The sequence below is a fragment of the Paenibacillus sp. FSL W8-0186 genome (assembly GCF_037969765.1).
GTDB lineage: Bacteria > Bacillota > Bacilli > Paenibacillales > Paenibacillaceae > Fontibacillus > Fontibacillus woosongensis.
Genome location: NZ_CP150207.1, coordinates 5,082,844 through 5,313,529, shown reverse-complemented (window position 1 = coordinate 5,313,529; position 230,686 = coordinate 5,082,844). Strand labels below are relative to the sequence as shown.

Sequence of the window (230,686 nt, the reverse complement as noted above, 5' to 3'; positions counted from 1 at the left end):
TTCGTCGTCAATGGATCAAGAGAGGCGACCGGCTCATCAGCGAGGATAATCTTGGCTTCCTGGGCGAGCACGCGGGCAATAGCAACCCTCTGCTGCTGTCCGCCGGACAGCTGGTCGGCCCGAACGTAGGCTTTCTCGGCGATGTTGACCCGGCTAAGCGCCTCAAAGGCGATATCGGTGTCCTCCTTCGGGAATAAACCCAGGATGGTCCGCAGCGTAGAGTGGTAGCCGACCCGTCCGGCCATCACGTTGCGCAGGACGGTAGAGCGTTTAACCAGATTGAAGCTTTGAAAAATCATCCCGATATCGCGGCGAATGCTGCGAAGCTGCTGCCCCGATGCGTTCGTAATCGACTTGCCGCCGATGCGGATGTCCCCCTCGGTAATGTCATGCAGCCGGTTCATCGCGCGCAGCAGCGTTGATTTGCCTGCCCCCGACAGTCCGACGATGACGACAAACTCGCCTTGGGAAATGGACAGGCTAATCTGGTTTAGACCCTTTGTTCCGTTGGGATAAGTCTTGGATACATTTGTAAGCTCTATCACGTAAATGATCATTCCTTATAATAGTTTTATCGAACAATTCCGCTTAACAGCTCTAAGTCTCTCTAAGAACAAGCACAGCCAGTCACAGTGCGGCAGCACTCCAACTGGCTTGCTCATTTTTCGTACGGTGTTCCAGAGGTTCCCCATTCCAAATGGTCAGCTTACTCTGTCTTCACTTTCTCCCCGTATTCACGCACGATATCGAAGGTGCTGTCTTCCGATTTCACATAACCCTCATGCGAGTATATTTCCTGAATGATCGCGCGTCCTGCTTCATCCTTGCCGATATCGATGAAGGCGTTGGCGATTTTCTCGCTCCACTCTGCGTTCATGTCCGTGCGGATGGAAACCGTATCGTTCGGAATCGGCTCGGTGAACGCCAGCACCCGTGTATCCTCAAATACCGTTGGATAGTCGCCCTTTACGACATTTCTGGCATCCTGGAAAATCGCTGCGGCATCAACATCTCCGTTCAATACGGCGAGCACGCCCTGGTCATGTCCTTTAACCGTAATGGCTTGCACGTCTTTAAGCGGATCGAGCCCCGATTCCATCAGCTTGCCGGCAGGCCATACGAAGCCCGCGGAGGATGTGACGTTCTGATAGGCGATGCGCTTGCCTTTCAAATCGCTTACGGACTGGAGCGGGGAATCTTTCTTGACGATAATCATGGCTTTATAGAAGTCGACGAGCTCCTCAGTCGGAGCGCCCGTATCATCCTGTACCCCATAACGCTGGGCTTGCAGAATGACATCGGCTGCGCCTTTCTCTTTAGCGAGAACATAAGCGGTTGGCGGAAGGAAGCCGACATCGACTTTCTTGGAAGCCATCGCTTCAATAATGGTATTGTAATCGGTCGATACGCTGACTTTGACAGGAATGCCAAGGCGGTCGCTCAGCAGCTTTTCCAGCGGCTTCGCTTTAGCTTCAAGGGTATCGGCATTCTGGGATGGAACGAATTGCACGGTTAGCGTCTCCGGTACATAACCTTCGACCTTCGGCGCGTTCTCAGCCTGGTTCTGCTGATCGGCGGATGCGTTCGCCGCAGCATCTGTTCCGGGATTGCTGACAGCAGCATTGCTGCCGCAGCCGCTAAGGAAGGCGACGGACATAAATAAAGGCAGAATAAATCGGGTGATCTTCTTCAAACGGTATGACCTCCACATAAATCTATTTTTTGGATTGCACCATTAACTATAAGAGAGGTTTATTAACGGCTTGTCAGCAGAATTATAGTATTATGTAAAAAAATGTGATTTTCAGGACTGCCCATTTAATATAAATCATGATTTCGCCTGATAGACTAAATAGGAAAAGCGTTGGAAATTAGCTATAGAAGGGACTAGAAGATGGCGATGAATAAAACGGCAGCCTGCGAAATTGAAATTCTCGTGACAAGCGATATTCACGGGCATATTTACCCTACAGATTATAGAACGGCAGAGGATAAGAACTTGGGCCTGGCAAAAATAGCTTCGCTCATTCAGGAGGAACGGCGGCAAGCCCCCGACCTGCTCTTGCTGGATAACGGCGATTTGATACAAGGGTCGCCGATGGCCGCGTATGATGTAAAGAAGGGAACGGGGGCAACCCATCCAGCGGCGGCTGTGCTGAACCGTCTGTCCTATGACGCGGCTGTCCCAGGGAACCATGAGTTCAATTATGGGCAGGATGTGCTGCGCCGTGTTATGGAAATGTCGGACTTTCCCTGGTTGTCGGCAAACATTGTCGACGCCAGGACGGGGGAGCCTGCCTTTGGCGTACCTTATATCATCAAACAGAGAGGACCGCTAGATAACCCGGTCAAAGTGGCGATTCTTGGCCTGACGACGCATTATATTCCCAATTGGGAGAATCCGCTGTATCTTGAGGGCCTGGAGTTCCGTGATGCGCTTGAGACGGCGAAGGCATGGGTGCCTTTGATCAGGAAGCGGGAGCGTCCTGATCTGCTCGTCGTCTGTTACCACGGCGGCTTCGAACGGGATCTGGCCAGCGGGGAGGCGAGCGAGAAGCTGACCGGGGAAAATCAGGGCTATGCGCTTTGCCGGGAAGTAGAAGGCATAGATGTGCTGATTACCGGACATCAGCATCGTTTCCTGGCGGCGCAGCTTGGCAATGTTGCCGTAGTCCAGCCCGGCAGCCTGGGACAAACTTTGGGCAAGGTCGTGGTCTGTCTGGAGAAGCAGGAGGAAGGATGGATCATTTGCCGCAAAACGGCAGAGCTGCTCCTGGTCGATGATTCGGTAAATGCAGACAGGACGATTCTGGAGATGTTCTCCAGTCTGGAGGCCGCAACACAGAGCTGGCTGGATCAGCCGATCGGGCAGGTGGCGGGAGATATGCGCATCCACAGTCCGTTAATCTGCCGGACGGCGGATCATCCTTTCATTGAGTTCGTAAATAAAGTGCAGATGGAGGCTGCTGGGGCCTCTGTATCGTGCGCCGCCTTGCTGAGTGAGGAGTCCCTCGGCTTTGGCGCAACCATAACCATGCGCGATGTGCTGGGTAATTTCATATATCCCAATACGTTGACGGTGCTCCGGCTGAAGGGGAAGGATATTCGGGATGCATTGGAGCAGACGGCCGCTTATTTCGTGGCCGGCCCGGATGGCAGGCCTGCGGTCAGTTCAGCCTACTTGGAGCCGAAAGCCCAGCATTACAATTACGATATGTGGGAGGGCATCCGGTATGAGCTGGATCCTGCCAAGCCGCTCGGGCAGCGGGTTATGAAACTGACGGATCTCGCCGGCAGGCAAATTGAGGACGAGACGGAAATGGATGTGGTTATGAACAGCTACCGGGCCGGCGGCGGTGGAGATTATGAAATGTTCAAAGGAAAGCCCGTCGTGCGGGAAATCGCGGCCGACATGGCTGAGCTGGTTGCGGAATACATTCGGAAGCATCGGATCATCCAGGCCAGCTGCGACCATAATTGGCGGGTTATTGCTCACAATCCTATGGTACAATGACAGACATCAGGGCAAGCTAGAAGCTGTATGAGAACTTCAGCTGATGCGCATAACTTATCGTGAAAGAGGAGCTGACCATTCATGAGCGAACAAATTAATGAGCAAGAGCTCGTTCAGTACATTGCCGAGCGCGCCGAAGCGAAGCCGGAGGCGATCCGGGCTGTACTGAAGCATGAGGAGGCGTTCATCAACAATGCCCATAAGGGCGCCAAAGGCGATGTCGATATCGATGGCGATGAGCTGGTGGATTACGTGCTGAGCCGACCGGACGTGAAGCTGGACGAGCTGACCGTGGAGACGATTCTGGAGCTGGAGATGGATTACTTGATGGACAAGGGTCTTGCCGGCTACGTGGATTAGAGCCTTTTGAGACCATTCAAATCCCCTTCTCTGCCTGAGCAGCTGAAGGGGATTTTTGCGCTTCGCCGGGTGATAATAAGCCTCGGCATAAAGCCGGTAAAGTATGTTTCTTGTCGAAATACCTATTCCCCAGCTTGGCCCAATGTTATGATATGGCTATTGAAGTTCGTACATAACGAAATAAATCCAGGATTTACATAGGAGGAACAACCGTGAATGGCCCAATGATCATCACTCTTATCGTTCTGATAACGGCATCGGTGCTGTTTGTTTCGGGAAAAATCCGGTCTGATCTCGTAGCGATCGGATCGCTGATCATTTTGATGCTGCTGGGCATCCTTACTCCGGCTGAGGCGCTATCCGGCTTCTCCAATTCGGTCGTAATCATGATGATCGGATTGTTCGTCGTGGGCGGAGGCATACTTCAGACTGGGCTGGCCAAGATGGCGAGCCGGATACTGCTTCGCCTGGCGGGGACGAGCGAGACCCGGCTGCTGATTATGGTTATGCTCGTAACCTCGTTTATCGGCGCTTTTGTCAGCAATACCGGCACGGTTGCCGTGATGATGCCAATCGTCGTGAGCCTGGCAATAAGTGCGGGTACCCATCCAGGCAAGCTGCTCATGCCGCTCGCCTTTGCCAGCAGTCTTGGCGGGATGCTTACGCTGATCGGTACGCCGCCGAACCTGGTGATCCAGGAGACGCTCCAGCAGGCCGGGTATAAGGGGCTGTCCTTTTTCAGCTTTACACCGGTCGGCATCGTCTGCTTGGCTGCGGGCATCATCGGTCTGCTCTTTCTGCGCCGCTTTCTGCCTGACCACCAGAGGGCGGAGGGCAAGCGGAAGAAGAATGGCCGCTCGCTACAGGAGCTCGCCAGGCAGTATCAGTTAACGCAAAATCTATTTCGCGTTCAGGTAGGAAAGGATTCGCCGATCCAATCAAAAACGCTGCAGGAGCTTGATATTTCGGCCAGGTTCGAGGTCAACATCATTGAGATCCGCCGTAAAATCTCGGCGAAGAACCAATTTTTCAAGACGATTAACCAGGAGATTGCCGGGCCGGATACCGTCATTCACGAGGATGATATTCTGTATGTCAACGGTACGTTTGAGCGGGCGGAGCAATTTGCCATGCATTACGGGTTGAGCTTGCTCGATCGTCACGTCCCGGAGAGAAGCGGGCCGCAGCCCGAGCAGGATGCACAGTATGCGACGAGCGAGGTGGGCATTGCCGAAGTGATGCTGACGCCGAACTCCAGCCTGATCGGCAGGCTGGTCAAGCATTCAGGATTCCGCGAGAAATACCGGGTGAATATTCTCGGCATTCAGCGGAAGGAGCACTATCTGCTGCATAATTTGAAGGAGGAGCGGATGAAATTCGGCGATGCTCTGCTCGTCCAAGGCACGTGGAAGGATATCGCGCTGCTGGCTGCGGATCAGGCTAACGTCGTTGTTGTCGGCCAGCCAATCGAAGAATCGCGCAAGGTAACAATGGACATCAAGGCCCCGATCGCTGCAGGCATTATGCTGCTCATGGTGATCCTGCTCATTACCGAGCTGGTGCCTGCTGTGGCGGCCGTCATGATCGCCGCCGTGCTGATGGTTGTCTTCGGCTGCGTCCGCAATATGGAGGAGGCGTATAAAAGCATCAACTGGGAGAGCATCGTCTTAATCGGCGGAATGATCCCGATGTCGATCGCCATTGAGAAGACCGGAGCAGCTGCGCTGCTGTCCGAGGGGCTGGTGAGCACGCTTGGCGGCTATGGTCCGATTGTACTGCTGGCCGGGGTATATTTCACGACATCCCTGCTCACGATGTTCATCAGCAATACGGCTTGCGCAGTACTGTTTGCGCCCATCGCCCTTACCGCAGCGATTCAGCTTGGCGTGAGCCCCTATCCGTTTCTGTTTGCGGTTTCGATCGGGGCAAGTATGTGCTTTGCGTCTCCGTTCTCCACGCCGCCAAACGCACTTGTCATGTCGGCTGGACGATATAAATTCAGCCATTATATTAAGGTTGGCCTCCCGCTGCAAATCTTTATCGGTATAGTGATGGTGGCGATGCTGCCGATATTTTTCCCGTTTTAATCAGGTACGTCCTCGTTTGCGGCTGCGGCTGCGATCGGGGGCGTTTTCTCTATGGGGTGAGAAATCTGGATGACAATTATAATTGTTTAAATGCAATATATATTTGACATTATGACACTTATGTTGTAGATTGAAGATACGAAACGAGTATCTATTATATCTACACAGAGAGGGTGTACGGACATGAAATGGTTTCAATGGCTTTCAAGTCGGGGCAAGCAAGCGGACGAAAGAATCGTGAATATCCAAAATAAAATTTACAAGGAAATATATATGCTAGTCATGTTGATCTGCTTGGCGTCGGTGATCGGCAAATTCATCATGCTGGGCACGGATACATCGGTAATCACAGAACTCGCTATTTTACTGGCATCCAGCCTCTATTATCTGATTCGTTCGGCTTCCCTGGGTATTTATTCAGATGCCGTCGAGGTTCACGATCGAACGAGCAAATTCAAGATGAGCACCAAGAATATCATTACAGGCAGCGTTATGGGTTTGGGACTGGCCTTGTTCTTTGGCCTCCGCAGCGCAGTTCTTTATGCTGACGGGGGATTGCAGTCTCTTTGGTATTTCGTGCTTGTGGCTTTCGTCTCATTGATGATTTATGTTCCGCTGTTCCTGGCGTTAACCTTCGGCCTTCACACAGTGGCGAATAAAGCCAGTGCGCACGTGAACAAGGATGATTTGGAATGAAGAACCTCAGAATGAAGCTGGCGAGAGTCGAAAAGGACTTGTCCCAGGAGCAGCTGGCTCAAATCGTTGGCGTATCGAGACAGACCATCGGGTTAATCGAGCTTGGAAAATACAATCCCAGCCTCAGCTTGTGCGTGGCGATCTGCAAAGCTTTGTCGAAGACGCTGAATGATCTTTTTTGGGAGGAATAGCCGCAGGCAGCAGCATCCCGGTCAACAGAACCTAGAATTACTTGGATATGGGCATATTGTCTGCGCAAGAATGGTTGTTCTAGTAAAAAATCCCCACAGTTTAGCCGATAAATAATTCAGACGGGTAAATAGAATGGGGGCCTTCCAAACATGAGGAGTCGGATATATTTCATATTCTGCAGCGTATTGTTTTGCTTCCTGCTGACCTCCTGCAGTTTGATCGATGAGCTGAAGGGAAGCTCAAGCGTCAATGGAGCAAGCATAGAAGAAGAGCATGCAGCCGCCAAGTACGGCGCTTACATTAATTTGAACAATATGATGACCGGCGGAACGTTCGATAGAGCCATCGAGGGTTATATTAGCGAATTTGGCATGGATGAAAATATGTATATCAGCGACGACTTCAGCGGCAGTGAACTCGCCTCCTTTCCCGGGTTGGACGGACTGGCGAAGACAGTAAACACTGCAGTGGACCGCGCGGCCGGCGAGCCGTCGTATGGCGCTGCGGACGAAGCGCTCATCCAACTAGGCCCGGTAATACTTGATCTGCTGGATACGATAGAGGAAATAACCGATTACTATAACGACGGGACATACGCCGACGACCAGTTTGCCAAAGGCAAGGAGCTGCATAGCCAATTTATTGCCCAATACCATACATACGAGCCATTGGCCAACCAGTTTTATAACGATTTCGACCAGATTGCGGCGCAGCAGAAGCTCAGTGATCTGGATAAGCTTAAAGAGCAGGACTATTTAATCCGGTATCATGCCCTTAGCGTAGTGATGCGTGCGCAGGATATTGAAAAGGCCTTTTTTGAAGCCGAAATTTTTGATGAGAATATTTTGGACTGCAGCCTGGAGGAATATAGAATTTTGTTTGACTTGCTGGTCCAGGATTCGAAGCAGTTTACGGAATATGCGAAGGATGGCAAACGGAGGAAGCAGGAGTCCTGGGCGACGGTCCCGGAATTGGACGCCGCTTTGCAGGAGGTCATCGGAACGGCAGCCGACATTTTAACTATTCTAGAAACAAAGGATACGAGCAGCAACAGGGACAACAATCTTGTGAGCAGCTACTTCTCTAAGGTGTCGAACCTGATCGACGCTTATAATTACAATATTCGGATGGATAAGGCATAATAATTTTTTGCAACAGAGGCAGGCGGATATCAGCCTGTCTTTTTTTGTGTTCAAGGAAGAACTGGCGCTAACCTCTGTTGATCATGTTATACTGTAGAGAACAAACGTTCTTAATGGATCGGCAGGTGGATATCGTGAATTATCAGGTAGAAATCGCCGTCCGTCATCTGGTCGAGTATGTGTTCCGAAGCGGAAGCCTGGAGGGCGGATTTCGGAGCGTCGCCACCTTGACGGAAGGTACGAAAGCACATCAGAGGATACAGCAGCAATACGGAGAATTGGATCAAAAGGAAGTATATTTGTCGCTGGAAATGCCTTGCGGAGAGTTCGTCTTCGTCATTGACGGGCGTTGCGACGGCCTGCTGGTTGATGAGGACGGGCAGGTGACGATCGATGAAATCAAATCTACGGCGATGGAGCTGGACGAGATTGGAGCAGATACCTTCCCCGTCCATTGGGCGCAGGCGAAGTGCTACGCTTATATGTATGCCGTGGCAAACGATGTCCCGAATATGAACATTCAGCTGACATATGTCCAGGTTGATACGGATGTACACAAGCGATTCGTACAGAGGATGACGCGCGAGCAATTGGAGGTGTTCGTGACTGATGTCATTGAGAGATACGCCCCTTATGCGGAAATGCTGTATCGTCACCGGGCGAAGCGGGATGCAAGCATCGACGGATTAGCTTTTCCATTTCCAGCGTATCGCCAAGGACAGCGCAAGCTTGCGGGCGCGGTATACACAAGCATTGCCGAGAAGGTCAAGCTGTTTGCCCAGGCGCCGACGGGAATCGGCAAGACGATGTCGACGATATTCCCGGCGGTTAAGGCGATTGGCACCGGGCTGCTGCAGCGCATTTTCTATCTTACAGCTAAGACGATTACGCGAACTGCGGCAGAGGAGGCCTTTGCGCGCCTTCAGGCCGCAGGACTGCATCTTCATGCGGTAACCATTACTGCGAAGGAGAAGATTTGCTTTCAGGAGCAGATCAGCTGCCGGAAAGAAGACTGTATGTATGCGGACGGTTATTATGATCGGGTGAACGGGGCCATCCTCGATATGCTTGGCCATGAGACCCTGATCGATCGCGGAGTCATCGAGGCGTACGCTCGCAAGCATCGTGTCTGTCCGTTCGAATTTTCGCTGGATGCCGCTTATGCCGCCGATGCGGTGATTTGCGACTACAATTATATTTTCGATCCGCGGGTTTCCTTAAAAAGGCAGCTTGCGGAGCATAAGCGGCATACCGCTTTGCTGGTGGACGAGGCCCATAACCTGGTGGACCGCTCCAGAGAGATGTTTTCCAGCACGCTCGGCAAGTCGTCGTTTCTCGCATTGCAGCGGGATTTCAAGGCGGCGAACAAGAGATTGTCCGCGGCGGCTAAAGCGGTAAACGCCTATTTCATCCGGCGGAGAAAGCAGGCGGAGGAGAAGCGTTTGATCGAGCGCGAGGCTCCAGACGAGCTGCTGCTGCTGCTGGAGGATTTCGTCCAGCAGGCGGAACGCGAATTGGCTGGGGGGACAGGCGGCTATGTTCCGGAAACAGGGCCGCTGCTGCTTGAGACGTATTTTGAAGCCGTCCATTTTGTAAAAATCGGCAAGCTGTACGATGAACGTTATGTAACGTACGTGGATATTTCCAGCCAGGAGGTGCGGGTAAGAATGTTCTGCCTGGACCCCTCTTATCTGCTGCGGGAAATGGGAAAAGGCTACCGCTCGCATATTTATTTCTCGGCGACGCTGGCGCCGATCGGCTTTTACAGGGATATGCTAGGGGCTGAAGCCGATGATTATACGCTATCTGTCCAGTCCCCCTTTTCTAGGGAGCAATTGGAGGTTGTCCTGCTGCCTTTATCGACGCGCTATCGTGACCGGGAAACAACGGTAGATCCGCTCGCCGCTTATTTGCGGCAATTGACGGAGCAGCGGACCGGGAACTATTTGTTCTTTTTTCCCTCCTATGCTTACATGAAGATGGTCTATGAACGTTTTATGGCAGGAGATTCTAAGGCGGATACGATGGTTCAGCATGGGGAAATGTCGGAGGCAGAGCGGGAGGATTTCTTAACCGCATTTGAAGCCGGCCGATCCGGCGGGTCATTAATTGGGTTTGCGGTCATGGGCGGCATTTTCTCCGAAGGCATCGATTTAGTGGGCAACCGCTTGACGGGCGTGGTCGTTGTTGGCGTGGGCTTGCCGCAAATCGGCCTGGAGCGGAATATTATTCGCGATTATTTCGATCAGACGGGCAGGAACGGTTATGATTATGCCTATGTGTTTCCGGGAATGAACAAGGTTCTTCAGGCGGGAGGGCGGCTTATCCGTTCCGAGCAGGACACGGGATTGCTGGTTCTGGTCGATGACCGGTACCTTCAGCCGCATTACGCCAGGCTGCTTCCGGCGGAGTGGAGCGACTACGCTGTAATCACATTGTAGCCTGTGCCGTCCCCATAGGATGTTATGTATCCAAGAGCACTTTTGAGGCTTGCCTAGGCCTCGAAGGTGCTTTTTTCCTGCCGGGACAATTTGACTCCTTATCGTCTAAGATTTAAGATAAAAATATAATAGTTAAAACCTTTAAACTATTATATTGGATGAATTAAATTTTGGATAAAAGGAACAGAGGTGATGGGCGCTGAATAAGCAGGAACGCTTGTCAGCTATGATATCTGGCTATATGAACCGGTTTGTCGTCGGCTATGCCAAATTGCTCGACCACGATTTGACAGCACCTCAGTATTTGATCATTCAAATTCTGGCTGAGGACGAGCCGAAGAGCTGCTCAGAGCTGGCAGAGGTATTGGATGTCACGCTGCCGGCCATAACAAATTTGTCCAACAAGCTGGCAGCCAAAGGCTATATTGAACGCATAACCCCGGATACCGACCGTCGCAGCGTCTATCTGCGGCTTACGGAGCAAGGACATGAAGTGATGGCAAGCATGCTTGAAAGATACCAGGAGCTGACCAAACCGATGTGGGACAGTCTTACGGAGCAAGAAATCGATACATTGATAAGTGCTTACGAAAAAATGGGGAGCTTGCTGCCAGTCGGCAAGATCCAGAAATGACAATGGGAGGATACCATCATGGGTAGATTAGACCATAAAGTTGCTATCATTACAGGTGCAGCCGGAGGAATGGGGAAGGCGGACGCTCTCCTTTTTGCCAAAGAAGGAGCGAAGGTGGCCATTTCCGATATCCAGGAGGATAAAGTTCAGGAGGTTGTCCGGGAAATTGAGCAGAACGGCGGGGAGGCGATTGGCTTCACGCATGACGTAGCCTCTGAAGAGGATTGGGTTCGCGTGGTTGAAGGTACGATCGCAAAATTCGGCAAAATCGATATTCTGGTCAACAATGCCGGGGTATCGAACGCGACACCATTTCTGGAGCTGACAATCGATCAGTGGGAGAAGACGATGTCCATCAACGTAACTAGCGTATTTCTCGGACAGAAGCATGTCATCCCGCACATGATCAATAATGGCGGCGGTTCGATTATTAACATTTCTTCTATTGCCGGACTTACTGGCGGAAGCGGTACAGGCCCTTACACGGCTAGCAAGGGGGCGGTTCGCATGCTCACCAAGGCGACAGCCGTCGATTATGCGAAGCACAACATCCGCGCCAATTCGGTGCATCCGGGCTTTATCGAAACGCCGATGACGGTCGATATGATGGCCGATGAGAAAATGAGAAACTGGTTCCTCTCGATGACCCCGCTACCGCGGCTGGGCAAGGCAGAGGATATTGCTGCGGGCGTACTGTTCCTCGCATCCGACGAGTCCTCCTACATTACAGGGATTGAGCTGCCGATCGACGGCGGATATGCCGCTAAGTAAAAATTCATGACACATCGTTCACGCTGATATGAAGTTGACAAGACAAGCTCATACTAACCAAGACTAAAATCATCAAGGAGAGTGTCACTCATGTCAAATTTGGAGCAGGTAGCGGTTATTACAGGTGCCGGCAGCGGCATCGGCCGCGTCACCAGCTTGAAGCTGGCGGCAAACTACAGGGTCGTTCTTGTCGACTTCAATGCGGAGACGGGGGAGGAGACGCTGCAGCTTGTTAAGTCGCAGGGCGGGGAAGGGATCTTTGTTCAGGCGAACGTGGCTAAGAGCGAGGATGTGCAGAACTTCGTCAATAAGGCGGTGGAAGCCTACGGCCGGATCGACTTTTTCTTCAACAATGCCGGAGTCGTACAGAAATTCGCGAAGACCGCGGACGTGGAGGAAGCGGAATTCGACCGTCTGGTGGCCGTCAACCTGAAAGGCGTCTTCCTCGGCATGAAATATGTGCTGAAGGTAATGGAGAAGCAGGGCAGCGGCCATATCCTCAATACCGCATCAACGGCGGGCATCCGCAGTGAGCATAGCGCCGGCGTCTATTCAGCCACTAAGCATGGGGTTGTCGGACTAACGAAGTCGGCGGCGATGGAATATGTGAAGCAGGGCATCCGTGTCAACGCAATTTGTCCTGGAGGCGTAAAGACCCCATTGACCCAAAACGTGGCGAAGTCCTTCCAAGAGGGTGGCTATGTGCCTGAAGAAATTTCGAACATGCGCATGGGGCGTCCGGCTGAACCTGAGGAGATCGCCGGGGTGGTCGCCTTCATGGCTTCTCCTGATTCCAGCTACATGACGGGATCGCTGGTTACGGTGGATGGCGGATTAACGCTGTAAGCCTAATTTGCGGCTCAAATTGAGCTTGGCTTCAAAGTAATGCACAAAGCGAAGAGACCCGTTCCCGTATCGCAGGATACGATCATGAACGGGTCTCTGATGTTGTTCAGCATCAGTTGAAAATAGCTTCTATAGTGGCAGCAATGCTACTTCGGATTGAGCTTCCAAACGCTTCACCATGTCATACCAGGACTGCGGCCGGTTAGGCAGCACAGCGTAATAACGCTTAAGGAAGCTGACGATCAGCTCGGCCGACAGCCTATCCTGCTCGTCGTCGGTAGGCAGGAAGCACAGATCGAGCCCCGTCACGGCTTCCCCGTCATTGTTCCAGGACGGATGCACGTATTCGAAGTCGAGGCGCTTGTAGCCCAGATGCGAAAGTACTTCGCGTCTCACGAAAGGGTCCATCGGCTTCACGCCGCCAAACTCATGCTCTCCTACCCGGTAAGGGTCATAGATCTCCGCGAACATGCCATGCAGCTTGACGCCTTTCTCCGCAGCCAGAGCCTCCAAATCCTTGCCACGCTGCTTCGCCAGGAAGGGTCCAATCCCAAGCCCGGAGCGTCCGATAATCGTGAAATCCGTCATGGCCACGTTAAAATCCTCATAATAGCGGTATTCCGTAGCTCCCACCACTTTGCCTTCATGCACAGCGACAAAGACGCGAATGCCCGGATCCTCCAGCGGCTCCTTCCACAGGCCGAATTCCAGCACTTCCTCTGGCGGGAACACTTCCTGCATCAGCTCGTGCATGCTGCGGAACAAAGGATCTTCTATGCTCGTAATGCGATGATATTCCATAGGTGAAACCTCCTATTCGTTTTTTATTATTTTAGGTCATCTATCTTTTAAAAGGATTGCGCCATTCCATTAATGCCCCATAATGGCAGGATTCCTCGTCCTCCAGATAATTAGGAACGACGCCGACCGGCGTACGGCCGCAGCGAAGCATGAAGGTGATGATCGGATCCTTCAGCCTGCCGCTGATTACCGCTGCAAGGTATTCCTCGGCCGTCATATTCCCGGCATGTAAATGATATCCGGGCATTCGCCCGCCGCCGAGCAGCGTGTCGATCCCGAGCTGGACAACGACGTCGTACATGGACAGCATCAGCCACTTGCCCAGTCCCAGCTTCCGGTACGTGGGGCGAACGCTAATATCCGCCACGTACAGCGTGCCTCCATGAGGGTCATGATTCCGGATATACCCCCCGTCGGTCACCTCTTCCCAAGTATGGGCATGGCCCGGCTGAACGCTCTCGTTCTTCACGAGCAGCCCCGTCATCGATCCGGCGATTTCACCGTTGACTTCGATGCACAGCGCTCCTTCCGGGAACAATCGGACGTGATTGCCAAGCTGCTCCGTATTCCACCAAAGCTCGGGCGGGAAGGGAGGCGGAAAGCTCTCCTGCTGCACCGCAATCAGGCCGGGGAAGTCTTCAGGGCCATAATTCCGAATGACGGCCGGAACAGGGCGATTCCCGTCAAATACATACAGCTCTTTATGATACATGACAAGCCTCCTTTACGAAAAGCAGCTGGCTATTTCCAGTCCGTGTATAAATCGGTGCGCCGATCCCGCCAGGTTGTGACCGAGCCGCTGTCCCGCACTTGATAGAGCAGCTCCAGATCCAGGTCAGCGGTCACGATCATGTCATGGTTGATCTCGCCTTCGGCCAGCAGGCCGCGCGGCGGGAACGGAATATCGTTTGGTGTAATGATCGCCGCCTGTCCGAAGTTGGCGCGCATGAAATCGACCGTTGGCAGCGCGCCGACCGTTCCGGTAAGGACAACGTAGATTTGGTTCTCAATCGTTCGGGCATGGCTCGTATAGCGAACGCGGTGGAAGCCGTGGCGATCGTCGGTGCACGAAGGACAGAATATGACGTCCGCGCCCTTGGCTTTGGCCATTCGCACAATTTCCGGGAACTCAATGTCGTAGCAGGTGAGCATGGCGATTGTTCCTTTGTCTGTCTCGAACACCTGCAGCCCCTCGCCTGCGCTCATATTCCATTCCTTTACTTCCGTTGGGGTGATATGCAGCTTGGGCTGCTCCCCGATCCTGCCGTCAGGATAGAACAAATGCGCTGTATTGTACAGCTTGCCGCCTTTGCGGACGACATGGGTTCCTCCGATAATATGGGTGCCGCTCTCTTTGGCCAGCGCCGTAAAGAGCTCCAGATATGGCTCCGTAAATTCGGGAAGTTCGTTTATGGTCAACGCCTGACCGCGCTCGTTCCCGATGGACATTAACTGCGTGGTGAAGAACTCGGGAAACAGAATGAACTCGGCATCGTATTCCGCTGCCGTTCTTACGTAATGCCTGCATTGGTCGGCAAACTCCTCGAAGGAGCGGATCGTATGAAGGTGATATTGTACTGCAGATACCCTGATTTTCATTAGTACCTCCCCATATGAGTGATTAATGGCAGCCTAGCTGTTGAACATTCAGAATAGCGCTTTTTACACAAAATTTAAAGTGTTTGTACAGTAGTCTGCCCATAAGCGGGCAGCGCGGACGATGTACAGGCAGCAGGAAAACCCGATATACGCAAAAGCGCAGTCTTCTAGGACTGCGCTCTTTCCTCGAACCGCCGGATAATTCCGATGATGACCTCGGTGGCTTTAACCATATTGTCGACCGAGATGTATTCGAATCTGCCGTGGTAGTTTTCGCCCCCGGTAAACAGGTTGGGCGTGGGCAATCCCATGTAGGACAGCTGGGAGCCGTCGGTGCCGCCCCGGATCGGGGTCATGACTGGTTCAATCCCGAGATTTCTCATGACCTCGGCGGCGACATTCACGATATCCATGTTTGGCTCGATTTTCTCGCGCATATTGTAATATTGATCGCGGATATCAAGGACAAGCTTGTCATGGCCATACTTGGCCCTCAGTTCAGCAGCGATACTCTCCATTCTGGCTTTCCGGCCCTCGAACTGCTGACGGTCGAAATCGCGAATGAGATATTGCATCCGTGTCTCCTCTACGTCCCCCTTGATCGAAGAGAGATGGTAGAAGCCTTCGTAGCCTTCGGTATGCTCGGGCGCTTCCCCGGCCGGAAGTTGGCCGTGAAATTCCATGGCGATTTTGGCCGAGTTAATCATTTTTCCCTTGGCCGTGCCCGGATGTACATTAACTCCTTTGCACGTTATTTTCGCCATAGCGGCGTTGAAGCTCTCGAATTCCAGCTCGCCCAAGGGCCCGCCGTCCACCGTATAAGCGAACTCCGCGCCGAACGCCGCTACGTCGAAGCGCTCCGGCCCTCTTCCGATTTCCTCATCAGGCGTAAAGGCGACGCGGATTTTGCCATGCTTGATTTCAGGATGCTGGATCAGATAAGCCATCGCGGTCATAATTTCGGCAATTCCCGCTTTATCGTCCGCGCCCAGCAGAGTGTTGCCGTCCGTCGTAATCAACGTATGGCCTTTGTATTTGTGCAGCTCTGGAAAATCCCGGGGGGATAATACGATATTTCCGGCTTCATTTAAAGGAATGTCTCCACCGCTGTAATTCTCTACGATTTGCGGCTGTACGTTGGCGCCAGAGAAGTCGGTTGCCGTATCCAGGTGGGCTAGAAAGCCGATGGTAGGCACGTCTTTAACCGTGTTACCCGGCAGGGTGGCCATAACATAGCCGTTGTCGTCCATGCTGACATCCTCCATGCCGATCTCCTGCAGTTCCTGTACCAGCTGTCTGGCTAAAGTAAGTTGACCGGGAGTAGACGGGCAAATCTCGTTGTCTTCATTGGATTGCGTGTCGATTCGGACATAGGAAGTAAAGCGGTTGATGATTTCGTCTCTCACGGGATCAGCCTCTCTTCATTAGTGGTTTCTATCCTGCTTTTCCATCTGTTTAGATTGTATCAAACCGGGTGCAGCCATGAAAGCGGCTAAGGAGGGGACCATCTGTAAGGCAATAGCCGCGCTTATTGCTAAAATATCCGAAAATCCCGCCAATATACCGCAAAAACGCCGGACTGCGGATGAACCGCAAGCCCGGCGCTAGATTGCATGGAACAAGAACTTTGTTGAGTGCCGATCCTTAACCTTTTACCGCACCGGCTACAACGCCTTTCACAATGTGCTTCTGCAGGAACATGAACACGATAATGGATGGCAGTACGGCCATCACCATCGCCGTCATGGCATATTGCCAGTCCGAGGTGTATTGCCCTACGAAGGTATAGGCGGCCAGTGTCAATGTCTTTGTGGTTGGAGAGCCGTTGACCATCAGGAGCGGGAGCAGGAAGTCATTCCAGATCCACATGACGTCGATAATGATGATCGTGGTCGTTACCGATTTCAGCAGCGGGAAGATGACCCGGAAGAACAGGCGGAAACCGGAAGCGCCATCGATCGTTGCGCTCTCGTCAATCTCATTGGGAATCCCCTTCACGAAGCCGTGGTAAATGAACATGGCCAGCGGTGCGCCGAAGCCCCAATACAGGATGCCGAGGCCCCAGGTGCTGTCCGAAAGATGGAAGTTCTTCGCCATTTGCAGCACGGAGAGCATGATCGATTGGAACGGAATCAGCATCGGCATGATCACGATGAAATAAATCAGGTTGCTCATCTTGGATTTTGTTCTGGCCAGCTTATACGCCGCGATGGAAGAGATCAGGACGATCCCGGCCAGGCCAAGCACCGTGATGACGGTATTGTTCAGGAACAATCTTGGATAGTTAATGTATTTCCACACATAGCTGTAGTTCTCGAAGGCCAAACTTTTTGGAAGAGCGATCACGTCCGTCATGACTTCGGAGAAGCTCTTCAAAGAGTTGATGATGGTCAAGAACAAAGGATACAAGAACAGCAGCGAGAGAATGACCATGAATATTTCAAAGACGATGCGGCCTGCCTTCTTGCTCTTCATTATGCCTCAACCTCCCTGCGTTTGAAGATCGTCAATTGAATCATAGTGATAATAAGTACGGCAACGAACAGAATAAGCGCTTTGGCCGTACCGTATCCATACAGGTTATTCTGGAACGTATCCCGGTATATATCGTAAGCGACGCTGTAGGTCGTACCGCCAGGACCGCCGCCCGTGAGGGACAGGATAACGTCGAATACTTTGATGGAGTTCGTCAGCGCCATAAACACGGAGATCGTGATGGAAGGCGCCAGCAAAGGCAGCGTAATGCTGAAGAAGCGGCGGACTGGACCAGCGCCGTCTACTGTAGCTGCTTCCTTCATATCATCCGGCACCGATTGCAGACCGGCGATGTAAATCACGAGATAGAAACCGACCGACTGCCAGATTGAGACCAGCAGGACGGAGATGAAGGCCAGATTTGGTTCCCCGAGCCAGCTCAGCTTGAATATGCCCCAGCCTGTGCTTGCCCCGAGTGATTCGAAGCCTTGCATGAAGATAAACTTCCAAATGAAACCAACGATAACCAAGCTGAGAATGTAAGGAATGAAGAATGCGGCTCTGAGCCAGGTTGTTGATTTCATCTTCATATCCAGAACAAGCGCCAGCAGAATGGCCAGCACGTTCACGAGCACGATGTACAAAATCGCATATTTAATCGTGAACCAGCTTGCATTCATAAAGTTGGCATCGCCGCTAAAGATTTGCTTGAAATTGTCCAAGCCTATGAATTTAGGGTTTTTGGATATTCCATTCCACTTCGTTAAGGAATAGCGAATCGTCATCATAAACGGGTAATAGAACACGGCTATTACGCTAATTAGAACAGGCAGTGTGAAAACGCCAAATTCCAACCGTTCAGCCCATTTTCTCCCCAATTTGAACATAGTCGCACCTCTTTTTCGTAACGTATTTTATACAGACAAGAGAGCAGCCATTTCTATACACTCTGTCGTTTTCGGCTATAATAATTATAATTCAGGGGCGGACGCGTCTAAATGGACATAAGAAAACAGTTAAGGGTAAAAAGGTAAACTGTAGCACGTGTAGGGGGACGGGACAGCGATGATCAAAAGTTTAACCGCAGCTATGAAATCGCTTATTGAGCGGATGTCTCGCAAATTAGTCAATAAGCTAAACTTGCTTTTTACATCCATTATTATACTTATCGTGGGATCGCTTACGGTCATTTCCTATCAAATGCTCCAGAAGGAATCGGTCAGCAACAGCATTGCCAGTACGACGAACAACCTGATGCTGGTAAATCAGAAGCTGGAGGATTACCTGGATGGGATCGAGCAGTTCTCGCTGCCCCACAACAAATATGACGAGATTATTCGGGCTGTCATGCAAGAGGGCAATGATTATGCCGCCAGAATGTATCTCGAAGATTATTTAAGGGATTTGTTCTACAGCCGCAAGGACCTGGAGAGCATTTATTTGTATTTGATCGATCAGCAAAAATATTATTCGATTAGCCGCGAGGCCTACAATATAACGGTCAGATCCGGTTATCAGGGCGGCATCGATGAGCAGCCGTGGTACCAGGAGGCGATGAACAGTCCGCAGAACCGTTCGTTCCAATCCTTCGTCCTGCCGGATGCGACTAGCGGATATACGATGATTACCGAGCCGGAATTCATGGGTTACCACCGCGTGCTGCGCTCGATTGCCTCGCGGGAGCCGCGGGCGGTGCTATCGTTCTACCTGAAGCCGACGGTGAAGGACAGCATTATGAGCGACATTCCGTTCGAAGAGGGAGAACATCTCATGTACCTCGACCCAGACAACGTGCCTTTTCACATGGATGATTTGGAGGTTTATGAGGCGATCAGCTCGGCCGACTGGTTCCAGAACATTGGCGATGACTCAGGCAGCCCTGTCACCTGGTCGGATGGGGACAAGCGGTACCTCGTCGTGTATGACGTAGGGCAGCAGGACGGCTGGAAGCTGATCAAGCCGATCCCATACAGCAGCATCTATGAAGCAGCTACGAAAGCGCGGAATTTGAGTTATTTGACCGGCTTTATTTTTCTGGTCATATCGGTCATTCTCGTTACTTTGACTTCAAATGCCATTACCAGGCCGCTAAATCGGCTCTCGCGCCATATGCGGCGGTTCAGTGAAGGGACGTTTGATGCGGAGGCCCCCGTGCAGGGCAATGATGAGATAGCTTACTTAACGATGCATTTCAATCAGATGGTGCGGCGGACAAATGATCTGATCAATGAACGCTATCGCATGAAGCTCGTCGAGAAAAATGCGATCCTGAAGGCGCTGGAGGCGGAAATTAACCCTCATTTTCTCTACAATGCGCTTCAGGCGATATCTACGAAGGCCTTGAAGAGCGGAAACGACGATGTGGCCGATATGGTGGACGCTTTGGCGCTGACGCTGCGGTACTGCATAAGCGGCAAAGATATCGTATACGCTAGGGAAGAGCTGAAGCATATCGAGAGATATCTGGCGCTGCAAAGCGCTAGATTCGGCAGCCGCCTTCGGGTAAATATCGAGTGGGACGAATCGCTGATGGAGCTGCAAATTCCCAAGCTGTCCATCCAGTCCCTGGTAGAGAATTCGATCAAGCATGCGGTGGAGAAGGTATCCACGCCGGTTACAATTGTCGTTCGGGCCACGGTGAGCGAGAGCCATGCCATTATTTCGGTTTATGACGATGGTCCGGGCATATCTCCGGACAGGCTGGAGCAAATATTGGATACATTTGAAGTAGAGTGGGAGGAGCAGGAAGGGGAGAATATCGGTCTGAAAAATTTGAATACCCGATTGAAGCTGTTATATGGCGATCAATCGGGACTTGCAATCCACAGCGATGGATCAGGGACGGAAATGACGATGAGGATACCGCGGGGAGGCGTAGGACATGTATAAAGTACTCATCATTGACGACGAGGAGCCGCTGCGCGAGGCCATTAAAATATTGGGCGATTGGAAAGGACTGCAGGTCGGGGAGATTTGGGAGGCTACGAACGGTGTTGCCGGGCTGGACATGCTAAAGAAGCATCAGCCCGATCTCGTGATGGTAGATATGAAAATGCCGGAGATGAACGGGGTGGAGTTCCTGCGCATTGTGGAGCAGGATTATCCCGAACTGCTGACGATCGTCATCAGCGGCTACAATGATTTCGAATTTACAAGGCAGGCGATCCATTCCAAGGTCGTTGACTACTTGCTGAAGCCGATTAACCGCCAGGATCTGAACCAAGCGCTGCGCAAGGCGATTGATGTGCTGGAGGCGAAGCGGCAGACGCATAGCGAGCTGATTACACGGAATATCGCCTTTAATATGTCCCTGCCTAAACTGAAGGAGAAAATTTATTTGTCCATCCTCGGGCGGGGCTTCAAGAAGCAGAGCAACCAAGCGTTTCTTCCGCTCATCGGTGCCGATCAGGAGGATAACCGTTTTGGCGCGCTCGTATTGCAGCTTCTGAATATGCAGCATGTCCGCGACAAGCGCTTTAACCGGGACACGGAGCTGCTCTATTTCGCCGTGGCGAATGTCATTAACGAGGTGGCGACAGAGGACGACCTGTGCTTCAGCTTCCCTAATCCGAAGCAGGACAGGGAAATCATCGCGATTTTTACGATGCAGGGAGGATATCCGGAGGATCTTGCTTTCCGTGCCGACTATTTGATGAAAAAGGTTGGGCATACGCTAAGCGACCTGTTCGGGATCGTATCAGCGGCAGGGATTGGGCATGTGTACGAAGAGGTTACGCAGTTAGCCGATTCTTACGATGAAGCGCGCTCCTCGATTATGGCTATCGACCTCCATAGGCTCAAGGGGACAACCGTGTTTGGCGCCAAGGAGAGAGCAGGAACGCCTGAGCCGATGTCTTTGACTAGCCGGATGCCTATTCTAAGAACTGCCCTTGAATCCGGAAATATGAATCATGCCAGGATCGTTTTCGCAGACTTTACGAAGAAAATCAAAGAGGCCGACAGCTTTACACTGGGAGAAGCCGAGCGCATGATTCGCGATATTATCGTCCTGTTCAACGATATGGCGCTGGATTTGGGCGTTTCCTCCGCCAAGCTCCCCGCGACCGGATCCCGCAGCTCGCTTGATGCAGCGGGATTAAGCGGAGATTTCAGCACAACAGACGAATACGAGCAGCTGCTTCATCGCATTCTGGACTATTACAGCGAGCAGATCCGGGAGTCGATGACCGTTAACCGGCCTTTTCATATCGAGGATATTAAGGAATACATCGACCAGCATTATTTCGAGGATATTAAAATTTCCATGTTTACCGAGAAATATTTCCTGAGCCGGGAATACTTAATGAAGCTTTTCAAGCAGCAGTTCGGGTTCGGGATTCATGAGTACATGCAGAAGGTAAGAATGGATAAGGCTTGTGTGCTCCTGGACGATCCGTCTTTGAAAATCCAGGAAATTTCAGAGATGCTGGGGTATAAGGACAAGAACTATTTCAGCAAGGCATTCCGCAACTACTACGGAGTGTCGCCTTCAGAGTACCGGATGAGGCAGGAAGGGGAGAAAAAGTGAACAGGGGGAGGACTACACTTTTTTACCCTCAAGTTGCCACTTATCTACATTTTTATCAAGAGCCCATTTCTTTAGAATAGTCTCATAGACATACTAACCAATGAAAGTGGGGGTAAAAAAACTTATGAAGAAGAAATTTTTGGCCATGTCATTCAGTTTGGTGCTGTTGATGGGACTTCTGTCAGCCTGCGGCGGCGACAAGGCAGCCAATAATGGGACAAACGGCGCAGCAGGAGAGGGCGGAAACGCTGATTCTTCCAAGCCCGTAACGATTAACATGTTTACAGCTTCTCCAGAATATACAGACGCGTTTAATGCTTATATCGAAGAGTACAAAAAAGTTAAGCCTAACGTAACGATCAACCTGGAAATCATGCAGGCCGACTACAATACGGTCCTGAAATCCAGAATTGCGGCAGGCAGCACGCCGGACGTATTCCAAACGACAGCCGGCGGAGATATTGATACTTTTGCGGAATACAGCGCGGATTTGACAGGTGAGCCGCTAGCTGCCGCTATGACGGATGCTGTTCGCTCGAACATGTCTTCCTCCGACGGCAGAGTACTGGGTCTTCCGATTAAAGGCAACCTCTTCACGCTGATCTACAACAAAGATCTGCTTGAGCAAGCCGGCATTACGCAAGTGCCTGCGACTACGGCGGAATTGCAAGATGCGATCACCAAGCTGGAAGCGAAAGGCATCACTCCTTTTGCCAACGCTTATAAAGAGTGGTGGGTATGGAAGCACATTTTCCAACACTTCGTGGATGCGGCAGCTCAGGATGCCAGTATGAGCGCGAAGGATTTGGTTGACGGCTTCATCGCCGGCAACACGACATTTGCTGAACATCCGGTTCTGGCCAATAACTTCTTTGAGTTCATCGACACAACGATCAAGCATGGAACAGACAAGCCGCTTGAGCGCGACAGCAACGCCCAAGTCAGCGACTTTGCTTCCGGCAAAGCAGCGTTCATGACAGGTAAAGGCGCGTGGGACGAAGAAGCCATCAAGAAAATCAATCCGGACATCAACCTAGGAATTGCAGGTTATCCTGTAAGTGATAAAGCGGAGCAAGCGACGATTATTACCGGTGCTGACCAGGCTCTGCGCATTAACAAAGACTCTAAAGTTGTTAAAGAAACGGTTGAATTCTTCAACTGGCTGTATACTTCCGATTACGGAAAAAACTGGTTCTCCGGCGTAGCGAAGGTTATCCCTCCAATCAAGGATGCTCCGCTGCCAGACCTGGATATGCCTAAACAAATGGATGAAATTCTGCAAGTACAGCCGTCTGGCGACTTGGCAATCAACTACTCGCTGGATACGTTCCACCAAAAATTCGGTGAGCTGATGCAGGCGTACATTGGCGGAAATCAGTCTAAAGAGAAAACCATCGACGAGATTCAAAAAGCTTGGATTCAACTTGGTTCTGCAGAATAACTTTGCGTACCCTAATATTCTCTTTCTTAACTCAGCACTCCCCGGTGCTGAGTTAAGTTTTATCTAGGAGATGAACGGTGAACAAACGAAAGGAAGTGTAACGACGGTGAATCAAATCATAACGCTGGAAGAAAACGGACTGCAGCTGGTATTTGAGGTAACGGACGAGCGCGATGTTTTATTGCTTCATTTCGGTGCTGCGCCTTGGCCGGCTGTAGAGGGCATCATTAGCCGTTTAAGCGAGACGCATAAGAAAGGCTTGCGATTGCTCGAGCTGCAGCTGACGGGCGAAGACCGGGATGAATATCACGGGAGAACACACCGGGCCAGTTATCCTGGCCTGCGTCTGCAATACGTGACGCATAGGGACGAGCGGACGGTTCATGGACGCAAGCTGGAAATCGTCTTAAATGATCCGGTGACCTCACTGCAGGCGGTCCAGCATTTCCAGTTCTATGATGGGACGGCTGTTGTCCGCTGCTGGGTCGAGCTGATCAATCAGGGCTCGCAGCCTGTAGGCGTAGAATACGTCTCCAGCTTCGCGCTAACCGGAATTGATAAGGAAGGCTCAGGGGCTCGGGACGACAAAATGCGGCTATCGATTCCGCACCATGGCTGGCAGAGCGAATTGCAGTGGCGGACGTACAGCTTGCCAGAGCTGGGTCTGTCGCATTTGATCGACAGGGGCTCCAAGCGGGTGTCCTGCAGCAATACCGGCTCCTGGTCCGCAGCAGAGCATGTTCCGATGGCGATTCTGGAAAATGGCGAGGCGGGAACGGCCTTGTTCTGGCAAATCGAGCATAACGGCTCGTGGCACTGGGAAATTATCGAGCAGTCCGATTTGCTGACGCTATTGATCAGCGGACCGACTGAACACGACAACCATTGGTGGATTTCGCTGAAACCGGGCGAAACCTTTAGTTCGGTTCCGGTCGCGGTTGGGGCCGTGGAAGGCTCCGTCGACGAGGCGGTTGGGCAATTGACGCATTACCGCCGATTGATTCGGCGGCCAAATGAAGACAACCGCCAACTGCAGGTTATTTTCAATGATTACATGAATTGCCTATGGGGCGATCCGACGACCGAGAAGCTGCTGCCATTGATCGATGCGGCGGCAGACGTAGGCTGCGAATATTTCTGTATTGATGCCGGCTGGTACGCCTCCGGCGAATGGTGGGACGGCGTAGGCGAGTGGCTCCCATCTGCAGAACGGTTCCCGGAAGGGATTAAATACGTGCTCGATTATATCCGCGGCAAGGGAATGGTTCCCGGCTTATGGCTCGAGCTTGAAGTTATGGGAATCAACAGTCCGAAGCTCAAGGAGACGAACGACGGCTGGTTCTTCCAGCGTCATGGGAAGCGGGTGAAGGATCGGAGCCGCTACCAGCTGGATTACCGGAATCCTGAGGTCATCGCCCATGCGGACGAAGTGATCCGCCGGCTCGTAGAGGATTACGGCGTAGGGTATATCAAGATGGACTATAACATCAATGCGGGGATCGGCACCGAGAAGGATGCCGACAGCTATGGCGACGGATTGCTTCAGCACAACCGGGCATATTTGGCCTGGCTGGACCGGATCTTTGCAAGGTATCCCGATCTGGTCATCGAAAATTGCTCCAGTGGCGGCATGCGGATGGATTACGCCATGCTAAGCCGCCACAGTATCCAGTCGACGAGCGATCAGGAGAATTACGTAAATTACGCGGCTATCGCGGCAGCGTCGCCTTCGGCGCTTACGCCGGAGCAATCGGCGATCTGGTCTTACCCGCTGCGCGAGGGCGATGATGAGGAAGTCGTGTTCAATATGGTGAACGCCCTGCTGCTGCGGGTACACCAAAGCGGACATCTCGCCGAACTAAGCCCGCGCCGCCGCGAGCTGGTCAAAGAGGCGCTCGATTACTATAAGTCGATCCGCCATCATATCCCGCGGGCGCTGCCTTTCTGGCCGCTAGGGCTGCCGAAGCAGCAGGATGAGTGGATCTGCCTGGGGATGCGCCATGAGGACAGCGTTTATCTGGCCGTCTGGCGCGTTCGCGGCGAGTCTGCCCAAATTGGCTTGCCTCTGGCGCAGCTGCAGGGCAAAGCGCTTGATATTCGCTGCGCCTATCCGCAGGGATTTGATTGCAGCTGGCAGTGGAACGAAGCGGAAGGCGTCCTCCAGGTCGCTCTGCCGCAGCCGGAGACGGCAAGGCTGCTGGAGATCAAGGTGAAGTAATTGTTTATATCTGTAATGTGCCTGAGTGCCGCATCTGCTTTCATAGTAGGTGCGGCCTTTTATTTTCGGCTTCGAACCGGAGAATGACCAAGAGTACAGAAGGGGTGACTTTTTGCGGGACGGGCATGATAAGGTGTAAAATCTGGCGCTTGACATGAAACCTTTGGGTGTCATATCATTGGATTGGAAACCAAAAGGTTTCGTATTCTGCGCAGAGATAAAATCAACAATTGATAAGGAGCAGTGTGGATATGAACAAAGACCAACAAACAAACGGCGGATCGCTTCCGGATATACGGCGCACGATTGTAGTGAACGCACCCATCGGCAAAGTGTGGGAGGCTGTGGCCACATCGGAGGGAATCGCTGCTTGGTTTATGCCCAACAATTTTGAACCGAAGGAGGGGTTCGAATTCGTGCTGAATGCCGGGCCATTTGGCAACTCGCCCTGCAAGGTGACGGAGATTCAGCCGCCGCATCGGCTTTCTTTTACATGGGGGAAAGATTGGACGTTGTCCTTTGAACTGGTAGAAGCAGGCGGGCAAACGGAGTTCACGCTGATTCACAGCGGCTGGAGCGCGGATCAGGTTACGGAGTTCGGAGAGGCTCATTCCATTGTGCGTCCTCGTATGGATCAAGGCTGGGGCGGATTGGTGCAGAAGCTGGCCTCTTACGTGGAAGGCTGAGCATGTCGGAAGCCCCGAAGTACGATGTGTTCCAGGCCATAGCCGACCCGACCCGCCGGCAATTGCTGAGTTTGCTCAGCAGGCAGGAAATGCCCGTTAAGGAGATCAGCGGACACTTTCCGATGAGCCGTACCGCCGTATCCAAGCATCTGCATGTCCTGTCCTCAGCCGGGCTGGTCCGGGAGCGGAAGGTAGGCCGGGAGACCAGGTACCGTCTTGACCCGGAGCCGCTGCAGGAGCTGCAGTATTGGTTGAATTACTTTGAGCAATTTTGGGACAACAAGCTGTCCATGCTCAAATATTACGTGGAGAACGAGGGGAACAGGACAGCGGAGTAGGGGCCAGTCCTCAAGGCGGCTTCCTGCGCCCGCTGGCAACCTGGCGTACGCCTTGAGCTTAGAGTTGGTCGGCCAGTTCGGGTAAATCACAGGTCCATTCCGCCGCCTGCTGCCGCTCCTGTACCTCCCGCTGGAACATCTCGGCCGCCAAGGTGAGGGAGCCTTGTCTGTTGCGAATGACGGACAGCTCCCGCTTCATGGCTGGTCCGCTTACTGCCAGCTCGCAGAGCTCCCCGTTCCCCAGCTCCTTGCGGACGGCCAGGCGCGAGAGTACGGCAATCCCCAGGCCTGCCGAAACCGCCTCTTTCACGCCCTGGCTGCTATTGAATACATAGGACCGCTTGGGGGTCAATCCGTTCGCCTGCAGGAAATGATCGCTAAAGGCGCGGGTGCCCGAACCGATTTCGCGGATGATCCAATTTTGATTGGCCAGGTCAGCCGGCTCCAATGCCGCTGCCGCAGCTAACGGGTGATTCCTCGCCGCCACAACGATCATTTCATCCTGCATGTAAGGAGTGATGATCAAATCAGGATGTTCTTCCACAGTGCCCTCTACGAGCGCAAGATCGAGATCGTTGGAGCGGATTCCCGCCACGATTTCCTCCGTATTGCCGATCGTCAGTTGAAGATCGACCTCCGGATACTGTCCGGCAAATTTAGCGAGAAGCCGAGGCAGAATATATTCCCCGATCGTAAAGCTGGCGCCGATTTGAATCGAGCCGGTTACCACTTCATGCAGCAAATGGATTTGCTGCTTCGCTTCCTCGTACAGGCTTAAAATCTGTTTGGCTTTCCGGTATAGGATGGTTCCTTCCTCTGTCAATTTCACCTGTTTGGGTGAGCGCAGCATCAGTTTCGTGCCGAGCTCGTTCTCCATATTGCGAATATGCTGGCTAACGCCAGGCTGGGACATGTTTAGAAGTTCTGCGGCCTTTGAGAAATGACGTTGTTCTGCAACCGTAACAAAGACACGCAGGGTGTCGACGATCATATTCACTTCCCCTTTCGATAATCCCATTGTAGCCTTCTTCGAGATGAGTCTCAATCTATCCGGTGCCATGATCCTTTCGTTTTGAACCCGGAATAAGGATATCGTCCCGAATCATCAGTCCTGCTTATGGTTCAGATAGCAGATTCGTATTTCACATCCGGCGTGCATGGATTTATAGTAAACATGAATCAGCGCTGGTTCGACAATACGAGTCTTGGAGTGATTTTCATGGCACAAACTGTACAGTCACAGGCGAAGGTTGTACCGTTCAAACGGAGACAGGGCATCGGTTTTGTGCAGGGCATCGGATTAACTGTGCTGCTGGCTGTGGCGGCGAAGTATTTATCCAGCTTGCCGCTGCTAGGCGTAATGGGACATCTCGTGATCGCTATTATGCTTGGACTGGTTTGGCGGTCGGCCGTCGGCGTTCCCGAGCGGATTGCGGGCGGCGTCTCCTTTTCCAGCAAAAAATTGCTTCGCCTCGGGATTATTATGCTCGGGATGAGGCTTAACTTACAAAGTATTATTCAAGCAGGTCCGAAGGTGCTTGTTATGGCGGTGCTCCATATTGCATTTACGATCGCCGTTGTGGCCAGCCTGGCGAAATGGATGAAGATTTCCGGTAAGCTTGGGCTTCTGACCGCCTGCGGAACCGCGATATGCGGAGCTGCCGCGGTCGTCGCCATAGCACCGCAGGTACAGGCCAAAGACGAAGAGACAGCGATCGGAGCGGCTGTCGTTGCTATTCTGGGTACCTTGTTCACTTTGATTTACAGCCTTCTATATCCGCTGTTGGGTCTGTCCGCTCACGGCTACGGGGTATTCGCAGGAGCTACGCTGCACGAAATAGCTCATGTCATCGCCGCAGCGGCGCCTGGAGGAAGAGAAGCCGAGGATATCGCTGTTGTCGTTAAGCTGGCGCGGGTAGCCATGCTTGTGCCGGTATCGCTTGGGCTGGGCATGTGGATGCGCCGCAAGGAACGGCAAGCCCGGCAATCGGCAAGCTGTGATGCCCAGCCAGCGGCGGAGGAGACCAGACAGAAGATTCAAATTCCCTGGTTTATCCTTGGATTTCTTCTCATGAGCGGAGTGAATACGCTGGGGGTTATTCCCGGTAATGCAGCCAGTTTGATCGTGGCAGCCGCTTATTTGCTGATTGCCGTAGCCATGGCCGGGCTGGGGCTTGGGGTCGATCTGGCTGTATTCCGCCGGCTGGGGATTAAGCCATTCTGGGCAGGGCTGCTCGGGTCGGTCGGTTTGACGGTGCTAGGTTATGGAACATTGTTTCTATTTGGGCTGAACTAACGGTTATTTTATTTTGAAAAATGAGATCGGCCTGTATAATGTCCACTCCAGTCGAACAAACCCGTTTCATGTCTTCTCCTCTCCCTCTTTTTCTGCAAAAATAAACGGTCTCGACAAAAAATCGGGTAACATCTCTAGATCGTGATGTATCCGATTTTGGATTATCTATAAATCCTGACCTGCAATAAGCTCGGCATCCATGTCGTATTACCCGTTCATCACGCTGCCGCCGTTAGCGCCCAGCACCTGCCCGGTGTATATGTTGGCATCGTCCGAAGCGAGAAACATCACCGATCTCGCAATCTCCTGAGGGAACGCCAACCGGCCCAGCAGATGACGGGAATCCCCGCTGTGTGTTCCTTCCTCGAGCGATGAACGGACATCGGAGAAGGTACCGCCCGGCGCCACGGCATTCACGAGCACAAAAGGAGCAAGCTCTTTTGCCAGCGATTTCGTCAGTGAAGTGACGCCGCCCTTCGCGGCCGAGTAATGCGCTAGCTCCGCACTTCCTTGGCTGGCCAGGTCGGAAGTGACGTTAATGATTTTTCCGGCCTTCTGGGCCAGCATGCGGGACGCTGCTTCGCGGGAAGTATAGAAGGCGCCGTATAGATGGATTTTGAGCATGCGATCCCACTGTTCATCGGTCATCTCGGTTACTTTTACCGCCTGGGCAATGCCTGCGTTGTTCACCAGAATATCGAGCCTTCCGAAATGTTCGTCAACCGCCGCGAACATCTCCTTGACCTGGGCCGAGTCGCTAACATCCGCATGGAACACCTCTGCCCGCACGCCATAGGATTCAGCCTGCCGCTTTACATCGGCCGCTTCCTTATCATCGCCATAATAATTGATCATGACATGAATGCCGGATTTGGCGAACTCCAGCGTAATCGCTTTGCCGATGCCTCGGCTGCCCCCCGTGATTAGGGCGAATTTCTGCTGCTTACCGTTACTAGTCATCATAGTTGGCTCCTTTTAACTTAACTTCGTATGTCTGTTCAGTGATAATCGGGTTCGTTCGTGTCTATAGTTCGAACGGCCTATTAAATCTAGTTAATGAGATTATACTATATTATTTGTGAATTTGAGAACAAACCTTTGGATAACGTGAGAATCAGGCTTGACTAACAAGCGCGATCACTGGAAAATAAGGGAGGTTCAAAATGGTTAATACTAATACATAACGCCTTTTGACAGAAGGGAGAACTATGATTGATATGAACAAGGCTCTAAATAAATATTTTAAGCTGGAGCAGCACGGAACGAACGTCAAGACCGAGGTGCTGGCCGGCATTACGACATTTCTGGCTATGGCGTATATCCTGGTCGTCAACCCGGCGATTCTCTCTGCGGCAGGGATTCCGTTCAAGCAAGTCTTCATGGCTACCGTCATTTCCGCGGTCGTCGGTACTCTCTTTATGGCGCTGTTCGCCAAACACCCGATTGCGATTGCACCGGGTATGGGTCTTAATGCTTATTTTACAAGCGTAGTGGCTTCTACTGGGCTAACGTATCAGACGGTGCTTGGTACGGTATTTATCGCCGGGATTCTGTTTCTGCTGCTCAGTCTGACGCCGCTGCGGGAAGCGCTGATCCGCGCCATTCCCGATTCGCTCAAATTCGGGATTACGGCAGGGATTGGCTTGTTTATAGCTTTTCTTGGATTACGGATGTCCGGTATCGTTGTAGCGAATCCGGATAATTTGGTGACCTTTGGGGATTTGCACCGCTCCGTCACGCTGCTGACGATCTTCGGCCTGTTTGTTACCTTGATCCTGCTGGCACGGCGAATTACGGGAGCGCTGTTCATCGGAATGGCTCTTACGGCGCTGGTTGGTTATTTTACGCATCAGCTGACCTTTGACGGCTTTGTCTCTTCCCCGCCGGCTCCCGTGTTCTTTGACATGGATGTGCCCGGCGTATTCAGCCAGGGGTTGTATGCGACGGTGTTCGCCTTCCTGCTTGTCACGCTCTTTGATACGACCGGTACGTTGATCGGGGTAGCCGAGCAGACGGGGGCGATGAAGAACGGCGAGTTTCCGCGAGCCAAGTCCGCTCTGCTTGCCGACGCGACGGCAACGACCGTAGGCTCGTTGTTTGGAACGAGTCCGACGACGGCCTACATCGAATCGACCACGGGCGTGGCCGCAGGCGGGCGAACCGGGTTGACCTCGCTCGTTGTGGCAGTTTTGCTGGCGTTGTCCATGTTTATTTCCCCGCTTGTGGGGGCGATATCCTCGCTTCCGGCAATAACGGCGCCGGCGCTTATTATCGTGGGCTGCTTCATGATGGAAGGGCTGGCGAGAATTGAATGGAAGAAATTCGACGAGGCTTTTCCGGCCTTCGCCATTCTGTTAATGATGCCGCTCACGGCCAGCATTGCCACGGGAATTGCGGTCGGCTTCATTACCTACCCGGTTCTGAAGCTCGTTAGCGGGAAAGGCAGAGAGGTTCACCCGCTGCTCTACATTTTCGGGTTAATCTTCATCGTTCAGCTGGCGTTTTTTCCGGCCCATTGATGAATGAAATAAATAAAATATTGTCATCCCTTTTAACATAATTGAGACCCTTTTGCTCCCGCCAAAACATATAATTAGGATGAAATCATTTCATTTTAGTTTGAACGACCTGAAAATGGTTATAAAAGGGTATAGACTTTTAACTATATATGTCTCGAAGACTTGAAAGGCGGGAGAACGCAATGTTGAAAAAATGGCTGGCTGTAATGATCCCTTTAGTCCTTATCGTCGTGATGTCTTCGTTTAGTACGTCCAGTTCGGGGGCAGCGGAGCCGCGATATGCGCCGGTCGAGCAGACGCCTGACACCAAGGTCGTGTATATTGAGCAGTTGAACACTGTGGCGAACGGCAAACATGAGCTGGTTGCGGATGAAATCCAGTGGTACGAAGGGGAGGCCGCTGAACAGGCCTTTCTGGAGCATGAACCGGACGCAGGAATTGATGGGCCGCCGGACGGATACTATATCGTCAATGAGGATCATGAGCTGACTAGCTACAAGGTGGCGCAGGATGTCAAAATCCTCATGCAGATTTATGACCGTACGGGGGATGTGGAGGATATGGATATTCGTTGGGGCGAGCTGATTACTTTGGAGCAATTCCAGAACATTCTCCAGAATACCGAATGGATCGATGTCCGCGACTTTCCTTTCCATATTACGGTGAAGGACGGCCTTATCGTCGAAATGGTGCAGCAATATATACCGTAAGATGCATACTCTCAGCAGCAAGCTAAGCCCAAATAGATAGAAGGTAGACACAGCGCCCCATCCAGCCGAAGAAGCGGGATGGGGCGCTGTCCGTTGTCAATGATGTCCATTTCTAAGATGCGTCTAGCAAAAAAATGCTGATCAGGTATACTATAATTTAACACGTAGTTCATTATGCCTATTCAAGGAAAGAGTGAAATGAATGCATAAAGAAGCTGAACTCATCCATCAAAAAAACATGCTGATGCTGAAAATATTATGGGGATTTTTTGCCATTGCCAATATTGTTAACCTGATTGTTGAAGGGAAGCTGGCTCCCGTATATCCTCTGGTCGGACTGATTCTGCTTGCGCTCCTGACAGGGGTAGTGCTGCAGAAACGCTGGGCCTCTTTCACCATGCTGCTGACTGTGTGTTTCCTCTTTGTGTTCTTCTACTTTTTGATCACAGGCGATCCTTATCTGCCGAATTTTATATTCATGGCCCTTGCACCTCTACTGAGCTTATTTTATCATGACTTTCGGGCGGTGCTCCTCTCCGGGATTTTATTTATCCTCTCTTCGGTGTATTTTTTCTTTGCCTACCAGGAGGTGCTTTTTCCTGGTCTGCAGGGCAGGGAAGTGTCTTACTTAATCTCTTACGGCGTGTTTATTACAGCCTTTTCGGTGATCCATACGAAGCTGACGCGTAATCTTTGGCGCCGGGCGGGACAAAGCGAAGAACGGCTGAGAACGATTCTGGACAGCGTCTCTATCGGCATTTGGACGCTTGATTTAAGCACGATGAAGGCCGATGTGTCGGATGGCTTCGAGCAATTGACTGGCTTCTCCGCCAAGTCGTTCAGAAGCAATTCCAATCAGTTCGATGAATTGGTATACCCCGAGGATGAGGAGCAGTTTCATAAGTTTCAGCAGGAGATGATTATCGGCCGGCGCAGCGCGGTAAGCGAATACCGCATTATCTGCCGCAACGGCACGGTGAAATGGGTGCAAAACCGCGGCACGCCGTATTTTAACCATTTGAACCATATGGTACGTCTTGAAGGCGTCATGATCGATATTACCGACCGGAAGCAGATGGAGGAGAAGATTGAGCATCTGGCTTACCATGACGAGCTGACGGGGCTGCCAAACCGTACGCTGTTCAGCAAGCGTTTCGAAGAATATGCAAGTCAGGGAAAGCTTTCGCTGGCGGTTCTATTTATCGATCTGAATGACTTCAAGGAAGTGAACGACACTTTTGGCCATGATGCAGGGGATTTGCTGTTAAAGGATATTGCGAATAGACTGACTGGCATTGTGCGTGAGCAGGATATGGTATGCCGCCTCGGCGGGGACGAGTTTCTCGTGCTGCTGGTAGACATAGACGAAACCCGGGTGGTTAAGGTGGCTGACCGCATTAAAGCGAGCCTGTCCGAAGGGTATTTGTATCAGGGTTACCGGCTGACCGCTGGTGCGAGCATCGGTTTCAGTGTGGCGCCAAGCGGCACCGGGGACCTGGAGGAAATGATCCGGCAGGCGGATGAAGCGATGTACGGCGCAAAGAAGAGCCGGGTGCGGCAGTATTTATCGCAGCAGGAAGGCGTGGCTTCGCATGAAGCATAAACGCGGAATTATAAATTAAAACCTCGCCACTCGGCGAGGTTTTTGTTTGTTTTGCTTGTGCGGGTCACCCGAGCCATTTGCTTCCGTTCCATTGCTTCACGAACCGGGCAAACTCCTTCTCCCGCAGTGGGCCGCTGAACAGATAGCCTTGGAATTGATCGCATTTCAGGTTCCGCAGGTAGTGAAGCTCCTCCTGCGATTCGATTCCTTCGGCCACAATATTCAGCTCCATATGATGGCCGAGCTCAATGACGGCGCGCACAATGGCCGATTTCTTCGGATCATGGGCGAGCCCCTGGATGAACGAGCGGTCGAGCTTCATCTCGTGGATCGGCAGACGCTGGAGCTGGCTCAGGGAGGAGTAGCCGGTGCCAAAGTCATCCAGGGAAATGGTGATGCCCATTGCGCGCAAATCCGCCATGACCTTGATGACATATTCCGCGCTTTTGATCAGCGAGCCTTCGGTGATTTCGAGGATGAGATCCCGTGGATCCAGCCGGGTCTTCTTCAGTACGCGGGAAATCATTCCGATCAAATTGCCTTGATAGAAATGCCGTGCAGAAAGGTTAACCGCGATCGGGAACCGCGGGAGACCTTGCTCCTGCCAGACTTTATTCTGGCGGCATGCCTCAGTGACGACCCATTCATCGATATCCATAATAATGCCCGACGTTTCGGCCAGGGGTATGAATTTGTCCGGAGGGACGAATCCGTATGCCGGGTGAAGCCAGCGAATCAATGCCTCGGCACCGCTGATGCGGCCTGTATGCGCGTCGATTTTCGGCTGATAATTCAGGGAGAACTGACCCGTTAAAAGGGCGCTGCGCAAGCTGTTCTCCAGCTTCATGTTCTCGGAGCGCTGGTTCTCGATCATTTGATCATAGAAATGATAGATGCTATCCCCTTGCTCTTTGGCTACGTACATAGCGATATCCGCATTGCGCATAATTAAGTCCAGATTATCGCCATCGTAAGGATAGATACTAATCCCAATACTTACGGAAACGTACAGGACGACGTCGTTGATCGTAACGGGCTCATTCAGCGCATCGCAGATTGCTTGAGCGGCCTGCTGAACGGAAGCGGTATCATTAAAATGATAGACAAAGACGAACTCATCCCCGCTAAGCCTGAACACGCGGAGCTGGTCGCTAACCAGCAGCGAGAAACGGGAGGCTACCTTTTGCAGGAGAATATCTCCCGTCTCATGGCCTAAAGTATCGTTGATCTGCTTAAAGCGGTTTAAATCGGCAAACATGACGGCAAATGAATGCTCCGGACCGTAATGAATGCCAAGGGAACCGATATACTCCGTAAAATGCAGACGGTTGGGCAGTCCGGTCAAGCCATCGTAATACGCCAGCTCCTGCAGCTTCTTCTCGGATTGCTGCAGCTGGAAGGTCTGTTCCTGAAGAAGCTGGTTGCTCGTGAGCGATTCCTGGAACATGCTCAGCAATTTATTGGTCATCTGCCGGAAGTTCACGGTCAGTGAACGGATTTCATAAATCCGGCTTTCTGGCCATTCGAGGCTGCGCAGATGATACACCTTGCTAGGCAGTCCAGTCGTAATGTCGGCAAGCTCCGACAGTCCCCGAACCAGGCGGCGGGTAACCCATCTGCTGGCCACCGCAGCCGCGATCATGAACAGCAGCAAATAAATGAACTGCGTCAAGTACTGGCTGTAGATTTGCTCCTGATACGGCTGCAGAGGAACCATCACGTACAGAATGAAGGGTACGCGCTTCAGGGTCGTTCCGTAAATGTAGCTGGCTTCCTGCCATTCCTGATTCGGCAGCAATCGCAGCCGCTTCTCAGGCATATGCAGGTATAAATCTCCCTGGATCACCGAGTTGGTCGGCAAAGGCAGCAGCTTGGTTACCGAGTGCTGAGGGGAATCATTTCCACTATCAGCAACGATTTGTTCATGCCGGGGATCGAGCACCATAATATGATAGCTCCGATCGGCCGAGAAGAATTCAATCACACGCTGCAGTTCCTCGAGACCGCCTTTGCCAGGATGTTCGAGCCTGCGGATGTCATCCGGGCTCCAGCGGTCGAGCTCGCTGGAAATGCTGCTTGACGTATGCAGAGCCACCTGCAGTGAGTTATAGCGAACGGAATCATATGTATTTCTGCTGTTCATGAGCAGGTAGAACACAAATGGTAAGGCAATAGCAAGAAATAAGATATGGTACAGCAGCTTGTTCAGATATATGGGCTTGTCCCTGTCCGCCCGGTGGATGTAAAAATACTTACTCGGGAGGTATTCCCAAATCGCATCTGCGACCAGTACGTTGAACAATCCATTCGAGATGTAGATGGCCGCTATTAGCCATGTCTCGATCGAAAGGCTGCGGTAGGATAAATAATATAGTAGGAGGAAAAGCGGGATACCTGCCGCGGACCAGAAAATGAAGTCCGCTCCGATGGTCGTTCGGATGCGTTTCCCCCAATGTGTTGAAAGGCACAAAAAGACAATCTCTAACCATAGAACTCCTTGAAACAGCGGATTGCCCCACACGAAAATGGAAGCGGCATAGACGAGCGTAGCAGTGAACAGCCCCCAGCCTGCGCCATATAGACGGGTGAGCAGAAGCAGCACCAAATTCGTAAATACGAGCGAAATACCGAAGATCAAGTGAAGAGGATGATACTCACTGAGCAGTGCCAGCCCGAGTCCCGCTAGAAAGATGATGCCTGTTGTATAAGAGAAATGTCTTCTTATGGTCATCATGTGGTCCTCCCCCGGAGGAAATAATAATCCGTAATACCTACATTTCGGCATAGTTCGGGGAAAACCCTTTTTTTACGCGGAAAACAGCGGTCATAACGGTCGGGATAATGGGACTATGGAATGAAAAATGGATGCGTGTCAATGACTTATGAAACAGAAAATATTTAAAATATGAGATATCCTCTTTTTAAAGATCAGACTAATTTGGAAACAAAACTATAGATGGTCTAAAAGGGGGGTACCTATGGCGATTCAAAAGTTTTTGAAGCTGGTGGAAATTCAAACGAAAGCCGCCAGTATGATTCCATTCTTGCTTGGCACGGTGTATGCTTTGTTCCGGTTTCAGCAGTTCAATGCCTCCCATTTCGGATTGATGCTGGTTTCCCTGCTGAGCTTCGATATGGCAACGACGGCGATCAACAATTATTACGATTACCGCAAGGCGGTCAAGAAGCACGGCTACGGCTATGAAGTTCATAATGCGATTGTACAGTACAACATCAAACCGTCGGCCGTGGTGGCGGTCATCGCGATTCTGCTGATGCTGGCCGTAGGCGCAGGCATCTTGTTGTTTCTGAAGGTCGGACTACTGCTGCTTTTGCTCGGAGGTTTGTCATTTACCGTAGGTATTCTGTATTCCTTTGGCCCGATTCCCATTTCGCGCATGCCGCTAGGGGAAATTTTCTCGGGACTGTTCATGGGGTTTGTCATCATCTTTATCTCGGCTTACATTCATGCCGGAGAACGCTTTGCTTCCTTAACGCTGACTGGAGGGACTGCTGTGCTGCAGGTTCAGCTTGTGGAGGTTATATTGGTCTTCTTCGTGTCCATCCCGGCGATTCTTGGCATTGCCAACATTATGCTGGCGAACAATATTTGTGATATGGAGGATGATATCGAGAACAAACGGTACACGCTTCCCGTCTACATCGGCCGTCCGAATGCGATGATCCTGTTCAAAATGCTCTACTACGCTGCCTATCTGGATCTGATCGTGCTGTGCGCGCTTCGAGTCCATCCGGTTATTGTGGCATTTGTGCTCTTCACATTCCTGCCGGTCCGCAAAAATATAAAACGGTTCACCGATCAGCCGACCAAGCAGTTTACTTTCGGTCTGTCGGTGCAGAACTTTATGCTGACCAATGCCGCCCGCATCGTCGCCCTCGGCCTTGCCGCGATCATGATGATGTAGTGGAGAGGCGTAAGTACCGCGGGCGGCGAAGAGACTAGCATGCTGTTTATTTGCCCTGCAAAGCTAGGATGGGTCGCCTGACATTGTTGCTGCCGAGTTCCGGCGTGCTGGCGCTTCGTTATCCCAGCGGAAGGTCAGAACGGCAGCTCCGAGGCAGATGACAGTGAAGAGGGCCAGGATCAGCATAGAGATGCCGAATTGCGGCAGTGAACCTATTGGATCAAGGGCTAGATTCATCGCTTGGACGAAATAGTGAAAAGGCTGAAGCGAACCGAAGATCTGAATCCATGCCGGAGCCTGCTGCAGGCTGTAAAAGGCTTCGCTGGTGAACAGCATCGGGAAGCTGATCAGATTCGAGATCATGTTGACGTTGCTCTCATCCCTGGACAGATTGGCTGCGATGAAGCCGATCGCCGTGAAACAGACGGTTCCGATAAGCAGAACGACAAGCATAAGCAGCAGGCTCAAGGGGCTGAGGCTAACACCGAGAATCAGCCTTGCAGCAGCGATAGTCACAGCGCTGACGATCAGGGATAGCGCGGTTCTCGCAGCGGTCATGGCGGCAACAAAGGCAGAGGTTGAGAAAGGGGTGGCGCGCAGCAGCTTATATACGCCGCGATTGCGATGCGACATTACATTGAAGGCAGTTACCATCGTCGCGCCGAACAGCACATTCATCGCCAGTATGCCGCCGAGCAATTTGACCGAATAGGCCGGCTGCTGAAAGTACAGGCCCAGGCCGAGCAGCAGTAAAACCGGAAAGGCGATCGTCCAGAACAAAGTGTGCATGTCGCGCAGCATTCCCCGCAGCATTGTTGTAAATACGGTTATCATGCCCAATCCTCCTTGCGGATGGGTTCTGTTAGTTGGACGTATAGCTCCTCCAAACCAGAAGCTCCATATTCTTTCAATAAATCCTCCGGGCGTCCATCTGCCCGCAAAATACCACCGTCGATCATCACAATTCGCGTAGCCAGCTTGTATACTTCCTCCATGTCATGCGAGGTGAATACGACGGATGTTCCGCTTTCTGCAAGCAGCGCAATAAGCTCCCTGATTTCTCGGCGTGCCCGCGGATCGAGGGCAGCGGTCGGCTCATCGAGAAACACGAGGCTGGGATCATGGACAAGGGTCATGGCAATGGCAAGCCTTTTCTGCTGTCCGCCGGACAGGCGGAAGGCATCGGTTCTGGCAGCTTCCTCAAGGCCGCATTGAGCGAGAAGGTCCATGATGGCGTCTGTTTTCAGCCTGACACCGTAAAAGGCGGCGAATAGGCGCATATTTTCAAGGGCGCTGTAGCCGGGGAAGAACGGAGTCGACTGCAGCTGCACACCGATCTGGCGATCCAGCTCAGGATGCCCGTATGTCACCGTGCCTTGGTCTGGGCGTCGCAGCCCGAGCAGCAAATCGAGCGTCGTCGACTTGCCCGCTCCGTTTGGCCCGATGATCCCGATGATTTCGCCGGGATAAATGGTCAGGCTGATGTTTTGGATAACAAGTCTTTTCTTATACACTTTGGTCAGTCCATCTGCTTGAATCAAGTAGTTCATCGACATATCCACTTCCTTTACTCAAAGTTATATATCCAACATTGGATATTATGGTGAAAAAATCGCCTGCAAAACATGGACACTTATTGTGCCGTGAGCAGGCTTCTTGCCGATGCAGCTGCAGGCAGCTAGGCATCTGCTGCCTTTCTTTGTTCTACAAGCCGGATAATGCGCTCCACGTATTGGATATCCAGTTCCAGCAGCGCCATGGCGTTGTCAAAGGAGGCCTCGGCAATAGGCGAAAGGCCGTATTGCCCTTTAATCTCTCTGCCGACGCGCCACAGGTCGAGTGTCTCTTCCAGCTGTCGCAAGTTTTGCTGCAGCAGGCCGAGGGCCTCCTCCGGCGGCAGATGCTCGATCCATAACAAGCCAAGGGAGAAATCGGATTTGACGGAGTGGGGGGTTATGGTCAGCGATTGGCGCAGCATCTGTTGGAACATTTCTTCTCCGGCTTCGGTAATCGCATATATTTTGCGCAAGCGCGCGCCCGTCCGTTCCTCCGCTTCCGTACGCAGGAGACCGTCCTGTTCCATTTTGTTGAGGGCGTAGTAAATTGAGCCTGACAGCAAATTCGTCCAGGTATCCATACGGCTCGTTTGGATGAGCTGCTGGAGCTCGTAGCCGTGCATAGGCCGTTCCCGCAGCAGGGCCAGCAAGATCAGGTTAGTCACCTTATTATCATCCTTTGCGATCTAGAGATGGAATCGAATATCCAACGTTGGATATATTTGAATTGATTATATAGAGGAGACTAACCTGTTGTCAAACCATTTTAAAATTTGTTTCTTTTTGGGGCAAACATGATTCCTGCGCCGATGGCGATCAAGGCAACCGCAAGCACGGGCTGTCCGAATACTACACGGTTGTAAAGTGTGCCGAACGCAATGACCGCAAAGAAGAGCAAAGACATCACCCCAAGGATGTTGATGGGGATCAATAGCCATTTGTTCCGGTTTCCGAACCAGTAGAATTCAAATAGACCAACCGCCGGAGCGAGAATGAACCCGGGCCACAGGTATCCCCAGCTGTCGAACAGAGTAGAGAGCTGGCAGACGATACCGACCGTAAACAGAATGCCCCCGGGAATGAGCAGGCCTGCGCCGCGGCGCTCGGTAAGGGAGAAGTACATCCAGTGAAAGAAAAGGCCTAGCGGAATGACGAACAGGGTAGGCCAGAAATTGCCGAACAGGCTGCCCATTGATATCGCTTCTTTTTGGAAGAAAAACAAGTAAACGCCCGCTAAAATCATTAACGGTCCAAGCCAAGACATTCGATTCATATTGAATCTCCTTTGCATATGTATTGAATTTACGATAAGCATACTACATTAATTGAACACCATCTTCGGTCTCTGGGGAAGAAAAAAACTGGACTTTGGTCTAGCAAAATAGTTCATGTATAATCAATATGTACAGTTTGATTTATCATTTTATCTGGAGGAGCGTGAGGCGGAGGATGAATAAATGGACATTGTTCAGAAAGGCATCCCGGTTTCAGGTCATTCCCGTCATGCTTATTCCTGTTTTTCTAGGAGCGCTGGGCGCTTATGTATGGAAAGGGGAATTTCATCCGGTACTCTTCATCATCACACTGGTCGGCGCGGGAGCGGCGCATCTGTTCTCGAACATGATTAATGATCTGTGGGATTTCCGGAGCGGCGCGGATACGGCGGCAAAAAATACACCGGAGGTGATTTCCACCAATTCCGGATTTCTGGCTGGAGGCACGATGTCCGAGAAGACCTTTGCACGGCTGACCTGGTCCTTGCTGGGACTCGGGGTGCTGTGCGGCATCGTGCTCAGTCTCTACAGCGGCTGGCCGGTGCTTGTATTCGGCGGCCTTGGCGGGCTGATCGCTTATTATTATGTGGCGCCTCCGATTCAGTTCGGATACCGCGGCAAAGGATTAAGTGAAGTGGCCATCCTGCTGTCCTTCGGCGTCCTGCCCATTATGGGCTCTTATTATGTACAGACTGGAGATTTGAGTCTGCGTTCTGCGCTATTGTCGCTGCCGATCGGGCTGTTGACTACGCTGCTATTGTTCAATCATCATTTCCTGCACTGGCAGGCGGACAAGCAGGCAGGCAAAAATACGCTGGTCGTCGTGTGGGGCGAGAAGCGGGCGCTGCGTTTTTCCAAGCTGCTGCTCATCCTGGCTTATGTTTGTTTATTGCTTTGCATCGCAATGGGCATACTGCCGGTATATGCGCTGGTTGGGATATTAACAGCAATTCCGCTCTACCGGGTCTATGGAAGGTTGAAGGAGCACAACGCTCCGGCAGCCTATTTGCCGCTGATGGGGGCTTCACTGCAGGCTTCCGTGCGCTGCGGCATCGTGATGATGGCGGCGCTTTTGCTGCAAGGGATTTTGCAATAATCAGAACATCAAGAAGGCGAGACGATACAAATGGACAAGCAACGGGTGATTGGCGACTTTCATACGATACTGAATGAAGGACAGGTGTGGAAAATCGGCGGGTTCCCCCTGCCGGACGGCACGTTCTGGGAATACCGCGAGCCGGACGCGGTTGTCATTGTGCGCAATGGCATACTATATGTCCGTGCCCCGCTTAGCCGGAGTCATGACCATGTGCAAATATTGGACAATGCCAAGCACATGTATTATTCGGTCGAGGAGTTTGCAGTGCCGGAGAACGGGGAGATCAGCTTCGAGCTGGATATCCGGGCGCGTACACAGAATACGGTACCGGGCGACCTATACGACGGCTACGTGTCCTTGAACCTTCTGGATTTCACGACAGGGGCCGCACTGGATTTCTTTGCCGGCAACGATAAATACGCCAGCGTGTACGCGGTGCTTCCTTTCCCCGGCGTAGAGGTGCCGCCGAGTGATAAGACGCGGTTCTTCTGTGTGTTCAAGGAGGATACCGACTTCAAGGCACGGGAGTTTAATAACTATAAAATCACGTATAACCGGGCCGAGGACGAGGTCATTTTTTTCGTGAACGGCAATGAGATCCGGAGGGAAAAGAATGTTCCGGTCAAATTCAACAAATTTACGATTGCGCTCGGCATCATGACGGAGAAGGACTTAACGCCGGAAGGCAGCGTGTCTGTGCATGGGCAGACCGTGATCGGCGAATACTCGCCGGTGAAAGTGACGATCAAGGAGTAATCCCCGGCCCCGACGCATAAAACGTTCCTCAATGACGAACCCTACCGGGAGACAGCTGATTTTAGTTTCCAATCTCAGTCTTCAGTCGATTAGACATTTCGCATAGGAGGCGTTTGATGATGACGGATCCCAATTTGGAAATTCAAAAGCCCAAAGGGAATGGCAGCAGCAATGGGCAGAACCGGACCATGGGCAACGGCGGAGAGGGCGGGAACGGTCGCCTGAGCCAGTTCAAGAACCACAACACGCACGGCGGCGATGTTCCGAATGAATATATTGCCAGCGAGAAGCGGCAGTAGCCCGTCAGGCTGAAATAGGCTAGACCATGACAGTCCTTAAGGGGCCCTTCCTGCAATTGCCGAGGAGAGGCCCCTTAAGCCTGTTGCGGTTTATTTTTGCGTGCCGTGCTGCTTGGTAGGCAGTTGGCCCGCAGGATTGCCTTTGCCACGGTTCTCTTTGTTGCGGCGATCCTTCTCCTGCTTGTCATGCAGTTTTTCCACGAATTCATGCGTATTGTCCATCCTGGCTTTAGCCTCCTTTGCTGCAAGGTCATGCTGCCCTCATTACTATGTCCAATTAGGGGGATTCCCATGATGGGGGAGAGCATTTGCCTGGCTGCTCGTTGTACTTGTGTATAGGGGATTGTACAATGGAGAGAGTTAGGCGCTTACAAGAAAGGGGAAGAGGATTATGGATAAGAAGCTTCGATTTGGAATACTCGGATGTGCAGGGATAGCTATAAAGGATGTTATGCCGGCGATTCAGAAGTCAGAGTACGGTGTTTTGGCTGCGATCGCGAGCCGGAATTTGGAGAAAAGCAAGTCGGTAGCCGAGCAATTCGGCATAACGACGGCTTATGGCAGTTACGAGGAACTGATTGAGGATAAAAGTATTGAGGCCGTGTACATCCCGCTTCCTAATCATTTACATAAAGAATGGGCGATCCGCGCCATGGAGGCAGGCAAGCATGTGCTGTGCGAGAAGCCGATAGCGATGGACAGCGCGGAGGCGGCCGAGATGGCGGCCGTCGCCAAACAGAAGGGCGTTGTTCTGGCCGAAGCCTTCATGTATCGTCACCATCCGCGCTGGCATCGGATCAAGGAAATTATTGCGAGCGGCGAGCTAGGGCAGCTTCGGTTAATCCGCGGCTCGTTTACCTACAACAACGCTGAGGATCTGGACAATATCCGGCTGCGGCCGGAATGGGGCGGGGGCTCAATCTACGATGTGGGCTGCTATCCCATCAGCGCGGCGCGCTTTATTCTTGGCCAGGAGCCCGAAGCGGTAACCGTGCATGGGCAATTTTCCGATAAGCATTATGGTGTGGATATGATGGCTGCGGGCATCTTGGAATTTGCCGATGGCCTGGCGCTGACCTTTGATTGCGGGATGTGGACGGAGCATCGCCAGCTGCTGGAAATTGTGGGCAGCGAAGGGCGCATTGACATCCCGCATGCTTTTACGGTCGGAGATGAGGAGGATGCTTCGTATACGGTGACGATCCGGGGCGAAAGCCGGGTGGAAGGCCGCGAGGACAAGGCCGACCCTTACACCTGGGAAGTCGATGACCTGGCCAAGGCTGTATTTGGGATACAGCCGCAGCGCTTTACACCCGAGGATGCTGTTCAAGGCATGCGGGTCCTGGAAGCGGCGCTGGCATCGGCGCGTGAGCATCGCCGGATCAGTTTGAAATAGGAAGGGCAAGTCCTATCATCTTAGAGCTAGAGCCCGCTTTTAATCGTAAGGCAGCTTGCAGGTTCGTCCTTTGAAGCAGAGGACGTAGCCTGCAAGCTTTTTTTCTGCCATTGTATCTGAGAATGCAATTGAGAATGGTATGTATTTTTATGCAATATGGTGAGTTCAGGCAGGAGAAGAAAAACTGGAAAGCGGCGGCAGAGCAGCCTGCAGGAACGTTAAGAATCCGCTTCAGACCTTGTCCTGCATGAAGTTTCAAAATTTAAATGGTTGACAGGGCTGGAAGCGCCTATGTATAATTTAAACTAATTGATAATGAATATCATTATTAACAATGGTCTTGCCGGCAATGACATTAAGTTCCTCTGGCCAGAGGGACGAGACTAAGGACTTGAAATGAAGAAGACATATCTGATAACAGCGCTAATCGTATTATCCGTCGTTTCGCTCTTGATCGGAGCCAAGACAACTTCATTGATGGACTTGCTTCGCCTAGATCCGGAACAGTGGGAAATCATGCGGATTAGCCGGTTTCCTAGACTGATCAGCATTATTATCGCCGGGGTAAGCATGAGCATCGTCGGGTTAATTATGCAGCAGCTGACGCGCAACAAATTCGTCTCGCCTACGACGGCGGGAACAATGGATTCCGCAGGGTTCGGCATCATGGTATCGATGCTTCTGTTCTCTTCTGCGGGACCGCTTGGCAAAATCGCTGTTGCCTTCGTGTTTGCGATGCTTGGCACCCTCATTTTCATGAAAATACTCGACAAGGTGAAATACAAGGATTCGATCTTCATTCCGCTGGTCGGGTTGATGTTCGGCGGAATTGTCAGCTCGGCGACGACATTTTTCGCATACAAGTATGATCTGATTCAGAGTATGAATGCATGGCTGTTTGGCGATTTCTCCATGGTCATGCAGGGACGGTACGAGCTTCTTTACATAAGCGTCCCTCTTGTAGCCGCGGCTTATTTTTATGCGAATAAATTTACGGTTGCGGGCATGGGCGAAGAGTTCTCCGTCAATCTTGGACTGAATTATAAGCAGGTCGTCAATATAGGGCTCTTTATCGTGGCGCTGGTCACCTCGGTTGTTGTGCTGACGGTCGGTTCGATTCCTTTCATCGGTCTCATCGTGCCGAACCTGGTGACGATCTTCCAAGGGGACAACCTGAAGAAGAACCTGTCGGGTACTGCGCTGCTAGGAGCTGTATTCGTTCTGGCGTGCGATATTCTGGGAAGGGTCATTATTTACCCGTATGAGGTTCCCATCGGTCTGACCGTGGGCGTTATCGGCAGCGGCGTTTTCCTGTACTTGCTAATGAGGAGAAAGACATATGAGCATTAGAACAAAAATAGCAGCCTTGGCCATTCTCGCAATCGTGCTTGCCGTGTTATTCATGACGGTTGATGCAGGCGGCCATTGGGACTATATCCTCCCCAAACGAGGCAAGAAGCTGATCGCCATCCTCCTCACAGGAACGGCCATAGCGTTTTCCACAGTTGTGTTCCAGACGATTACGAACAACCGCATCCTTACGCCGAGCATTATCGGCCTGGATTCATTGTATATGCTTCTGCAGACCATTATCGTGTTTGTATTCGGCTCTACGGCGCTGACGCTGATGAGCAAGAACCTGCAATTCGTTATGGCTGTAGGATTCATGGTGCTGTTCGCGCTGCTCTTGTACCAGATGCTCTTCCGAAGGGAAGGCCGGAACATTTATTATCTGCTGCTGATCGGTTTGATCTTTGGCACGTTTTTCTCCAGCTTGTCGTCTTTTATGCAGAAGCTGATTGATCCTAACGAATTTTTGATCGTTAAGGATAAAATGTTCGCCAGCTTCAACAACATCAATTCGGACATTTTACTGATCGCTTTGGCTGGGGTGTTCCTGACCGGGATTTATTTTGCCAGATTCAATAAATATCTGGACGTTCTGGCCTTGGGCCGGGACCACGCCGTCAACTTGGGAATCAGCTACGATTATGTTGTGAAGCGGATGCTGATTGTTGTGGCGATTCTCATTTCCATTTCGACGGCGCTGGTTGGACCGATTACCTTCCTTGGGCTGCTCGTGGCCAACGTGGCGTATCAATTTCTGAACACTTACCGTCACAGGCAGTTGATTGCCGGGGCATCCTTAATTAGCATTATCGCCCTTGTCGGCGGGCAGCTGGTTGTGGAAAGAGTGTTTACTTTCTCCACCTCACTAAGCGTCATCATTAACTTTATTGGTGGGGTGTACTTTATCTATCTACTGCTGAAGGAGAACAAATCGTGGTAAAGGTCAGGGGAGTATCAAAGAAATACGGCGGCAAAAAGGTGGTCGACAACGTATCCGTCGACATCGCCCCAGGGAAAATCACCTCGTTTATCGGCCCGAACGGAGCCGGCAAGAGCACGCTGATGTCGATGATCAGCCGGTTAATTACGAAGGATGAGGGTGAGGTCGTCATCGACGGCCAGGAAATCGGCAGCTGGAAAAGCAATGAGCTGGCGAAGAAAATTTCGATTTTGAAGCAATCGAACCATATCAATATTCGGCTTACGGTCAAGGATTTGGTCAGCTTCGGACGGTTCCCTTATTCGCAAGGGAAGCTGACGAAGGAGGACGTGAAATACGTCGATGAGGCTATCGCCTACATGGATCTTGAACCGATGAGAGACAAATACCTGGATGAGCTCAGCGGGGGCCAGAAGCAGCGGGCGTTCATCGCCATGGTTATCGCCCAGAATACCGAATACGTCCTGTTGGATGAACCGCTCAACAATTTGGACATGAAGCATTCCGTGCAGATCATGAAGGTGCTGCGCCGGCTCGTGGATGAACTGGGCAAGACGGTTGTGCTTGTCATCCATGATATCAACTTTGCGTCCTGTTATTCGGATTATATCGTGGCTCTAAAGGACGGAAGAATCGTCAAAGAGGGGACGACCGACGAAATCATGGATCAAGATGTGCTTAGGGAAGTATATGACATGGACATTCCGATCGAAACGATCGGAGGCAATAAGATTTGCGTCTATTTCACATAACAGATGGGCAGCCATCGCGAATATAATAATGAGGTGAATTTGAAGTGAACAAGAAATTATCCTTACTGGTTATGTCTTTGTTTTTAGTATTCGTACTGGCAGCTTGCGGCGCGAATAAAGGAAATACTGCGGGAAATGCCGGCAATTCGCCTGAAACATCGGCTCCAGCGGCGGAAGCTCCTGCCGAGAATGAAGAGCTGTCGATTACACATCAGCTTGGAACGACAACGCTGAAGAAGAATCCGGGCAATATCGCTGTGTTCGACTACGGTACGCTGGAATCACTCGACAAGCTGGGTGTAGAAGTGACTGGAGTGCCGCAATCCAATCTGCCGCCTCACCTGAAGAAATATGAAGACTCCAAATATACCAATGTCGGCACATTGAAAGAGCCGGATTTCGAGAAGCTGAACGCAATGAAGCCGGGAGTAATCTTTATTTCCGGACGTACGGCGGAAGCTTATGATGAATTGAGTCAAATTGCTCCAACGGTTTACCTGGGCATCGACAATGCGAAGTATTTGGAATCCATGAAGGAGAACCTGGATATCCTGGGCCAAATATTCGGCAAAGAAGCTGAAGTGGGTCAGGAATGGGGAGCCATCGAGGATTCCGTTAAAGCCATCAACGATCAAGCGGCTGCAAGTGAAGGCAAGGGACTTGTTATTTTGACGACGGGCGGCAAAGTGAGCGCGTATGGACCAGGCTCCCGCTTCGGCATTATTCACGATGAGTTCGGTATCGCGCCTGCAGACGATACGATTGAGGTATCTACGCATGGACAAAGCATCTCTTTCGAATTTATAACGGAGAAGAATCCGGATTATCTGTTCGTCATTGACCGCGACGCTGTAGTTAGCGAAGGAGGCCAGGAGGCAGAGCCGGCATCCAAGCTGATCGAGAACGACCTGGTGAAGAAGACGAACGCCTACAAGAACGGCAAAATCATCTATCTTGATGCCAGCTACTGGTACCTGTCCGGCGGCGGATTGATCTCCGTACCGGAAATGGCCAAAGAAGTGCAAGAAGGCATCAAATAGAGACGGAGTAGATCGAGGGTAGGTCTAGAGTAGATATCGAGTAGGTTTAGAGTAGAGTTGAACGGAAAGAAATTGAATGAAAGTTGCATGCTAGTGGAAGTAGAATTTAATGCAGAACCCTCCAACGGTTTGGAGGGTTTATGCTTTTTGCCGAGGCTAGTGATGTTTGCTGGGTTGGGCGACTTGCTGCTATATAAAATTCAGCGATCAAATACGTCAATTATGCTCAAAAGGAAAAAGGAAGATCTGTCTAAATTTTTGTGTAAACTCATTTCAAGTAATCCCCCGGGGGGATTAGCCTGCTTAACGTAAATGGTTGACCGATGCGTTCCGGGAAAAAGACGGAGAACTTCAGCAGCATCTGTTCCCAGTTTTGGACTCGACCTAGTATTGTCGTACGATGAGAAACTAGTATTCAAGCAGTCAGTAATACGACCGATGATCTGCCCTTCGGTCCCGGGGAGTATCCTATCATCGCACGGCACTCCGAATATAGATGGTATGGAACACTTAGTGACCAACGTGTTAGCCTCGTACGAGCGACCTGTTTGGAAGAGGCTGAAGAGGCTACGCTAACGGTTGTCATCGCGCTTAATCGTCCCTAAAAGAGGGGGATTCTTTTCTAACGGTTGTATGAGCGCTTATTTGGACGAAATAGCCCCTCTGCCTACGAAAAACCGTAAATAGGCTCGATGGCAACCGTTACATTTTGTTAAACCCCACTTTTGCCCAAATAACGTCACTCACAACCGTTAGAATTTGCAGCTCACGACCATCAGGATTTCCGATCACTTTCACCCATAACCTCCCGGGCAGTAACCAGCTGATTTTCCTTAATGAAAGCCCGCAGTTGTTCTTTTGACCAAAGTCCCACGTGTTCTCCCTATCTTTCTGTTACTTCCACTTTAATGGGCTTAGGAGTTTACACAAACTATTTTACAGACTCATAAGGAACCAGCTACACCCGGCATAGCCGCACTCCTGCACTAACCAGACCCCGGCGCATAGCCACTCTCCCACATAGCTACACTCCTGCACATAGCTACACTCCTGCACATAGCTACACTCCTGCACGTAGCTATCCCCTCGGTTTTACTAGGTAAATGTATTTTATACAGCTAGTTAGGAACTTCTGTGAAAAAGCACCTGCGCTAAATGTAAAACATGCAGCTAGTTTGCCTGGATTGAGCTCATTCGTCGAAAAAACTTAAAACTAAATGTAGGTTTTGCAGTTAGTACCCTCTAACGCAGCCAGGGCCATTGATCTAACTGCATGAAGTACATCTAGTTGCCTGACCCTGATCATCTAGGAATAGTCATAAATCAATAAACAAGCCTTCGCCGCAGTGCTCTGCAGCGAAGGCTCTTTTGTCTGCCTATATTTTGAACAAATCATCGATCTTCACCGGTTGACCGGTGCGGATCGAGCGGTTGGCGGCAATACCCGTCATGATGGACATGGCGCCGTCGATATGGGAGGCAGCGCGGTTGAAGCGGTCCTCCTGCTTTTTGTCGAAGATGTCGCGCAGCATGACCGGATCGCCGCCGCCGTGGCCGCCGGAGGCCTGTTCGACCTGGACTTTGTAAGGCTCGGCAAAGTGAGGATAGATCGTGATGTCCATGCCCTCCAGCGCGCCTTCATTTTCTTTCTTGCCGCCGGAATTGACGTAGGATTGCTCGGTAACCCGTACCTCCATGCGCCCTTTCGTGCCGTTGAACACGATAATGAAGCCTTCCCACGGCAAGTAGGCGTTCAGGGAATAGTTCATAACGGTTTTATTTTTGTATTTCACCATGACACTCATTGTATCTTCGATGCTGATGTTATCTCCGAACACGCTTTGGTCGCGCTGATACCCGTCCTCATGCTCGGCATCAAGGTACAAGCTCTTTAAGTGCTCATTACGGTCGAGGTGCAGGGCAAAAGGATCGTTCTCAGCCGCTTTGCTGCCATAGGCGCGCTGATAGAACTCGGTCACTCCGCGTTTCTCGGCATTTTCCTTGCCGTAGAAGCGCAGGTCGCCCATGGCGAATACGGTATCCGGCTTGGAATCCAGCCAGAAGTTCATCAGGTCGAAATGGTGCGTAGATTTATGCACGAGCAGTCCGCCGCTGTTGCGTTTGTCGCGATGCCATCTGCGGAAATAGTCGGCCCCGTGCTGGGTGTTCAGCAGCCATTCGAAATTGACGGAAAGAATTTCACCCAGCGTCCCGTCCATAATGACTTCGCGGATTTTCGTATTATGAGGAGCATAGCGGTAGTTAAACGTCACGCGCAGATCACGGCCCGTCCGTTCGATGGCGTCGAAGATTTCCTGGCATTTCTCCTCGTCCACGGTCATCGGCTTCTCGGAAATGACGTCGCAGCCCAGTTCCATGGCCCGAACGATGTATTTATGATGCGTTCGGTCGATCGTGCATACCAGTACGTAATCCGGCTTCGTTTCCTCGATCATCCGGTCAAAGTCTTCCGCTTTGTATGTGGGTACTTCATGATAGTTGTATTTGTCCTTCAGCAGCTTGTTCGTGTAGTTCATTCTCGTCTGGTTGACGTCGCAAATGGCTACCAGCTCCGAGGTTTCCTTATACGTAGTAATCAGCTCACTATAGAAAAATTCAGCCCGGCCTCCGACACCTACGATGACATATTTCTTCTTGGACAAGGTGATCACTCCATTTACATTGGTTTGAATCTATCTTATAGTATATGAAATGCAAAAATCTAAGCTTTTCTTAGTCATTTCACTAAAAAGTATGCATATATTATCCTAAATTTGCAGCGAGGGATGTTCTATGAATATCGTACCTTTTTTTGATGTCGAGCAGATCAAGCGGACGGGAACATTCAATATGGATTCCGACCATTTTCATGACAGCTACGAAATCTATTATTTGCTGGCCGGGGAACGATATTACTATGTCAACGACCGGATATATGCCCTGCAGGTCGGCGATCTGCTGTTCATTAACAAGAACCAGCTGCACCGGACAACGAGCAAAGGCCGCTCCACGCATGAGCGGATATTGATCAACTTTGAGGATTCATTTCTGGAGCCGCTGCTGGGGTTAGGCGTCGGCGATCTGCCGCTGTTTCAAGGAGAGAGCTTCCTGCTGCGGCCGGACGTGCACGAGCAAGGACGAATCGTCGATATTCTCCAGGATATGCTGCGAGAGCAAAGGGAAGCTGCTACAGGTTATACGCCGTATTTGCAGGCGCTGCTGCTTCAGCTGCTTATTCTGATCGGCCGCATGCGGGAGGAGGCTACAGAGCCCGTTCTTCCGGAGTCTAGCGAGAAGCAGCGCAGGGTCTACCGCATTCTCGAGTATTTGAATGCTCATTACACCGAGAGGCTGACTCTGGAAGGCATCGCCGAGCATTTCTACATTAGCGAGACGTATTTATGCCGTATTTTCAAGCAAACGACAGGGTTCACGGTGATCGAATATTTGAACTACGTGCGAATCCGCGAGGCCCAGACGCTGCTGAAGGAGACGGAGGACAAAATAACAGCTATCGCCGAGCAGACCGGCTTTGACAGCATTGCCCATTTCGGCAGGGTGTTCAAGCAGATTGCCAAGCGTTCCCCGCTGCAGTACCGCAAGCAGAACAAAGTGTAAGGCCTTGGGAACGAACTTACGCCCCAATATGCGTAAACAGTGTGCAAATAAAATCAAAAAACAAAGCGACGCCCCAGTTCAATTCAAAGTGCGGCATGATCAGTCATGCCGCACTTCCTGTACAGGGAGAATCATTTCAACCATGGTGCCAAGGCCCGGCTTGCTGCGAATCCGGAAGCTGTACATATGGTTGTACATCAGCTTCAGCCTCTTGTTCGTATTAAACATGCCGACATGCTTCGTTCGCTCCTCGTCCGAATCGAGCCGGCTCCGGATTTCTGCTAACGCTTCAGGTTCGATGCCAATGCCGTTGTCGATAACAGTGATGCGCAGCCGCTCTTGCTGACGGATAAGCTTCACCTTGATCAATCCGGGACCATCCTTCTCTTTAATGCCGTGGTAGATGCTGTTCTCAAGAAGCGGCTGCAGGAGCAGCTTCATCGTAAACAGCTGTGTAATCTCCTCCTCATACTCAAAGATGACGTCGAACTTATCTTTATATCGCTTCTTCTGAATATTGACATAGCTGACGGCATTGGCGATTTCCTCCTTCCAGGTGACTGATTTTGTCGGTTCGCTGAAGGAGTAGGAGAGGATATCGGATAGATCCTCGATCATTTCGCTTGCTTTGTTAGGTTTGCCCGTCAAGGCGACCGATTCCCAATACACCGAGTGCAGGGTGTTATAAAGGAAATGCGGGTTGATTTGCGACTGCAGGGCGAGCAGCTCCATGAACTGCAGCCGGTATTTTTTCTCCAGAAGCTGGGTTCGGATATACCGGTGCTCAATAAAATGCGTAATCATATTGTGCAGAATATAGGAGTACTCGTCCCTGACTTTCCCCGGCGGCTTCAAGGGCACATGGCGATCCTCAGCCGATTTGATCAGCATCCGGATCATTCTCAGCTGCTTGTAATTGCGGCTAACGACGTAATATGTAAGAATCAGTCCGCACACCACCGCTATCGCCACAAAGAGCACCGTGTATTTGAAAATGCGCGTCGGGGTCTTGTACAGCTCGGAATGGGGAATTGCCGATACATATTTCCATTTGTAGCGCTCCGACTCGACTTTGGTGATATTGACCAGCCCCTGCGAGGTCTTCATATCGAAGAACGCCGAGGATTGCCCTGCGATCCACTCGATGTCCTTATCCTGAAACAAGTCCCCGTGGTGGTTGGAGAAGATTACGTTGTTCTCTTCATCGAGCACAAGCAGCTGCTGCCCCTCATAAGTTGTAATGTCATCGAGAATGCTCTCGATGTATTTCGGGCGGATGTTGAGAATAATCCCGATCTTCTGCGGCACCAGTACGTTATAGAACGTCACGATTGCCGTAGGATTCGTCTCGAAATCATAGAAGCGGATATTCCTCCGCACAGTCCACTTTGTAGGCGGTCCACTGTAGGCCATGAACTGCTCATACCAGGCCGTATCGTAATAATGATCCAGCGTCACCAGGCCGTCGACGGAGGAGAGGAAGCGCTGGTTCGGATTATCGACATATAGATAGAAGGATTGAATATAAGGCTTGGAGCTGGTAAAAGCATTCAAGAAGCTGGAGATGATCCGGTTGGACGTTGAGCTCTCGTAGGTATAGTACGGATTGACCAGCACAGCGGACAACTCGTTAAAAATTTCTTTATTGTCATAGAGCGCCAAATACAGCGTATCCAGCTCATTAAGAATCATCTCCAGCTGGGTCTGCGACTGCTGCAGCAGAAAGCTGCTGTTCTGATTAATATCTGCCTTGATGTCATGCTGCGAAGTCACCGTTGACAAGGCGCCGAAAATGACGATCGGAACAAGCAGCGGTATAAGGAAGGTTGCCAGATGCTTGATGAAATACTTTTCCCTCATGGTGCAACCGGGCCATTTCTATACTCGCTTGGCGTTTTGCCATAATAGCTTTTGAAGGTGCGTGTAAAATTTTTGGCATTGCTGTAACCGACCATTTCGCTAATTTCATACGTCTTGTAACTGACGTCCTGCAGCAAATGAACAGCGACCTCCATTTTGGTTCTTATCAAATAATCAGAGAAGTTCTGTCCCGTCTTTTGCTTGAAAAAGAAGCTGAGATAGTTGGCGTTCATATGGACAAGCCGCGCTACCTCTTCTAGGGAAGCGTCCTTATAGTTTTTTTTGACATAGGATTTTATTTTATGAATGATTAGGCTTTCGTCGTTTCTGGGCTGCTCCTCGGCCGGATGGGTCTCCAGCCTTGCTTGTTCAGCTTCGAGCTCCGCCTTGATTTCGAGGAATACCTCCATAAGCACATTGTATTTGGCGGGCTTGAGCACATAGTTTTTCACACGGTAGTGCAGCGCCTTTTGAGCGTACTCAAAGTCCCGGTAACCGCTGATAAAGACAATCTTGATGTGCCGATGGTTGATGTACAGCTGTTCCGCCAATTCGACGCCAGACATGACTGGCATTTTGATATCGGTAAGGACCACCTCGACGTGATCATTTTCCGAGATGAACTGCAGCGCTTCTTGTCCGTTATTGACCTGGCCGACGACCTCGAATCCTACCTCACTCCATGGAAAATAGCTCGACAAGGCTTCACGCGTCTCGGCCTCATCATCAACAATCAACAGATTATACATGTTCCACCCCACACGCATGTTGTTATCGCTTCCATTTGCATTATAGCAGATTGGAAGGTTTACGATGTAAGCGATTTAACAAGCGGGGTCTATGATCTGTAAAAATGATACATTTCACAACAAGAGGATACCTTTGCCGGCAAAGAACGCATTTAATGATACCTTTTTCTAAGATCAGCTACCTTAAAAAAGCCTGGTGGGAGGTCTATAATTAAAAGCGCTTACATCAATTGCTCAAAGGAGAATGCATGATGAAGAGAAATAAAGTAGGGGCGTTATTTATTGCTGTTGCACTCATCTTGTCTATGCTGAGCGGATGCTCCTCGGGAAATGGTGATTCCGCAAATCAAGGAAACACTTCCGAGGGGAAACAAGCCTCCGCTGATGGGAAAGTCACCTTGCGCTTTAGCTGGTGGGGCGGGGAGGATCGCCATGCGGCTACGCTGGCGGCGATCGAGGCGTATAAGCAGGTTGCGCCAAACGTAACGATCGAAGCGGAATACCAGGGCTTCGACGGTTATGAACAGAAGATCAAAACCCAGCTGTCGGGCGGAACGTCTGCGGACATTATACAGCTTGACCTTCCGTGGCTGCAGGAGCTGACAAGTAAAGGTGACTTCTTTATCGATTTGAAGGAGCATTCCGATTTTGATGCTTCCGGCTTCGACCAGAATTTCCTCAGCAATTTCGGGGTATACGGCGACAAGCTGGTGGCGGTTCCGACTGGCGTCAATGCTTACTGCATGATCATCAACAAGACGCTTGCGGACAAGCTTGGTATTCCGACCGATGCGCAGTGGGATTGGGAAACTATTTATGAAGCAGGGAAGAAGCTGCATGCCGAAGACAGCTCCAAATATCTTCTGCTTGCTGACCATGCGGCTCTGCGTCAGGATATTGTCACGATGCTGAAGCAGCGTACAGGCAGCCAATGGGTCAATGAAGATTATACGGTTGGCTTCAGCAAAGAAGACGCGGTAGCCAGCTTTGACTGGCTCCATAGAGCGATGGAGGCCGGCGTGTACCAGCCGATCGGGGAAAGCGATCTCTTCTTTGGCAAAATCGATCAGAATCCGAAATGGATCAACCAGGAAATTCCGCTGGCTCCTTCGATGAGCAGTACGCTGTTGTCGCTGAAGAACGTGCTGCCTGAGAATGTTGAAATCGTAACGGGCCTGCCGGTCATCGCCAAGGATGCCAAGGATACGGGCGTACTGGTAAGACCTTCGCAGCTGTTCGCTATTAGCAACAAGAGCAAGCATCAGAACGAGGCCGTCAAATTCCTGAACTGGTTCATGAATGATCCGGAGGCTGCCGCGATTCTCGGTGACGTGCGTTCCGTTCCGCCGGTGAAGTCTTCACAAGAGGCAGCCGTTGCAGCAGGCAAAATTGATGCGGCCATCACGAATGCAGTTGAGCTCGGACTGAGCCATGCCGGCATCGTAGATAACAGCGTGGCGAACAACTCTGAGGTGCAAAAGGTGCTTGAGGACGTCATTCAAAAGGTCAGCTATGGTAAAGCAACGCCGGAGCAAGCCGCAGATGAGCTCATCGCCAGTCTGACTTCCAAGCTGAACGAGATCAAAGCCAGACAATAAAACAAAATAGAGCTTTCAAGGATAGGAAGGGAGAGAGTCCGCTATGTCTGCATCACATTCGGTATTGGCCAAGGCTCAGAAGAAAACGCGACAGAAGGTAAAAGCCAAGAAAAACTATCAGTACATCGGACTGTTATACATCGCACCATGGATCATCGGTTTGCTCATCTTTCAGTTTTATCCGTTTTTGTCATCCCTGTACTATTCATTTACGGATTATAACATGGTCAGCACGCCTAAATTTATCGGCTTAGATAACTATAAAAAGATCTTTACGGCCGACCCTGACTTTTACCAGTCTCTGAAGGTTACGGGGATTTACGTACTGCTCGCGGTGCCGGTTAAATTGGCCTTCGCGCTATTCATTGCGATGCTGCTCAGCGCTAAGCTGAAAGGGATTAATTTCTTCAGAACCGTCTACTATTTACCCTCGATTCTGGGCGGGAGCGTAGCGATTTCCGTACTGTGGCGCTTCCTCTTTATGAAAGAAGGGGTCATCAACAATATGCTGAGCTATCTCCATATCGGTCCGGTAGACTGGCTCGGAAGCCCGGATATAGCTCTTTATACGCTAGGGCTGCTGACCGTTTGGCAATTCGGTTCGTCAATGGTGCTGTTCCTGGCAGGAATTCAGCAAATTCCGGGCGATTTGTACGAGGCGGGAGCGATCGACGGAGCGTCGAAGCCGCGTATGTTCTTCAAAATCACGGTGCCGCTGCTTACGCCAATCGTATTGTTCAACCTGGTTATGCAGATGGTCAATGCCTTTCAAGAGTTTACCGGAGCCTTCGTCATTACAAACGGCGGGCCAATGAAATCGACCTTCCTGTACGCTTTGAAGCTCTATGAAGAAGCCTTTAGCTTCTTCAAGATGGGGTACGCCTCGGCTTTATCCTGGATTTTGTTCATCATTATCATGGCGGTTACCGCTGTGATCTTCAAAACATCCAACAGCTGGGTATATTACGAGGACGGGAGAGGATAAATCATGAGAGAGACCAGCAGCAAGACAAACACCATGCTTAATTATAGTTTTCTGATCGTCCTCGGCTTCATTATGGTATACCCGCTCATTTGGCTGTTTGCCTCTTCGTTCAAGACAAACGCCGATATATTCGGCTCCAGCAAGCTGCTGCCGACGACCTATGTGTGGGATTCCTACGCTCTCGGCTGGCAGGGAACGGGGCAGTATGGCTTTCAGGATTTCTTCATCAACACTTTGATTCTGGTGGTACCAACGGTCATATTTACGATTATATCCAGTGTGATCGTTGCCTACGGGTTTGCCAGATTCGAGTTTCCGCTGAAAACAATGCTGTTCTCGATCATGATCGCGACCTTGATGCTCCCAAATGCCTCGATCATGATCCCGCGGTATATTTTGTTTAACAAAATGAACTGGCTCGATACGTACTTGCCGTTTATCATTCCAGCGGCATTCGCTACAGGCGCTTTCTTCGTCTACATGATGATTCAGTTTCTGCGCGGCCTGCCCCGGGATCTGGACGAGGCGGCCACCATCGACGGCTGCAACTCGTTTACCGTGCTGAGCCGGGTGCTGCTGCCACTGTGCAAGCCAGCGATTTTCTCGGTAGGCATATTCCAGTTCATGTGGACGTGGAACGACTTCTTCAACTCGATCATCTACATCAGCAGCGTCAAGAAGTTTACCGTATCGCTGGGGCTCCGGCTGTCGCTGGACGCTTCATCGGCCGTATCCTGGAACCAGGTGCTGGCCATGTCCGTTGTAAGTATCGTGCCCTGCATCCTGCTATTCTTCTTCGCTCAGAAATATTTCGTGGAAGGTATTTCGACCACGGGCTTAAAGGGCTAACATCTGCCAAATGGATTTCAAGAACCCCAATTCTATAAATCCAACAGAAGAACCTCGCCATTAGGCGAGGTTCTTCTTGTTTATGATGGGCTGCAGTTATCGAGGAATTGCTGAATCAGCCTGTTTAATGTTCCTGCTTCTTTAGTTGGGATTTGATGACTCACTTGTGGAATAAAAACGAGCTCATTGTTGGGCAATTGCTGCTGAAGCAGCCGGGCGTACCGGTAGAAATGCTTGTCCTTCTCTCCGTAAACCAACAAAATAGGGTGGGGGATTTGCCCTAACCGGGCTGTACAATTATACCCCAGGCTATATTGATAATATTGTTTGGCGTTTTTGGAATTCCCCTTCTTGGCATCGATATATAATCGCCGCATCAGGGACAGCTTCATTCTCGCTTGCCTCCAAGCGATAGTCAGGGCCAAGGCGCTTACCGCACCGGCACGGGACAACACAGAAGCGAGAAATATTCTGCTCCTTAGCTTCCTGTCGCTTACCTCCGACATACCACCGATGATAATGCCGCCCAATGCGCGATCAGGATAGGTTAACAGGAATTCGAGCACAATGGAGCCGCCTGTGGAGTAACCGCACAGACAGGCCTTCTCTATTGTCAGCTCATCCATCAGCTTCTTGATATCCTCTGCTATTAAACGATAAGTGAGGCTCGCCTCAGACGGCCCGCTGCGGCCGTGGCCTCGAATATCGAAAGCGACGGTCCGAAACTGGCCCGACAATTGCTGGATTTGGTATTGAAAATTTGTGCTTGTCAGCACAGGGGGATGAATGAATACGATAGCTGTTCCTTTGCCGCGATCAATGTAATGCATCCTGTACCCATTTATTACGGATTCGGGCATGAGTAATCACCGCCGTTTTTATAATCGTTCGAGCTTAATGTTGCTTCATTTTCACTTAGCTATTCATAGATCATCATTTCCATAACAGAACCGATCCCGTCTTACTTCGTCTCAGGTCATGATGAGGATGCTTTTTGCATCGTATCTTCATAAATCCCTCATTCAAACTTCATGCAAACCGGAGTGAGAACATGGTAATATCTATTACAGAACTTAGATTAAGTCTAAATACAATAACAAATTGAAGGGTGATATAGATGACGAATTGGATGACAACGAATCACGGTGCTCCTGTAGGAGATAACCAGAACTCCAGAACGGCCGGGCAGAACGGGCCTACACTGCTGGAAGATTATCATTTGCTTGAGAAGCTGGCGCATTTCGACCGCGAGCGCATCCCTGAGCGTGTCGTTCACGCCCGGGGTGCTGGGGCGCACGGGGTGTTCGTGACGGAGAGCAGTATGGCCCCGTATACGCGAGCTCATTTCCTGCAGGAGGCCGGCAGACAGACTCCGGTGTTCGTCCGGTTCTCGACGGTTATTCATGGTCAGGGATCGCCGGAGACGGCCCGTGACCCAAGGGGCTTTGCCGTAAAGTTCTATACTGAGGAAGGAAACTATGATCTCGTGGGCAACCATTTGCCGGTATTCTTCATTCGCGATGCGATCAAGTTCCCGGATATGGTTCATTCCCTGAAGCCTGCGCCGGATACGAACATCCAGGATCCCGCCCGTTACTGGGATTTTATGACGCTGTCTACGGAATCTACGCATATGATGACCTGGCTGTTCTCTGATCACGGGACCCCGGCCAACTATCGCCAAATGGACGGCTTCGGCGTACACGCCTTCAAATGGGTAAATGCCGCAGGCAAAGTGACTTACGTAAAATATACATGGAAGTCGAAACAGGGCGTCGCTACCTTCTCCGCAGCCGAAGTCGGCGAAGTGCAAGGCCGGGATTTTAACCATGCGACCCGCGACCTGTACGACCATATTCAGCGGGGCCAATTCCCGCAGTGGGAACTGCATGTGCAGTTAATGCCTGTAGAGGATCTGGACCGCTGGAGCTTCGACCCGCTCGACCCTACGAAAGTATGGCCGGAGGACAGCTATCCGCTGGTAAAGGTCGGTACAATGACGTTGAACCGGAATCCGGATAACTTCTTCGCCGAGGTAGAGCAGTCCGCCTTCTCGCCGAGCGTACTTGTTCCCGGCATTGAGCCGTCCGAGGATAAGCTGCTGCAGGGCAGACTGTTCTCCTACCCGGATACCCAGCGTTACCGCTTGGGGGCCAATTATCTGCAAATTCCGGTCAATTGCCCTTATGCTCCGGTGCGCAATCACCAAAGAGACGGGCTTATGAACGTGAAGCAGGATCCTTCCCCGATCAACTACGAGCCGAACAGCTTCGATGATAGTCCGAAGGAAGCGCCGGCTTACCGCGAGAGCGTAATGCCGGTATCCGGTCAAGCAGGCCGTGAGCGTATCGCCAAGACGGATGATTTCACGCAAGCCGGAGAACTGTACCGCAGCTTCACGGCGGAGGAGAAGAACAATCTGATTCTGAATCTGGTTAATGATCTGAGCCAGACCCCAGAGCAGACTCAGCTTCGCGCCGTATGCAACTTCTTCCGCGCTGATGCGGAGTACGGCATGCGCGTGGCTCAGGGGCTTGGTGTAGATATTAGCGGTTTTCTGCCGAAAGAGTCCTAATTTCATCTTCATGCCTTTATCAATATACGGAGACTGATTCCCATGCCACCGGCTTGGGGCCAGTCTCTTTTTGTTAGTCGTATCATTGAGAAAACTATACATATCCTGGATAATATGAATTAGGAATATTGCTGAAGAAGGGACTGAGGGAATGAACGAACCAAGGCAACCTCTAATTTCGATCCGGGATTTACGCATGAAGTTCGAGGACAAGTATGTGCTTAACGGGATTGATCTGGAGGTTTATCCGGGACAAATTATCGGATACATCGGACCTAACGGGGCAGGTAAGAGCACGACGGTGAAAATCATGCTTGGCCTGGTGGACGGCTATGACGGGGAAGTGCGCGTGCTTGGCCAAAGTCCGAAGGATGGGGATGTAGAATATAAGCGCAAAATCGGCTATGTGCCCGAAATTGCTGAAATGTACGATACGCTGACCGCCCGGGAATATTTAACGTTTATTGGGGAGTTGTACGGGCTGACGGCGGAAGACGCGGAGAGGAAAGGGCGGAGACTGCTGGAACAGCTAGGCCTCGGCCATGTGCTGGATACGCGAATCGCGACATACTCCAAAGGGATGAAGCAGAAGGTGCTCATCACCTCCAGTCTGCTGCACAACCCGGATATTCTGTTTCTGGACGAGCCGCTGAGCGGCCTGGATGCAAACAGCGTAATGGTGATTAAGGAGCTGCTGGCGATTCTAGCTGCCAACGGCAAGACGATTTTCTACTCCTCGCATATTATGGAAGTCGTTGAGAAGATCAGCAGCCGGATCATCCTGCTCGATGGCGGGCGCATCGTGGCCGACGGCACGTTTGAAGAGCTGAAGGATCGCAGCCAGGAGGGCTCGCTGGAGCAAATATTCAACCAGCTGACCGGATTCAACGAGCATCGGGCGATCGCAGAGCAGTTTGTAAGCATTGTCCAAGAGGTGTAGCGGATGAAAAATTACAAATCATTGCTCGTCTTGGACCGTTTTCGCGGCCTGTTTGAGAAGGCCGGTGTGGATTATGCCGTCATGAGGCATATTTTACAGGTGAAGCTGATGATGGACGCCCGCAGAGTGCCTACCTTTATGAACAATAGGAAAGGGAAGAAATCCCCCGACCGGGAGGACGCGAAGGACAGCAACAATTTCCTCGGCTCCTTGTGGATTTACGGCATATTCGGCGCCTTCAGCACGCCGTTCATTCTGCTTGGCCATAATTATATTTTTCAAATGAGCCTGCTGTTCGGCATTTTTATGTTTATGACGCTTACGGCGCTAATTTCTGATTTCTCCTCCGTGCTGCTCGATGTCCGGGACCGGAATATTCTTGGCACGAAACCGATCAACAGGAAGACGATTTCGATGGCGAAGACCGTCCATGTGTTCATCTACATGGTGTTTCTGACGGGAGCTCTTGGCATTATTCCGCTTATTGTTGGTCTCTTGAAGCATGGCGTGATGTTCTTTATCGTGTTTCTGCTAGCTTTAATCCTGATGGATCTGTTTGTCGTCGTACTCACCGCGATGCTATATGTTGTGGTTCTGCGGTTCTTCGACGGCGAGAAGCTGAAGGACATGATCAATTATGTGCAAATCGGCCTGACGATTGCGATTACGATCGGCTATCAGCTGCTCATCCGGCTGTTTAATATCGTAAATCTCGATGTGGTGTTCCAGCCGAAATGGTGGCAGATTTTTATCGTGCCGGTCTGGTTTGGCGCTCCGTTTGAGGTGCTTCTGCAAGGGAACCGCGATCCGCTGTTTATTTTCTTTACGCTGCTTGGCCTGCTGGTGCCGATCCTGGCCATAGCCATGTATATTAAGCTGATGCCGCTGCTGGAGCGAAATCTTCAGAAGCTGGCCGATCCAGGCGAGCGCAGCGATAAGGCCGGAGCCGGGTGGAGCAGATTCATCGCAAGGCTTCTTCCCGTAGGCCCGCAGGAAAAAGCCTTCTTTCGTTTTGCGTGGACGATGATCGGCAATGAGCGTGAATTTAAACTGAAGGTGTATCCTTCTTTAGGCTTCTCGCTTATCTTCCCTTTTATATTCATATTTACACAGTTGAAGGATATTGGCTTGCGCGGGCTCCCTGGCACGAAGCTGCATCTGTTCATTTATTCCTGCGCGCTGCTTGTCCCGACGGTGATTATGATGCTGCGTTATTCGGGCAAGTATAAGGCAGCCTGGATTTACCATACCGTTCCGGTTGCTGAACGATCCGCCATCCATAGAGGAACGGTTCTGGCGGCGCTGATTCGTCTGGTTTTTCCCGTCTATGTGCTGGAAAGCGTCATTTTTGTCTTCTTGTTTGGCCCAGCCATCATTCTGGATTTGATCGTGTTCGGCTTTGTCATTATGCTCTTCTCGGTCGTTTCGTTCGCCTTTCTATCCAAGGTGCTGCCTTTCTCCCAGCCCTTCGAGGCTGCCCAGCAAAGCGAAGGCCTGCGTGTATTCATGCTGATGCTGCTGATCGCCGTGCTCGGCGGCATTCACCTGGCAACTGCTTCCGTAAGTTATGGCGTTTATATTTATTTGGTTATTTTGCTTATACTAAATGCTGTGACCTGGAGCCGGGTATTCTCATCATCGAACGCTAAATAGGAGGCTTGTATTTAACTATGGTATCTGAAGCGAAAGCAGCAAGGCAGGAAGGGCCGAGAATCCGCCGAGAGAAGGAGACTGTCGCCCATATGATGCTTATATATTGCCAAGGCGTGCATCTGGAAGCGGAGAAGCGCCACTCGGTCATAGACAGGGGAAAGAAACGGACGAAGGATGCGGAAAAAAACAACCCTGCCAAACGCACCCTCTTATGCGAGGATTGCTATGCCTTGTATAATTACAGTCAAAAGCGTCTGACATACTGCCGCTTTGGCGAGGAGAAGACGACCTGTGCCAACTGTCCGGTTCGCTGCTACGCACCGCAAGAGCAGGAGGAGATCAGGCGGGTGATGCGCTATGCCGGGGCTCGAATGCTGTTGAGGCATCCCTGGCTCGCTTTCCGCCATGTCCTCGACGGCAGAACCAGCCGCAGCATCTAGACCGCCGTCATGTATCGCTGCACCGCGTGACCCGAACTGTACACGGCTTCCTGGCATGACGCGATGCACTGGCTCGCAAAAGGAACAGCCACCCCAATATGCAGCAATGCTGCGAGGGGTGGCTGTTGATATTTATAGAAATAAGTTTATTAGTGCTTAATTTCAGGAAGAGGCATGAACAGAATGGAAAATGGCAAGTTGCTTCCTGCGGACGGCGTCGTCCAAATTTCTACGATTTCTTCAGAATCTCCGGTACGGTGCAGCACGCTGGTCTGGCTGGAAACATTGTCTTTGCCTGTATGGGAGAAGCTGACCAGGTTGCCGTTGATCAGGGCAGCTCCCATGTACAATCCTCCGCGCGGGTTAAACGTGATTAGCGTGCGAGGAGCTACGCGAAGCTTGATTTTATAGATAACGCCGTAGTTGCCCGCATTGACGCTGGATACGCCCAGTACCGTGTCCGTCCCGATCTGGAAAGGATCGGCGGAATTATCCGTCAGGGACAGGCGGTAGTTCTTGCCGCCGCCGATCGTTTCGTAATGCTCGAATATCCGCGTGGAATCCGTAAATGTGCCGCGCATGACCGATTGAATCGGGTCGAGCACTGGCAGCGTGTCTACAACTGCGAGTGGGTCTTGACCGTCTTTGACGAAGACACTGGTGTATTCAATTGGCGAGTCACTATAAAGATCGCCCAGGAAAGAGATCGTCTCCTGCGGCTTCAGCGCTAGCTTAATCATGTCATCGAAGATGATTTTGCTCTCGCCGGGAGCCAGCGTGATCGTTTGCTTCTTGCTGTCATTCTTGTAGTTCTCAAAATAACGGGCGACGGATTTCGTCCCGGTAATTTCGGCATAAATATCCGGGCCGGCCATGCCTGAGGTGATGATTTCCAGATTGACCGGTACCTCGTTGATATTTTTGGCGATAATGTAGACTTTGCCCTTCTCTTCGGTTTTGTTGACATGGTGCGTCATGAACCGTGTCAGGCCGCTAATCGTATCCCGGTACAGCACGCCTTCGGAGTACACAGGCTCAGGGCCATTATCCTTGAACAGGGTGTAGGGCTCCGTCGAATAAGTGTAGGTGAGCCGTTCGTAGCCAAGGGCTTCTCCGCCGTTGATTGTAAAGTTGCTGCCGATCGGGGTGAAGAGCTTGGAGAACTCATCCTTCGTATACAGCGTCTCCGTCGTAATATTGATCGTATGCTCAATTTTTGAGGATGCCCCGTCATTGTCCGTAACGATCAATTGAATAGTGACCGGCCCCGGTGTAAAGAAAGCCGGATAGTTGTTCATCCATTGCCGGTCGACGATCTCGCCGTCTTCGTCATAGCTCAGGTCAATAATCGTAATCGGCTCGCCCATCTTGTATTGTTCCTTATCCGTCTTGAACTGGGCTACCGGAGGAACGTTCGGATTGGCGACGACGATCGTCCGGACATAAGGATCGCTCCACTCTCCATTGGCATCCTGGACGGAATAGGAAACCGTGTAAGTGCCTGCCGATGCAAAGATGTCCTGCCGTCCTTCCCATCTCTCCTCGACGATGGGCACGCCTTTAGGGGAGGAGGACTTCGTTTGATAGAGCACCGTCGTTTCACCGGCTATAATTTTGTCGTTCAGCACGGTAAAGGAAGCAACGGGTTTGGTGGACAACTGCATGATGACTTTTTTGCCCTCTACTTTATAAGAAATGTTGAGGGCCTGGGTGATGGAGGTGAGCGGCACCATGAACACGTTATTGTCCTGGTAGCTGGCGCCCTTCATCGTCATCGTTTTGCCGTTTACGCGGTAAGTCTTGCTGTCGGTCTTGAAGCGGAGCTCGTCGTCTCCGTATTTGATAATCGTCTCCTTCGTCTTCGAGTCATAGGCGATTTGATAGCCGACCCGGTCGACCAGGGAGCGAATGCTGACATAGGATACGCCGTCCTTCACGGTCATGGGCTGGGAAGAGGTATACTCCTGGCCGTCCTGCTCCATGCGCGTGCTGTTCATATAAAGAATCAGCTGGCCTCCTCCGCTTGACGGGGCAGCTGGGTTGTCGGCCGCAGTGTCGGATGGAATACCCGGTACGGAAGAATCTGGCGTAGCATGGTCTGATGCTGAATCACCTGCCGGCTGCTCCGCTGCGGGAGCTTCAGGAGCTTGCGGCCCGGTTGAACCTTCGCTAGTATTGTCGGCTTCGGTATTGCCCGGCACAGTCGCGTCTGCCGGACTTTGTGCCGGAACGCCGTTCGAATCTGTAGAGCCAGCGGCTACCGCATTCGTTAAAGTATGTACCTGATGGCTTGGCAGGTTCTCCTCCTGGACGACTGAACCATAAACGGGTGCCTGCGCCATAGCGGCAGGTACAGCCAGTGCGGCCTGCAAGACGAGGAGCGCAGCTGCTAGAGAAATGCTTTTCAATTTCATCTTGATATAATGACTCCTTCTATTAAATATTTGACGATTAGAATAAATGAGTACGTAGCCACTTCCAGCTTTCGGTACCTCATGTTTAGACGCTGCATAGGGATGAAAAGTTACGGTCAAAGGCAAAAGATGCAGGTTGCCGTTTTGCTCAAGAGGCCCATTCACAATATCTCCACAAATGCAAATGTCTCGAAAAAACCTTGTCGTGATGCGGGTTTTCGGCGTTGTCAACACAGTGGGCGCCGTATTATGTGATTCTTGTCACAAAACGATTACTTTTTACCCGTTTGTTTTCATAAATCCGTGATAGAATTCACAATAGTGAAACCAAAGATGAAAGAAGGGTGTATTTTATGGATCCGGTAATGCTCGCGCGTATCCAATTTGCAGCAACAACAATCTTTCACTTCTTCTTTGTGCCGTTGTCCATAGGTCTGGTGCTGCTCATCGCGATCATGGAAACCATGTATGTGGCCAAAGGAAAAGAAATCTACAAGCGCATGGCCAAGTTCTGGGGCAAATTATTCCTCATCAACTTCGCCGTGGGGGTCGTAACCGGGATTCTGCAGGAATTTCAGTTCGGCATGAACTGGTCGGACTACTCGCGCTTTGTGGGCGACGTCTTCGGTGCCCCGCTGGCCGTTGAAGCACTATTCGCCTTTTTTATGGAATCAACGTTTATCGGGCTGTGGATTTTCGGATGGGACCGACTGTCCAAGCGAGTGCACTTGCTTAGCATTTGGCTCGTATCCATCGGTACGATTGCATCAGCCTTTTGGATTTTGGCGGCCAATTCGTTTATGCAGCGTCCTGTCGGTTTTACGATTAATAATGGCCGGGCGGAAATGAATGATTTCTTCGCGCTGATCAGCAACGGTCAGCTGTGGGTGGAATTCCCGCATACGGTGCTTGGCGCATTCGCGACGGGAGCATTCCTCATTACGGGCGTCAGCGCCTATAAATTGATGAGACGCGAGGATATGGAGTTCTTTAAGAAATCGTTCACTATCGCGATTATCGTCGGTTTGATTACTTCGTTTGCCACGGCATTGTACGGTCACCAGCAGGCGCAATATTTGGTGAAGACTCAGCCGATGAAAATGGCTGCAGCCGAAGGATTATGGGGCCAAAGCGGCGATCCGGCGCCATGGACGGTGTATGCGCATATCGATCCGAAGACCGGAGAGAACTCTTTTGAGATTAAAATTCCTTATCTGCTCAGCTTCCTGTCCTACAGCGAATTCTCCGGAGAGGTAAAAGGGATGAACGAGCTGCAGGCCGAATACGAGCAAACTTACGGTCCCGGCGACTACATTCCGCCCGTACGGACTACCTTCTGGAGCTTCCGGATTATGGTGGCTGCAGGCTCGCTGATGATTGTGCTCGGAATGTACGGCACATATCTGGCTTGGCGCAAAAAGCTGGACCGTCCGAACAAATGGTACTACCGCATGATGCTGTGGGCGATTTCGCTGCCGCTCATCGCGAATACTTCGGGCTGGATCATGACGGAAATCGGGCGTCAGCCATGGACGGTCTTCGGCTACATGCGGACAGAGGACAGCATATCGCCGAGCGTGACCTCCGGCCAGATCCTATTCTCGCTTATCGCGTTTACGGCAATTTATGCGGTATTGGCCGCAGTGATGGTGTATTTATTCGTTAAAGTGATTAAAAAGGGCCCTTATGCCGAGAATGCGAATGATGATGAGCAATCGGCAGATCCATATGGTAAGGAGGGATACCATGCTATCTCTTAATGAGCTCTGGTTCATCCTCGTTGCAGTTCTGTTTATCGGTTTCTTCTTCCTCGAGGGCTTTGACTTCGGGGTAGGGATGAGTACGCGGTTTCTAGCTAAGAATGATATGGAAAGAAGGGTGCTGATCAACTCGATCGGTCCCTTCTGGGATGCGAACGAAGTCTGGCTGCTGACGGCGGGCGGCGCGATGTTCGCGGCCTTCCCGAACTGGTATGCCACGCTGTTCAGCGGCTACTACACACCGCTTGTCGTATTGCTGCTGGCCTTGATCGGCCGCGGGGTCGCCTTTGAATTCCGGGGCAAGGGGGAGAGCGAGCGCTGGAAGAACACCTGGGATCTAGCCATTTTCCTTGGAAGTCTGCTGCCCCCATTTCTGCTCGGCGTCGTGTTCTCCGGGCTGCTCAAAGGGCTGCCAATCGACAGTGATATGGAGATGAGGGCCGGATTATTCGATATGGTCAATCTGTACACTCTTATCGGCGGAATCACCGTCGTGGTCTTGTGTCTCGTTCACGGTTTGCTGTTCACGACCTTGCGGACAACGGGCAGCTTGCAGGAGCGTGCCCGCAAGCTGGCGCATAAGCTGCTTATTCCGCTAGCGGCATTGTTCGTTATCTTTGGAGTGATGACGTACTTCCAAACGGACGTGTTCGAAGTCCGCGCCTTGCCGTTGACGCTGATCGCGGTGGTTGGCTTAGGAGCCTTTCTGTTAGCGGGAAGGTTCATCAGCAAGCAGAGAGACGGCTGGGCTTTTGGGATGACGGGAACGTTGATCGCGCTGTCCATCTCCTCTGTATTTATCGGATTGTTCCCACGCGTCATGATTAGCTCGATCAGCGAAGCTTATTCGCTGACGATTCACAATGCGGCGTCTGGTCCATATTCATTGAAGATCATGACAATTGTTGCCCTGACCTTGCTGCCATTTGTACTTGGCTACCAAATTTGGAGTTACTTCGTCTTTCATAAACGCATTAATGAGAAGGAGCATTTAGAGTACTAATGGGACGCGATTTAATGAAGTTTAAAGGGATCAAGCCGGTTCTTGCCGGGATCGGCGTTCTGACCCTCATTCAGAGCATCGCTATCATATTGCAGGCCAAATGGCTGGCGGAGGTTGTCTCCGCCCTGTTTGCCGGCGCTAAGCTGCAGGAGCAATTCGGCGGGGCCGTCTTGTTCCTGCTTGCTTTTATCGTCCGGCAAATTTCCTCGCTTCTGCAGCAGCGGATAGCTCACCGCTTCGCCGAGCGGACAGGCAAGGAGCTGCGCAAGCAGGTAATGGAGAAGCTGTTCGAGCTGGGCCCCCGGTTTGCCAAAAGAGAGGGCACCGGTAATCTGGTGACTCTTGTCCTGGATGGCGTAACGAAGTTCCGCAACTATCTGGAGCTGTTCCTACCCCGAATGCTGGCAACTGGGATGACACCGGCGTTGATTCTGCTGTACGTATTTATCCTGGATGTTACGGCGGCTGTCATTTTGGTCATCACTTTGCCGATCCTCATCGCTTTCTTGATTCTAGTAGGATTGGCTGCACGCAAGCAGATGGATCGCCAGTGGAAATCGTACCGCACCTTGTCGAATCATTTCGTGGATTCGCTGCGCGGGCTGGAGACTTTGAAATTTCTCGGGCACAGCAAGCGGCATAGCAAGTCGATCGAGAAAGTGAGCGATTCTTACCGCTCCGCGACGATGCGGACGCTGCGTGTAGCGTTCCTGTCCTCGTTTGCCCTTGACTTCTTCACGATGCTGTCGGTAGCATCCGTAGCGGTCAGCCTTGGCCTGCGCCTGATCGACGGCAACATGACGCTGTTGACGGGACTGACGATCCTCATTCTGGCCCCGGAGTACTTCCTGCCTGTCCGGATGGTGGGGGCGGATTATCATGCGACTCTTGATGGCAAGGAGGCCGGCGAAGCGATGAATGCGATCATCGCGGAAGGAGAGGCGGAGAAAGCCGCCTTGGCGCAGCTGCCCGAAGGGGCATCGCTGGCGTGGCACGCGAACAGTGTCATGAAGCTGTCATCGCTAAAGGTACGGCATGAGGAGGAGGGGCAAACTTCGCTGCCTTCGTTGGATCTGTCCAAGCTTGAGTTGGGCGGTATGGGCAAAATCGGCATTATCGGCGAGAGCGGAGCCGGCAAATCGACGCTGATCGATGTGCTGGGCGGCTTCCTGCGCCCGACGGAGGGTGAAATCGAACTGAACGGCGTGAAGCTGGGGGATCTGGCGAGCGCCGAGTGGCGAAAGCAGATTACGTACATCCCGCAAAATCCTTATATATTCAGCGGTACGCTGGCAGAGAATATTGCTTTCTATTCGCCGGGCGCTTCCCGTGCTGCGATCGAGCAAGCCGCTGCCGCCGCGGGGCTCGGCGCTTTGGCGGCTTCGCTGCCCGCCGGGTATGATGAGCCTATCGGCGGGGGCGGGCGCGCCTTGAGCGGCGGCCAGGAGCAGCGTGTAGCGCTGGCTCGCGCTTTACTCAGCGAGCGGCCGGTCCTGCTGCTGGATGAGCCGACAGCTCATTTGGACATCGAGACGGAATATGAATTGAAGGCGACGATGCTGCCTTTGTTCGAAGGCAAGCTTGTGCTGCTGGCGACCCACCGCCTGCACTGGATGCGGGACATGGACTGCATTATCGTTATGGAGCAGGGCCGGATTGCCGAGATGGGAACCCATGACGAGCTGGTCGCAAGAAAGGGCGCATATTATCGCTTGTTAACATTACACCGGGAGGGGATATTGTGAGCATGAGGGAGGATGCCATGGACTGGAACCGCGAAAAGAGCCCAGCTAGGCACTCGGCCGGGCAGGAGCAGCAGGGGCAGTGGATTACTCCATATTTCCGTGCTTACAGCGGACGCTTCGCCTTGTATTTAATTCTCGGTACGCTGACAATTCTAGCGGCCAGCATGCTGATGTTCACTTCCGGGTTCCTGATTTCCAAATCGTCGCTGCAGCCCTACAATATTCTGCTCGTGTACGTACCGATTGTCGGCATTCGGGCGTTCGGCATCGGCCGGGCGGTCATTCATTACGTGGAGCGGCTGGTTGGACATGATGCGGTGCTGCGGATTTTATCGAAAATGCGGGTTCGTTTGTACAACATATTGGAGCCTCAGGCGCTGTTTATCCGCTCCCGCTACCGGGCGGGGGATATTCTCGGCGTGCTGGCGGACGACATCGAGCAGCTGCAGAACGTGTATATCCGTACGGTTTTCCCTAGTCTCATTGCCGTGATTATCTATGGGATCGCTGTCATCGCTTTAGGGCAGTTTGACTGGCTGTTTGCCTTGCTGGTAGCGGGATATATTTTCATCCTCGTTGCCGTGCTGCCTTATATTTCACTGATACTGACCAGACGCACGAATGCCGAGGTGAAGCGGGAGCGTAACGGGTTATATCAGAAGCTGACGGATGCGGTCATGGGCATCGGAGATTGGGTAGTTAGCGGCCGGCCTGCGGAGTTTCTGGAATCTTACGAGCATGACGAGGATGTCGTAGCCCGCAAGGAACGCAAGGTGCGTGCCTGGGCGAGATGGAGAAGCCTGATCGGGCAGCTTGTCGTTGGAATTGCCGTCGTATCGATGATTTATTGGTCGGGCGGCCAGGCGGCGGCTGGACAGATTGACCCTGTGCTGATCGCGGCCTTCGTGCTTGTCGTATTCCCGCTGGCCGATGCATTCCTGCCTCTGTCTGAAGCGATTGAGCGCACGCCGCAGTACCAGGAATCGCTGCGCCGCTTGGATCGGATAACGCAGCCCGCATTGGTACGGCCCATGGACACTGTGGTGGACGGGACTCATGCGGAATCGGCTTTGCACCAGCAGCGCGTGGCCGTTGTGCTTGAGGCTGCCCAGGCCATGGACGTGCAATTGGAGCTGCAGGGCGTCTCCTTCGCCTATGAGGCTGAGCGGAATACGCAAAAGGATCGTGAGCAGAAGGATCATGAGCAGATGGCTGAGTGTGCTAAGGAGAATGGCCGTAAGCAGAAGGATCGGGAGCAGAAGGCTGAGCGGATTAAGGAGAATGGCCGTGACCAGAAGAACCATGACCAGAAGGTGGCGCAAACGGCTGCTGAGGGTATCCTGTATTCCGTCCGCGATGTATCGCTTAATCTTCCGCAAGGCAAGCGGGTCATGGTGATCGGCCGCAGCGGTGCTGGCAAATCAACGCTGCTGAAGCTCATCCAGGGCGCCATCTCGCCGGTGGAAGGCAGCGTGCTAATTAACGGCGTTCCCGCGGCGTATCTTGGGGATGACATCTCCAAGGTCATCTCCGTATTGAACCAAAGCCCGCATCTGTTCGATACGACGGTAGCGAACAACATCCGGCTTGGGCGTCAAAGCGCCACGGAGGAGGAGCTTGGCCTGGCTGTACAGCAAGCGCAGCTTGACGGGCTGATCGCCACGCTGCCGGCGGGCCTGGACACGCCAATGCGCGAGACCGGGCAGCGCTTCTCCGGCGGAGAGCGGCAGCGCGTGGCGCTTGCGCGCATCCTGCTGCAGGATGCGCCGGTGCTCGTCCTAGACGAGCCGACAGTGGGGCTGGATCCGCGCACCGAGCGCGAACTCCTGTCGACCATCTTCCGGTCGACGGAGGGCAAGACGCTCGTATGGGTCACCCACCATTTGGTCGGAGCGGAAATGATGGACGAGATCGTTTTTATGGAGCACGGCGAGATTCTAATGCGCGGTACGCACGAGGAGCTGCTGGCACGGGAGCTGCGGTACCGCAGCCTTTATGCGCTGGATCGGCCGGAGGATATAGGTTAGTTTATGTACTGTTGCCACCATTGGGATGAATCCTGCTAAGATGCAGGATTTTTCTCCTTTCAGGTAACAGATAGGGCAAATGGATGCGAAAGTGCAGAATGCTCAGGAGGAAAAAGACGGTCACACCCCGGCACAATGCAACCTTCATTGATAATTTCGAAACTAAATGTATTTTATACAGCTAGTTAAGCTGTTTTTATAAAAGAACTATGCGCTAAATGTAAAACATACAGTTAGTTTGCTTGAATGGAGCGAATTCGTCGAAATATCTTAAAACTAAATGCAGGTTTTGCAGTTAGTTCCCTCTAACATGCCAAAACCGATGAACTAACTGCATGAAATACATCTAGTTACCGGATCCTGACCATCTAGCCATAAATCAACAGTTTTTAATTGATTTGAGAGAAACACTTCAACCAGGCAGAACCTCACTGGAATGACAGTGCCCTATGCTAGGTCTAACCTAACATAGGGCACTTCACAGGTAAGGTTCTTTTTTCGCTGCCGCGCAGAAAGCGCCACTGCATGCCGCACCGCCCGCCGCCCATGGCACGCCCGCCGTCCACGGCATGCACGCGGTCCACGGCACTTCACGCCGCCCACTATACCGCACACCGCTTACGGTGGTTCAGCAAAAGGCCGTGCACAGCACGGCCTTCACCAGTTTGATCATGGCGCCTACAGCTTAACCCCGAACCGTGTTACGGCTCTACTCCCCATTGCAGACTGCCCGCTACGTAGCCAGTGACACGCAGGGCATCCTGATAGGAAGTCGAAGCAGGGTCGAAGGAGTAATCATCGCTTTGCGAATAGTTGCTCCAGTCGTTCTTGGAGATGCGAATTTGCAGGTCGATGCTTTGGCCTGCCGCCAAGCTGCCCGCACCGCTTGTAAAGCCGATCTCCGCATAGTGATCCGCTCCGCTTGCCGCAGTCGGCAGCTTGACAAAGGTGCCTGTCACATTGGAGCTGCCGACCTGCGTCCAGTCGCAGAACAGGGTCTGGGGCTTCTCTCCGTCAATGGTATAGTAGTAACGCAGCTTGACGTCGGAGAGGCTGATGGCCTGGCTGCCGGTATTCGTCAGCTTAATCCGCGGATTAAGGGTGTTCGTTACGTTTGTTACGGATCCGTTGTACATTTGCACCTTAATGTCTCCGGCAGGTGTCGTCACCGTCGAGTCCTTCACCGTAATGTTCAGCACCGAAGCAGCCCCAGCGCTGAACTGAAACGTCAAGCTGAGCTGGCCGAGCGGCTGTGAAGCCAAATAGCTGCCGAGAATCGTGACGGTGGAGCCAGATACCGTATAATGGCTGCCCTGCGTCAATGCGGTGGACCCGTTGCGAATAGCGGATAATGTATTCCCGTTAAGCGTCATGGTTACCGTCACGTTGGCCTGATTGCTGGCGTTCTTGTCGAAGGCGGCTGTCGTAGGCGAGATCGTAGAGTCAGGTGTCGTCGGCTGCCCCGGCTCCGGCTCCGGCGGATTCGTCAGCGTATCCCCGTATACGATTCCAAGTCCGTTCGTACCGATATATACGCGGCCATAAATTCTCGGATCCCCGGTTATGGCCGAGTTGGTAGAGGCATATTGATGCTTGTCATCATTGATTCTTATCCAGGTAGCCCCCGCATCATTGGAGCGGAAAATGCCCCGCACACCGTCAATCTTGGCGCTAGTATAGAGCGCCGTATAGCTCTGGCCAGGCGCAGCTTTGCCGAATCCGACCACGTTAGCCTCCTGAACGTTGGAGAGCTTCGTAAAGGATGCCCCGGAATCGGTAGAATGCCATAGGTCGTATTTGCCGCCCGTTGCGTTCCCCCCCGCGAGCCAGATATCCCCCTCAATGCCAGGCACCGCTTTAAAGTCCAGGTCTCCTTCGGTAGGAAGCCCTGTCGCCGCGGTCTTGGTAAACGCGGCTCCGCCGTTGGTGCTTACATAGAAGTTCCCTGCCGACCAAGCGTAGAATTTATTGGAGTTAACGCGGTCAGAGGCGATTTTTGCTCCCTTTGGCACGCCGGTGCTCGCAGTCCAGGAATTCCCTCCATTACTGGAATAGAAGACGCCCACGTCCGGAGTGCTCCACAGAATAGCATTCCCATTGGCGGAAAGAGCGACCTGGCCCCCGCCTACGGTTCCGGCAGGCTCGCCGTTTCCGGCGTACCAGTTCGAGCCGCCGTCCCGGGAGAAGCCAATGGATTTGGCATTCGGGTTAGCGGATTTGTCCGCTTGTCCTACGCGTACGATAAAGCTTGGATCAAGTTCGGCGTAGTCGATGCCTGTCGTGCTGTTCGGGTTGATCATCATTTTGGCCGGAGGCTGGGTTAGGTCATCATGCCTGAAGCCCGTGACATCGAACAGGCCGCTAATTAAATGTGCACCTGACGGCGGGCTGATCAGAGCGCTGACCGCAGTCTCTTCAATGCCTTTGGCCATTACGCTAATGTTAACTTTGCCGCCTGTATCCCAAGCGGTAAGGTTGTTCGTGCCGTAAATCGTAGCTCCGGTTCCGTACATCATCCGGTCGGAGTTGAAGGGATCGATCTCCAGATCGCCGATCATCCAGCCGAGCTTTGGCGTAACCTCCGGCGGGGACGGGTTGTTGCCGAAATCGAGCCATGGGGCGCCGGAGATATCCTGGGTGTAGCGGAACGTCCGGTTCGGATACCCGTCCCAATCCCAAATGCGGCTCCAGGTAGCTCCGCCGTCCGTACTGCGGAACAGGATGGCGTCCGGCCACCAGGAATTGAGCGTAGCAACGACAATGGTGTTCGGATGCTGGGCATCCACGGCCAATCCTCCGTAGCCAAAGTAGTTGTCACTGCTGCTGGACGGAATCGGACTGATGTTAGACCAGGCTCCTGTGGCCGTGTCATATTTCCAGACATCGCCCTTCGTTCCGTCGTAAGGGCCCACGCCATCGCTATATGGAATGTACAGCTGCCCATTGGAGGCTAGGACGCCGTGGTGCGGAAGATACCCTGTCGGCTGACCCGGAACGGCAGACCATGTCGCCCCGCCATCCGTACTTCGGTATACGCTTTCATTTTTATCCGCGACGCCTACGTAAATCGTTTGTGTAGCTTGTCCGGGCGAGCCGGTCGAAGGATCGAACGTGATCCAGGCCAGCCCCACGATATCGCTTTGATACTCGTAATCGGGATTTTCGACATAGGTGCCGGGATTCGGGAAGCTCGTTACCTTGCTCCAGGTGGCCCCGTAATCGGTACTCTTCCATAGTCCGTTGCCACTGCGCGCTCCGAAATAAAGAATGTTATTTTTGTTCGGGTCAATAACGAGCCGTTCGCCCATCGAACGCCCAGGCATGTTCCCGCCTACCTTGAAGGGCAGATTGGATACTTGCCAGGTGTCTCCTTTATCTGTAGACCGCAGAATGCTGCCGTTATTGGGATCCCAGCTGTTCGTATAAGTGCCGACGGCAAGGTACAGACGGTTCGGGTCGACTGGATCCGTAGCCAGGGCATCAACCCCGGTCTTACCCCATTCGTCCATGCCCACCCAGTCCAGCAGCTGAATCCAGCTGTTATCGGCCGGGTTCCAGCGGTAAGCTCCGCCGATATCGGTCCGGGCGTAAATGAGATTGCGTTCGGTCGGATTGAAAATAATCCCCGGCACAAAGCCGCCGCCCCCGCCGGTCATCACCTTGCGCCACTGGTAGCTTTCGCTTGCCGCAGCATGCGAGCGGTCTGCACCCAGCAAGCCTGTAAACGCAGATCCTGCAATAAAGATAGATAATAGTACAAGATGGAATCTTTTATAAGGAATTCTTTTGAAAATAGATGTTTTTGGCACTTAATAAACCTCCTCACAATGGATTGATTTTGAATGATAGAATAGGGCTCCTTTCTTTGCACACGTTAACAATTTAAAGGTCGGGAATTTCAAATGTCCATGAGTTGGTTCGCGTTGGCAGAGTGGTATCTGGGTGACCGCAGGTAATGATCTGCAGATAGTATACAAAGGCGCACGGCATCACGTCAGATATGTGCAGGATCAATGGGGGCAGGTAAGACAAAGAAGAATATACGGATGAGTGCAGGAACACCTCCTTTTTATGAACCATACGAGATTGTGGCATTAGACAGCGTATTTTACTATGAAAAGTAGTGAAAATAATAGGATAGGTAGGTTAATATTACCTTATAATTGTAAATTATTCAATAAATAGAATAATGACTGTGACATAAGGAGAACGTTTTCATCCCCTGCTTTTGTTCTGTCAGCTTAACTTATATAATAAGGGCTATACTATGGGAACCCGGAGGTGAAGCGGCGGAATGGAATTGAGGCAAATTTTATATTTCATCGAGGTGGCGAAGCTGGAGCATGTGACGGAAGCTTCTTATGCGCTTCATGTCTCGCAGTCCGCTGTCAGCAGGCAGATTTTCAAACTGGAGTCCGAGTTAGGCGTCGATTTATTCATCCATGAAGGCCGGAAGGTAAAGCTGACCCCCATCGGCAAATTATTTCTCGCTCATATGGAGCAGTTGACCAAAGTACTGGATAACGCGCGTCAGGAGATCAGCGAGTTTCTGGACCCCGAGCGGGGGACGGTGCGGATCGGATTTCCAAGCAGCCTGGCGTCCCAGATGATCCCCGGCGTCGTGTCCGCCTTTCGGGAGCGCTACCCTGCCGTACATTTTCAGCTGCAGCATGGTTCGTACCGCGAGCTCGTCGATTCCGTAATCAAAGGGGATATGAACCTGGCTATTATGGGCCCTGTGCCAAAAAACGAGTCGCAAATCAAAGTCGAGGTGCTGTTCCGGGAAAAATTCAAGGCGCTGCTTCCTGCCAAGCATACATTGGCGGGCCGGCCCTCGGTCAAGCTCAGCGATTTGAAGGATGATTTGTTCGTGTTGTTCCCTGAAGGCTTCGTGCTGCGGGAAATCGTCGTGAACGCCTGCGGCGATCTCGGCTTCAAGCCGAAGGTGACGTTCGAGGGGGACGATCTGGATGCGATCAAGGGCCTTGTCTCTGCAGGCCTTGGCCTGACGGTGCTGCCGGAAATCGCGCTAGGCGAATATCTTCCCGATTCTATAACGGCCTTGCCAATCACGGAGCCGCTTGTTACGCGCGATGTCGGAGTGATCATTCCGGCGAACCGGGAGCTGCCGCCTACGGAAAAGCTGTTCTATGACTTCCTGAAAGAAATGGCGCCTAATTTCGGATCTTAGCTGCTGTTTTTTTTAGAAAAGGAAGACAAAAAGGAGCCGCCCTGGCAGAGAAATCTGCTTTAGGGACAGCTCCCTTTTAGTTTGCTTTATTTGTTTGTGCTGGTTTAAATACCTTCCGTCATCCTTATACGACGCCGTGAACAATCATCGTGTCAGCAACTTTCAGGAAGCCGGCAATGTTCGAGCCTACCAGAAGGTTGCCGGAATATCCATATTCCTCGGCGGCATTTACGCTGTTTCTGTAGATATTCTTCATGATATCTTTCAGCTTTTTGTCCACTTTCTCGAACGACCAGGCCAGTCTCGCGCTGTTTTGGGCCATTTCCAGTGCGGAAACGGCAACCCCGCCGGCATTGGCGGCCTTGGCTGGGCCAAAGTATACTCCGTTGTTCAAATATACTTCGATCGCTTCCAGCGTGGAAGGCATGTTGGCGCCTTCAGCAACGTACTTCACGCCGTTAGCCACAAGCAGTTTTGCCGACTCTTCGTTAATTTCGTTTTGCGTCGCGCATGGCAGGGCAATATCGCAAGGAATGCTCCAGATGTTCTCGCAGCCTTCCACATAGATGGCTGAAGGATGATCGTTGACATACTCTTTGATCCGTTTTCTTTCCACTTCTTTGATGCGTTTCACCGTAGCCAGATCAATGCCGTTCTCATCATAAATATAGCCGTTGGAATCGCTGCATGCGACAACTTTAGCGCCGAACTCTTGCGCCTTCTCAATGGCGTAGATCGAGACATTACCGGAACCGGAGACGACAACGGTTTTGCCTTCAAGGCGCTCGCCCTTCGTTTTCAGCATTTCTCTCGTAAAGTAGACCAGGCCATATCCCGTCGCTTCGGTTCTTCCCAGGCTGCCGCCATACAGCAAGCCTTTACCGGTCAATACGCCGGCTTCGTTGCCGCCGACTAGGCGTTTGTACTGCCCGAACATATATCCGATCTCTCTGGCGCCAACGCCGATATCGCCAGCAGGTACGTCCGTATCCGGTCCGACGTATCTGGACAATTCGGTCATGAAGCTTTGTGTAAAGCGCATGATTTCATTATCAGATTTGCCTTTAGGATCGAAGTCCGAGCCGCCTTTACCGCCGCCAATCGGTTGTCCTGTCAGGGAATTTTTGAAGATTTGCTCGAAGCCCAGGAATTTGATGATGCTGGCATTGACGGAAGGATGGAAGCGGATGCCGCCTTTGTACGGTCCGATTGCGCTGTTGAACTGAACGCGGAAGCCGCGGTTTACTTGCACTTTTCCGTTGTCATCTACCCAAGGCACGCGGAAAGTAATCAGCCGTTCTGGTTCGACGATTCTTTCGAGAATCGCATTGTCCCGGTATTTGGAATGTTTGGCGAATACGGGTACCAGGGAATCCAAAATTTCTTTAACTGCTTGATGGAATTCCGTTTCTCCAGGGTTTCGCTTCTTGACCGTCTCGTACACCTCGTTGACGTATTGCTTAGCCTCGTCAAGGTTGCTGGATTGTTGTTGCATGATAGCCATCGCTATCCCACCTTTCACACAAAATTAAACGTGTTCTCTTTTTCACGATTTGTCTGAATCAATTGTAATATGTAATCCATTCCTAAACAAAACTTTATTTAGATGAACTTCATGCCATATTGAGATGAACTTTGGGGTACTAGCAGGATACTTCATTACTTTATTATATGAAAAATGACATAGTTTTAATGAAAAAGATGATCGAAATTGTGACAGGGATGTGCCAAATGGCCGGCATTCTAAACGGAATGGTTTTATTCTTGTGATTTATTGGTAGAGCGGTTACGCTTAAATTTAATGCGGCAATGGGCCGGATATCGTCTATACCAGAGCAGATAAAGGAGAGAATAGCGATGACTTTGAATATCGGAATTGTGGGTACAGGCTGGTTCAGCAAGGTGCACGGGGACATTCTAGCGGAAACCGAGGGCGTGCGTGTAGCAGCAGCCTGCGGGACAAGCATGGACAAAGCGAATGCGCTTGCTTCCCGCTATCCCGGCGCAAAGGGCTATGACAGTTTGACGGCCATGCTGGACAGCGAGCGGCTGGATGCCGTGTATTTATGCATCCCGCCAATGTCGCATGAGGGCGTGGAGACGGAACTGATCGCCCGGGGAATTCCATTTCTTGTAGAGAAACCGCTAGGCGTCAACTTGGATGGTCCCCGCCGCATTCTGGAGCAGCTCCGCCAGAGTCCCGTCATGACGTCGGTCGGATACCATTTCCGTTACAAGCAGTCGGTTGCGCAGCTTAAGGAGCTCCTGCAAGGACAAACGATCGGCATGGCTCTTGGCGCCTGGATGGGCAGCATGCCTGGCGTAGGCTGGTGGAGAAAACAGGAAGGCTCGGGCGGACAGTTCATCGAGCAGACGACGCATTTAGTCGACTTGCTGCGCTATACCGCCGGTGAGGTGGAGGAAGTCTATGCAGTCTACGGCGATCGGATCGTGAAGGGGCAGCATGAAGGCGTGACGGTTCCGGATGTCGGTACGGTCACGTTAAAGCTCTCTAGCGGAGCCATAGCCAATATCTCGAATACCTGCGTGCTGCCGGGGGCGGTAGGAGAAATCGGCCTGAGCTTCTACACCGAGCAGGGCATCCTGGCATGGGATCCCGATAAGCTGGAGGTCAAAAACAACGGAGTGTCCACGAGCTATTCCAGCACGGACAATCCATACGCCGCCGAAACTGCCGCATTTATCCATGCGGTGCGAACAGGAGATGCATCGCGGATTCGTTCTGACTATGCGGATGCTGTCCGCACCCAGGCGGTGACCTGCGCAGCCCTCGAGTCGTCATTAAGCGGCAAGCCGGTCCCCGTTCCGGCGATGTGACGTTTCTAATCTAGCTTTCTCGTAAAAATGAGCAAAATCCTTAGAATAGCCGCCCGATCGCATTCTATCGCTCCTTCATAATATGTAGTATTCCATGAAAGGAGTTGATAGAAATATGGCAGTGCTTCTTCAACATGTCACAAATGTGCCAACCCCTATTACCAACGGAGCAGCAATTAATGTGCCGCAAACTCCGGCTGGCCAGGGCATTGCACTGGTGCGCGTTTCCATTCCTGCCAACGCGCCTGTAAATACGGTCGAATTGACGGCGACAGTGGGACTACAGGGCTTGACGGGAATTCCCCGCGTATTGTTCCGGATTCTCCGTGACGGCCGCGAAATCTATTACGCTGAACAGGCTGTTGAAACGAATTTCGAGAACGTCAATCTCACCACATTGATCGCTGTAGATTCGAACGTAGCTCCCGGGGTGCATGACTACATTTTATCCGTAGAACAAATTGCGGCTGCTACAAATACAGCTAGAGTCATTGGCCCGATTGTATTCAGCGCGCTGGCTACAGCTCCGTAACTCCGGCAGAGTAGAAACCTCCCTTTCAGTCAGCACGATTTTGCACGATGCACAGATTAGACCGAGATCTCGTCTCTCGGTCTTTTTTGGCGTGCGTGCGCCAACAAGATGAGGTTCACTATGTGAAAAAAAAGAGGCCTTGCCATCCGGCAAGGCCTGAATCGAATCTATATAAATTTTGGAGGAACCCTAAAATTAACACACTTGGCACTTATCCATAGAATAATAGAGTGATGAGGGCAGGAGCCGCTCCCAGCGTGAACAAAGCGGCGAGAATCATGGAAATGCTGGATATCGTTCCGGTCAAGGAGCTAAGCTCGAACGCTTTGGAGGTTCCCGTGCCGTGGGCGCCGGTACCGAGCAGCACGCCGCGGGCGACTTCATTGTCGATACGGAACCACTTCAATACATAGGGACCGATAATACTGCCGAGCAGACCGGTAATGACGGCAAAGATCGCTGTCATGCCAGGAATCCCGCCGATGGTCTGGGATACGCTCATTGCGATGGGTGCCGTGATGGAGCGGGGGATCAGGCTGCTGACCAGCTGATGATCCAGGCGCAGCCATTCAGCTAGCACGGCTGAGGAGATAATAGCGATGATCGAGCCCGATATGACGCTGACGATGATGACCGCCGCATGCTTTTTAAGGACGTTATAGTATTTGTACAGCGGTACGGCAAAGGCAATCGTCGCAGGCTGCAGCATATCGCTAAGCCATTTGCCGCCTGAATTGTAAGACTCATAAGGAATATGCGCCCACATCAGGCCGATCACGAGTACGATCGGAGTCACCAGCAGCGGGGACAGGTAGACACTGGGTTTGGCCTGATACAATCGTTTGGACAGCGCGTAAATGAGAAGCGTAAGGGCCAGCCAGAATAGACCGGTGATCATGACGCGTTGCTCTCCCTTCGTTTGGTAATTCTTGAGGCAATGAGTCCTGAGCTTAGCATGACGATAAACGTGCTGGAAATGACGACAATTAGAATGCGAACCCCGTCGCTCTCCAGCAGCGGAATATATTTCATGATGCCGACCGCGGAAGGGATGAAGAACAGGAGCAGCTCGGCTAGTAGCAGATTGGCTCCTTGTTCGATCCAGGTCAGCTTGATGACATTCAGTTTGAGCAGTGCAAAGATGACGATAATGCCCAGTATGGACCCAGGGATAGGTAAATGAAGCATACCGGCCAGCTGGTTCATCACCATCGAAATGAAGAATAAAAGAGTGATTTGCAGCACGCTCAAGGCGATGCGACGTAATTTATTCATGGGAAGCCGGTTCCTTTCATTGTTTTCAGTTGGTAATGAAAATGTTACATTAATTACTTTCATGAGTAAAATGAATATAAATAATGTATACTATTCCAAAAAGTTATCGATAATGAAGGGGATTATAAGAGTCATGGATATTCGGCAGCTTCAATATTTAATCGAGGTCGCCCGACATGGCAGCTTCACCAAAGCCGCGAGCGCATTGTATATCACGCAGCCAGCAATCAGCAAAGCGATCAGGGCGATGGAGGACGAGCTTGGCGTCGTGCTGTTCGACCGTCTAGGCAAGAGAGTGGAGTTGACGGACGCCGGACAGATGATTGCCGGACAGGCTCAGCAGATCGTCGCTTCGTTCCACAACCTGACCTCGGAGCTGGATGATCTTCGTAATTTGAAGAAGGGGCATATCCGAATTGGGCTTCCCCCTATGGTAGGCGCCAGCTTCTTTCCCAAGGTGATCGGGCAGTTTCATAAGAGGTATCCAGATATTACGATTCAGCTCTATGAAGACGGGGCGAAAAAGGTAGAGCTTGAAGTAGCTGCCGGCACGCTGGAAGTCGGCGTTGTCGTCCTGCCGACGACGCATGAGGGATTATGCAGCTTCCCGTTCGTGGAGGAGAAGCTGAATTTGGTCGTGCATCCTTCCCATCCGCTTGCGGAGCGAACGGAAGTTGAGCTGGCGGAGCTGGCCCAGGACGACTTCGTTTTGTTTCGGGAAGATTTTACGCTGCATGACCGGATTATCGGCGAGTGTGCCAGATTTGGATTTCAGCCGCATGTTATCTATGAGAGCTCGCAATGGGACTTAATCAGTGAAATGGTGGCCGTAGGCCTGGGCATTACACTTCTTCCAGAGACGATCTGCCGGGAGATCGATAATAAGCGGGTTAAGATCATTCCTCTAGTGAAGCCTGTCATTCCGTGGAAGCTCGGTATCATATGGCGCGATGACCGTTATATGTCGTTTGCTACCCGGGAGTGGATCGCATTTGCCAAATCGGAGCTGTCAAAGGTGCTTTAATAATAGTGCTGCTAGGAAAGGCGCTGCATTTCAAACATATTTTGCATTCCATGGGCTGCTAGAGTTGTCCGATGGTATAATAGGGGCATTATTCGATTTGCACAAACCATCATTGTGACTTGAAACAGAGGGGGAACAGGAATGGCAATTCAGGTAGGACTTATCGGTTTCGGCTTATCCGGCTCCGTATTTCACGCTCCGCTCATTGACCGGACGGAAGGTATGACGCTCGCTGCCGTCGTATCTTCTCAGCCAGCTAAAGTGAAGGGAATTTATCCCCAAGCGAAGGTATATGAGGATGTAGAAACGCTGCTGAGCGATCCGGAGATACAGCTTGTGGTCGTATCCAGTCCGAATTTAACCCATTATGAATATGCGGCCCAGGCGCTGGAGGCGGGCAAGCATGTCGTCGTGGAGAAGCCTTTTACGAATAGCTCGGCGGAAGCGGATCGTTTGATCGCGCTTGCTAAGGAGAAGAAGCTGCTGCTTACGGTTTATCATAATCGTCGCTGGGATAATGATTTCTTGACCATTAGCCGCCTGCTGGATTCAGGCGTACTGGGCAGTGTTTCGTACTATGAAGCTCACTTCGACCGCTTTCGGCCGGAAGTGACCGGACGCTGGCGCGAACAGGATTTACCGGGCTCGGGTATTCTTTATGATCTCGGTTCGCATCTGATTGATCAGGCTCTAACACTGTTTGGAAAACCGAACACTGTATGGGCGGACTTGCGCAAGGAACGCAGAGGCAGCAAGGCTAATGATTATTTTCACCTTGTGCTCGGCTATTCGAACCTGCGGGTCGTCCTTCATTCCGGATCATTGGTACGGGAGCAAGGTCCGCGCTTCATTCTGCACGGGGATCGAGGCAGCTTCATCAAGCACGGATTCGACCCGCAGGAAGCTCAGCTCCGGAAAGGGTCAGGCCCTGGCGACGAGAATTGGGGCCGGGATAACGAAGCGAATTATGGCAAGCTGACCACGGATATCGGCGGACTCGCTGTCAGCGGAACGGTGGAGACGCTGACGGGGAGCTATGAAACATTCTACCGGAAGCTGGCAGATGCCATTAGCTCAGGACAGCCTTCTCCTGTCGCGGCCGAAGATGCCCGTGATGTGATTCGGATTATCGAGCTGGCTATGGAGAGCCACTCCCAGGGACGGGTGCTTCCCCTGGATCACCGCGGCTAAGGATTTAATATAAGGACATATGGAATGGGCTATTCAGCCAGTCTATACAAGAGACTGCGCCGGATAGCCTTATTTGTTGCGAGCGGATGCATATTTTTTGCCTCTACAGCTGAAAATACAATGACCTATCATGATAAAAAGGAGAGAACCAAGGATGAGAATGGCGTTGTTGACGGCGATGGCGGTATGCTGTCTCCTGGGCATTCTGCCGGTCGGGACGGCAGCTTCGGCCTCGGCGGCAGCAGACGGGCCTTATCATTTCGGCTTTAAGCGGAGCGTGGGAGGGCAGCTTCCCTCTATTGACGAGGAGGGATTTAAACCGATCGTCGATAAGCATGGCGCAATCTTTCTGGGCGATACCTCACGCAAGGATTTGTTCCTGACGTTCGACAATGGTTATGAGAACGGTTATACGGCACCGATTCTTGACACGCTTAAAGCGAAAAAGGTGCCGGCGATATTTTTTGTCACCGGGCATTTTGTAAAAGATCAGCCTGCGCTCGTCAAACGGATGACCGCTGAAGGGCATATTGTCGCGAATCACTCGTGGAGCCATCCAGACATGACGACCATCTCCGACGCACAGATCAAGGAAGAGCTGGAACGGGTAAATAAAGAGATCGTTGCGTTGACTGGACAGAGCGATATGGGATATCTTCGCCCCCCGCGAGGCATCTTTAACGAACGGACGCTGCGCGTGACAAAAGAGCTTGGCTACACCAATGTCTTCTGGTCAGCAGCCTACAAGGACTGGGATACGAAGGATCAGAAGGGAAGCGGCTATGCGTTCAAAAAGGTAGTTGGGCAGCTGCATCCGGGAGCCGTTATTTTGCTGCACTCGGTATCGAAGGATAACATGGAGGCGCTGGGTTCCATCATCGACGAGGCTAGGCGGCAAGGCTATGAATTCAGAGCACTCCCTGAGCTGGAGGGAATTAAGCTGCCATTTTGAACAAAGTATACATGTTTAAGACCCCGCTGCGGCGGGGTCTTTTTGGGTTATGGAATAGTAAGTTTTCAATGGAACCATCTTGGAGATTATGTCGACAGAAGTTTTTTCTTATATGATCGCGAGGGAGGCGAGCATTGGGAGCCTAGTCGCTGCAACTTTTTTAAGCAAATTCTGTAGTAAAAGGCCAGGTTCTCGTCCGTGCGGATGAACCCACCAAACAAGACAACTCGAAGGAGGCGGCATTTGGCTGCTGCTGACTGTTAGCCCGATCTAACGGATCTCATCCACCTTATTTATACATATTTGCAGTGATTTTAATCCTAACGGTTGCTAGCCACTCTATTTGCCCATTTATCCTCTGCTTGGTGCAGAAAAAAGTGAAATAACGCTCCCTAGATTCGTTACATTTTGACAGGGGCTGCTTTCAAACGAATAGCGCTTGTGAGATCCGTTATAAAGTACCGGTCGCGGTCACGTTTCCGTTCTATATCTCGTCATCGTTCGGTGGCCGTGTTCCCGCTCTATATCTCGTCATTGGCCGCTGTTCACGTTCCCGCACTAGATCTCGTCATCGGCCGCCGTCACGTTCCTGATCTAGATCTCGGCTTCGGTTCCCGTATAGGTCCCGGTTTCGGTCCGCGGTTCTTGGGTCGTGGTATTAGGTCGCGTGGGGTGGGTATAGGTCATGTCTGGATCACCGGTTTCAATTGTGGTATAGGGTCTCACATTCGCGGCCTAGGTTCCGATCGTGGAGAGGCTATAGGTTCGGTATCGTTGTCTGCAACTTACGATTAGCAGTATTGGTTTGTCGGCAGAATGCTAAGGAACATTTTTCACTGTAAATTTACTGTCTGCATATTGGATAACATTGCTGCTCCACAGATATTTGACTTTGAAAAATGACGGAAATATAATTAGGTGTACTAATAAATAGGCATACTAATTATTAAATAGTATAAATAAATGCGCAGGGAGTGATTACATGATTATGGGCGACGATCCGGTAGCCCAGAGGCTTATTGAGGCGCTTCACCGTTTTCGCCGTGCCGACTGGCACAAGATGGCGGTTGGCGGATGGAACAATAGCGAAATCAAAATGCTGCTCTGCATCCAGTACGGTTGTACTCAGGATGAAAGAGGCTCCTCCGTTTCCTCGCTTAGCTCCATGATGGAGGTTACCTCGCCGACCATTACCCAGCTCATCAAGAATCTGGAGCGCGGGGGGCTGGTCACCCGGTATAACGACCAGGAGGACCGGCGCGTTGTCAGAGTGAAGCTGACGGAGCAGGGAAAGGCTGTGACGAAGCAGGCCAAGGAGGATGTAGCGCGCAGATTCAAGGAGCTGTACGAGCGCCTGGGAAAAGAGAAGACGGAGCAGTTGGCCTCGCTGCTTGAACAGGTCTATGAGCATTTGGAGGCTGGTATGAAAGAGAAGAGCGACATTCATAGGGAAAGTGGAGATGATGGACGATGACTAAGCTTTTTCGGTTTTTGAAGCCGTTCCGGCTGCCGGTTCTGGCCGTGCTCGTGCTGGTGTTTTTTCAATCGCTATCCGAGCTTTACCTGCCGACGCTGATGGCGGATATCGTGGATATTGGCGTAGTCAACGGCGATACACCATATATATGGAAGGTTGGCTCCTTTATGCTGCTGGTAGCGCTTGGGGGAATGCTCTGCTCCATCGCAGCCAGCTATTTTGCCTCCCGGGCGGCGACAGGATTCGGAAAGCTGCTGCGGGGGAAGGTGTTTAACCATGTCGAGAATTTCTCCCTGGAGGAGTTCGACAAGCTCGGCACGGCGTCACTGATTACGCGTACAACGAACGACATTACGCAAGTGCAGCAGGTGCTGATCATGATTTTGCGGATGATGGTCATGGCGCCGATGCTCTGTATAGGCGGAATCATTATGGCCGTCTCGAAGGACCCCACGCTGTCGTTCATTTTCGTGGTAGTTCTGCCCGTGCTGGCGCTGGCTATTTTTCTAATTGCCCGAAAGGGCATTCCGCTGTTCAAGGCGATCCAGAAGAAGATCGACAAATTGAATCTGGTCATGCGGGAGAATTTGACGGGAATCCGCGTCATCCGTTCCTTTAACCGGGTTCAGCATGAGAAAATGCGCTTTGACCAAGCGAACTATGACTTGACGGATATCTCGATCAAAGTCAATAAAATTATGGCTTTCATGATGCCGGTCATGATGCTGGTGATGAATCTGTCATCGGTCGCGATCATTTGGTTCGGCGGGCTTCGGATCGAAGCGGAAATGATGCAGGTTGGGGATCTGATGGCGTTCCTGCAGTATGCGATGCAAATTATGTTCTCGCTTGTAATGGTGTCGATGATGTTCGTAATGATTCCGCGCGCGTCGGCTTCGGCTGTCCGGATCAATGAAGTGCTGGATATGGCTCCGGTCATCAAGGATACGGATGCGCCGGCGCCCGTGAATGGGCAAAAAGGCCACGTCGAGTTCCAGAACGTGTCGTTTAGCTACCCTGGCGCCGAGAAGCCGGCAATCCAGGATATCAGCTTTGCGGCCCGTCCCGGCGAGGTGACGGCGATCATCGGCGGTACAGGCTCCGGCAAATCTACGCTGATTAATCTCATTCCGAGGTTTTATGACGTGGAGGAAGGCTGCGTACTGGTGAACGGCACCGATGTCAGGGACATGTCCCAGCATGAGCTGCGCTCGAAGATCGGTTTCGTTCCGCAGAAAGCCGTACTGTTCACAGGCACGATCAGCGACAATATCCGATACGGGAAAGAGGATGCCAGCGATGAGGAGGTGCGGCATGCGGCGGAAATTGCCCAAGCGGCCGACTTCATCTCTAAGATGGAGCAAGGGTATGACTCCCCAATCGCGCAGGGCGGCTCCAACGTCTCCGGCGGTCAGAAGCAGCGTCTCTCCATTGCCCGGGCATTGGTACGCCAGGCGGAAATATATATTTTCGACGACAGCTTCTCGGCGCTTGATTTCAAGACGGATTCCAAGCTGCGCGCAGCGCTCAAGCAGGAGACCGGGGAATCCACCGTCATTATCGTCGCTCAGCGGGTAAGTACCGTCCTGGATGCCGATCAGATCATCGTGATGGACGAGAGCCGAATCGCGGGGATCGGCAAGCATCAGGAATTGATGGACACCTGCGAGGTGTACCGGGAAATCGTCTTGTCCCAGCTGTCAGAGGAGGAGATCGCATGAGCCAGAGCCAAAAACAAAGCGCAAAAAGACCAGGCGGCTTCGGCGGAGGCCGGGGGCATGGCGGCCCGCCCGGAATGGGAGTGCCGGCCGAAAAGGCAAAGGATTTCAAAGGCACGCTCAGACGCCTTATAACTTATATGCGTCCGTTCCGGCTGCAGATTGGTTCCGTGGTCCTCATGGCTGTCCTTAGTACGGTATTCGCCATTCTTAGCCCGAGGGTTATGGGGGATGCGACGACTATACTATTCGAAGGAATCATGGGGAAAATGAATGGGATTCCGGGGGCGGCTATCGACTTCGATGCCATCGGAAGAATTATTCTTACTTTGCTTGGACTGTACTTATTGAGTGCTCTATTCAGCTACTTCCAGCAGTATTTAATGGCGGATGTCTCGCAGAAGACGGTCTACAATTTGCGGAAGCAAGTGAACGACAAGCTGTCGCGTCTGCCGCTCAAATATTATGACGCCAGAACGCATGGGGAAATTCTCAGCCGGGTGACGAACGATATGGACAATATCAGCTCCACCCTGCAGCAGAGCATGACCCAGCTGATTTCATCGGTTCTGACCATCATCGGGGTTATCGTGATGATGCTCTCGATCAGTCCGTTAATGACGTTGATCGCGGTATTGACGATCCCGCTGAGCATCGTGGCGATCACCTCGATCGCCAAGCGTTCCCAGCGCCAGTTTGTCCGCCAGCAGAAGGAGCTTGGCATGCTGAACGGTCATGTGGAGGAAATGTACACTGGCCACAAGGTGGTCAAAGTGTTCGGCCGCGAGCAAAAATCGCTGCAGCAATTCGATGAGATCAACGAGCGCCTGTATGACGCGGGCTGGAAGGCGCAATTCATTTCTGGCGTGATCATGCCGATCATGAGCTTCATTGGCAATATCGGTTACGTGCTGGTTGCCGTGGTAGGCGGCATTCTTGTCCTGAAGGGAAAAATTAAGATCGGCGACATTCAGGCGTTCATTCAGTATACGAGACAGCTGTCCCAGCCGATCTCGCAAACGGCTAACATTGCCAATATCATTCAATCCACTGTGGCTTCCTCGGAACGTGTATTCGAGGTGCTGGACGAAGCCGAGGAAATTCCAGATCCGGCTCACCCCGTTAAAATTGAAGAGCCGCAAGGAGAGGTTTCCTTCAATCATGTTCGGTTTGGCTACCAGGATCAAGCGATACTGATCGAAGATATGAATATACATGCCTCGAAAGGTCAGACGATCGCCATCGTGGGCCCTACGGGGGCCGGGAAGACGACCCTAATCAATCTGCTGATGCGTTTCTATGAATTGAACGGCGGCTCGATTACGATCGACGGGGTCGATATTACGGAAATGAGCCGGGGGAACCTGCGCAGTCTATTCGGCATGGTGCTTCAGGATACCTGGCTGTTCAACGGCACAATTCGCGACAATATCGCCTACGGGCGTGAAGGAGCGACGGAGGAGGAGATCATCCAGGCCGCGATGACGGCGCATGCCGATCATTTCATCCGCACGCTGCCGGACGGGTATGATACGATTCTGAACGAAGAAGCCTCCAATATCTCACAAGGCCAGAAGCAGCTTCTGACCATAGCGCGGGCTGTTCTTGCCGATCCGGCGATTCTTATCCTGGATGAAGCGACGAGCAGCGTGGATACGCGGACGGAAATTTATATCCAGAAGGCGATGAATGAACTGATGAAGGGGCGCACGAGCTTTGTCATTGCGCACCGCTTGTCGACGATCAAGGATGCGGATTTGATTCTGGTCATGAATCATGGTTCGGTCATCGAGCAGGGCACCCATGAAGAACTGCTGGCACAAGGCGGATTCTACGCCGATCTGTACAACAGCCAATTCTCCAAAGGCGGCTTTGATCTCGAAGTCGGGTAAACCCGCTAAATTCGTTTATTCCGGTAATCCGGAAAGGCGGCTTGCTCTCGATTGGAATTCATGGTAATAATAAAAGAGTAAGAAGCAACCCATTATTTTAACTATTCAGGAGGACCCTTAGACGATGGAGTAAGAACACGTTCCCACAAGACAACTTGTCAGCAGGCAAGCGGCGCTCTCGTGACATCGGGAGCCGGTCAGGGATACGTGTGTCGACTTAGGGTCTTCTTTTTTTGTACTCAAAAAGACTGCTACGATCATAAGGATAGCTGAACCAGCGCTTATTTTGGCGTCTGAGTCTGTTTCTCCTTATGGTTGTACCCCTATTTCGCTGTATGTGTATCTGACCGTGTGCCGCTGGCCACGGTTATTTGCGTTCTATATTCGCGAAACGGGGGATGATGTGAAATGACGATGGTTTTAACAGTTAAGGGTTTAAGGAAGGAATGGAATGGAGAGGCATTGTTTACAGACCTCTCGTTTGAAGTAGGCAGCGGAGAGCGGGTGGCGCTATTCGGCCGAAACGGCTCCGGGAAGACAACTTTGCTGCAGGGCCTGCTGGGTAAGATCAGCTTCGAGGAGGGGCGTGTCCACAGGGTGCTGCCGCTCGAAGAATGGGGCTGGATGGAGCAGCAGGTCGACCTCGATTCGCCATTAACGCTGCTGGAATACGTGCAGTCCCGATCCGGAGAAATCTATGAGCTGAAAAAAGAACTGGAGCAATTGCAGAGCGAAATGGGATCCGGTCAAGCCTCGGAGGCAAGCGTGGAGCGATACGGTTTGATTTATGAGCGGTATATGCAGCTTGGCGGCTATGATTGGGAGGTCAAAGCAGAGAAGCGCCTGGGGCAAATGAACCTGCCGCCGGAGCTGTGGAATTTGCCGTTTGACCGGCTGAGCGGCGGGCAGAAGACGAGAGCGCAGCTCGCTGCCCTGATGGTTCGCGAGCCGAAGTTCGTCCTGCTGGATGAGCCGACGAACCATCTCGATACCCAGTCCCTGAACGACCTGGAAGAGTGGGTTCGCACCTATGAAGGAACGATCCTGTACGTGTCGCATGACCGGACATTCATGGACCGGACGGCTACGTCCATTCTGGAGCTGCAGGCCAATGGATGCCGGTGTTATGCAGGCGGCTACAGCGATTACCGGCAGCAGAAGGAGGTCGAGTGGCGCACCCAAATGACGACGTACAAAAAGCAGGAGCAGGCGAAGCAGGCTCTGGAGCAATCCATCCGGCGCTACCAGGAATGGTTCCATCAGGCCCACCGGGCTGCCCGCGCGGATAATTTGGATGTGGCGATCACGGCGAGCTTCTACAAGGCGAAGGCGAAGAAGAATATTTCGCGTTATCATGCGAAACAGAAGGAGCTGGAGCGACTGGAGCGGGATCGGGTGGAGAAGCCCCGCGAGGCAAAAAAGCTTCGAATGAACCTGCAGGACGGAGCGTTTGCGGCGTCGACCTTGCTGCGCATGAACGATGTTAGCTTCGGCTACGGCCAGGATCTGCTGTTCCGCCACTTCAATCTTCAAGTGGAACGGGGGGACCGGGTCGGCGTATTGGGGCCTAACGGAACGGGCAAGTCTACGCTGCTCAAGCTGGTAACGGGTCAGCTTGCCCCGTTTTCAGGCGCGGTTGCCCTGCATCCGCAGGCTCAGATCGGTTATTTTGCCCAGGAGCTGCATAACCTGGAAGAGGGCATGAGTATTCTGGACAGCCTGCTGGTGCTGCCGGATATGACCGAATCGCATGCAAGGACGATTCTGGGCTGTTTTTTATTTTCCAGGGATGAGGTGTATAAGAAAATCGGCGATTTGAGCATGGGCGAGAAATGCCGGGTAGCGTTTCTGAGGTTGTTTTTCGGCCAGTCCAATCTGCTCATCCTCGATGAGCCGACCAATTATCTGGACATCGAGACACGGGAAGTTGTTGAGGAAGCGTTATGCTCATATCCAGGGGCGCTTATGATCGTAACACACGACAGATATTTGGCCCGCAAGGTCTGCAATCGGCTGCTGCTGCTGGACGGGAGGAAGGAGCCGGAGTGGTTCCCGGGTACGGTGGAGGAATATGAATCCAAGGATCGGGTGAACCGGCGGGATTCCGCCGGGCAAGTGGCTGACAACGAACGGGAGCGCCTGGGGCTGGAGCTGGCTGTTCTGATGGCGCGTGAGGAGCCGGAATCTCCCGGAGAACGGGAGGAATTGATGCGGGCAATTGCCGAAGTCCGCAGGAAGATACAGGCTCTGTCCGAGGTATGATATAACGTATGCCAAAGCGTTCTCCCACTAAGGAAAGCTGCTGTCGATCACATTCAAACTGATCTATTCAAAAAGACGCCAAAGGGCGTCTTTTTTGTTTGCAGATATGCGGTTATTTCGCCAGCAGGTATACGCCGAACAGAATGACGGCAACGCCGGCCAGCTTAGCAGCCGAGATGGATTCGCCAAACAGGTAGTAAGCAGGTATAATTGCGAGAACGTAGGCGAAGGCTTGCATCGGATAGGCTACACTTAGCGGCAAGCGGGTGAGGACGGCAAACCACAGAATCGTGGCCAGCCCATAAAGTGCAACGCCGCCGAGAATCATCGGGGACAGAAGCAGCTTGTTCCATACGAGTCCTCCTGACCGCGTCAGCCCGATCTTAAAGAGAACCTGCCCCGTGACCAGCAGCAGAATGTTGCCGAAGAGCATTACATAACTAATTGTTTTTTCCATAAAGCGCCTCCCGAGCCTTTAAGATCGCCAATTCCTGACTCAGGCGGAGTACCTGGCTCGTCAGCTTGGTAATGACGATCGTAAGATGAAGTATGAGCGAAAAGCAGAACAGCAGGCCGAACAGGAAAAGGACGGCCGGAGCGTATTTTACGCCAAGCTGGTCCGCGATCCATTCCATCAAGGATACGTTCAATGAAACGATGAGCAGTACGATGCTGAATAATATCCATAGCAGGGAATACTGCTCTTTCAGCCTCTGTCTTCGCACGAGTTCCAATACGATGACGAGAAAAGCAATCGCGACCGACACTGATAGAATGTTGATAAACATCTATTTGATCACCGCCGTTCTATTATATCGCATTGCGCTCATAATGACAGAGAGAGTTACTTTAACCATATAGTAGACGGACTTTGCGGGCGTGATCGAGGATCGCCCTGCCTGTCTCCGCTGCATTTCCGTGGATACCTCCGTTATTTTGCAGCCATGGCGCTTAAGGTAGACGAGGGATTCCACCTCAGGGTAATCGATCGGATAATAGCTGGCATACAAATTGATGACTTTGCGTCCGGCTGCCCGGAAACCGCTGGTCGTATCCGTGAACCGCTGTCTCGTAAGGAGCGAGACCAGCTGGGAGAAAAAGATCATGCCGAGGCGGCGCATATGCGGCGAGCGGTATGACGTGGATTTCACGTACCTGGAGCCGATCACGAGATCGTATCTGGACGCCTGTTCGATCAATTTAGGCAGCTCCTTCGCCGGATGCTGGCCGTCGGCATCCATTTGCACGGCCACATCATATCCTTGCATTTTTGCATATATATAACCGGTCTGCATGCCGCCGCCAATTCCGACATTGTAAGGCATCGTCAAGACGCTGGCGCCGCTGGCCTTGGCGATCTCTTCCGTCCGGTCGGTAGAACCGTCGTTGATGACGACAATATCTGTTTCCGGCACATGTCTGCGGATATCCGCGATTACGGAGGCAATGCTGCCTTCCTCATTATATGCCGGGATGATAATGAGAGTTTTCATGGGGTCACCGTCCTCCTTCTTAAGCCATTGTCATAAAGCTTGCTGAAGTACCCGAGAAGCTGTTCTACGAAATATGACCCGAATAGTATTAACAGAATCATGTTCGGATAGCCATACCGGTTAAAAGCAACGAAGGGGATATAAATAACGGTGAAATAACCAAGTGCCAAAATGAGCGGGAGAAGCTTGTCCCAGCGATGCTTAAGCAGAGCCCAGCAAATGCCGAGCATATTGATGATCATCAGGATGATTTGAATGACATTCATCACCGGTCTTGTTACGGGCCAGATCGGGCGGGAGTAGAAAGGATGAAAATACAGCTCAACCCATCGGCCCGCCGTAAACCAGTAGAGATATTTCAAGGGTTCATGCTGGAAGCCGTATTTGATAATATGGATTCCCTTTTGAATCGCCATGCGGTCAGCGCCCTGAAACAAGGTGTCCGGGTCGTATTGCGGATAGGCCTCGAAGAAGCCTGCCGGCGGCAGCTGCCCATGGATTCGGGTTCCAAGCAGGAAGGGGCTTCCCCCGGAATTCGTGAACAGGATAAACTCATGGAACGTCAGCCAGTTCCGGATCCACCAGGGAGAGAGCAGAAGGATATAAACCCCGCTCATGAGCAGGGCATACTTCAGCATGGAACGCCATGGGAGCCGGTGCCTCCACCAGAGAACGAGAAATACAGCAGGGTAGAGGGAGGCATGGGGCTTGAAATAAGCCGCTGCAGCGGTCAATGCTCCTATCAGGATATAATAACGCGCCGTATTTTTTTCCAGGGCGATGATGGTCACGCATAGCAGAAGCAGGAGGATCGTTCTAAAGGTCGTTTCCGATAGAATGACGCCAGAAGAGAAATAATCCGGCAAATAAAGCGCGCTGATCGTACAGGCAACGAGAGCCGTCCGCGTGTTAAAAATGCGCTTGCCCAGCCAGAAGATCAGATAGATCGACAGCACTTGCAGGATGCATTGATATAGCCGGTAAGCGATGACTCCGCCTTCCTCTTGACCGAACAGGGCCATGAATCCCGCCAGAATAAGCGGAAGGCCAGGCATGATGAAGGCCGTCGGCTTGTCTCCGGTATTATAGGCAAGCACGCCTTCATTCAGCAGAAGGCGGGAAGTCTGAATATATTTGACGTCATCATTGTTAGGCTTAAGCGGATCGCCAAGAAAAAAGTAATCATTATAGGCCAAAACAACGACACAGGAAACAATACCAACGAAGGCCATTAAACCGGCTAAATACAGCTTGGCCCCGCGGCTCACCCCTCCAATTCCGAACAAAAGCTTCAACTCCACTCTAGAAAATATTCAAATATATATATAAACAAGTTGCGGCGTTTTAAATAGGCCATGTTCATATATCATATATTATGGGAAAATATCCCACAATTATAAAACGTTCCAGAGTGTAATATTCAATTTTATTTGTAGAGAAGCTCGCTGAGTGTTTGGCCGGAGTCTACATGTCCGATATTGATTGCTTCCCATAAATAAAGGGAGGCGATGGAACCGTAAGGGCTCCATAGATCCATGACCTGCTGCAGATACTTGCGGTCCACCCGCTCTTCCAGGTCATAGAGCCATTTGGCGGCGCGCTGAAGCCCGGCATCCCCCACAGATACAACATTCTCGCGGCCGAGCCCGAAGATCAGGAACATCTCGGCCGTCCATCTGCCGATGCCTTTAATTGAAGTTAGCGCCTGAATGACCGCATCGTCGCTCTTTTCGTGCAGGCGCTCCAGTATGATTTCGCCCGATTGCACTTTGCCGGACAGGTCGCGAAGATATGCCACCTTGGAAGCGGACAGTCCCGCGCCCCGCAAGGCTTCGTCATTTACCGCCGATAAGGCGTCCGGGGAGAGATCGCCAGCCAATTCCAGCACCCTGCCCCGGATCGTTGCCGCAGCCTTGACGGAAATTTGCTGGCTGATGATCGAGCGGGCAAGGGCAGCGAAATGCGGGCCTTGCGTCGCCGTCTTGATCTCGCCGATCAACGAGATCAAGGCCCCCATGCGGTCATCGGCCTCAGACAAGGCGGCCAGGCGAGGGTCATCCATTTGAAGATGGAAGGATATCGGGTTCATCGGACATTCACTCCTTATTTTGCTGAAATAACAGCCCCATCACTTTTCTAAAAGGGAAATATATTTATCAATGAGCGGATCGAGAGTCCGCTGAATTTCAACACGCTCCTCCAGCAGAACGTTCAGCTTATCTGCGTCGCTCCCGATGCCCGGATCAAGCATAGCCTCATCGATCTGTGCAATCCTCTGCTCCATGGAGGATATCTCCTGTTCCATTTTGCGGAGCGTGGCAGGGTTAGCGGCGGAAGAGGCAGAAGGATCGTGCTCTTGCCCCGAGATCTGCTCTGCTTTGTTTCGCATTTTTCCGTTAGGGGAAGCTTCCGAAGCGGGCAATTTGGGGAGAGCGGAATCTCTCGCCGCGCTGAATTCGTATGCCTGCGCGGACTGTCCGTTTGCCGCAGGCTTCCGCTTATTCAGCTCAGCCTGATAGTCGGCATAGCCGCCTTCGGTAATGAACATTTTGCCTCCAGCAAGCTCCCAAATCTGGTCTGCGATTTTGTTGATAAAATATCGGTCATGGGAGATGACGAGCACAGAGCCGGGATATTCCTCGAGCGCGTCCTCCAGGGCTTCCCGGGAGTCGATGTCCAGATGGTTGGTCGGTTCATCCAGGAGCAGCAAATTCGGTTTGCGGTACATCAGCATAGCCAATCTCAGCCTCGTCCATTCACCGCCTGACAGACTATGAACCTTCTTGAAAACGTCACTTCCGTAAAAAAGGAAGCGCGCAAGCTGATTACGGGCTTCCCCGGCTTCCATGCCGAGTCCATTCCGAAAATACTCCAGTACCGTGCAGGGGTCGTCCTTGGGTGCCGATTCTTGTGCAAGATAGCCGGTTTCCACCCGCGAGCCGAGCCGAATCTCCCCCTCCTGAACGGGTTCCATGCCTAGAATGCACTTCATGAGCGTCGTTTTTCCAGCACCGTTGCCGCCGATTAAGGCAGCGTTCTCTCCGTAGCGAAGCGTATGATTTATACCGCGGTACAGCGTGCGTTCCCCGAGGCTTTTACCTGCTTCCCGCAGGACGATGACATCTTTGCCGGAACGGTCAGACTGCGACAGCTGCAGGTCGATGCGCTTTCGTTCGAGCACGGGCCTTTTCAGCTTGACCATGCGGTCCAGCGCCTTTTGCATGGAGGCTGCTCTGCGGTGGAATCCCGCGTTCGGCGGGTTGGAACGGTTTCCCCACTCAATCAGTTGCTTGATGGCCTCCTGCATTTTCTTAATTTTCTTCTGCTGTTCTTGATAGTTGGCAAATTGCTGGAGCAGCCTGCGTTCTTTCTCATTTTTGTATTCGCTATAGCTGCAGGGGTAGGTAAATGCTTCACCGTCCTCGATTTCGATGATTTTATCGGCTACCCTGTCCAGAAAGTAGCGGTCATGGGAGATCACGGTAACGGTACCTTTAAAAGCATGCAGAAATTCCTCTAGCCAATGGACGGCAGCCAGGTCCAAATGATTGGTCGGCTCGTCAAGCAGAAGAACATCCGGCTGCTGCAGCAAAATGACGGCTAGACCGATCTTCGTCTTCTCTCCGCCGGATAAGGAGCTGAAGGCCTGCTTGTAGGAACTGGCAGAGATACCGAGCCCATGAGTCACCCGCTCGATGGACGCCTCCATTTCAAAGCCGCCGTTACGCTCAAAGGCTTCCTGCAAGGTTCCATACTGCTGGAGCAGGCGGTCCATGTTAGAGGTGTTCATGCCTGACGAGGATAACGCGGACATTTCTGCTTCCAGCTGCCTCATTTGCGCATGGATCACGAGCAAAGGCTCAAAGGCGGATTGCAGCACATCGTATACCGTCATATGGCTGGCATAGTCAGGAATCTGGGCGAGAACGCCCAACGTAGTGTCCTTGCGGATGGCGATAGAGCCATGATCGGGCGTTTCACTGCCGGATAAAAGACGCATCAGCGTCGTCTTGCCGCTTCCGTTGCGGCCGATCAAGCCTACCTTCTCGCCGGATTTGATTTCAAAGGTAACATCGCTGAGCACCAGCTCGGCACCGTAATATTTTTGGACATTTATACATTGGATAATCATTCTTTATAATCTCCTTTGGCTCATGCCGCTTCCAGCGAAGCAAAGCTACCTTGGAGACGAAAAAAGGCTGCAGAAATTCTGCAGCCTTCTTCACGTAACGTTCCGTTAGGTTAAGGTAGGAGCGGCATTTCGCAAGTGTAATTTGGATATCGAATAGCTAAAAATGGACAGACTAATCCCGTTGACAGCCACACCATAAAAAATGCCAAATAACGCCATAGGCAATTGGCTAATTCGATTCCATACGAGCTTGCGATCCACTCTACCCACCTCCTTCTAAATATAATTATTTAAATTGTATCCGTTTTGGCATTTATTTTCAACAGCCCTTTTGCTGATATAAAAAAAGGGATTGACGAAATCGGGGTTGAAGCGTAATATATTCAATTAATCCGAGTTGAATTATATGAATTAAATTTAAATTATAGATAGGGGTCTGGTAGATATGAAGAAACTCAGCTTAACAGTTCTAACCCTAGTATTGACGGTCCTGCTTGCAGCCGCTTGCGGCGGTGGAACGAATAACGGCTCTGGCAATACGGCAAATGACTCTGCGGGTAAAGGCAATGTTGGCGCAGGAGCGCAGACGGAGACAGCCTCTGGGGAGAAGAACCTGCTTGAAACGATCAAGGCAAACGGCAAAATCCGGATCGGAACGGAGGGAACGTACGCGCCGTTCACGTTCCATGATAAAGACGGCAAGCTGACAGGTTTTGACGTAGAGCTGGCTCAGGAGGTTGCCAAGCGTCTTGGCGTAGAGGCCGAGTTCATCGAGACGCCGTGGGACGGCATTTTCGCCGGACTGGATGCGAAGCGGTTCGATACCGTGTTCAATCAGGTCACCATTCGCGAGGATCGCAAGGAGAAATACGACTTCTCGGATGCCTACATCGTATCCCGTGCCGCTTTGATCGTCCGCGAGGATAATAACGACATTGCGAAATTTGCTGATCTTAACGGGAAAAAAGCCGGGCAGTCGCTGACGAGCAATTTAACGGATATCGCCAGGGAGAACGGGGCGGAAATCGTCGGAACCGAAGGCTTTAACCAGGCGATCGACCTGCTGCTTTCGAAGCGGATCGATGCAACGGTGAACGACGGGTTGTCCTTCTTGGATTTGAAAAATCAAAAGCCGGACGTGCCGCTAAAAGTCGTTGATGAGCTGCCGGAGGCTGCAGAAAGCGCAGCGCTGTTCAACAAAGGAAATGACGAGCTTGTAGCCGCCGTCAATGAAGCGCTGGCAGCGATAAAGGAAGATGGCACGTACCTGGAGATTTCCAACAAATATTTTGGCGCAGACGTATCTAAATAAACTGAATCCGGAACAGGGTGATTCCGCCGGTCTGCCCGCAAAGGATGTCTTGATATGAACGATAGGCTTGTACAAATATTTATCGATTCGCTGCTGCCCCTGCTTAAAGCGGGGGTTGCTTTTACTATTCCCCTTACGTTGATTACCTTTGGCCTTGGCATGCTAGTGGCCATATTGACCGCCCTGGCGAGGCTGTCCAAGTGGACGCTGATTCGTCAAGCCGCGAAGTTCTACGTATGGGTTATACGGGGAACTCCGCTCCTCGTGCAGCTGTTTATTATTTTCTACGGCTTGCCTAGTGTCGGCATTACGTTGAAGCCTTTTTCCGCGGCGGTCATCGGTTTCACGTTAAGCGTCGGAGCCTACGGATCGGAAATCGTCCGCGCAGCGATATTGTCGATAGAGAAGGGGCAATGGGAGGCCGCCTATTCACTGGGGATGAGCCGGATCCAGGCGCTATATTACGTGATACTGCCTCAGGCGGCCCGCGTATCGGTTCCGCCGCTGGGCAACTCCTTCATCAGTCTAGTGAAGGATACCTCGCTGGCCTTTACGGTCACCTATGCGGAAATGTTCCGCAAGGCGCAGGAAATCACATCTGTGACCTATGAGCCGCTCCTCGTGTATAGCGAGGTCGCTTTGATCTATTTGCTGTTCAGCACGGTTCTTTCGGCATTGCAGTCGCATATGGAGAAACGGCTCGATCGTTTTGCCGTCAAATAAGCCATGTAAAAAATGTGGTTGCTCTGTTATTTATTTCTGAAATCCGTTGCATTATAATGAGGAAGGCAAAAACGTGCTGGTTGAGGAAAATCAGATTACGAGGTGTCAATCTTACATGAAATAAGGGGAGTCTACTTGAAAAGAACAGCACAACTTATTATGGATCAGCTGCTGAAGCAGTCCGGCAGCACGGTTACCCTCGACGTTCGTTCGCGCTTCCCCGGTGGTCGGAACGTTGGCGGCAAATACAGTATCGCCAACCATAACGTCACGATGTATTTGGAGGAAATCAAGAAGCAATGCCTAAGTCTCTTTGGTTCGCTGGATGTTTTCCCGCAGGTGCTGAGTATCGTGTTCGCCCATGAACTCGGGCATGCGGAGGATGCCAGTCTGAAGGAGCTGTCGGATCTTCTGGATGCGACCGACAACGAGCTGGAGCGCAGGAGAATTGCTCTTCGTATCGAAGAGAACGCCTGGGACTATGCCAAGACGCTGATTCCGGAGGAAGATAAGAGCATTATGCAGACGGTCATTTATTACTCGCTGAAGTCATACCGCGATGCCATCGCGGGCGAAATCGCCTAGCGAATCGCATTTCAGTATGTCATATGTCATAATAGCCCCTGGCTTTTAGAGCCGGGGGCTATTTTTTGAATAGGATAGATTAGAACAGTTATTTGATCGTAATATTTCCTGAGGTGGAGCGCACCTTAATGAGGTCTTCGGTTACGCTAGGTGAATCGGGCGCTTCGATTCGGCCCGAAGTGGCCCTAAGGTCGTAAATGCCTTGAAACTCAGGGTCAGCGGAAAGGGCTACGTTTCCAGAATGGATGGATATATCCAGTGAGTCTGAGCGCTGCTCCTTGATCGTGATGTTGCCGGAGGTGGATTTAATGGTTCCGTTCCCCGTCCATTCACTGATTTTAATATTGCCCGAGGTGGCTGTAACCTGAATATCGCCTTTCATATCTTGGGCTGAGAAATCCCCAGAGGTCATTTCGGAAGTTAAAGATCCTCTTATATTGTTGAGTCTCACATTGCCAGAGGTTAGCTTAATATCGGTATCAGCCGCAATCTCATCCAGCGAGATTATGCCGGAGAAGTTCTGGATCTTCAAGCGGTCGGCGGTTAAATTCTGGGCCGTCAGGTTGCCTGATTTCGTCTCCAATGATATTTCTTTGGCGCGTAAAGCCTTGAAATTGCCGTTGTTGGCCAGCAGATCGACAGAGATTTGATTTAACGACCGCTCCGGATCGGCCAAGGCCACCGTCACATGCTGGGTGGAGGATCGAAAGTTGAAGCTGAGGAAACGAATGACATACTCCTCTTGAAAATGAAGGGCGAGGGACTGAGCGGCGATTTTCGTCCCTGTCAGCTTATCAATTGATTTCTGGGGCAAATTCCCGCTAGCTTCCACGTAATTCGTGCCATCTGGGCTGTGGATAAATTCGAAATTGACATTATAGTCGCTGTCGATGGACAGCGACTGCAGTTCGTCATCCCCAAACGTCCATTTCTGCGTATAGGCAGGCTGTTCTTTCTCGAAGTCGAAGCCCTGATAGATCATCCCGCCGATGCCCAGGATGATGCAAAGGGTCGCAATTAAGCTCCATCCTTTTTTATTCATTAATCTTAACTCCTTTGGCGACTCGGACGTTCCATGCCCAATAAGACGCGCTTAGTTTTAGGATGCCGGAATAGGCATGCCGCGTACTGATGGCGAGAAAGATACCAATTCCGACTAAGGTTAGGGCGGCAAAAGCCTTTGCCGGCAAGAGAGCCCCGTTAAATGCATATTCGAGCAGCAGGGCAGCAGGGCTCACAATACCGCCAACGGCCCCCAGTGCAAGGGCTAGGGCTGCTGCCCATAGAGATGCCAGCAAAGGCATCATGACCAGGTTAAGAAAGAACAACCCGGCATAAACTGCTGGAGCAGCTTTCCGGTAGCGGGTGCCGCGATCTCCGGTAGGAATTGCGTCGGTCTGTCCCTGTGGCGGTTCTCCAAACCAGTATAAGGGGTGCTGTGGAGCCGAACGGTTGCCCAGGGCTTCCTGGGCCAGTTCAACCGGATCGCCCAGTTCGCGGACGATTTCTTCCTCGGTCTTTCCATTCTGAAGGCCGAAAGCAAAATGAGCTTCATAGTCCTCCATTAATTCATGGCGCTCCTCCGGCGGGAGCGCCGATAAATGAGTACTGAGCAGCGAGATGAATTCGCTCTTTGTCATAAATCGTTCCCTCTCTCGATTAAATTGGATACGTTGCTGACGAATCGTTTCCATTCAATCACCAGCTTCTTCATGTGTATTTCCCCTTGAGGGGTCAGTTTGTAATATTTACGGGGAGGCCCTTCGCTCGATTCCTGTAAATACGTCGTGCAATGGCCTTCGTTCACGAGCCTGCGCAGCAGAGGATATAGGGCGCCTTCCGCCACTTCGATGTGCTCCGAGACAGATTGGGCCAGCTCATATCCATAGCGATCCTTTTCGTGGATGAGTACGAGGACGCAAATTTCCAAGGCGCCTTTTTTGAATTGGATACTGATATCCAAGTGGCATCGCCTCTTTTTTCATATATTTAGCAGTATTTATCAGCAGTTTTCTACATGATATCATCCAGTACTGAATAATGCAATATAGTAAATGCAAGAAAGGCACCAGCCGGTGCCTTCGTGCAATCCAGGTTTTATTCTTCGGTATGCCATCACCGCCGTCAAGGCTCCTGACTGAGCAGCGGCAAGCTTTCCGTGGCCGGCCCTTCCAGTACTTTTCCTTCGTAGTTGAACCTTGATCCGTGGCATGGGCAGTCCCAGGAGCGCTCGGCCTCGTTCCATTCCACCTCGCAGCCGAGATGTGTGCATGTCGTATCAACGATGTAAAGTCGGCCTTCCTTGTCCTTATAGCCGCCGGCCCGCTTGCCGAGATGCCGCACAACCCCGCCTTCGTCATTTTTCAAATCTTCCGCTTTACGGCGGATCAATTCTACCTTGCCAGATACCCATTCCTTGGCGACATCAGCGTTCTGTACCGTAAAGTTCTTCATGCCCGGATTTACCTTAAAGCGGGAAGGCGTATACAGATCCGTATACTTGTTGCCGTGGCCCATAATGAGATCGCGGAACATCAGAGCGGCTGCGGTTCCGTTCGTCATTCCCCATTTGGCAAATCCGGTGGCTACCAGAACTTTGTCCTCGTTTGCAGTAATAGCCCCGATGTAAGGGATTTCGTCTATTGTGACGAGATCTTGAGTCGACCATCGGTAAGGGATGCGTTTGGCTCCGAACAGCTTGCCGCCGAATTTCTCCAGTTCTTCATAGTGCTTGAAAGTGCACTCGCCCTTACCCGTTTTGTGTGATTCTCCGCCGACCAGAATAACCTGCTCATCGTTCAGCAGGGCTGATCTCAGGGAACGCTTAGGGTCGCCGCAATTAATGTACATGCCCTGTTCCAGCGGAATTTCCGGCTCTATAGCAACTACATAAGAACGTTCCGCATGTAGTCTAGTGAAGTAGAACCCGCCTCCGTCATAGAACGGGAAGTGCGAGGCAGAGATCGCATATTGGCAAGTGATTTTATGACCTCCCTCGGTAGTGAGCTGCCGCCGCCCGTCCCGGGTATGGTCAGCCGCATCCTCCAAGGTCGTATTTTCGTAGAGGGTTCCGCCATGTGAAACTACGTATTCAACGAGGTTACGCAGGTAATGCAGCGGGTGGAATTGGGCCTGGTTCTTCATCCGTATGGCTCCATAGACTTGGATGGGGATCGGCAAGGTGTCGCACCATTCGCCCGGCAGCCCTAGCTGCTCATAAGCCTCCCATTCTTTGCGAAGCTGCTCTGCCTGCTCCTCGGAGTCGGCGTATAAATAGGCATCCTGCTGCTGCAATTGGCAGTCGATTTGATGCTCCTCCACTGTGGATCGAATGAAAGAGAGGGCTTCCTCATTTGCTTCATAGTAGAGTCTGGCCTCTTTATCTCCAAAATGCTTCCGCAGCTTGTCGTAAATCAGTCCGTGCTGGGCCGTGATTTTGGCCGTTGTGAACCCGGTCGTTCCGTCAAGAATTTCGGCCGCATCCACAACGGCTACCTTAAAGCCTGCCTTACATAGCAGATAGGCGGTGGTAATGCCCGTAATGCCAGCGCCGATAATGGCGACGTCGGTCTCGATATCCTCTTGGAGCCGGGGAAAAGAGGGCAGGTTGGTCGTATCCCGCCACATGGATTGGGGGTATCGGGGGAGCTCTCCAGAACCGTAAGTTTGGTTATTCATCGGCAACCTCCTTATAATCGCAGTCGTTTTTCATTATTACCACGTTGTTGGCAAATTAAAGCATAGCTAGTCTCGTTCTTTTGCCGATTGCATCTGCGATACTTGTAATGAATCCGCATGAAAATGGGTTTGTTAGCAAATAATGGGGATAAGTTAAGCGACAGGAGCTGCCATCATGAAACGCAATCAATTTATCGGTAGAAGCAGACGCCAAATTCAAGGAAATCAAGAGCAGAGGAAGAACGGCAACCATCATCGCAGACCGGACGGGGATACAAGCCAAGACAAAAACGAGACCGATTCCCGAAAGGATGCTAATTCTCAGCAGCATCAAGCGGAGCCTCAAAGCCGCGATAGAACACACCAGGATGATGCAGGTATCCAAAGCAGCGGCAGCACGCATAATGATGCTGGGTCTGAAAGCAGCGGCAGTGTGCGGCATGGTGATGCTGAATCTCGGAGCAATGGCAGTAGGAAGCAGAATCAAGCCGAGTTACAGAGCAGCGATAACTTGCAAAATGGCAATAGCTCACAGACCGGTGCAAATTCACAGGGGGATTACGGTTCATCGAATGGAACTACCTCTCGGGTAGATTCCGCACAGGGAGGTGCAGGCTCGCAAGGAACTTCTGGCTCCCAGAGCAGTACCGGCTCCCAGGAAGGCGCTGATTCGCAAGGCAGTCCTATTCTTCAGAGCAGTATTCCACAGGGCGGAACCCATAATAGGGAAATTCCTGGGGAGTTGCAGCAAACCGTACAGCGCATCCAGAAAGAAACCGGGGATAGCCCCGATATCGTTGTCCGTAAAATGAGTTTGGGGGGAGAAAAGCCGACCTCTATCGCTGTTATTTACTTAAATGGATTAAGCGATCAAATGATTATCAATTCCTTTGTTATGGAAACCATATCCGGTCTGGGGGAATTGGAAGCGAAGGATTCGGAAGCCATGCTGGACCAATTGCAGACCAAGTTCCTGTCCCTGGGTGAATCAAAAATAGTTTCTGAGTGGAGCCATGTGGTGTTTGATATTTTGTCCGGGGATACAGCTATATTTTTGGAGGGAAGCACTAGAGCCATTATAGCCGGAACCCGTGGCGGAGAATGGAGATCCATTACGGAATCTACTACGGAGCTAGTCGTCCGGGGTCCGAAAGACAGCTTTGTTGAATCGATCGCAACCAATATCTCCCTCCTTCGGCGCAGAATCAAAAACGCGGATTTGTGGCTGGAGACCATGAAAATAGGCGCTGTCTCTCATACGAATGTGGCTATGATGTATATTCAGAGCCTGGCTGATCCGAAGCTTGTTCAGGAAGTCAGGCAGCGTCTGGAGAACGTTCAGCTTAACGGAGTACTGGAATCCGGTTATATCGAAGAATTTATTCAGGATAAGACTTTTACTCCGTTCCCTACCATATTTAACACAGAGAGGCCTGACACCGCGGCTGGACATTTATTGGAGGGCCGGGTAATCATCCTTGTTGATGGCACCCCGTTCGTCTTAATTTTGCCAACCGTATTCGGCCATTTCTTTCAATCGCCGGAGGATTATTCCCAGCGTTTCGATATCAGCATTATAATGCGTTCGATTCGCTATCTCAGCTTCATCATACTGCTTCTTGGACCAGCTATATACATCGCGCTGACGACATTTCATTATGAGATGCTTCCTTCACTGCTGCTGGTCAGTCTGCTTGCCCAGCGGGAAGGAGTACCCTTCCCGGCATTTGTCGAAGCGATGCTGATGGAGGTTACCTTTGAACTGCTCCGTGAAGCGGGGCTGCGCATGCCAAGAGCTGTCGGGCAGACGATATCGATTGTGGGTGCGCTTATTTTGGGAACAGCCGTGGTTGAAGCGGGACTGATTACTCCGGGAATGGTCATCGTCGTTGCCTTGACGGGAATTTCCAGTTTTGCGCCGACTGCATACAATATCGCTGTTGCTGGACGGCTGATCCGGTTTGTATTCATGGTCTTGGCTGGCATGTTCGGATTGTACGGCATTACTCTGGGAATTGTGATGCTGATCATCCACATGAACAGTCTCCGATCTTTTGGAGTTCCGTATCTAGCTCCTATTACACCATTTGTTCCGAAGGATCAGAAGGATACGTTCATCCGTATGCCGGCTTGGATCTTAAGGACTCCGCCAGACAGGATCAGGGAGCAGCATCTCATTCGGGAGGGCCGGAATAAAAACTCGATAGGACTCAACCACCAACAGGGCCAACAAGGCCAGCAGTGGCAGCAGGGCCAGCAGGGCCAACAGGGCCAGCAGGGCCAGCAGTGGCAGCAGGGCCAACAGGGCCAGCAGTGGCAGCAAGGCCAGCAGGGCCAGCAGTGGCAGCAAGGCCAGCAGGGCCAGCAGGGCCAGCAGTGGCAGCAAGGCCAGCAGTGGCAGCAAGGCCAGCAGTGGCAGCAAGGCCATCAAGGTCAACAGGGCCAACAGGGCCAGCAGTGGCAGCAGGGCCAACAGGGCCAACAAGGCCAGCAGTGGCAGCAGGGCCAGCAGGGCCAACAGGGCCAGCAGGGCCAGCAGGGCCAGCAGTGGCAGCAAGGCCAGCAGTGGCAGCAAGGCCATCAAGGTCAACAGGGCCAACAGGACCAACAAGGGGCTTCGGATCACGGGATATAAGGGGTTGCCGGGCTATGTGATGAACTGAACTTGCAGGCCGCTCATTAGACTAATTTGTTTCTGGCAGGAGGAGCGATCCATGATAAAGAGGACTATAGCCGTCGCTTTGGCTTTCTGCTGTATTGTGCTGACGAGCGGCTGTTGGGACGCTATTGAGTTGAACCGGAGGGCGGTCGTTTCCGGCATCGGCATCGATCATGCGCCGGGAGAGGAGGGGCTGCTTATGGTAACCTTCCAGGTGATCATCGCCGACGAAATCTCGGGTAAAACCGGCAGAGGAGCTACTCCGACTTCTGTTTACTATGGCAAGGGGCACACGATTAGCGAAGCGATCCGCAACGCTTCCCGCCAAGTGCCGCGCTTGACTTCCACAGCGCATACCAGGCTCATTGTCATCTCTGAGAGTATTGCCCGGAAAGGCATCGCGGAAATTATGGACTTCCTGGACAGGGACTCCGATATTCGGTTGTCCTCTGATGTCGTTATTGCCAAAGAAAATCTCACCGCCGAAGAAGTGACTGCTTCGCTTACGCCCATTGGCAAAATTATGGCCTATTCTCTTTCGGAAAAAGTTGAGTTTGCGTCGAGCCAGCTAGGGGAAAATTACCCTATGGCAATAGATGATATCATGCGTGACTTGCTGATTCCTGGAGGGGGACCTGTCATCAATGGATTGGAGGTGTTTGGCGACGTAAGTGGACTGGGCAAGAAGAGCAATTTGGAAAGCGTTAGAAGCTCGCTAATCGTGATCGGCGCCCCTGCTATTTTCAAAGGCGATAAGCTGGTGGATTGGTTATCCCCGAACGAAAGCCGCGGCATGGTCTGGATGAAGAATAAAATGAAAAAAACTTCGCTGGTCCTGCAGCCCGATCAGGAAATAGGCAGCATGGGCATGGACGTCATTCGCTCCAAAACCGACTTGAAAGCCAAACTGGACGATCCGCTTCACCCGGTGATCCAGGTCGGAGTCAAATTGCAGTTGTCTGTAAGGGACGTAAACACCCCCATTGATTTGAAACAGCCTGAGGTGCTCCACATGATTGAAGCAAAAGCGAATGAGGAGATTGTTCGTGACTTGCAGGCCGTTGTCCAAAAAGCACAATTGGCAAAGAGCGATATTTTTGGTTTTGGAGGAGTTATCGAGCGTCAAAGTCCTGCGGTTTGGAAAAAGATTGAGGGTCAATGGGAAGATCTGTTTCCGCAGATTAAAGTTGAATATAATGTGGATTCCGTCATACGCAATACGCAGCTGCGTGACCGCTCCTATAAATTTCATCAACGCTAGGGAGGCATAGCGAAGTGGAGAAAATCAAAATCACTCCTTTGCAAATATTTTCGTTAATAGTCTTGTTTGAGCTGGGTACGGGACTTGTCGTCAATTTGGGAATGGAAGCCGGCAAGGACGAGTGGCTGGCCGTTCTGCTCGGGATGGTCATCGGAATTTTGCTGTATGCCGGCTATTCGATGCTGTACCTGTGGTTCCCCAATATGCTGCCTACGGAATATGATAAACTGCTGCTTGGTAAATACCTGGGAACCTTGGCTGGAATCAGCTATATGGTATTTTTCTTGTATAAGGCTTCGAGGGATTTAATGGACGGCGGGTTGCTGGTCATTGCCACGACGCTGCGGGAAACTCCCGTTTTTATTGTTAATATGCTCATGATGATTACTGTTGCTTATACGATACATAAAGGGCTGGAGGTGCTCGCCCGAACGGCTCTGATCCTATTGACAGTCATGATGATGATCGGTGCGCTGAACCTGCTTCTCATTGCTTTCGCGCACATTGTCGATATTAATCGGCTGTTGCCTGTGCTGGGCGGCGGCATAGGGTCGCTGCTCCGAGCGGTGTCCAGAACAAATTATCAGTTCCCATTTGCAGAGGTCATTGCGTTCAACATGCTGCTGCCGTTCCTGAATCATCCCAAAAAGGGGGTTAAAGCCGGTTATTTAGCCCTTTTATTTACCGGCCTTATACTTAGTTTAGCCGTGGCGACGACAGTAGCCGTGCTGGGGGCTGATCTTGCCGAGCGATCTTATTTTCCCATGTTGATTATGGTCGGGAAGGCTTCGATCTCCGACTTCATTCAGCGGCCAGATATCTTTGTCGTTATGGCGTTTATTATTGGCATCTACTTCAAAATTTGCATTTACTTCTTTGCAGCGGTCATAGGGATATCGAATATTTTCAATATCCCGTACCAGAAATTAATTTACCCGCTTACTCTCATCATTTTGGCGCTGACGGCTTTTGAAACCCGTTCATATAGCGAGCATTTAACGAAAGGGGGAAAAATGCTGTATCTGGTCGATCCGGTATTTTTCATTGTGCTCCCGTTAATCCTTCTGATTGCAGCTGTAATTCGCAAGTTTATTTTCCGTTCAAGACCCGGAGCCGGAACCGGAACCGGCGGGGGATTCGGGACAGGAGCCGGGGACGGGATAATGGGCGGAGCCGGCACTAGTGCCGCTGGGACTGCCCATACCGGAACTGAAGGCGGTTCCGGAGCCGGATACGAAGTTCCCCGAAGCGGCCCCGGAAGCGGCGGAGGGGTTGGCGGTGGTGGAAGTTGACTTGCCGGCCGGATTTTTCTTTTTCGCATACATAGCACGGAACATGTCGGGTACAACGAGAAGCAGGAGCATAGCACTAGCAGCCCATTTTTCTGCACCCGTGAAGAAGGAATGGCTCGTGTTTATAAAAATGGTGTTCCATGGAAAGCCGGTTCGGATATCAACCCACATGCTAAATGCAGCGCATAACAAGGTAAACAAAATGGTAATCGCATATTTTTTCACGAACATCGGTATCCATCCTTTTGGTCAGAATTATAGTCTTATTATGTGAATGGACCGGCTGTTCCCATGCAGAAATTGAATTTTTCCGGGGGGTGAGCCGGAGCAGGGACAGACCAGCTTGACGAATTGTATAATAAGACTTATACTAATTCTAAAAACAAATCATAAGGAATGATTCTATATATGAAATCACTAAATTTAACGACGCAGCGCAAAGCAGTTTACGATGTCGTCCGCAATGCGAATGACCACCCGACTGCGGCGGAAGTAATGAACCGTCTTGTCGAACAGGGTTATAATTTTGCATACGGCACGGTATATAATTCGCTCAGATACTTAACCGACAAAGAGCTGATCCGTGAATTGAAGCTGGGCGAGGCCGCAAGCCGTTATGACGCCAAGCTGGATGATCACCAGCATATTCTGTGCGAGGTGTGCGGCAGAGTGGATGAAGTCATGTCGAAGGTTCCGGAGGACTGGAGCGCTGATGTAGCCAAGGAGACCGGATATGACGTGCATCATGCCCATGTTGTATTTGGGGGGGTGTGCCCAGAATGCAGGCAGAAGAAGTAAAGAAAAGAGTACAGAGCGGATCGGTTACTCCGTTTAGGCGCCCAGAGCAAGGGCTTGGATACAATGAGCAGCTGTTCGGTAATGATTATCCTCAAGCATGTCCGGTGACGCAGCGCGTCATCCTCGTCAGCCCATTTCCCAGCGAAATTTATGAGCTTGTAAGGGATCTGTCGGTAGGCTGCTTCGATGTCCTTGTATTTCATCATTTGGAGCAGGGCCTCCGCAATGCTCTGGCTGCCGATCTTGTTATCTTTGACTTGACGGCTTATCGGGGCAGTGAAGAGGTTTCGATGCTTACCAAGCGAATGCTGCAGGATCTCGAAGATGTCCCTTCCCTGCTGCTGGTGAACGAGGCGATGCTATCGCAAATGGACCCGAGCTTAATGCACCTCGAGCTCCTCGTCTGGCCTTCCTCGCCGCATGAGATACTGTACCATGTTCAGCGGATTATCCGCACAAGCAATCATCGTCCAGCTTCCGGTGCTTTACCAGCCGGGGGAACGTCAACTTATAAAGATCTTTGGATCGACCGCAAGAAGATGCAGGTGTACCGGTCCGGCATAGCTATCGAGCTGACCAAGACGGAATACGAGCTGCTGATTAAATTGCTGGATCATGAAGGGAGCGTCCTGTCCCGGGAAGAGCTGCTTGCTGACGTATGGGAGACCTCCTTTATGGGCGGGAGCAACGTAGTGGACGTGCACATCAAGAGCCTGCGCAAGAAGCTCGGCGACAGGGCCGCGAATCCGACTTATATCGCGACTGTCCGAGGGGTCGGATACCGTTTGGCGGATTAAAGGAGCCGACTACAAACGAATAGTGCTCATACTATTAAAATTATGCAAACCGCTCGCTTATCGGCCGAGCGGTTTTATGCGTCGTTGTCGAAAAAGGAAAATATGCGATTTATGTCGAATATAACAATATAAATATTACATATACAAGCAAAACAGGTTAGGGTCAAAAGTTAGGTTCAAATCTATGAAGGAAAGGAACTGAATTGAATGAAAAGGCGCGTAACGTTTTCATTATTTATGGCTAGTCTATTGATTGCCGCCGTTCCTGTGGTGTTACTGCTGCTGCTGGATGAGTCCATGAAATGGATCGTGGCTGTAGTGTCTGTTGTGTTTGCTTTGTTGGTGTCTGCGTTATTGATTCGAAGCATAACAGGCCCGCTTCAACGCTTAAGTGCATCTATTCAGAAAATTAGCGGAGGCGATTTGTCGGAGCGGGTCAGCGGAGCCGAGCGTAATGATGAGATCGGCATAGTGGCCAAGCGGCTGCAGGAAGCGGTCGATCAATGGAATGTTATGCTGACGGAGATGCAGCAAGCGTCCAATCAGGTCAGCTTATCGGCGAACCAGCTGTCGGCAAGCGCAGACCAGACGACCCGAGCGATCGAGCATGTAACTCAGGCTATACAGGAAGTGGCTTCTGGCAGTGAACGCCAAACGCATAATATGATTCGCGGGGTAGAAGGTGTCGAGGATATTTCACGGCAAGCCGCGGCGATATCGGGCCATATTCAAGAGGTCAGCGAGACGATGGAGCAGACTACAGCCGTGGCTGAAGAAGGAAATACGTCTGTTCTCAGCGTCGTTGAAAAAATCGAGTATATTCATCAAACGGTCGATGAGCTCGGCGGGGTCATTCAAACCTTGAACGAGCATACCGAGAATATCGGCGGGATTGTCGGTGTCATTACAGGAATCGCCCAGCAGACCAATCTGCTTGCCTTGAACGCATCGATTGAAGCAGCAAGAGCCGGGGAGGAAGGGCGCGGGTTTGCCGTTGTCGCATCGGAAGTCCGGAAGCTTGCCGAAGGCTCTGAGAGCTACGCCCATCAGATTGAGGAGCTTATTGACGGTGTTCAAACGGAAGTACAGCGGGCGCTGGAATCGATGGAGAATGCGAAGAAGGGCGTAGAGGAAGGCATTGTTGCCGTCGATATATCCGGCCGCAGCTTCTCGCGCATCCGCAGAGCCGTACGCGGAGCAGCAGCCAAAATCGAAGAGGTGTCCGGCTCGGCCCGGGAATTAACGCAGGGGGCCGGGAAAGTGTCGCAGATTATCTCCGAAATCCGCAACATTACGGAAGAAGGTGCGGACAATGTCGGGGCGATTTCCGCAGCCGCCGAGGAGCAGCTCGCTTCGATTCAGGAAATCGCGTCTTCTACGACCCAGTTGTCCTCGATTGCGGGGCAGCTGGAAGAGATGTCGGGTAAGTTCAGATTGCGAAAATCCTAAATGGAATTAGGCCTGCTAAGACAATGGAATGCCGTCTCGCCGTCGGTTAAACGATGGCGGGGCGGCATTTTCGAGTTTAAAGCGGGATTTTTTCTAGATGTTCCTGATTCTAAAGTTGGATGCATAAATGCAACAGCCGGAATTCATTCTAACGAGAAAGATGCAATAGAACGATTTACTTAACCCCCTGTGTCGTTTAAGCTTATGTTAAACGAAGCTGCTGGCAATGATAGCTGAATACGGGGGTAGAGAAGTGGCTAGAAGATTAGAAGGCAAGCGAATTGCGCTGACCGGGCCTCGCCGTGCCGAGGAGCTGGGCAAGCTGATCGAGAATATGGGCGGAATTCCGCTCTACCGGCCAGCACAGGGGACTGTGTTTTTGGAAGACGAGAAGCTGCGGCAGGGGATACGGACGTGGGTGAGCCAACCTCCGGACTGGTCTATTTTTACCACGGGAATTGGGCTTAATGCTCTGTTCGAGATGGCCGAGGAGATGGGGCTGCTGGAGGTGTTGCTGGCCAATCTCTCTAATTCGCGCATCGCCGCGCGGGGGTATAAGACGGTGAATGTTTTGAAGAAGCGCCAGTTGACGCCTCATGTCCGCGACGATGACGGCAGCACGGATGGACTGATCCGCGAGCTGGCCGCATATGAATTGAAGGGTGCTACGGTATTGCTGCAGTTATACGGCGACCGTGCGCCAAAGCTGGTGGAATGGCTTGAGCAGCAGGGGGCGGTCTGCACGGAAATATTGCCTTATCGTCATATTGCGCCCCCGGAGGAGGACTTAAACCGCCTATTGCTGGATATTGTGGAGGGGAAAGTTGATGCCGTATCCTTTACAAGCAGTCCGCAGGTAAGGTTTCTGCTGGAATATGCGGAGAAGCAAGGCCGCTTCGACGAGCTGATCTCTGCGCTGCGCGGGCCGGTAATCGCCGTTGCCGTAGGTAAAGTAACCGCTCAGGGACTGTATGAAGCGGGAATTCCTCGCGTAGTCGCTCCGAAGGAAGAACGAATGGGGAGCATGATTGTTGAACTAGCGCGTTATTTCGCCGGCGAAAGCGATCCCCTGCTGGCTGGCAAATAAGCCCTGCCCTGCCGGGGATGGGGACTTTACGGACAGGAGGAGCAATTCATGAACAAGAAAAGAGCGCTGCTGATTGGTGATTATACTCATCCTAAATTTTATCCCCTGCAAGGGGTTGATCGGGAAATAACCCATATTTTGAATGACAGCTTTTCAGTACAATGTACAGAGAACAACCATATGCTTGAGGAAAGCAATTTGCAGTCGTTCGACCTCTGCATTTCCTATCACGACAGTTGGAGGGAGAAGCTGTCCTCCAAGCAGACCTCAGGTCTTCTGTCCTGCATTAGCGGCGGGCGCGGACTGTTAGTTCTTCATAACGGCATTGTTTTGCAAAAGAAATACGAGATTGCCCAGCTCATTGGCGCCCGCAACGTATCGCATCCTTCCTTGCAGAAATTGCAGATGCGCGTGACAGCGCCGGATCATGACATCATGCTTGACATTTCGCCCTTTGAAATCGAGGACGAGCCATACCGGTTTGAGTTTGATCCGTTTTGCGAAACGACGATTTTGCTGGAATTCGAGATGGATGGAGAATGGCACCCGGCGGCTTGGGCGCATAGCTATGGGCTTGGCCGTGTAGTCTATCTTCTTCCAGGACGCGATCAGGCTGTGTTCCAGCATCCAGAGTATCGCAAGCTCGTGCTGCAGGCAGCGAAGTGGGCGGCAAGGTCGCCGGGCTAAGCGGATTTGAAGCGCGGCTTTATACCGCGTTGAATCACGGAACCAAAACAACCTTCTACAAAAGGCCGGAACGCTGATTGGATGCGGGTTCGGCCTTTTTTAAAGCAGGGAAAACCTGAAACAACGCAGGATACTAAACAACGAGGTGGATATATTTGACGACTTTCGATCAATGGGGCATTTCGCCTGAGCTTATTCGAACGCTACAACATCATGGCATCAGCACTCCGACACCAGTACAGGAGGAGGCTATTCCTGTCCTGCAGGCAGGGGAGGACGCGATTGTCCAGGCCCAGACGGGAACAGGAAAGACGCTGGCATTCCTGCTGCCGATCATGGACAAGCTGAAGGCGGATCGCCCTGACCCGCAGGCGCTGATCATCACGCCAACCCGGGAATTGGCCATTCAAATTACGGCGGAGGCGCGCAAGCTGGCTGCTGCCCGCGAGGGGATATCGATTCTCGCTGCGTATGGAGGACAAGATGTGGAGCGGCAGCTTCGCAAATTGCACAATGGCACCCAACTGGTCATCGGTACACCGGGCCGATTGCTGGATCATTTGCGCCGCGGTTCGCTGACGCTGGGTGCTGTACGCATGCTCGTGCTCGATGAAGCGGACCAGATGCTGCATATGGGCTTCCTGGCCGAAGTAGAGGCGATTATTCATATGGTTCCGAAAAACCGCCAGACCATGCTGTTTTCCGCGACGATGCCGGACAATGTCAAGCGGCTTGCCCGGTCATACATGGACCGGCCGCGGGATATCCGCATCGCAGAGACCTCCCGTGTCACGCTGGACAGTATCCGCCAAATTCTCGTGGAATGCACGGACCGTGGCAAGCAGGGGGCTTTGATCGAGCTCATCCGCACCCATCGCCCTTATCTGGCGGTCATCTTCTGCCGGACGAAGCGGCGTGCGAGCAAGCTGAACGAAGCTTTGCAGGAGGCCGGGTTTGCCTCCGACGAGCTGCACGGGGATTTATCCCAATCCAAACGGGAGCAGGTGATGCGCGCATTCCGCGATGCGAAACTGGAGCTGCTCGTTGCTACCGATGTAGCGGCCAGAGGCATCGATGTTGAAGGCGTAACCCATGTGTTTAATTATGATATTCCGCAGGATGTGGACAGCTACATCCACCGGATCGGCCGTACGGGCCGGGCTGGCGGGAAAGGGGTGGCGATAACCTTTGCTTCTCCGCGAGATATCGATGCACTGCGCCATATTGAACGGGGCATAGGGATGAAGCTGGAACGGCGCCGTCAGGAGAAGAGCGAAACAGCAGCTTCTGTGAGCCGGGATACGGCAGGCAAACGGGAATCCAAGGATTCCGCCGGAAAAGGAAGACGGCCTGAAGGCAGGAAGCCGGCAGGCGGAAGAGCAGACGAAGGGCGCCGCGGCCAAGGCAGCGGGAAGGGCAGCCGTGAACGTCAATCCACCCGGTCCACCCAGGCTAGGGGCGCTAAGCCATCTAATACGAGAAGCGGACACGCCTCCCGCAGCGACAGCGGCGGCCGGCGCGGCAGATCGGAACGGGGAGGGCGCCGGGGGCGGTAAATACAGTCGGCTTGATATTGAAACGCAACAAAGTGTGGCTAAAATACGTTTTAAACATAGAAATAATGCCTCGTCCTTGAGGGGAAGAGGTTAGGGGGAGAGGGCAAAGTGAAAGACAGAAGGATCTTATCGATCTTGTTGATTTGCATACTGGCTGCAATCGCCATAACGGCTTGCGGTAAGGAGGATACGCCACCGCAGCTGGATAATTCGGCCGCAGTGTCCCAACCGGGTGCTAACCCGTCAAATGGGAACGAAGGGCAGGGCAATGCTGCTGGAGAAAGCTCTGGTCAGGGAGCCGCTTCCGACTCGGAGCAGGCGCCAGCGGCTAACAATCCGCAGGAAGGCTCCTCAGCGGTCGACAAGGCGGCTGCCGCCGATCCTCACAGCATTGCTGTGCTTGTTAATAAAGAGCTGGCTTTGCCTGAAGATTATGAGCCGTCCGATTTGGTCTATCCGGATGTACGGTTTACGTTCAAGGAGAAGATTGAGAAGCGGATGATGCGCAGCGAAGCTGCCAAGGCGCTGGAGGAAATGTTCGCCGGAGCCGAGCGGGACGGCATTTATTTGGCTGGCGTATCAGCCTACCGGTCTCACAGTACGCAAACGTCTTTGTTCAATCGTTATGTAGCAAGAGACGGAGAAGAGAAGGCCAAGACATACAGCGCGGTTCCAGGGCATAGCGAGCATGAGACCGGGCTTGCGATCGACGTCTCGGGGAGCGACGGGAAGTGCGCTGCGGAGGATTGCTTTGGAGGAACGAAGGAGGCCGAGTGGCTTGCCCAGCATTCCGCGGAATACGGCTTTATCATCCGTTATCCTGAAGGGAAAGAGGCCATTACAGGCTATAAGTATGAGCCTTGGCATCTACGCTATGTCGGCAAGGAAATCGCCGCGGATATTTTTGAACGGGACATTACCTTGGAAGAATATTATGATGCTGTTCCGGTATCCGGAACTCCATAGCTTTTGCCAGTCGGAATGATTCATCTCGCTGCCAGCCGGGTTATGTAGTTACGAACTCCAACTAAACTTTAAGGAGGCGTAGGGACATGTCCGAGCATAATCATGTAGTCAACAAAGAAGGCGAGATGGCGCTGAATAAAGTGGATGATGCGCTTAGGCGTATGGATGGGGAACGGAAGGAAGATATCCTCGAGAGTTTCGATGCCTTTAAACGTTATTTGGGAGGGCGGATCGAGGTAGCTCAGAGCATAGGGCTTAGCGAAGAGATGATGGCGAAGGCGGCGGAGAAGATCGGCGATTACCTGGCCGCTAACGAGGAGCCGCGCAATCGGGAAGAGAAGCTGCTGCAAGAGCTGTGGAAAGCCGGGGAGCAGGAGCATCGCCATGCTTTGGCCCATATTCTGGTCAGGCTTGTTAGAACAACACAGTAAGATGAAATGAGTTTAAGTGAAGGTGGTTTCCTTATGGAAATCACCTTTTTCTATTGACAACTGATAATGATTATCAGTATCTTTAGAACAGAGGATCTTTTGTTAGATAATGGACGCGTTGTGTTCACATATAATCAATATGTCGTATTGCGGAAAGGGAGATCATGATGATCGGATTGAATACATCCCATTTAAATATCGCTTATGGAGACCGTCTCATTGTAGAAGACTTGAATATCAGCATTCCTAAAGGGAAAATAACCGCCCTTGTCGGGGCGAACGGTTCGGGGAAATCGACAGTACTGAAAACGATGGCCCGCATCCTGCAGCCTAAATCCGGAACGGTGCTGTTGAACGGGAAATCCATTCATAAGCAGTCGACCCGGGAAGTGGCCAAGCAGCTGGCCATTCTGCCCCAGAATCCGACGGCCCCCGACGGGCTTACGGTCTATGAGCTTGTATCTTACGGCCGCTTTCCGCATCAGAAGGGGTTCGGAAGTCTGAAGTCTGAGGACCGGAAAATCGTCGATTGGGCGATTGATGCTACGGGCATGAACGAGTTTGCAGACCGGGCGCTTGAGCAGTTGTCCGGAGGACAGCGGCAGCGGGCCTGGATCGCCATGGCGCTGGCACAGGAGACGGATATTCTATTTCTGGATGAGCCGACGACCTTCCTGGATATGGCGCACCAGCTGGAGGTGCTGCAGCTGCTGGAGCAGTTGAACGCGGAATCCAGCCGCACCATCGTTATGGTCGTGCATGACTTGAACCATGCCGCAAGGTATGCTCACCATATGATTGCCATTAAGAAGGGGCAAGCCATCGCCGAGGGAGCGCCGGCCGAAGTGGTCACCTCTTCCGTCCTGCGTGAAGTATTCGGCATTGAGGCGGATATTGTGACGGATCCGCGGAGCGGAGTACCGCTGTGCCTTCCGTATGAGCTGTATCGCGTAGCAGAGAGCAAGGGACAGCTTCCGAAGAACAGTGTGCTTACAGGTGCCAGCGACAAGGTGGCAGCACTTCGTTAAGTAACGGGGCATTCAAGAGGCTTAGAGAGAGAAGCAGGAGGATCATATGCAGCGGTTGGCTATCGATTATCAATTCTTAGAACAGCATTGTCACGTGGTACGCAGCTTCAGAGAGCAGGCCATTTATACGGTTGAGGGACAAGAGCTCCTGGATCGGCAGCAGATCGAGCAGTTTTTGACCCTGTACCAATCCGAGATTAAAGGGCTTGATATTCAGGTTGCGGCGACGTATTTTGCGGCAAGCTGGCGGGTCCTTTGTACAGCGCTGCATTATATGGCGTCATTGACGAGCTCGCAGTTAAATTTTCGGTTGGATAATTTGACACTGCAGATCGTTCGGGTTCAGCAATTTCCGACGATCTTCTTCGTGCTGCGAGACCATACGGAGTCAGCATCGCCGGAAGGCGAAGCTAGCGTCTGGCAGGAGCAGCGGCTGGGCAGCTTCTACCAGGAAACCTTGCGGCCGGTGATGGAAACGGTAGCCGGCGTGTCCAAGCTGCCGGTTACGCAGCTCTGGGGACAACTGCCTCTCGGGATTGTTTATTATATCAAGCAATTAGCGAATAGGCTGGACACTGCGGAGCAGCGCGAACGGCTATGGGCGGACCATGAATCTGTCAAGGAAATGTCCGCGGAGTGGTTTGGTGTCAAGCGCAATCCGTTTGCGCTCAAGGAAATCATGGTAGATAATCCTTATACGCCTGGCGAGATGATGCCCTTGAAGCCCACCTGCTGTCTGGCTTACCGTACGAAGACTGATTTAGGCTATTGTTACACTTGCCCTAAGCTGACCAAGCAGCAGAGGGAAGAGAAGCGGAGCCAACTGATGCAGAAGCAAATGGAATCCAGCAAAAAATAAGCCGCCCTGGCTAGGGCGGCTTTTGTGAGGGATTAGCGATTACTTTAGCGACTGTAAAGCTTGGACTAGCGGGGTCTCCCCTGCAATTAAATTAAAGGCGGCATGCTCCGTCTCAGGCAGCTTTAAGGCAAGAACCGCCGCCTCGGCCACATCGTTTCGCGAGATAAATCCCGAATAGGTGAACCCGTCGCGGATCGATACTTTGCCTATAGGCAAATCATCGGTCAGACCTCCTGGACGTATAATGGTATGGCATAACGTGCTTTCTTCCAATACTTTTTCGGCCCGGCGTTTGGCTAATAAATATGGCTTCAAAATTTTCGGCATACGTTCCGGCTCAAGTGTCCCCATCGAGCTGATTAGAATGAAGCGTTTAACACCCAGCATGGCGGACTGCTCGATCAATCGAACGGTTCCGAGATGGTCAATTTCCTCAGGGTCTTCCTTATCTCCCGCGCCGACCGCGCAAATGACGGCGTCCGCCCCATCAATCCCTTCCGAGAACACAGTTCTCAAATCCCCGATGTACGGCTTGGCCCCCCATTCCTGTAAGTTATCCTGCTGTGATTCATTGCGAACCAGACCCCTGACTTCATAATTTTCTCTGAGAAGCGCTTTAACGATGTGACGACCTGTTCTTCCGTGCGCTCCCGCTACAAAGACGGTATACATGGGCAGCCCTCCGGTATCTAGATGATATTGGCAATACCCCCAGTTAACAGGGATATTTATCATTACCCTTAAAAAAATGTTCATAACCCCTTGCATTGTGAAAAAGATCACACTATAATAAGAGTCACAAGGTGAATGATTTCACAATATCTTATCTTACCAAGTGATATATTTCACAATAAACACCCCGATTTTTGAACATTATATAACATCGGGCCATCATAAGGAGGAAGAAATCATGAGAGTAGCAGTTATTGGATGTACGCATGCCGGGACGGCAGCCATTGTAAATACCGCAAAATTATATCCAGAGGCAGAGATTACCGTATATGAGCGCAATGACAATATTTCCTTTCTGTCGTGCGGTATAGCTTTATATGTCGGCGGCGTGGTGAAGGATCCTCAGGGATTATTCTATTCTTCGCCCGAGCAGCTTGCAGAGCTTGGCGTAAAAACAAAAATGCTCCACGAAGTGACCGCTGTGGACACAGACCGGAAGCAGCTTACGGCACGGAATTTGCAGACTGGGGAGGAGTTTGCGGATCATTTCGATAAACTGATTGTAACTACGGGTTCCTGGCCTGTCGTACCCCGATTCCCAGGGATCGAGCTGGATAACATTATTCTGTCCAAAAACTTCAATCATTCCAACATGATTATCGAGAAAGGAAAGGAAGCGCAAAATATTGTCGTCGTCGGTGCAGGTTACATTGGCATTGAACTGGTCGAAGCCTTCCAAATGAACGGTAAAAACGTGACGCTGATCGACGCGGAAGAGCGAATTCTGAGTAAATATCTTGATGCGGAATACACGGACGTTATTGAGGATACCCTGCGTGAACGCGGGATTGCTCTGGCGCTAGGCGAGAAGGTCGTACGTTTTGAAGGCGAGGAAGGTCGAGTGAATGCTGTAATCACCGATCATGGCCGGTATGCTGCAGACGTCGTTATTCTCTGCATCGGCTTCAAACCGAATACAGAGCTGCTGAAAGGCCAAGTCGATATGCTGGACAACGGGGCAATTATCGTGGACGAATACATGCGAACGAGCAAAAATGATGTGTTTGCGGCAGGCGATAGCTGCGCGGTATATTATAATCCGCTTAAAAGCCATGCCTATATTCCACTTGCCACGAACGCCGTGCGTATGGGAACATTAGCGGCGCGCAATTTGTTGACCCCGACAGTGAAATACCTAGGAACCCAGGGAACCTCGGGCATTAAAATTTACGAGAATAACATTGCGGCAACCGGTCTGACGGAGTCGGCAGCCAGGGAAGCCGGGCTTGAAGCAGACTCGGTACTGGTGACTGACAGCTACCGTCCGGAATTCATGCCGACCCATGAGAAGGTTACACTGAAGCTCGTATACGAGCAAGGAACAAACCGCATTCTCGGCGCACAAATCATGTCGAAGGTGGATTTGACGCAAGCGATCAATACCATTTCGGTCTGCATTCAGAACGATATGAAAATGGAAGAGCTCGCATTCGTCGATTTCTTCTTCCAGCCGCATTTTAACAAGCCATGGAATTTCTTGAACAGCGCTGGATTGCAGGTGCTCCCTGAAGTGCCGGCACAGGAAATCGTTCACGTGTAATCGCTGGGTCCACTCAGTTATCTTGTCAAGAATACAGCCACTGCCGGGGAGACGTTCTCCTGTGCGGTGGCTTCTTTCATAACCAACGTGACTAATGTTACATTGCCGGCGCGCCAAGGCACGATACAATGAGGATACAGTAGAGATAGATTATGGCTCAGTTCAAGAGGAGATGATAACCATGGCTTATTACAAACCGCCGCAAATCGCGGAAATAACCGTGGATACGGGAGTCCAGAAGGCGCGTAATCCCCTGCTGACTGTGATGATATTAGGATTTCTCGGCGGAGCGTTTATCGCGCTTGGATTTCTGCTCGATATACGGGTAATCAGCAATGCGCCGCAGGAATGGGGAAGCATCGTCAATTTCATCGGTGCAGCCGTTTTCCCGATCGGCCTAATTCTCGTGCTGCTTGCTGGCGGTGAGCTGTTGACAGGCAACATGATGGCCGTGCCGCTCGCACGGATGGCGGGGCGCATTACGACGCTGGAAATGCTGAAGAATATCCTGCTCATTACGGTCGCCAACTTTCTCGGCGCCGTCTTTGTAGCTTATTTCTTCGGGCATGTCGTCGGACTGACGGCCAGCGGTCCTTATCTTGATAAATTGATCGCGATGGCCGGACATAAGCTGGATGACAGCTTTCTGCAGGCCTTCGTATCCGGGATCGGCTGCAACTGGCTTGTTGCGCTTGCCGTGTGGCTGTCCTACGGCGCCGATAATATGAGCGGCAAAATCCTCGGCATCTGGTTCCCGACGATGGCCTTTGTCGCCATCGGCTTTCAGCACGTTGTCGCCAACATGTTCCTAATCCCCGCAGCGATATTTGAGGGTTATTTCTCTTGGGGAGATTATGTCCGAAATTTTGTGCCTGTCTGGCTAGGCAATTTAACCGGCGGCGCTTTGTTTGTCGCGGGTGCATATTGGACGGCTTATTTAAAGGATAGAAAAACAGAAGCTGTGCAGCAGCCCGAGCTTGCATCCATTCCCGTAAGCAAGCACGCATAATTTAACAGCTTATGAAGCGAATCAGTCTGTTGATCATGCAACAGGCTGATTTTTTTAGGCATGTCGCCAGGCCGGTTGATTTCAGGTTCCAGTAGACAGGGCCCCGTCTTTTTTCTAAGATGATTACAAAAGGAAGACATGAGAATAGGGGATGTGTTTACATGGTCCGAGAGGAGAACGGAGTGTTTCCGGCTGTGTGTCCATTGGATTGTCCGGATACCTGCGGCCTGTTACTGCATAAAGAAGACGGAAAAATCGTAAAGGTGACGGGGAATCCCGCGCATCCGGTCACGAAAGGCGCCATCTGCAATAAAGTCCGCAACATGACGGAGCGTATATATCATCCGGAACGTATTCTCTACCCGCTGCGGCGGACGGGAGCCAAGGGCGAAGGAAAATTCGAGCGGATGACTTGGGACGAAGCCATTGGCGAAATTGCCGGGCGATTTACGGAATTGATTCGCGATTACGGCTCGGAGAGCATTATGCCTTACAGCTTCTACGGCAATATGGGAGCGCTGAGCGTGGATGGCATGGATCGCCGTTTCTTTCACAGGATTGGCTCGACCCGGCTGGATCAAGGGATTTGCAATGCTGCCGGCAACGTAGGCTGGAAGTATACGATGGGATTCATGGGGGGGAAGAGTCCGGAGGAGACCGCCAAGGCCAAGCTGTTCATTGTATGGGGACAGAACACGATCAGCACGAATATGCACGCATGGTCCATTATGGAAAAGGCGCGCAAGCAAGGGGCGAAGCTCGTCGTTATCGATGTGCATCGGAATCGGACCGGCGACCGGGCGGATTGGTTCATTCCGCTCCATCCGGGAACGGATGCGGCTCTGGCGCTCGGCTTGATGCATGTCCTGTTCGACCGCGGCCTGGTGAACGAGGAGTTCCTCGAGAAGTATACTATTGGCCATCAAGAGCTGCGCGAGCATGTGAAGCAGTATACGCCGGACAAGGTGGCAGCCATTACCGGGGTTCCGGCGGGTGATATCGTCAAGCTAGCCAAGATGTACGGGGAAACATCTCCGGCGTTCATACAAATCGGCAACGGACTGCAGCATCACGACAATGGCGGCATGAACATCCGGACGATCGTCTGCCTTCCAGCGCTGACGGGGCAGTGGCTCGTCGAGGGAGGCGGCGCCATTAAAGCGAACGGTGATTATTCCAAATTCAATGGAGCGGCGTTGGAGCGTTCCGACCTCCGGGCGAATCCCGATGCCCGGATCGTCAGCATGAATCAGCTCGGCGAGGCGCTGCTGTCCCTGGATCCGCCGATCCGGGGAATGTTCGTCTACTGCGCGAACCCGGCTGTGGTAGCCCCGGATACAGACAAGGTGGAGCGAGGCTTGCTGCGCGAGGATTTGTTCACGGTCGTACATGATCTGTTCATGACGGATACGGCCAAATATGCGGATATTATCCTGCCGGCAACATCAACCTTCGAGAATACGGACGTATACCGGTCCTACTGGCATCACTACATCCAGCTTCAGGAGCCGGTCATTCCCCCGCAGGGCGAGAGCAAGAGCAATATGGAGGTATTCAAGCTGCTTGCGCAGGCAATGAGGTTCACGGAGGAGGCATTTCAGGATACGGAAGAGGATATGATTCGCCAGGCGCTGGATCACCCGGCAAATCCGCATATCGAGCATATTACGCTGGATGGATTGAAGGAGCACCGCTTCCTGAAGCTGAATATGGAATATCAGAGCCGTTATTTCACAGCGCCGCCAACCCCTTCCGGCAAAATTGAACTGTATTCGCAGCGCATGGCCGAGGCCGGACTTCCGCCGTTGCCCACTTATGTTCCGCTCGTGGAAGGCTATGACGGCGAACGGCGGCCAGGCACAGGCTCCCGCTATCCGCTCATGTTCATTTCGCCGCCGAACCACAGCTTTCTCAACTCCACCTTCGCGAATGTGGAGAAGCTGGCAGCGCTGGAGAAGGAGCCGACGCTGCAAATTCATCCGGAGGACGCGATGGCGCGGGGAATATCTGACGGAGACGCGGTTCTCGTGTGGAACGATCGCGGGCAGTTCGAAGTAACGGCGGCGATAACGGATAAAATGCTGCCAGGCACCGTTGTCAGCCAGGGTCTGTGGTGGGAGCAGGATGGCAAGCGCCAGCGTGCGAATGCACTTACCCCTGAACGCCTTGCCGATATGGGGAATGGGGCGACTTTCTTCTCGACTGTTGTTGAGGTAAAGCGTCAACGGAAGTGCTTGCCGAATCGATAAGATTACGCGATACTAGATAATTATTTTTGTGTATAGGAAAAGCCCGTAAGGGCTTTTTCCTCTTCATGCAGATGGTGGGCGATAACGTTGAAATTTTTGGAGCAGTATCCTAAAGAAGTGAAAGGTTTTCTAGTCGCCAGTCTTGTCAATTCCGCAGGCGGGTCGCTCATGTGGCCGCTCGTGTCGATGTATGTGTTTGATGAGCTGGGCCGCAGCATGGCGGACGCCGGCTTCGTCATTCTGATCCAATCCGTCGGCGGCATCGCCGGACAGCTCCTTGGAGGCGGGCTGTATCACAGAATCGGCGTTAAAAGATTGATCGTCGGCTCCCTGATTCTAAATGCGCTCGGATTGTTTACATTGCCTTTTATTAGCAGCTACTGGCTGTTTTTTGTGGCGATGATGGGCTTCATCGGCTTCTGCAATGCCGTGTCGCTTCCGGCAATCCAGGCGTTTGTCGGCTTTCGGTTTGCCGACCGGCGCGGAGAGCTGTTTAATGTCATTTATGTGGCCAACAATATTGGAGTAGCCGTCGGTACGGCGCTGAGCGGATTTCTGGCCGAATTTTCCTATCATTTGAGCTTTATTCTGAATGGAGTAACCGCGGCCGGGTTCGCGTTGTTCTTCTTCGCTTATTTGTCACGGATCGACGGGATCGGCGGCGAAGCAGCGGTGAAGTTGAAGAAGGGAGCTCCCTCCGAAGGCAAGGGGATGGGGCTGCTTCTTGGAAATACGCGAATTTATCTCTATATGGGGCTTGGCTCGCTGTTTCTCTGGTTCGGCAACTCAATATGGAACACCGGGGTGTCCCCGTATATTATTTCCGAAGGGATGTCCAAGACTGCCTATGGTTATTTGTGGACGTTGAACGGCATATTGATCTTCGTTGCCCAGCCGGTGACGGGGGCGATCAAGCGAATGTTTGCCCGTACGGAGAATGCTCAGATGACGATTAGCGCGATGTTCTACTTGTCGGCCTACATCGTCATTGTCATCATGAACAATTATCCGGGCATGGTGCTGGCAATGGTGCTGGCCACGCTTGGAGAGATGCTGATTTCTCCCGCGATCCCTTCGTTTATAGCCGAGCGGTGCGGCAAGGAGGCGCCGTTCTATATCGGGCTTGTAGGCGGTCTGGGAGCTGCAGGAAGAGTGATCGGCCCGTATATTATGGGATCGATGTATGATGGCGGCGGTCTTCCGCCGGTCGCTTGGCTGGCTGCCGGGACCGCGGTGTTATCCATCAGCTTCTTCTTCGCCCATTCCCGGATGAACCGGGCAAATGCTGCCCTGGAGCGTACGGTATGAGATTTTATAGCAAATTCCCTATAGTGGTATAATGGTAGTACATCATTATTAGGAACGATGGAAAGGGATGGCGGCATGCATGGCGATGAAACGGATGTGCCTCGGAAGTTCAGCATCTGGATCAGGCGATCGGAGCTGCGGGATGCAGTTCAATTAATGGAGATTGACGCGTTGGTCTGGACAAGCCGGACTAGCCCCTCTCCTATCAAATGGGCGTCCCGGGAGCAATATTTGCGGAACTGCCCGCCAGGCGGCCAGCTCGTAGCTGTAATCGGTGAGCGGGTGTGCGGATATTTGGGTTTTGCCGCACCGACGGCGATGCCATGCCATCGCCATGTGTATGAAATTCATGTGGCGATTCATCCGGCTTACCGGCGGCTCGGAATTGGAAGCAGTCTAATGGCGGCAATGAAGGAGCTTGCCGCGGAAGAGGGCATCCGTAAGCTCTCTCTGCGCGTGCTCAGCACGAATCCTTGCGCTGTTGCCTTTTATGAAAGCTGCGGGTTTATGATGCAGGGCAGGCTGATTGCGGAATATTGCATTGAAGGGGAATATGTGGACGATATTTTAATGTGGTGCCCGGTTATCCCTCCAGCAAGTGATGGCAAATAGTCATCCCGTGCCGGAGGTCTATGTGAGGCAGTTGAAGCTGATGTTTAGATAGGCTTGTCCCTGGGTTATCTGACTCGTCCGGGTCTCAGTTCAAGTGCATAGATATCTTCTTCCAGTGATGCCATTCGTTCATTCACAAGCTGGCGGGAGTCGCTTAGTGCCTGATTGTATACATAAGGGCCGATTTGCTTCAGAAAAAAATCCAGCATGCCGTCTGCGCCCAAATCGCCGATTTGTTCGCCCCGTTCCACATCGAAATATTCCTGAATGAGCGATATCATTTGTTCGCGCTGCTCTCTAGGCAGCTTCAATGGGGTGATGGCCATATTTAATGACGTCCTTTCGTATGGATTGATTGATGACTTCATTTGGATGAAAACACGTCTTTCGACGTACTTTTCAGGAAGCCTTGACCTCGATTAGCGGGGTTTCCCTTGTGATATAAGGATACGGAAGCTTCGAAGGTCTATACTTCCCTATCTTAACAAAAGCACCGGGCTGCGCCTACTCGAACATACCGAAGAGTCTTCAGGCTGCAATTTCAGACCGGGCGTCTTCAGCTCCTTGGCCGAAAGCGCCTATGCCATTGAACTATTGCAGAGTTATCGGTATATTTATAAGAAGAAAAATCGGATCAGAACGAGGTTTATCATATAAGGAAAGGTTGATATCCGTGGAGCATAACAGCAGCAACAGTACACCTCCTAACTTTATTAAGAACATTATTACCGAGGATCTGAAGAGCGGCAAAGTGAAGGAGATCGTCACGCGCTTTCCGCCGGAGCCAAACGGTTATTTGCATATCGGGCATGCCAAAGCGATCTGGATTAACTTTACGATCGCTGATGAATTCGGCGGCCGCACCCATCTGCGCTTTGACGATACAAACCCCGTCAAGGAGGACGTGGAGTACGTCAACTCGATCAAGGAAGACGTGAAATGGCTTGGCTTCGATTGGGAAGAGCTGCATTTTGCCTCGGATTATTTCGAAGAGATGTATGAGCGGGCGATCGTGCTGATCAAGAAAGGCAAAGCCTACGTTGACGATCAAAGCCCCGACGAGATCCGCGCGACCCGCGGAACTCTGACCGAGCCGGGTCAGAATAGCCCGTATCGCGACCGTTCCGTCGAGGAGAACCTTGATCTGTTTGCCCGGATGCGTGCCGGGGAATTCAAGGACGGCGAGAAGGTGCTGCGCGCCAAAATTGACATGGCCTCGCCGAACATTAATCTGCGGGATCCGGTCATTTACCGCATTCTCCATGCTTCTCATCACAACACGGGAGACAAGTGGTGCATCTATCCGATGTATACCTATGCCCATCCGCTGGAGGATGCGATCGAGGGCATCACGCACTCGCTCTGCACGACAGAATTTGAAGATCAGCGTCCGTTCTATGATTGGGTCATCGAGGAGACGGAAATGCCAAGTGTTCCCCGCCAGTATGAATTCGGGCGCTTGAATCTGACCCAGACGGTAACGAGCAAGCGGAAGCTGAAGCTGCTGGTTGACGAAGGCATCGTGGACGGCTGGGACGACCCGAGAATGCCGACGATATCCGGCCTGCGCCGCCGCGGTGTAACGCCGGAAGCGATCAAGGCTTTCGTGTTCGAAGCAGGCATATCCAAGGCCTACGGGGAAATTGACCTGAAGATGCTGGATCATTTCATCCGCGAAGATTTGAAGCTGAAGGCGCCAAGAACGATGGCTGTCCTTGACCCGCTTAAAGTCGTGATCACGAACTACCCGGAAGGGCAAACCGAGCTGCTCGAAGCTGAGAACAACAGCGAGAACCCGGAAATGGGCCATCGCCAAATCCCGTTCTCCCGGGAAATTTATATTGAGCGCGAGGACTTTATGGAGAACCCGCCAAGCAAGTATTTCCGCTTGTTCCCGGGCAATGAGGTGCGTTTGAAGCATGCTTATTTCATCAAATGCAATGATGTGATCAAGGATGAAGAAGGCAATGTAGTGGAAATCCACTGCACTTACGATCCGGAAACGAAGAGCGGCAGCGGATTTACCGGCCGAAAGGTGAAGGGTACGATCCATTGGGTCGAGGCATCGCAGGCGGTACCAGCCGAATTCAGGCTATACGAGCCGTTGATCCGGGATGTTCAGGTGGAGGAAGGGGTTCAGCTCGACGATGAGGAAGGCGGTGAAGAGAAAACCTTCATGGACTACCTCAACCCGAACTCCTTGAAGGTCGTTCAAGGTTTTGTGGAGCCGGGCTTGAAGGATGTGAAGCCGCAGGATAAATTCCAGTTTTTCCGCCACGGCTACTTCAACGTCGATTCCAAGTATTCGGCACCGGGCCGTCCGGTCTTTAACCTGGTCGTATCTCTGAAGAGTTCCTTCCAGCTGCCGGATAAAAAATAACTAGGATTTGCTGCGTATCTCTGCATATGAATCCCCCGTATTAAGCTTTGCTTAATGCGGGGGATTTTGCGTTCAATGAGGCCGTGTGCTGCCATGTGTTATGCGATGGCGGCTGCAGTATAGCTAAAGAAAGAGAGGGAAATGAGCTTCTGAAAGCTGTAGACCATGGGGAGAGTATGGTCGTGAAAGTGGTGGTGCAGTGGTGGGCAGTGTTGGTGATCGTGGCAGCGGCAGCGGTAATATGTGTTGGCAGCGACAGTTACAGAGGCAATGACAATGAAAATGACAATGACAGCTTCAGTGGTGCGAGCGGGTGGTGATATCAGCATGCAAGATGAGGCCGAAGTAGGGGCAAAGTAAGCAGCAGTGTAATAGCAATGTAAGTAGCAATGTAAGTAGCAATACAGTAGCAATGCAGTGGCAATGTAGTAGCAATGTAAGTAGCGTAGGAGGCAGAAAAAAGATCCACGGGAGCAGGCAAGTACCACGGGAGTAACATTGGCAAGCAGTACTAAAGGGAACAGTAGAAGTAACGGTTACTCACATACTTTGTAAAAATTTAACGGACCCTCTGTCCTTTATTCATGTAAAAATACCCAAAAATGACTGCCAACGGACCCTGGTTCCGTTATTCGGTACAAAGACCCTGAAATGTTGTAAATTACGGGGGAATAGCTGATTCTGTGTCCGTTAGCCCGTCGAAAATAGCAAAAATGAGGAAATAGCGGATCTCATGTCCGTTGCGTATCTGCTGAATACACTAGTTTCCGTTTTGATGTTCTCGTTATAAGTGATATTTTTATCAGAGCTGCGAATATTTTCAAAATGTGTTTTTAAAAGCCGTAATTTTAGGAAATAGTATAACATAACAAAACATAATCTAAATTGATTTCCCAATAGGAGGATTTAACGTGAAAACATTAGATACGATTGCTCTTACACTGCTAATTATCGGCGGCATTAACTGGCTGCTGGTCGGGTTGTTCCAGTATGATTTGGTAGCCTCGATCTTCGGCGGGCAAGGCAGCGGAGCTGCCCGCATCATTTATGCGATTGTCGGCATTTCTGCTCTGTACTGCATCAAGTTTTTTGGCAGCACTGCCGTGGATAACAACAGGGCTACCCGTTAAACAGGAGCAGAACCTGTCCGGGACAATAGGTTGACTGGATTTATTGTTTACGCAAACAAGCTGCCCCCATTCATCAGCAGATGATCCTTCGAGGGGCAGCTTGTTTTGTAATGCCGCCAAGCATAATCAAGTGACGGCGCTTTACCAAGAGGCTCCTAACAACACTGCCAATTAATCTAAACGCTGGACCGTTCGACGATTTTGAAGCCAAGCTCCTGGATGATCGTGCTGTCGGTCTGTTTGGTAATTTGCCTGTAGCTGATGCCGAAGGCCTCTGCGCCGATCTCGTTCAGCCGGTTATCGATCGTGGTAATGCCGAGCAGCTTGGAGATCGGCTGGTTATCGAGGCCGATGAAGGCAAGATCGTCGGGAACCCGCACGCCTTGATTATGGGCGGCGATCATCAGTCCGGCGGCTACCTGATCTCCGGTGATCAGGAGAGCGCTCGGCGGGTCGTCCATGGCCAAGATTTTTGTCAGCAGCCTGGCGCCATCCTCGAGATGCATGCAGTTGTCGAAGATCCAGTTCTCACGGCTCTCACCTCCGAGGGAAGCCAGCGTGTCCAGGTATGCCTTATTGCGGGTGGTACTGCTGGCACTATTCCTGCGGTTCACCGTGTAGCCGATTCGGCGGTGGCCTTTATTCCACAGGTAGATGATTGCTTTTTGGAAAGAGGCATAATGATCGAAATAAACGCAGGATAAGGAGCGGCCGCGCACTTCTTCACACAGTGTAATGGGGCCGTATTTGGCATATTTCTCGATTTGATTCAAGGAGAGCGAGCGCGAGACGATGATGAGTCCATCCACGATCTTATCCCTCAGCATGTGCAGCGCCCGCCGTTCCTCATGGGTACGGTAGCCTGTCTGGCACAGCATCAACTGGTAATTGACCTGCAGCGCCTGCTCTCCGATCCCTTCGACGACTCTGCCGAAGTAGGCATTATTGATTTGGGGCAGAATGACGCCGATCGTTTGCGTCGCTCCTTTGACCAGATGGACGGCATTCATGTTGCGTGAATATTGCAGACGTTCAACGGCCTCTTCGACGGCCTTGCGCTTATCCTCCCGGACATAGGGGTGATTGTTCAGGACCCGGGAAACCGTGCTGACAGAAACTCCGGCAGCCTCGGCGATCTGCTTAATGTTTGGCACCCGTATGTCTCTCCTTCCATCCAAAATTTTTAATGCGATTATCGTTGATCTGAAATGCATTTCATAGTTTAGAATAAAGAAGTACCATGGAAAACAACGCTTTTGCTGTTTGGCGTAACCAGTTGTAGCTGGGCGTGACGAGGCGGAGAGTTGTTTTCCTTTTTTTATAACGTTCTACTGGAAGAAAAGCCCGATGCTCTTGCTCGAGCACCGGACACGACAGTTCATTAAGGTTCTTCAGATAAGGGGATGGGTGAATACCCAGCCTTGTAGATGCGATACCACATCGCGGCAAAGCCTGTTGCGCCAAACATCGTAAACGTAACGCCAAACCGGTACATAATCACCGCTCCGAAGCTCTGGAAGAGCCATCCGCCGAGGAAGCCGGCGAGTATAAAGGCTAGTCCGCTCAGCGCAAACGCATAAACCGCTTGCCCGGAGGAACGGAGAGGACGGGGCAGCAGCAGGGCGGTCAGCCGGGTGCCCACATAAAAGAAGCCGCCGAACGTCACGGCATGCAGCACCTGGATAAAAATGATCTGCAGCGGCGTGGAAGCTACAGACATCAACTGCCACCGCAGCGCAAAAAGAATGCTCACGATCGTGATACAAGCCATTAAATAGGTGATTCTGCGTTTAAGATAGCGGTGAAGCAGCGTGAATGTGCCCGCTTCAAATAGGGTGGACAGGAACACCGCGCCGCCAACCTCCAGTCTGGTGCTGCCCAGATCATTCATGAATATCGGCATGAATATCGTATTAATGGCATTAGGGATGGAGACCAGGACTCCGAAAACAATGAAGGCGATAAAATATTTATTTTGCAGAACCCGGGTAATCTCATGTGTTCTTATCCAGGGCGTGTTAGTCGTCTTGCGAATGGAGGGAAGCAGCAGCGACGAGCCGATCGCCAGCATCAGGGTCACGCTGAACAGCAGCGAAATGCCGTTATGCCCAACCTGATCGATGACCGCCCCTGAGCCCAAAGCGAGCAAGGTCCAGCCTAATGAGCCCCACAGCCGGTAAGTATTAAATTTTAAATCCGTCCCTTCGATATATCCGAGAATGAGACTGTTGCTCTGCGATAACAAAGGGCTTTGAAAAAAATACAGCAGAATCATCGTAAAATAAAGCATATTATAAGTGTCCACTTTGAACACCATATGACCGGCTATAAGCAGGCCCGTGAGCATAATCAGCAGGATGATGCGGATATTCTGGGTGCGATCGCTCAAATACCTCCAGAATGGATGGGCAATCAAGGAAACCAGAGGGGCAATTGCCATCAGACTGCCGATCTCCAGCTTGTCCATGCCAACGTCCAGCAAATATAATTGGAAGAAGGCTGCAAAGATAACCATAGTCCCATAGATGAAAAAATTAAGCAGCCCCAAGGGCAGTAAAGAATCTGACGGATTCTCAGTATAATTCCGCAAACGCGCCATTCCCTTCTGTCCAAATCGATTTAACATCGATAGCTCACTAATAATTAATGGTTACGTTCTCAATGTAACACAGGGACGAAAAAGGTTACAAACCATCTTTTTCCGTATTGGCAGAAATATTACTAATTATAACCTTTCTTTAACATAAGGAGACAATCCGATGGAGTGGACTGGAATTATTTTAGCGGGCGGCAGGTCGAGCCGCATGGGAACGAATAAGGCGGTACTGCCGATAGATGGCCAGCCAGTCATTGAACGGCTGGCCTGTGAGCTGCAGAAGGCCACTGACGAGGTCGTTATCTCCTGCGGCCCATCCGTCCTTTATGCCGAATTAGGCCTGCCACTGCGGCAAGACATTTATTCCGGATGCGGGCCGCTGGCTGGGCTGCATGCCGGGCTTGCTGCATCAGCCCGTAAGTGGTGTCTTGTCGTAAGCTGTGACATGCCCTTTGCAAATGCAGCTTTGTTCCGTTATATGGCCGAACAGGCTCAGATGCTGGAGGACCAGAGGCGGGGCGGACATGGGGAGCCCGTGGAGGCTGTTATTCCCTATGCAGGCGACCGGGTGCAGCCGCTGCTGGCAATGTATCGCCGCAGCGTATTGCCTGAGCTAGAGCGGGCGCTGGGGGAGGGGCTTCTTCGGGTAAATCACTGGATTTCCGGCCTTCCGGCCAAATATATCAGCGGAGAGGAGCTGAGCCAGGCCTCCGGACTGCCCGCAGAGCTGGCTGTATTCAATATGAATCAGCCGGAGGACTACAAGACCGCTCAGTTATATGCCGAACAGCAGAATTTGGGGCAGAGAAATTGTTAACCGAAATGTAAAATATATCATATAAAGCGTTTTCATTAATGGGATATAATGAAGGTGAGCGATACATGACCCCCTTAATCATGTGTCGGTATATGCTGCTTGGATGATTTCCGAGTCAAGAAGGAAATCATCTTTTTTTCCAACGATGTCAGGCATAAACCTTAACCTACGGGCCTATACTTGTCTTATATTTCTTCGCAGGGAGATGACCAATATGACCATGTTGTTCAAAGAACCTGTTCAGGCAACGCCGGAGCAAAACGATTGGTTGGAGCGCCGTGGCTGGGTATATGAGCTGCTGATGGACTTTCTGAGCCGTCCGCCGCGCATGTCCTTGATTGCCCAGTGGCGGCAGCGGGCAGAACTGACGCATCGAATTCCAAACAGCAGAGGCGGCAAGAGGCTGAAAAGTTATTTGGAGAGCATTCCTGAACGGCATTTTCGCAGCGCTTGCCATCAGGAGGCAGAGGAATATCGGCGGCTCTTCCTGGGAGATCAGTCTATGCTGATACCGTGCGAAGGAACCTTCCGGGCAAAAAGGGATGGGGCCAATGCCGCTGCTTGCATTTCCCATATTCGGTCCATGTACGCCGATAGCGGCGTAGTGTTTAATAAACTAACCGGCGAGAGAGACGACCATATTGCCATGGAGCTGGAATTTATGGCGGTGCTGGCGGAAAGAATGCGCAGCAAGGCCGACTTGAGCCATATGCGCCGCAGTTGCCTGGAGATGGCAGACACCCAGATTCGTTTCCTGGAAGTTCATTTGCTGAAATGGGCCCCGCGGCTGGCGGAGGAGCTGATCCGGGCTACGAAAAGTCCGCTATACAGTGGTCTGGCCGAGCTGCTGCGAGAGTTCCTGGCCGATGATTTAGAGCAGCTTCGTCAATGGAAAGCACACATAAGCTAATACACGAGAGCTATCAATAGGGACGATCCGTCAGGGCGGTTGCTTGATGCAAGCCGCTTGGCGAATCGTCTCTTTTTGTTATTATGACCTCCATATGGGGTATGGGGCGCTCCCGGACAAGGCATGCCTATGTTCTTTCGTTTACGCTATAATAGAAGCTGGCTTCAATATTGTATTAGGAAGAAAGTTGCGGATCATGTAAAATAGAATCACTGCAGCATACTGTGAAAAGGAGACAACCATGAGACGTGGATTGCAAATTTTATTGATTGCCGCCATACTTTTCGCGTTTTATTATTTTGGATTTGGCGTCTTCGGGAAGTTCGGCGGTACTCTGGTCAGTATTTTTCAAACCTTGACGGTCATGACGATCGGCTTCGCGATATTCATGGAAAATCGCAACCCATCGAGCACCGTGGCTTGGATTTTGGTGCTTGGCCTGCTTCCGGTTGTCGGACTCATATTTTATTTCCTGTTTGGCCAGAACTATTTCAAGCGCCGGAATTTCGACAAGAAGGCGGAGGAGGATCGGAGAAACTACGAGCGCATCGATAATAATGCTTATATGCTGCCTCGCGATTTATCGCAGTTTACCCCGGAAGAGCAGCGGCTGCTTCAGCTGTCCCAGCGTCTGGCCCGTACGCCGTTTTCCATGTATACCCGCACGAAGGTGCTGACGAACGGAGAGGAGACCTTTTCTTCGCTCCTGAAGGAGCTGAAGAAGGCTGAGCATCATATACATATGGAATATTATATTTACCGGGCGGACGACATTGGGCGCGAAATTCAGAAGACGCTGATTGAGAAGGCAAAAGCCGGGGTCGAGGTTCGGTTCATGTTCGATGCGGTGGGCAGTATCGGCCTGCCGAAATCGTTTATCCGTGAGCTGGAAGAAGCCGGAGTCAAGGTTGGTATATATGGACAAGTCCGCTTTCTGGCTCTGTCCAGCCGGGTCAACTATCGCAACCACCGGAAGATTGTTGTCATCGACGGTACGACCGGCTTCATCGGCGGCTTGAATGTGGGGGACGAATACTTGAGCCGCAACAAGACGTACGGCTTTTGGCGGGACACGCATATGCTCGTCAAAGGGGAAGCGGTTCGCTCGCTGCAAATTATTTTTCTCCAGGACTGGAAATACGTTACCGGGGAAAAGATTATGTCGCTGCAGTACCTGTCTCCGGAGCTGGAGACCGGCTGCGTCGGCGCCGTGCAAATCGTGCCCAGCGGGCCCGATAATGAGAGCCGGACTCTGAAGAACATCTTCTTCTCGATGATGTCTTCAGCCAAGAAATCGATATGGCTGGCTACGCCGTATTTTATCCCGGATGATGATATTTTTACGGCGCTCAAGATTGCCGGTCTATCCGGCCTGGACGTACGGATTCTATTTCCGGCCAAGCCGGACAAATGGCTGCCGTTCCTGGCCTCGCATTCTTATTTTCCCGAGCTGCTGGAGGCGGGAGTGAAGATTTTCGAATATGAGAAAGGCTTTCTCCATTCGAAGCTGCTGATTGTCGATGGGGAAATTGCTACTGTAGGCACAGCCAATATGGACATGCGCAGCTTTCATTTGAACTTTGAGGTGAATGCCCTGCTTGTGCAAACCGACAGCATTGGGCAAATGGTTAAAGATTTCGAGCGGGATTTATTGTTTACGAAGCAAATCGAGTACAAAGCTTTTATGGAGAAGAAGCTGTTCGTGCGGTTCATGGAATCGGCGGCCCGGCTGTTCTCGCCGCTGTTATAAGATGCATTTTAATATACAAGAGCTATGCAGAGACAACAATGACAAGGAGGAGCAGTATGGGAAATACGTCTGGACGGAAAAGTGAACACATCCGCATATGCCTGGAGGAGCAAGTCGGTGCAGAGGGTGTGCTGACGGGGTTTCAGAAGTATATCTTCCGCCATAATGCGCTTCCCGAGCTGAATTTCGATGAGATTAGCTTGAAAACTTCCTTCCTGGGGGCCCCGCTCCGGACGCCATTCCTGATCAGCTCGATGACCGGGGGGAGTGAACTGGCTGGCGTGATCAATGAGCGGCTGGCGGAGGTCGCGGAGCATCGCGGCTGGGCTCTTGGCGTAGGTTCGGTCCGTGCGGCGGTCGAGCGCGAGGAACTGGCGGCTACGTTTGCCGTGCGAACCAAAGCGCCAACGATTCCGGTTATTGCCAACCTGGGCGCGGTTCAGTTGAATTACGGCTTCGGCCCGGATGAATGCATGCGTGCGGTAGAAATCGCCGGAGCGGACATGCTCGTGCTGCATTTGAACGGGCTGCAGGAAATCTTCCAGCCGGAAGGCAATACGGCATTTCGCGGCGTGCTGGCCCGAATTGAGGAGCTGTGCAAAAAGCTGCCGATACCGGTCGGCGTGAAGGAAGTCGGCTGGGGGATCGATGGCGCGACTGCGAAGCGGCTTCATGAAGCTGGCGCCGCGTTCATTGATGTAGCTGGCGCCGGCGGTACGTCCTGGAGCCAGGTCGAGAAGTTCCGCAGCGCCGACCCTGTGCGGCGCCTCGCGGCGGAAGCATTCGCGGATTGGGGCATTCCCACCGCCGAATGCATCCGCGAAGTGCGGGCGTCTGTACCGCAAGCCGCCCTGATCGGCAGCGGGGGCCTGAACACCGGCGTGGATGCCGCCAAGGCGCTGGCGCTTGGCGCAAATCTGGCCGGGTTCGGCCGGGCGCTGCTGGAACCGGCGGTGCATTCGGCGCAGGCGCTCGACGCTCAGTTGGAGCGTGTCGAGCTGGAGCTGCGCACCGCCATGTTCGGTATCGGCGCCGGCAATATCGCGGCGCTGAAGGGCACGGCGCGGCTGGTACGCCGGGAATAGACAATCTTTTCATATAAATCCGATGAAATTACAGAGAATTATATTGCGTTTCTAGAAGTTCCCCCTTATATTTGAATCAGATGCTATTTTGCCGGTACGACACCAAGAGATTGCTTGGAACGCCAAATAGCGCCTGGCCAGTTCAATGTTAAGGGGGAATTTTAGGATGAAACCATCCATTTGGAAGTGGAGCACCCGGACGGTCGTTACGATCGGTATCGGTGCTGCTCTCTACGGGGCAACGAGCTGGATCGGCATTCCGATCGGCACAGATACGCAGCTGCGGCCTTCGATCGCTCTCCTGGCGATTTTCGGGGCGCTGTTCGGTCCGGTCGTCGGCTTCATTGCCGGCTTTCTCGGACATGTTATCAACGATTTTATTACCAATGGAACCGTCTGGTGGGGCTGGGCTCTCGGCTCGGGAATTGCCGCAGCCTTTATGGGTCTGATCTATCTGGCCAAAGGCTTCAATCCGCAGGACGGGGAGATCAGGAAGACGCACATCGTGCAGTTTATTGTGTATGGCGTTATAGGTATTTTTACGGCACTGGCCTTCTCGTATCTGTTCGATATTTTTGTCATGGGCGAGCCTGGCGATAAGGTTATCGTCCAAGCAGTTGCGGCCGGACTTGCCAATACAGCCGTCTTCTTCATTCTCGGCGTTCCGGCCGTATGGGCTTATGCGAAGCGCAACCGGAATGACGCGAACCTGACTATAGACGCAGACAGTTAGGAGCTTATGTAGTTATGCAGCCTGTGATTTCCTTTCGAAATTTTAGCTTTCGTTATAAAAAGCAGTCCAAGCCGACGTTAACTGATATCAATCTCGACATTTATCATGGCGAGAAAATATGGATTGCCGGGCCAAGCGGCTCGGGCAAATCGACATTAGCCCATTGCATCAATGGGCTAATTCCCTTTTCCTATCGGGGTGAAATTTCAGGAGAGCTCCTGCTGAATGGGCAGCCTGCCGCTTCGTTAGGGATATTCGAGCGCAGCCGTGCGGTCGGAACGATTCTGCAAAATCCGGATGCCCAGTTCGTGGGGCAGACGGTTGGGGAAGATGTTGCTTTTCAAATGGAGAATGAGAACGTACCTCAGTCCGAGATGAAAGCCAAGGTGGTCTCCTCGCTTGATCTGGTCGGCATGCTGGCCTTCGAGGCGCAGGGGCCGCATGACCTGTCGGGCGGGCAGAAGCAAAGCGTGTCGCTGGCTGGCGTGCTGACAACGCAGGCGGACATTCTGTTATTCGATGAACCGCTCGCCAATCTTGATCCGGTGAGCGGCATGCGGGCGATGGCATTGATTGATGATATCCATCGGCACAGCGGCAAGACAGTGGTGATCATTGAGCATCGGGTCGAGGATGTGCTGGAGCAGCCGGTGGATCGGATCGTCGTCATGGATGGCGGGCAAATCGTTGCTGCGGATGTCCCGGAAAGGATATTGGCGGACGGCGTACTTCCCCGTAATGGCCTTCGCCAGCCGCTTTATTTGGAGGCTTTGGCCCATGCTGGCATGCCCGCGGAGCGATGGAGCCATTTGGTTCAGCTTGAAGGGACAGCGGCCGCCAAGGGCAATCCAGCCAAGCTTGCGGCGCTTCGTGACGGCCTGGAGCAGTGGATCAGCTCTGTCCCTGTCAGGATGCGATCTAATCAGGACAGAATCCATTCCGAGCCTCTGCTTGAAGTACGGCATGTATCCTTTGCCTATTCGCAGGGCCGGGAGGTTATCCGGGACGTATCCTTTTATGTCAACGAAGGGGAAACAGTAGCTTTGCTGGGCAATAACGGGGCGGGCAAATCGACGCTGTCCGGGCTGATCACCGGGCTCATGAAGCCGAGCTCGGGAGCGGTATTATGGCGGGGCGAGGACATCGAAGGCTGGTCCATACGCCGCAGGGGCGAGCAGATCGGCTACGTCCTGCAAAATCCGCATCAAATGATTACCCAGCATATGATCCGGGATGAGGTGGGTCTGGGCCTGGCCGCCCGCGGCGTCGCTGCAGAGGAGCGGGAACGGCGGATCGATGAGGCGCTGCGCGTGTGCGGGCTATATCCATACCGCAACTGGCCTGTGTCGGCGCTGAGTTTTGGGCAGAAAAAACGGCTCTGCATCGCGTCCGTACTCGTACTCGATCCCGCGCTGATTATTCTGGACGAGCCAACGGCAGGCCAGGATTACCGGCACTACACCGAATTTATGGGCTTTATAGAACGATTGGCGGCCAGGGGAACGGCGTTTTTGTTCATTACGCATGACATGCATCTGGCTTTGGAATATGCCGACCGCGCGGTCGTTCTGGCAGGTGGCGAGGTCATTGCTGCGGGCAAGGTCGCGGAGGTGCTGTCTGACGCTGAGGTGACGGACAGGGCGCGGCTGCGGGAGGACAGCTTGTCCCGGTTCGCCAGATTATGCGGATTATCCTCGCCGTCCCGTCTTGTCGAGGCTTATCTTGCCATGAACAAGGGGGTGCAGCTCTTAGATGAGTAGAACAGGCAGCTTGTACATTGAAGGGGATTCGTTGTTTCACCGGATGGATGGAGCGGTGAAGCTGATTTTGCTGCTGAGCTGGACGGTCGTTACGTTTCTGTTTCTGGATCTGCGCATATTTGCCGTCATGCTGACGGCAGGCATAGCCATGCTGCTGACGACGGGGATTCCGCTGAAGCGAATGTCGTTCCTTTTCTGGATATTGACGGTGTTTACGGTGCTGAACAGTGCCTTTATACTGCTGCTTACGCCCCGTTTCGGAACAACGCTGACGGGCAGTCATACGCCGCGAATCCCTATCGGCTATAACACGATTAACCAGGAAACGCTTTTCTATGTGCTGACTTTATCGCTGAAATACATGACTTTACTGCCGATTACGCTGCTCTTCATATTTACGACGCATCCGAGCCGGTTTGCCGCCAGTCTCAACAAGCTGGGCGTACCGTACAAAATGGCGTATGCGGTGAGCATTGCCTTTCGCTATATTCCTGATTTGACGCAGGAGTTCCGGACGATTCTGAATGCGATGCAAATGCGCGGGTTGGGCATCTCGCGGGAGGACGGGAATTTGCGGAGACGGCTGAAAAACCTCTCGCTGGTCGTCGTTCCGCTGCTGCAATCGTCGCTCCAGCATATTGAATCCGTCTCGGATGCGATGGATCTGCGAGGGTTCGGCACAGGGCGGAGCCGCACCTGGTATATGGGCACGGTCATGTCGCTCGCAGATAAACTGGCGGTTGTGCTGTGCGCGCTGCTGCTCGGGCTGGCGATATTTTTGAAGCTGCAGGTGTTCCCCGGTTTCTGGTATCCGTTCTAGGACAACGTTGTGCAAAGCAGGATATTCCATACGGTTGTCCTTGAAATATGGCCGGGGTATATGTACTATGATTGAAGAAGACAAGAAGCTGAGCAATTACTATAATGAGGAGTTGTCATTCATATGGCTTTAAAAGCAGGGATCGTAGGTTTGCCGAACGTCGGAAAATCTACGCTGTTTAATGCAATAACGCAAGCAGGCGCAGAATCCGCGAACTATCCGTTCTGTACGATTGATCCTAACGTCGGTGTGGTCGAAGTACCGGACGAGCGTCTAGATAAATTAACCGAGCTGGTCGTGCCGAACCGTACGGTGCCGACTGCTTTTGAATTCGTCGATATCGCAGGTCTGGTGCGCGGCGCGAGCAAAGGCGAGGGACTCGGCAACAAGTTCTTGGCCCACATCCGCGAGGTTGATGCGATCGTGCATGTTGTGCGCTGCTTTGAGGACGAGAATATTACCCACGTGGACGGAAAAATCAATCCGATCAGCGACATTCAGACGATTAACCTCGAGCTCATTCTGGCCGACCTGGATAGCGTGGAGAAGCGGATCGAACGTTCCCGCAAGAACATGAAAGGCGGCAACAAGCAGTACGCACAGGAAGTCGAAGTGCTGGAGCGCGTGAAAGAAGCGCTGTACAACGACATGCCTGCCCGCAGTGTAGAGCTGTCCGATGACGAGAAGCTGATCGTCCGCGACCTGCATCTGCTGACACTGAAACCAGTGCTGTATGCAGCGAATGTGAGCGAGGATGGAGTTACTGATGCGGACAACAACCCGTTCGTGCAGCAGGTGAAGGAATTCGCCGCAGCGGAGAACGCTGAAGTTGTGCCGATTAGCGCCAAGGTCGAAGCGGAAATCGCCGAGCTGGAGGGCGAGGACAAAGCGATGTTCCTGGAGGAGCTGGGCCTGGAGGCGTCGGGACTGGATCGCCTCATTCAAGCCGCTTACCGCCTGCTCGGATTGTACACTTACTTTACGGCAGGGGTTCAGGAGGTGCGTGCCTGGACGATCCGCAAAGGAACGAAAGCGCCGGGTGCAGCTGGAGTCATCCACACCGATTTCGAGCGCGGATTCATTCGTGCCGAGGTTGTGTCCTATGATGATCTGGTGGCTGCCGGCTCGATGAGCGCGGTCAAGGAGCGTGGACAGCTGCGCCTGGAAGGCAAGGAGTACGTCGTACAGGACGGAGACATTATGCACTTCCGTTTCAATGTGTAGATGCGGGTAACTGAATAATATAAAGAGAAAGCTTGCCGGGATCGGCAAGCTTTCTTGCGTTATTTGGCACGGTGTGGCTTGAGGTTGATTCGTGTAAAGTGCCGTCATACCAGGGCTTCAGTCATGTAAGCCGGTAACGGACTCTAGCGGCCCCTAACGATCCAAACGGCTCTACCGGCCCTACCGGCCCTAGCGGACTCTAGCGGCCCTAGCGGACTCTAGCGGCCCTAGCGGACTCTAGCGGCCCTAGCGGACTCTAGCGGCCCCTAACGGTCCTGCCGGACTCTAGATCCGCTATTTTGCCAAAATCCCGGAAAAATTAAAGCTAACGGACCCAGCAGCCTTTATTGTACAAGTTTCTAGGGGAAACACGATGATTTGCACCGAATAGAGGAACCAAAGTCCGTTAGCCGTAAAATTCGCCCAATAAACGAGCAATAGCGGATCTCATGTCCGTTAGCGAAAAGTTTAACCAAATATGTTAATAGATCCGCCTAATCCCCGATGATCTTGTAAGCAGTGGCCTCATCCGTGACAAGCATCTTGATATAGCCGCCCGTTAAAGCGGCCTTGATGCTCTCGATCTTGTGCAGTCCGAAGGCTAGGCCCACCACGTTATCGACCCGCTTCAATTGCTCCAATCCGATGCCGATGACCCTGTTGTTGATCGGATGATCGACAATATCCCCGCTCCGGTTAATGAATCTTGAGTTGATGTCGGCTACGGTATTCAGGTCTTTCAACTCGCTTAGCACCGCTTCATTTAAATAGCCGTACCGTTCCATGGTGGACATGGAGTAGGGGTTACCGATCCCCACGATTGCCAAGTCGATTTGTGCTCCCTCTTGGAGGACGGACGCTATATTCGGCAGCCTGACGATCTGTTCGTGCAGTTCTTCTGTCTCGACAATCGATGGTGCGTACAGCGATTCGCATTTCCCGCCAAGCCTCTTGGACAACTCGTAGGCGATTTGGTTTGAATGTACCTCGGTCCGTTCGTTGCCTGTTCCCCCGATTAGCGGAATGATTTTGACGTCGTCCTTCTTATCGAGGGGGAACTCTCTGACCATATGGTATAACGAATTTCCCCATGACACCCCGATCCGGTCCCCGTTCTTGATCAGCTTCTGCACGAATTGGGCAGCGGCTTTGCCTACCGCGCTGGTAACGAGCTCCTTGTTCAAATCCCTCGTAGGTACAACGAGCACTTGCTGCAGCTGGTAAGCCATTTCCAGCTCCTTTTCCAGCTCGGTCGTCTGCTGAGGGTCATCATGCACGATAATTTCCACGACGCCGATCTCCCGTGCCTTCTGAATCATCTTGGAGATGATCGGGCGTGATATGCCGAATTTCTCGGCGATTTTCTCCTGGGTCCAGGATTCATAATAGTAGAGTTTACAAATTTTCGTCATCAATTTGATGTTGTCGTTCACGTGCAAAGCCACCTTTATCTTTGAAAAATCTTTCTCAAATACAGGACACCACATAGTATACACGATTATTTAGCGCAAAAAGGCGGGGCGGAATCGGCTGCGGCAAATTTAACATTCGGATGATGTAGTTTTAACGTAACAAAAACAATGCCGTTTTACAATTGTATTGTGTCGGAACAAATGTAAAAGTTGAAACAAAAATAACACACATAGGTGATTTCCGCATAAGAAGAGCTTGAGGTGAGTGGATGCAATGGATATCAAAATTTTAGGCTATTGGGGAGGTTATCCTTCGGCTGGCGGGGCAACGGCAGGGTATTTGATCGACACGGGAGAAGGCCAGATTCTGCTGGACTGCGGAAGCGGGGTAATGAGCCGCCTGGCGCAGTATACGAGCGTAGACAGGCTGGACGGGGTTATCCTGTCCCACCTTCATTACGATCATATGGCGGATATCGGCATTCTGCAGTATGCGGCGGTAAACGCGATCCGCAACGGCAGAATGAAGAAGAAGCTGCTTCTGTACGCACCGGACGAGCCTGCCAATATTTTAAATACGCTGCATGGAGACCATACAGAGATTCGGCGGATCGATCCGAGCCGTGTAATCCGGCTTGCCGGGGCGGATATCGAGTTTGTATCCGTGTCTCATACCGTTCCATGCTATGCGGTAAAGGTGACTTATCGGGACAAGGTGCTGGTATACTCCGGCGATACATCCTACTGCGATGCCTTGGTGGAGCTCGCGAGGGGAGCGGATATTTTTCTCTGCGAGGCAACGATTTGTGAAGGAAGCGTACATACGACCGGGGCAGGCCATATGAACGCAAGCCAGGCGGGAATGATCGCCGACCAGGCGGACGTCAAGCGGCTCGTGCTGGTCCATTTGCCGGGGGACGGCGACTTGGAGTACATGCGCCAATCGGCCAGCGAGATCTTCAGCGGACCTGTTGAGCTTCCGGACACCTCGGTCCTATATAGCATTTAGGGGCAATACAACAATAACGGTACAAAAGCCCGGCACACAAGCCAAATCATCAAATAAAGGAGGAGGATCAAACATTGCAGATGACATCGGGCAGGCAAGACCCGGGAATAGCCCGGGTGCAGGGAGAGTATCAGCTGCTGGCGCTGGATATGGACGGCACGCTGCTTAATTCTGACAAGATTATAACGCCGGACGTCCATGAGGCGATCAGAGTATATATGCGAAGAGGAGGACGAGTTACCATCGCCTCCGGCCGCTTTCCGGCTTCAGTCTGGCTGCATGCCAGGGCGGCGGAAATGAACGCGCCTTTAATCGCGCTGAATGGGGCCGTGATCTTGGATGAAGCGACCGGTGAACTGAAAGCAGGGGCTCCGCTGCCGCCAGAGCATGTCCGGGAGCTGCTCCGGTTTGCGAACGAGCATGGCGCATACATTCAGCTGTACGGCTATAACAAGCTCTATGTTCGCGAGCTAAACGAGACGAATGCCCGCTGGCCGCTGGCGAACGTCGTTATTTCCCCGGGCAAGGAGCTGAATGAACAAAATTACGCAGAGCAGCTGGGCATGATCGAAGTGGTGGCGGTCGGTGATTTGCAGCGGTTGGTGTCCGGTTCTTTCTTACCGGCCCCGCCGATTTATAAAGCGACGATTATCGGCCCGTCACCGGAACTGATCCAGAAATGGATGGGGCAGTTGGGGGGTGGCCCTGAGGTTAGCTCGAAACCGCAGGCTGCGCCAGCATTGACACTGACCCGGACCGGCCGGCATCGCTTCGATGTGAATGCTTACGGGGTAAGCAAGCGCTCGGCACTAGAGTCGCTTTGCCGCGAGCTTCATATCGCCCCCTCAGAGGTAGCAGCAGTTGGCGATTACGACAATGATGCCGACATGCTGGCCTGGGCCGGGCTCGGCATAGCCATGGGGAATGCAGAGCCGCATATCCAGCGGCTGGCGAAGGAAGTCACAAGCAGCAACGAGGAAGACGGAGTAGCGAGAGTCATTCACAATTTTCTACTTTAGGATAAGGGGAGAAACCTACGATGTACATAAACCAAGAGAGATTGTTTACATTTAAAAAGACTTCGGTCATCGCCGTCATGGCGGCAGCTATGATGATATTCAGCGCCTGCGGTTCGCCGGCCAAACCGGCTGCTAATGGGAACGCAGGCACCCCTGCAGCAGGATCAGAGCAGTCTCAGTCTGAAGGAGCAGCGCCTGCCGGGATCGCGGGACAGCTCACATTCTATACCTCCCAGCCGGAAGAGGATGCCGCACAGCTGGTTCAAGCGTTCAACAAGAAATATCCTGACGTCAAAGTGGAGACCTTCCGTTCAGGAACGGAGGAAGTTACCGCCAAAATCCAGGCGGAGAAGCAGGCGGGCAGCGTGCAGGCTGATGTCCTGCTGCTAGCGGATGCCGTTACGTTTGAAGGATTGAAGCAGGAAGATTTGCTGTTGTCCTACAAGTCGCCGGAGGCGGAGCATATCGCTGATGAGCTCGTAGACCCAGACGGCATGTATACCGGAACGAAAGTCATCGCCACAATTCTAGCAGCCAATACCGATAAGGTGCCTGCTTTGCCGACATCCTGGCAGGCACTCGCCTCCGCGGACAGCAAGGATGCCGCGATTATGCCGAGCCCGCTCTATTCCGGTGCTGCTGCCTATAACATCGGCGTATTTTCACGGACGGAAGGTTTTGGCTGGGATTACCTCCAGGTGCTGAAAGACAACAACATCTCGGTCATTAAAGGAAATGGAGCCGTATTAAAAGCGGTTGCCAGCGGGGAGAAATCCTACGGCATGGTCGTTGACTATATGGTCGTCCGCGAGAAAGCGAAGGGCTCCCCGATCGATTTGAGCTATCCGTCTGAAGGGGTCCCGATCATTACGGAGCCGATTGCAATCATGAAGGGCACGGATAATCAGGAAGCAGCGCAAGCTTTTGTCGATTTCGTCCTGTCTGAGGAAGGCCAGAAGCTGTCTGTGGAGATTGGATACACACCGATTCGCGAAGGTGTCGCACCGCCGGAAGGCTTAAAGGGAATCGCTGATATTAAGATTCTCTCCGGTGATCTGAACACGCTGACCCAGGAGCGTGAAGCCGATAAGAAGAAATTTACGGAACTATTCGGTAACTAATAAAAGGTGGCATGCAGCTTATGACGGAAATCAATACTCCCGGCGCAGAGCTGAGGGCAGGCAGGGAGAAGAGGGGCTTCCCCTTTTCTCTTCCCGGCGCTGCCTCATCGAGCCGAAACATGGCCGCTGCTGCGGGAATTATCGCGACATTCTTCTTCTTTGTTTTGCCGATCGTTAAGCTTGTGCTGCTTAGTATACAGGGAGAGCAGGGCTTCTCCCTTAATTATTATGCGGAGCTGCTGCAGCAAGAACGTTTCTGGAGAACGATGAGGCATACCTTTGTGATCGTCACCGGTTCAACCTTGCTGTCTGTCATCCTGGGCATGACTGCGGCATGGCTGATGGCCTACACCGACTTATCACATAAAAAATGGCTGCATCTCCTGATGCTGCTTTGCTTCGTGCTGCCCTCCTATGTTCTGACATTATCTTGGTCGTCTTTTATGAGCCCGCAGGGGTGGATGGCTGTTCTGCTGCAGTGGTTCAGTCCGGGGGCCAAGCCTTTGAGCATGTATAGCGTAGGCGGCATTATATTTGTCATGGGTATTCATCATTTTCCGCTCGTGTATTTATTTACGGTCAACGTGCTGAGAAAAATCCCCCGGGATTTGGAATGGGCCGCGAGCACGGGCGGCGCCGGGAGATGGAAGACCTTTGCCCGGATCACCATGCCTCTGGCATTGCCGGGCGTTACGGCAGGCGGGCTGCTCGTCTTCCTCGCCTCCTTGGATAACTTCGGAATTCCCGCTTTTCTAGGGACACCGGTCAACATTAGCGTATTAAGCACACTGATTTATGAGGAGATTATAGGTTTTGGGCCGTCCGCTTTTGGGCGGGGGGCTTCCTTGTCCGTCATCCTCGGCTTGATCGCAGTCGTGGGCACGCTGCTGCAGTGGCTGTCCGTCCGCAAAAGCAAACAGGCGGAATCCCTGCGCGCCGACGAGGAGCCGCGCTATTCGCTCGGCAAGCACCGCTATTGGGTCAATCCGGTGTTATGGGGCGGTCTTATGTTCATCACGATCATTCCGTTGTTTTCGATGATTACCCTTTCGCTTAAAAAATCCTATGGAGGCAAAGGCATCAGCAATTTGACCCTGGATAATTACCGCTACATTCTGCTGGACAATCCGTCCACCTGGAAGTCGATTCTGAACAGCCTGATGCTCTCCATGACAACCCTGATTGTCTGCCTGATCATCGGTACCTTGTTTGCTTATTTCCGGGTGCGCAGACCCTCGAAAATCAATCGTCTGGCGGAGCTGGCGATCTCTGTCCCTTATACGCTGCCAGGCATTGTCTTTGCCTTGTCCATGATTCTTGTATGGATGGAGCCAATCCCGGGCTGGAATCCGGGCATCTACGGAACAACAACGATTTTATTTATCGCCTATGTCTGCCGGTTCCTCATTCTGCAAATTCGGGCAGGGGTGACCGCGTTTGCGCAGGTCGACGCCTCCATGGAAGAAGCTGCGCGCATTTCTGGGGCCGGAGCCTGGCGGCGCTGGCGAAAAATCCTGCTGCCGTTGCTGCTGCCAGGGCTGCTTAGCGGAGCGCTGCTCGTCTTTCTGACGGCGCTGACCGAATTAACGGTTTCGGCACTGCTCTACTCTTCGGGTTCCCAGACGATCGGAGTAGCGATTTTCGGATTTGAACAGGCCGGAAACACCCTTTATTCCACGGCCTTGTCCAGCCTCATCGTATTCCTGATTTTTGCGGGCACGGGATTGCTGGGACTTCTTCAGAAATTTACTTTCCGAAAAGGGGTGCATCATGACTATTCAATTGAAACAGGTGAGTAAGACATTCGGGAGTTTTCAGGCTTTGCAATCCATCAACTTAAACATTGCGGACGGTGAATTCGTAGCGATTCTAGGTCCCTCGGGTTGTGGCAAAACCACTCTGCTGCGCATGCTAGCGGGCTTTGAACAACCGACCTCCGGGGAGATTGCCATAGGCGGCAGTGTCGTAGCTTCCTCCCGATCCAGTCTTCCCCCGGAAAAAAGACGAATCGGCATGGTGTTCCAGAACTTTGCCCTCTGGCCGCATATGAATATTTATGAGCATGTCCGGTTTCCGATTCGGACGCATAAGGAGACGCCTCGGGCGATTCGCGAGCGGGAGGACGAGCGGATTAACGAGGTGCTCCAGCTTGTGGGTCTCGCGCATCTCGCCAAGCGGATGCCTCATGAGCTGTCCGGCGGTCAGAAGCAGCGGGTCGCGATTGCCCGGGCGATCGCACCTCAGCCGGCGCTGCTGCTGATGGACGAACCGCTGAGCAGTCTGGATGCGATGCTGCGGATGGATATGCGCCGGGAAATCCAGTCCGTGCATCGCGAGACGGGCTCTGCGATCGTTTATGTGACGCATGACCAGGGAGAGGCTTTGTCCATGGCTGACCGGATCGTCGTCATGAAGGACGGCCAAATCGAGCAGGTCGGCACGCCGCAGGAAATTTATTTGCGTCCGCAAACCGAATTTGTGGCCCGTTTCGTGTCCAAGGCAAATTTAATACAGGGAAGCTGGAGCGGCAACCGCTTTATGCCGCTCGGCGCCGACCCTTCGACGTTTTGGCCTGGGGACGCCGTTGCGGACTGCTTCAAATCACAGGGACTATACCCGGTGAGGCCTGATCAATTCCGGCTTGAGCCGGCTCACACCGGTGGGCTGTACGGGGAAATCGTGAATGTCCAGTTTCAAGGGAAAGAGTTCAATTATGACGTCCGCGCAGCAGGCCAGCAATGGGAAGTGATCTCTCCTGCCGCTTTCAAGCTCCATGACCAGGTTACGCTGCATATTCCCGGGGTAGCATCGAAAACTTCCTTGGGTGCTTCCTCTAGCGCAGGCTCAAGTTCAACGCCGGACGCAGCTCCGCTTCAGGCTACATCAGGGTGGTGAGAAACATGCCGGTCCTGAATGCACCAGTGACAGGCCGCCGAGCCATTGTGTTTTTCGATATTGACGGCACGTTGCTGGACCATCGCAAGCGGCTGCCCGATTCAGCGAAGGAAGCCATTCAGGCCCTGCAAGGTCTTGGCCACGAGGTTGCGCTGGCGACGGGCCGCTCTCCGTTTATGCTGCAGCGGGTAGCTGAAGAGCTGGGAATCGATTCCTACATCGGGTTTAACGGCCAGTACGTCGTAATGAAGGGGGAGCGCATTTATACGAACCCGTTCCGGAAGGAAGACCTGGACGAATTGTCCCGGTTCGCCGCGGCAAACGGACATCCGCTGGTTTACTTAAATGCAGATTCCATGCGCAGCAGCATGACGCACCATCCCTATGTCGAAGAATGCATAACATCGCTGGAATATGCTCATCCTCCGTATGATCCCGAATACTTCCTAGGGCGTTCCATTTATCAGACGATGCTATTCTGCGAGGAGCCGGGGGATCAGCAGTACCGGGAAAGGTTTGCAGGGCTCAGCTTTGTGCGCTGGCATCCCTTCTCGCTGGACGTCCTCCCGGGCGGAGGCTCGAAAGCGAGCGGCATTGCCCAGCTCATTCACAGACTGGGCTTCGACCCGGAGGAAGCCTACGCGTTCGGCGACAACCTGAACGATCTGGAGATGCTGCAGTACGTGGGGCACGGCATTGCGATGGGGAATGCGCCAGACTGCGTCAAGCAAGCTGCAAAGTATGTGACGGCGGATGTAGATCGTCATGGAATCGCTCGCGGGCTGCAAATGGTGGGACTGCTGCCGTGAGTACATTATGCGCGGACGGTTGCGGCGGGGTTAATTTGAAATCAGCGAAGTGTTCGGCTGAGGGATTTTGGAAAATGCAGTGAATACAGCGAATGTGCAGCCAAAGCAGGGGCTGGATTGGTTGTGTAAGGAAAATGTCGGTGCTGGGAAACGGAGGCCGACCGGGAGGCCTATTCAGAAGCCGGAAGTTATGGTATAATAAACAGTCGTTTGCTCTTAATGTGCTGAACGTTGAGGGACGGCTATTTTCAGGAAACTTCCATGTAAAGAGAGGTGGCTTCCCTTGTTAGATCGACTTCAATCCCTAGCTGATCGTTATGAGAAACTGAGCGAATTGCTCTGCGATCCGGATGTAGCGAATGACACGAAGAAACTAAGGGATTATTCCAAGGAACAATCGGACTTGCAGCCTGCTTACGAGGCTTATACCGAATATAAGAAAGTCATCGAAGAGCTCGAGGCGGCGAAAGCTATGCAGGCCGAGAAGCTGGACGATGAAATGCGCGAAATGGTCAAGATGGAAATTGAGGAGCTGTCCGCCCGCCAGCAGGAGCTGGAGGAGCAGATTCGTATTCTCCTTTTGCCTAAAGACCCGAACGATGACAAGAACGTTATCGTGGAAATCCGCGGTGCGGCTGGCGGGGACGAAGCGGCTTTGTTTGCGGCTGATTTGTACCGCATGTATACGCGCTTTGCTGACAACCAAGGCTGGAAAGTGGATGTCATGGACGTCAACGAGAGCGATCTCGGCGGCTTCAAGGAAATTATTTTCATGATTAACGGCCGCGGCGCTTACAGCAAAATGAAATACGAGAGCGGTGCGCATCGCGTACAGCGTATCCCGGCGACGGAGTCCGGCGGACGGATTCATACTTCCACCTCGACGGTAGCGGTTATGCCGGAAGCCGAGGAAGTGGACGTCGAAATTCTCGACAAGGACATCCGCGTCGATACGTTCTGCTCCAGCGGTGCAGGCGGCCAGTCCGTTAACACCACGAAGTCGGCCGTACGGGTCACGCATATCCCGACGGGGATTGTGGCGACGTGTCAGGACGGCAAATCGCAGAACTCCAATAAGGAGAAGGCGCTGCAGGTGCTTCGGGCCCGGATTTCTGATATGATGCGCCAAGAGGAAGAGGCGAAATACGCCGGCGAGCGGAAGAGCAAAGTGGGTACAGGTGACCGCAGTGAGCGGATCCGTACGTATAACTTCCCGCAGAGCCGGGTAACCGACCATCGGATTGGCCTGACGGTTCATAAGCTGGATCAGGTGATGAACGGGGATATCGAAGAGTTCGTATCCGCGCTGACCCTGGCGGAGCAAGCTGAAATGATGGATAAAGGAGAATAACGCTTTGAACAGAGACGGCGTGAGCTATACCCTATCTGACAAGCACAATATTTCGGAAGCCCGCAGAGAGGCTTCTTCTTTTTTAGCGGCGGCGGGCGTGCAGGAGCCGGACTCCAACGCCGAGCTGCTGATCCGGCATGTGCTCGGCCTGGAGGGCGCCGCTTATTTGGCGGCGCTGCGCGATCCGTTCCCGGGCGAGAAGAAGGAAGCGTGGGAGGAAGTGATCCGCCGCAAAGCGGCGGGCGAGCCAGCGCAGTACATTATCGGGGAGCAGGAATTCTACGGCCTGACCTTTCAAGTCACGCCGGCTGTGCTGATTCCCCGCCCGGAGACGGAGCTGCTCGTGGAGGCGATCGTGCAGCAGGCCGATCGCCTGCCGGCCGGCGGCGCGCTGTATGCCGCCGACATCGGCACCGGCAGCGGCGCGATTGCCGCTGCCTTGAAGCACCTGCGCCCGAATTGGCGCGTGGCGGCGAGCGATATCTCGCCGGACGCGCTGGCGGTGGCGCAGGGCAATGTCCGGCGGCTCGGCCTGGACGTGGCGTTCAAGCAGGGGAACCTGCTTGAACCGTTTGCGGGCGAGGCGCTGGACATCGTGGTGTCCAATCCGCCGTACATTCCGGCGGATGTGATCGCGGGCCTCCAGCCGGAGGTGCGCGACTATGAGCCGCGCACTGCACTCGACGGAGGCCCGGACGGCCTGGCGCCATACCGCGAGATGATGGCGCAGCTCGCGCTGCTTCCGCAGCCGCCTCGATTGATCGGCTTCGAGCTGGGCCTGGGGCAGGCCGCCGATGTAGCCGAGATGCTGCGGGCAGCCGGGCATTGGCAGGACATTGTGACCGTTCCGGATTTGGTCGGAATTGACCGGCATGTGCTGGGTGTCGCGGTTCGCTGATTTAGAGTGACTATGCGGCAGTAGAATTGGCGGCTCGCTCGCTGAACGGTAAGGCCGATGCTGGGAATGTTAACGATTAGCCCTGACAACGGCTAGCATCGTGACCGCACCGCGTGTCCTTTCAATAGCGAGTATCGCAGCAACAGCTTCCCTGGACGAGAGCGGCAGGTTAACACCGGCGCATCGTCCGGGGAATTTTTTTGTGGCGAATTAAAGGCTGGGCCTATTCTCAGCGGGGCTGTCGGCAGGCAAGGCGTCAGTCTTCGGGGGAATCTTTTCTGGGGCTGCCAGATAGACTTTAACCTGACTTTTACTTACAATAAATGTAGTGGCGGTTTTTGCACATTCATCGTTTGGAGCAGGAGGAAGGCAAATGCTTAACAAGCTTAAAAAAATTGACTTCACGATCGTATTTATTTTGCTTATCCTCATGGGGATCAGTATCGCGGTCCTTTACAGCGCAACCTCGGGCACGAAGTACAGCGGGTATCACCTGCAAATGCTGAAATATTACATTTTGGGTTTTGCCGTGTTTTTTCTGGTGTCCTTGCTTGATTTCCGCCTGCTGATCAAAAATGCGATATATATTTATTTGTTTGGACTATGTCTGCTCGTCGTGGTCATGTTCATCGGGAACACATATCATAACGCGACGGGATGGATGACGCTGCCGGGCGGAATCAGCTTTCAGCCGGCGGAGTTTTTTAAGCTGATCCTCGTTATTTTTCTAGGATTCCTGCTTGTTCGCAAGCGGAAATCCGGACTATTGTTCTGGCGGGATGTCGTGCCGGTATGCTTGTTAACCTTCATCCCCTTTGTAGCGGTGATGGCTCAGAACGACTTGGGGAATGCGCTGAGTTATCTCGTGATTTTGGCGGGGATGCTCTGGATTGGAAATATCAAGTACACGCATGCATTGATTGCCTTGGCGATTTTTGGCGGATCCGTTCTGGGTGGGATCAGTGCTTACAAAATATATTATGAGCAGGTATATGCTTTCTTCGAAAATATCGGACGGGAGCACTGGATCGAACGGATTGACCCTTGGCTAATGCCGGAAATGGCCACGGACAAGGCGATCTATCATACGAAAAACGCCAAGCTGGCTATCGCCACCGGCGGAATGACGGGCGAAGGCTTCATGCAGGGCGCCAACGTTCAGGCTGATCTGGTGCCGCTCACGTATTCCGATTCGATCTTTGTCGTCATAGCCGAGGAATTCGGCTTTATTGGCTGCTCGGTATTGCTGCTGCTGTATTTTGTCCTGATTCATAGGCTGATTCTGATATCGCTGGATTGCCGGGACCGTTCCGGGCCGCTGCTGATCGTCGGCATCGTGGCGATGCTGCTGTACCAGATTTTCGAGAACATCGGGATGTTCATCGGCCTGATGCCGCTTACGGGAATTACTTTGCCCTTTATCAGTTACGGGGGGACGTCATTGATGATTAATATGGCCAGCATTGGGGTAGCGATGAGCATTATGATTCACGGCAAGGAGGCGGAGGAGGATCACCCCTTGACCACTTCGCGGTACGCTTCGATCAGGCCGCAGTAATTAGCCGCCGGCCATAGATTGGTAGAATTAGAGCTTAAATCTAGCAGATGGATAGGTTTACGTTTCTCTTAAACGGACATACTGATAGACATCAGTAGTTTCGTAGAGGGGGAAGCGGCAATGAGACGGCAGTTCCGCAGTATGGCACTTATTTTTTGCAGCTTAATGATTTTGTTCATGTCTTGGGAAGGACAAAAAAACGATGCCGCCGCTCTCGGCAGCTCCATACCGGAGGAATCAATCCGGCTGAGGATCCTTGCTAATTCGGATCGGCCGGGTGATCAGGCGGTCAAGCGGCAGGTTCGCGATGCGATCGTTGAGCAGATGAATGGATGGGTTCAGCAGCTGGAAGCTCCCGTCAGCCTAGCGGAGGCTCGGCGAGTCATACAGAGCAACCTGGATTTAGTAGAAGATACAGTAAAGCGGACGCTTGAAAAAAGCGGCAAAACCTATGCTTACAAAGTGGAGCTGGGGGTTGTCCCCTTTCCGACGAAAATGTACGGCGGAGCCGTTTACCCGGCAGGGGATTATGAAGCGCTGCGCGTGACATTGGGGAAAGGCGAGGGCAAAAATTGGTGGTGCGTGCTGTTTCCGCCGCTTTGCTTCATCGACGCTGGCAGCGGGGAGGCGCTGGCGAAGAGCGGGAACGAGGTCGAGGCTGCCCTTCAAAATGCAGCCCCGGCATCGGGGGGCGCAGCTGCGGCAGGCGCTGCTGATCTAGCTAACGCGCCAGGTTCGGGCGACGTGGACGAAGCAGGGCAGACGCATGTGCCGGTGCAGCAGGAGAAGGCGGAGGTTCGTTTTTTCCTGTGGGATATGCTTTCGGGACTGTGGGATTGGATTATGGGCTTGTTTAAATAAGCGATTGAAAATGTTGAAAAGAGGAGAAGGCTTGTCATGCCAAGCGTATAACCGTGCGGACAGGGTTATGGGGGCGGACAAGCTTTTTGCGCTGCGCGGGTTAGGTTATAATAATTACAACTATAGATGAAAGTTAGAGTGGATATGCCATGGACGATAAGGATCAGGTCAAGGAACCGATAAAGGAAAGCGGAATAATGGAGCTGCGAGGCGAAGGTGCTAAGCGTGACAAGTGGCCTGGGGAACGGGAGCTGGAGCCAGGGATTCGGCAGCAGGGTGCGAATGCAACTGGTGGAGAGCGGACGCGCTGGTGGGATGTCACAGGAACGGGCGGCGATAAGGCAATCGCGGCAGCTGCGGCGGTGCTGGCGGCCGGAGGAACAGTGGCCTTTCCGACCGAGACGGTGTACGGCCTCGGCGCGAACGCCCGGAGCACGGCAGCGGTGGAGTCGATTTTTGCCGCCAAAGGGCGGCCTTCCGACAACCCGCTGATCGTGCATATCGCCGACATGAAGCAGCTGGACGGTCTCGTCGCCGAGGTGAACGAGACGGCGCGCGCGCTCATGGAGGCTTATTGGCCGGGGCCGCTGACGCTGGTGCTGCCAGCGGCCCCCGGCGCCGTCTCGCCGCGGGTAACGGCGGGACTGCCCACCGTGGCCGTGCGGATGCCGGCCCACGACGTAGCGCTGCGGCTGATTGCCGCAGCGGGGTGCCCGGTGGCGGCGCCCAGCGCCAACCGGTCGGGGCGGCCGAGCCCCACGCTGGCACAGCATGTGGGCGAGGATCTGGCAGGCGTGATCGACGGCATCGTCGACGGCGGGCCCACGGGGGTGGGCGTGGAGTCGACGGTGGTGGAGGCCGGCGCTGACGGCACGGTCACCGTGCTCCGCCCTGGCGGGATCACGGCCGAGCAGCTCGCCCGCGTCGCCCCGGGCGGCGTGACCCTGGACCCCGCCCTGCGGGAGGCGGGCGGGGCTCAGGACATCCCGGCACCGAAGTCGCCGGGAATGAAGTACACGCACTATGCGCCGCGCGGAACGCTGCGCATCGTGCGCGGGGCCGCCGCCGAAGCCGTGGCGGCCCGGATTGCCGCCGAGCTCGAGGCGGCCGCGCGGCGCGGGGAAGTGACGGGCGTGCTCGCGTTCGAAGAGCACCTCCCTTACTTCCGCGCCGACTGCGTGCTCTCGCTCGGCAGCATCCATGCGCTGGAGACGGCTGCGCACCGTCTCTACGCGGCGCTCCGCCGCTTCGACGAGCGCGGCGTCACGTACATGCTGGCCGAGGCCTGTCCCGAGGACGGCCTCGGCGCCGCCGTCATGAACCGCCTGCTTAAAGCGGCGGGACATGACGTCATAGATGTATAAGGAATACTGGCGAAAGGCGGTGAAGCCGTATGATATCTATTGGGCTTACCGGGTGGGGGGATCATGACGATCTGTATCCGCCCGGCACACCGTCCAAGCAGAAGCTGGGATGGTACGCCCGTCATTTTCCCATTGTGGAAGTTGACAGCTCGTTTTACGCCGTTTTGGGCAGGGATACGTACTCCCGCTGGCTGGAAATGACGCCGCCTTCGTTTACTTTTATACTCAAGGCCTATCAAGGCATGACCGGACATGCCCGGGGAAAGGTCCCGTTCGAGGGGCCGGGAGCCATGTTCCAGGCTTATCTGGACTCGATCGCGCCGGTCGTTGAATCTGGACGTCTTCGTGCGGTGATGTTCCAGTTCCCGCCTTGGTTCGACTGTAATCCCGATCATGTCCGGCAGCTGCGGGCGGTCAGGAAATGGATGGGGCGGCTGCCGCTAGCGTTGGAGTTCAGGCACCAGAGCTGGTTTGCCGAGGGGATGCGCGAGCGGACGCTGGACTTTATGCGTGAGGAAGGCTGGATTCATATCGTCTGCGACGAGCCTCAAGTGGGCCTGGGCTCGGTGCCTACAGTGCTTGAACCAACGGACGAGCGGCTGACGATTGTCCGGCTCCACGGCAGGAATGCCGCCGGCTGGACGCAAAGCGGTGCGCCCAATTGGAGGGAGATCCGTTATTTGTACCGCTATAATCGAGAGGAATTGACGGAATGGCGGGATAAGCTTCGCGTGCTGGAGTCGCGGGGGGCGAAGGAAATCTGCATGATTTTTAATAATAACTCCGGCGGAGATGCGGCTTCAAACGCCCGGGAGATGATGAAAATTCTCGGGATGGAGCCGGCGGAGCTGCCGCCTTCCCAGCTAGATTTATTCGGTGAGTAGCCGGGGATAGGCTGCAGGGCAACGCCCAAAAGCTTGTCATGAACCATCCCATGCTCGCATATGGTTGTACAAAACCATCCTCGGACATGGGAGTGTGGCGTTATGTCTGTAGTATACGAGCGGCTGGGTGAATTGTTAACGATAGCTTTAATGGCCGCAGCTTTGGGAATGGACGCCTTTTCCCTAGGAATTGGTATAGGTATGCGCGGCGTAAGGAGCATGGAAATATTCCGGATCAGCTTGCTGGTTGCTTTGTTCCATTTTGTGATGCCGCTGCTGGGCATCGTTGCCGGACAATATGCGGGGGAGCTGCTGGGAGGGCTGTCCAAGTATGTATCCGGCAGCTTGCTTGTGCTCCTAGGGGGGCATATGATATGGAACTCATTTTTTGGCGGCAATGAGCGGATCGTGAATTACCGTTCATTTTTTGGAGTATTGCTGTTTTCGCTAAGCGTGAGCGTGGACTCCTTTTCTGTAGGTGTATCCCTGGGCATGTTCCATAGCGACCTACTGCTGACGATCATTGCTTTTGCTGTGTTTGGCGGGATCATGTCGATCATGGGTCTGCTGCTCGGCCGGGGTGTAGGGAGCCGGCTGGGTGAATATGGGGAGGCTGCCGGCGGCGCCATTTTGCTTGCGTTTGGACTAATTTTCATCTTTTGATACAATGTCACATAAGATACAACTAGATATTAGCTGGAGGTGAACAGGCTTGCGAATATTGTTTGTATGCACCGGCAACACTTGCCGCAGTCCGATTGCGGAAGGAATATTCCGCAAGCTGGCGCGGGAGCGGGGAATCGATGCGGAGGTTGCTTCGGCGGGCGTGGCCGCGGTGGCGGGGCTGCCGATCTCCCGGCATGCCGAAGGCGTGCTGAAGGATCAGGGAATCCATGACCAGATCACATCAACCCCGCTTCATGCCGAATTGATCGAGTGGGCCGATCTTATACTTACGCTGACTGGGGGGCATAAGCAGCAGGCGATAGCCGCTTTCCCAGAGAAGGCGGATAAAATTTATATGTTGAAGGAATATGTCGAGGATGATGAGGTTGTTCTGGCTGAGCAGGCCGAGCTTAGCCAGTTGATCGCTGATCTTGAACTGAGCCGCGCGCTGGGCCAAGCTTTGGAAGAGGCTAAGGAACAGCGGATTCGCGAGCTGCTGCAGCGGATGCCGCGGTACGACATTTCTGATCCATTCGGAGGCAGCCGTGAGGATTATAACCTTACGGCCCAGGAAATCAGTGCCGCCTTGGAGAAGCTCATTGCGAAGCTCGAGAAAGAGCGATTACGTTAATGAAAAGGCAAAAAGCGGGTTGCAATTGTGACTCGCATGTTTTATTCTTAAGTGGAATGGAAATGGATCCGATGTAACTGGCGACGATAGTGGATCAAACCACAATGGAGCATCGGAATATACGGCCGGTCGCCTGGGCAAAGAGCACGACGCATCTGCTGCGTCATGCTCTTTTTCGTCATTTCAGACAATTCGCTTCACCGCCGCCGTCACTATCCCTCGTAATTATTAGGTATAATATAGACAAGCTTGTCTATGAAGGGTGGATACGATAATGGATAGAGAACGAACGGAGCAATCGCTTCGCGAGCAAGCGGCCGAGGTGTTGGAGGAACTGGTCTCCGCAGCTTCCCTCGGATCCGGGCATCTGGTCGTCATCGGAGCTAGTACAAGCGAGGTGGCAGGGCAACGGATCGGTACGGCTGGCGCAGAGAATATAGCCGCTGAATTGTATGCCGGATTTGCCGAAGTGCAGAGCAAGCATGGCTTTGAGATAGCCTTTCAATGCTGTGAGCATTTGAACCGGGCACTGGTCATGGAGCGTTCTGTGCTGGAGCGGCTGGGTTTAACTGAAGTTGCGGCTGTGCCTGTGCCGAAGGCAGGCGGTTCAATGGCAGCTGCGGCATACCGCCAGCTGAAGCAGCCCTGCCTGGCAGAAAGCGTTCAGGCTCATGCCGGCCTGGATGTCGGCGAGACGCTGATCGGCATGCATCTAAAACGCGTAGCTGTTCCTTATCGCCCAGCGAGGCGGTATATCGGGGAGGCTAGGGTGACCGCAGCCTGGACGCGGCCGAAACTGATCGGCGGGGAACGGGCGGTCTATCAGCTGCCGGAGGTGCAGGATTCGCATCTGTGCGACTGATGTTTGGAGTGTCATCACAAATTTATTATTTTTTAATATAAGGAGGATTTTGGACAATGGATCAATTGAAAAAACAAGACCCTGCAGTACTGGAAGCGATGAATCTGGAGCTTAAGCGCCAACGGAACAACATCGAACTGATTGCTTCCGAGAACATTGTCAGCGAAGCGGTTATCGAAGCTATGGGTTCCGTGCTGACGAACAAATACGCGGAAGGATATCCAGGCAAACGCTATTATGGCGGCTGCGAACACGTGGATATCGTAGAGGACATCGCCCGTGACCGCGCCAAGGAATTGTTTGGAGCAGAGCATGCCAACGTTCAGCCTCACTCCGGTGCGCAAGCGAACCTTGCGGTATATCTGGCTGCGCTCAACCCTGGGGATACGGTCTTGGGCATGAACCTGGCCCATGGCGGACACTTGACGCACGGAAGCCCGGTTAATGCCTCCGGTCTGCTTTATAACTTTGTAGCTTACGGCGTACAGGAAGATACGTTCCTTATCGATTATGATGAAGTGCGCAAAGCGGCTTTCAAACACCGCCCTCGTCTGATCGTAGCTGGAGCCAGCGCTTATCCGCGCATTATTGACTTCGAGAAACTGGCTTCCATTGCCAATGATGTTGGCGCGCTCTTTATGGTAGACATGGCTCATATCGCGGGCCTGGTAGCAGCTGGTCTTCATCCGAATCCGGTTCCTCATGCGCATTTTGTGACGACAACGACGCACAAGACGCTTCGCGGTCCGCGCGGCGGCATGATCCTCTGCCGCAAGCCTTGGGCAGCGGCGATCGATAAAGCAGTATTCCCGGGCACACAAGGCGGCCCGCTTATGCATGTTATTGCTTCTAAAGCGGTAGCCTTGGGTGAGGCTCTGCAGCCATCGTTCAAGACTTATGCAGAGAACGTCGTCAAGAATGCGAAAGCATTGGCTGAAACGCTGGTTGGCGAAGGACTCAATCTGGTGTCAGGCGGTACGGACAACCATCTGATGCTAATCGATACCCGCAACCTGAACCACGGGCAAGGACGCGGAACATGTGCTTGATTCAATCGGCATTACCGTGAACAAAAATGCTATTCCTTTTGATCCTACCAGCCCGTTCGTCACCAGCGGAATCCGCATCGGTACGCCTGCGGCTACCTCCCGCGGCATGGATGAAGCGGCGATGAAAACAATCGGACAAATTATTGCCAACGTTCTTAAAAATTCCAAGGACGAGTCTGTTTTGGATCAAGCCCGCAAAGAGGTTAGCGCGTTAACGGATCAATTCCCGCTGTACCCTGAGCTGCGTTACGAATAATTGAGGCTCAAGAAGCCGCAAGCCAAAGCTTGCATGACGAGTGGCGTCCCGATACCTGAAGGTAAGGGACGCCTTTTTTATAGATTTAATGAGGGACTGTCTTCATAGAAATAAGCTGGTTAATTATTTTCATTAGGCCATTAGATGCAAGGCGGAAGTCAGGTTGATACAGTTCGTAGCAATCGGAAAAAGACAGTGATATAATAAACAGGATTTGTGCATCATTGGATGTAAAGGATCGTCAACTTGAGAAGACTCAGCTATAAACCGGAGGGACAAATATGGGAAAATTGGTGGTATGTGATCACCCTTTGATTCAACACAAACTGACTTTTATTCGAGACATGCAAACGAACACGAAGGATTTCCGTGAATTAGTGGATGAAGTGGCTACGCTGATGGCCTATGAAATTACAAGAGAAGTTCCGTTGGAATCCATCAAAGTGCAGACGCCTGTCTGCGAAGCCGAGGCGAAGGTGATTTCTGGCCGGATGCTCGGATTGATTCCGATTCTTCGCGCAGGCTTGGGCATGCTGGATGGCGTGCTGAAGCTGCTTCCTGCAGCCAAGGTAGGCCATGTGGGACTGTTCCGCGATCCGCAGACCCTGCAGCCTGTCGAATATTATGTGAAGCTGCCGACGGATGTTCAGGAGCGCGAGCTTATCGTGATCGACCCGATGCTGGCTACGGGCGGATCGGCGATCGCAGCGATCGATGTGCTGAAGAAACGCGGCTGTACGCAAATTAAAATGATGAACCTGATTGCGGCGCCCGAAGGTGTACAAGCCGTTCAGGAAGCTCACCCTGACGTGGATATTTATGTTGCTGCGCTGGATGAGCGTCTGGATGAGCAGGGCTACATCGTTCCAGGATTGGGAGATGCGGGCGACCGGCTCTATGGAACAAAATAAAGTACCCGCATGCTATGCGATATTAATTAAGGAAAGGAATAATCATGTCTAAAATCAAGGTAATGACAATTTTTGGCGTCAGGCCTGAAGCGATCAAGATGGCCCCGTTAATTCTTGAGCTGCAGAAGCATCAGGACCATATCGAATCGGTGGTCTGCGTTACGGCACAGCATCGCGAGATGCTGGACCAGGTGCTCGAGGTGTTCAAAATCGTTCCGGACTATGACCTGGATGTCATGAAGCCGAACCAGACCCTGAATGAAATCACGATACGGGTTCTGGGCGGCCTCGAGAGCGTTCTGCGTGAAGCGAAGCCGGATATCGTGCTTGTCCATGGGGATACCCTGACTACTTTTTTGGCGAGCTATGCGGCTTTTCTGCAGGGTATAAAAATCGGGCATGTCGAGGCTGGACTGCGCACTTGGAATAAATGGTCGCCATATCCCGAGGAGATGAACCGCCAATTAACGGGGGTTCTGGCGGATCTGCATTTTGCCCCGACCGAGTGGTCAGCCAACAATTTGCGCAAGGAAAATAAGCCGGAGTCAAGTATATATATCACAGGCAACACAATAACTGATGTGTTTCAATATACAGTACAGCCTAATTACTGGAACTCAGCGCTGGACTTCGCTGCCGGAAAACGGCTGATTCTGATGACGGCTCACCGCCGGGAATCGCAAGGCGAGCCGCATATGAACATTTTTCGTGCTGTAAAGCGCATTGCTGACGAGTTCGAGGATGTCGCCATCGTTTATCCGGTGCATCCTAGCCCTCCGGTTAGAGAGCCGGCACATGCCACATTGGGAGGCCATCCGCGCATCAAGCTGATCGAACCTCTTGACGTTGTGGATTTCCACAACATTTATCCGCATACTCATCTGATCGTGACGGATTCCGGCGGCATGCAGGAGGAGGCTCCTTCCTTTGGCGTCCCAGTGCTTGTGCTCCGCGATACGACGGAGCGCCCGGAAGGGATTGAGGCAGGAACGCTTGAACTTGTCGGTACGGATGAGGAGATGGTTTATGAACGGATCAAGGCGTTGTTGACGAACGGTTCGCTGTATGAATCTATGAGCCGTGCGGCAAATCCTTACGGAGATGGAAAGGCATCCGAAAGAATTGTCAATGCGATATATCACCATTTCGGTGCAATTGATCATCGTCCAGAGGATTTTCACAGAAAGTTCACAAATTCGAATGATCAATAATTGTGTTTTTGAACGAGATAGCATACAGTTATACTGTACGGTTTTGAATGCATTCGTTGACAAAAAGTAGACACATTCAGTAAAATAAGTTGGGATTGTTCGATATGAAATTCCTGATAATAATGGTAATCCTTGGATTGCTGTCGCTGCCATCGGTGGAGCGGGCTTTTTGCTGGCTATGTATATTGTGATCGGCTTTTTGGGTGCAAGATGGCTGGTGGAGCGGTTTGGCGGTCCGAATTATTGGGTTGCCATTGGAGCTATAATCGGCCTCTTGTCAGGAATCGTCAACATATTCGTACTTATCAAAAAGTTTTTGGGGGCGCAAAATGGATGATTTGGGTTCCATTGTTACAGCGGTATCCCGGTTAACGTTCCTGTTATTGTCCGCAGTTCTTTTTGGCTGGGCTTTTGCTCCGGAATATCGGCCGTTTTTAGCCGGGTTGTTTCTGGGATTAGCCGTCGGATTGCTGTACGTCCGGTATTTATCCATCAAGGTGCGGCAGCTGGCCGAGCTTGCAGTCAGCCAGGAGCAGCGCAAATTCAATTTTGGTTTCATTACTAGAATTTGTCTGGTATTCATTACAGTCATGGTTGCGGCAAAGTTCGAGCAGATATCGCTGATATCCGCCATTATCGGACTGTTTGTGCCGCAGCTACTGACCATCCCGGCGAGCATTGTGATCGGGCTCCGAAACAAATCTTAACAGCTTAATCGGGAAAGGGGTGAACATTAACACATGCATTCAGCACCGGTGATTAATCTTGGGGGATTCAACCTCGATCTTTCGGCAATTTTCATGCTGCTGGTCAGTTCGCTAATTGTGTTTGTATTATGCAGACTGGCTGTTAGCAATCTTTCCGTCGAAAACCCTTCCAAAATGCAAAATTTTATGGAATGGGTTGTCGAATTTGTCCAGGGGATTGTCGGAAGCGCGATGGATTTGAAGAAGGGTAAGCCTTACATATCCCTGGGGCTTACGCTCATTCTGTTCATTTTCGTATCCAACCTGCTTGGATTGCCTTTCAGTATTATTACAGAGACTCACAAAGAAGAGACTTTCCTGGGCTTCATTATTGAAGCGACAAGAGGTCTTAGCGATGGGAACCATGTCGAGCTGCTTTGGTGGAAATCGCCTACGGCGGACGTATCGGTGACGGCCGGGCTTGCGATTATCGTATTCATTCTGATGAACTACCTTGGTCTTAAGTTAAACCGCAAACATTATCTGAAGCATTACATCGAGCCGTATCCGTTCTTCTTGCCGCTCAATATCATTGAGAACCTGGCAAAGCCGGTCGCACTTGCGATTCGTTTGTTCGCAAACATTTTTGCGGGCGAGGTTCTGATCACGGTCATTCTGAAGATGGGATTCCTAGGTATTCCATTCCTGGCCGTATGGCAAGGTTTCAGTATATTTGTCGGCGCGCTTCAAGCCTTCATATTTACGATCCTTACGATGGTATACATTGCACAGACAACGATTCACGAAGAAGATCATTAATAAACTCGGAAGGCACGAGCCGTATCCGGCTCGACCCGGAAGAGATCTATTATATTAAAAAATTCACAATGAGAATAGTTTAAGGAGGATATTTACAATGGAATTTTTGGCAGCAGCTATCGCAGTTGGTTTGGGCGCACTTGGCGCAGGTCTTGGTAACGGTATGATCGTTAGTAGAACGGTGGAATCCATCGCTCGTCAGCCAGAGGCACGCGGTCCGCTCCAAACAACGATGTTCATCGGTGTTGGTATCGTCGAGGTTGTACCTCTTGCGGCTACAGTTATTGCATTCTTGATCATGTTCTCTTAATAATAGTTTCGGTTTGGCGGGGAGGGCCTATGCCATCCGCGCCTTCGTTTTAAGAGCATAGAATTCAGAAACTATTATTAACGGAAAGGAGTGACTTCGGTGACTGTCCTTTGGGAGAATATCGTCATTACCATAATTGCGTTTGGAATTCTGTACTGGTTGCTTAGCAAGTATGCTTTCAGCAAACTGTTTGCGGTAATGGAGCAGCGCCGCGAGTTGGTGCTCGGGCAACTGGAAGAAGCAAAGCAAACGAAAGAGCAGGCAAATGTATATGTCGAGGAGCAGAAGGCTGCTCTTAATCAGGCTCGTCAAGAAGCCTATGAAATTATCGAGCAAGCGAAGCAAAGCAGCAGTAAGCAAGCGCGTGATTTGCTGGAGCAGGCGAAGCAGGACACTACTCGCATGAAGAACGAAGCAATCCGCGATATCGAGAACGAGAGAAACAAGGCCGTCGAATCCTTGCGCGGCGAGATTGGTACTTTCTCCGTCAACATTGCCTCTAAGCTGATCGAGCGTGAGGTCGAGAACAATCCGGAAGAACAAGAGAAGCTTGTTAACCAATATCTTAAAGAGGTAGGTAGCAAATCATGAGCCGTGAAGCTGTTGTAGCGGGCAGATACGCCAAAGCCCTGTATGAAATTGCTGCACAGGAAGGGCGTACGCTGGAAGTTGAACAGGAAATCAGAGCTCTCGTAAATGCTTTTAATGAAGATCAGGATATACAAAAATTTATTTCTACCCCGAATATTTCGGAAGCCGCTAAATGGGAAGCGCTTGAAGGAGCCCTTGAGGGCAAAATGTCGAAGTCTGTTGTCTCATTGGTGAACTTGTAGAGCGGGGAAGAATCGGAATTTTGCCGGAATTGCTGGACCGCTACATCAAAATTACAGGCGAAGCACTTGGACTGGCTACCGCAACAGTATATACGACTTACCCTCTGAATGAAGAGGAGAAGGCGGCAATCGCAGACGAGTTTGGGGCTTTGGTCAACAAGAAAATTCGCGTTCTGAACGAGATTGACAAGGATCTGCTCGGCGGAATGAAAGTCAGAATCGGCGATACGCTGTATGATGGAAGTTTGGCCGGGAAGCTTGAACGGCTTGAGAAGTCTTTTCGAAGACAAGCACTGTAGATAGGGGTGAAAAACTTGAGTATCAGACCTGAAGAAATCAGTACGCTGATTAAAAGTCAGATCGAACAATATAAATCGGAAATTGAAGTGGCCGAAGTCGGCACCGTTATTCAAGTTGGTGACGGTATCGCTCGCGTCCACGGGCTTGAGAACGCCATGGCAAACGAACTACTCGAGTTTGAGAACGGCGTTTTTGGCCTTGCGCTGAACCTGGAAGAAAGCAACGTCGGGGTTGTTATTCTGGGTCCATACAACGATATTCGTGAAGGTAACCAAGTTAAACGCACCGGGCAGATCATGCAGGTGCCCGTTGGAGATGCCTTGCTGGGCCGCGTCGTGAACCCGCTTGGCCAGCCGGTCGACGGAAAAGGACCTGTCGCAACGACAGAATTCCGTCCGGTTGAGAACAATGCGCCGGGTGTTATCGACCGGAAATCGGTTCATGAGCCGATGCAAACCGGGATTAAAGCGATTGACTCGATGGTTCCAATTGGCCGCGGACAGCGCGAGCTGATCATTGGTGACCGTCAAACAGGTAAAACCGCTATTGCGATCGATACGATCATTAACCAAAAGGGCAATGGCGTAAAATGCGTATACGTAGCTATCGGACAGAAGCAGTCGACTGTCGTTAACGTGGTTGAGACGCTTCGCCGTCATGGAGCGCTTGATTATACGATCGTTGTTACGGCATCCGCTTCGGAGCCGTCACCGCTTCTTTATATCGCCCCATATGCGGGCGTTGCAATGGCCGAGTACTTCATGTACAAAGGCGAGCACGTACTCATTATTTATGATGACTTGTCCAAGCAAGCGGCTGCTTATCGTGAGCTGTCCCTCTTGCTTCGCCGTCCTCCGGGCCGTGAGGCATATCCGGGCGACGTCTTCTATCTGCATTCCCGCCTGTTGGAGCGTGCGGCGAAGCTAAGCGATGAACTGGGCGGAGGTTCGATTACTGCACTTCCATTCATCGAGACTCAAGCTTCTGACGTATCGGCATATATTCCAACGAACGTGATCTCCATTACGGATGGCCAGATTTTCCTGGAGTCCGACCTGTTCTACTCCGGTCAGCGTCCGGCGATCAACGTCGGTATTTCGGTATCCCGGGTAGGGGGATCCGCCCAAATCAAAGCGATGAAGAAGGTTGCTGGTACGCTTCGTCTTGATTTGGCGCAATACCGTGAGCTTCAGGCATTCTCCCAATTCGGTTCCGACCTCGACAAGTCGACGCAAGCACGTCTGACTCGTGGTTCCCGTATGATGGAAATCCTGAAACAGGGTGTAAACCAACCGCTTTCCGTAGAGAAGCAGGTTATCAGCTTGTATACGGCAGTCAAAGGATATCTTGATGATATTCCGCTTGGCGATGTGCGCCGTTTCGAAGCTGAGTTCCTCTCTTTTGTGGACAGTCAGCATGAAGAGGTTCTGCAGTCGATTCGCGACACGAAAGATTTGACCGCAGAAAACGAGGAAAAGCTGAAGGAAGTTATCGAGAAGTTCAAAAGAGGTTTTTCCGCTTCTAACTAATACAGCTTCATGAATCGGCCGATCCTGCCGATTCATGATTACTTATAAGAATACTCGTTTTGGTTCCGCCAAAGCTTGATCGTGTTTCGCCTGAAACGGGACAATGTTCTGCTCAGGTTTACTAGCCCGATTAGCTTTGGCTAAGGGCCGAAATTTGAGAATATGTTACGTGAAGTTAAGCGTATGCTTTCGAAGTAACTTTGGCTTACAGCCAAAGTTTGAGGGTGGTGAAATCATGGCAAAAGGGATTCGCGAGATAAAACGTCAAATCAAGAGTGTTCAGAACACCCGTCAGATTACGAAGGCGATGGAAATGGTCGCTTCGGCCAAGCTGAGAAGAGCGCAAGAGAAGGCCCAGTCCTCCCGTCCATACGCGGAGAAGCTGAAGGAAGTAGTGAGCAGCATCGCCTCCAGCACTGACGGAGTTACGCATCCGATGCTCGTGACTCGCCCCGTAAAACGGACGGCCTATATTGTCATTACGGCCGATGGCGGGCTTGTCGGCGGATACAATACGAATATTCTCCGAAAAGTAATGGATGAGATCAACCAGAAGCACCAATCCCAATCCGAATACGGTTTATTCGTTATCGGACGCAAAGGACGGGACTACTTCAATCGTCGGGGGCTTCCTGTACTGAAGGATGTCGTCGAATTATCTGATTCGCCGAACTTCGCCGATATTAAGTCTTTGGCCTACGCGGCTGTACAGGGCTTTGAAGAGGAGCAATTTGACGAGGTCTATATTTGCTATAACAAATTCATAAATGCGATGAGCCAGCTGCCGACGGTAGATCGTTTGCTTCCATTCGACAGTGTCGAAACGAACGGACCGACAGCAGAATACGAGTATGAGCCTTCTCCTGAAGCTGTGCTTGAAGTTCTGCTTCCGAAGTATGCCGAAACACTGATTTTCGGTGCCCTTCTGGAAGGAAAGGCAAGTGAGCTTGGAGCGAAAATGACGGCAATGGGCAGCGCGACGAAGAACGCAACGAAAATGATCAACGAGCTGACCCTGACGTATAACCGTGCTCGTCAAGCGGCTATTACCCAGGAAATTACGGAAATTGTGGCGGGTGCCAACGCCCTAGGCTAGCATTTTCGTTTTCGATGATAGTTTGCGGATATGCAGGAACGCTAGACGGTACTGCATGGCCTCAGCATAGATAGAAGCGAAGTTCCTAATACGAACGGCTTCCTGGCTGCTCGGCGCTGCAAAACTTTAAGGAGGGAAACAACAATAATGAACAAAGGACGCGTTGTTAGCGTAATGGGTCCGGTTGTTGACATTGAATTTGGACGCGGACAACTTCCGGATATTTTCAACGCTATTAAAATTGTGAAACAGGGCGCACAGGATGAAGGCAGCGAATTGATCCTGGAAGCATCCAATCACTTGGGCGACAACCTCGTCCGCTGTATCGCCATGTCCTCGACGGATGGTCTTGTACGTGGTGTGGAAGCAGTAGACTTGGGCGCTCCAATTTCTGTTCCAGTAGGTGAAGTAACTCTGGGCCGCGTATTTAACGTGCTTGGAGAGACGATTGATAATAAGGGACAGGTAGCGGGGAATAGATATCCGATCCACCGCGATCCACCTTCATTTGAAGAGCTGTCGACACAATCGGAAATTCTGGAGACTGGTATTAAAGTTATCGATTTGCTTGCTCCATATGCCAAGGGTGGTAAGATCGGCCTGTTTGGCGGTGCGGGTGTTGGTAAAACCGTTACGATTCAAGAGCTTATCAACAACATCGCTCAAGAGCATGGCGGTATTTCCGTATTTGCCGGCGTAGGCGAGCGGACTCGTGAAGGTAATGACTTGTATCATGAAATGACCGATTCCGGCGTTATCAATAAAACGGCGATGGTATTCGGCCAAATGAACGAACCGCCAGGCGCGCGTCTTCGCGTAGCCTTGTCCGGACTTACGATGGCGGAATATTTCCGTGATCAAGAGGGGCGCGACGTACTTCTATTTATCGACAACATTTTCCGCTTTACTCAAGCCGGTTCTGAGGTTTCCGCCCTCCTTGGGCGTATGCCTTCTGCGGTAGGTTACCAACCTACGCTTGCAACAGAGATGGGTCAGCTTCAAGAGCGGATTACTTCGACGAAGAAAGGTTCCGTTACTTCGATTCAAGCGATTTACGTTCCTGCGGATGACTATACGGATCCGGCTCCTGCGACGACATTTGCTCACTTGGATGCCACGACAAACCTTGAGCGTAAGATTTCCGAGAAAGGGATTTTCCCTGCGGTTGATCCGCTGGCTTCCAGCTCCCGGATTTTGACGCCTGAAATCGTCGGCGAGGAGCACTATAATGTAGCACAAGGCGTTAAACAACTTTTGGCACGTTATAAGGAATTGCAGGATATCATCGCGATCCTTGGTATGGATGAGCTGTCTGAGGACGACAAGCTGATCGTATCCCGTGCACGGAAGATCGAACGCTTCTTGTCGCAGCCGTTCCACGTTGCCGAGCAGTTTACCGGAATCAAAGGTAAATACGTGCCGATTGCTGAAACGGTTCGCAGCTTCAAGGAAATCCTCGAAGGCAAGCATGATTCCCTTCCGGAAGCAGCTTTCCTCTTCGTGGGTACGATCGAAGAAGCTGTAGAAAAAGCAAAAACGTTGTAATACGCGCCGTGAACTCGGATGCTTCAGAAATGAACTGTCCCACGAACAGGAGGGATGACTAGTGAGCACCTTTTTATTGGAAATTGTTACGCCGGAACATGTGGTGTTCTCCGAACAGGTGAATAGCCTGACCGTCCGCGGTGTCGAGGGCGAGCTTGGTATTTTGCCGCATCACGTTCCGCTGGTAACACCGCTTCAGGTTGCTCCAATTGTGGCCAAAACCGGTGGAGATTCGACCACAATTGCGGTGCATGGCGGCTTTGTTGAAGTTCAGAAAGACAAAGTTATCATTCTCGCAGAGAGTGCCGAGCTTCCGGAGGAGATCGATGTCGATCGTGCGGTAGCTGCACGAGAGCGTGCTGAACGCAGGTTGTCTGCTGGCAACAATCAGGATCGAATTGATCACCGTCGTGCAGAATTGGCTCTGCAAAGGGCGATTACCCGGATTAATGTATCCGGCAACGCGAAGATCAAAAAGCATCATTAATTGTAAATTTTATAGCGAAACCGAACACTCTGGTGTTCGGTTTTTTCTTTTTAGGGTACCTGCAATCGGGCCTCTGCGATCAGCTATCTTCAACCATCTGCCAGCGGGCTTTATTAAAAGAAGGTATAAATGAAGAAGGACTTGTAAAATGTAGTAATTAATAGTGGACAATAACCGTTTCCTTGGCACCTTTTTTGACCGACTTAAGATACAATCGGGTTTGGGACATTGGCCCAATTCTGAATAATTTTAATGAAAATTGTTCAGCAAAAAGTAAGTGCTTTGCCGTGGGCATAAGAATCTGGCAGTATAAAAAACACACTAAAACCTTGCTCTAAAGCCTATTTACTGGATTACGCCTGAAAAATACCCTAGAACCTTACGTGAGGTTTGTGGCGGCTATTGCCGCAGAAAATACGAAAATGCGGCATGGTTGACTTTAATGTATGAAATTGAATATAGTATCCACGGCTGCAAAATTCGATGTAGCGGAAACGAACAATTTTTTGTAACATAGAACTATGTTGCTTTGAAGCAGAAAATGTCGATCATGGAGAATGAAACAGGCTTCATGTTAACGCTATGAGGCAATAATTCTGAGTATGTTTTTGCGATTGCAGCAGGGTGAAACAGCTTTTAAATAAATATACAAATGGAAGCGCTCTGAGCGAAAAGAAAGACTGGATTATTATCACTCAGGCAAGTATGATATATAGGGTCTATAAATTTTTTACATTATGCTTGCCGATATATATTTATAGTGTTTTAACCCTTTCTGGGGCGGTTGCATAAGTATAGAACAAGGCGGGAGGCGCGGATATGAATCCCATGGATTCAGTGCCGACTTCGGTTGGCATGAATGGCTTGACGGCCATTTTAATATCGCTGGCTTGTATTGTCCTGTCCTGGTGGGCGCTGCAAAATCTCAAGCTGGATTTATTCATCCGGCATCCGAAGGGGCCGCAAGGCAAGCTGCTCCATCTGCTTTTGGCCATCGTGCTGGGACGGTTTGTGGCAGCCTTCATATTGGAGTACTTGGGATATACGCAGATGCTTCGCTATATGTTTTAATTCCTAAGTCTTTGGTTATAAGTGTGTTAGACTATTCGGGTTAACAAGATTTTTGGGGGTCTTGGAGCCTTAATGCGTAATTATACGCAGAGTGAAGTTTGTCGAATAACATCAAAACATTGTGTCAACAATGGTGAATAAGGATTACGCCAAGGGGATCTAGTAAATGCTTGCAAATAAGACGAAATTCTACATAATTCGTGTTATTTCTACAAGATTAGAGCCTTGTGCGCCTCAAGCTACCGATGATATGATGAAATTTAGGGAAATGAGCGGGATGCCTTTATTTTGCATCGAAAATAAGGGTGAAAATGAACGCGCGGAGGGAAACAAAGATGAGCAAATTTATCGTCCGCGGCGGCAATATTTTGTCCGGGAACGTTAAAGTTAGCGGAGCTAAAAATTCTGTGCTGCCGATCATCGCAGCATCGCTACTGGGGGAGGAAGGCGTAAGCGTAATTCGTGATGCCCCGCCGCTAGATGATGTGATGACCATTATCAAAGTTTTGGAATCGCTCGGAGCGACAGTTACATATGATCGTGAAGTAGTCACGGTCAATGCGCAAAAGATCGCGAATTGTGAAGCGCCGTACGAATGGGTACGGAAAATGCGGGCATCTTTTCTTGTTATGGGACCTTTGTTGACTCGCACGGGTTATACGCGAATTTCTCTTCCTGGAGGCTGCGCGATCGGTACGAGACCCATTGATCAGCATTTAAAAGGCTTTGAAGCGATGGGTGCTGAGATCAATCTAGGGCAGGGCTTTATCGAAGCTAAATCGAACGGACGCCTGCGCGGGGCGAAAATTTACCTGGACGTAGCCAGCGTTGGGGCAACGGAGAATATTATGATGGCGGCTACTCTGGCGGAAGGAACGACGGTTATCGAGAATGCGGCGAAGGAGCCGGAAATCGTTGATCTTGCCAACTACTTGAACGGAATGGGCGCGATCGTCCGCGGTGCAGGAACGGGCGTCATTCGCATTGAAGGCGTGGAGAAGCTGCGCGGTGTAGAGCATACGGTCATTCCTGACCGCATTGAAGCAGGTACCTTTATGATTGCTGCCGCTACGACAGGCGGAAACGTGTTTGTCGAGGGCGCGATTGCGGATCATCTGGGTCCCGTCATTGCCAAACTTGAGGAAATGGGCGCGAACGTTGAAGTACACGAGAATGGTGTGCGGGTTATAGCGGATAAGCCGCTTAAGGCTGTGGACGTTAAAACGCTGCCTTACCCGGGCTTTCCAACCGACATGCAGTCGCAAATGATGGCGCTATTGCTTGTGTCCGAAGGAACAAGTGTGGTGACGGAAACCGTGTTTGAGAATCGTTTCATGCACGTAGAGCAATTTGCGCTGATGAATGCAGAAATTAAAGTGGAAGGACGTACTTCCATCATCACAGGCGGTGCCAAGCTGAGCGGAGCCAAAGTATGCGCTACGGATTTGCGCGCCGGGGCCGCACTCATTATTGCCGGGCTCGTCGCTGATGGTACCACGGAAGTAAGCGGCACACATCATATTGACCGCGGCTATGTTAATTTGGCCGAGAAGCTTTCGGGCCTAGGGGCAGATATCTGGCGGATCACTGTTGACGAGAAAGAATCCGCTGCTCAAAGCGAACGGGTTCCTGTCAATAAGAAGGATGAGCTCCCGATGCTTAAAGTACAACCGACCTGGGCATGATTGCGAATTAATATCATAACCTATAGATGTGAAAAAGACTGTGTTTTTGAGCACGGTCTTTTTTTTTGTGTGGCAAGAGAACATGGCGGGAATTGGGTTTGGGTGGACATGGTGTAACGCCATATGTGCTGGGTGCGGCGTTCGGTGTGAGATGGATTGGATTGATGTGCAATTGACTGGATTTGGTGAGCAAACTGACTGGATTGGTGCGCAATTGACTGAATGGACCGTAGATCCGTTATTTTGCGAAAAAGCAGCAAAGACTAATGCGTACGGACAGTGGTTCCGTTATTTGGCTAAATGACCTCCTAATATAGAAGAAAAATTGCAAATAGGTGCATCTGGGTCCGATAAGTACTGTGATTCAGCTTCAAACTAGAAATAGCGCCCTCTCTGTCCGTTAGCAGGGGAAATGGTACTGAACCGGATTGAATAAGACATTGCATAAGGTATTGCATAGCGAGCACAGCTTGATGGGGAACCAATATATAAGATTATGCTGGTTGATCATCATATCAAACCTATTCGTTTCTCATATATTCGGGCTGAAGACTTACCCTTTCCGGTTCTAGCAGGCTCGTGAAGGTCATATCTATAAGTATAGCGAACAAAAAGTATAACGAATTCAATCGCTAGGGTCGCATATCCCCTTGGCTAGAGGAAACCATGCGGCTGCAGCATGAATCGGGATGGAGGTTGCTTGCTTTGAGTACGGATTCTAATCAGGAACATTTGGTCATCAATCTATCGGCTCGTAAAAATAAAAGAGAACAAGGCAGTGCGTCGATCGGGAGCCGTCTGGAAAGCGGCTGGCGGGAAAGAGCGGCCGCAGGGCAAGAACAGCCTAGGACGGCTGCAGGCTGTGATGCAGCCGTGGCGGTACGGAAGGGTGCGAAGCAGGCAACGCTGGGAACGGAGTCCGCACTGCGTGTAAAAGACGGTGCGCATATAGCTGAAGCGGGGTTTGCACCGGGACATAGCAGAGGATCGGATAAATCGCATGTGGGATCAATATCGCACTATGAGGCAAACGATACGCACTACAATGTACAAAGTAGAATAGCCAGCACTGACAGCGAAAGGGCTGGCAGGTTTGTAAAGAGTGAACAACGCGGTGTGGCGGCTGTCAGCGGGCAGCGCAGTGCGGCGAACAGTACCGCGGGAAGCAAAGCAGGCATCGCATCTAAAGGGCTGGATGGGCGAGCTGCACCGTCAAGCGGGGGCAGCTGGGCGCCGCTAAGGGCGGCGGGCAGTGCGCCAGGCCGCGGGGCGGGCGCTGCGTTGCCTGGCGTGCACGGCAGTGCGGCGCACCAGCTGCTCGGAGCAGCATCGCTGCCTGCACCCGGCGGTAACGCGCCAGCTCCGGTGCACGCCCCGCCGCAGCCGCAGGCGCGCCGCGCCCCGCGCCCGGCAGCGGCGCGTGCGCTGCGCGCCGTCCGCGTGCGCGTCCCTGCGGGCACGCGCGCGTACCGTTCCTTCCGCCATAGCGGAAGGAACAGCGCCAAGCTCGGCGCTGCGCTGGCCTCGCTGGCCGCGGCGGCCGTACTGCTGGCGGCCCTTGTTGGCAGCCGCAGCGGCGCCGGGCCCGCGGCAGCACCGCCGCCAAGCGCTGCCGGGCAGCCCGCCGCGGCTGATCCGGCCAGCACGGCTGGATCCGGCCGTGCTGTGGCGGTGCCGCCCGCGGTCCGGCTCCCGGCTGCGCCAGCCGCTAGCGAGCTGCCCCCGGTCAGCGTCTACCTGACGAAGACCGGGGGCATTGAGACGCTGCCGCTCGAGCAGTACGTGACCGGCGTGCTTGCAGCGGAAATGCCGGCGGACTTCGAGCTCGAAGCGCTGAAGGCACAGGCGATCGCCGCACGGACGTTTATCGTCCGCCGCCTGGCGGAAGGGGATCGCAGCGGAGTTCCCGTGTCAGGAGCAGACGTCGTTGATTCGGTCGGTCATCAGGCCTATCTGTCCAGCAAAGAGCTGGACAAGTGGATCGAGCTCGGCAAGAGCGACCAGCTGGCCAAGCTGCGCCGGGCGGTAGAGCAAACGAAGGGGATCATCATGACCTATCAGGGCAAGCCGATAACCGCTACCTTTTTCTCTGCCAGCGGCGGGTATACCGAAAATTCTGAGGAATATTGGTCCCTAAAGCTGCCTTATCTGCGCAGCGTGCCCAGCCCGTGGGATAAAAGCGTCAATCCGTCTTTTAAGGAGACGGTAACCATTCCGCTGAGCGAGTTGTTCAATAAGCTTGGACTTAAGGATTCTGCCCTGCCTGCGGCTTCCCCAGCTGACCAAGCAGCGGCGCCGGCGCTTTTTCAAATTAAATCCTATACGGCAGGGCATAATGTCAAAACGATGTTCATCAACGGACAGTCCTTCACTGGACGTGAGCTGCGGGAGAGGCTAGGACTGCGCTCCGCCCAGTTTGCAATGACTTTGGACGGAGACGATGTCAAGATTACAACGTACGGCAACGGACACGGCGTCGGCATGAGTCAATGGGGAGCCCAGGGGATGGCGAAGCAGGGATACACAACGACGCAAATTCTCAAACACTATTACACCGGTATATCATTTGCGCAGGCATCTGAATGGCTGGAACACTAATTATTTTTGAAATATTACTATAATGGAAGTATAAAAGAGTCACCCTCGGTAACACTGGTTATTGAGGTGATACCAATGAATGAACAAAAACCAAAAAATCAACCCCATGAGGAATCTCCCAAAAATATAATGGGCGAGCCGGAAGCTCCGGTATCCGCATGGAAAAAAGTATTGTCCAAGAGATGGGTGTACCCGGCAGCATATGTGGCGGCAGCGGCAATTATACTAACCTTAGTGTGGGTCTATCAGGATGCAGGCCGCAAGCCTATGGAATCGACCCCCGCCAGCGTAACCGACACCGTCCAGCTCCCCGATGACGAATTGATGCGAGACAACGTTTCTGACAAAACGGATACTTCAAAAACAGCAATCACGGAGGATTTGATCTGGCCCGTGGCCAACGTTTCCGAAGTGTCGATCGTAAAGCCTTTCTATGAGAAGGAAGGCTCAGCGGAGGATCATCAAGCGGCGATGGTCGAGTATAAGGATACTTTTACACCGAATACCGGCATCGATTTGGCTCGCGAGGATGACAAGCCATTTGAGGTCAAGGCCGCACTTGCCGGCAAAGTAACGCGGGTTGAAGAGCATCCTCTGCTCGGCTATGTTGTGGAAATTACTCATGCAAACAACCTGAAGACCGTATACGAGAGCCTGACTGACATTAAGGTAAAGCAGGGGGCAGAGGTGAAGCAGGGCGATGTCCTTGCTAATGCCGGCCGCAATGAAATGGAGAAGGATCTTGGCAACCACTTGCATTTCGCAGTATATGAAAACGGCGAATTGCTCAACCCGGTTAGTGTGCTTCCCAAAAATTAATTTCCGGTTTATTGGGTCTAGAGAAAAAGGCGGAGAGCTTCATAGCTCCCGCTTTTTTTGCTGCTCGAACCTCTTTTGTAAAATAAATGGCCTTGTCCGGGCTTGTCACGCTTCCGAAACCGTGAATATATGGGCACGCCCCTCATATAATGTACCAAACTATCTCGAGTAGGGAGGCGGGAGCGTGCACGACTACATCAAAGAACGAACGATTAAAATAGGACGCTGCATCGTGGAGACTCGGCACACGGTTCGGACGATTGCCAAGGAATTCGGCGTATCCAAGAGTACGGTGCATAAAGATTTGACCGAGCGTCTTCCGGAAATCAATCCGGATTTGGCAGACCAGGTGAAGCACATTCTCGAATATCATAAGTCGATCCGCCATCTCCGTGGAGGAGAGGCGACCAAGATCAAGTATAAAAAGAAAGGGCAGACGAAACGCGAAGCCATCGGATCGGTAAAATAACCCCCTGAAGGCACTCGAAAGGCAATGTTTGAGCGGGCAGGATTATCATTGAACACATCCCCCAAAGTATGGTATTTTTAAATATGGCATGGAAAAGCGGATTTTTATCTATAAATCCCGAAATATAAAGGAATAATCGAAGTTTTTGTCGAATAATAACGGAGTAATGACAGGGAAACATTTACCATATACTGAACGCATCGTTTTCCATGATTTACAAAATACGCTTTGGGGGAGCATCGGAATAATGGGCAAGGATATCGGTATTGACTTAGGTACAGCAAATGTATTGATTCATGTGAAAGGAAAAGGGGTTGTTCTCGACGAACCGTCCGTCGTAGCGATAGAAAGCGACACGAAGCGGGTGCTTGCCGTCGGCGAGGATGCAAGACGCATGGTAGGGCGCACGCCGGGAAATATCGTTGCGATCCGTCCGCTAAGAGACGGCGTCATTGCTGATTTTGAAATTACGGAAACGATGCTGAAGCATTTTATTAACCGGGTCGGGGGCAAAAGTTGGTACAGCCACCCCCGTGTTCTTATTTGTGCGCCAACGAATATTACGTCTGTAGAGCAAAAGTCGATTCGCGAAGCTGCTGAGCATAGCGGCGCCAGAGATGTATTTCTGGAGGAAGAGCCGAAGGCGGCAGCCATCGGCGCCGGCATGGACATATATGAGCCGAGCGGTAACATGGTGGTCGATATCGGCGGAGGGACGACGGATGTGGCGGTGCTCTCGATGGGGGACATCGTCACGGCTTCGTCGATCAAAATCGCTGGGGATACTTTTGATACCGCCATCATTAAATATATTAAATCGAAGTACAAGCTGCTGATTGGAGAACGGACGGCAGAGGACATCAAAATTGCTATCGGTACGGTTCATCCGTCAGGAGCGCTGGCCGAGCTGGACATCCGCGGAAGGGATATGGTATCGGGTCTGCCGCTTACGGTCACGATCACCTCGAAGGAGGTGCAGGAGGCTTTGTCGGATCCTGTCGCATCAATCGTTGCTGCAGCAAAATCGGTATTGGAACGGACACCGCCCGAGCTGTCTGCGGATATTATCGACCGGGGTGTCATTCTGACTGGCGGAGGCGCTCTATTGAACGGATTGGACGAGCTGTTGTCCGAGGAACTCCGTGTGCCGGTGCTCATTGCGGAGGATCCGATGCATTGCGTCGTCAAAGGCACGGGCATGATGCTTGATAATTTGGATAAAGTTATTAAGAAAAAATTCTGATTCGCCGATATATATATCTATGAGATAAGTCGTTTGGGTCCCATAGAAGATCCAAGCAGACAAGCTAAACAAGTTTGGAGGTTGTCCCATGTTAAGAGGGCTCTACACCGCTGCTTCCGGTATGATCACGGAGCAAAGGCGCCATGATACGGTGACGCAGAATATAGCAAATATCAATACACCGGGTTATAAGCAGATGAACAGCGTATCGCGTGCTTTTCCCGAAATGCTTGTTTCGCTCGTAGGCGACAGTACGCTGGGCACACGGCGGATCGGGAAGCTGAATACCGGGGTTTTTGTGGAGGAGAGTCTGCCATCTTATATGCAGGGCGACTTGACGGAGACGGGGAAGAACTCGGATTTCGCCCTCATTTCTAATATAAATTTGGATAACCCTGCAACAGGGGAGCCTATTCCTTTTGACGCCTCGGGGAAATACGTGACTGAGGACGGCGAGATCATTTATCGCCCGGCGGCATTTTTTTCCGTCATGGACACAGGCGGCAATGTTCGTTATACTCGTGACGGAAGTTTTTATGTTGATCCTGACGGCGCGCTGCGTACGATGCAAGGTTACCAGGTGCTTGATTCAGAAGGAAATGCGATTGTTCTCGGCTACGATCAGCCGATCGAGTCACTGCAGATCGACCGCCAGGGCAACCTGCAAATCAATGGCGAGGCGATTGAAATTCAGATGGGCATTTCGGTGGTTACCCGGCCGCAGGCGCTATTTCGCGATGGAAACGGCGTGTACCTCGTTCAGGACGAGGAGGCGGCAGGAATCCGTGCGCTTCAGGAAGACGACGCGGTACAGGTGCAGCAAGGCTACATAGAAGGCTCCAACGTTAACCTTGCCCAGTCGATGGTCGATATGATGGCAGCGCAGCGGGCGTATGAATCCAATCAGAAAATGATTCAATTTTACGATAGAAGTCTGGAAAAAGCGGTTAATGAAATCGGCCGTGTATAATAGGAGGGCCACATGAATAACTCAATGATCAGTGCCATGGTATCCATGAACGGAATTCAGCAGCGTCTCGACATGATTGCCGACAATATGGCTAACGTCAATACTGCCGGATATAAGAGGAAGGAAGCCGCTTTCCAAGATACGCTGAACAGCGTGATGCAGCAGTCTTCCGATTTCCAGCTCGGCGGACGTGCTACTCCGCTTGGATTGAGCATGGGCTTTGGCTCCCGCATGTCGGAACTGTCGGTGAACTTTAAACAGGGTACCCTGAAGGAGACCGGCAACATGACGGATCTGGCTATTGAGGGTAACGCGATGTTCCAGGTGCTGACCCTGGATGGAGAAGTCGGATTCACCAGAGCGGGAAATTTCTCTGTCCAGCCAAACCCTGAGGATCAGGCTATGGGATATCTTGTCACAAGCCTCGGGCACCCGGTGCTGGATGAAGAAGGCGAGCTGATCGAGGTTCCTACCGGCTCGAAGCTGCACATTGACGGGGCGGGGAACATTATCGCCGTGGACGGAGAAGTTGAAACAGAGGTCGGCCGCATCGGACTAGTGACTCCGCTGCGTCCCGATGCGCTGATCCAGAAGGACAGCAGTCTATTTGTACTCCCCCCGGGAGTGCGGGAAGGCATAATTGCCGCTACTTCCGATCTTCCTGAGGAAGAGCAGGCGACGATTCGGCAGGGTGTCCTTGAGAACTCCAATGTCGATTTGGCAAATGAAATGGCTGAAATGCTAAAGGTGCAACGAGCTTATCAGCTTGCTGCACGCGCGCTAACTTCCAGTGATACGATGATGAATTTGGCTAATAACTTGCGCGGATAGGTGGAGAATTTCATGAGGCAAGACAAGAAACCGGTTAAGAAACGTTCCGGCTGGATCATACTCCTGCGGATCTTTCTCATCCTTCTGTTCCTTGGCCTGGCATTGTTTGGAGGAGCAGTTGTAGGTTATGTCGTACTCGGCAAGCAGGATTTCAGCGGTGTCCTGGAATGGAGTACATGGAGACATGTGTTTGACTTAGTATTTGCTCCTTAACAAGGTGCTAAATCATGAAACAATTGCAAAAAATGACGAAAGGCTCCCGGAAATCGGGAGTTTTCTTTTTTAAAGCGGAAAATGTATAATGATGGGGGTGCTGTATGCCAGAAGAACAATCAAGGGCTTGATCACATTGTCGGCATTATGCCTTGATGGATCAGCCCCTTATCTTAACCCTCGCTTCTGCAGAGGCGAAGGATAATTACAGTTTGGCCGTCCCCCGCCTTTTTTATACGGCAGGGCGAATGAAAAGAATAATGAAGGGAGCAGTACATATGTTAGATTCGAAGCAAATTCAAGAAATCATTCCACACCGTCCCCCATTTCTGCTGGTGGATCGGATTATAGAAATGGAGGATGGCAAGCGGGCTGTCGGCATCAAGAACGTCACGGTGAACGAGCCGTTTTTCGCGGGACATTTTCCGGAGTATCCGGTCATGCCGGGCGTGCTTATAACGGAGGCGCTTGCTCAGGTTGGGGCGGCAGCGATTCTGAATGTGGAGAGCAACCGCGGCAAGATCGGTTTTCTTGCCGGGCTTGACGGTTTCCGTTTTCGCGGTCAGGTCGTTCCGGGCGACACCTTGCGTCTTGAGGTAGAAATTATCCGGCTTAAAGGCTCCATCGGCAAAGGCCGGGCCGTAGCTTCGGTTGAAGGCAAGGTCGTAGCGGAAGGCGAGATCATGTTTGCGCTCTCCTAAGCAAGGGATTTAGTACAATAGCGGCCGGTAAGCGGCCTGTATATTTTATAGAGATAAGTTTAAGGAGGAGTTTGTAACCATGGCTGAATTGAGTCATAGCGTTGAAGAGAAAGTGAAGAGCTGGCTGGATGATCCATCCATCGATGAAGCGACAAAAGAAGAGCTGAGAGCATTAGCTTCTAATCCTGCGGAACTGGAGGATCGCTTCTATCGGGATCTGGAATTCGGAACCGGCGGCCTGCGCGGCGTCATCGGAGCAGGAAGCAACCGAATGAACCGTTATACAGTCGGACGCGCTACGCAAGGGTTGGCCCAGTACTTGCTCAAGGTTCATGGGAATCAAGAAGGACGTCCGTCGGTCGTCATTGCACATGACAGCCGCCATTTCTCCCCGGAATTTGCGCTGGAAGCCGCATTGGTGCTGGCTGGCAACGGAATCGAAGCGAAGCTGTTCCCATCCCTTCGCCCAACGCCGCAGCTATCCTTCACGGTTCGCCATGTTGGTGCAACCGGAGGGATTGTGATCACGGCGAGCCACAATCCGCCGGAATATAACGGCTATAAAGTATACAACGCTAACGGCGGCCAGCTTGTTCCGCATGAGGCAGAGCAGGTCATCAATAATATCAAGGGGCTTACTTCCTTTGAGCAAGTACAGCGTCTCACAAAAGAAGAAGCCGAAGTTAAAGGGCTGCTCGTTTGGTTAGGCGAAGCGGAGGACGAGGCATTTTTCAATACGGTAGCTGGTGTGAGCCTGAATCCGGAGCTGCTGGCATCGGGCGCTGCCAAAGATGTTGTCGTCGTATTTACGCCGCTTCACGGAACGGGGAACATCCCTGTACGGCGAGTATTGGATAAATTGGGCTTTACACAGGTTCATATCGTCAAGGAGCAGGAGCAGCCTGACGCAGAGTTCTCAACAGTGAAATCGCCAAACCCGGAAGAGCGGGAAGCCTTCAAGCTGGCGATCGAACTGGGAGAGCAAGTGGGAGCCGACATCTTGATCGGCACAGATCCGGACGCGGACCGGATGGGCGCTGTGGTCAAAAACGCAGCTGGCGAGTATGAGGTTCTGACTGGCAATCAGTCCGGAGCAATTCTTGTTCATTATATTTTGAGCCAAATGAAGGAAGCCGGCAAGCTGCCAGGCAATGGGGCGATTGTCAAAACGATCGTTACCAGCGAATTCGGCGCGGAAATCGCCCGCTATTATGGAGCCGAGGTGTTTAATACACTGACCGGGTTTAAATATATTGGCGAGAAAATGGATCAATTCGAACAGTCCGGGGACTACACATATTTGTTTGGCTATGAGGAAAGCTACGGTTACCTGGCTGGAAATTATGCCCGCGACAAGGATGCGATCGTCGCCTCCACGCTTATTTGCGAAGCTGCAGCTTATTATAAGCAGCAAGGCAAATCATTGGTCGATGTGCTGGAGGAATTGTACGCGAAATTCGGCTATTACCGTGAATCACTAGTGTCGCGGACGTTGAAGGGTAAAGATGGTTTGGCGCAAATCGTAGCGTTGATGGAGAAGTTCCGGAGCGAGCCGCCGCAAGTCATCGGGGATATCCCGGTAACCAAGGTAGAGGACTTTTCCCTGGGCCTTTATGGGCTGCCGAAGGAAAATGTATTAAAATTTTCACTTGAGGACGGTTCGTGGTTCTGTCTTCGTCCGTCCGGTACGGAACCGAAGATTAAATTTTATTTCGCGGTGCGGGGCACTTCCAGTGCGGATGCTGCGGCTCGGCTGGAGCGCATCCAGGAAGAAGTGCTGAAGCGCGTTGATGCCTAAATTTGAGGGTTGATGGCGACTGGTGTAGTGTTGCATGATATGTAGGGGCATGTATGCCTATGGCAATGTAAACTGGAGCATGTACGATTGCTTGAAATTAATCGCGATCGCTTCGCGAGAACGGATTTGATTTTGTCCTATCCTGGGAGGATCCCGCCTATGCGGGATTCAAACCGGCAGGGGCGGGATTCATATTGAGGAGGTACCTTTGTGATCCAAGGTTGGCCGCGGTGGAACAATGCTTCCCGCAAATGGTTGTGGATATTAGTCGTAATTGGCATCATTGCTTCTTTGCCGGTCATTTATCAACGCATTCAGACGGAAGCGTCGGCGAAGAAGGTAGAGTTTGTATTTAATTATCGCGGATTGTTGGAGGTAGCGTCATATCAGGCCGACCCAGCCGCATTCATGAACGAGCAGCTTGACCGCTTGAAGAATGCCGGCGTTGGCTCGATGGCCATGTTCGAGACGACTTTGGATGAACTGTCCAAGGCGCGCCGGATCATGCTGTTTACGGCTGCGGATGTAGCTAAGATGAATCAGGGCGTAATCGCCGAGAATGGCAATTATACGTATATCGCTTTTACGAACGAAGAGAATGACCGGCAGCTCAGACCTTTGATTGAGAAAGGGCTGCGCGATTTGGATATTGCAACATCTCCATGGCAATATGGGGAGCAAAGCGGGTTGGTCATTGCAGCGGGACCGGAAGACGCTGTCCTTAAGCCGCTTCTGGAGACGGATCCGATCGCTTTTGCAATGCTGCGGGACAAAGGCTTCAATATCGTACCGCGGATTAGCGACAATGTTCCATTTAATGAAGAAGATGTGGATAAGCTGCTGTCTTTTTATAAAGATAACGGGGTAAAACGGATTATGCTCGACGGTGAAGGCGTCAAAGGCTACGGCGAAGATGAGGAAAAGAACAGCGTCGAGACGATGGCAGCGCTGCTGAACAAGCATGAACTAGGCATAGTTGTTATCGAGAATATGAAGGTGCAGCCTAAAGGCTTCCATAAAATCGCTTATTTGACCGGCTATAATGCCGTACGTCTGTTCTCGCTGTCCGATACCGATGTGAATTTGGATAGGATGGTCGTTGCCGACAAGATTGCGCTTGCGACGAAGGACCGGAATATTCGCATGATTTACTTCAATGCCGCTCCAAGCAAAGACTTGCAGAAAGGTGCGGTTACAAACCCTCTCGACAATATCATTCATACGCTTCTTGAGCCAGGGGATGCGGTACAGCGTGTGAAAGATAACGGCTTTGAGTTAGGACAGGCGGAGGCTTTTCAAGTGGTGGATAGCTCCTGGCAGACTTACTTAAAGGCCATCGTCATCGTAGGCGGCGTAGCTTTCGTGGCGCTTCTGGTGTCCATTTTCGCCCCATCGCTGACGCTGGGTTCATTCCTGCTGGGATTGGTCGGTTCGGCGGGATTATACGTCTTGAAGCCTACTTTGCTGGAACAGGCTCTCGCTTTATTCGTGGCCATCAGTGCGCCGACGGTTGCGATGATTCTGGCGATCCGCAAGGTTAGGGATCTGAGTCAGGCGATCCCGAGCATGTCTGCGGGCCGCAGGCTGTCGCATTCGCTGGTGCTGTACTTCAAAACGGCGGTTCTGTCGTTGTCCGCAGTACCTTTTGTCATAGCCCTGCTCAATAACATTACCTACAGCTTGGTACTCAGCCAGTTCCGCGGGGTTAGTCTGCTTCATTTGGCTCCGGTTTTCTTGGTTGCTGTTTATATTATGTTGTATAAGGGTACTAACTTGGTGCAGGAATTGCGGGCATGGATGCGCATGCCAATCACTCTCGTGATGGTTGTAGGAGCTGTCGTGCTGGGTGCGGCCGCGTTCTATTATTTGTCTCGCACAGGGAACGCAGGAACTCCGCTTCCGGGAGAAGCGGCATTCCGGTCAATCCTGGAGAATACATTTGGCGTAAGGCCGCGAAATAAAGAGTTTTTATTCGCGCATCCATTATTTATTGTAGGTATCTTTGCGGCGCTGCGTTACCGCTGGGCTCTGTACGCGATGATTGTAGCGGTCATCGGTCAGCTGTCGATGGTCGATACCTTTGCTCATATTCATACGCCAGCTGTGCTTTCGCTTATTCGCGGGTTGCTGGGATTAGGTCTAGGCTTGATCTTTGGCCTGTTGGCCCTGCTGGTATGGTATATCCTTGAAAGGTGCTGGGAGAAATGGTCGCCACGTCTTCTCAAACCATAGTTATTTCTGGTTACTACGGTTTTCGGAATATCGGGGACGAAGCCGTGCTGCAATCGATTCTGACCGCTCTTCGGGAAGAGAGCGAGGCGGCAGGGCTTAGGATCGAACCTGTCGTCTTGTCGATCGATCCGGAATGGACGGCGCGGACCTACGGAGTCAAGGCCGTACACCGGATGAAATTTAGTGAAGTAAGGGACGCTATCAAGAATAGCAGCGGCCTTATTAGCGGCGGGGGCAGCCTGCTGCAGGATGCGACAGGGGTAAAGACGATCCCCTATTATTTGGGTGTCGTCAAGCTGGCGCAGTGGCTGCGGAAGCCGACCTTCGTCTATGCTCAAGGGATCGGGCCGGTGAATCGGAGAATGTTCCGCCCTTTGATCGCCTCGGTATATCGCCGCTGTGAGTACGTCTCTGTCCGCGATGTCGAATCATCGGCATTGCTGCGCGATATTGGCATTCCCAAGAACATGATCGAAGTCGTTCCCGATCCGGTCATGGGGTTATCTCTGCCTCGAGCGGATTCAAGGGGAGACATTACAGCATCGGACTCCGGCAGGGCAGCGGGAAGCGAAGAGGGAGGAGCAGCCTCCGGCAAGCGAGGGCTTCCGGTTGTTGGCGTCTCCGTCCGTTTCTGGAATCCGCAGCGGACAGAGCTGATGAAGCTGGCCGAAGGCCTGGATGCGCTGCTAAGCAGAATGGCTCTGCACATTCGGTTCCTGCCGTTTCATTACCCAGGTGATGATGAAGCTTCCCGCTTCGTGATGAATATGTTAAGTCACGCTGAGGATCATGGCAGCGAAATCAGCATCGCGCCACAGAGCGAGACTCCACTGGAGATGCTGGAGGAAGTGAGCAGATGTGACTTGCTGATCGGAATGAGGCTTCATAGCCTGATCTATGCGGCTTCGCAAAATGTGCCGATGCTGGGCATCTCGTATGATCCCAAAATCGATCATTTCCTCGGCCGGCTTGGCAGTGTTCCTGTGGGGAGCAGCGCTGATCTCGATCATCGCATCGTAGCCGCCCAGAGCGAGCGGCTGCTGTCCGACCGGGAGGGCTGGCTTGCATCGCATGCGGCACAGCTTGAGGTATTGCGGCGTGAGGCGCAGCTTCCGGCAAAACGAATCGTGGAATATTTACGAAAGTAAGGGAGAGCATTGGCGTGGAAGGCGATAACAACATCGTAACGATTTTTGGGATTCCTTTTTCCAAATGGGGGATGCAGGAGACCGTTCAATATTTGACCGGCGCGATATCCGCCCGCAAACCGCATCAAGTGATTACCGCAAACCCGATTATGGTGATGGCCGCTCTGGAGAATCCCTCCTATAAGCAAATGATGCAGCAAGCGGATCTGATTGTGCCCGACGGCTCGGGTGTGGTGTGGGCGTCGCGTGTCGGCGGCGATCCGGTCGCGGAACGGGTGGCGGGTTTTGACCTTCTTCATGAGCTGATGAAGGAAGGAGAGCGCCATCGCTGGAGGGTATATTTGTTAGGGGCGAGCCCGGAAGTCGTGCAAGAGGCGGCGAATCGGCTCAAAATGCAATATCCGGGAACGGAAATTGTAGGGTATCGGGACGGATATTTCGGCCCGGAGCAGGATGATGAGGTTATAGAGGAAGTTCGCAGAACCAGCCCGGATCTCCTGTTTGTTGCTCGCGGGGCGGATACACAGGAGCCATGGATCGCTAAACATAAGCAGCGTCTTGCCGTGCCTGTCATGATGGGCGTGGGCGGCAGCTTCGATGTCATATCCGGCCGGACCAAACGCGCCCCAAAGGTGTTCCAGAAGCTTCGGCTTGAATGGTTATACCGCCTGATAAAGGAGCCGACCCGGTTCCGTAGAATGCTTGCGCTGCCGAAATTCGCAGTACGCGTGCTGCGTGAGAGAGGAAATCTTACGAAATCGCGGTAAATAAGTGACTTTTGGAGGAAATAGGCGCAATATTGCTCTTTTACGGACTTGGTGATTTACTTTTAAACAGAGTATAATTCATTCCGGGTATAACAATTGGGGGTTGAATTTTACATGTGGCTAATATACATCATCGGGTTTGTCGTGTCGCTCGGCCTGGCGCTGGGTTTGACGCCGCTCGTCAAGAGGTTTGCTATTAAGACGGGCACGGTAGACGTCCCTAATGCGCGGAAGGTGCATACGAAAGTCATGCCGAGATTGGGCGGACTGGGAATATATTTGGCATTTATCGTTGCTTTTTTTATCGTGTTCCCGTTTATTCCGGACGCTTTCTCCGTGCGTGAAGCGAACTTCGTTAAAGCGTTTTTGGTTGGCGGGACGATGATTCTGCTGCTTGGCGCGCTGGACGATCGCTTCGACTTGTCTGCCAAATTGAAGTTTCTTGTGCAAATTGCTACGGCGTGTGTTGTCGTATTCGGTTTTGATATCAAACTGGAGTTCGCCAATATTCCTTTTCATTCGTATTCATCGGTGGAGAGTTGGATCGCTATCCCGTTCACCATTCTCTGGATCGTCGGCGTCACGAACGCTATTAATCTGATTGACGGCCTAGATGGCTTGGCGGCAGGGGTATCGGCGATTGCTATTGGCACGATTGCGGTTATGGCCTTCCTTATGGGGAATAATGTTGTGGCGCTGCTGTGCCTGCTGTTGCTTGGCAGCATTATCGGATTTCTGTATTTCAATTTTCACCCGGCCAAAATATTCATGGGTGATTCGGGTGCGCTCTTCTTGGGCTTTAGCCTGGCGCTGCTCTCGCTCCTCGGTTTTAAGCAGATTGCGATCGTATCGTTCTTGACGCCGCTCATCTTGATCGGCGTACCCTTATCCGATACGTTATTTGCCATCGTGCGCCGCTGGGTGCAGAAGAAGCCAATTTTTTCACCGGATAAAGGCCATTTGCATCATTGTCTTCGCGAGCTTGGTTTTTCCCACCGTCAGACAGTGCTGATCATCTACGGTATCGCGGCGTTCTTCGGGGTGCTGGCCATTATTCAATCGTCGGCAGCGATGTACAATGCGAACTGGGTTACGTTCGTCGTCATTTGCATCATGGTCTTCTTCCTGCAAATCGGCGCCGAGGTCATCGGGCTGATCGGCAAGACCAAGCGTCCGCTGCTTGATTTTTTTGCCCGCTTGCGTATGAAGGCGAATGCGGAGCGCGGCTCGAAGTAATGAGGGAGCTGCTATTTTTTCGAAGCTATTGGAATTGTATAACTGATAAACATTTCATGACAGGACAACCTGTGCACATGCAGAAGCATGGCAAGGTTGTCTTTTTTTGTTCAATGGCTTGATGTACTGGGGAGACCTTCTATTGGCCCTTTCCTGGTTGAACGAGTGGATAATTTGTAAATATGAAAGAAAGTGTAAAATACTTTTTGCGTATCTTCTAAATATTTAAGGGTTTGGCACCGATAATTAAAATATGTGATGAATAGGGGCGATCCAGCACTATTTACAAATGCAAACCAAAGCAAAGGAGAGATTACTGCATGCAGCGCTTTAAAAAGTCATTCGTGTGGCTGGCCTTAATGTCTTTAATTATTGGACTTGTTCCAGTAGGCCTGACACAAACTGTGGAGGCGGCGACACCGCCATCCTACTTTATTCCAGATGACCTTAAGCTTCAAAGCACGAACTCGCTAGATTTGAACAGTACTGACCCGGTACTGGGATTAAGCAGACAAAGCGTCCGCGTTTCGTCTACCCAAAACTTTCCGGTAGATGGGACTTATAATCAGGTAAGCGCCGATCTGGAGGTAACGGTTCAGCAACTGAACTCGACATCTTCCGGCGGTTGGGCTCCTGACAGCACACGGATCATCACGGACAGAATCACGGATAACGGGAATAACCGGTTCTCGGTTAATCTCCGCCTGTTCTCTGGCTATAACAAGGTTACATTCTCCGGGAGCCAGGGCAATAATAAACGTTCCGATACATTCTATATTTTATATGACCGGGTTCCAACTTTGGTGAGCGCCAATGTCTTGTATCCGGGAGGCGGCTCCAGCCCGGTCAGCTTAAATGAAGATGCAAGAGCAGTTGTCTCCAACAGCCGTATTATCGTTAGAGGTAACTATGAAAATGCCACCAAAATCACACTCGATATCGGCGATGGCAGCGGAGGTCAACAAGCGACGCTGATCGATAGCCAGAAGGAGTTTTTCTCCAGCTATATAGATCTTAAACCAGGCTTGAATACGTTAACGATTGCTATCGAGAACGAGACGAGTAAAGTTACGGTGACTAGAGAGCTGTATTTCTTTGACGAGAATCAGCCTTTCGTAGAGCTCGGTCTGAAGCATTCGGCTTATGCCGACCCAATTGACCTATTGAGCCAAACGATTCCTACGGTTGCCCAGGCACCGGATAGCGCAGCTCTGACCGGTCAAGTGCTGGTTCCATATAAGTCTGTTCCGTTTGACGGGAACAATGAATTAATTGTGGAAGTAAACGGAACCGCCCCGGTTTCGTTGACGGCAACGGCATCGGAGGATTTGATCATTCCGGGCCCAGATGGGCAAACGCCAACTTATCGCTTGGTCACATTTACGACGAACGGTGATTTTCAGTTTGACGGCACCGGTCTGCAAAATATTGAAGTAGCGATTACTTACGGTCCTTCTCCGGCGGACAGATATGAAGCGAGCAAACGGGCTTCGTTTAAATATCTGCCAGGGCAAATGATTATTAAGAACATGTATTTGCTGGAAGGCTATGACGGCAATACTGCAAACTATGGCATGGCTACCAAGAAGCCGCTTAACAATTCCCAGGTAAGCTCTTCCGAGTTCTACATCCTGGTCGAAAGCGATGCGCCGATTGGGAGCACGCCGGCATTGAAGGGAACTTATCTTCCATTAAGCACGAGAGATGTCACTTTAACTTATGCAGCTCAACCAGGCGGATTGACGAACCAGGCTGTGTATAAGGTGACAGGCTTCTCGAGCGGTACGCAGCAAGTACGCTTTTACTTTGACGGTTCTGTAGATGCTTACTACAACGCATATATTTCCTATGTTTCAAGAAGCAGAATTTACGTGACGGATTTGCTTGATGGCCAGACCATTCAGCTGGATTCAAGCTCGTCTACAGGGAGAGTCATTTCGTTAAACGGCCAATATATCGGCTTTGGAAATGACGGGACATCTACGCATAACTTCTACAACCAGGTCTTTGTGAACGGCGTGGAACAGCTGCCGGGCAACCAAGGGAACTGGCTGAATGAAACTTCGGGTACGTTTAGGCTTGATTTTAACGTGGATAATAGCGGGCCGCTGTATTACGGTCAGAACACGATCGTGTTAAAAGGTAAAACGACGGGGGCGAACCCTACGGGAACTACCCCAACTGAAATTACTGAGACAATCCGTTTCTTTATTATCGATACGAACGTTTCTACGATAGAGAAGTTTATCCCTGTTGCCGCTCCGGTGGTCAGCACGGATCGTCCTGTATTCTATGAGAACTTTGGCAGCAACAATTTAAGCAAAATTTTTGAGCAGGCTACAGACTTTACGCCAACGGATGAAGGATTTGCCACGGGCAGAACGAGCTATGATCTAGTCCTTCATGGAGGCGGCGCTGAAAGAGTCGAGCTTTACAGCGGGTCGACGCTCATGTTCAGCTTTGATATTGATACAAATCAAGCTAGCAATCACCATGTTGGGTCTACTTATGGCAGCAACGGCTTGATTTACGACTTCTCCGGTGACCAGAACAACTTTATTTTCCGAATCCGGGACATCAAGTTTGACAAGGATATTTCAGCAGCGCATATTTACAATCTGGATTTAATCAACAGAACAGGCTCACGCACATCACAAAAGCTGGAAGTGAAACGCGAAGTATCTGCGTTACGTATTCTGGCCCCTCAACCTACCGTCGGCAAAGATATTATCGTGAACCGCAACTTCGTTCGCTTTGATATCGAAGCAGAGGGCGCGACGAGCGTGAAAATCGGCAAGGAACAGGCGGTGAAGCGCACGGATCTGCCAGCTGATGCAACTAGCCGCTTTGCCCTGGATTATGTCGGCTTGAAAAAGGATGGCTGGACCACGATTAAAATTGAGGTTGATCGTAACGGTGTTAAGTCCAGTACGGACGTTAGAGTTTACTATGCGAGCGCCGTTGCCATAGACTCGCAATTTATGGCAGAGAAAGTAAGCAATAAATACAGTGTCTTTAATAAGAAATTGGAACTGTCTTTCCCTAAAGGAACCGTGCTGCAGAATGCTGTAGTACCTAAGAATACGGTTGTGAAGTTCTATCCAGACAACAAGCTGTTGTTCGGGATTGCAGATCCGACGGACGGCGTTGTCGAGAGAAGAAACGACTATGGTAACATTATCTTTGATCCGCTTAGCGGAGAAGATAGCGGATATCGCAAAATCGGCAAGCCTGATTATGAAGTCAGCTTGTTCAACATGAATGCAAACACATTCAACTTTATCAGAGTGTCCGACATTTATTGGATCAGCGGCGGAGTCGGCGAGCTTGGCAATTCACCTTCCATGAACGGATTGCCTCCATATTCCTCGTGGTATTCGTATCCATCCACGGATAGCCATGAACCGATCAGCTTTATGGGAGTAGATGCAACCCGCAGATTGAAGCCTTCTCAACGCGGCGAATTGACGTTGGCTTTTGATCCTAACGTAGTTGATGCTGCTGGTACGGCTATTACAGTGTTCCGTTTGACGGACGGCGGTGTATGGGAGAATATCGGCGGTGAAGTGGATACGAAGAAAGGAACCATCACAGTTCCATTCGATCAATTTGGTTACTATAAAGTTATGAAGCTGAGAAGCAGCTATAAAGACATTACCAACCATGGCTGGGCGCGTGAAGTGTTGAATGCCCTATACTCCAAAGGTATCATGATGAACAATGGATTGCGTTCCGATTCGTTTGGAACAGACGATACGATCAAACGCGGCGAATTCGCCACTCTGTTGGTCAAGGGATTGAATCTACCATTGAACTATGACGACAATCAAACGTTCTTTGACGTCGTTCCAGCGGCGAAGACCAATACGTGGTCCTATGCCTATATTGAAACGGCTGCAAGAGCGGGCATCATTTCTGGCCTTGGTGAGGGTTATTTCGGAGTAGACGAAGACCTGACTAGAGAGCAGGCGGCAATTATGATCGCGAGAGCGTTGAGACTGAAGCTTGATGCTAACGACACTAAGCTGCAATCCTCATTGGCGAAGACATTTATGGATTCGTCGCGGATCGATGTTTACGCCCGTCCAGCAGTGCAGGCTGTTTATAAAGCCAAGATTATGACGGGTACGCCGGTTACCGTTCCAGGACAGAAGAAGAGTTCGCTTAACTTCAATCCTAAGAGCCCGATGACCCGCGCAGAAGCAGGGAAGATTACGGTAGAGCTTCTTAAGAAGAGTACGAAGATTTTCCCTAAAAACTTAAGCTAGTAATTTGAAGAGCCTTGCCCGTGATACGGGAAGGCTCTCTTTTTTCCAATTACAACATTTTGTAATTTGTTGGGGATTACGTTACAATAACAAATGAAGTAGTAGACATTTTAGCAAAAGGGTGAATATGGACAGATGAAACCGATCCTATCGAAGGCTCAGCTAGGCTATATGAAAGCAAAGACAAAATTCGAGGATAAATCGAAAGTTTTGGAGAAAAGAATCGAAGAAACGGCTAAAGTCCAAGAGGTAACTCAGGAAGTGATGGAAACTCTAGTAGTAGAAACTGGATTCCATGAAGCATTCAACGCGCTGCGCAATGCTGAGAATGAGCTGATCGATTGGTCGCATATGACGATGAAGCATGAGAAGACCTACAAAGACAACAAGAAAGCGATTGAAGATATGTACGCGAAACTCAATTCAGATCCTCAAATGCGTGCCCGGATTATCCAGCTGGCCATGAAGGTTAGATAATAACTTTATAATGGAATAATCTCTCTATTCTTAGAAGAATAAGACGTCCAATTGGACGTCTTATTTGCGCTGTCCCCGCATAGAATAATGATAATGGGTATTGGAAAATGTTGCTTAATGACTGGGATAAACAGGTATGTTATACTAATTTCCGTCAGACGGCAAGATAAGAAATAAGTTGTAAATGAGGATAAGCTTAGAAAAGTAACAAAGTTGCAAATTATTTTTTAAAAGGGCGCAACTTTTTGAATTCTGCTGCGTTTAAGATGTAGAGCATTTACAATGATGACCAATTCATGCGACGAAATTAGACAACCAGGATGTACCTTATGGGGAAACTTGTCTATCTATTAGAAAAATTAGCTTTACGGTTGCTGGTATACATTGTATAATGTCTAGGTAGGATTAGGTAACTCGTCTATTTCTATGTTTATTTGTTTGCTTCGTTTACAAGTTTCTGCGGCTAACCGCAGACCTAATTTATAGGAACTCGCTCAAGACTCTGGAAAGGAGGTGCAATGGCTAATGAGTAACACGAGCTATTCATTTAAAGAAAACTCTCATATGAAGGATATTCAAGGAGGAGAAAAAAAGGTTATGAAGAAAATTTTATCCGTAGCTTTGTCTACAGCAATGGCATTCTCCATGTTTGCTTCCGTAGCATTCGGTGCTGATGCAAAGCTGACTCCACAACAACAATTTGATGCTTTGAAAGCAGCTGGTATCGTAACTGGATATCCAGATGGAACAGCTGGCCTTGACAAAACAATTACTCGCGCTGAGTTGGCAACGATCATCGTTAAAGCGATCGATCTTGAGCCTGTTCCTGGCGTAGCTACTTACAAAGATCAAAACTACAGTGTTAACCACTGGGCAGCTAAGTACATCGAAGCAGCTACTGAAGCTGGCATCCTGACAGGTAAAGACGCTGTTAAACAACTGTTTGGACCAAACGACAACCTGACAGTTCAAGAATTGGCAGTAGTTTTGGTTAAAGCGTTGAAACTGGAAGTTCCAGCTGAAACTAACAACACTGCAACTGAGTGGGCTAAAGGCTATGTTCAAGCAGCTCTTGATAAAGGCTTGATCGAGTCCGGCATCAACTACCAAGCAAATGCAACTCGCGCTCAAGTAGTTGTAGCAGCTCATGCAATCTATGAAGCTAACCAAGTTCCTACTGTAGCTTCCTACGAAGTATCTGAAGCTGGTAAAGTTGTTGAGTTCAAACTCTCCAACGACGAAGTTGTGAAAGTAACTTTGGACGAAGCTCTTGCGCCTAACAAAGAAACTGAAGTGAAATTCTCTCACAACGGTCATGACTACACTCACAAAGTAACTTATGTTACTACTGTGGCTCAAAAAGTTGATACTGTTAAAGCTGACAACTTGAAAGAAATCGTTGTTACTTTTGACGGTACTGTAGATAAAGCATCTGCAGAACAAAAGAGCAATTATAAAATCAAAAATGTTGATGTAGATTCCGCTAAATTGTCCAGCGACAAAACTCAAGTAACATTGTTGTTGACGCAATCTGGCAGAAGCCTTGAGAACAAAGACGAGACTACTCTTACAATCTCCAACGTGAAAAACGAAGACGGTACTGTAACGTTTAATACAGATGTTAAGTTCACTCCTGTAGACGTTACTGCACCGACTGTGAAAGAGGTTGTTGGACTAGGTACTAAAGCGTTCAAAATCGTATTTAGTGAGCCAGTTCAAGCAGCTGACGCAACGCTTTCCAGCAACTTCGAAATCAATGGCGGTACTATTGGTGGATCCGTAACTTATGTATACCCTAATACTGTCATTGTGAATGCAAACCTGCCAGTTGGCGAGCATACAGTAGCTGTAAGCAACGTGAGAGATTACTCTGGTCTGAGAATTGCTCCTGTTGACAACAAATTTGAAGTTGCAGAAGACACTGCAGCACCTGAAATCGTATCTGTTGAAACAAATGATTTGGAAGAACTGACAATCAAATTCAACGAAACGATTAAAGACATTGAAGATATTTATGTAAATACTACTTCAAATGGTGCTACTAGCTATGACATCAAGGACGATGAGGTTAAAGTTTACCTTAAAGATCCTATGAACTACAATGAGAACACAGTTTATGTTAAAGGCGTTAGAGACTACAGCGATAACAAAGCTGATCGCGACGCTAAAGTAACTCCAACACTGGACACAATCCGTCCAACGATCATCAAAAATAAAGTCGAGAAGAAAGATGGCGACTATATCGTAACGTTGACGTTCAGTGAAAAAGTAAGAGAAAATGATGCTAAAGATCTTGAGAACTATGTTCTCAAAAACAGCGATGGCAAAATTGCTGACATCGACTGGATCGATAGCAAAGGTCATCCAGAATTAGCTGTTGATGTTTCTAAGCTTGACTCTGACAATGAAGTTAAAGTTAACCTTGGTAACGATCTTGGCGATAACAAAGAGTACACACTCGAAGTCGCTGGTATTGGTGACAGAGCATACGTGAAAAACACAATGCTTCCTCAATCCATCAAAATCAACACTGCTAACTTGGGTGATAACACACTTGAGCGTGCATGGTTGAGCGATAACGGAAATTATCTGTATCTTCAATTCTCTACTGATCTTGCAACAAGCGGTACTGGAAGTGCTCTTATCGCTGACAAGTACGCTGTAGTTAAAAACAATAAGAGATACGTTTACGAAGGTAAAGTAAACATTTACAACTCTGATAGTGTTCGTCTTGATGCACGTGACTTTGCTGATGATATCGTAGCTGCTGTTAACGATACAATTGAAGTCCATTATGTTGCTGACAAAGAAGGCAATATCATTAAAGATGGCAACGATTCTTCTGTACTGACTAAAAATATTGATCCTGCTACAAGCCAATTCAATATTAAAGTTGGGGAATCCGAAGCTGTATCCACTGAAAAAGTTGAAGTTAAATTCGGCGCTAAAATCAATAGCTACAGCAGAACTGGCTTTAAAGTTAATGACCAAACTCCAAGCAGTGCAGAGTTGAGCAGTGACAAGAAGACGTTGATCCTGAAATTCACAGGTTCCAACAAACTTTCCGAAGCTGGTCCTTACTATCTAGAGATTGCTGAAGGTGCTGCTTCCGATGTGTTCGGTAACAAAGTACCTGTACACTCTAATGAACTGCTGAAAGACAAAATTGCTCCTAAGAAAAAGGACAGCTCAGTTGTTGTAGGTCCTGGTTCTGTAACAGATGCTGTGTACTTTGACTTCAACATGACTGAGAATATCAGAGTGAACCAAGGTGCTAAGTACTCCGCTGCATTTATCAATGATCTGTTCGAAGTTAAAGTTGGCGATACTAAGTACACTGTTCTAAGTGTATCTGCTAACGGATCTAAATTGCGCGTAGAGGTACAAGGACCATTCACTGCTGGTGAAAGAATCCGCATTGAATTCAAAGGTGGTAAAGGTGCTATCACAGACGATATCAATGATGGAAACAGCGTTGAAACCTTCACAGCTAACACTACTTATTAATAAGTAAAAAAAGCGAGCCATTAGGCTCGCTTTTTTTTTATATCTTCAAGAAAGATTAAGATTTAATCAAATTATGCTGCATTTTGAATTTTTTCTTGAACTTTTTTTAATTTAATGCGTATATACTATATACGACTTTTTAAATAGGAGGTTTAATCTTGAACAGGACGAAGATGGTTGTAGCTTCACTGGCTGTAGCTGCCTTAATGACCCAGGGTGCCGCTGGAGCTGCAGATGCAGCAGTGAATACGCAAAATAATAAGGCAGCCGCCGCGCAAGCAGTAAAGACACTAGGCAATTTAAGCGGAGTTAAAATTTCAGGTAAAAGTACTGTGAAATTAAGTAATGTGAATATTTTATCTCAGGGCGATGGGAACATACTGACGTATACCCTTACGTATCAGAATAATGACAGCAAGACTTTATCATTAATTGATTACTGGACGAAGGTAAAAACAAAATCTGGTACGGTATACAGTGTTAGTGTGGTAGGGGCGGATAAGGAGAAGAAGAAGGTTGTACCAGGATCTTCAGTTAACGTTACCTATACGACAAAAATAGCCAAGCATTTGAAGTATAGTGATTTAAATTTCCAAATCGTGAAATGGGATTTTAGTGTTGCAGGCTATGAGCAAGTATTAGGAAGCATAAACATTCCCTCTACATATGCTGTAGCTACTCCTGTGAATACAACAAGGAAGCTAACCTTAAATGAGTTTTCAGCAAATGCGAAAGTTATGTCTGTTAACGTTCTGGGATCAGGTGATTCTAACTATGTAAATATCGCATTGTATTTACAGAATACAGGTTCAAGTACTATAGACAACCCAAGCCTTAAATACGTTGTTCAGACACCTAGTGGAACTGCCTTTGCTGTAACACCGGATGCAGCCAGCACGAATATTAAGATTTATCCTCAAGAGAATAAGACGTTAAATTTGATCGCCAAGATTCCAAAAAACGTAAATTTGAATAATTTGCAGTTGCTGCTGGTTCAAAATGATGAGACAGCGAAAAGTGATATACCTGTAGCTTCTATGGGTCTTGGAACTAAACAGGGACAATCTTCTAAAACAGCAGCTAATAAAGAGAGATTGTTGAAAATTGATAGTACGAACATTGTAACAAAAGTAGTTAGTATTGCTAGAAATCAAAGCTTTGGGAAAAGTGACCTTTCAATTCAATTTTCTATTGCCAACAAGGGAGATAAGACGGTTACTATCCCTAATTATTCATTCGATGTTCAAGTTGGAGGGAAAACATACCCGCTTATTGCTAGTGGCTTAGAAGGTATGATCATAGAACCAAATGAGGAACAAATCATTTCCGTAGATGGGACCATACCGGTCATTGCGAATGAAGATCAGATCGATCTGGTTATGAAAACGCCAACGGGCAGCTCACAGGGACCGGGTGAAGAACCATCACCTTCGCAGGTGAATAGTTACCCAGTAGCAATTTATAATTTGCCAGACTACACGGAAATGCAGTATGCACAGGGTCAAGAACGCACTATTAAAAATAATGATGGTGTATTTGGCGTTACGCTTGATGCGATTCAAAAGCTTCCATGGAATGATGGCAACCTGCTAGCCACAAAAATTACAATTGTTAACAAGGGTACAAAAGCAGCTAAACTGCCGGAATTTGCAGGAGCTTACAAAATGGATTTAACTGCTTTAAGCAGCACCGTCCATTTGGTAAATACGAATACCAGCCAAATTCTTGGGGCGGGTGAGAAGACAAGCGTATATGTAGTTGCTAATGTCCCAGCCAGCTTGAAGTTCTCTCAATTACAGGTACAATTGCTGCAAAAGACGGGTACCGATAAAACAAGCAACTGGATTATGTTCTCTAACTACGGCAACACGAGTGGCCTAAAACAAATTGCTGAAGGATCGTATTTCAATCTGGACACTGCAGGCAGAAAATCCGACCTGAAAACGCGGAAGACTTATTTGTATAAGGGCAGCACTAGCGATATTATCTATACAGAAATAATTATGAGAAATCTGGAAAATAAACAAACCAACCTATCGCAGTTGGCAGGTTATTTCTTGACTGATGATGGACAATATTACAAAGCGGATGTAAATCAAGTCAAGCATGCGGTAGGACCAGAGTCGTCGAGTTTGGTTACATTCTCCGCAAAGGTGCCTAAAGGAACAACGGTATCCAATTGGAACCTGGTTGTAGGTGAGAGTATCTCAGAGGACAAGTTCACGGAAGCTGAAGGCAAACCAACAGGATATGTTAATGCTTCCTCCATGGAGTTGAATTTGGATAGTAGAAGTATTCAAGATACGCTCAAAGATGTCGAATTGTTCCCGTACACTTTAACTATCAAGGAGATCGAGGGACGTACGAATTCTGCCGGCTTGGAAGTGAAGATGAAGTACGACCTGAAGCGCGATTTGACATACGATATGGGCGAATTCCAGCATAAGTTTATTCTTGAAGTGACTGATTCCAGCGGGGCAAGATTTGAAAAAGAAATTGAGCTGGAGAAGGATTTCCTCGTAGGCAACAATCAGAATTTCTCATTTGTAATCAATGATCAAATTTTTGCTACGACAAGATCTGGAGCCTTCCAGTTCTCCATCTTTGATTCTTATCAAGGGGAGAAAACGAAGATTGCTACAAAGGCTGCATATTTTGTAAATGAAGATTTGTATTAATACGCATAACAAGCAAAAGTCCCTCATAGAGGGATTTTTGCTTGTTTCCATCCTTTAAACCTATTATGATGAAATAGATTCATAGGCAGGAAGATTCTGAAAAATGCAATTCCTAATAGGAGGTTCATCATGAAGACTACATGGAAAGTGGCAGCCGCAGCCATGTTGATTAGTGGAGGAATATGGGCCGGTTCATTGTTGAATGAGAAGGTGGAAGGAGCCGGAGTGACAAATCAGCCAGGAACCGCTGATGATCCTGTTGTGACAAAAAGTTATGTAGATCAGCAAATTCAACAGGCCTTAAAGGGGGGAAGCAGCAATTCTTCCTCGCAGGGAAGCACTGATTCAAGCTCAAGTGCCCAAGCAGGGAACACAGCAGCATCTTCCTCGGATGAAGTTAAAATTGTCGAGGTTAAGCCTGGTCAGAAGCTAATCGCTGCTGCAGGTGCAGAATTTGTGGTACGGGCGGGTAAAGCCGTTATTTACAGTGAAGATCAAAATGGCGTAGCAGACCTGACGGATGGGAAGGATATTACGAACGGTGGTATTGTCACGAACAATCATTTGTTATCTTTCCCAAGAGCGGGGCGCGGCATTCAGCATCAGGAGGGCCAGACTCATCCACTGACGGTTATGGTTCGCGGCGGTTATTCCATTCAGTAATGCTTGCATAAGATGGGTTATGGAGCTTCCTTCCATGGAAGGATAGCACCGCAAGTAACAAACATTGAGATGGCTACCCCCTTGAAATTGAAGCATACTACTCCTGAAAGCAAGATAAATCAGGAGGTGTTTCGAATCATGGCGAGAAGCAATCGAAAGCTTATCCCGGAAAGCCATCAGGTATTGCACCAATGGAAATATGAGATCGCGGCGGAATTCGGGCTGCCGGTCAGCAGCTCTGGAGGGGCGCTTGGTTCAGCGGATACAGAATTTGCAGGGGAGCTTGGCACAGGCGGAACAACTACCGGTTATTCGAGCTATTGGGGCCATCTGACCTCCCGAGAGAATGGCTCTGTTGGCGGAGAAATCACAAAAAGACTAATCGCCCATGCTCAAAGGAACTTAGTGGAATAATTTTTCTTTAAAATTGCCTTTTTTTATTTTGACATGACCTGGCAAATGCGTTAATATGACTTTTAAGGATTGTCAAATCAACCTTTTCCGCTACGGAAAAGGTTCATTTTTTGCTGTTAGCTTAATTTTGGGAATCCTCACAATGTGGCAGGGTAGCCCATTCAAACTATGAAGCGCATTGTACAATATTTTTTAGTATTGGATACTTAGGCAAATGCCATACTATCCACATGGGGAGGCTGATTGATATGTCCATCAAAGGACGCCATTTGTTTACTTCTGAATCCGTTACTGAGGGTCATCCGGATAAGATTTGCGACCAGATCTCCGATGCAGTGCTTGACGCTTTTCTTAAAGAGGATCCTTATGCACGCGTTGCGTGTGAAGTGTCTGTAGCTACCGGTCTTGTACTTGTCATTGGCGAAATTAGTACCAAATCGGAATACGTGGATATTCCTGCGCTTGTGCGGAAGACAATTCGCGAAATTGGCTATACCCGTGCAAAATACGGCTTCGATTCCAATACATGTGCTGTATTGACATCGCTAAACGAGCAGTCTGCGGATATCGCTCAAGGTGTAAACGCGGCTCTGGAACACCGTGATCCAGCTCAAGTAGACAAAGAAACAGAAAATATTGGTGCTGGCGACCAAGGGTTGATGTTCGGTTTTGCAACGAATGAAACTCCTGAGTTCATGCCGCTGCCGATTGCATTGTCCCACCGTATTGCGCGCCGTTTGGCGGAAGTACGTAAAGATGGTACGTTGAGCTATCTTCGTCCTGACGGCAAAACCCAAGTGACAGTCGAGTATGTAGATGGAAAAGCCCTCCGTGTAGATACCATTGTTGTATCCACTCAGCATGCCGAGGAAATTACGCTGGAGCAAATCCAGAAGGATATTAAAGAACATGTCATTCTGCCTGTTGTTCCTGCAGAGCTGCTCGATGAGCAAACGAAATATTTCATCAACCCTACAGGCCGTTTCGTGATTGGCGGACCGCAAGGTGATGCAGGGCTTACCGGACGCAAAATCATCGTAGATACGTATGGCGGCTATGCTCGTCATGGCGGCGGTGCTTTCTCGGGTAAGGATCCTACAAAAGTAGACCGTTCCGCAGCTTACGCGGCACGTTATGTTGCTAAGAACCTGGTAGCTGCCGGTCTGGCGGATAAGCTCGAAATTCAGCTTGCTTACGCGATTGGTGTTGCGACTCCTGTCTCCATCAACGTCGATACGTACGGAACAGGCAAAATTCCAGAAGAGAAGCTCGTTGAGCTCATCCGTGAGAACTTTGACCTTCGTCCTGCAGGCATTATTAACATGCTGGATCTACGCCGTCCAATTTACCGTCAGACAGCGGCTTACGGACATTTTGGCCGTACGGATCTTGACCTGCCATGGGAGCGTCTAGACAAAGCAGAGACGTTGAAAGCCCAAGCAGGTATTTAAGAACGAGAGTAATCCTAGACCACAGAACGGATATTCGGATTGCAATTATGCAATTCGAGTATCCGTTTTTTTGTTTGCGTCGATAATTTTACGCTTTGTTCTAAACTTGGGGAGTTCATTTGCCGTTAATATACATAGGTGTGTATTTGGCAGCCGCTAGGAAGCGGTGTTATATACAGAAATGATGGATCGGACGGAAAGGGGAACGTGAAAATGCAAAGAAAGATCTCGATTCTGATTATTGCAGTGTTAATGTTGAACATGTTACTGGGAGCGACTGCAGGAGCTGTTGGCAATCATCGCCAAAGCTTAAGTGAGCCGGTTGCAACAGCTTCGATGCCACTGAATACAGGAAATATGCTGCTCAGCAAAGGACTGCTGGCAGCGATTAGCAGCGCTCCCACAACTTATAGTCCTACAGGTACGGGGGTACCTGTAACTACAAAATTGGAAGTGAAGTTCGGCAGCAACAAGGTACGGACGAATGGACAGAAAACGTTTACGATTTCTAGGCAAGTCTCCGGATATACTGAAAAAATGGACGTTACCGTAACTCAGGCAACTTATACGAACTCCGTGATTTTAACACCGCCTACGAATTTGCAATACGGTAGCAAATACACCATTACAATTCCAGCAGGAACATTTATTGTCGGAGAAACTAAAGGTGTAAATTCATCAGCGATCAGCTGGTCTTTTACGACGGCAAATGCAGCAACAACGGCATTAACCGCTACTACATTCAACCCAGTAAACGGCAGTAACAGCGCAAACGTAAATACTAAGCCGGTGATCACATTTAATCGCAATGTGAACATCAATCGCAGCGTAACCAACGGGGGAATTACGCTTAAAAAGTCATCCAATAATGCTTCTGTCCCCATTACAGTAACTGCTAGCGGAAACCAAGTAACGATCACTCCAAGCAGTTTATTGGAATCGGGCACGGGATACTACATTGAAATTCCAAGCAATAGTATCTATGATGCGCAGAACTCTTCTATATATTATGCTGGCCTAACAGGCACGAATAGATGGACATTTCAGACTGCAGGGGTAGACAAGACGCCACCCGTCCTCCAGAAAGCTACGATGCAATCGAATACAACGATCAGACTATTGTACAATGAAAGACTGGATACTTCTTATAGTTTGTATACCTCCAGTTTTAAGGTGACCGTCAATGGTGAAGAGCGTCGTATAAGCAGCGCATATACCTCTGGGGACAGTGTATATGTATATTTAGAAACAGGAGTAGCGGTAGGGCAAAATATCCGCATTAGTTATACAAGTGGCAGTGTCCGGCCTATCCAAGATTTAGCTGGAAATGCGGCGGCAGCTTTTTCGGACAAAGAAGTTACGAATGGCATCGATTCTGTACTGCCCAAGCCGGAAGAGGGCTATATTTCGGGCAGCACATTGACGCTGCGTTTCAGTGAAAGTCTGAAGGATGTATCCACCCATGCTTATCAGCAATTTAAGGTAACTGCAGGTAATCAAACTAAAGGAATTAATAGAATTAGCAGAAGCGGAGCTTATGTATATTTATATTTAAGCAGCGGTGTATCGAATGGCGACGTTGTTCAAGTATCCTACACGCCGGGATCTTATCCGCTACAGGATTATCGCGGTCAGAATATCGCTGCATTCAGTGATTATTTTGTGCGGAATTACAATGATAATAAAGCGCCGGAATTTACAAAAATTGAGGGTTCCGGGTCCAAAATCATCATTACCTATAACGAGGCGCTGAGAAGCACAAGCATCCCGATGAAGAGCCAGTACTCTGTTTTAGTCAACAATTCTCCGGTATACGTGACGGGGATTGAGGTTGTGACTAACCAGGTCATTCTCACACTTGCTTCCTCTTTCTCCAAAGATCAGAATGTAACTTTATCCTATGTCTCGGCTCCAGGGGGGATTGCTGATTTGAACGGTAATCTTGCAGGTTATATTAACCTGCAACCTGTGAGTTATAACATGGTGGCGGAAGGGATTCGCTCCGCAGTCATTCGCGGCGATACAATTACTATCACTTACAATGTTCCATTAAGATCGGGCAGTTCTGCATCGGCCAATCAATTTAGCGTGAATGTGGATCAGTCGAATCGCACGGTTCAATCGGTGAGCATCAGCGGAGACACGATTACCCTTAAGTTAGGCACATCCGTGTACGCTGGCCAGGTTGTCGATCTTTCGTATATGCCGGGATCTGCGCCGCTATATGACAGCAGTGGAAAAGCGCTGCAAGCCTACAGCCGCATTTCCGTACAGAATCTTACCGCTGGAAGTCCGGGGACTTCCACAGGAAATGCTAACTTGCCATCGTTTATGACGGTATTTCCATCGTCGGATTTTGATATGAATGGATATTTACTTAATCTGAATACCGCGCAGGTGCGGGAGGGCTTATCTTTAAACAAACAGCAGAATATTAGAAAATATAGCATTGATGAAGCTAAATTGCAGGAAGCTTTTCAATTCCTCATTAATGGTAATGCCCTAAACAAGAAGCTAGTATTCGAGGTTCCAAATACGGAGAAAGTGGCAGAGGTCTCTTGGCCATTAAGTGCAATCGTAAATATGTACGGTCTTGGCAAAACAGGATCCATAGCTGTTCGTCACCAAAATGTGATGTATGAGCTTCCGATCGAGAAGATACCGTATCCGGAAATCTCACGTTCCTTGCTCGTTAATAATTTAAATTCTGCGTATATTACGATTCAAATCGAGCCGATGGACAGAGTTCAGCTGCCGACGCAGAATTACAGCAATGGTGTGACGGTCACGCCAAATGGAGATCCGGTCCAAATAAGTGTATATGCCTATAATGGAACGTCTACTCAAGATGCAGTAGATGTCAGCCACTCAGGCCGTGTGCATTTCCGGGTAGTGAATCCAGGCGTGTCAAACCCAATTGCAGAGACGCAGATATCCCTTATTAAATATAATTTATCGTCGCGGAGTTCTTCTTTCGTTCCTGCAAAGGTGACGAATAGCGGCAACTATGTTATTTTCAATGGTAAAATAGGTGGAAATATCATCGTTGGCCCTGCTCTAGGGTACAGTTATTTCAGCGATACTAGGAATCATTGGGCTAGCGCGAACATCAACAACCTGGCCGGCAAGCTCATCATCGATGGCCGGCAAGGCAGCCAGTTCGAGCCAAATAGCAATATTACCCGGGCGGAATTTGCCGTCTTCATTGCTAAAGGCTTAGGGCTTGAAGGAGATGAAGCGAGCGCCCGCCGCTTCCCGGATGTTCCGACAGGCACGACGGGAGCTTATATCGGGGCAGCTACCAAAGCAGGCATTATTGCCGGTAACATGGACGGTACGTTTAAGCCGAATAGCTACATTACCCGAGAGCAGATGTCACTCATGCTAGTTCGTGCTATGGCTTATGCGGGACAGGATATTTCCTTAGACGGACTCACCTCCGCGCAACTGTTGGGCCGCTTCAAGGACAACGGTAAAATTCAATCCAAGGAAACCGTGGCCAAAGCGGTAAAGGAAGGAATTATCCAGGGGGTTTCCATTGACACCTTCCAGCCTCAGGGCAACGCTACTCGCGCTCAAGCTGCGGCCATGTTGAAACGGGTATTGGAGAAGTTGAATTATATCTAGATGCCCCCGATGTTATCATGAAGAGAAATGAGCCTAAGGCAAACGCCTTAGGTTCATTTATTGTACCCTACAAGATCATTTGGACGGTATCCATGGTCTGATTAACTATTTCTTCATTAAAGCTCGCAGCTCCATACATGCTTCCCTTAATGATTCTACTTGTTCTAAATATAGAACCAGAGCATCTAAGACGACATTGTTCTGCGATGACTCAAAAGATTCCTCCCGTATTTTCTTCAGAGCCTCGCCATAGCTCGCTTTCTCTGGGTCAGTTAGTATTTGGTTGTTACTAATACGGCTTTCTAATTCTTCGAACACCTCATGTAACCGGCGGATTTCCCAAATGGCATTCTTGACTTGACAATTCCCCCTTTTTTTCAATGGGGAAGAGTCGAATAGAGAAACATTGCGCATTTCAGGAGTATTAAATCCTTCGACTAGAATGTGGATAATGTGCCCGACATATATGGCAAGGCTCCGGCATTGTTGGTCGGGGAGATCGGAACCGATCAGGCGGAAATATTCCAATAAAATGCTGCCGGCGATAAAGATGATGTCCATAGCATGGTTCTCAATATCTTTACCATACGCATCCGTGATGCAATCTTCAAACCAAAGATAGAATTGCTCCTCTAAGTCCGTCCACGCTTTTCGAACTTTCTCGTCGCCTGAATTTTTTAGCGTAGGCATGTTGAACATGAGTGTCTGGAAATTATGATTCAGGACCACCTTCAAGTAGGTTGCCATGAGTTCAACGAGACGTTCGCCAGGAGAAAGCTCTAAGTTACGGTATAGCTTGGTAACCTCTCTATCCAATGATTCGCTCAAATTGGAGATGCTCTCTAACAGCAATGTCTCTTTGCTGTCGAAATACTTGTATAAAGAAGGCTTGGTCATCCCGCTTTCTTTGGCGATTTCATCGACTGTGGTCAGTGCAACTCCTTTTTCGCCAAAAAGCCGCAGCGCATTTTGCAAAATAATTTCCTTTTTATCCTTATTCATTTAAGGGTTCCTTTCATTATAGTAAGTAGCGGTGACCTCACCTGCAAATCTGAAAATTAGCAAGCGAGGCCGCCGATTACATGGAGATTACATGGAGACGCTATCTGTAGCTGTAGAGATAGATGGATCTGGAGTCTGTTTGCGGTTACGCCGGTTATCCTTCCAATTTGCGACTACCATGTATATGGAAGGCACGACGACCAGCGTTAGAACGGTCGAGAACATCAATCCAAATATAATGGTGAAAGCCATAGGTCTAAACAAGATGCTTCCTGTAATGGCCAATGGCAGCATTCCGATCATGGCCGTGAACGAAGTGAGCACGATAGGACGGAAACGGGCGCTTGCTGCGGAGATAACCGCTTCGTACAAACCGACACCTTCCCGCCGCGCATCCTCAATAAATTCAAGGAAGACAATCCCGTTACGTACGACAATACCCGCTAGTGAAATGATCCCCATAATACTCATGAAGCCAATGGAAGATCCAGAGACAAAGATTCCAATGATTCCGCCGGCGGCAGCCAGATATACTGTGGTCATAATAATAATCGGTGCCGATAGGGAGTAGAACTGGATCGTAATCATAATGAAGATTAAGAAAATGACGACGACGAACAGTATAGCCAAATCCCCGAATATATCCGCCTGATCTGAAGTTTCACCGCCAAATTCAATCGAATACCCGTTTGGAATAACCATGTCATTCAGAATAGCGCGCACCTCGGCGTTTAGCTCAGATGCTGTCTTTCCAACCGCATTTGCTTCGACCGTGATCATACGCTCAAGGTTATAACGCTGAATTTTTTGCGTTGTAAATGCCGACTTCATTTCAGCTAGCTGTGCTAAAGGAACTTGGACCCCTTGTTTATTGGTAATATAAATTTGCTGGAACAATTCGTTGGGGCTTGCCCCTTGAGTCGAGGCTTGAAAATTGATATCGACGATTTGCTTGCCTGTATCAAAGTCGCCGATGTCGAGTCCATCGCCCATGAGCCGCAGTGTTTGCGTCAGCGTACTGTAATCGATCATATATTCGTCCATGGCCTGGTTGTTAACTTCAAATTCTAGCGTATAGCTCTGGTTTCCGAAATTGTCTTTGATTCCAGTGGCGCCGTCTAACTTGGAAATTCTCTCTTTTAATTGCTGTGACAGCTTTTGCAGTGTACCCAGATCTTCACCGGCAATCCGGACGGAAACCGCAGAACCTACGGGGATTCCGAGTCTAGGGACATGGGTCGAAATTGTTGCGCCTGGGAATTGCTGCTTCAGCTCCGCTTCCCAAGCGGAGACGGTTGTATCTAATTTAAATAAACCCGGCTTGCCAATAACAGAAATCTGTCCGACAGAAGCTGAAGAGGCAAGGGCATTGGTAATGTCAGAATATAATTGGGGAGCCTTGCCGCCTACACCCACGCTGACCAGCTCGGTCTCGGGCTGCTTCTCAACCCACTGGGATATATTGTTTACCATGCGCTGAGTTTCCTGGAAGGATGTACCTACAGGCATTTCTACATTAATGCTAACATAAGGATCCTCGGACTCAGGGAACAAATCTATCGGCGTAATCAAAGCTAAACTGAAGGAGGCTGTTCCGATTAAGAGGCCTATGCCTGCATACAATTTAGGCTTTTTAAGTACTTTCGGGACCAGAGTGCCGGAATACCATTTGGTTAACGATTGAATTTGTTTGCCGAGCAAGCCGGCTGGCTTTGCCTCCTCTGAAGAAGGGTTATTCGGCTGATCAGTGACTTCTTCATCTGCAGCTCTGCTATTGGCTGCTCGTTGTCTGCGCCGGTTCTCATGCCACTGACGGAAAATCGGTATGATGGTCAGCGACATAATCATGGAAGCGAACATGGAGCAGGAAATGACAATAGGAAGCGGCTTAATAAAGGAACCGATATCCCCGGTTAAAAATAGCAATGGTGCAAATGCAAAAATGGTCGATAGGGTGGCAGTCAGGATAGATACGGATACTTCCTTTGCCCCTTTGATTGAGGCGACTTCGGGACTTTCCCCCAGTACGCTTAATCTGCGTTCGATATTGTCGTTGACCACGACGGCATCGTCGACCAGAATCCCTAGTACAATAATCAAAGCTACGATAGAAATTTCATTGATCGTAATTCCGGTGAAAGGCATCGCGATCATGCCTATCGCTATGGAAATCGGTATGGCTGCCGCCACGATTAGCGACGTCATTAGATTAAGCCCTAACGTACAGACCAAAATGACAGCAGTAATGGCGACCAGCATCTCCTGAAGCAGCTCGCTGAACATTTTACTGACGACTTCCTTTTGACCAAAGGCCGGAGAAAAATGTGCGTTGCTGGGCAAGCTTCCCTTAAGCTCATCCAGCTTCTGAGAAATCAATTTATCCATGGTCAGCACGTCCGAACCGGTCTGTGCGGACACATTAATGGAGATGGCAGGCTGTCCGTTGTAATAAGCAAGATAGGTCGGCTTCATGTCCGCCAGCTGAACCTGACCGACATCTTTTAAATATACCGGAGATCCGGTCTGCGTTCTGCTAATGAGTACTTCATTTAGTTCTTTGGCATCGGCAATATCAGAGACGACCAAATCATAGCTGCGAGAGTCATAATCCAGCGAGCCAAGCGGTGTACGGTTATTCATATTGGTTACAGCTTGCACAACCTGCTCCCAAGGAATACCGTATTGCTCTAGTTTCTGGAGGTCGACCTTAATGCTCACTTCTTTTTCAGGAATACCTTCGATCTTTACATCTGCAACGCCGCTCACCTGGCGTAACTTATCCCGCCAATCGATCATAAGATCACTGAGAGCATACAATGTATCCGGATTATCGGCAGAGATCACATAGGAACCTATGAAGGAGGAGATCAGGTCGTCGTTAACAATAGGTTTATGAACACCATTGGGCAAATCGGCGGTGGCATCCTCCACCTTTTTTCGCAATTGATCCCATGTGGCAGCTGCATCTGCATCCGGATAAGCATATACCATAATGGAGGAAACGCCGCTTGAGCTGGTCGATTCAATCGTTTCGATTGTTTCAACCTGTTTGATCGTCTGTTCCAAAATTTTAGTAACGGACTGCTCTACCCGCTCTGGCGTAGCTCCCGGAAAAACAGTTATGACTGCAGCTTGCTTCAATACGACGTCAGGCATATCCTGACGGGGGAGCGTAGTCGCGCTAAAAATACCGAATATAATTAAAATGATAAATAATAAGAGGGTAATCTTTCTTTTACGTATGGTATATTCGATCATTTTGCATTATCCTCCACGACCGTAATCGTGTCTCCGTCAAATAAGCGATCTGCCCCGATGCTGACAACGACATCACCCTCATGAAGCCCCGAGGCAATGCTCAAGCGGTTATCCTCGCTGATACGGGCACCTAATTCGACCACCGTTTTGACGGCTTTGCCGTTGACATGTTTGAACACATAAGGTTCCTGACCGTTACTAACTACCGCTCCGGCTGGTACAAAAATACCTTCCTGCCCGGCGGATGATAGGCCTACACGAACCACTTGTCCTGGAATCCAATCCTGCTTAGGATTAGGAACGCTCACTTCCACGGTTAATGTACCTGTTCCTTGATTGGTTGCAGGGGAGACTCTTATGACAGTGCCTTGCCGTTTGCTTCCGTTCTGTTCAAGTGCAACCACTTGTCCTGGTTTCCACTGGTTTGCTTGCTCGCTTGGAACGGCAATCGGAACCATCAGTGTGTCGATCGTGCCGATGACAAAGGCTTCGGCTCCAGCGGGAGCCATTTGACCAACGACTGCCCTTTTACTCAAAATAACGCCGTCTATCGGAGCGGTCAGTTTTGTTTTGCTTAATGCCAGTTGGGCTTGCTCCAGTTGGATCATAGCCTGGTCGTATGCTGCTTGTACTTGCATTTGTCCGCCTTTGGCTTGCTCTACGGCTGCCTCGGCTGCGCTTTTGCCGGCTTTGGCCTGTTCAACTCCAGCCTGTGCCGACTTGCGCTGCTCTGCAGTAGCGCCTTCGGTCAGCTCGGATAGCGCTTGCTTGGCGTTCTCCAGTGATGTTTCGGCATCTTTAAGCTGCAGTTGAAACTTCTCATAATCATCTAGCGATATTAGGCCGGCAGAATAAAGATTCGCATAACGCTCTTCATCTGCCAGGAATTTGTCGTAGGCACTCTGCGCCATAGCGACTGCATTCTGAGTCTGAGCAAGCTTCTGGGCGGAGGCGCCTTTCTCCACGGCAGTAAGGTTGGCCTCGGCTGTATCCAGCTGCGCCTTGGCCGCTTTGGCCTGAGCCTGAGCTGCTTCTACCCCTGCTTTGGCGGCGCTGAGCTGACCAGCGGCCTGAGCTACGCCGTTCTGCGCTTGTTTCAGTTGCAATTGCGCATTCTCATCATCAATGACAGCAAGGACATCCCCTGCTTTAATAGGATCGCCTGCTTCCACTAGCGTCTGTTCAATCTGTCCCGCAACTTGAAAGGAAATGCTTGCCTCCTGTTCCGGCTTCAGCGTTCCCGAGAAATTGTACTCTGCATTCAGAGGTTCTTTCTTAATGGTAATGACCTGTACGGCGGTTGCTACTTCTTTCGATGCCGTCCCTTTATCAGCTGAACCGCATGCTGCTGTAATCATCATCATTGAAATGGCTAAAAATAGAGCCGGCCAACGTCCTTTCATCCAGTTCCTCTCCTCCTAAGTTTATCCCCTAGTAAATTTTTTAACTTTAAAGTAACCCAGTCGTGGCGCGCTTGTCAAGCGAAGGTACAAAAGTTGATTTCTCCATTTTCTGATGATATTATGGGAGCGATATGACTAGTCTGAATTGGGAGAGAGAGGTAATTTTTCTATGAAAAGAAGTCTATCGGCAATGATATCGTCACTGCTGTGTTTGAGTCTTTTATCAGCGGGGCCGGTAGCAGTCCATGCCGCCAGTACGGACGAAGACAACACGATTCGTACCGGGAAGGAAGCGACTCTCAAAGAGGTATTAAAGGATTCCTTTATCGATTCGGGCACCCTAATGCCCATTAAGCGCCTGGATCTGGATAAGGTGCTGAAGTTATCGTTGGATCATTCGCTGAATTACAGACTATTAACTTTAAAACTGACGGCTGTAAAATTAAATGAAGGAAGCCTTAAAGAACAGCAAAAAGAGCTCAATAATGCCAGCGGAGGGGCGGGAAGCTCCTATACATTACCGGAATCCATTGAGGAGATTCAGGAGAAATATGGCGAGATTCCGGAGGAGATGCTGCCTTCCTTGTATCCGACGCTAGAAACTAATATGGTTGTGAATCAGTTATTAAATGGTGTTGGCAATATTGCCGATGCCATGAACAAGCAATTGCAAGGGCAACGCGACCAGCTGATTCTTGCTTTAAAGCAGATTGAGATGGAGCAGGCCAATACAGTTCTTGATTTGGAGGAAGCTCGCATAGGAATTAAGCTGCAAGTGACTTCGCAGTATGCGGAACTGCTCTCGCTTGACAAACAACGGACTGTGGCCGAAAAGTACTTGGAGGTCCTGAAGGCCGACTTGAGAAAAGCCGAACTGCTGCAGGAGATGGGCATGACTTCGGCGGTCAAGGTTACTGAAGCGCAAAGGGAAATTCAAAAGCAGGAGCAGCAGCTGGATGGGCTAAAAAACAAATATGAATTGGCGTTAATCCAGTTCAGCTTTGACCTTGGCATCGTCTATGATCCCAATATCGAGCTGGCAGATCTGCCGGAGTTCACCCCGCAGCCGATCAGCCCATTGAAGCGGGAGCGTATATTGGAAAAATCATTTGAAATGAAGCGGCAATGGAACTCCATCATTTTGGCAAAACATCAAGAGAGTCATACCCGTACTACCAATGAGGACCAGGAAGATCTGCTGGAATTAAATGTGCGTATTGCAGAGCAGCAGGCTGAAAAAACGCGGATCGAGCTTAATAAAAAAATCGATGAACTGTACAGTAATGCAGATTTGGCTTATAAGGCTTACGAAAATGCAGTAAACGATTATAATAACGCAAAGCAAGATAATATACACATGACAAAGCGATTCGACAATGGATTAATCTCTCGCCATGATTATGACAAGTCAGCATTTATGTTGACGCAGCAGGAGCTGGCGAAGGAGCTGGCTCGGATTCAGCTTTACGTAGTAGAGCGTTCTGTAGATGCGCTTGAAGAAGGCTTCATTATGTAAGAATCCATGCGGTAGAGGCACATGACGGACGGACCCGGCCATGAAAAACGTTCTTCCATTTTAAAAGATGGCAGGGCGTTTTTTTATGTTTTTCAGCCGGCCTGCTAGACGTGGCAACCACTATAGTTGGCCTATTCGCTAACCGTTGTTGTTAACCGCATCGCAAGCTGCTGTTGTTATAACTAGTTAGTGACTACCTAAAAAGACAAGTTTTGGTATACAAACTACTGTACGCCGCCGATTCGAAAATGATTCGCAATTAGTTGGATTTATTGGAGGATAGCTCGCAAAAACAGCTGGATTTTCTGTATGTAAAATTTGAATATTATCGTAGAGTATGTGATTGGCTGGAATTCTTGTAGTTAATATGAGTTGGATAAGGAAGTAAGTCCAAAAATTAATGCAGCAGGTACACGGAACCCAGCTATTTTATCTAAGTCATAGTATAAGGCTGAAATAGATACGGGCAATCCATCTAAATCTAATATTGCAATTATGGAAGTGAGTCAGGTTGGTTCGATCTATGTTATTCATAAGGCTTATAAGGGTTAGTAAGTTGTGGTCAATAGTCATAGGAGTTAGTGAATCATCGGACTATGTGAATCACAAGAATAAGTGAATCATCAGAAGTAGTAAGTCGTAAGGGGCAGGTCAGCAAGTCATAGGAGTCGGGTTATAATAGTAGGTTACACGTGCGCAAGCTGATATCTTAGATCAGGTAAACATAAAGTCAATTTATTAAGTCCCAAGCGTTTCTATTGAGTTCATACTGATGTACGCGCAATCCTGCGCCGGAGTAAATAGGGCGAAGCCATCCTTTTTGAGTTAGTGAACGTAAAATCCGAATGGCCGTACGATGATCGATACAAAGATGATCTGCTACTTGCTTGGGGCGGATGGGCTGGATAGAACTTAGGCATAGGCGAATAACTGCTGTTTCTTCCAAAGCGCTTGGTTTAAGAGGCTGTTGTTGTGTCAGGTAACGGTTGAAAAGCAACTGCAGCAAGTTGCGGCATATTTCGGGCCTATTGGCAACGTCATCGTATGCTAGTGATATAACTCGGTAGCCCAGTGATTGCAAGTAAAGCTCGCGATTCAATTCATTACTGTATTTGGTCCGGTCCATCTCGGTAACATGCGCACCATAGCCTTTAATTTCAAGTATGAATCTTAAATGCCCTGGTAAGAAGGCGAAATCACCGAAGTAGGAGCGCCCGCGCCAGTCTGGGACCTCGTACTCGGGATGAAGATGATCGAGGTTTCTATACAGGGGCCACCAGACATTTTTCAGAAAGAGTGTCTCTCCATGTCCGTGGCCTCTCTCAAGACGAGCTCTACGTTCTCCTTTACGGCGCAAAATATGATTGTTAATAAACTGCCTGTGGGCTTTTTCAAATTCCATGTTTACCTGCCTCCCGATCAAATTTGGTGGATATTAGAACATACACTAAAGCATACAAAAACGTCCTGCCCACTTTTTAAGGGACAGGACGTTCTTCGTCGTGTATATCACCATTATACGAATATGTATCGCATTTAGCTAGCGGTACAGATATGGAATATATTATTTTCTACAGAGGATGGGAGGCTTGTTAAAAAGGGGAGTGGATGGCATAGGGGCATAGCGGCATAGGGGCGTACGGTACGGTATAACGGTACACAGCATAACGGCATAATGGTATGATGGTATACGGTATGGTAACGGTAATTTAAATGGAATTCTTGCAATTAATTTAACTTAATTTCATGATAGGCTGAATTTAGCTGGATTTGGAGTATTTAAAATGGCTTACAAATGTAAAAGGTTGCTGTCGTGACTGATTTAAGCACCGTCAATCCAATTAATTTCTCTTCATCGAATATTTTCTATAGAATAGATACAGTAAATCCAATTGTCATCATCTATGATAAGTGTTCCGCATCGCTTATATCCGTTCATTCAGCAGCATGTGATGTTACAATTCCCATCCATCACTCCAATCCGACTCATTCCAATCACTTCAACCTATTGCATTTCATAATTCTATTATAATTTATCCGTTCCTTTCATCCTGCCCTGCTTCATTCTATGCCTACTCAATTCTGCCGTTGTCATAGCCTCAAGCTACCACTGACATCAACTTATCGCCCCTTCCCGCAAACCGATTGAACTAACCCATCGAACCAACCCATCGAACCAACCCATCGAACCAACCCATCGAACCAACCCATCGAACCAACCCATCGAACCAACCCCTCAACACCTACCCATCAAAATTCCCCCCCCACTGATGAAACTCCCGCCCCCACGACTTATTCCATTCCTTCCAGTCATCCCCAATTTCGTTCCGATTTTATCAAACTTGTTACTTTTGCGTAACTTTTCCGTCTAAAAGTAGTCTATTATTTATGTACTAGATTCCCAGAATGGAAGAATAGGGATCGGTTTTTGGCATAACGCATACAGATGGGAGAGTAATAAATTACAATGGTAGTTCGCAAAGACACGAAGTTGGTTCGGTTTGCTGTCAGAAACGGCAAGAAGCTTATTCTTGTTACGCTGGCCGGTATGATATGGATTCAGCCTGTGTGGAATGTTGGGACAGAGTGGTTTGGGCCTGCCTCAACAGCGCATGCGGCTTCAGAGCAGGCGGTGAAATTAAGTGAAGAATACATTACGTCTGGCGCCAAGCTATTAAAATATCAATATACGACAACGAGATCCGGCAAATCGGTGAAGGTGCTCGCCGATGTCATTCAAGTCGATTTGACAAATCCTTACGTCCATCTGGATGTCATGACAGGGAAGGGGGGGCAGGTAACGACCAGGCAGTCCGTTCAGGGAATGGCTAGAGAGACTGGCGCGGTAGCAGGCGTTAACGGCGATTTCTTCTCGACAACAGGGCAGGGCGTCGCGCTCGGCGGCGCGGTATCCCAAGGAACGGTCGTAACGAGCCCGTCGCAGCTGGCGGGGATGTATGCCTTTGCTCTGCGGAATGACGGAACCCCGATGATCGACCGGTTTGAGTTCCAGGGAAGTGTGATGACCGACAGCGGTCTGACCTTTCCGCTATCCGGCATCAATCAGGAAGCGTACATCACAGAGCCGGACAAGTCCTACAGCCACGCGAATAAAATGTATATATATACAAGCGCCTGGAAGTCCGAAGATCGCCCTAAAGACAGTTCTACAACACCTACAGAGGTGCTCGTCCAAGGCGGCGTAGTACAGCAGATATCGATTAAAGCGCCTATACCAGGCACGGTGCCTTCGGATGGCTACATATTGCGGGCTCACGGCACGGCAGCCGATTTCGTGGCCGCCAACCTGTACGTGGGGCAGCAACTAGATACCAACTACCGGCTTCGTTCACTTAGCAGCGGTCAAGAGCTGAATCCGGCTGACCTGAAAATGATGATCGGCGGACATACGCTGCTTGTAGACCAGGGGAAACCATCCTCTTTTACGCGCTCTGTGACCAGCATTAGCGGCAGCAGCGCGGTAGCCCGTACAGCAATTGGCTATTCCCAGGATGGCAAATACGCCTACCTGATCGCTGCGGAGAAGAACAATAGCAGCTCCGGCATGACCCTGTCCGAATTGCAGAAGTTCATGGCTGCGATCGGTATATGGAAAGGTCTCAATCTGGATGGCGGAGGCTCAACGACAATGGTCGATCGTCCGCTGGCTGAAAATGAGGTGACCCTGACCTTTACAACATCCAATGGAGACGGCTCGCAGCGTGCGGTGGCCAACGGGCTGGGCGTATATACTACGGCGCCCCAAGGGACGCTGAAGGGGCTTAAAGTCAGCGGAGCATCCTCGCTTCTGATTGGACAAACGGCGGATTATTCGCTGAAGGGGTACGACACCTACTATAACCCGGTGGACGCTTCGGGGATTCAGGCAACCTGGAAGGCGGATAACGGCAATGTAAGCTGGACGGGAGCGGGCTTTAAGGGCGTGAAACCGGGGACATCGCAAATTACAGCGGTTAGCGGTGATGCGAAGACAAGCATGAAAGTGACTGTCCTAGGCGGCAGCGATTTGGATAGTCTCGCTTCAACGACAACCTATGCGCCGCTTGCGGCGGGTACTAGCGTCTCCGTACCAATGCAGGCCAAGCTGAAGGATGGGCGAACCATAGAGGTGCCGGCCGAATCCTTGACCTGGGAGTTTAAAGGAATGAAGGCTGCGGTATCCGGCGGCGTATTGACGGTGCAATCCGTCAATGCAGGAGCCAAAGTGGCTTATGCTACGGCGAAATATGATGGATTCAGTTCGACGCCGATCGTTCTGTCAACCGCAGAGGAGCAAATTTGGGAGAACTTTGAGAACACGGGTTACCCGATTTCCTTTAAAGGACTTCCTTCCGAAGCGGCTGGAACGGCTATGGTTGTACAAGGAACGGGAGAGCGCCAGAACTCCAAAGTCCTTAAGCTTGATTATGACTTAACGAACGGGACAGGCAATAAATTTGCCTATGCGGAATTCAATGGAACGGCAGGAAGAAGCATTCCTGACGGCTCGACGGCAATGTCGGTAGATGTGCTGGGGGATTCCAGCCTGAATTGGCTGCGGGCGGAGTTTGCAAATCCGGATGGCAAGGCGGTGTACGTAGATCTGGCCAAGCCGCTTAATTTCTCGGGCTGGAAGACACTGACGGTTGATCTGAGCGCAGCAGGCTTGAAGCCTTCGGCCAAGCTGAAGCGGCTATACCTTGTTAACCTGGAGGAAGGACAGGACGAGCGTGCTTTAACCGGAAGCGTTTCTTTTGATAATATTAAATTTACTTCGCCTGTTATGGATGGAGATACCGGCCTGCCTAGCGCAAAAGTAGTTATGACTGTAGGCCAGAAATCCCTGACCGTTAACGGCAAGAAACAAGGGATCGACGTCGCTCCGCTGCTGCAAAACGATACGACGTATGTACCGATTAGATATGTGCTCGATCATTTTGGCGGACAGTCAGAATGGAACGCTACGTCCAAGAAAGTTACTGTGCTGTCGGGCAGCTCTGTCATGGAACTGACGGTAGGCAAGAAGGAATTTACACTGAACGGTACAAGGAAGCAATCGACGGTTTCACCGATTATTGTAGATGGAAGGACTTTGGTCCCATTGAGATTGGTGTCGGAAGCACTTGGTATCGATGTAAAATGGGAAAAGAAAACCAAATCCATTACCCTTGAATCATGATATGATTAAATATGGCATATATGGACACAAGGAAATGGAGAAGGTGTAATTGGACTTTCAAGCCGATGCTATAGATCGCGTCATTAAGAACGCTATAAGCGTTATGGAGAACAGCAAACTGCAAATGCTGGAAATATTGGATTCGGCACGAAATGAGCTGAAAACGCTGAATAACGAGCTTCAGCAGGTCATGAAGGAAACGGCGGAAACCGTGGAAAAGGTTGACCAGCTTGAGGTAAATTACCGGCGTTCCCGCATCCGGCTGACGGAAGTCAGCCGGGATTTCGTGCGCTATAAAGAAGAGGATATCAAGCAGGCTTACGAGAAGGCGACACAGCTGCAGCTCGACCTGCTTATTTACCGTGAAAAAGAAATGTATCTGAAGGCCCGGCGTGATGAATTGCAAAAGAGGGCTCGCAATGTGGATAAATCCGTCGAGCGGGCTGAGACCATCGGCACGCAGATGGGAGTTGTGTTAGAATACTTGTCAGGGGAGCTGGGACAAGTTACTCGGATTCTGGAATCTGCCAAAAACCGCCAGATCATCGGCTTGAAAATAATACTGGCCCAGGAAGAGGAACGCAAGAGAATCTCCCGCGAGATACATGACGGTCCCGCGCAACTGCTCGCAAATCTAGTGCTTAGGACGGAAATTGTAGAAAGAATGCTAGCTAGGCAGGAATTTAAGATGGTCCAGGACGAAATAATAGATTTAAAGGGACAAGTGCGCTCCAGCTTGGAAGAAATGCGAAAAGTCATCTTTAATCTTAGACCGATGGCGCTGGATGATTTGGGGCTCATTCCGACATTGCGCAAATATGTGCATGACTATGAAGAGAAGACAAAAATCCGAACGACCTTTGAGACAAGGGGCAAGGAATACCGTCTTAGCTCGGCCATGGAGGCAGCAGTATTCAGATTAGTCCAGGAAGCGCTCACCAATGCGGCAAAACATGCCTTTCCAACGTATGTCATCGTAGAAATTACGTATCAAGCCCAGATGGTTAAAATTATGGTTCAAGATAACGGACTGGGGTTCAAGGTGGATCAGCTGGAGCTTAAGAACAAAGAGCACACCCATTTTGGATTAATTGGCATGCGGGAAAGGGTGGAGTTGCTGGAAGGAAGAATGGAAATAGAATCAACGGCGAATTTGGGTACCAAAATCGTCATCCATATCCCGACAAACGCAGAGAAGAGGAAGGAGTTACAGGATGGATAATCTTAATTCTAACACTAGACAAACAATCAAAGTTCTCTTGGCTGATGATCATCAACTTTTTCGCGAGGGGCTTAAACGGATTCTAAACATGGAGGAAGATATCGAAGTTGTTGGCGAATGCGGCGACGGGTCCCAAGTTCTAGAAGCATGCCAGCAGTTATTTCCCGAAATCGTTTTGATGGACATTAATATGCCGCAATTGAACGGAGTGGACGCGACGGCAGAGCTTCGCGATGCCCTTCCTGAGGTAAAAGTAATTATTCTATCTATACATGATGACGAAAGTTATGTGTTTGAGACGCTGCGCAAAGGAGCTACTGGCTATTTGCTGAAGGATATGGAGGCGGAGTCGCTTGTCAATGCGATTCGTACCGTAGCTGAGGGCAACGCCTTTATTCATCCAAAGGTGACGGGCAAACTGATTCAGCAGCTGCGCCGGATGGAGTATTTAAGTGAGACTGGGGCAATTGCGGAAGACAGCGCCATTCGTGAAGCCGGGGTGAAATTTGTAGCCGGTGACGACAATCCGCTCACAAGACGGGAAGCAGAGGTACTCCGTTTGATGGCGGAAGGCCGCAGCAATAAAATGATCGGCGAGCACTTGTTTATCAGTGAGAAGACGGTCAAGAACCATGTCAGCAGCATTTTGCAAAAGATGGATGTAGATGATCGAACGCAAGCCGTAATAAACGCGATCAAATTCGGTTGGGTAACTTTATAAAAGGAAGGATCTTGCTTATCCGTCGTAAAAGACATCAGCAAGGGTCTTTCGCGCTTATCCGTTTCCAATATTTACTTTAAATTGAAAAGTGAGGTCGCATCTGTTCTTTTTTGGACAAGGATACAATGCAGCAGTTAAGCCTGTACATACAGCTAGGCAGCATGATTCGAATGCGACGTTGGATAATAAGCATACGTCTTATCAGGGATATGTAATGAAAGCCCAGTAACCGACCTGCTTCCGGCGGCATATATTGTCGCATAGGGAGGTTGAGTCGCATGATTCCTTACATGGTCTGGATATTGTTTAGTTATGGCGTTGCTGGAGCGCTTGTGCATTTTTTTCACAGCAGGTATTTAAAGTATGAAACGAGCTCTCGAAAGCAGGTTCACTATATTCTAGTAGCTCATAATCATGAGAACCAGATGGAGTGGTATTTGCGGGCGCTTATGTGGTACAGCTGCTTGAGAGCACAATCTCTCCGGGTTACGATACTGGACGATGGTTCACAGGATGACACGCTGGCGATCATTGAGCGAATGAAGTATGCCAATGAAATGAACCTGACCGTAGTTGGCGAGGCTGAAATCCAGGATGAACATGACATCATCCGGAGCCATTCTCCTAACGATGGGGAGCAATTGAAATTCATCGATCTCCGGGTGCCGCACGAAGCGGCGAAAATACCATATGTTCAGGCATAGCTGCAGTCAATTGAATATGCTGGTGAAACGTAAGATGTGAAGCACACTCTTGGGCATGGCCGAGGGGTGTGCTTTTTTGCGTTTGGATGGAACGGAGAAGATAAGGTGCTGTTATAAGGTGTGTTCGACGCTAACGTGGGAAAGGCTTGCGCAGCACTCGTACGGCGAATGAAGGTTGGGAGTGATGTGAATGATTTATCTAACTGATGGTAACTGATGAACTAATTGATGAACCAATTGATGAACCAATTGATGGGCTAACTGATGAGCCTGATGAGCCGACTAGTGAACAAACTAATGAACAAACTAATAGCCGACCGACTGGTGAAATAACTGGAGTTGTTACATTTAATAACTCCGTTCTTTAGCAAAATGAGTAATTAGCTGGATTTCCTGTATTTAAAAAGCGGTTGAAAGGGAGGTGAGTCCCAAAAACAATGATTTTGATGCATGAAATACAGTTAGTTCACCTAAGTTCTTGTATAAAAACGAACTAGATACATGAAATACATTTAATTCGATTAGTAGTTGTACTAGAGCAACCCAGGTCATTTTGATTAAGCGCCAAAGTATCGTGCAGCATCTTCTTCAAAAGGTTCTTTTTCTTTTTTTAGAAATAGCAGAATGTATTAAAGGCTAGTGATAGGCTGGGCTGGCCCGGAAAGGGCTTGCCGCAGCGCGGATATTTTTGGGACAAGGGTGATTTTTTGTGGGGAGGACTGTCCTATTCCGTAAATGCTACTATCCGTGGTTGTGTATTTTAGTAGACTGCAAGGTTGTCTTGAAATGAAGATTTGGTGCTTATAAAGCAAAAGGAGGGATCGGTTGAAAGTCTGTTTGTACGCAGTTAGATGCCCATCAGAATGGGAGGTAAAAGTCAGCTTGGATTTTGGCATTGATCTGGCATGGTGGACGCAGGACGGGCGGGTAAATGTAAGTTGGAGTGGCGTGGGGCGGAGCGGTATTGGCCAGCAATACACAAGGTTAGAAGGCGGCTGGGAAAACGGCGCGGAGTTAGCCGGACGGGCGCCAGGGGCCGGGGAGACGAAATTTCTCCTGCTTCTGGCTGCCGAGCTGCCCTTAGGCTTGGCTGTAGGCCTGCGGGATGGATTTATGCACCATGCTCGTATGGATGAGTGGGGGGCGCGGCAGTGGAATGAATATTTGCAAGAAGAACTGGCCCGGCGATTTAAGGTTGAATTGGCGCGTGACAAGTATCTTCTAGAAAGCTTAGGGCTAGCGCGGCTTATATGGACGAGGGAGAAAGGGATGACGCGGGAAGGACGAGCTATACAAAGGGAAATGGAAGAGAGAATGAGCCTGTGGGGAGCGAAAGCGGAACAGGCTGGGGGGGCGACAGCCGAACAGGGTGCTCATTTGGACAGAGGTGGACTGGATAGATGCGCTTTGGAGTTGCGGGTGATCGCAGAGAGCGCGTCGCGGTTAGTAGACGCACTGGCGGGGCGGTCGCTGCTGGCCGCGGAGCTGCAGCAGCTCCTGGTGGAGCGCCTGCCGGAGCTGGCGCCGGCGTGGCGCTCCGCCGCCCAGTACGCGCACCTGCAGGGGCGCGTACAGCTCACCGCGGGCGTGGCCCCGGCCACCGCCCGCCACAGCCGTGCCCCGCTGCGCGGCTGGGCACGGCCTACCCGCTGCCGCCGCTGCGGCAGCGAGGCCTTTCGCCGCACGCCCTGCGGGTCGTGCGGCCTGAGCAGCTGCGCCTACTGCGAGGCCTGCCTCGCGCTGGGGCGCAGCCGCTCTTGTGCGCTGCTGCTTCGCGGCAGCGCCTGCGCCGTGCCGCCGCCGGGCCCGCCCGGCAGCGGTGGCGGCACGGCAGGGCCCCCCACCGGGTCCTTGCTGGACCGGTGGGGGCTTAGCCCCGCGCAGCGCGCAGCTGCGCGGGGGAGGCGCTGCGCTTCCTGGCGGGCACGCAGGAAGCGGGCGGGCGCGGCGGCCTTCCGGCCGCCAAGGCCGCGACGCATGCGCGAATTCCGCGCTTTTTGCTCTGGGCCGTAACTGGAGCGGGAAAGACGGAAATGATTTTTCCCCTGATTCAATATGCGCTTGATCGCGGTGGGACGGTGCTGGTAGCTACGCCGAGACGGGACGTTGTTCTAGAGCTGGCTCCCCGGATCGCAAAAGCCTTTCCCGATGAACCGGCGGCAGTTCTCTACGGAGGCAGCGTCCAGCGCTGGGAGCGGGCGCGGCTCTATCTGGCCACGACCCATCAGCTGCTAAGGTTCCATGAGGCGTTCGATCTTGTCATTATCGACGAGCTGGATGCCTTTCCCTATCATAACGATCCCATGCTTGCTTTTGCGGCAGAGGCTTCCTGCAAACCCGACGGGCGCTTCATCTATTTATCGGCCACGCCCCCTTTATCTTTACAGCGCGAGATCCGCCAAGGAAGGCTGGCGCACGCAAAGGTTCCGGCAAGATTCCACGGTTATCCGCTGCCTGTGCCGCGGCGCGTCGCCATGAGCAGTGTAGCGGAGGCTGTACGGCGTCAGCGGCTGCCGGGCTCGCTGCTGCAGCCCCTAAACGAGTCGATTCGGCGAGGGGCGCAAATTTTTATGTTCGTATCGCGCATCCGGCATATTGATCCCTTTGTTGCTATGCTGCGGCGCAGGTTTTCTGCTCTTTCAATAGAGGGAACTTCTTCCCAGGACGAGCAGCGCTCCGATAAAGTGCTCGACTTCCGCTCGGGCGAAGTTCGCATCCTCGTAACGACGACCATTCTGGAGCGAGGCGTGACCGTGCCGAAAAGCGATGTATATATTTTGGATGCCGACAGCGAGCTATTTGACGAAGCCTCCCTCGTGCAAATGGCCGGTCGAGCCGGCCGTTCCAAAGATGACCCTGCGGGTATTGTCGTCTTCGCTTCCCCCGAGTGGACAAACTCTCAGCGTGGAGCCGTGAAGCAAATCAAAGCAATGAACAAAATCGCGCTTAAAAAGGGTTTTCTGCGGCAAGCTGATTCGAAGGCAGGCCAACCAAGGTAGGGCTATCGAAATGAAACGTAGTTTGGACATCAGTAAAATTGGAGCCAAAGTAATGCGATGTTAAGGAAAGGAGGATGAGTATGAAACTTGTTAGGAATATAGCCAAGGACCCCTCTTGCTTATATTCAGAACAACTTGGGCGGTTGTTCTCAGGCATGTTGAAACCAATCCATCGATTGCTGAGTCAGGCAGGCAGCCTCTGTTTGGCTTGCGGCAGCAAGATAACCGCACAGATTCCCGGTTATCCCGAATTGTGCCTGTCCTGCTATTCGAGCATCCCTTGGATTATGCAGCCCCGCTGCCCGGTTTGCGGGCGTCATGTCGGGTGTCCGGATTGCAGCCGGACGGGAGGAACGACGCGTTGTTTTGTCATCAACCGCAGCAGTGTAGCCTATAACGCTTCGATGCGTCAATGGCTGGCTCAGTATAAATACCGCGGACATGAGGCCTATGGTGCGGTTCTCGTACGCATGATGGGACGGGCTGTAGAGCAAATGAAAAATGAGTTGGGACTTCAAAAAAACTTTTTTGATGCAGTTACGTTTGTGCCTTTGAGCGGAGCAAGGCGGGTGGAACGCGGATTCAATCAGGCAGAGCAGTTGGCTAGGGGAGCTGCTTTAGCTGGAGGCCCTATCGGAAGCAGTACGCCTTTGTTAAACTTGTTGACGCGTACCCGGCATACCGATAAGCAAAGCTTTAAGAGCAGACATGAAAGGCTTAAAAATATGCAAGGTGTTTTTCAAGCTTTACCCGATGCCTCTGAACGGCTGGCAACTGTGGCGGCACGCTCTCAGGGAACTTTTTCCGACCATGGCGGAGCCATTCGTTTGCTGCTCGTGGATGATGTCTATACGACAGGGAGCACGATCAATGCCTGCGCTGCCGTGTTGCAAAACATTTGCTCAGAGCTGGGGGAAAGCGGCGAAATTTACAGTTTGACCTGGGCAAGATCTTAAATATAGCAAAATTCAGTATTTTTGTAGGAAATTATGGACGAACACCCCTGAAATAAGGTAATCTATTTTAAACAGCTTTACGATTGGACAAGTAGGGGGAATGGTTATGAATTTGGGAAATTGTCCGCGCTGCGGCAAACTGTTCGCCAATAATTTTAGGGACATCTGTCCATCCTGCATTAAAGATATCGAGAAAGAGTATGAGAAATGTCTTGAATATTTGCGTCAAGAGAAACTGGCTACGATCCAGGAGGTTCATGAGGCGACAGGCGTCTCCGTCAAACAGATTACAAAGTTCATTAAAGAGGGACGGATCACTGTAGCCAATAACCCGAATATGATGTACCCTTGTGAGGTCTGCGGTGTGCTTATTCGTGAGAATAATATGTGTGATTCCTGCCGTACCCGTCTTACGCGTGATTTGACTGCCGCTGTCAGGGAAGAGGGCGGAGCTAGACAAGCTCATGATGATCGTAACCACAGCGGGGCTTATAGCGCAGTCGACAAATTCCGTAATCAATAATGCCAAAATAACCTATATTATTATTGAAATTCCTAAACTTCGCTATTAACAATGTTTAAACCTACGCCGATAAACTTAGTAAAGATTATCGGTTTTTTTTATTTGAAACGAGGTGAATGAATTTGAAAATCAATGAGACAGGTCGAATTAACGGGGTCAATCCGTATCAACGCAACGTTGAGAATCGGGATACTTCAGTAGATAAGAAGAAGCAAAGGGACCAGCTATCGATTTCTTCGGAGGCCAGAATCATGCTTGAAGAGCACAATCAAGTTCAAGACCCTAAGCGGATGGAGCGAATTGCTGAGTTAAAGAAGGCAGTATCCACGGGGACGTATCATGTTGAAGCCAGCAAGCTAGCGGAGAAGATGGCGCCGTACTTCAAATCATTTGTTGATCCGGGGGATTCCAAGTGAGCGTACAGAACGTAATCGATGTTTTGCATCAGACGGATGAAATGTATCGGAAGATCATTGAACTTGGCAAGGAAAAGCAGCAGGCCATTATGGATAACGATATTGCTCTTTTGACAAAGCTGATGAACCAAGAGGCTCGTCTGCTCAAACAAACCGAGGAGCTTGACGAGCTTCGCGAACAAGCCGCCCTGCAGTTTTTGCAGGAAAAGGGGATTCGTTCTCAGCTTAAACTAACGATTACCGAAATGACACGTCTCGTATTCGACGTAACGGAGAAGCAGCAGCTGTTGGCCGCTCAGGCCCAGCTGTCGGATACGCTAAGAGAGCTGAAGCGCTTGAACGGAATAAACAAGGAACTGGTCGAACAGTCCTTAACATTTATAGATTACAGCCTCAACTTGTTTGTAAGCGAGCCGGAGGATGACATGATGTACCGCGATCCTTCGAAGCAGCATGCTGCGCAGAAGCCACGCAGTTTTTTTGACACGAGAGCTTAAAAGGATAGGAGTGAAATAACGAAATGAGATCTACTTTTCATACACTTGAAGTTGGCAAGCGAGGAGTCGTTGCCCAGCAAACAGCGCTGGCCACAACGGGACATAATATTACGAATGCTAACGCGCCGGGTTATTCTCGTCAAGTAGCCAAGATGGCAGCGGCAAGACCGATTGAATTTCCAGGGATGACCCGTTCGACGAACCCGAATCAGCTCGGGATGGGTGTCGAAGTTACTAGCATTAAACGGATTCGCGATTTCCTGCTGGATATCGAATACCGGAATCAAAACTCTGATCTGTCGACCTGGATTGTGAAGCAAGAGACGCTATCCAACGTTGAGGGTATTTTTAACGAACCTTCAGAGAACAGCATTGCCACTAGTATTTCGGAGTTTTGGAATGCTTGGCAGTTGCTTAGCAAAAATCCGAGCAGCACCGACTTGTCTGCTAGAACGGTAGTTCAGCAGAAAGCAATCGCTCTTACAGAAACGTTTAATCATATTGCCTCTCAGCTCAACACGCTGCAAAACAATCTGACTCAGCGGATTGATGTCAAGGTGGCTGAAGTGAACAATACGGTGCAGCAAATCTCGGATTTGACGATCATGATCAACCGGGTGGAAGGGCTTGGAGATAACGCTAACGACTTGCGAGACCAACGAGATTTGCTTATCGATCAGTTGTCCACGCTAGGGAACCTGCAAGTGATAGAGACGGATGACAACTATCAGGTCATTTTTGGCGATGTTATGGTCGTGGACGGCATCCAGCCGCCTACGGAGTTTGCTTTAGCTAACGTCAACGCTCTTACAAGAGGGGAAATCGCCGGTTATGTAGAATCCCGTGATGTCCATGTCCAGAACTATATTACTCAGATGAACGTGATGGCGAATACGCTAGCCACGGGGAAAATTGAAGTGACCTTGCCTGCGGGATCGATATTGCCTCCGGGAGTTACCATTCCTGGTGCGGTGATGGATCCAACGAATCCAAGAAAACTTGCTCAGGACACGAAGCATACTGTGGATGGCTTGAATGGTTTGCACAAACTGGGTTATACCCTTCAAGAGCCGGCGACGGCGGGCAAGGACTTTTTTGTTGCCACTGGAGGGGGGACCATTACAGCAGCGAACATTCGTGTTAACCCAGAAATCGTCGACAATCTGGCTAATATTGCGGCTGCTATGCGAACAGAGCAGGTCACCCAGAATGGGGTTACTACAGAGAAAGTTCTGCAGGGGAATGGCGACCTGGCATTAATGATCGCTTCACTAGCAGAGGGCAAGTTTGATTATCGCGGCCAGAATGGCGCAATTACGAATGAAGGAACCTTCGCTGGTTATTTGCAATCGGTTATTGCCCAGTTAGGGACAGACTCAGATGATGCCTACCGGATGGTACAGAATGGCACTTTGTTATCCGATCATGCGGATCGGTTGCGTCAAGCGGTAAGCAGCGTCTCGCTGGATGAAGAAATGGCGGATATGATCAGGTTCCAGCATGCCTATAGCGCTTCTGCCCGCGTCATGACGACGATTGATGAAATGCTCGATAAATTGATTAACGGCACCGGGGTTGTCGGTAGATAGGAGATGAGTATATGCGTATCACTCAGTCTATGATGAGTAGATCGATGATGAGCAATCTGCAAAATAACTTCAAACGACTGGACAAGCACCAGGAACAGCTGATGACAAACCGGCGGCTTAATCGCCCGTCCGACGACCCGGCTGGCGTTGCAAGTGCGCTGCAATACCGTGGCGAGATTAGCTCCACTACTCAATTTGAGGAAAATGTGGAAGATGCGAATTCGTGGATGCAATTTACAGATAGCGTCTTGATGGAGACAACGAGTATCATTCAGCGTTTGGCAGAGTTGGCCGTTCAAGCTGGAACCGATACTGTTCCGGCTGATGCAAGGAATAATATTAAGCAAGAAGTAGATCAGCTTTATCAACAGCTAGTTTCATTAGGTAACTCACAATTTAAGGGGAAATACATTTTTAACGGGGAAAGAGTAAATGAAGCTCCTTATCCAAGCGATCCAGCAAATACAGCCTATAGTTTGGACGAAGGTGTGGTTCAGTATCAAATCGGAGCAGGTATCTATGTACCGGTAAATATGCTGGGTGATAAAGTGTTCGGGGCTTTTGGGGATAATAATGGATTATTTAAAGTACTGGATGATTTTAAAAATGCCCTAAATGATACTAGTCCATCGGGAACTACAGCAATTCAAAATGCTATTCCAGCCTTGCAGGAGAATTTAGAAAGAGTGATTACTGCGCAGGCAGAGATTGGCGGCAAGCAAAATCGGCTGGAGTTCTCAATGAGCCGGTTGAATGATTTGAATCTGAATTATATATCCCTGCAATCCTTAACCGAAGATGCGGATATGCCAGCAGTTATAACTGAGCTCAAGACGGCAGAAAGTATCTATCAAGCTTCGCTTGATACCATGGCACGCATTATTCGCCCAAGTTTGTTGGATTTCCTGCGATAGGAGGGGTTTGATTGCAAGTTCCCCGTATTCAAATTCAACAGGGTTTCAGTAGGCTGGCCTTAGAAACAACGAAAGGTCAATGGAGTATTGAACAGCCAAGGCCATCGTTAAATTTGCATCAAGAGCCAGGGAAATTAGAGATGGAGCGATCCAAGGCTACACTCGAAATTGATGCAAGGAAGGCCTGGTCCGCTTTAGGCAAAGCGAAGTTTGACGAATTTACTGACCGTGTATCTCAAAGTTCGCTAGAGTCCTCCATGCAAAACATCGCGGAAATTGCCCAAGCTGGCGACCGGATGATGGCCTTTCATATGAAAGGAAATGCATTTGCTGAAGTTGCTCGTCAGAATGCATTGAAGGACAGGCCAATTGAATTTATGGGCCCGGCAAATTATGATAATGTGGATGTTACTTTTACTCCTGGATCTTTAAGCATGAACTACTTGCCTGGAAGGGTAAGTGCAGATCCGGTTATTCGTAAGCCTGTAGTGGATTATTATCCGGGCAAGGTTAATCCTTATTTGATACAGAAAAATTTTATATTTATGACGGCAACGAACCGGCATTTGGATGAGGTTGTCTGATTAATCCAGTAAAATAGCTATAATGAAGGAATTTCATATAGCTATTTTTTTTGAATTGAAGGAGGTATTCCCTGTGATTGTACAAACAGCAAGGTTTGGAAAAATTGAAGTTTATCCTGATGCTACATGGGATTTTTCTGTTCCGATTTTAGGGTTTGAAGAGTATAAAAACTTTGTGGGAATTGCACAAGAGGATAGCCCATTTGAATTTATTCAGTCCTTGGATGAGGAAAATTTAACTTTTGTATTAACCGATCCATTCATGTTCTATCCGGAATATGAATTTACGCTTGAACAGCGTTGGCGCGATATTTTGCAAATTGAAAAGGAAGATGAGGTTATCGTTCGATCTGTAGTCACTGTTAGGTCTCCTTCCGATATTACATTAAACTTGAAGGCCCCGATCATTATGAATCCTAAATCGAGAAAAGCTGCTCAAATTATACTTGAGCAGTCTGAGTATGAAACCCGACATCCGCTGAACAAAGTTGAAGATCAGGAGGGACGCCATGCTGATACTGTCGAGAAATAAGGGGCAGAAAATCATCATAGATCACAATATTGTCATCTCTGTGGTTGAAGTTAGTGGAGAGCAGGTGAGGATCGGGATCGAAGCGCCGGCTGATGTGAGTATTTATAGGGAAGAAATTTACGATGCTATCCAAGAGCAAAATAAAGAAGCTGTCCTGCAATCGGACAATGTTCAGGAACTTCTTCGTAATGTGAGTGCCCATAAGAAAAATTAAAAAAAATTATAAAAATGTTCCGATTACTATAAACAATAGCCCAAGTCAGCCGATATATATATCATGGGACAATTGTCATGGCATTGACGGCCGCAACCCATGAACTGTCCACATACGGGTGAAGCATGGATGCTAATCACCAAAACATTCCAAGGAGGAAATTTATTATGCGTATTAACCACAATATCAGCTCTTACAACACTCAACGTCAATTGACGTTCAACAACACTCAACAAGGTAAATCCCTTGAGAAACTGTCTTCCGGCTACCGTATCAACCGCGCTGCTGACGATGCTGCTGGTCTGGCGATTTCCGAGAAAATGCGTAACCAAATCCGTGGCTTGGAGCAAGCTTCCAAGAACGCTTTGGACGGCATTTCCTTGATTCAAACTGCTGAGGGTGCTTTGAACGAAACTCACGCTATGCTGCAACGTATGGCTGAGCTGTATGTACAAGGTGCGAACGAAGTGTTGACAACTCAAGATGCTGCTAAGATTGACTCTGAAGTTAAACAGCTTTCAGCACAAATCGGTTCCATTGCAGAACAAACTCAATTCAATACTAAAAAATTGCTTAACGGTGATACAACTGGCGTATTGTTCCAAGTGGGTGCTAACTCAGGAGAAACAATTAGCTTGTCGCTTGAAACTGCTACAGCTACTCAATTGAGTGTTGAATTTAGTACTACTGGTCTTCAAGAGTTGAAAGGTGCTACTACTGCTATGGGTAGCATGAACAGTATTGCAAAAGCTAACTTGAGCCTTGTTCAAGCGGCAATTAATACTGTATCTGGAATGCGTTCTGATCTCGGTGCTGTTCAAAACCGTCTGGAACATACGATCAACAACCTTGGAACTACTTCCGAGAACTTGCAAGCAGCTGAATCTCGTATTCGTGACGTTGACATGGCGAAAGAAA

At 51.0% G+C, this 230,686-nt stretch carries 196 protein-coding genes, 2 pseudogenes and 1 riboswitch (2 of these 199 running past the window's edge); of the genes and pseudogenes, 153 read left to right on the top strand and 45 right to left on the bottom strand.

Annotated elements, in window-relative coordinates:
* Both phnC and MKX50_RS23770 read right to left on the bottom strand, forming a co-directional pair.
* Positions 1-545, bottom strand: partial view of a phosphonate ABC transporter ATP-binding protein gene (phnC, locus tag MKX50_RS23775; RefSeq protein ID WP_339157926.1) — the 5' portion only. Its footprint begins 229 nt before the window's first position; 545 of the gene's 774 nt are visible here — the first part of the coding sequence; its start codon is at positions 543-545; its stop codon lies off the left edge, out of view.
* A gap of 161 nt (positions 546-706) precedes the next feature.
* Positions 707-1,693 (bottom strand): phosphate/phosphite/phosphonate ABC transporter substrate-binding protein, encoded by a 987-nt coding sequence (locus MKX50_RS23770; protein WP_339157925.1) that lies wholly within the window; start codon positions 1,691-1,693, stop codon positions 707-709.
* A gap of 207 nt (positions 1,694-1,900) precedes the next feature.
* Here MKX50_RS23770 and MKX50_RS23765 point away from each other — a divergent pair, with 207 nt between their 5' ends.
* The 10 genes from MKX50_RS23765 to MKX50_RS23720 all read left to right on the top strand — a co-directional run bounded on the left by MKX50_RS23765 (position 1,901) and on the right by MKX50_RS23720 (position 12,683).
* On the top strand, positions 1,901-3,514 hold the full coding sequence (locus tag MKX50_RS23765) for a bifunctional metallophosphatase/5'-nucleotidase (RefSeq protein WP_339160242.1): 1,614 nt from the start codon (positions 1,901-1,903) through the stop codon (positions 3,512-3,514).
* Positions 3,515-3,595: 81 nt separating this feature from the next.
* The gene (locus MKX50_RS23760) at positions 3,596-3,874 is read left to right on the top strand and encodes a hypothetical protein (RefSeq protein WP_283926204.1); all 279 of its coding nucleotides are present in this window, start codon (positions 3,596-3,598) and stop codon (positions 3,872-3,874) included.
* 212 nt (positions 3,875-4,086) lie between these two features.
* Positions 4,087-5,961: an SLC13 family permease gene (locus MKX50_RS23755; protein WP_339157924.1), complete on the top strand. Its 1,875-nt coding sequence runs from the start codon at positions 4,087-4,089 to the stop codon at positions 5,959-5,961.
* Positions 5,962-6,144: 183 nt separating this feature from the next.
* Positions 6,145-6,657 (top strand): DUF6773 family protein, encoded by a 513-nt coding sequence (locus MKX50_RS23750; protein WP_213591299.1) that lies wholly within the window; start codon positions 6,145-6,147, stop codon positions 6,655-6,657.
* A complete protein-coding gene (locus MKX50_RS23745; RefSeq protein ID WP_155612277.1) occupies positions 6,654-6,848 on the top strand; it encodes a helix-turn-helix transcriptional regulator in 195 nt (64 codons plus the stop codon). The genes MKX50_RS23750 and MKX50_RS23745 overlap by 4 nt, the downstream gene beginning before the upstream one ends.
* 150 nt (positions 6,849-6,998) lie before the next feature.
* Entirely contained in the window at positions 6,999-7,991 is a 993-nt protein-coding gene (locus MKX50_RS23740; RefSeq protein WP_213591297.1) for a DUF3829 domain-containing protein, read from the top strand.
* 83 nt (positions 7,992-8,074) lie between these two features.
* On the top strand, positions 8,075-10,432 hold the full coding sequence (locus MKX50_RS23735) for an ATP-dependent DNA helicase (protein ID WP_339157923.1): 2,358 nt from the start codon (positions 8,075-8,077) through the stop codon (positions 10,430-10,432).
* 226 nt (positions 10,433-10,658) lie between these two features.
* A complete protein-coding gene (locus MKX50_RS23730) occupies positions 10,659-11,066 on the top strand; it encodes a MarR family transcriptional regulator (RefSeq protein WP_213591293.1) in 408 nt (135 codons plus the stop codon).
* An 18-nt stretch (positions 11,067-11,084) separates the two neighbouring features.
* The gene (locus MKX50_RS23725) at positions 11,085-11,837 is read left to right on the top strand and encodes a glucose 1-dehydrogenase (RefSeq protein ID WP_339157922.1); all 753 of its coding nucleotides are present in this window, start codon (positions 11,085-11,087) and stop codon (positions 11,835-11,837) included.
* A gap of 90 nt (positions 11,838-11,927) precedes the next feature.
* Positions 11,928-12,683, top strand: coding sequence for a glucose 1-dehydrogenase (locus tag MKX50_RS23720; protein WP_339157921.1), 756 nt, complete (start codon positions 11,928-11,930; stop codon positions 12,681-12,683).
* A gap of 129 nt (positions 12,684-12,812) precedes the next feature.
* Here MKX50_RS23720 and MKX50_RS23715 read toward each other — a convergent pair whose 3' ends face one another.
* From MKX50_RS23715 to MKX50_RS23690, 6 genes are all read right to left on the bottom strand, one after another.
* Entirely contained in the window at positions 12,813-13,484 is a 672-nt protein-coding gene (locus MKX50_RS23715) for a GNAT family N-acetyltransferase (protein WP_213591287.1), read from the bottom strand.
* A 40-nt stretch (positions 13,485-13,524) separates the two neighbouring features.
* On the bottom strand, positions 13,525-14,196 hold the full coding sequence (locus tag MKX50_RS23710; RefSeq protein WP_213591285.1) for a GNAT family N-acetyltransferase: 672 nt from the start codon (positions 14,194-14,196) through the stop codon (positions 13,525-13,527).
* A 29-nt stretch (positions 14,197-14,225) separates the two neighbouring features.
* Positions 14,226-15,083 carry a carbon-nitrogen hydrolase family protein gene (locus tag MKX50_RS23705; RefSeq protein ID WP_155612270.1) on the bottom strand — a complete coding sequence of 286 codons (858 nt, stop codon included), beginning with the start codon at positions 15,081-15,083 and terminating at the stop codon, positions 14,226-14,228.
* 167 nt (positions 15,084-15,250) lie between these two features.
* Positions 15,251-16,489 carry a peptidase T gene (gene pepT / locus MKX50_RS23700; protein ID WP_339157920.1) on the bottom strand — a complete coding sequence of 413 codons (1,239 nt, stop codon included), beginning with the start codon at positions 16,487-16,489 and terminating at the stop codon, positions 15,251-15,253.
* A 238-nt stretch (positions 16,490-16,727) separates the two neighbouring features.
* The gene (locus tag MKX50_RS23695; protein ID WP_155612269.1) at positions 16,728-17,558 is read right to left on the bottom strand and encodes a carbohydrate ABC transporter permease; all 831 of its coding nucleotides are present in this window, start codon (positions 17,556-17,558) and stop codon (positions 16,728-16,730) included.
* On the bottom strand, positions 17,558-18,445 hold the full coding sequence (locus MKX50_RS23690; protein ID WP_155612268.1) for a sugar ABC transporter permease: 888 nt from the start codon (positions 18,443-18,445) through the stop codon (positions 17,558-17,560). The genes MKX50_RS23695 and MKX50_RS23690 overlap by 1 nt, the downstream gene beginning before the upstream one ends.
* Positions 18,446-18,623: 178 nt before the next feature.
* On the opposite strand from MKX50_RS23690, the gene MKX50_RS23685 reads away from it, so the two are divergent.
* The 6 genes from MKX50_RS23685 (at position 18,624) to MKX50_RS23660 (ending at position 26,769) form a co-directional block, all read left to right on the top strand.
* Positions 18,624-20,447, top strand: coding sequence for a sensor histidine kinase (locus tag MKX50_RS23685; protein WP_339157919.1), 1,824 nt, complete (start codon positions 18,624-18,626; stop codon positions 20,445-20,447).
* The gene (locus MKX50_RS23680; RefSeq protein ID WP_339157918.1) at positions 20,440-22,086 is read left to right on the top strand and encodes a response regulator; all 1,647 of its coding nucleotides are present in this window, start codon (positions 20,440-20,442) and stop codon (positions 22,084-22,086) included. The genes MKX50_RS23685 and MKX50_RS23680 overlap by 8 nt, the downstream gene beginning before the upstream one ends.
* Before the next feature lie 124 nt (positions 22,087-22,210).
* A complete protein-coding gene (locus MKX50_RS23675) occupies positions 22,211-23,527 on the top strand; it encodes an extracellular solute-binding protein (RefSeq protein ID WP_213591276.1) in 1,317 nt (438 codons plus the stop codon).
* A gap of 106 nt (positions 23,528-23,633) precedes the next feature.
* Positions 23,634-25,745, top strand: coding sequence for an alpha-galactosidase (locus tag MKX50_RS23670; protein ID WP_339157917.1), 2,112 nt, complete (start codon positions 23,634-23,636; stop codon positions 25,743-25,745).
* 251 nt (positions 25,746-25,996) lie between these two features.
* Positions 25,997-26,431, top strand: coding sequence for an SRPBCC domain-containing protein (locus MKX50_RS23665; RefSeq protein WP_283926188.1), 435 nt, complete (start codon positions 25,997-25,999; stop codon positions 26,429-26,431).
* 2 nt (positions 26,432-26,433) lie between these two features.
* Positions 26,434-26,769, top strand: coding sequence for a metalloregulator ArsR/SmtB family transcription factor (locus MKX50_RS23660; protein WP_213591270.1), 336 nt, complete (start codon positions 26,434-26,436; stop codon positions 26,767-26,769).
* 58 nt (positions 26,770-26,827) lie between these two features.
* Here the strand turns inward: MKX50_RS23660 and MKX50_RS23655 are convergent, their stop codons facing one another.
* Entirely contained in the window at positions 26,828-27,829 is a 1,002-nt protein-coding gene (locus MKX50_RS23655) for a LysR family transcriptional regulator (protein ID WP_339157915.1), read from the bottom strand.
* 159 nt (positions 27,830-27,988) lie between these two features.
* Here MKX50_RS23655 and MKX50_RS23650 point away from each other — a divergent pair, with 159 nt between their 5' ends.
* A complete protein-coding gene (locus MKX50_RS23650; RefSeq protein WP_213591268.1) occupies positions 27,989-29,065 on the top strand; it encodes a YeiH family protein in 1,077 nt (358 codons plus the stop codon).
* A 207-nt stretch (positions 29,066-29,272) separates the two neighbouring features.
* Here the strand turns inward: MKX50_RS23650 and MKX50_RS23645 are convergent, their stop codons facing one another.
* Positions 29,273-30,028, bottom strand: a complete 756-nt coding sequence (locus tag MKX50_RS23645) for an SDR family oxidoreductase (RefSeq protein ID WP_244996434.1) — start codon at positions 30,026-30,028, stop codon at positions 29,273-29,275.
* A gap of 245 nt (positions 30,029-30,273) precedes the next feature.
* Here MKX50_RS23645 and MKX50_RS23640 point away from each other — a divergent pair, with 245 nt between their 5' ends.
* From MKX50_RS23640 to MKX50_RS23630, 3 genes are all read left to right on the top strand, one after another.
* A complete protein-coding gene (locus tag MKX50_RS23640; RefSeq protein WP_280530417.1) occupies positions 30,274-31,584 on the top strand; it encodes an NCS2 family permease in 1,311 nt (436 codons plus the stop codon).
* A gap of 182 nt (positions 31,585-31,766) precedes the next feature.
* Complete coding sequence (locus MKX50_RS23635; protein ID WP_339157914.1) at positions 31,767-32,294, top strand: hypothetical protein; 528 nt, start codon at positions 31,767-31,769, stop codon at positions 32,292-32,294.
* Between the two features lie 202 nt (positions 32,295-32,496).
* Complete coding sequence (locus MKX50_RS23630) at positions 32,497-33,897, top strand: sensor domain-containing diguanylate cyclase (protein ID WP_339157913.1); 1,401 nt, start codon at positions 32,497-32,499, stop codon at positions 33,895-33,897.
* A 64-nt stretch (positions 33,898-33,961) separates the two neighbouring features.
* Here MKX50_RS23630 and MKX50_RS23625 read toward each other — a convergent pair whose 3' ends face one another.
* The gene (locus tag MKX50_RS23625; protein ID WP_213591262.1) at positions 33,962-36,631 is read right to left on the bottom strand and encodes an EAL domain-containing protein; all 2,670 of its coding nucleotides are present in this window, start codon (positions 36,629-36,631) and stop codon (positions 33,962-33,964) included.
* 244 nt (positions 36,632-36,875) lie between these two features.
* Between MKX50_RS23625 and MKX50_RS23620 the strand changes: the two genes are divergently transcribed.
* Entirely contained in the window at positions 36,876-37,823 is a 948-nt protein-coding gene (locus tag MKX50_RS23620; protein ID WP_213591261.1) for a 1,4-dihydroxy-2-naphthoate polyprenyltransferase, read from the top strand.
* 63 nt (positions 37,824-37,886) lie between these two features.
* Here the strand turns inward: MKX50_RS23620 and MKX50_RS23615 are convergent, their stop codons facing one another.
* The 4 genes from MKX50_RS23615 to MKX50_RS23600 form a co-directional block, all read right to left on the bottom strand.
* Entirely contained in the window at positions 37,887-38,657 is a 771-nt protein-coding gene (locus MKX50_RS23615) for an ABC transporter permease (RefSeq protein WP_213591260.1), read from the bottom strand.
* Positions 38,654-39,373, bottom strand: coding sequence for an ABC transporter ATP-binding protein (locus MKX50_RS23610; RefSeq protein ID WP_339157912.1), 720 nt, complete (start codon positions 39,371-39,373; stop codon positions 38,654-38,656). Before MKX50_RS23610 ends, MKX50_RS23615 begins: the two co-directional genes overlap by 4 nt.
* Before the next feature lie 128 nt (positions 39,374-39,501).
* Positions 39,502-40,044: a PadR family transcriptional regulator gene (locus tag MKX50_RS23605; RefSeq protein ID WP_339157911.1), complete on the bottom strand. Its 543-nt coding sequence runs from the start codon at positions 40,042-40,044 to the stop codon at positions 39,502-39,504.
* A gap of 101 nt (positions 40,045-40,145) precedes the next feature.
* Positions 40,146-40,652 (bottom strand): hypothetical protein, encoded by a 507-nt coding sequence (locus tag MKX50_RS23600; RefSeq protein WP_213591257.1) that lies wholly within the window; start codon positions 40,650-40,652, stop codon positions 40,146-40,148.
* A gap of 176 nt (positions 40,653-40,828) precedes the next feature.
* Here MKX50_RS23600 and MKX50_RS23595 point away from each other — a divergent pair, with 176 nt between their 5' ends.
* The 3 genes from MKX50_RS23595 to MKX50_RS23585 all read left to right on the top strand — a co-directional run bounded on the left by MKX50_RS23595 (position 40,829) and on the right by MKX50_RS23585 (position 42,807).
* Positions 40,829-41,749, top strand: a complete 921-nt coding sequence (locus tag MKX50_RS23595; protein WP_213591256.1) for a prenyltransferase — start codon at positions 40,829-40,831, stop codon at positions 41,747-41,749.
* A gap of 30 nt (positions 41,750-41,779) precedes the next feature.
* Positions 41,780-42,508, top strand: a complete 729-nt coding sequence (locus MKX50_RS23590) for a DUF6081 family protein (RefSeq protein WP_339157910.1) — start codon at positions 41,780-41,782, stop codon at positions 42,506-42,508.
* Between the two features lie 116 nt (positions 42,509-42,624).
* Positions 42,625-42,807, top strand: a complete 183-nt coding sequence (locus MKX50_RS23585) for a hypothetical protein (protein ID WP_213591880.1) — start codon at positions 42,625-42,627, stop codon at positions 42,805-42,807.
* 90 nt (positions 42,808-42,897) lie between these two features.
* Here the strand turns inward: MKX50_RS23585 and MKX50_RS23580 are convergent, their stop codons facing one another.
* On the bottom strand, positions 42,898-43,029 hold the full coding sequence (locus MKX50_RS23580; protein ID WP_339157909.1) for a DUF4023 domain-containing protein: 132 nt from the start codon (positions 43,027-43,029) through the stop codon (positions 42,898-42,900).
* Between the two features lie 169 nt (positions 43,030-43,198).
* Here MKX50_RS23580 and MKX50_RS23575 point away from each other — a divergent pair, with 169 nt between their 5' ends.
* The 6 genes from MKX50_RS23575 to MKX50_RS23550 all read left to right on the top strand — a co-directional run bounded on the left by MKX50_RS23575 (position 43,199) and on the right by MKX50_RS23550 (position 48,285).
* The gene (locus MKX50_RS23575) at positions 43,199-44,203 is read left to right on the top strand and encodes a Gfo/Idh/MocA family oxidoreductase (protein ID WP_339157908.1); all 1,005 of its coding nucleotides are present in this window, start codon (positions 43,199-43,201) and stop codon (positions 44,201-44,203) included.
* A 110-nt stretch (positions 44,204-44,313) separates the two neighbouring features.
* Positions 44,314-44,454 (top strand): hypothetical protein, encoded by a 141-nt coding sequence (locus tag MKX50_RS23570; RefSeq protein ID WP_339157907.1) that lies wholly within the window; start codon positions 44,314-44,316, stop codon positions 44,452-44,454.
* A gap of 145 nt (positions 44,455-44,599) precedes the next feature.
* Complete coding sequence (locus tag MKX50_RS23565; RefSeq protein ID WP_283926174.1) at positions 44,600-45,553, top strand: ABC transporter permease; 954 nt, start codon at positions 44,600-44,602, stop codon at positions 45,551-45,553.
* A complete protein-coding gene (locus MKX50_RS23560) occupies positions 45,543-46,493 on the top strand; it encodes an iron chelate uptake ABC transporter family permease subunit (RefSeq protein ID WP_339157906.1) in 951 nt (316 codons plus the stop codon). Before MKX50_RS23565 ends, MKX50_RS23560 begins: the two co-directional genes overlap by 11 nt.
* The gene (locus tag MKX50_RS23555; RefSeq protein WP_283926172.1) at positions 46,487-47,245 is read left to right on the top strand and encodes an ABC transporter ATP-binding protein; all 759 of its coding nucleotides are present in this window, start codon (positions 46,487-46,489) and stop codon (positions 47,243-47,245) included. The genes MKX50_RS23560 and MKX50_RS23555 overlap by 7 nt, the downstream gene beginning before the upstream one ends.
* Before the next feature lie 44 nt (positions 47,246-47,289).
* Positions 47,290-48,285: a siderophore ABC transporter substrate-binding protein gene (locus tag MKX50_RS23550; protein ID WP_339157905.1), complete on the top strand. Its 996-nt coding sequence runs from the start codon at positions 47,290-47,292 to the stop codon at positions 48,283-48,285.
* 1,376 nt (positions 48,286-49,661) lie between these two features.
* Here MKX50_RS23550 and MKX50_RS23545 read toward each other — a convergent pair.
* A complete protein-coding gene (locus tag MKX50_RS23545; protein ID WP_283926170.1) occupies positions 49,662-50,948 on the bottom strand; it encodes a Gfo/Idh/MocA family oxidoreductase in 1,287 nt (428 codons plus the stop codon).
* 130 nt (positions 50,949-51,078) lie between these two features.
* Here MKX50_RS23545 and MKX50_RS23540 point away from each other — a divergent pair, with 130 nt between their 5' ends.
* On the top strand, positions 51,079-51,903 hold the full coding sequence (locus MKX50_RS23540) for an AraC family transcriptional regulator (RefSeq protein WP_339157904.1): 825 nt from the start codon (positions 51,079-51,081) through the stop codon (positions 51,901-51,903).
* Between the two features lie 99 nt (positions 51,904-52,002).
* Here MKX50_RS23540 and MKX50_RS23535 read toward each other — a convergent pair whose 3' ends face one another.
* Positions 52,003-53,763, bottom strand: coding sequence for a histidine kinase (locus MKX50_RS23535; protein ID WP_339157903.1), 1,761 nt, complete (start codon positions 53,761-53,763; stop codon positions 52,003-52,005).
* A complete protein-coding gene (locus tag MKX50_RS23530) occupies positions 53,760-54,530 on the bottom strand; it encodes a response regulator (RefSeq protein ID WP_339157902.1) in 771 nt (256 codons plus the stop codon). Before MKX50_RS23530 ends, MKX50_RS23535 begins: the two co-directional genes overlap by 4 nt.
* Positions 54,531-54,760: 230 nt before the next feature.
* Between MKX50_RS23530 and MKX50_RS23525 the strand changes: the two genes are divergently transcribed.
* From MKX50_RS23525 to MKX50_RS23515, 3 genes are read left to right on the top strand one after another with little or no spacing between them, the layout of a single operon-like run.
* Complete coding sequence (locus tag MKX50_RS23525; RefSeq protein WP_339157901.1) at positions 54,761-56,110, top strand: ABC transporter substrate-binding protein; 1,350 nt, start codon at positions 54,761-54,763, stop codon at positions 56,108-56,110.
* A gap of 43 nt (positions 56,111-56,153) precedes the next feature.
* Positions 56,154-57,095 (top strand): sugar ABC transporter permease, encoded by a 942-nt coding sequence (locus tag MKX50_RS23520; protein ID WP_339157900.1) that lies wholly within the window; start codon positions 56,154-56,156, stop codon positions 57,093-57,095.
* Positions 57,096-57,098: 3 nt separating this feature from the next.
* On the top strand, positions 57,099-57,944 hold the full coding sequence (locus tag MKX50_RS23515; protein WP_155612241.1) for a carbohydrate ABC transporter permease: 846 nt from the start codon (positions 57,099-57,101) through the stop codon (positions 57,942-57,944).
* An 80-nt stretch (positions 57,945-58,024) separates the two neighbouring features.
* On the opposite strand, the gene MKX50_RS23510 is transcribed toward MKX50_RS23515, so the two are convergent.
* On the bottom strand, positions 58,025-58,804 hold the full coding sequence (locus MKX50_RS23510) for an alpha/beta hydrolase (protein ID WP_339157899.1): 780 nt from the start codon (positions 58,802-58,804) through the stop codon (positions 58,025-58,027).
* Positions 58,805-59,061: 257 nt separating this feature from the next.
* Between MKX50_RS23510 and MKX50_RS23505 the strand changes: the two genes are divergently transcribed.
* From MKX50_RS23505 to MKX50_RS23490, 4 genes are all read left to right on the top strand, one after another.
* Entirely contained in the window at positions 59,062-60,519 is a 1,458-nt protein-coding gene (locus MKX50_RS23505; protein ID WP_339157898.1) for a catalase, read from the top strand.
* A gap of 151 nt (positions 60,520-60,670) precedes the next feature.
* Positions 60,671-61,459 (top strand): ABC transporter ATP-binding protein, encoded by a 789-nt coding sequence (locus MKX50_RS23500; protein WP_213591225.1) that lies wholly within the window; start codon positions 60,671-60,673, stop codon positions 61,457-61,459.
* A gap of 3 nt (positions 61,460-61,462) precedes the next feature.
* Positions 61,463-63,112 (top strand): hypothetical protein, encoded by a 1,650-nt coding sequence (locus MKX50_RS23495; RefSeq protein ID WP_339157897.1) that lies wholly within the window; start codon positions 61,463-61,465, stop codon positions 63,110-63,112.
* Positions 63,113-63,129: 17 nt separating this feature from the next.
* On the top strand, positions 63,130-63,552 hold the full coding sequence (locus MKX50_RS23490) for a nitrous oxide-stimulated promoter family protein (RefSeq protein WP_339157896.1): 423 nt from the start codon (positions 63,130-63,132) through the stop codon (positions 63,550-63,552).
* Positions 63,553-63,701: 149 nt separating this feature from the next.
* Here MKX50_RS23490 and MKX50_RS23485 read toward each other — a convergent pair whose 3' ends face one another.
* The gene (locus MKX50_RS23485) at positions 63,702-65,966 is read right to left on the bottom strand and encodes a stalk domain-containing protein (protein WP_339157895.1); all 2,265 of its coding nucleotides are present in this window, start codon (positions 65,964-65,966) and stop codon (positions 63,702-63,704) included.
* Positions 65,967-66,319: 353 nt separating this feature from the next.
* On the opposite strand from MKX50_RS23485, the gene MKX50_RS23480 reads away from it, so the two are divergent.
* Genes MKX50_RS23480 through MKX50_RS23465 form a run of 4 tightly spaced genes read left to right on the top strand, consistent with a single transcriptional unit; the run spans position 66,320 to position 72,501 of the window.
* Positions 66,320-67,726 carry a cytochrome ubiquinol oxidase subunit I gene (locus MKX50_RS23480; protein WP_213591217.1) on the top strand — a complete coding sequence of 469 codons (1,407 nt, stop codon included), beginning with the start codon at positions 66,320-66,322 and terminating at the stop codon, positions 67,724-67,726.
* Entirely contained in the window at positions 67,713-68,729 is a 1,017-nt protein-coding gene (gene cydB, locus MKX50_RS23475) for a cytochrome d ubiquinol oxidase subunit II (RefSeq protein ID WP_213591215.1), read from the top strand. The genes MKX50_RS23480 and cydB overlap by 14 nt, the downstream gene beginning before the upstream one ends.
* Complete coding sequence (gene cydD, locus MKX50_RS23470) at positions 68,729-70,474, top strand: thiol reductant ABC exporter subunit CydD (RefSeq protein ID WP_339157894.1); 1,746 nt, start codon at positions 68,729-68,731, stop codon at positions 70,472-70,474. The genes cydB and cydD overlap by 1 nt, the downstream gene beginning before the upstream one ends.
* Before the next feature lie 2 nt (positions 70,475-70,476).
* Entirely contained in the window at positions 70,477-72,501 is a 2,025-nt protein-coding gene (locus tag MKX50_RS23465) for an amino acid ABC transporter ATP-binding/permease protein (protein ID WP_339160240.1), read from the top strand.
* Positions 72,502-73,202: 701 nt separating this feature from the next.
* Here MKX50_RS23465 and MKX50_RS23460 read toward each other — a convergent pair.
* A complete protein-coding gene (locus MKX50_RS23460; protein ID WP_339157893.1) occupies positions 73,203-76,310 on the bottom strand; it encodes a X2-like carbohydrate binding domain-containing protein in 3,108 nt (1,035 codons plus the stop codon).
* A 485-nt stretch (positions 76,311-76,795) separates the two neighbouring features.
* On the opposite strand from MKX50_RS23460, the gene MKX50_RS23455 reads away from it, so the two are divergent.
* Positions 76,796-77,692 carry a LysR family transcriptional regulator gene (locus MKX50_RS23455; RefSeq protein WP_155612231.1) on the top strand — a complete coding sequence of 299 codons (897 nt, stop codon included), beginning with the start codon at positions 76,796-76,798 and terminating at the stop codon, positions 77,690-77,692.
* Positions 77,693-77,816: 124 nt separating this feature from the next.
* Here MKX50_RS23455 and gdhA read toward each other — a convergent pair whose 3' ends face one another.
* Complete coding sequence (gdhA, locus tag MKX50_RS23450) at positions 77,817-79,196, bottom strand: NADP-specific glutamate dehydrogenase (protein WP_155612230.1); 1,380 nt, start codon at positions 79,194-79,196, stop codon at positions 77,817-77,819.
* A gap of 353 nt (positions 79,197-79,549) precedes the next feature.
* Here gdhA and MKX50_RS23445 point away from each other — a divergent pair, with 353 nt between their 5' ends.
* Positions 79,550-80,530 (top strand): Gfo/Idh/MocA family oxidoreductase, encoded by a 981-nt coding sequence (locus tag MKX50_RS23445; RefSeq protein ID WP_339157892.1) that lies wholly within the window; start codon positions 79,550-79,552, stop codon positions 80,528-80,530.
* Positions 80,531-80,645: 115 nt separating this feature from the next.
* Positions 80,646-81,062, top strand: a complete 417-nt coding sequence (locus tag MKX50_RS23440) for an exosporium protein C (RefSeq protein ID WP_213591209.1) — start codon at positions 80,646-80,648, stop codon at positions 81,060-81,062.
* Between the two features lie 211 nt (positions 81,063-81,273).
* Here the strand turns inward: MKX50_RS23440 and MKX50_RS23435 are convergent, their stop codons facing one another.
* Complete coding sequence (locus MKX50_RS23435; RefSeq protein WP_213591206.1) at positions 81,274-81,960, bottom strand: CidB/LrgB family autolysis modulator; 687 nt, start codon at positions 81,958-81,960, stop codon at positions 81,274-81,276.
* On the bottom strand, positions 81,957-82,337 hold the full coding sequence (locus tag MKX50_RS23430; protein ID WP_213591204.1) for a CidA/LrgA family holin-like protein: 381 nt from the start codon (positions 82,335-82,337) through the stop codon (positions 81,957-81,959). The genes MKX50_RS23435 and MKX50_RS23430 overlap by 4 nt, the downstream gene beginning before the upstream one ends.
* A 133-nt stretch (positions 82,338-82,470) precedes the next feature.
* On the opposite strand from MKX50_RS23430, the gene MKX50_RS23425 reads away from it, so the two are divergent.
* The 7 genes from MKX50_RS23425 (at position 82,471) to abc-f (ending at position 92,853) form a co-directional block, all read left to right on the top strand.
* Positions 82,471-83,361 (top strand): LysR family transcriptional regulator, encoded by an 891-nt coding sequence (locus MKX50_RS23425; RefSeq protein WP_339157891.1) that lies wholly within the window; start codon positions 82,471-82,473, stop codon positions 83,359-83,361.
* A 141-nt stretch (positions 83,362-83,502) separates the two neighbouring features.
* The gene (locus MKX50_RS23420) at positions 83,503-84,552 is read left to right on the top strand and encodes an oxidoreductase (protein ID WP_339157890.1); all 1,050 of its coding nucleotides are present in this window, start codon (positions 83,503-83,505) and stop codon (positions 84,550-84,552) included.
* A 154-nt stretch (positions 84,553-84,706) separates the two neighbouring features.
* Positions 84,707-85,504: a delta-lactam-biosynthetic de-N-acetylase gene (pdaA, locus tag MKX50_RS23415; protein ID WP_213591197.1), complete on the top strand. Its 798-nt coding sequence runs from the start codon at positions 84,707-84,709 to the stop codon at positions 85,502-85,504.
* 982 nt (positions 85,505-86,486) lie between these two features.
* Positions 86,487-86,978, top strand: coding sequence for a MarR family transcriptional regulator (locus MKX50_RS23410; RefSeq protein ID WP_155612222.1), 492 nt, complete (start codon positions 86,487-86,489; stop codon positions 86,976-86,978).
* A complete protein-coding gene (locus tag MKX50_RS23405) occupies positions 86,975-88,702 on the top strand; it encodes an ABC transporter ATP-binding protein (protein WP_339157889.1) in 1,728 nt (575 codons plus the stop codon). Before MKX50_RS23410 ends, MKX50_RS23405 begins: the two co-directional genes overlap by 4 nt.
* Positions 88,699-90,591 carry an ABC transporter ATP-binding protein gene (locus MKX50_RS23400; RefSeq protein ID WP_339157888.1) on the top strand — a complete coding sequence of 631 codons (1,893 nt, stop codon included), beginning with the start codon at positions 88,699-88,701 and terminating at the stop codon, positions 90,589-90,591. The genes MKX50_RS23405 and MKX50_RS23400 overlap by 4 nt, the downstream gene beginning before the upstream one ends.
* A gap of 408 nt (positions 90,592-90,999) precedes the next feature.
* Entirely contained in the window at positions 91,000-92,853 is a 1,854-nt protein-coding gene (gene abc-f / locus MKX50_RS23395) for an ABC-F type ribosomal protection protein (protein ID WP_339157887.1), read from the top strand.
* Positions 92,854-92,965: 112 nt separating this feature from the next.
* On the opposite strand, the gene MKX50_RS23390 is transcribed toward abc-f, so the two are convergent.
* The 7 genes from MKX50_RS23390 to MKX50_RS23360 form a co-directional block, all read right to left on the bottom strand.
* On the bottom strand, positions 92,966-93,310 hold the full coding sequence (locus tag MKX50_RS23390; protein WP_213591190.1) for an EamA family transporter: 345 nt from the start codon (positions 93,308-93,310) through the stop codon (positions 92,966-92,968).
* Positions 93,294-93,641 carry a DUF2304 domain-containing protein gene (locus tag MKX50_RS23385; RefSeq protein WP_213591188.1) on the bottom strand — a complete coding sequence of 116 codons (348 nt, stop codon included), beginning with the start codon at positions 93,639-93,641 and terminating at the stop codon, positions 93,294-93,296. The genes MKX50_RS23390 and MKX50_RS23385 overlap by 17 nt, the downstream gene beginning before the upstream one ends.
* The gene (locus MKX50_RS23380; RefSeq protein ID WP_213591186.1) at positions 93,642-94,346 is read right to left on the bottom strand and encodes a glycosyltransferase family 2 protein; all 705 of its coding nucleotides are present in this window, start codon (positions 94,344-94,346) and stop codon (positions 93,642-93,644) included.
* Positions 94,343-95,632: a glycosyltransferase family 39 protein gene (locus MKX50_RS23375; protein ID WP_339157886.1), complete on the bottom strand. Its 1,290-nt coding sequence runs from the start codon at positions 95,630-95,632 to the stop codon at positions 94,343-94,345. Before MKX50_RS23375 ends, MKX50_RS23380 begins: the two co-directional genes overlap by 4 nt.
* A gap of 140 nt (positions 95,633-95,772) precedes the next feature.
* The gene (locus MKX50_RS23370) at positions 95,773-96,435 is read right to left on the bottom strand and encodes a DNA-3-methyladenine glycosylase 2 family protein (RefSeq protein ID WP_213591182.1); all 663 of its coding nucleotides are present in this window, start codon (positions 96,433-96,435) and stop codon (positions 95,773-95,775) included.
* A 39-nt stretch (positions 96,436-96,474) separates the two neighbouring features.
* Positions 96,475-98,478, bottom strand: coding sequence for an ABC-F family ATP-binding cassette domain-containing protein (locus tag MKX50_RS23365; RefSeq protein ID WP_339157885.1), 2,004 nt, complete (start codon positions 98,476-98,478; stop codon positions 96,475-96,477).
* 105 nt (positions 98,479-98,583) lie between these two features.
* Complete coding sequence (locus tag MKX50_RS23360) at positions 98,584-98,739, bottom strand: RAxF-45 family protein (RefSeq protein WP_280530414.1); 156 nt, start codon at positions 98,737-98,739, stop codon at positions 98,584-98,586.
* A gap of 184 nt (positions 98,740-98,923) precedes the next feature.
* On the opposite strand from MKX50_RS23360, the gene MKX50_RS23355 reads away from it, so the two are divergent.
* The 3 genes from MKX50_RS23355 (at position 98,924) to MKX50_RS23345 (ending at position 101,098) form a co-directional block, all read left to right on the top strand.
* Positions 98,924-99,790 (top strand): amino acid ABC transporter substrate-binding protein, encoded by an 867-nt coding sequence (locus tag MKX50_RS23355; protein WP_283926138.1) that lies wholly within the window; start codon positions 98,924-98,926, stop codon positions 99,788-99,790.
* Positions 99,791-99,844: 54 nt separating this feature from the next.
* The gene (locus MKX50_RS23350; protein WP_213591176.1) at positions 99,845-100,513 is read left to right on the top strand and encodes an amino acid ABC transporter permease; all 669 of its coding nucleotides are present in this window, start codon (positions 99,845-99,847) and stop codon (positions 100,511-100,513) included.
* A 135-nt stretch (positions 100,514-100,648) separates the two neighbouring features.
* On the top strand, positions 100,649-101,098 hold the full coding sequence (locus MKX50_RS23345; RefSeq protein WP_213591174.1) for a hypothetical protein: 450 nt from the start codon (positions 100,649-100,651) through the stop codon (positions 101,096-101,098).
* An 88-nt stretch (positions 101,099-101,186) separates the two neighbouring features.
* On the opposite strand, the gene MKX50_RS23340 is transcribed toward MKX50_RS23345, so the two are convergent.
* From MKX50_RS23340 to MKX50_RS23325, 4 genes are all read right to left on the bottom strand, one after another.
* The gene (locus MKX50_RS23340) at positions 101,187-102,140 is read right to left on the bottom strand and encodes a DUF4097 family beta strand repeat-containing protein (RefSeq protein WP_339157884.1); all 954 of its coding nucleotides are present in this window, start codon (positions 102,138-102,140) and stop codon (positions 101,187-101,189) included.
* On the bottom strand, positions 102,133-102,738 hold the full coding sequence (locus MKX50_RS23335; protein WP_213591170.1) for a DUF1700 domain-containing protein: 606 nt from the start codon (positions 102,736-102,738) through the stop codon (positions 102,133-102,135). Before MKX50_RS23335 ends, MKX50_RS23340 begins: the two co-directional genes overlap by 8 nt.
* Positions 102,735-103,061, bottom strand: coding sequence for a PadR family transcriptional regulator (locus MKX50_RS23330; protein ID WP_213591168.1), 327 nt, complete (start codon positions 103,059-103,061; stop codon positions 102,735-102,737). The genes MKX50_RS23335 and MKX50_RS23330 overlap by 4 nt, the downstream gene beginning before the upstream one ends.
* Positions 103,062-103,222: 161 nt before the next feature.
* Positions 103,223-104,776 (bottom strand): FAD-dependent oxidoreductase, encoded by a 1,554-nt coding sequence (locus tag MKX50_RS23325; RefSeq protein WP_339157883.1) that lies wholly within the window; start codon positions 104,774-104,776, stop codon positions 103,223-103,225.
* 175 nt (positions 104,777-104,951) lie between these two features.
* Between MKX50_RS23325 and MKX50_RS23320 the strand changes: the two genes are divergently transcribed.
* From MKX50_RS23320 to MKX50_RS23260, 13 genes are all read left to right on the top strand, one after another.
* Positions 104,952-107,411 carry a spore germination protein gene (locus MKX50_RS23320; protein WP_339157882.1) on the top strand — a complete coding sequence of 820 codons (2,460 nt, stop codon included), beginning with the start codon at positions 104,952-104,954 and terminating at the stop codon, positions 107,409-107,411.
* A 79-nt stretch (positions 107,412-107,490) separates the two neighbouring features.
* On the top strand, positions 107,491-108,696 hold the full coding sequence (locus MKX50_RS23315) for a Ger(x)C family spore germination protein (protein ID WP_339157881.1): 1,206 nt from the start codon (positions 107,491-107,493) through the stop codon (positions 108,694-108,696).
* Between the two features lie 14 nt (positions 108,697-108,710).
* Positions 108,711-109,988, top strand: coding sequence for a GerAB/ArcD/ProY family transporter (locus MKX50_RS23310; protein WP_339157880.1), 1,278 nt, complete (start codon positions 108,711-108,713; stop codon positions 109,986-109,988).
* A 408-nt stretch (positions 109,989-110,396) separates the two neighbouring features.
* Complete coding sequence (locus MKX50_RS23305) at positions 110,397-110,786, top strand: transcriptional repressor (protein ID WP_213591158.1); 390 nt, start codon at positions 110,397-110,399, stop codon at positions 110,784-110,786.
* Positions 110,768-111,583: a response regulator transcription factor gene (locus tag MKX50_RS23300; RefSeq protein WP_283926134.1), complete on the top strand. Its 816-nt coding sequence runs from the start codon at positions 110,768-110,770 to the stop codon at positions 111,581-111,583. Before MKX50_RS23305 ends, MKX50_RS23300 begins: the two co-directional genes overlap by 19 nt.
* 237 nt (positions 111,584-111,820) lie before the next feature.
* The gene (locus tag MKX50_RS23295) at positions 111,821-113,032 is read left to right on the top strand and encodes a HAMP domain-containing methyl-accepting chemotaxis protein (RefSeq protein ID WP_283926133.1); all 1,212 of its coding nucleotides are present in this window, start codon (positions 111,821-111,823) and stop codon (positions 113,030-113,032) included.
* 253 nt (positions 113,033-113,285) lie between these two features.
* Positions 113,286-114,119, top strand: a complete 834-nt coding sequence (locus tag MKX50_RS23290) for a uroporphyrinogen-III synthase (RefSeq protein WP_283926132.1) — start codon at positions 113,286-113,288, stop codon at positions 114,117-114,119.
* Positions 114,120-114,167: 48 nt separating this feature from the next.
* Positions 114,168-114,806 carry a ThuA domain-containing protein gene (locus tag MKX50_RS23285; RefSeq protein WP_339157879.1) on the top strand — a complete coding sequence of 213 codons (639 nt, stop codon included), beginning with the start codon at positions 114,168-114,170 and terminating at the stop codon, positions 114,804-114,806.
* 155 nt (positions 114,807-114,961) lie between these two features.
* Positions 114,962-116,362: a DEAD/DEAH box helicase gene (locus MKX50_RS23280; RefSeq protein WP_339157878.1), complete on the top strand. Its 1,401-nt coding sequence runs from the start codon at positions 114,962-114,964 to the stop codon at positions 116,360-116,362.
* 108 nt (positions 116,363-116,470) lie between these two features.
* Entirely contained in the window at positions 116,471-117,328 is an 858-nt protein-coding gene (locus MKX50_RS23275) for a M15 family metallopeptidase (RefSeq protein WP_244996431.1), read from the top strand.
* A gap of 86 nt (positions 117,329-117,414) precedes the next feature.
* Complete coding sequence (locus MKX50_RS23270; protein ID WP_213591146.1) at positions 117,415-117,759, top strand: DUF3243 domain-containing protein; 345 nt, start codon at positions 117,415-117,417, stop codon at positions 117,757-117,759.
* Between the two features lie 167 nt (positions 117,760-117,926).
* A complete protein-coding gene (locus MKX50_RS23265; RefSeq protein WP_213591820.1) occupies positions 117,927-118,787 on the top strand; it encodes an ABC transporter ATP-binding protein in 861 nt (286 codons plus the stop codon).
* Positions 118,788-118,833: 46 nt separating this feature from the next.
* Positions 118,834-119,646 (top strand): hypothetical protein, encoded by an 813-nt coding sequence (locus MKX50_RS23260; protein ID WP_339157877.1) that lies wholly within the window; start codon positions 118,834-118,836, stop codon positions 119,644-119,646.
* Positions 119,647-119,685: 39 nt separating this feature from the next.
* On the opposite strand, the gene MKX50_RS23255 is transcribed toward MKX50_RS23260, so the two are convergent.
* The gene (locus MKX50_RS23255) at positions 119,686-120,318 is read right to left on the bottom strand and encodes an SDR family oxidoreductase (protein ID WP_339157876.1); all 633 of its coding nucleotides are present in this window, start codon (positions 120,316-120,318) and stop codon (positions 119,686-119,688) included.
* Positions 120,319-120,556: 238 nt separating this feature from the next.
* On the opposite strand from MKX50_RS23255, the gene MKX50_RS23250 reads away from it, so the two are divergent.
* The 5 genes from MKX50_RS23250 to MKX50_RS23230 all read left to right on the top strand — a co-directional run bounded on the left by MKX50_RS23250 (position 120,557) and on the right by MKX50_RS23230 (position 127,096).
* Positions 120,557-121,918, top strand: coding sequence for an FAD-dependent oxidoreductase (locus MKX50_RS23250; protein ID WP_213591141.1), 1,362 nt, complete (start codon positions 120,557-120,559; stop codon positions 121,916-121,918).
* 181 nt (positions 121,919-122,099) lie between these two features.
* On the top strand, positions 122,100-122,927 hold the full coding sequence (locus tag MKX50_RS23245; RefSeq protein WP_213591139.1) for a formate/nitrite transporter family protein: 828 nt from the start codon (positions 122,100-122,102) through the stop codon (positions 122,925-122,927).
* A gap of 161 nt (positions 122,928-123,088) precedes the next feature.
* A complete protein-coding gene (locus MKX50_RS23240; RefSeq protein ID WP_339157875.1) occupies positions 123,089-125,176 on the top strand; it encodes a molybdopterin oxidoreductase family protein in 2,088 nt (695 codons plus the stop codon).
* Between the two features lie 87 nt (positions 125,177-125,263).
* Positions 125,264-126,484, top strand: a complete 1,221-nt coding sequence (locus tag MKX50_RS23235; RefSeq protein WP_213591135.1) for an MFS transporter — start codon at positions 125,264-125,266, stop codon at positions 126,482-126,484.
* Positions 126,485-126,559: 75 nt separating this feature from the next.
* Positions 126,560-127,096, top strand: a complete 537-nt coding sequence (locus MKX50_RS23230) for a GNAT family N-acetyltransferase (protein WP_213591133.1) — start codon at positions 126,560-126,562, stop codon at positions 127,094-127,096.
* A 65-nt stretch (positions 127,097-127,161) separates the two neighbouring features.
* On the opposite strand, the gene MKX50_RS23225 is transcribed toward MKX50_RS23230, so the two are convergent.
* On the bottom strand, positions 127,162-127,416 hold the full coding sequence (locus tag MKX50_RS23225) for a DUF2164 domain-containing protein (protein ID WP_339160239.1): 255 nt from the start codon (positions 127,414-127,416) through the stop codon (positions 127,162-127,164).
* 344 nt (positions 127,417-127,760) lie between these two features.
* Here MKX50_RS23225 and MKX50_RS23220 point away from each other — a divergent pair, with 344 nt between their 5' ends.
* The 3 genes from MKX50_RS23220 to MKX50_RS23210 all read left to right on the top strand — a co-directional run bounded on the left by MKX50_RS23220 (position 127,761) and on the right by MKX50_RS23210 (position 130,606).
* Entirely contained in the window at positions 127,761-129,476 is a 1,716-nt protein-coding gene (locus tag MKX50_RS23220; RefSeq protein ID WP_339157874.1) for a glutamine--tRNA ligase/YqeY domain fusion protein, read from the top strand.
* A gap of 47 nt (positions 129,477-129,523) precedes the next feature.
* Positions 129,524-129,796 (top strand): hypothetical protein, encoded by a 273-nt coding sequence (locus tag MKX50_RS23215; protein WP_339157873.1) that lies wholly within the window; start codon positions 129,524-129,526, stop codon positions 129,794-129,796.
* A gap of 591 nt (positions 129,797-130,387) precedes the next feature.
* The gene (locus MKX50_RS23210; protein ID WP_213591130.1) at positions 130,388-130,606 is read left to right on the top strand and encodes a DUF378 domain-containing protein; all 219 of its coding nucleotides are present in this window, start codon (positions 130,388-130,390) and stop codon (positions 130,604-130,606) included.
* Positions 130,607-130,782: 176 nt separating this feature from the next.
* On the opposite strand, the gene MKX50_RS23205 is transcribed toward MKX50_RS23210, so the two are convergent.
* Positions 130,783-131,760, bottom strand: a complete 978-nt coding sequence (locus tag MKX50_RS23205) for a LacI family DNA-binding transcriptional regulator (protein WP_339157872.1) — start codon at positions 131,758-131,760, stop codon at positions 130,783-130,785.
* A gap of 227 nt (positions 131,761-131,987) precedes the next feature.
* Entirely contained in the window at positions 131,988-133,232 is a 1,245-nt protein-coding gene (locus MKX50_RS23200) for an MFS transporter (protein ID WP_339157871.1), read from the bottom strand.
* A 133-nt stretch (positions 133,233-133,365) separates the two neighbouring features.
* Here MKX50_RS23200 and MKX50_RS23195 point away from each other — a divergent pair, with 133 nt between their 5' ends.
* From MKX50_RS23195 to ychF, 8 genes are all read left to right on the top strand, one after another.
* Positions 133,366-134,019: a molybdenum cofactor guanylyltransferase gene (locus MKX50_RS23195; protein WP_339157870.1), complete on the top strand. Its 654-nt coding sequence runs from the start codon at positions 133,366-133,368 to the stop codon at positions 134,017-134,019.
* Positions 134,020-134,233: 214 nt separating this feature from the next.
* A complete protein-coding gene (locus tag MKX50_RS23190; protein WP_339157869.1) occupies positions 134,234-134,929 on the top strand; it encodes a molecular chaperone TorD family protein in 696 nt (231 codons plus the stop codon).
* A gap of 241 nt (positions 134,930-135,170) precedes the next feature.
* Positions 135,171-136,679, top strand: a complete 1,509-nt coding sequence (gene cls / locus MKX50_RS23185; protein WP_213591122.1) for a cardiolipin synthase — start codon at positions 135,171-135,173, stop codon at positions 136,677-136,679.
* A gap of 56 nt (positions 136,680-136,735) precedes the next feature.
* A complete protein-coding gene (gene fni, locus MKX50_RS23180; RefSeq protein WP_213591120.1) occupies positions 136,736-137,764 on the top strand; it encodes a type 2 isopentenyl-diphosphate Delta-isomerase in 1,029 nt (342 codons plus the stop codon).
* Between the two features lie 166 nt (positions 137,765-137,930).
* Positions 137,931-138,497 (top strand): ECF-type riboflavin transporter substrate-binding protein, encoded by a 567-nt coding sequence (locus MKX50_RS23175; protein WP_213591118.1) that lies wholly within the window; start codon positions 137,931-137,933, stop codon positions 138,495-138,497.
* 14 nt (positions 138,498-138,511) lie between these two features.
* Positions 138,512-140,257 (top strand): DUF3744 domain-containing protein, encoded by a 1,746-nt coding sequence (locus MKX50_RS23170; protein WP_213591116.1) that lies wholly within the window; start codon positions 138,512-138,514, stop codon positions 140,255-140,257.
* Complete coding sequence (locus tag MKX50_RS23165) at positions 140,250-141,077, top strand: energy-coupling factor transporter transmembrane component T (RefSeq protein ID WP_213591114.1); 828 nt, start codon at positions 140,250-140,252, stop codon at positions 141,075-141,077. Before MKX50_RS23170 ends, MKX50_RS23165 begins: the two co-directional genes overlap by 8 nt.
* Before the next feature lie 123 nt (positions 141,078-141,200).
* The gene (gene ychF / locus MKX50_RS23160) at positions 141,201-142,301 is read left to right on the top strand and encodes a redox-regulated ATPase YchF (protein WP_155612178.1); all 1,101 of its coding nucleotides are present in this window, start codon (positions 141,201-141,203) and stop codon (positions 142,299-142,301) included.
* A gap of 494 nt (positions 142,302-142,795) precedes the next feature.
* Here the strand turns inward: ychF and MKX50_RS23155 are convergent, their stop codons facing one another.
* Complete coding sequence (locus MKX50_RS23155) at positions 142,796-143,734, bottom strand: sugar-binding transcriptional regulator (protein WP_339157868.1); 939 nt, start codon at positions 143,732-143,734, stop codon at positions 142,796-142,798.
* Between the two features lie 253 nt (positions 143,735-143,987).
* On the opposite strand from MKX50_RS23155, the gene MKX50_RS23150 reads away from it, so the two are divergent.
* From MKX50_RS23150 to MKX50_RS22895, 52 genes and pseudogenes are all read left to right on the top strand, one after another.
* On the top strand, positions 143,988-144,722 hold the full coding sequence (locus MKX50_RS23150; RefSeq protein WP_339157867.1) for an MBL fold metallo-hydrolase: 735 nt from the start codon (positions 143,988-143,990) through the stop codon (positions 144,720-144,722).
* An 80-nt stretch (positions 144,723-144,802) separates the two neighbouring features.
* Complete coding sequence (locus tag MKX50_RS23145) at positions 144,803-145,741, top strand: Cof-type HAD-IIB family hydrolase (protein WP_339160237.1); 939 nt, start codon at positions 144,803-144,805, stop codon at positions 145,739-145,741.
* A gap of 20 nt (positions 145,742-145,761) precedes the next feature.
* Positions 145,762-146,862, top strand: a complete 1,101-nt coding sequence (locus tag MKX50_RS23140; RefSeq protein WP_339157866.1) for an ABC transporter substrate-binding protein — start codon at positions 145,762-145,764, stop codon at positions 146,860-146,862.
* A 20-nt stretch (positions 146,863-146,882) separates the two neighbouring features.
* Positions 146,883-148,661 (top strand): iron ABC transporter permease, encoded by a 1,779-nt coding sequence (locus tag MKX50_RS23135; RefSeq protein ID WP_339157865.1) that lies wholly within the window; start codon positions 146,883-146,885, stop codon positions 148,659-148,661.
* On the top strand, positions 148,633-149,757 hold the full coding sequence (locus MKX50_RS23130) for an ABC transporter ATP-binding protein (RefSeq protein WP_244996732.1): 1,125 nt from the start codon (positions 148,633-148,635) through the stop codon (positions 149,755-149,757). The genes MKX50_RS23135 and MKX50_RS23130 overlap by 29 nt, the downstream gene beginning before the upstream one ends.
* Positions 149,758-149,762: 5 nt before the next feature.
* A complete protein-coding gene (locus MKX50_RS23125; RefSeq protein ID WP_339157864.1) occupies positions 149,763-150,566 on the top strand; it encodes a Cof-type HAD-IIB family hydrolase in 804 nt (267 codons plus the stop codon).
* Positions 150,567-150,849: 283 nt separating this feature from the next.
* On the top strand, positions 150,850-151,917 hold the full coding sequence (gene prfA / locus MKX50_RS23120; RefSeq protein ID WP_213593543.1) for a peptide chain release factor 1: 1,068 nt from the start codon (positions 150,850-150,852) through the stop codon (positions 151,915-151,917).
* Between the two features lie 4 nt (positions 151,918-151,921).
* The gene (prmC, locus tag MKX50_RS23115; protein ID WP_339157863.1) at positions 151,922-152,815 is read left to right on the top strand and encodes a peptide chain release factor N(5)-glutamine methyltransferase; all 894 of its coding nucleotides are present in this window, start codon (positions 151,922-151,924) and stop codon (positions 152,813-152,815) included.
* 373 nt (positions 152,816-153,188) lie between these two features.
* Positions 153,189-154,373, top strand: a complete 1,185-nt coding sequence (locus MKX50_RS23110; protein ID WP_213593547.1) for an FtsW/RodA/SpoVE family cell cycle protein — start codon at positions 153,189-153,191, stop codon at positions 154,371-154,373.
* Between the two features lie 120 nt (positions 154,374-154,493).
* Positions 154,494-155,234 carry a stage II sporulation protein R gene (gene spoIIR / locus MKX50_RS23105; protein WP_339157862.1) on the top strand — a complete coding sequence of 247 codons (741 nt, stop codon included), beginning with the start codon at positions 154,494-154,496 and terminating at the stop codon, positions 155,232-155,234.
* Between the two features lie 149 nt (positions 155,235-155,383).
* Positions 155,384-156,598 (top strand): L-threonylcarbamoyladenylate synthase, encoded by a 1,215-nt coding sequence (locus tag MKX50_RS23100; RefSeq protein WP_339157861.1) that lies wholly within the window; start codon positions 155,384-155,386, stop codon positions 156,596-156,598.
* A 29-nt stretch (positions 156,599-156,627) separates the two neighbouring features.
* The gene (locus MKX50_RS23095) at positions 156,628-157,482 is read left to right on the top strand and encodes a DUF72 domain-containing protein (protein ID WP_339157860.1); all 855 of its coding nucleotides are present in this window, start codon (positions 156,628-156,630) and stop codon (positions 157,480-157,482) included.
* 102 nt (positions 157,483-157,584) lie between these two features.
* On the top strand, positions 157,585-158,145 hold the full coding sequence (locus MKX50_RS23090; RefSeq protein WP_339157859.1) for a manganese efflux pump MntP family protein: 561 nt from the start codon (positions 157,585-157,587) through the stop codon (positions 158,143-158,145).
* A 49-nt stretch (positions 158,146-158,194) separates the two neighbouring features.
* Positions 158,195-158,779, top strand: a complete 585-nt coding sequence (locus MKX50_RS23085) for a low molecular weight protein arginine phosphatase (protein WP_339157858.1) — start codon at positions 158,195-158,197, stop codon at positions 158,777-158,779.
* 63 nt (positions 158,780-158,842) lie between these two features.
* Positions 158,843-158,925, top strand: a riboswitch (ZMP/ZTP riboswitch).
* A gap of 128 nt (positions 158,926-159,053) precedes the next feature.
* A complete protein-coding gene (locus tag MKX50_RS23080) occupies positions 159,054-159,641 on the top strand; it encodes a TIGR01440 family protein (RefSeq protein WP_213593559.1) in 588 nt (195 codons plus the stop codon).
* 56 nt (positions 159,642-159,697) lie between these two features.
* Positions 159,698-160,946, top strand: a pseudogene (gene glyA / locus MKX50_RS23075) (serine hydroxymethyltransferase).
* 281 nt (positions 160,947-161,227) lie between these two features.
* The gene (upp, locus tag MKX50_RS23070; RefSeq protein WP_213593561.1) at positions 161,228-161,857 is read left to right on the top strand and encodes a uracil phosphoribosyltransferase; all 630 of its coding nucleotides are present in this window, start codon (positions 161,228-161,230) and stop codon (positions 161,855-161,857) included.
* A gap of 44 nt (positions 161,858-161,901) precedes the next feature.
* Positions 161,902-163,068 (top strand): UDP-N-acetylglucosamine 2-epimerase (non-hydrolyzing), encoded by a 1,167-nt coding sequence (wecB, locus tag MKX50_RS23065; RefSeq protein ID WP_213593563.1) that lies wholly within the window; start codon positions 161,902-161,904, stop codon positions 163,066-163,068.
* Positions 163,069-163,237: 169 nt separating this feature from the next.
* On the top strand, positions 163,238-163,405 hold the full coding sequence (locus MKX50_RS23060; protein WP_339160262.1) for a hypothetical protein: 168 nt from the start codon (positions 163,238-163,240) through the stop codon (positions 163,403-163,405).
* Positions 163,398-163,775 (top strand): ATP synthase subunit I, encoded by a 378-nt coding sequence (locus MKX50_RS23055; protein ID WP_213593567.1) that lies wholly within the window; start codon positions 163,398-163,400, stop codon positions 163,773-163,775. The genes MKX50_RS23060 and MKX50_RS23055 overlap by 8 nt, the downstream gene beginning before the upstream one ends.
* A gap of 33 nt (positions 163,776-163,808) precedes the next feature.
* The gene (gene atpB / locus MKX50_RS23050; RefSeq protein WP_213593569.1) at positions 163,809-164,573 is read left to right on the top strand and encodes a F0F1 ATP synthase subunit A; all 765 of its coding nucleotides are present in this window, start codon (positions 163,809-163,811) and stop codon (positions 164,571-164,573) included.
* Between the two features lie 97 nt (positions 164,574-164,670).
* Entirely contained in the window at positions 164,671-164,883 is a 213-nt protein-coding gene (gene atpE, locus MKX50_RS23045) for a F0F1 ATP synthase subunit C (protein WP_006213098.1), read from the top strand.
* A gap of 99 nt (positions 164,884-164,982) precedes the next feature.
* Entirely contained in the window at positions 164,983-165,474 is a 492-nt protein-coding gene (gene atpF, locus MKX50_RS23040) for a F0F1 ATP synthase subunit B (RefSeq protein WP_213593571.1), read from the top strand.
* A pseudogene (locus MKX50_RS23035) lies at positions 165,471-166,015 on the top strand (F0F1 ATP synthase subunit delta). The gene atpF and the pseudogene MKX50_RS23035 overlap by 4 nt, the downstream one beginning before the upstream one ends.
* Positions 166,016-166,030: 15 nt before the next feature.
* The gene (gene atpA, locus MKX50_RS23030; protein ID WP_213593575.1) at positions 166,031-167,545 is read left to right on the top strand and encodes a F0F1 ATP synthase subunit alpha; all 1,515 of its coding nucleotides are present in this window, start codon (positions 166,031-166,033) and stop codon (positions 167,543-167,545) included.
* Positions 167,546-167,780: 235 nt separating this feature from the next.
* Positions 167,781-168,641, top strand: a complete 861-nt coding sequence (gene atpG, locus MKX50_RS23025; protein WP_213593577.1) for an ATP synthase F1 subunit gamma — start codon at positions 167,781-167,783, stop codon at positions 168,639-168,641.
* A 147-nt stretch (positions 168,642-168,788) separates the two neighbouring features.
* Positions 168,789-170,186, top strand: coding sequence for a F0F1 ATP synthase subunit beta (atpD, locus tag MKX50_RS23020; protein WP_213593579.1), 1,398 nt, complete (start codon positions 168,789-168,791; stop codon positions 170,184-170,186).
* A 61-nt stretch (positions 170,187-170,247) separates the two neighbouring features.
* On the top strand, positions 170,248-170,673 hold the full coding sequence (locus MKX50_RS23015; RefSeq protein ID WP_213593581.1) for a F0F1 ATP synthase subunit epsilon: 426 nt from the start codon (positions 170,248-170,250) through the stop codon (positions 170,671-170,673).
* Positions 170,674-171,492: 819 nt separating this feature from the next.
* Positions 171,493-171,744 carry a DUF1146 family protein gene (locus MKX50_RS23010; RefSeq protein WP_155612155.1) on the top strand — a complete coding sequence of 84 codons (252 nt, stop codon included), beginning with the start codon at positions 171,493-171,495 and terminating at the stop codon, positions 171,742-171,744.
* Positions 171,745-171,910: 166 nt separating this feature from the next.
* Positions 171,911-172,129 (top strand): hypothetical protein, encoded by a 219-nt coding sequence (locus tag MKX50_RS23005; protein ID WP_213593583.1) that lies wholly within the window; start codon positions 171,911-171,913, stop codon positions 172,127-172,129.
* Positions 172,080-173,429 (top strand): UDP-N-acetylglucosamine 1-carboxyvinyltransferase, encoded by a 1,350-nt coding sequence (gene murA / locus MKX50_RS23000; RefSeq protein WP_339157857.1) that lies wholly within the window; start codon positions 172,080-172,082, stop codon positions 173,427-173,429. Before MKX50_RS23005 ends, murA begins: the two co-directional genes overlap by 50 nt.
* Positions 173,430-174,134: 705 nt before the next feature.
* Positions 174,135-176,027 (top strand): stage II sporulation protein D, encoded by a 1,893-nt coding sequence (gene spoIID / locus MKX50_RS22995; protein WP_339157856.1) that lies wholly within the window; start codon positions 174,135-174,137, stop codon positions 176,025-176,027.
* Between the two features lie 75 nt (positions 176,028-176,102).
* Positions 176,103-176,846: a M23 family metallopeptidase gene (locus MKX50_RS22990; RefSeq protein ID WP_213593587.1), complete on the top strand. Its 744-nt coding sequence runs from the start codon at positions 176,103-176,105 to the stop codon at positions 176,844-176,846.
* Positions 176,847-177,030: 184 nt separating this feature from the next.
* The gene (gene spoIIID / locus MKX50_RS22985) at positions 177,031-177,315 is read left to right on the top strand and encodes a sporulation transcriptional regulator SpoIIID (RefSeq protein ID WP_213593589.1); all 285 of its coding nucleotides are present in this window, start codon (positions 177,031-177,033) and stop codon (positions 177,313-177,315) included.
* Between the two features lie 244 nt (positions 177,316-177,559).
* Positions 177,560-178,558, top strand: a complete 999-nt coding sequence (locus tag MKX50_RS22980; protein WP_280530429.1) for a rod shape-determining protein — start codon at positions 177,560-177,562, stop codon at positions 178,556-178,558.
* A gap of 88 nt (positions 178,559-178,646) precedes the next feature.
* Positions 178,647-179,528 (top strand): flagellar hook-basal body protein, encoded by an 882-nt coding sequence (locus tag MKX50_RS22975; RefSeq protein WP_213593593.1) that lies wholly within the window; start codon positions 178,647-178,649, stop codon positions 179,526-179,528.
* Between the two features lie 12 nt (positions 179,529-179,540).
* Positions 179,541-180,359 carry a flagellar hook-basal body protein gene (locus MKX50_RS22970; protein ID WP_155612496.1) on the top strand — a complete coding sequence of 273 codons (819 nt, stop codon included), beginning with the start codon at positions 179,541-179,543 and terminating at the stop codon, positions 180,357-180,359.
* A gap of 12 nt (positions 180,360-180,371) precedes the next feature.
* Positions 180,372-180,572, top strand: coding sequence for a DNA-directed RNA polymerase subunit beta (locus tag MKX50_RS22965; protein WP_213593595.1), 201 nt, complete (start codon positions 180,372-180,374; stop codon positions 180,570-180,572).
* 278 nt (positions 180,573-180,850) lie between these two features.
* Positions 180,851-181,273: a 3-hydroxyacyl-ACP dehydratase FabZ gene (gene fabZ / locus MKX50_RS22960; protein WP_155612498.1), complete on the top strand. Its 423-nt coding sequence runs from the start codon at positions 180,851-180,853 to the stop codon at positions 181,271-181,273.
* Positions 181,274-181,352: 79 nt separating this feature from the next.
* Entirely contained in the window at positions 181,353-183,071 is a 1,719-nt protein-coding gene (locus MKX50_RS22955; RefSeq protein ID WP_339157855.1) for a phospho-sugar mutase, read from the top strand.
* A gap of 210 nt (positions 183,072-183,281) precedes the next feature.
* The gene (locus tag MKX50_RS22950; RefSeq protein WP_339157854.1) at positions 183,282-185,303 is read left to right on the top strand and encodes a DUF5693 family protein; all 2,022 of its coding nucleotides are present in this window, start codon (positions 183,282-183,284) and stop codon (positions 185,301-185,303) included.
* On the top strand, positions 185,276-186,451 hold the full coding sequence (gene csaB, locus MKX50_RS22945; protein WP_339157853.1) for a polysaccharide pyruvyl transferase CsaB: 1,176 nt from the start codon (positions 185,276-185,278) through the stop codon (positions 186,449-186,451). Before MKX50_RS22950 ends, csaB begins: the two co-directional genes overlap by 28 nt.
* A gap of 71 nt (positions 186,452-186,522) precedes the next feature.
* Positions 186,523-187,218, top strand: a complete 696-nt coding sequence (locus MKX50_RS22940; RefSeq protein ID WP_213593767.1) for a WecB/TagA/CpsF family glycosyltransferase — start codon at positions 186,523-186,525, stop codon at positions 187,216-187,218.
* A gap of 114 nt (positions 187,219-187,332) precedes the next feature.
* A complete protein-coding gene (locus MKX50_RS22935; protein ID WP_213593603.1) occupies positions 187,333-188,454 on the top strand; it encodes an MraY family glycosyltransferase in 1,122 nt (373 codons plus the stop codon).
* 320 nt (positions 188,455-188,774) lie between these two features.
* The gene (locus tag MKX50_RS22930) at positions 188,775-192,722 is read left to right on the top strand and encodes an S-layer homology domain-containing protein (protein WP_213593605.1); all 3,948 of its coding nucleotides are present in this window, start codon (positions 188,775-188,777) and stop codon (positions 192,720-192,722) included.
* A 135-nt stretch (positions 192,723-192,857) separates the two neighbouring features.
* Positions 192,858-193,199 carry a hypothetical protein gene (locus tag MKX50_RS22925; RefSeq protein ID WP_339157852.1) on the top strand — a complete coding sequence of 114 codons (342 nt, stop codon included), beginning with the start codon at positions 192,858-192,860 and terminating at the stop codon, positions 193,197-193,199.
* A gap of 525 nt (positions 193,200-193,724) precedes the next feature.
* Positions 193,725-196,706 (top strand): S-layer homology domain-containing protein, encoded by a 2,982-nt coding sequence (locus MKX50_RS22920; protein ID WP_339157851.1) that lies wholly within the window; start codon positions 193,725-193,727, stop codon positions 196,704-196,706.
* A gap of 158 nt (positions 196,707-196,864) precedes the next feature.
* Positions 196,865-199,384: a hypothetical protein gene (locus MKX50_RS22915; RefSeq protein ID WP_339157850.1), complete on the top strand. Its 2,520-nt coding sequence runs from the start codon at positions 196,865-196,867 to the stop codon at positions 199,382-199,384.
* Positions 199,385-199,513: 129 nt separating this feature from the next.
* Positions 199,514-200,047: a hypothetical protein gene (locus tag MKX50_RS22910; protein WP_339157849.1), complete on the top strand. Its 534-nt coding sequence runs from the start codon at positions 199,514-199,516 to the stop codon at positions 200,045-200,047.
* A 138-nt stretch (positions 200,048-200,185) separates the two neighbouring features.
* Positions 200,186-200,461 (top strand): alpha/beta-type small acid-soluble spore protein, encoded by a 276-nt coding sequence (locus MKX50_RS22905; RefSeq protein ID WP_213593615.1) that lies wholly within the window; start codon positions 200,186-200,188, stop codon positions 200,459-200,461.
* A gap of 248 nt (positions 200,462-200,709) precedes the next feature.
* Positions 200,710-201,912, top strand: a complete 1,203-nt coding sequence (metK, locus tag MKX50_RS22900) for a methionine adenosyltransferase (RefSeq protein WP_213593617.1) — start codon at positions 200,710-200,712, stop codon at positions 201,910-201,912.
* Between the two features lie 213 nt (positions 201,913-202,125).
* Positions 202,126-205,539 (top strand): SwmB domain-containing protein, encoded by a 3,414-nt coding sequence (locus MKX50_RS22895; protein WP_339157848.1) that lies wholly within the window; start codon positions 202,126-202,128, stop codon positions 205,537-205,539.
* A 105-nt stretch (positions 205,540-205,644) separates the two neighbouring features.
* Here the strand turns inward: MKX50_RS22895 and MKX50_RS22890 are convergent, their stop codons facing one another.
* The 3 genes from MKX50_RS22890 to MKX50_RS22880 form a co-directional block, all read right to left on the bottom strand.
* The gene (locus MKX50_RS22890) at positions 205,645-206,541 is read right to left on the bottom strand and encodes a TetR/AcrR family transcriptional regulator (protein WP_339157847.1); all 897 of its coding nucleotides are present in this window, start codon (positions 206,539-206,541) and stop codon (positions 205,645-205,647) included.
* A gap of 87 nt (positions 206,542-206,628) precedes the next feature.
* A complete protein-coding gene (locus MKX50_RS22885) occupies positions 206,629-209,799 on the bottom strand; it encodes an efflux RND transporter permease subunit (protein ID WP_339157846.1) in 3,171 nt (1,056 codons plus the stop codon).
* A complete protein-coding gene (locus MKX50_RS22880) occupies positions 209,796-211,202 on the bottom strand; it encodes an efflux RND transporter periplasmic adaptor subunit (RefSeq protein ID WP_339157845.1) in 1,407 nt (468 codons plus the stop codon). The genes MKX50_RS22885 and MKX50_RS22880 overlap by 4 nt, the downstream gene beginning before the upstream one ends.
* 211 nt (positions 211,203-211,413) lie before the next feature.
* Between MKX50_RS22880 and MKX50_RS22875 the strand changes: the two genes are divergently transcribed.
* The gene (locus MKX50_RS22875) at positions 211,414-212,718 is read left to right on the top strand and encodes a TolC family protein (RefSeq protein ID WP_339157844.1); all 1,305 of its coding nucleotides are present in this window, start codon (positions 211,414-211,416) and stop codon (positions 212,716-212,718) included.
* A gap of 730 nt (positions 212,719-213,448) precedes the next feature.
* Here the strand turns inward: MKX50_RS22875 and MKX50_RS22870 are convergent.
* Positions 213,449-214,120 carry a hypothetical protein gene (locus tag MKX50_RS22870; protein ID WP_339157843.1) on the bottom strand — a complete coding sequence of 224 codons (672 nt, stop codon included), beginning with the start codon at positions 214,118-214,120 and terminating at the stop codon, positions 213,449-213,451.
* Positions 214,121-215,185: 1,065 nt separating this feature from the next.
* On the opposite strand from MKX50_RS22870, the gene MKX50_RS22865 reads away from it, so the two are divergent.
* The 16 genes from MKX50_RS22865 to MKX50_RS22790 all read left to right on the top strand — a co-directional run.
* Positions 215,186-217,897, top strand: coding sequence for a stalk domain-containing protein (locus MKX50_RS22865; protein WP_339157842.1), 2,712 nt, complete (start codon positions 215,186-215,188; stop codon positions 217,895-217,897).
* A gap of 49 nt (positions 217,898-217,946) precedes the next feature.
* Positions 217,947-219,119 carry a sensor histidine kinase gene (locus tag MKX50_RS22860; protein ID WP_155612515.1) on the top strand — a complete coding sequence of 391 codons (1,173 nt, stop codon included), beginning with the start codon at positions 217,947-217,949 and terminating at the stop codon, positions 219,117-219,119.
* The gene (locus MKX50_RS22855) at positions 219,112-219,840 is read left to right on the top strand and encodes a response regulator transcription factor (protein WP_213593633.1); all 729 of its coding nucleotides are present in this window, start codon (positions 219,112-219,114) and stop codon (positions 219,838-219,840) included. The genes MKX50_RS22860 and MKX50_RS22855 overlap by 8 nt, the downstream gene beginning before the upstream one ends.
* Before the next feature lie 278 nt (positions 219,841-220,118).
* Positions 220,119-220,544: a hypothetical protein gene (locus tag MKX50_RS22850; RefSeq protein ID WP_213593635.1), complete on the top strand. Its 426-nt coding sequence runs from the start codon at positions 220,119-220,121 to the stop codon at positions 220,542-220,544.
* 206 nt (positions 220,545-220,750) lie between these two features.
* Positions 220,751-220,912 carry a hypothetical protein gene (locus MKX50_RS22845; protein WP_339157841.1) on the top strand — a complete coding sequence of 54 codons (162 nt, stop codon included), beginning with the start codon at positions 220,751-220,753 and terminating at the stop codon, positions 220,910-220,912.
* Between the two features lie 1,629 nt (positions 220,913-222,541).
* Positions 222,542-223,543 (top strand): helicase-related protein, encoded by a 1,002-nt coding sequence (locus tag MKX50_RS22840; RefSeq protein ID WP_339157840.1) that lies wholly within the window; start codon positions 222,542-222,544, stop codon positions 223,541-223,543.
* A gap of 155 nt (positions 223,544-223,698) precedes the next feature.
* Positions 223,699-224,499 carry a ComF family protein gene (locus tag MKX50_RS22835; protein WP_339157839.1) on the top strand — a complete coding sequence of 267 codons (801 nt, stop codon included), beginning with the start codon at positions 223,699-223,701 and terminating at the stop codon, positions 224,497-224,499.
* 106 nt (positions 224,500-224,605) lie between these two features.
* Positions 224,606-225,022, top strand: a complete 417-nt coding sequence (locus tag MKX50_RS22830; protein ID WP_213593636.1) for a TIGR03826 family flagellar region protein — start codon at positions 224,606-224,608, stop codon at positions 225,020-225,022.
* Positions 225,023-225,144: 122 nt separating this feature from the next.
* Positions 225,145-225,438 (top strand): flagellar biosynthesis anti-sigma factor FlgM, encoded by a 294-nt coding sequence (gene flgM / locus MKX50_RS22825; RefSeq protein ID WP_213593638.1) that lies wholly within the window; start codon positions 225,145-225,147, stop codon positions 225,436-225,438.
* Entirely contained in the window at positions 225,435-225,935 is a 501-nt protein-coding gene (locus MKX50_RS22820) for a flagellar protein FlgN (protein ID WP_213593640.1), read from the top strand. Before flgM ends, MKX50_RS22820 begins: the two co-directional genes overlap by 4 nt.
* A 23-nt stretch (positions 225,936-225,958) precedes the next feature.
* Complete coding sequence (flgK, locus tag MKX50_RS22815; RefSeq protein ID WP_213593642.1) at positions 225,959-227,524, top strand: flagellar hook-associated protein FlgK; 1,566 nt, start codon at positions 225,959-225,961, stop codon at positions 227,522-227,524.
* 11 nt (positions 227,525-227,535) lie between these two features.
* The gene (flgL, locus tag MKX50_RS22810; protein WP_213593644.1) at positions 227,536-228,438 is read left to right on the top strand and encodes a flagellar hook-associated protein FlgL; all 903 of its coding nucleotides are present in this window, start codon (positions 227,536-227,538) and stop codon (positions 228,436-228,438) included.
* Positions 228,439-228,449: 11 nt separating this feature from the next.
* Positions 228,450-229,022 (top strand): DUF6470 family protein, encoded by a 573-nt coding sequence (locus MKX50_RS22805; RefSeq protein ID WP_213593646.1) that lies wholly within the window; start codon positions 228,450-228,452, stop codon positions 229,020-229,022.
* A 73-nt stretch (positions 229,023-229,095) separates the two neighbouring features.
* Positions 229,096-229,554 carry a flagellar assembly protein FliW gene (gene fliW, locus MKX50_RS22800; RefSeq protein WP_339157838.1) on the top strand — a complete coding sequence of 153 codons (459 nt, stop codon included), beginning with the start codon at positions 229,096-229,098 and terminating at the stop codon, positions 229,552-229,554.
* Positions 229,532-229,768 carry a carbon storage regulator CsrA gene (gene csrA, locus MKX50_RS22795; RefSeq protein ID WP_213593650.1) on the top strand — a complete coding sequence of 79 codons (237 nt, stop codon included), beginning with the start codon at positions 229,532-229,534 and terminating at the stop codon, positions 229,766-229,768. Before fliW ends, csrA begins: the two co-directional genes overlap by 23 nt.
* Before the next feature lie 167 nt (positions 229,769-229,935).
* Positions 229,936-230,686, top strand: partial view of a flagellin gene (locus tag MKX50_RS22790; protein WP_213593652.1) — the 5' portion only. 101 nt of this gene lie beyond the right edge of the window; the window shows 751 of its 852 coding nt (coding positions 1-751); its start codon is at positions 229,936-229,938; its stop codon lies off the right edge, out of view.

Coding starts and splice junctions, on each gene's coding strand:
- MKX50_RS23765 (WP_339160242.1), top strand. CDS start 1,901: ATGAATAAAACGGCAGCCTGCGAAATTGAAATTCTCGTGACAAGCGAT.
- MKX50_RS23760 (WP_283926204.1), top strand. CDS start 3,596: ATGAGCGAACAAATTAATGAGCAAGAGCTCGTTCAGTACATTGCCGAG.
- MKX50_RS23750 (WP_213591299.1), top strand. CDS start 6,145: ATGAAATGGTTTCAATGGCTTTCAAGTCGGGGCAAGCAAGCGGACGAA.
- MKX50_RS23745 (WP_155612277.1), top strand. CDS start 6,654: ATGAAGAACCTCAGAATGAAGCTGGCGAGAGTCGAAAAGGACTTGTCC.
- MKX50_RS23740 (WP_213591297.1), top strand. CDS start 6,999: ATGAGGAGTCGGATATATTTCATATTCTGCAGCGTATTGTTTTGCTTC.
- MKX50_RS23735 (WP_339157923.1), top strand. CDS start 8,075: ATGTTATACTGTAGAGAACAAACGTTCTTAATGGATCGGCAGGTGGAT.
- MKX50_RS23730 (WP_213591293.1), top strand. CDS start 10,659: ATGATATCTGGCTATATGAACCGGTTTGTCGTCGGCTATGCCAAATTG.
- MKX50_RS23725 (WP_339157922.1), top strand. CDS start 11,085: ATGGGTAGATTAGACCATAAAGTTGCTATCATTACAGGTGCAGCCGGA.
- MKX50_RS23720 (WP_339157921.1), top strand. CDS start 11,928: ATGTCAAATTTGGAGCAGGTAGCGGTTATTACAGGTGCCGGCAGCGGC.
- MKX50_RS23715 (WP_213591287.1), bottom strand. CDS start 13,484: ATGGAATATCATCGCATTACGAGCATAGAAGATCCTTTGTTCCGCAGC.
- MKX50_RS23710 (WP_213591285.1), bottom strand. CDS start 14,196: ATGTATCATAAAGAGCTGTATGTATTTGACGGGAATCGCCCTGTTCCG.
- MKX50_RS23705 (WP_155612270.1), bottom strand. CDS start 15,083: ATGAAAATCAGGGTATCTGCAGTACAATATCACCTTCATACGATCCGC.
- MKX50_RS23695 (WP_155612269.1), bottom strand. CDS start 17,558: ATGAAGAGCAAGAAGGCAGGCCGCATCGTCTTTGAAATATTCATGGTC.
- MKX50_RS23690 (WP_155612268.1), bottom strand. CDS start 18,445: ATGTTCAAATTGGGGAGAAAATGGGCTGAACGGTTGGAATTTGGCGTT.
- MKX50_RS23685 (WP_339157919.1), top strand. CDS start 18,624: ATGATCAAAAGTTTAACCGCAGCTATGAAATCGCTTATTGAGCGGATG.
- MKX50_RS23680 (WP_339157918.1), top strand. CDS start 20,440: ATGTATAAAGTACTCATCATTGACGACGAGGAGCCGCTGCGCGAGGCC.
- MKX50_RS23675 (WP_213591276.1), top strand. CDS start 22,211: ATGAAGAAGAAATTTTTGGCCATGTCATTCAGTTTGGTGCTGTTGATG.
- MKX50_RS23665 (WP_283926188.1), top strand. CDS start 25,997: ATGAACAAAGACCAACAAACAAACGGCGGATCGCTTCCGGATATACGG.
- MKX50_RS23660 (WP_213591270.1), top strand. CDS start 26,434: ATGTCGGAAGCCCCGAAGTACGATGTGTTCCAGGCCATAGCCGACCCG.
- MKX50_RS23655 (WP_339157915.1), bottom strand. CDS start 27,829: ATGGCACCGGATAGATTGAGACTCATCTCGAAGAAGGCTACAATGGGA.
- MKX50_RS23650 (WP_213591268.1), top strand. CDS start 27,989: ATGGCACAAACTGTACAGTCACAGGCGAAGGTTGTACCGTTCAAACGG.
- MKX50_RS23645 (WP_244996434.1), bottom strand. CDS start 30,028: ATGATGACTAGTAACGGTAAGCAGCAGAAATTCGCCCTAATCACGGGG.
- MKX50_RS23640 (WP_280530417.1), top strand. CDS start 30,274: ATGATTGATATGAACAAGGCTCTAAATAAATATTTTAAGCTGGAGCAG.
- MKX50_RS23635 (WP_339157914.1), top strand. CDS start 31,767: ATGTTGAAAAAATGGCTGGCTGTAATGATCCCTTTAGTCCTTATCGTC.
- MKX50_RS23630 (WP_339157913.1), top strand. CDS start 32,497: ATGCATAAAGAAGCTGAACTCATCCATCAAAAAAACATGCTGATGCTG.
- MKX50_RS23625 (WP_213591262.1), bottom strand. CDS start 36,631: ATGATGACCATAAGAAGACATTTCTCTTATACAACAGGCATCATCTTT.
- MKX50_RS23620 (WP_213591261.1), top strand. CDS start 36,876: ATGGCGATTCAAAAGTTTTTGAAGCTGGTGGAAATTCAAACGAAAGCC.
- MKX50_RS23615 (WP_213591260.1), bottom strand. CDS start 38,657: ATGATAACCGTATTTACAACAATGCTGCGGGGAATGCTGCGCGACATG.
- MKX50_RS23610 (WP_339157912.1), bottom strand. CDS start 39,373: ATGAACTACTTGATTCAAGCAGATGGACTGACCAAAGTGTATAAGAAA.
- MKX50_RS23600 (WP_213591257.1), bottom strand. CDS start 40,652: ATGAATCGAATGTCTTGGCTTGGACCGTTAATGATTTTAGCGGGCGTT.
- MKX50_RS23595 (WP_213591256.1), top strand. CDS start 40,829: ATGAATAAATGGACATTGTTCAGAAAGGCATCCCGGTTTCAGGTCATT.
- MKX50_RS23590 (WP_339157910.1), top strand. CDS start 41,780: ATGGACAAGCAACGGGTGATTGGCGACTTTCATACGATACTGAATGAA.
- MKX50_RS23585 (WP_213591880.1), top strand. CDS start 42,625: ATGATGACGGATCCCAATTTGGAAATTCAAAAGCCCAAAGGGAATGGC.
- MKX50_RS23580 (WP_339157909.1), bottom strand. CDS start 43,029: ATGGACAATACGCATGAATTCGTGGAAAAACTGCATGACAAGCAGGAG.
- MKX50_RS23575 (WP_339157908.1), top strand. CDS start 43,199: ATGGATAAGAAGCTTCGATTTGGAATACTCGGATGTGCAGGGATAGCT.
- MKX50_RS23565 (WP_283926174.1), top strand. CDS start 44,600: ATGAAGAAGACATATCTGATAACAGCGCTAATCGTATTATCCGTCGTT.
- MKX50_RS23560 (WP_339157906.1), top strand. CDS start 45,543: ATGAGCATTAGAACAAAAATAGCAGCCTTGGCCATTCTCGCAATCGTG.
- MKX50_RS23540 (WP_339157904.1), top strand. CDS start 51,079: ATGAATATCGTACCTTTTTTTGATGTCGAGCAGATCAAGCGGACGGGA.
- MKX50_RS23535 (WP_339157903.1), bottom strand. CDS start 53,763: ATGAGGGAAAAGTATTTCATCAAGCATCTGGCAACCTTCCTTATACCG.
- MKX50_RS23530 (WP_339157902.1), bottom strand. CDS start 54,530: ATGCGTGTGGGGTGGAACATGTATAATCTGTTGATTGTTGATGATGAG.
- MKX50_RS23525 (WP_339157901.1), top strand. CDS start 54,761: ATGATGAAGAGAAATAAAGTAGGGGCGTTATTTATTGCTGTTGCACTC.
- MKX50_RS23520 (WP_339157900.1), top strand. CDS start 56,154: ATGTCTGCATCACATTCGGTATTGGCCAAGGCTCAGAAGAAAACGCGA.
- MKX50_RS23515 (WP_155612241.1), top strand. CDS start 57,099: ATGAGAGAGACCAGCAGCAAGACAAACACCATGCTTAATTATAGTTTT.
- MKX50_RS23510 (WP_339157899.1), bottom strand. CDS start 58,804: ATGCCCGAATCCGTAATAAATGGGTACAGGATGCATTACATTGATCGC.
- MKX50_RS23505 (WP_339157898.1), top strand. CDS start 59,062: ATGACGAATTGGATGACAACGAATCACGGTGCTCCTGTAGGAGATAAC.
- MKX50_RS23500 (WP_213591225.1), top strand. CDS start 60,671: ATGAACGAACCAAGGCAACCTCTAATTTCGATCCGGGATTTACGCATG.
- MKX50_RS23495 (WP_339157897.1), top strand. CDS start 61,463: ATGAAAAATTACAAATCATTGCTCGTCTTGGACCGTTTTCGCGGCCTG.
- MKX50_RS23490 (WP_339157896.1), top strand. CDS start 63,130: ATGGTATCTGAAGCGAAAGCAGCAAGGCAGGAAGGGCCGAGAATCCGC.
- MKX50_RS23485 (WP_339157895.1), bottom strand. CDS start 65,966: ATGAAATTGAAAAGCATTTCTCTAGCAGCTGCGCTCCTCGTCTTGCAG.
- MKX50_RS23480 (WP_213591217.1), top strand. CDS start 66,320: ATGGATCCGGTAATGCTCGCGCGTATCCAATTTGCAGCAACAACAATC.
- cydB (WP_213591215.1), top strand. CDS start 67,713: ATGCTATCTCTTAATGAGCTCTGGTTCATCCTCGTTGCAGTTCTGTTT.
- cydD (WP_339157894.1), top strand. CDS start 68,729: ATGGGACGCGATTTAATGAAGTTTAAAGGGATCAAGCCGGTTCTTGCC.
- MKX50_RS23465 (WP_339160240.1), top strand. CDS start 70,477: ATGAGGGAGGATGCCATGGACTGGAACCGCGAAAAGAGCCCAGCTAGG.
- MKX50_RS23455 (WP_155612231.1), top strand. CDS start 76,796: ATGGAATTGAGGCAAATTTTATATTTCATCGAGGTGGCGAAGCTGGAG.
- gdhA (WP_155612230.1), bottom strand. CDS start 79,196: ATGGCTATCATGCAACAACAATCCAGCAACCTTGACGAGGCTAAGCAA.
- MKX50_RS23445 (WP_339157892.1), top strand. CDS start 79,550: ATGACTTTGAATATCGGAATTGTGGGTACAGGCTGGTTCAGCAAGGTG.
- MKX50_RS23440 (WP_213591209.1), top strand. CDS start 80,646: ATGGCAGTGCTTCTTCAACATGTCACAAATGTGCCAACCCCTATTACC.
- MKX50_RS23435 (WP_213591206.1), bottom strand. CDS start 81,960: ATGATCACCGGTCTATTCTGGCTGGCCCTTACGCTTCTCATTTACGCG.
- MKX50_RS23430 (WP_213591204.1), bottom strand. CDS start 82,337: ATGAATAAATTACGTCGCATCGCCTTGAGCGTGCTGCAAATCACTCTT.
- MKX50_RS23425 (WP_339157891.1), top strand. CDS start 82,471: ATGGATATTCGGCAGCTTCAATATTTAATCGAGGTCGCCCGACATGGC.
- MKX50_RS23420 (WP_339157890.1), top strand. CDS start 83,503: ATGGCAATTCAGGTAGGACTTATCGGTTTCGGCTTATCCGGCTCCGTA.
- pdaA (WP_213591197.1), top strand. CDS start 84,707: ATGAGAATGGCGTTGTTGACGGCGATGGCGGTATGCTGTCTCCTGGGC.
- MKX50_RS23410 (WP_155612222.1), top strand. CDS start 86,487: ATGATTATGGGCGACGATCCGGTAGCCCAGAGGCTTATTGAGGCGCTT.
- MKX50_RS23405 (WP_339157889.1), top strand. CDS start 86,975: ATGACTAAGCTTTTTCGGTTTTTGAAGCCGTTCCGGCTGCCGGTTCTG.
- MKX50_RS23400 (WP_339157888.1), top strand. CDS start 88,699: ATGAGCCAGAGCCAAAAACAAAGCGCAAAAAGACCAGGCGGCTTCGGC.
- abc-f (WP_339157887.1), top strand. CDS start 91,000: ATGACGATGGTTTTAACAGTTAAGGGTTTAAGGAAGGAATGGAATGGA.
- MKX50_RS23390 (WP_213591190.1), bottom strand. CDS start 93,310: ATGGAAAAAACAATTAGTTATGTAATGCTCTTCGGCAACATTCTGCTG.
- MKX50_RS23385 (WP_213591188.1), bottom strand. CDS start 93,641: ATGTTTATCAACATTCTATCAGTGTCGGTCGCGATTGCTTTTCTCGTC.
- MKX50_RS23380 (WP_213591186.1), bottom strand. CDS start 94,346: ATGAAAACTCTCATTATCATCCCGGCATATAATGAGGAAGGCAGCATT.
- MKX50_RS23370 (WP_213591182.1), bottom strand. CDS start 96,435: ATGAACCCGATATCCTTCCATCTTCAAATGGATGACCCTCGCCTGGCC.
- MKX50_RS23365 (WP_339157885.1), bottom strand. CDS start 98,478: ATGATTATCCAATGTATAAATGTCCAAAAATATTACGGTGCCGAGCTG.
- MKX50_RS23355 (WP_283926138.1), top strand. CDS start 98,924: ATGAAGAAACTCAGCTTAACAGTTCTAACCCTAGTATTGACGGTCCTG.
- MKX50_RS23350 (WP_213591176.1), top strand. CDS start 99,845: ATGAACGATAGGCTTGTACAAATATTTATCGATTCGCTGCTGCCCCTG.
- MKX50_RS23340 (WP_339157884.1), bottom strand. CDS start 102,140: ATGAATAAAAAAGGATGGAGCTTAATTGCGACCCTTTGCATCATCCTG.
- MKX50_RS23335 (WP_213591170.1), bottom strand. CDS start 102,738: ATGACAAAGAGCGAATTCATCTCGCTGCTCAGTACTCATTTATCGGCG.
- MKX50_RS23325 (WP_339157883.1), bottom strand. CDS start 104,776: ATGAATAACCAAACTTACGGTTCTGGAGAGCTCCCCCGATACCCCCAA.
- MKX50_RS23320 (WP_339157882.1), top strand. CDS start 104,952: ATGAAACGCAATCAATTTATCGGTAGAAGCAGACGCCAAATTCAAGGA.
- MKX50_RS23315 (WP_339157881.1), top strand. CDS start 107,491: ATGATAAAGAGGACTATAGCCGTCGCTTTGGCTTTCTGCTGTATTGTG.
- MKX50_RS23305 (WP_213591158.1), top strand. CDS start 110,397: ATGAAATCACTAAATTTAACGACGCAGCGCAAAGCAGTTTACGATGTC.
- MKX50_RS23300 (WP_283926134.1), top strand. CDS start 110,768: ATGCAGGCAGAAGAAGTAAAGAAAAGAGTACAGAGCGGATCGGTTACT.
- MKX50_RS23295 (WP_283926133.1), top strand. CDS start 111,821: ATGGCTAGTCTATTGATTGCCGCCGTTCCTGTGGTGTTACTGCTGCTG.
- MKX50_RS23285 (WP_339157879.1), top strand. CDS start 114,168: ATGAACAAGAAAAGAGCGCTGCTGATTGGTGATTATACTCATCCTAAA.
- MKX50_RS23270 (WP_213591146.1), top strand. CDS start 117,415: ATGTCCGAGCATAATCATGTAGTCAACAAAGAAGGCGAGATGGCGCTG.
- MKX50_RS23265 (WP_213591820.1), top strand. CDS start 117,927: ATGATCGGATTGAATACATCCCATTTAAATATCGCTTATGGAGACCGT.
- MKX50_RS23260 (WP_339157877.1), top strand. CDS start 118,834: ATGCAGCGGTTGGCTATCGATTATCAATTCTTAGAACAGCATTGTCAC.
- MKX50_RS23255 (WP_339157876.1), bottom strand. CDS start 120,318: ATGTATACCGTCTTTGTAGCGGGAGCGCACGGAAGAACAGGTCGTCAC.
- MKX50_RS23250 (WP_213591141.1), top strand. CDS start 120,557: ATGAGAGTAGCAGTTATTGGATGTACGCATGCCGGGACGGCAGCCATT.
- MKX50_RS23245 (WP_213591139.1), top strand. CDS start 122,100: ATGGCTTATTACAAACCGCCGCAAATCGCGGAAATAACCGTGGATACG.
- MKX50_RS23240 (WP_339157875.1), top strand. CDS start 123,089: ATGGTCCGAGAGGAGAACGGAGTGTTTCCGGCTGTGTGTCCATTGGAT.
- MKX50_RS23230 (WP_213591133.1), top strand. CDS start 126,560: ATGCATGGCGATGAAACGGATGTGCCTCGGAAGTTCAGCATCTGGATC.
- MKX50_RS23200 (WP_339157871.1), bottom strand. CDS start 133,232: ATGTTAAATCGATTTGGACAGAAGGGAATGGCGCGTTTGCGGAATTAT.
- MKX50_RS23195 (WP_339157870.1), top strand. CDS start 133,366: ATGGAGTGGACTGGAATTATTTTAGCGGGCGGCAGGTCGAGCCGCATG.
- MKX50_RS23190 (WP_339157869.1), top strand. CDS start 134,234: ATGACCATGTTGTTCAAAGAACCTGTTCAGGCAACGCCGGAGCAAAAC.
- cls (WP_213591122.1), top strand. CDS start 135,171: ATGAGACGTGGATTGCAAATTTTATTGATTGCCGCCATACTTTTCGCG.
- fni (WP_213591120.1), top strand. CDS start 136,736: ATGGGAAATACGTCTGGACGGAAAAGTGAACACATCCGCATATGCCTG.
- MKX50_RS23175 (WP_213591118.1), top strand. CDS start 137,931: ATGAAACCATCCATTTGGAAGTGGAGCACCCGGACGGTCGTTACGATC.
- MKX50_RS23170 (WP_213591116.1), top strand. CDS start 138,512: ATGCAGCCTGTGATTTCCTTTCGAAATTTTAGCTTTCGTTATAAAAAG.
- MKX50_RS23165 (WP_213591114.1), top strand. CDS start 140,250: ATGAGTAGAACAGGCAGCTTGTACATTGAAGGGGATTCGTTGTTTCAC.
- ychF (WP_155612178.1), top strand. CDS start 141,201: ATGGCTTTAAAAGCAGGGATCGTAGGTTTGCCGAACGTCGGAAAATCT.
- MKX50_RS23150 (WP_339157867.1), top strand. CDS start 143,988: ATGGATATCAAAATTTTAGGCTATTGGGGAGGTTATCCTTCGGCTGGC.
- MKX50_RS23145 (WP_339160237.1), top strand. CDS start 144,803: ATGACATCGGGCAGGCAAGACCCGGGAATAGCCCGGGTGCAGGGAGAG.
- MKX50_RS23140 (WP_339157866.1), top strand. CDS start 145,762: ATGTACATAAACCAAGAGAGATTGTTTACATTTAAAAAGACTTCGGTC.
- MKX50_RS23135 (WP_339157865.1), top strand. CDS start 146,883: ATGACGGAAATCAATACTCCCGGCGCAGAGCTGAGGGCAGGCAGGGAG.
- MKX50_RS23130 (WP_244996732.1), top strand. CDS start 148,633: ATGACTATTCAATTGAAACAGGTGAGTAAGACATTCGGGAGTTTTCAG.
- MKX50_RS23125 (WP_339157864.1), top strand. CDS start 149,763: ATGCCGGTCCTGAATGCACCAGTGACAGGCCGCCGAGCCATTGTGTTT.
- MKX50_RS23110 (WP_213593547.1), top strand. CDS start 153,189: ATGCTTAACAAGCTTAAAAAAATTGACTTCACGATCGTATTTATTTTG.
- spoIIR (WP_339157862.1), top strand. CDS start 154,494: ATGAGACGGCAGTTCCGCAGTATGGCACTTATTTTTTGCAGCTTAATG.
- MKX50_RS23100 (WP_339157861.1), top strand. CDS start 155,384: ATGGACGATAAGGATCAGGTCAAGGAACCGATAAAGGAAAGCGGAATA.
- MKX50_RS23095 (WP_339157860.1), top strand. CDS start 156,628: ATGATATCTATTGGGCTTACCGGGTGGGGGGATCATGACGATCTGTAT.
- MKX50_RS23090 (WP_339157859.1), top strand. CDS start 157,585: ATGTCTGTAGTATACGAGCGGCTGGGTGAATTGTTAACGATAGCTTTA.
- MKX50_RS23080 (WP_213593559.1), top strand. CDS start 159,054: ATGGATAGAGAACGAACGGAGCAATCGCTTCGCGAGCAAGCGGCCGAG.
- upp (WP_213593561.1), top strand. CDS start 161,228: ATGGGAAAATTGGTGGTATGTGATCACCCTTTGATTCAACACAAACTG.
- wecB (WP_213593563.1), top strand. CDS start 161,902: ATGTCTAAAATCAAGGTAATGACAATTTTTGGCGTCAGGCCTGAAGCG.
- MKX50_RS23055 (WP_213593567.1), top strand. CDS start 163,398: ATGGATGATTTGGGTTCCATTGTTACAGCGGTATCCCGGTTAACGTTC.
- atpB (WP_213593569.1), top strand. CDS start 163,809: ATGCATTCAGCACCGGTGATTAATCTTGGGGGATTCAACCTCGATCTT.
- atpE (WP_006213098.1), top strand. CDS start 164,671: ATGGAATTTTTGGCAGCAGCTATCGCAGTTGGTTTGGGCGCACTTGGC.
- atpG (WP_213593577.1), top strand. CDS start 167,781: ATGGCAAAAGGGATTCGCGAGATAAAACGTCAAATCAAGAGTGTTCAG.
- atpD (WP_213593579.1), top strand. CDS start 168,789: ATGAACAAAGGACGCGTTGTTAGCGTAATGGGTCCGGTTGTTGACATT.
- MKX50_RS23010 (WP_155612155.1), top strand. CDS start 171,493: ATGAATCCCATGGATTCAGTGCCGACTTCGGTTGGCATGAATGGCTTG.
- MKX50_RS23005 (WP_213593583.1), top strand. CDS start 171,911: ATGCTTGCAAATAAGACGAAATTCTACATAATTCGTGTTATTTCTACA.
- murA (WP_339157857.1), top strand. CDS start 172,080: ATGAGCAAATTTATCGTCCGCGGCGGCAATATTTTGTCCGGGAACGTT.
- MKX50_RS22990 (WP_213593587.1), top strand. CDS start 176,103: ATGAATGAACAAAAACCAAAAAATCAACCCCATGAGGAATCTCCCAAA.
- MKX50_RS22975 (WP_213593593.1), top strand. CDS start 178,647: ATGTTAAGAGGGCTCTACACCGCTGCTTCCGGTATGATCACGGAGCAA.
- MKX50_RS22970 (WP_155612496.1), top strand. CDS start 179,541: ATGAATAACTCAATGATCAGTGCCATGGTATCCATGAACGGAATTCAG.
- MKX50_RS22965 (WP_213593595.1), top strand. CDS start 180,372: ATGAGGCAAGACAAGAAACCGGTTAAGAAACGTTCCGGCTGGATCATA.
- fabZ (WP_155612498.1), top strand. CDS start 180,851: ATGTTAGATTCGAAGCAAATTCAAGAAATCATTCCACACCGTCCCCCA.
- MKX50_RS22955 (WP_339157855.1), top strand. CDS start 181,353: ATGGCTGAATTGAGTCATAGCGTTGAAGAGAAAGTGAAGAGCTGGCTG.
- csaB (WP_339157853.1), top strand. CDS start 185,276: ATGGTCGCCACGTCTTCTCAAACCATAGTTATTTCTGGTTACTACGGT.
- MKX50_RS22940 (WP_213593767.1), top strand. CDS start 186,523: ATGCAGGAGACCGTTCAATATTTGACCGGCGCGATATCCGCCCGCAAA.
- MKX50_RS22935 (WP_213593603.1), top strand. CDS start 187,333: ATGTGGCTAATATACATCATCGGGTTTGTCGTGTCGCTCGGCCTGGCG.
- MKX50_RS22930 (WP_213593605.1), top strand. CDS start 188,775: ATGCAGCGCTTTAAAAAGTCATTCGTGTGGCTGGCCTTAATGTCTTTA.
- MKX50_RS22925 (WP_339157852.1), top strand. CDS start 192,858: ATGAAACCGATCCTATCGAAGGCTCAGCTAGGCTATATGAAAGCAAAG.
- MKX50_RS22920 (WP_339157851.1), top strand. CDS start 193,725: ATGAGTAACACGAGCTATTCATTTAAAGAAAACTCTCATATGAAGGAT.
- MKX50_RS22910 (WP_339157849.1), top strand. CDS start 199,514: ATGAAGACTACATGGAAAGTGGCAGCCGCAGCCATGTTGATTAGTGGA.
- MKX50_RS22905 (WP_213593615.1), top strand. CDS start 200,186: ATGGCGAGAAGCAATCGAAAGCTTATCCCGGAAAGCCATCAGGTATTG.
- metK (WP_213593617.1), top strand. CDS start 200,710: ATGTCCATCAAAGGACGCCATTTGTTTACTTCTGAATCCGTTACTGAG.
- MKX50_RS22895 (WP_339157848.1), top strand. CDS start 202,126: ATGCAAAGAAAGATCTCGATTCTGATTATTGCAGTGTTAATGTTGAAC.
- MKX50_RS22890 (WP_339157847.1), bottom strand. CDS start 206,541: ATGAATAAGGATAAAAAGGAAATTATTTTGCAAAATGCGCTGCGGCTT.
- MKX50_RS22885 (WP_339157846.1), bottom strand. CDS start 209,799: ATGATCGAATATACCATACGTAAAAGAAAGATTACCCTCTTATTATTT.
- MKX50_RS22880 (WP_339157845.1), bottom strand. CDS start 211,202: ATGAAAGGACGTTGGCCGGCTCTATTTTTAGCCATTTCAATGATGATG.
- MKX50_RS22870 (WP_339157843.1), bottom strand. CDS start 214,120: ATGGAATTTGAAAAAGCCCACAGGCAGTTTATTAACAATCATATTTTG.
- MKX50_RS22865 (WP_339157842.1), top strand. CDS start 215,186: ATGGTAGTTCGCAAAGACACGAAGTTGGTTCGGTTTGCTGTCAGAAAC.
- MKX50_RS22855 (WP_213593633.1), top strand. CDS start 219,112: ATGGATAATCTTAATTCTAACACTAGACAAACAATCAAAGTTCTCTTG.
- MKX50_RS22850 (WP_213593635.1), top strand. CDS start 220,119: ATGATTCCTTACATGGTCTGGATATTGTTTAGTTATGGCGTTGCTGGA.
- MKX50_RS22845 (WP_339157841.1), top strand. CDS start 220,751: ATGGTAACTGATGAACTAATTGATGAACCAATTGATGAACCAATTGAT.
- MKX50_RS22835 (WP_339157839.1), top strand. CDS start 223,699: ATGTTGAAACCAATCCATCGATTGCTGAGTCAGGCAGGCAGCCTCTGT.
- MKX50_RS22830 (WP_213593636.1), top strand. CDS start 224,606: ATGAATTTGGGAAATTGTCCGCGCTGCGGCAAACTGTTCGCCAATAAT.
- flgK (WP_213593642.1), top strand. CDS start 225,959: ATGAGATCTACTTTTCATACACTTGAAGTTGGCAAGCGAGGAGTCGTT.
- flgL (WP_213593644.1), top strand. CDS start 227,536: ATGCGTATCACTCAGTCTATGATGAGTAGATCGATGATGAGCAATCTG.
- csrA (WP_213593650.1), top strand. CDS start 229,532: ATGCTGATACTGTCGAGAAATAAGGGGCAGAAAATCATCATAGATCAC.